We start from the raw sequence: 223,937 nt of genomic DNA, 5'->3' as shown, positions 1-223,937 counted from the left end.
CCACCGGACAGGTCCCCGACGCGGGCCGTCAGCTTGTCACCGGTGAACCCGAAGCGCTCCAGCATCGAGCTCGCCGTGATCTCGCCGCCGTCGGTGGTCCTGGTGACCTGCCGGTACGACTCGACCATCGGCAGCACCCGACCGTCGGGGTCGAGGTCGTCGAGCTGCTGGGTCAGGTGGCGCAGCGCGACCGTCCGTCCCAGCTTGACCCGACCCGCCTGCGGCGCGAGCTGACCCGAGACCAGGTTGAGCACCGAGCTCTTGCCGGCGCCGTTGACGCCCACGATGCCGACCCGGTCTCCCGGGCCGAGCCGCCAGGTGGCGTGCTCGAGCAGGGTGCGCTCGCCCCGGACCAGGTCGACGTCCTCGACGTCGACCACGTCCTTGCCGAGCCGCTGGGCAGCGAAGCGCTGCAGCTCCATGCGGTCCCGCGGCGGCGGCACGTCCTCGATCAGGGCGTTGGCGGCGTCGATGCGGAACTTCGGCTTCGAGGTACGCGCGGGCGGGCCCCGCCGCAGCCACGCGAGCTCCTTGCGGGCGAGGTTCTGCCGGCGCGTCTCGGAGGCCGAGGCCTGGCGCTGGCGCTCGGCCTTGGCGAGCACGAACGCGGCGTACCCGCCCTCGTAGGCGTCGACGACGCCGTCGTGCACCTCCCACGTCCACTGGCAGACCGCGTCGAGGAACCAGCGGTCGTGGGTGACGACCACGAGCGCCGACGAACGCTGGACCAGGTGCTGCGCGAGCCAGGCGACGGCCTCGACGTCGAGGTGGTTGGTGGGCTCGTCGAGCACGATCAGGTCGTGCTCGCCGAGCAGCAGGGCGGCCAGCGAGCAGCGGCGGCGCTCGCCGCCGGAGAGGCCGACGACCGCCCGGTCCAGCGAGACGCCGGCCAGCAGCTCCTCGACGACCTCCCGGCTGCGCGGGTCGGCGGCCCACTCGTGGTCGGAGCGGCCGCCGAGCACCGCCTCGCGGACGGTGTGGGTGTCGACGAGCTCGTCGCCCTGGTGGAGGTAGCCCACCAGGAGGCCCCGCGAGCGGGACACCCGGCCGGTGTCGGGCTCCTCGAGGCCGGTCATGACCTCCAGCAGCGTGGTCTTGCCGTCGCCGTTGCGTCCGACGATGCCGATCCGCTCGCCGGCACCGATGCCGAGCGAGACGTCGGTGAGCAGCGGCCGCACGCCGTAGGACTTCGAGACCCGCTCGAGGTTGAGGAGGTTAGCCATGGGTCACCACGTGGGCGCCGGCCACCGGTCCGTTGGCGACGAGCACGACGGGCGGCTCGCTGCCGGCGAGCAGGGCACCGGCCACCTCACGGGCGTGGTCGCCGGACTCGCAGAGGAAGACGCAGGTCGGCCCGGACCCGGAGACCAGCCCGCGCAGCGCGCCCTCGGCCTCGCCGGTCGCGATCCGTCGCGCCAGGTCGGGCCGCAGGTCGAGGGCCGGGGCCTGGAGGTCGTTGTGCAGGGTCGCGGCCAGCCGGTGGGGGTCACCGGAGTCCAGGGCCGCGAGCAGCTCGCCGGCGGCCGGCGGGGTCGCCGGTGCGTCAGGGAAGAGCCGGTCGAAGTGGCGGTAGACCTCAGGGGTCGACAGACCCTCCGGGGACAGCACGACCACCCACCACCAGGTGCCGTGGTCGGCCACCGGGGTGACGATCTCGCCGCGGCCGGTGCCCACCGCCGTACCGCCGACGAGCGCGAAGGGCACGTCGCTGCCCAGCCGCGCGGCCAGCGCGAGCAGGTCCTCGTCGGAGGTCTCCAGCCGCCAGAGCCGGTCCAGGGCCACCAGCGCGGCGGCCGCGTCGGCGGAGCCGCCGGCCATCCCCCCGGCGACCGGGATGGCCTTGGTGACCTGCAGGTCACCCGACCTGGCCACGCCGTGGTGGGCGGCCAGCAGCGTCGCAGCCCGGTCGACGATGTTGTCGCCGTCCAGCGGGACCGCGGCGGGGTCGATGTAGTCCTCGACGTCGACCCCGACCCGCCAGTCGGGTGCCGGGATCGCGCTGAGGTCGTCGTACAGGCCGACCGCGTGGTAGACGGTCAGCAGCGGGTGCATGCCGTCCTCGCGGACGGCGCCGACGCCGAGGTGCAGGTTGATCTTGGCGGGCGCGCGCACGGTGAGACCGGCGACGGAGTTCCTCACGCGCGTGCCTCCAGCGCCGGGCCCTGGGCGGCCAGGCCCTCGGCGATCCGGACGAAGTCGGTGATGGTCAGCGACTCGCCTCGGGCGAGCGGGTCCACCCCGGCGTGCGCCAGCGCGGCCGTCGCGGCCTCCGCGGAGCCGGCCAGCCCGCGCAGCGCGCCGCGGAGCACCTTGCGGCGGTGGGCGAAGGCGGCATCGACCACCGCGAAGACCTCCTGGCGGGTGGCGGTGGTGGCCGGCGGTTCGCGCCGGGTCCAGGCGACCAGCCCGGAGTCGACGTTGGGGGCCGGCCAGAAGACGTTGCGCCCGATCGAGCCGGCGCGGCGCACGTCGGCGAACCAGGCGGCCTTGACCGACGGCACGCCGTAGACCTTGGAGCCGGGTGCCGCGGCGAGCCGGTCGGCCACCTCGGCCTGCACCATCACCAACCCCCGCTCGAGCGAGGGCAGCAGGGTCAGCATGTGCAGCAGCACCGGCACGGAGACGTTGTAGGGCAGGTTGGCCACCAGTGCGGTCGGGGGCGGCCCGGGGACCGCGTCGATGCGCATCGCGTCGCCGAGCACCACCTCGAAGCGCTCCTGCTGCTCCGGCGCGTACGCCGCGATGGTCTGCGGAAGGCGCGCGGCGAGGACCTCGTCGACCTCGATCGCGACGACCCGCCGCGCGACCTCGAGGAGCGCCAGGGTCAACGACCCGAGGCCCGGACCCACCTCCACGACCACGTCGTCGGCGGTGACCGCGGACTCGCGGACGATCCGGCGCACGGTGTTGGCGTCGATGACGAAGTTCTGTCCCCGCTGCTTGGTGGGGCGCAGGTCGAGCTCGGCCGCCAGCGAACGCACCTCCGCCGGCCCGAGGAGCCTCGGACCGGCGGAGGGGGAAGAAGCGCTCGTCACGGGACGAGCCTAGGTGTCGACGGGCTGCCCCGACGAACCAGCAGGTCAGGCCTGCGCACCACAGACCGGCCAGGCACCGTAGCCACCGGAGGCGGCACGGACCTTCTCGGCGATGCTGATCTGGTACTCACGGCTGGTGAGGTCCGGACGGCTCACGCCGCCGTAGGACCGCCACGTGCTCAGGTTGAACTGGAGCCCGCCGTAGTAGCCGTTGCCGGTGTTGGCCGCCCAGTTACCACCGGACTCGCACTGCGCGATCCGGTCCCAGGCGGTGCCGCCCGAGGCGTAGTTGGTGCTCGGCGCGGTGGGGGCCGGCTGCTTGGTGCCGACGCGCACGATCTCGGCCTTGGGGGCACGGGTGACCTGCGAGTCGAGGACCTTGCGGACGGCCAGCTGACCGTTGCGGTAGACCAGCCGGTAGGTCACGTCGCGCAGGCCCTCGGTGCCCGAGCGTACGACCTTCGAGTGGCCCTCGAGCATCGAGGAGTCGTCCTTGTTGACCGTGTCGTAGCCGATGCTCTCGCCCTTGACGTGCTTGGTGACGACCCGCACGTCGGTGAAGACGATCTTGTCGCCGTCGGTGATCTCGTGCTTCGGGGCCGGCGTGGTCTGGTCGGTCTTGCCGACCTTGACGTGCAGGTCCTTGAGCGCGCCCTCGACGGTGAGGGCGGTGACCGTGCGCTTGACCGGCTTCTTCGCGCCGATCTTCACGGTCAGCGTCTTCGGCGTGACCACGTCGAGCTTGAGGCCCTCGCGGTCGATGCTGCCACCACGGCTGGTGGAGAGCTGGGCGCCGGTGAAGCGGCGACCGATCTCGCCGAGGGCGTCGGCGACCTTGGTGGAGGTGACCCAGTAGGTCTGCTTGTTGCCGTCGACGTCCAGCTTCAGCGGACGGCCGAAGCGGACGGTGATCCGGCTGCCGTCGCTGACCTTCTCGTCCACGCCGGGGGCGACGATGTCGTGCGGGCCGAGGTCGATGCCCTGGGAGTCCAGGACGTCCCCGACGGTGCCGCCCATGGCGGTCACCTGCTCGGACTTGCCGTCGAGGGACAGGGTGACCGACTTGCTCAGTGCTGCGTACCCGAAGGTGGTGCCCGCCACGGCCAGGACGGCCACGGTCGCTAGCGCGATCAGCGCGGCGCGGCTCTTGGCCCAAGCAGGCATGACCCGAGAGATCAGTGGGGTGTTGTGCTCATTGCTCTCATCATGAGTGGGCACGATTCTCCGAACGTCGTTCTCCCCGGTTCTCGGGTGCCAGCGCATCGCAGCACGCAGGACCACCTGTGGGTGGAGCGTGCGACAAGGGGGTTACGCGGGGCTACCGCTACGATGCGGCTGCCACCTGCACTGGTCAGATCGATCCCGATCCCGGCCATCAGTCACAAGACCATAACGAGGTCACACGCGCACGCAAAGTCCTCGTCCCCAGATTTTCCCCAACGTGACCAGTGTCATGGTGACCAAATACCCTGGTTCGCGGCTTCTGCGTGCTACTCGACCTGCTACCAGGAGCCGCCGAAAGCGGTCTCGGTGTTGCGGTCGACGGCGGCGCACAGCTCGCCCAGATCCGCGCCGCGGACCTCCGCCATCGCACGCATCGTGACCGGGACGAGGTACGACGCGTTCGGGCGCCCACGATACGGGGTCGGGGTCAGGTACGGCGCATCGGTCTCCACCAGCACCCGTCCTGGGGCGCGAGCGCGAGCGCGTCGCGCAGCGGCTGGGCGTTCTTGAACGTCACCGTGCCGGCGAAGGACAGCCACGCGCCGCGGTCCAGGCAGCGGCGGGCGACGTCGGCGTCGCCGGAGAAGCAGTGCATCACCCAGCGGTCGGGGCGCCCTCCTCGTCGATGACGGCGAGCACCTCCTCGTGGGCGTCGCGGTCGTGGATGACCAGCGTCTTGTCGAGGCGCTTGGCGAGGTCGATGTGGCGCCGGAACGACTCCACCTGCGCGGCCCGCCCCTCCTCACCGGTCCGGAAGTGGTCGAGCCCCGTCTCCCCCACCGCGCGCACCTTGTCGTGCGCCGAGGCGAGCCGCTCGATCTCGGCGAGGGCGTCCTCCAGCGTGCCGGCCGCGGCGTGCCGGGGCGCCTCGTTGGGGTGCAGCGCGACGCCGGCGACCAGCGCGTCGTAGGACGCCGCGGCCTCGACCGCCCATCGGGCGCCGGGGAGGTCGCAGCCGATCTGCACGATCCGGGTCACGCCGACCGCCGCCGCCGCGTCGATCGCCTCGCGGGTCGAGAACCAGTCGTCGGGCCGGTCGGCGTCGGCGATGTCGAGGTGGCAGTGGTTGTCGACCACCGGGTGCGGCAGCGGCTCGGGTGCCGGCGGACGCTCGCGGTCGCGGCGGCTGCCCGTCTTCTCCTCCGTCGCCGCTCGGGTTCGGGTGGGTCGGTCGGTCATGTGTGCTCCTCCACCGAGGCGATGCGGGCCGCGATGACGGCGGCCAGCCGGTCCGGCGCCTGGGTCGGGATCCAGTGGCTGACCCCCTCCAGCACCTCCAACGAGTAGTCGGCGTCGACGTAGGCCGCGGCGAGCCCGGCGGCCCGCGGGCCGATCGCGGTGTCCCCGTCGCTCCAGACGAGGGTGGTCGGCACGCGCACCCGGTTGCTCGGACGGCCCGGGCCGGGCAGGAACATCGCGCGGTACCACCCCAGGCCGCCCCGCAGCGCGCCGTACTCCACGATCTCGCGGTGGCAGCGGGCCACCTCGCCCTCGGTCATCCCGGCGGCCCGGAGGCCCTTGTCGAAGCGGCCTCCGCTGCGCGCCGCCAGCAGCTCGGGGACGCGGGGCAGCTGGAAGAGCAGCATGTACCAGGACCGGAGGAGCTGGTCGGACGTCACCAGCGACCGGACGAAGGCCATCGCGGGCGGCACGGACACGGCGGTCAGGCTGCGGACCTGCCCGGGGCTGCGCGCGGCGACCAGCCAGGCCACGCTCGCACCCCAGTCGTGGCCGACCAGGTGCACGGGCCGGCCGACCTCCGCGGCCAGCGCCTCGACGTCGCCGGCGAGGCAGGCGAGCCGGTAGTCGCGGCGCCGCCGCGGACGCGCCCCGGGCGAGTAGCCGCGCTGGTCCGGGACGATGGTGCGGATCCCGCGCTCGTGGAGCAGCGGCGCCACGGCGTCCCACGAGCTGCCGCGCTCGGGGAAGCCGTGCAGCAGCACCGCGGGCTCGCCGTCGAGCGGCCCGGTGTCGCGGACGTCGAGGACGAGGCCGTCATGGGTGTACGACGTGATCCGGGCGGCCATGCTCAGCCTCCGTGGACGAGGTTGTAGACGTCCCGCTTGGGCAGCCCGGCCCGCTTGGCCACCTCGACGATGGCCTCCTTGCGGCTGGTGCCGTCGGCCTCGAGCGCGGCCACCGCTGCCAGCAGGCTGGCGGGGTCGGTGTCGAGGTCGGGGCCGCCGGCTGCGCCCGCCACCACGATCGTCACCTCGCCGCGCACGCCCTCGGCCGCCCACTCGACGAGGTCGGCGAGCGGGCCGCGTCGTACCTCCTCATGGGTCTTGGTCAGCTCGCGGCACACCGCCGCGGCGCGTTCGCCGCCCAGTGCCCCGGCCATGGCGGCCAGCGCGGCGTGGGTGCGGTGCGGCGCCTCGAAGAAGACCATGGTCCGCTCCTCGGCGGCCAGGCCCGCGAGGCGCCGGGACCGCTCCCCTGCCTTGCGGGGCAGGAAGCCCTCGAAGCAGAAGCGGTCCACCGGCAGGCCGGAGACGGCCAGGGCGGTGAGCACCGCCGAGGGTCCGGGGACTGCGGTCACCGGGACGTCGGCCTCGACCGCGGCGGCGACGAGCCGGTAGCCGGGGTCGGAGACGCTCGGCATGCCCGCGTCGGTCACCAGCAGCACCCGCTCGCCGGCCAGCAGCGCGTCCAGCAGGGCGGGGGTCCGGGCGCTCTCGTTGCCCTCGAAGTAGGAGACGACCCGGCCGGTCACGACGACGCCGAGGTCGGGGTGAGCCGCTTGAGACGGCGGGTGTCCTCGGCCGCGACCACGTCGGCGTTCGCCAGCTCCTCGGCCAGCCGGGGCGGCGCGTCGGCCACCCGCCCGATGGGGGTGGCGGCGAGCACGAGGGTGCCGGGAGCGGGCGTCACGTCCCCGATCATCGCAGGGTCGCAACGGTCGGACGGCACGGGCCGCACGGGCCGGAGCGCACAGGTGTGGCACGTAGAGTCTGCGACCGTGACGAGCTCCGCGCCTCCCCACACCCCGGCCCCGCCCGCGGAGCCCCGGCGTCGGGTGGGCCTCTCGCGCACCGCCAGCGGCCGCCCGGTGCCGCTGGCGCGGGTGCGGGCACGCGGCCGGATCCGGCTCGAGGACCCGGTGGTCGGCTGGGCGGCGGGCATCGGGGTCACCCTGCTCGCGCTGTTCCTGCGGCTGTGGCACCTCGGCACGCCGCACGACTTCGAGTTCGACGAGACCTACTACGCCAAGGACGCCTGGTCGCTGCTCCACTTCGGCTACGCCAGGGACTACGTCACCAACGCGAACGACAAGATCCTGAACGGCACCACCACCGGAGTGTGGAAGAGCACCCCCGAGATGATCGTCCACCCCGAGGTCGGGAAGTGGCTGATCGCGCTCGGGGAGAAGACCTTCGGGATGGACCCGTTCGGCTGGCGCGTCGCCTCCGCGGTGGTCGGGTCCCTCATGGTGCTGGTGATGTGTCGCCTGGCTCGGCGGCTCACCGGCTCGACCGCGCTCGGGTGCGTGGCCGGGCTGCTGCTGACCTTCGACGGACTCCAGCTCGTGCTCTCCGGCTGGCCCTGCTCGACATCTTCGTAGCGTTCTTCATCCTCTGCGGCGTCGCCTGCGTCGTGAACGACCGCGACTGGTTCCGCGCCCGGATGGCCCGGCTGGCGCCCGTCCCGATCACCGACTCGGGCAGCTGGGGGCCGGTGCGCCGGATGCTGTTCCGGCCGTGGCTGCTGCTCGGCGGCGTGTGCTGGGGGCTCGCGGTCGGCAGCAAGTGGGAGGCGCTCTACCCGTTGGCAGCCTTCGGCGTCCTCGCCTGGGTGTGGAGCGCCGGAGCGCGGCGCTCCTTCGGGGTGCGGTGGGCGCTGCTGAGGTCGGTGGTGGTCGACGGCATCCCCGCGTTCGTGCACCTCGTGCTGGTCGCGCTGGTGGTGTACGTCGCGACGTGGACCGGCTGGCTGATGCACGCCGAGACCTACGAGAACCACCTCTCGGCGACGCAGTACACGCACTACGACGGAGGCAAGGACTGGCCGACGGCCAGCGAGCCCGACGCCAGCGGCCTCGGCGGGGTCACCCAGTCGCTGCGCTCGCTGTGGCACTACCAGCGCGACGTCTACGTCTTCCACACCCACTTCCTCAACGACGCCACCCACACCTACGCCTCCAAGCCCTCGGGGTGGCTGTTCCTGAACCGGCCGGTCGGCGTCGAGGCCGACGTCGACATCAAGCCGGGCACGCAGGGCTGCGAGGCGCCCGCCGGCAGCGACTGCCTGCGCCAGGTGCTGCTGCTCGGCACCCCGGTGCTGTGGTGGGGCGGGGTGCTGGCCCTGGTCTACGCGGCGGTGATGTGGATCGGCGCGCGGGACTGGCGGTTCGGGCTGACGGTCATCGGCACCGCGACGACGTGGCTGCCGTGGCTGATGTACGACAGCCGGCCGATCTTCTCGTTCTACGCCGTCACCACGCTGCCGTTCATCGTCCTCGCGATCACGATGACGATGGGCAGGCTGATCGGCTCCTCGCCCGCGCCGACGGCACGGCGTACCGCCGGGGTGATCGCGTCCGGCTCGTTCTTCGTGCTGGTGCTGGTGAACTTCGCGTGGTTCTGGCCGATCTGGACCGATGCCCTGCTGACCCACGCGGAGTGGCTGGACCGGATCTGGTTCCAGCGCTGGATCTGACCCCTACGGCCCCCGGGGCAGGTCGAGCTGCTCGCGCACCCAGGCCCACAGCCGTGCGCGCTCGCCCTCGTCGGTGCGCGTGCGGCGCAGCAGGTGGAACGGGCGCGGACGCCGGTCGTGCCACAGCCGGCCACCGGTGGGCGGGGGCTCGGTCGCGGCGAGCCACACCGTGGTGTCCGCGCCGCCCTCGGCGTCGCGGAGCAAGGGGCCGGTGAGTCGGTGGAAGGTCGGCAGCGAGTCGACCACGCCCGGGGTGTCGGCCCACCCGGGATGGGTGGCGTGCACCGAGATCCCGGACCCTCCCCAGCGCTGGTCGAGCACGGGCAGCAGCTCGACCTGGGCGCGCTTGCTGCGGGCGTAGGCGGTCGTCGGCGAGTAGTCGCCGTGGAGGTACTCCGGGTCGTCGGCGCGCAGGCGCTGGCCGTACATCCCGCCCGAGGTCACCAGCACGACCCTGGCCCCGTCGAGGCGGGGTCGCAGCAGCTCGGTCATCAGGACCGGGCCCAGGACGTGCAGGGCCATGGTGAGCTCGTGCCCCTGGGGCGACTCGGTGCGCCGGGCGGGCATGGCCCCGGCGTTGTGCACCAGCACGTCGAGCCGGGCCACGTCGAGCTCGTCGACGAAGCGGCGCACGTCGTCGAGGTCGCCGACGTCGCAGTGCGCGAGGCGGAACCGGGCGCGCGGCAGCCGCCCGTCGAGCTCGCGGAGCACGCGGGCGCCCTTGTCGGTGTCGCGGACGACCATCACGACCTCGGCACCCAGCCGGGCGAGCCCCTCGGCGGTCGCGAGGCCGAGGCCGGAGGTGGCGCCGGTGACGGCCACGACCCTGCCCTCGAGGGCATCCGGCTCCGGGTCGGCCGGCCAGGTCGGGAGGTGCCGCCGGATCGCCGGACCGATCCTCGTGTAGCCGGGGGCCACGGTCCGGTCCAGCACGGTGTCGATCCCGACGGAGAGGGCGCGCGGCAGGGGCAGCATGCTGGCGACCGTAGCCGCCGGCCGGTGCCCGCCCAAGGTGCCCGTCACCCGGCACCGGGCACGATGGTGCGGTGACCTCCTGGACGCCCGACTGGGCCGCGTGGCCCCCTGCCCTGCTCGACTTCTGGACACAGCGGCACCTGTGCACGCTCACCACGCTGCGCGCCGACGGGCGCCCGCACGTCGTGCCGGTCGGGGTGGCGCTGGACCTCGAGGAGCGCTGCGCCTGGGTGATCACCTCCGGGTCGTCCCGCAAGGCGCGCAACCTCGACCACTTCCCCCACCTGGCCGCCTGCCAGGTAGACGGCCGACGCTGGTCGACGATCGAGGGTCGGGGGTCGGCGCTGTCGGACCCGGCGTCGGTGCGCCGGGCCGAGGAGAGGTACGCCGCGCGCTACCGCACGCCGCGGGAGAACCCCGCCCGGGTGGCGATCCGGATCGAGGTGGACCGGATCCTGTCCTCGAGCGACTTCTGACCCGAGCCCCCACGTGGGGCGGCCCGGTCAGGCGGCCATCGACAGCAGGAAGGCGCAGGTGAACCCGATCGCGGTCACCAGCCCCACCAGGGCCCCCGCGTGCTCGACCGCCTCGGGCACCATCGTGTCGGCCAGCATCGTGAGGATCGCGCCGGCGGCGAAGGCCTGGGTGACCGCGATGACCAGGGCCGGGGCGGAGCCGAGCAGGCCGAAGCCGAGGCCCGCGGCGATCGTCGAGGCGACGAGCACCGCGACCCACAGCCCGAGGATGTAGGTCACCGTGCGGCCGTCCTTGCGCATCCCCGCGGATGCGGAGAGCGACTCGGGGATGTTGGAGAGGAAGACCGCGGCCACGACCGCCGTGCCGACCGTGCCGCCACCCACGAGGCTGACGCCGATCGCGGCCGACTCGGGGATGCCGTCGAGTAGGGCACCGAGCACGAGCGCCATCGGCCCGGCGTCGGCCGGTGAGCCGTTCTGGCTCTTGCGGCGGGTGCCGCCGTGCCGGTCGATGAGCCAGTCACCGGCGAAGAAGACCACGGAGCCCGCCAGCAGCCCGTACACCACCGCGTCGGCCCCGGACCGGTCGTAGGCCTCGCTGGTGAGCTCGAAGGCGACGGCGCTGAAGAGCACGCCCACGCCGAAGGCCATGATCAGGCCGACGAAGCGCCTGCTCGCCGGGAGCCAGATGCCGGCGACCGCGCCGATGAGGAGCGCGAAGCCGCCGACGAAGCCCCAGAACGCCGCTTCCCACATGGCGGTGATGGTGCCACAGCCGCCACTCCGGCCCCAGCGGGCGCGCTCGGGCCCCTCGCGCATACCGAATTGAGGAGAACTTGCAGGAAATTCGACCGCCCCTTGGGCACTCCCCGGCTAATTTTCTTCTCGAACCGCCGGTGACCCGAGACGCCGGCGGTTCGCCCATTTCCGGACCGTCTCCGGGAGCCGTTCACCCAGCCGTCGCTGCCAGGCCTCTGTCGCACGCGGCCCGCGAGCCCTAGATTTCCGGCATGTCTCGGGAATCCATGAAGATCGTCCTGCTCAGCGGCGCGCTCGTCGCCGCGATGAGCCCCGCCCTCCAGAGCCCGGCCACGGCGGCGACCCCGCCGTACAAGGTGCTCTTCGACAACACCTCGGCAGAGACCGCCGGCAACGCCGACTGGATCATCTCCACCAGCCAGCCCGACCCGCTCGGCCAGAACGCCAACCCCTCCGGCGAGACCAGCTGGACCGGCGCCGTCTCGGCGTGGGGTGTCGCGCTCCAGCGCACCGGCAGCTACTCACTGGCCACGCTGCCCTCGACCGGCCGGATCACCTACGGCGACTCGACCAACGCCCAGGACCTCAGCAACTACGACGAGTTCGTGCTGCCGGAGCCCAACATCCTGTTCACCGCCGCCGAGAAGACCGCGATCATGAAGTTCGTCCAGGCCGGCGGCGGGCTGTTCATGGTCAGCGACCACGACGTGTCCGACCGCAACAACGACGGCGCCGACTCCGTCGACGTCCTCAACGACCTGATGACCAACAACAGCGTCGACTCCACCGACCCGTTCGGCTTCTCAATCGACTACCTCAACATCGGCACCGAGAACCCGAACGTCATCGGCGCCCAGGCCGCGGGCGACCCCGTGATCGCCGGCCCCTTCGGCACCGTCACCGGTGCCATCATCCGCAACGGCACGACCGCCACGCTCCACCCGGCCGACAACGGCGCGGTCCGCGGCGAGCTCTACCGCACCGGCTACTCCGCGAGCGGCACGACGGGCGCCGCCTTCGTCACCAGCACCTTCGGCAGCGGCCACGTGGCCTACTGGGGCGACAGCTCGCCCATCGACGACGGCACCGGCCAGTCCGGCAACACGCTCTACAACGGCTGGAACGACCCCGCCGGCACCGACGCCGCGCTCGCGCTCAACGCGACCCAGTGGCTGGCGAGCGGCTCGACCAGCGGTGGCGGCGGTGGCGGCACCGGTACGCCCGCCGAGCGGGTCACCAACGGCGGCTTCGAGTCGGGCAACTCCTACTGGAGCCTGGGCTCCGGCGCCGCGGTCGTGACGACCCGCGCCTACGCGGGCACCCACTCGCTGCTCGCGGGCGGGACGGTCTCCTCGACGCAGTCGGCCACCCAGCAGGTGACGATCCCGACCGGCGCGAGCTCCCAGACGCTGACGTTCCGCACCTACGTGACGACGCAGGAGTCGGGCGCGACGGCGTACGACAAGCTCAACATCCAGGCCAACGGCACGACCCTGAAGACCTACAGCAACGCCTCGACCAACGGGTCGTGGTTCGTCACCACGCTCGACCTCTCGGCGTACGCCGGGCAGACGATCACGCTGAAGTTCCAGGCCGTCAACGACTCGACGCTGCCGACCAGCTTCTACGTCGACGCGGTCAGCGTCATGGCCTGAGGCGGTTCCCGCCGCTCGGGCGGACTTCACCCTTTCGGGCGTTTCTCCGGCGACCCGGTTAACAAGCCCTGGTCACCGGGTACCCATCTGTCACAACCGAATAGCCCACTACGGGGGCACAGACAGTTCCGAGGTTCCTCGCCGAGCTCACGCAGACCGGCGAGGGACCTCGTCTGCGTCCGGGGGTGGACGGCAGCACGCAAATGGGTCGCCGCGGCGGGAGCCGCGCCCGAGACTGTCCGCCATGCCCCTCTTCGTGCACCACGTCGCCGTCGACTGCCGCAACGCCTACGAGCTCTCCGAGTGGTGGAAGCCGGTGCTCGGCTACACCGACGTGCCCGACGACCCGAACGAGCCCGGCCACACCGAGTGCGTCATCGTCGACCCCGCGGACCGCCGGGTCGGCCTGATCTTCTGCGAGGTGCCGGAGACCAAGGCGGTGAAGAACCGGCTGCACCTCGACGTGCGCCCGTCCGGCGACGAGACACGCGACCACGAGGTCGACCGCCTCCTCGGGCTCGGCGCCTCCCAGGTCGACGACCGCCGCAAGCCCGACGGACCCGGCTGGGTCGTGATGGCCGACCCGGAAGGCAACGAGTTCTGCGTGCTGCGCAGCGAGGCCGAGGTCGCGGCCTGGCAGGCGGCGCGCGTCGAGTAGGGCCCGCGGCGAGGAGCGCTCGGCGCCGGCGAAATGAGAAGGACACCGTTCCCTGGTGGGAGACGGTGCCTGGTGGTGGAGCTGAGGGGATTCGAACCCCTGACCTTCTCATTGCGAATCCAGCAGAGTGCGCTACCAACCAACCGCCGCAAGAAACCAAGCGCGGTGCGCGGGGCGTGCGCGATCCGGAGCAAGAGCAGACCGGGAAGGACGAAACCCCACGTCTCCTGTCATGAACCTGCAGGTGAGGCGGGGTTTCGGTGGTGGTGGAGCTGAGGGGATTCGAACCCCTGACCTTCTCATTGCGAATCCAGCAGAGTGCGCTACCAACCAACCGCCGCAAGAAACCAAGCGCGGTGCGCGGGGGGTGCGCGATCCGGAGCAAGAGCAGACCGGGAAGGACGAAACCCCGCCTCTCCTGTCATGAACCTGCAGGTGAGGCCGGGTTTCGGTGGTGGTGGAGCTGAGGGGATTCGAACCCCTGACCTTCTCATTGCGAACGAGACGCGCTACCAACTGCGCCACAGCCCCAGTGCGTCCGAGGGACGCGGTGGGAAACGTTAGCACCCGCTGCGGGGCGGCTCCCAATCGGTTGGCGACACACTGATGGCGACGCTCAGGCGAGCAGGATCGACTCGATCTCGTCGAAGGCGCTGCGGGCGTAGCCGTGCCAGAAGAGCTGGAACAGCGGCATCGCCAGCAGCGCCCATCGAGAGGCGGGGTGCACGTTCCAGGCCAGGCTGATCTGCACGCCGGTCCCGACGGGCTCGAACAGCCAGTGGCCTTCGACGGACCCGACCACCGCCGCCATCCGCCCCTCCAGGTCCGCCAGCGTGAACTCGACGAAGTAGGGCCGCGCGACGTGGGTGAGGGTCTCCCGCATCGTGGCACCGCTCGAGAGGACGACCGTCCGGGTCAGGCCGGCCCGGTCCCACTCCCCGTCGTGGCCGCGGACCTCGGTGATGGCCGGGAACACGCCGTACCGATGCCTGAAGACCTCGGGCAGCGGGGTCTCCAGCACGGCGTCGCAGGCGCGCTCGACCGTGGCCGGGATCGTCCGCGCCTCGGAGAGCCGGACGACCGAGGGCATGGAGCAACGTTAGTGCCGCCGACGGCGCGGCGGAGCCCCCAAGCAGGGGAAGCCCCCAAGCAGGGGAGGCCGAGCGTCAGGAGCCGACGGCGCGGTGGTCGTCGTCCTGAGCGCGGGACTTGCGAGCCCGCTCGGCCTCCTCGGCCTCGCGGGCCAGCTGGGAGTCGGCCTGGGTGTTGCCCGAGGTCCACACGCCGGTGGAGTCGAGGTCGATGGTGCGCACGGTACGACGGGCCGCCGCCGGCTTGGTGACGTACGTCGGAAGGGTGACGGGCACCGGGTCCCACAGGGTCGGGTCGATGACCGCGGCCGGCATCGAGGACGTGTCGGCGGTCCAGTCGTCGCCATCGGCGACGGCCACCGTCTCGGCGGTCTCGTGCTCGGCGTACGCGGGGGCCACCGGTGCGGCCTGGCGGGCACCGGCACGGACCCGGGGGCGAATCCGGACGGCGCGCTCGTTCTTCACCATCAGGCGGCAGGCGACCAGCCACGCCACGAGCACACCCGCCGGGAAGGCGACCCATCCCCAGGCGATGACGGAGAACGCGGCGAGGGACAGCGCCACGACGTTGGCGACGGCGAGGACGCCCAGGACGCGACGGCGCCGGCGGGCGGCGCCGTGGGCGGCGGGGCGCACGCGCACCGGCTCCGCGACCGGCGCGTCGGCCGGCACGGCGACCTCGAGGCGGGGGGCGGACGGCTTGGTGGTCACCACGGCGGTGGACGCGGCACGGCCGGGCGTCACCACGAGGCGGGCGTTGCGGCGGTCGACGGGCTCGCGGCGCGCCAGCACCCGCATCGTGTGGGAGAAGCGTTCGACCGAGCGGCTGCGGACCACGTCATCGTGGTGCTTGAGCGCCTTCGGGACGAGGTAGACAGCCCACGCCACGGCGAGGGCGACGAAGATCAACGCGCTGAGGTCCACGCTCAGAGGTTAGGAGCGGTACCTCAGCGCCGCGGATGTCCACAGGTGTGTCGCAAAAAGACTCGTGTGACTGGTGAGAAAATTGCTGTTCACCGGGCAGTCCGCCCCTTCTCGACGCCGAAGGTCCTCTCCTCGGCCGGACTCGTGGACTTCGAGGTGCCCGCGGCGCACGCTCGAAGCAGGGCGTCCGTGCCAGGCCCGGAACTGCTCAGTGTCGGGGGACACGATGACCCGGAGACACCACGGCGCACTCGCAGCGTTGACGCTCTCGCTGATCCTGCTGGCAGTCACGATGCTGTCCTGCCTTCCTGCCGAACGCCGGGCGACACCCCCGCGGCCACCCGCCGAGGCCACGACGACGAAGGCGGTGCACCACCAGCGGCCGAACATCATCCTGATCACGACCGACGACCGAACCCCGACGAGCTGCGCTGGATGCCCAGGACCAGACGTGAGCTCGCCGGGCACGGGCTGGTGTTCACCCGCGCCCTGTCGCCCGATCCCCTGTGCTGCCCCGCACGGGCAGAGATCATCACCGGCCAGCTCGGCCAGAACAACGGCGTGAGCTCCAACCTCGGCCTGCACGGCGGGTTCGCCGCGCTCCGGCAGAAGCAGAACACCCTCGCCGTGTGGCTCCGCAGGGTCGGCTACCGCACGGCGCTGGTGGGCAAGTACCTCAACGGCTACCACGGGCAGGGCGGGCGCCAGCACGGCTGGACCCGCTGGAACCCCTCCGTGGGTGACATCTACAGCTACACGCACACCGAGTTCTACCGCGACGGCAGCCCGCGCACCGTCCACCGGAACGTGACCCCCGTCGTCGCACACTTCGCGCAGCAGTACGTCCGGGATCTCTCGGCCACCGGGAAGCCGTTCTTCATCTGGGCCTCGTTCCTCCCTCCGCACCAGAGGCGCACGCACCCCGGTGGTGCCGAGCTGCCACCACTGCCGACGAGACGACACCGACACGTCCTCGAGCACGTGCGGGCGCCCTTCCTCTCGAAGCCGACGTTCGGAACGACCCAGGGCCTGCAGCCAGAACCCTGGAGGACGCAGCCGAGCGTCTCCAGCACCGCCATGCAGGCGCTGTTCACGCGGCGCATCCAGTCGTTGCAGGACGTCGACGCCGCGGTCGCCCGGCTGATCGCCACCCTCCGCCACGTGCATCAGCTCAGGCACACCTACGTCTTCTTCGCCTCGGACAACGGCGTGCTCCTCGGAGAGCACCGCCTGCGGGGCAAGGACGTGCTCTTCCAGGAGGCCCTCAGGGTCCCCCTCGTCGTACGGGTCCCCGGCGCGCATCGGGGACGCTCGTCCCGCCTCCCGGTGACCTTGGCTGACCTGGCACCCACGATCTTGGCGCTCGCCGGCGCCACGCCCGGAAGGCGCCAGGACGGTCGCTCCTTCGCCGGAGTCCTGCACGGGCGCCGGGTGCCGTGGCGCGACACCCAGCTCATCCAGACCGGCCGGCACGCGAGCCCCGGCGATCGGGCAGCCTGGGCCCTTCGGGGCGTGTGGACCACCCGCTACACCTACTTCCGCCGGGTCGCCGACGGGACGTCCTTCCTGTACGACCGGCGGGTCGACCCGTTCGAGGCCACCGACGTCGCACTCGACCCGCGCTACCACCGCACCCTGGCCGCGTTGCGGCATCGCACCGACGTGCTCGTCCACTGCGCCGGGGCCTCGTGCAACCGGAGGTTCGGGCCGGTGCCTCCGCCTCGCCCTCGATGACGACCGGGCCGCTCAGGGCAGCCGGGCCTGCATCCCCTCGGGGCACTCCTCGACGGTGACCGCGTAGATCCGGTGGTCGCGCCAGCGCCGTCGATGTGCAGGAACCTCGGGGCGTAGCCGACCTCGCGGATCCCGAGCTTCTCCACGACGCGCAGCGAGTTGGAGTTCTCCGGGCGGATCGCGATCTCGATGCGGTGCAGCCCCGCGGTGAAGAAGCAGTGGTCGATGACCATCGCCACGGCGCGCGGCATGATCCCGCGGCCGGCGTACTCGCGGTCCAGCCAGTAGCCCACCGACGCGAACTGGGCCGAGCCGCGCACCACGTTGTTGACCGTCACCTGGCCGACGAACCGTCCGTCGACGTCGATCGCGAACGGGTACGTCAGGTCGCGGCGGGCCTGGCGGTTGAGCCGCCAGACCAGCGAGCGGAACGACGCGGGCCGCGCGTCTGTGCCGGGCGGAACGGTGGCGTCCCAGGGCTTGAGCCACACGGCGTTGCGCCTCCGCGCCGAGCGCCAGGCCCGGGCGTCACGGTAGGCAAGGGGTCGCAGCGTCAGGTCGCCGGCCGTGAGCCAGACGGGCCAGCTGCTCAATGGTCGCTCCCGACGACCTGCTCGGCGGCGTGCACCAGGATCGGTCGCAGCACGGCGAGCCCGTCCTTCACGCCCCGCGCGAGCCGGGCAGGTTGACCACCAGGCAGGAGCCGACGACCCCGGCCAGGCCGCGCGAGAGCACGGCGGTGGGGACGCCGTTGGCGACGCCGTGGGCGCGGATCGCCTCGGCGACCCCGGGCACCTCGTAGTCCAGCAGCGCGCGGGTGACCTCCGGGGTGCGGTCGGTCGGCGTGAGGCCCGTGCCGCCGGTGGTCAGCACGACCCGTGCGCCCCCGTCGGCAGCCGCCGCGATGGCTGCGCCGACCGGGTCGCCGTCGGGCACGACGACGGGCGCGTCCACGGTGAAGCCCAGCTCGCTGAGGAACTCGACGATCAACGGTCCGGTCTCGTCCGCGTAGACGCCGGCCGCGGCCCGGTTGGAGGCGACGACGACCTCCGCCCGCATGCTCACGAGGGGTTCCGCTGCGCGTCGCCCGTGGGCCGGACCCAGTTGCCGGACTTGCCGCCGGTCTTCGTCTCCACCCGGACGTCGGTGATGACCGCCGCCTTGTCGACGGCCTTGACCATGTCGATGACGGTGAGCGCGGCGACCGACACAGCCGTGAGCGCCTCCATCTCCACCCCGGTGCGGTCGGTGGTGCGCACGGTGGCGGCGATGTCGACCCCCTCGTCGGTCACCGTCAGGTCGACGGTCACCCCCGAGATCGCCAGCGGGTGGCACAGCGGGATCAGCGACGGGGTCTGCTTGGCGCCCATGATCCCGGCCAGCCGGGCCACGGCGAGGGTGTCCCCTTGGGGACGCCGGCGCCACGCAGCAGCGCGACCACCTCGGCGGACACCAGCACCCGCCCGGTGGCCGTCGCGGTCCGCGCGGTCACGTCCTTGCCGGACACGTCCACCATCCGCGCCGCGCCGGCCTCGTCCACGTGGGTCAACCGGTCCACAGATCCCCCTCTAGAAGTCTTCGTCGAGCGGGAGCACCTGCACCTGCTCGCCCGCGGCCATCGAGGTGACGTCCTCGGGCACCACGATCAGGGCGTTCGACGCCGCCAGGTCACCGATGAGGTGCGAGCCGTGGCCACCGACCGGCGCGACGCTCGGCCGCCGCGGTCCACGGCGTACTCGCCCCGGACGAACTGGCGCCGGCCCGCGGGCGAGGAGAGCCCGTGGGTGAGCCGCGCCGGGTGGTGGGGCGGGTGTACGGCGCCTTGCCCATCAGCTTGCGGATGGCCGGCAGCACGAACATCTCGAAGGAGATGTACGACGACACGGGGTTGCCCGGCAGCGTGAAGATCGGCGTCTCGTCCTCGCCGACCAGCCCGAAGCCCTGCGGCTTGCCCGGCTGCATCGCCACCCCGCCGAACCACACCGTGCCGGTGGGCCTCAGCGCCTCCTTCACGACGTCGTAGTCGCCTTGGGAGACCCCGCCACTGGTGACGACGACGTCGGCGCGCACGAGCTGGTCGTGCAGCGCGTCGAGGAAGGCACGCGGCTCGTCGGGCACGATCCCGACCCGGTAGGCGATCGCCCCGAGCCGCCGCGCGGCGGCCGCGAGCAGGAACGAGTTGCCGTCGTAGATGGAGTCGTGACCCAGGGGCTGGCCGGGCTCGCGGAGCTCGGAGCCGGTCGAGATGATCACGACCCGCGGCCGGGGACGGGACCGGACGGTCGCCCGGCCCACCGCGGCCAGCAGCCCGAGGTGCCGCGGGCCGAGCACCGTGCCGTGCTCGACGAGGGGTCGCCCTTCTCGACGTCCTCGCCGGCGCGCCGCACGTGCTGGCCGAGGTCGGGCGCCCGGTCGATGCGCACCTGCGCGACGCCGCGGTCGGTCCACTCGTAGGGGACGACGGTGTCGGCGCCGGCCGGGACCGGCGCGCCCGTCATGATCTTGACCGCCGTGCCCGGACATCGCGAGCAGTGGGCGGTGCCGGCGCCGATCTCGCCGACGACGGGAAGGTGCACCGGTGAGGCCTCGGACGCGGTGACCACGTCGCGGTGGCACACGGCGTACCCGTCCATACGGAGTTGTCGAAGGACGGCAGCTGGATCGGCGCGAAGACGTCCTCGGCCGCCGAGAGACCGAGGGTCTCCATCAGCGGCTGCGGGAAGTCGGGCAGCGGCTCGACGGCCGAGAGGATGCGCTCGAGGTGGGCCTCGACGGTGGTCAGGTCCTCAGGCATGCGCCGACCCGCCCGCCGGTGTCTCCGCTTGGTCGGAGAGCACCGCGCCGGGGCCGACGCGTTGCGCCGAGGACGCCTCGAGGGACACCTCGCCGATGACCTCGACCCCCTTGCCGAAGGTCCAGTCGCCCTCCACCCGCAACGCCGTTGCCTTCCGCATCGACGGGGCTCCCTCGGGGAAGCGCTTGTCGACTCACCGACCAGCTTGTAGTGGTGGTTCGTCGAGCTCGACGTAGGGCAGCTCGACCGAGACCTGGTCCAGCACGAAGTCCTTGCCGATGTCGTAGACGTCGGAGCGCAGCACCAGCAGGTCGTTGGTGGTCTTCACCGGGACGAACCGGTCCCGGCCCACCTCGATCAGCCGCGACCCCTCGAACACCTCGATCGCCGCACCCATCGCGGTCTCCACCTGGATCACCTCGGGGGGGACCCGTCGCCGGGGTCGACGTTCTTGACGTTTGCGGATCAGCGGCAGCCCGAGGATGCCCTGGCGGACGTCGAGCGCGTGCTTCATCGCCGCCAGGTCGAACCACAGGTTGTTGGTCGAGCAGAACTTGTGCCTGTCCAGGTCCGCCAGCGCCGCGGCGTCCTCGGGCAGCGTCTGCGCGGTCTCGCGCAGCACGATCCGGCCGTCGCTCTTGCGGCGCGCGAAGTGGCCGCCCTTGCGGTCCGAGGGAGTACGCCGCACCGCCTCGATCGCGAACGGCGCGCCCGAGGTCGCGAACCAGCCCGCCACCCGGCGCGTCCGGCACGCGCCGAGGTTGTCGAGTTGGAGACGAAGACCCGCTCGTAGCCGGCCTCGATCAGCCGTCCAGCAGCCCGGTCCCGCGCAGCGCGGTGTAGAGGTCGCCGTGGCCCGGCGGACACCATCGAGGTCCGGGTCCTTGGGCCCAGCTGACCGGGGAGAGGTCCTTGGCGAGCAGCTTGGGCTCCTTGTTCTGCAGGAACTCCAGCGGCAGCCCCTCGACCGGCAGGTCGGAGTAGCGGGCCAGGGCCTCCATCGTGTCCGCGGAGGTGCGGAAGGAGTCCATGAAGATCAGCGGCAGGGTGGCGTCGTACTCCTTGCGGAGGTGCAGCACCTGCCGGGCGATGATGTCGAGGAAGGACAGGCCGCGGCGCACGCAACAGCGACTTCGCACGGTCCATCCCCATGGAGGTGCCGAGACCGCCGTTGAGCTTGATCACGGCGGTCCGCTGGATGGCCGCGGCCGCATCCTCGCCGGAGACCTCGACGTCGGCGAGGCGCTCCATCTCCACCGGCTCGATCGTCGACTCGGGGATCATCCCGGTCTCGCCGTGCTCGAGGAGCCGGTAGTAGTGCGCGAACGTCTCGATGGCGACCTCGTCGACTCCCGCGGAGGCCATCTTCTCGCGTGCCCGGTTCAGCCCAGCGCTTCCCATGAACCGATCGTAGGCTTGTCGGGTGGCCCCGTCCCAAATGCCCTCCACTCCGTCACCGGGATCGGCAGCCCGACGGCCAAGCTCGCGCTCCGCGACCAGCTCCTCCCCGCCGCAACCGGCGCTCCCTCGCCGGGAGTCGGCGCGTGTGCGCGGGACCTCGCTGCGCACCTCTCCGCCGCCCGGAGGTGCGCCGGTCAGCCACCGTCGCGGCGTACGTCTCGATCGGCAACGAGCCCGGCACCGGTCTTCTCCTCGACGGCCTGGAGGAGGCCGGGAAGCGGGTGATCCTGCCGGTGCTGCTGCCCGGCGGCGACCTCGACTGGGCGCCCTACCACGGCGAGGGCACGCTCGTCCCGGCCCGGCGGGGCCTGCTCGAGCCCGTCAGCGAGCGGCTCGGCACGGATGCGGTCGCCACCGCCGACGTGGTGCTGGTGCCCGGGCTGGCGGTCGCCCTCGACGGCCTGCGACTGGGCCGCGGCGGCGGGTCCTACGACCGCGCCCTGGCCCGGGTTCCGGTCGGCACGTTCACCTGCGTGCTGCTCTATGACGACGAGGTCGGCCTCGACGTCCCCGTCCGAGCAGCACGACCGCCGGGTCCTCGCCGCCGCCTCCCCCGCGGGCATCCGCCTGCTCGGGTGACTCAGCCGCTCGGGTGCTCGGTTTCGAGGCTCGCTGACGCTCGCACCTCAACCACCGTTGCTGTCGTCTCAACCACCGTTGCTGTCGTCCGGGGCCGGCTTCAGCGTCAGCGTGTCGGCTGCAGCGTCGTCGACGGCCGACCGGCTGAACGCCCAGGGCAGGGTCTCGCCCTTGGCCCACAGGTCGGTCTGGTCGGTGTAGTGGGAGTCGAAGGGATGCCCGGAGACACCGGTCAGGTTGATCCAGCGGGAGTCGTCGAGGTTGCCGAGCGAGACCACCATCCGCATCGACGGGACGGAGGTGGCCGAGTAGCCCTCGGAGGCGTCCCACGAGGTCGCGTCGACCGCCGCACTGCCGCCGCCGAGGTCCCCAGTCGCCGCGGTTGACCAGCCACTCGACCGGCCCGATGCCGGACTTCCCGAGGGCCTGCTGCTCCAGCTCCAGCCGGTGCAGGTGGCCCCAGCTCCACTCGCTCGGGTCTACGTCCTCCCGCGTGGTCAGCTCGTCGCGGGCCGCGATCATCGCCTCGGCCAGGATGTCGTCGCGGGTCTCGACCGTCGACGTCCGGCTGTCGTCCCACCAGGAGTCGGCCGGGTTCTCGAGCAGGTGGCTCACCACGGCGAACCACCGGTCGCCGCCGTCGGGCCACAGCTCCTCGGGCAGGTCGTCGTGGAAGGTCAGCCGGAGCAGGTTGCTCCACACCACGTTGAAGTACGCCGCGGCCGCGCTGTCGGCGGGCTCGGAGAAGTCCCAGCCCCGCAGCAGCCGCTGCCCGTCGGAGTAGTAGCCCTTCGGCAGGTTGACGTCGAGCAGGTACGGCGTCAGCACCGGGCCCATCGGGTTGCGGTCGTCGAGCTGCAGGTCGGCCATCTGGTCGACGGAGAGCCTGCCCTCCCGGCCGATCCGGTCGCGGATCCGCTGCGAGCGGTAGCCCTGGTCCCAGTCCTCGGTGAGCCGGTAGGGGTAGTCCGGGCCGATGACCGCCTGGTTGGCGGTCACGATGAAGCCCTCTCGAGGGTCGAGCTCGTTGGGCAGCCCGGCGAACGGTACGTAGTCCCCGGTCCAGTCGTTCTCCGGTCGCCAGCCCGCCACGGGCAGGTAGCCGTCGTTGCCGGACTTGCGGATCGGGATCCGGCCGGGGGCCTGGTAGCCGATGTGCCCCTGCGTGTCGGCGTACACGAGGTTCTGGGCGGGGACCGCGAAGTCGGCCGCGGCGGCCCGGAAGGAGTCCCAGTCCGTGGCGGTGTCGAGCTCGAGGATCGCGTCGGCGGTGGGTGCCGGGTGCAGCGCGGTCCACTCCAGCGCGACGGCGTACCTCTCCCCGTCCGGACGGCCGGGCACCTTCGCCTGCTCGCCCACGTCGGCGACCTGGTCGGACACGTCGGAGAGCAGCGGGCCGTGCTTGGTCGACCGGATGGTCAGCTTCACGTCGTCGCCCCCGTCGACCTTGATCGTCTCGGTGCGGGTGCGCAGCGGGAGCAGCTTGCCGTCGTAGCGCCAGCGGTCGCCCACGATCCGCTCGAGGTAGAGGTCGCTGACGTCGGGCCCGAGGTTGGTGAACCCCCAGGCGATGTCGGCGTTGTGGCCGATGACCACACCGGGCACCCCCGAGAACGAGAACCCCGCGACGTCGAGCGGGCAGCTCGCGGTGATCGTGGTGCAGTGCAGCCCCATCTGCATCCACACGCCCGGCAGGCTGGCGTCGAGGTGGGGATCGTTGGCGAGCAGCGGGGCCCCGGTCGCGGAGTGCTGGCCGTCGACGACCCAGCTGTTGCTGCCGATGCCGTCGCCGCGTCCGATCAGGGTGGGCATCCGCGCGATGCCCGCGCGCAGCCGGCCGAGGGCCTGCCGCTCGCCGGCGGTGTACGCCGGCCGCTGCGGGTTGCGGGTCGCCCCGGGGGTCGCGGCCTGGTCGAAGACCCCGTCGACCACCGCACCCTGGCCGACGATCGGTGCGTGCTCGGCGTAGGGGTAGGGCGGGTAGAGCTCCTGCACCTGGGCGGCACTGTGGTGGGCCAGCGCGAGGACCCGGTCGATCTCGTCGGTCATGTTGCCGCGCAGGTCCCAGGCCATCGCCTTGAGCCACGACAGGGAGTCCACGGCCGTCCAGTGCTCGGGGTGGTAGTCGAGGCCGCCGGCGTTGAGCACGGAGTACTCGACGGCGATCTGGCTGGGCGAGTGCGTGTCGAGGTAGGCGTTGACCCCGTCGGCGTACGCCTCGAGCGCCGCCCGGGTCTCGGGCTTGATCAGCGCGAGCTCCTGCTCGGCGACCCGGCGCCAGCCCATCGTGCGCACCATCTCGTCGCTCTCCAGCGCGGGCTTGCCGAACATCTCGGCCAGCCGGCCGGCCGTCGCGTGGCGACGCACGTCCATCTCGAAGAAGCGCTCCTGGGCGTGCACGTAGCCCTGGGCACGCATCAGGTCGTCCAGCGAGCTGCCGTAGAGCTGCGGGATCCCGTGGTCGTCGCGGACGACCCTGACGTCACTCTTCAGCCCGGGGATCTCGAGGCTGCCGGAGGTCTGGGGGAACGGGCGACGGACGAGCACGACGCCGGTGATGGTGGCGGCCACCAGGACGAGCACGATCCCGACCGCGACGTACGACGCGATCCGGGCGGCGCGGGGCCAGCCGAGGAACGTCCGCCACCAGTCCACGGGACCGGGACGACGCCCAGCGGCGGGGGCGGACTCGGGAGCCGACGACGGGGGATCGGGCTGGTCGGTCATGGTGGTCGACATTCTGCCGTGCCGTATGATTGGCAGTCGCCGGGGCCGAGTGCCAGCCCGGGCCCGTCGGGAGGTGCCGAGCAGGATCCGGGAGGCCGAGCCCCAGGTCCCGGTGCTCATGACCGGGTCCACCACCGGCGGACGCCCATGCGAGGAGAATCGTGCCGACCTATCAGTACGCCTGCACCGAGTGCGGCCACGCCTTCGAGCAGTTCCAGAGCTTCTCCGACGACGCCCTGACCGTCTGCCCCGAGTGTGACGGTCGCCTGCGCAAGGTCTTCAACGCGGTCGGGGTCGTCTTCAAGGGCTCCGGCTTCTACCGCACCGACAGCCGCGCCTCGAGCTCGTCCACCGCGCCCGCCTCGGGCTCGTCGTCGGGTTCGGCCTCGGGCACCTCCTCGGGCGACTCCGGGTCGAAGTCGTCCGACTCGTCGAAGTCCGAGAGCAAGCCGGCCGCGGCCGCCAGCACCAAGAAGGACTGACCTTCCCGACTCGGGCTCGACCCGGCTCGTCGATGGGAGCAGGGCCGCCTGTGGAGAGGCGCCGCGGGACTCGCGGAGAACTCCTACCGTCGAGGCCATGCCCTCGCCCCGCGACCGCCTCGCCCCATCGTCCGACCGGTCCGCCGCGCCGTGCTGCGCCGCCGGCGGCTGCTCGCGGCGCTCCTGACCGCGGTCGCGGTGGCCAGCGGCATCCATGCCTCGGCCACTCCCCCGCCACGACGGGTCGCCGTCACGGTCGCGACCCACGACCTCGCCGCCGGCTCCGTGCTGGCAGCGGGAGACGTGGCCGAGACCGACTTCGCGCCGGGCTCCGTGCCGGCCGGCCTCGTGGCGTCGCCGCAGGGGCGGGTGCTCGCCGCGCCGCTGCGCGCCGGGGAGCCGGTGACCGACGTGCGCCTGGTCGGCCGCGCACTGGCCGCGAGCTACCCCGGGCTGACCGCCGTCCCGGTGCGGCTGCCGGACGCCGGCATGGCCGACCTCCTGCGCGTCGGCGACCGGATCGACCTGGTGGCGGCCGACCCGCAGGGCTCCGGCGCCTCGGTCGTGGCCGCCGCCGTGCCCGTCCTGGCGCTGCCGCCGGCGGATCCCGTAGGTGGCGCGGCCTCCGCGAGCGGCGCGCTGCCGGGACGGCTGGTCGTGGTCGGCGCCCAACCCGGGGAGGTCGCCCCGATCGCCGACGCCGCCGTGCGCTACTTCCTGACCTTCGCGTACGCCCGCTAGCGCTAGCGTGCTGTCACCCCGTCAGGCCACGGGGGTGGCGTCACCTCAGAGACAAAGGGAGCACAGCATGACCGGGTTCAAGAACTTCATCCTCCGCGGCAACCTCGTCGAGCTCGCGGTCGCCTTCATCATGGGCCTTGCCTTCGCCTCGGTGGTCACCGCGACCGTTTGCGCTCATCATGGACCTGATCGGCAAGGTGGGCGGGACGCCGGACTTCTCCACCTACAGCCCCGGTGGCGTCTCGGTCGGCGCGTGGCTGACCGCGCTGATCTCGTTCCTGATCCTGGCGGCAGTCGTCTACTTCCTCATCGTGGTGCCCTACACGAAGGCCAAGGACCGCTACTTCCCCGCCGAGGAGTCGGGCACCCCCGCGGACATCGCCATCCTCGAGGAGATCCGCGACCTGCTCGCCGCGCGCCAGGTCTGAACCGGCACCCCGTCGCCCCCGCCCCGAGCCTCGGGGTGGGGCGACGGCGTCTCAGCCGTGGTGCGGCGGGACCTGCGCCTTCAGCCACGCCTCGCCCGCGTCCTCCGACGCCTCACGCGGCCGCTCGTCGGGGTCCCGCTCGTCGCGCGTCGTCTCGGGCAGGACGTCCCCGAAGACCGCCGCCAGCCGGCGGCGGCGCTCCCAGTCGCTCTCGCTCCCGGTCACGCGCACAGTCCGGCGTCCGCCAGGGTCTGGGCGTCCGGCTGCGACGGCCCGCCGCCCTTGCCGCCCTTGCCGCCTCCGTTGCCACCGCCGGAGCCGGAGGAGGAGCCTCCGGACGGGGTGTTCGAACCGGGCACGTTCCCAGCGGTGATCACGTCGGTGGCGAGGCGCTTGGTGAGCGGCTCGTCGTTGATGATCTTCTGCCACACGAGCTTGGCCTGCGGCGTCCAGACCAGGTGGTTGGGGTCCGCCGGGTCGACCTCGTTCGGGATGGTGATGAACTGGATGTTGTCCAGGCCGATGTTGCGGAACTGGTAGCCGATCTGGCCGATCTTCACCAGGTTCGGGAGGTCGGTCGTCAGCGACTTGGTGGCTGCGTTGAGGAAGCTCACCAGGTGGTCCGGCCTGGCCAGGGTGCCCGCGGAGATGACCTGGTGGGCCATCGAGGCGATGAACGCCTGCTGCCGCTTCATCCGGCCGACGTCGGAGCCGTTGCCCACGACGTACCGCTCCCGCACGTAGTTGAGCGCCTGCATCCCCTCGAGCTTGCGCGTGCCGGCAGGCAGGTTGATGCCGTGCGAGGGGTCGACGATGGGCTGGGGAATGCAGACCTCGACGCCACCGATGGCGTCGACCATGTCCTTGAAGCCCTCGAAGTTGACCACGACGAAGTGGTCGAGGCGAATGCCGGTGAGCTGCTCGAACTGGCGCATCGTGCAGGCGGGGCCGCCGACCGAGAACGCCTCGTTCCACATGACGTGGGTGCCACCCGGGATCGGGTCACCGGAGGGGCTCTTGCAGGTGGGACGGTCGACCATCGAGTCCCGCGGGATGCTGATGCCGTAGGCACGGGTGCGGTCGGCCGAGAGGTGGAAGAGGATCGTGGTGTCGGAGCGCTGACCCATGCCGGTCAGGTTGTCGATGTTGCAGCCGTTGCAGTCGCGCGCGTCGGAGCCCATCACCAGGATGTTGAGCGGCTCCTGGGGCCCGCCGACGGCCTTCTTGTCGGGCCGGTCGGTGCCGAGCTGCGGGGTGAGGTCGACGACGTTGAGGTTGCCGTTCAGGTGGCGGTAGATGAAGACGACCGAGAGTCCGGTGACGAGCCCGAGGACCACCAGGGAGGCCACGAGGACCTTCGCGACCGTGTGTCTCTTGCGGACCTTGCCCTTGCGTTTGGGCGCGACGGGCCCCGGTTGGGCGCTGCTCGGCTCAGCGTCGGACATGCGTTCACCTCGGGGACTCAGGAAATGCTCGGCGCGGGTCGAACCTACGCGCAATCTCCAAAAGTGTGGCGCTGACCAGCCCATTCCGACAAACCCCGGGCGACGGTCAGGCTGCGGGGCGGTCCTAGCCTGTGCCTCATGACCGGCCCCGTCGACGTCCTGACCGACCGTCTCCGGCGCGCCCTCGGCGCCGCCTTCGGGCCGGAGCACGCCGCCACCGACCCGGTCCTGCGCCCCTCGCAGTTCGCGGACTTCCAGGCCAATGTCGCACTCGCGCTGGCCAAGCGGCTGGGCAGCAACCCGAGGGTCGTCGCCGAGGCCATCGTCGAGCACCTCGACGTCGCCGACGTGTGCCTCGCACCCGCGGTGAGCGGGCCCGGCTTCGTCAACCTGACGCTGCGCGGCGACTGGCTCGCCGAGCAGAGCACCGCCCTGGCCGGAGATCCGCGGCTCGGCGTACCGGTCGAGGAGCCGCAGGTGGTGCCCGTCGACTACTCGGCCCCCAACGTGGCCAAGGAGATGCACGTCGGGCACCTGCGCACCACTGTCGTGGGCGACGCCCTGGCCCGGACCCTGGAGCACCTCGGGCACCACGTCGTGCGCCAGAACCACATCGGCGACTGGGGCACGCCGTTCGGCATGCTCATCGAGCACCTCCTCGACGTGGGCGAGGACTCCGAGGACGCGAAGCTGCTCGCCTCCGATCCCAACGCGTTCTACCAGGCGGCACGCGCCGAGTTCGACGCCGACGCCCCGTCGGCCTCCGGTGAGGGCTTCGCCGACCGCGCGCGCCGGCGGGTGGTGGCCCTGCAGGCGGGCGACCCGGACACGCTGCGGCTCTGGCAGGAGCTCATCGACCTGTCCACGGCCTACTTCAACTCGATCTACACCGCCCTCGGCGTCACCCTCTCCGACGCCGACCTCGCCGGCGAGTCGACGTACAACCACGAGCTGCCGGGCATCTGCGAGGAGCTCGAGGCGGCCGGCATCGCGACCATGAGCGAGGGGGCGCTGTGCGTCTTCCTCGACGGCTACACCGGGCGCGAGGGCAAGCCGGTGCCGTTGATCATCCGCAAGAGCGACGGCGGGTACGGCTACGCGACGACCGACCTCGCCACGATCCGGCACCGGGTCCGCGACCTGCACGCCGACCGGATCCTGTACGTCATCGGCGCCCCGCAGCACCTCCACCTGCAGATGGTCTTCGAGACCGCGCGCAGGGCGGGCTGGCTGCCCGACCACGTCGAGGTCGTGCACGTCCAGATCGGCAACGTCCTCGGCTCCGACGGCAAGATCCTCAAGACCCGCAGCGGTGCGCCGGTCCGGCTCCGGTCGCTGCTCGAGGAGGCCGTGGAGCGGGCCGCCGCGATGCTCGCCGAGGCGCGGCCCGAGATCCCCGAGGCCGACCGCGCGCTGATCGCCCGCCAGGTCGGCATCGGGGCCGTGAAGTACGCCGACCTCTCGGTCGCCCACGACAGCGAGTACACCTTCGACCTCGAGCGGATGGTCTCGCAGACCGGCAACACCGCGCCGTACCTGCAGTACGCCGCCGCCCGGATCCGCTCGATCCTGCGCCGCGCCGGGTCGACACCCGACGCGGCGATCGTGCAGACCGAGGAGGCCGAGCGTGACCTGATGCTGGAGCTGCTCCGCTTCGGTGACGTGGTGGCCGGCGTGGGTTCCAGCCTGGAGCCGCACCGGCTGTGCACCTACCTCTTCGACCTGGCCCAGACCTTCACCGCGTTCTACGACCGCTGCCCGGTGCTCAAGGCACCGGAGCCGGCGGTGCGCGACTCCCGGCTGCGGCTGTGCGCGGTCACCCTGGCGGTGCTCGAGCAGGGCCTGGCCCTGCTCGGCATCTCCACGCCCGAGCGGATGTGACGAGCGGGGCCCCGGGGCCTCCGACCCCAGGGCCCCGCTCGGGCCCTGCGGAGGTCAGCGCAGGACGCTGATCCCCTCGTCCTCGCCCTGGTCGTCGTCGTCCTCGCCCTGGTCGGCCGAGCTGCAGTCGTCGTCGCCCTGGTCGTCCTCGTCCTCGTACTGCGTGCCGTCGGCGTCGACCTCGTTGCCGTCGTCGACCCCGTCGCCGTCGCTGTCGGCCTCGGTGGCCGAGTCGCCGTGGTCGTTCTCGTCCTCGTCGCTGACGTGGTCACCGTCGGTGTCGTCGTCGTCCGCGACGCAGGTCTCGGCCGCGTCGTCCTCGTCCTCGTTGTCGACGCCGTCGTGGTTCGCGTCCTCGTCCCCGTCGACGGTGCCGTCGTCGTCGGTGTCGGCGTCGGTCGGGTCGGTCGTGGACGAGCCGTCGTGCACCTCGTCGCCGTCGTCGTCACCGTCGCCGTCGGAGTCCTCCGCGGCGGGGTCGGTGTGGTGGCGGTACTCCGCGAGGTTGCGCAGCCCGTCGCGGTCCTTGTCGCCCGCGGCGTTGGCCCGGTGCGGGTCGAGGTGGTGGGCGACCTCCCAGCGGTTGGGCATGCCGTCGCCGTCGGAGTCGCGACCGGCCGCCGTGGCCGACGGCGCGGAGAGGGTCAGCAGGCCGGCGACGGCCATCGCCGACGTGGCGGAGAGGATGCGGAAGGCGGTGGTGCCGAGCGGTGTCATGAAGGCCTCACGTGGGGGTCGGGCCCGGGTTCCCGGGATGTCGCGAGACCCGGCCTTCCGGGCCTCGTCGAGAACATCGGCTCCGCGCCGGGCGGGGTTGAGGCCTCGCCGCAGATTCCCGTCCGGTGTCGCGGTGCCGTGCGTGGTCACCCGTGCGCCCGTGACAAACTGTGCGCCGACGATCCCGGTCGTCCCGCCCCAGTAGCTCAGCGGATAGAGCAGCCGCCTCCTAAGCGAAAGGTCGCAGGTTCGACTCCTGCCTGGGGCACCCGAAGGCTTGTGCACCCGAAAGATATTCGGGGGCACCGCGGAGGACGCAGGCAGCAGCGCCCCTGCCGCCGTGACCCCCGGTGGACGGCAGGGGCGCTGCCCTGACGCGGCACCCGGCGGCGGTGGGCAGCCCGCTGCCCGCCCCTGTCCGGCAGCGAGGACCCTCCTGCGGACGCATCGACGCAGCGTCGAAGCGACCAGGGTGCCGGCCGGCCCTGGTCGCTCAAGGCCAACGCCGAGGATCATGACCCATCACGCCGACGTGCGCCAGCGTTCGATCCCGGGCATCCCCCATACGGGGCAGGCAGGCGACGACTCGGGCGACGACTCGGCACAGCGGCCACACCCGACGCAGACGTTCGGCAGCCCGGTCCCCGGGTGCCCCGGCGTCGACGGGCATGGCAGGCTCGGCGCATGGCCGATCTCACCGACCTGACCGATCGTGACCGGGGGATCCTCGATTTCGAGCGCCAGTGGTGGAAGTACGCCGGCGCGAAGGACACCGCGATCCGCGAGCGCTTCGACCTGACCGTGGAGCGCTACTACCAGGTGCTCAACCACCTGATCGACCAGGCGGCCGCGATGGATCACGACCCGATGCTGGTCAAGCGTCTGCGGCGCCAGCGCGAGGTCCGGACCCGCCGGCGGTCGGCCCGTCGCGCGATCTGAGCCGACGCCGGGCAGATCAGGTCTGGTGGGCGAGCAGCTCCAGCTGCACGACCACCTCACGCAATCTGGACAGTGCCTGCTCCAACGTGTCGAGCGCATCGACGGCGTCGCCCCGCAGCGACGCCGGCGCCCACTCGATCATCCCGCTGAGGGCGAGGTGTGCACGCGAGACGTCCAAGGTGGCGCTGACGAGCTGCTCCGTCACGTCGTTCTTCCCGGAGCCCGAGCCTGAAGCCATGATCCCTCCCGTTGATCTGGGACTTCCCTCCACTGCCTTCATACCGGACAAAGCCCCGGTCGGCACCTGAATGGAGGACAGACCACCCCTTGTCGGGACGGGTCAGGCGACGACCTCGAAGCGGATCCCCCTCGCCCGCAGCCGGGCGAGCAGGTTGTCGCCCATCGCCTGGGCCGTCGTGACCTGCCCCGCGGTGACCGGGTTGTCGTCGAAGGCGAGGCACATGGCGGACTCGGCGAGCATCTTCGCGGTCTCGGTGTAGCCCGGGTCGCCGCCGGACACCCGGGTGTGGACGGTCCGGCCGTCGCCCTCGCCGATGAAGTCGACGGTGAACCACGACTTCTCGCGCTTGCGCTCGTCGGGTCCCTCCCCCTGCTTGATCCGACCGAGCAGCAGGTCGCGCAGCGGCTTGACCTGGGCCGCCACGGCCAGGGTCCCCACGCCGATCGCGCCGCCCGCGGCGTACCGCAGCGTCCTGGTCCCGGCGTAGTGCGAGTAGCGGAACTTCGGGCCGTACGACGCGAGCGCCGCGCCGCTGCGAGCCACCACGAACGGGTCGATCGTGGGCATCGGCAGCAGCCACAGGCCGAGCGTGCCGTCCCGGTGGGGCTTGCCGGCGACCGCCCTCGACGAGCGACCCGCAGGCCTCGGCTCGACCCGGCGGCGCGCCGAGGACGCTTCCTTCATCTGGCGGCCACGCGACATCGCCGTCATGGCCGAGTGGAAGGTGCCGCCCGAGAACATCCCGCTGGCCCGGACGATCCCGCGCACGGTCACCGGCCCGTCCGCGTCCAGCTCCTGCACGGTGAAGAAGGCACCCAGGTCGTGCGGGATCGAGTCGAAGCCGCAGGCGTGGACGATCCGCGCACCCGAGCGCTCGGCGGTCGCGTGGTGGGCGACGTACATCCGGTCGACGAACTCGGGCTCACCGGTCAGGTCGACGTAGTCGGTGCCCGCCTCGGCACAGGCGGCCACCAGCGGCTCGCCGTAGCTCAGGTAGGGCCCGACGGTGGTGATGACCACGCGGCCCCGGGCCGCAACGTCCGCCAGCGAGGCCGGGTCGCCGACGTCGGCGTGCAGGAGCTCGAGCTCCCCGAGGGCGGGGCTGATGGTGGCCAGGTGCGAGCGCACCTTCGCCAGCTTCTCCGGGCTGCGTCCCGCGAGCGCCCACCGCATCCCGTCCGGCGCGTGCCGGGCGAGGTACTCCGCCGTCAGCTGCCCGGTGAAGCCGGTGGCCCCGAAGAGCACCAGGTCGAAGTCACGGTCTGCGTTGCGCGCGTCAGCCATGTCCGGAGGCTAGCCAAGCCGCGGGATCGGCGGAGCGGTGGCTCAGCCACCGGTCCGCCGGCGGCGTCGCGACGTACCCTGAGACGCATGTGCCGCAACATCCGTCCGCTGAACAACTTCGAGCCGCCGGCCACCCGCGACGAGGTCACGGCGGCGGCGCTCCAGTACGTCCGCAAGGTCAGCGGGACGACCAAGCCGTCCCTGGCCAACCAGGCGGTCTTCGACCAGGCGGTCCGCGAGATCGCCCACCTCACCCAGCACCTCCTCGACGACCTGGTCACCACGGCCCCGCCGAAGAACCGCGAGGTCGAGGCCGAGAAGGCGCGGGCCCGGGCCGCCGTGCGCTACGCCCGATGAGCACACTCGCCGCGGGCAGGCCTGCCACCGGCGAGGTCGACCAGGCGCTCGCGCTGCTGCGGGACCGGCCGCTGGTCGTGCTGACCGGTGCCGGCCTCTCCACCGACTCCGGCATCCCCGACTACCGGGGGCCGGGTTCCCCGGCGCGGACGCCGATGACCTACCAGGAGTTCGTCTCCGGGCCCGACGCCCGGCAGCGCTACTGGGCGCGCAGCCACCTCGGCTGGGGCCGGATGAAGGGCGCCGACCCCAACGGGGGGCACCGTGCCCTGGCCCGGCTCGACCCCGACCTGCTGATCACCCAGAACGTCGACGGCCTCCACGAGCGGGCCGGGTCCCGCGCACTGGTCGCGCTGCACGGCCGCATCGCCGAGGTGGTCTGTCTCGGCTGCCGGGCCGTCTCCTCACGGGTCACGCTGCACGAGCGGCTCACCCGCCTCAACCCCGGCTTCGCCGATCGGCACCGGTCGGCCGAGTCCCGGCCCGACGGTGACGTCGAGCTGGAGGACACCGCCGACTTCGTGGTGCCCGGCTGCGAGACGTGCGACGGCATCCTCAAGCCGCACGTCGTCTTCTTCGGCGAGAACGTCCCCCCGCCGCGGGTCCAGCGTTGCTACGCCGCCGTGGACGCGCTGGCGGACGCCGACGGGGCACTGCTCGTCGCCGGCTCGTCGCTGACCGTGATGAGCGGGCTGCGCTTCGTGCGCCGGGCGGCCAGGAACGGCACTCCGGTGGTGATCGTCAACCGGGGGGCCACGCGCGGCGACGAGCTGGCGTCGTACAAGCTCGAGGTCGGCTGCAGCGCCTTCCTGGCCCAGCTGGCTCCTCCCGCCTGACGGGCCGGGTCCTCAGAGCCGGCGCACGAAGATGTGGTCGGCCGCCTCCGGCACGACCTCGGCGGTCTCGCCGCCGGAGCCGATCAGCACGCCCTCGTCGGTCGCCACGACGGTGATCGTCTTGCCCGGCAGGGCACCGGCCCGGCGCAGGGCGCTCATCAGCGTCTCGTCCTTCTGCATCTCCTCGGAGATGCGGCGCACGATCACGCGGCCCTCGTCGCCGGAGGCCACCTTCGACAGCGGCTCCACGCCGTCCATGAAGTCCTCGCCGGGCCCGGCCTCGCCCAGCTCGTCGAGACCCGGGATCGGGTTGCCGTACGGCGACTGCGTGGGGTGGTCGAGCAGCTCGACGAGGCGGCGCTCGACGGTCTCCGACATCACGTGCTCCCAGCGGCACGCCTCCTCGTGGACCAGCTCCCAGTCGAGGCCGATCACGTCGGTGAGCAGCCGCTCGGCCAGCCGGTGCTTGCGCATCACCCGCGTGGCCAGCCGCAGCCCCTCGTCGGTGAGCTCGAGGTGCCGGTCCCCCTGGACGATGAGCAGGCCGTCGCGCTCCATCCGGGCCACGGTCTGCGAGACCGTCGGGCCGCTCTGGTGCAGGCGCTCGGCGATCCGCGCCCGCAGCGGCACGATGCCCTCCTCGGACAGCTCGTAGACGGTCCGGAGGTACATCTCGGTGGTGTCGATCAGGTCGCTCACCGGTTCATTCTTGCGCATCCCGCACCGTCTCCCCGCACCGTCGTCGGGCCGTGGCATTGTGGGGCCCGATGGCCACCGCAACTCGCGCCGTGATGTGGTTCCGCCGCGACCTGCGCCTCGGGGACAACCCGGCGCTGCTCGAGGCCGCCGCCGACGGCGACGTCCTGCCCCTCTTCGTGCTCGACCCCGCCCTGTGGGAGCCGGCCGGCCCCAGCCGACGGGCCTACCTGGGCGCGTCGCTGCGCTCGCTCGACGCGTCCCTGCGGCAGCGCCGGGCCTCGCTGTCGGTGGTCCGCGGCGACCCGGTCCGGCGCGTGGTCCAGGCTGCGCGGGAGGTCGGGGCGAGCCGCGTGCACGTCGCCGCGGACTACGGCCCCTATGGTCACCGCCGCGACCGGGAGGTCGAGGAGGCCCTCGCTCAGCACGACATCGAGCTGGTCCGCACCGGCTCGCCGTACGCCGTCGCGCCGGGGCGGGTGACCAACGGCTCCGGCGACCCCTACAAGGTCTACACACCGTTCTCGAAGGCGTGGACCGAGCACGGCTGGCGTGGCCCCGTGGACCCCCCGACCGGGGCGACCTGGCTGGCCCTGGACGAGACCACCGACCTCCCCGACCCCGACCTGCCCAGCGGCCTGGAGCTGCCAGAGGCCGGCGAGCAGACGGCGGCGCGGCGCTGGCGCGACTTCCTCGACGAGCGGGTCGGCGACTACGACGGCGACCGGGACCTGCCCGGCATCGAGGGCACCTCGCGGATGTCGGTGCACCTGAAGTGGGGCGAGATCCACCCGCGCACGATGCTCGCCGACCTCGCCCGGCTCCGGTCGAAGGGCGCGGTGACCTACCGCAAGGAGCTCGCCTGGCGGGAGTTCTACGCCGACGTGCTCTTCCACCGCCCCGAGACCGCCCGCGAGTACCTCCGCCCCGAGTTCGCGCAGATGGCCTACGACGAGCCTGGCGACCTGCTCGAGGCGTGGCGGCACGGCCGCACCGGCTTCCCGATCGTCGACGCCGGCATGCGCCAGCTGCGGGCCACCGGCTGGATGCACAACCGGGTCCGGATGATCGTGGCCAGCTTCCTGGTCAAGGACCTGCACGTGGAGTGGCAGCACGGCGCGGCCCACTTCATGCACTGGCTCGTCGACGGCGACCTGGCCTCCAACCAGCACGGCTGGCAGTGGACGGCCGGCTGCGGCACCGACGCGGCGCCGTTCTTCCGGGTGTTCAACCCCACCAGCCAGGGTCGCAAGTTCGACCCGGAGGGCGCCTACGTCCGCCGCTGGGTCGCGGAGCTGGCCGAGGTCGACGACCCGCACGAGCCCCACGACGACGTCCGGCGACGGGTGGGCTACCCCGTTGCCGTCGTCGACCACAAGGAGGAGCGCCGCGAGGCGCTGGACCGCTGGGAGAAGATCCGCCGATGACACCCCTGTCCGCCACGGCCGGCGAGCTGCTGGTCCCCCGCCGCTTCTGCGGCCCGCCGTCGTCGGGCAACGGCGGTTGGACAGCCGGTGCGCTGGCCGCCTTGATCCCCCACGACTGCCCCGAGGACCGCTCGCGCTCGTGGCCCACGATCCGGGTCGCGCTGCGCCAGCCGCCTCCGCTGGACACGCCGATGACGGTCAGCGAGGACGACGGCTCGACCGTGGCCACCTTCGGCGGGGCCGTGGTCGCGCGCGCCACCGTCGTCGAGGACCCGCCGATGACGGTCGAGCCGGTGTCGCCGGCCGAGGCGCGTGCCGCCTCCGCGACGTACCCCGGCCACACGTTCCACCCCTTCCCGACCTGCTTCGCCTGCGGCACCGACCGTGGCGAGGGCGACGGCCTGCGGATCTTCCCGGGGCGGGTGGCCGACCAGGACGGCCCCGGCCAGCAGAGCAGGGTCCGGGTCGCGGCCACCTGGTCGCCGCACCCGAGCGTCGGCGAGGACTTCCACGCCTACGCCGACGAGCTCCCGCGAGCCTCGCTGGCCACGACCTGGGCCGCGCTCGACTGCATCGGCGGCTGGGCCGGCGACCTCACCGAGCGGCTCATGGTGCTCGCCGGGATGACCGCCCGCGTCGATGCGCTCCCGGTCATCGGCGAGCAGCACGTCGTCGTCGGCCTCACCCTCGGGCAGGAGGGCCGCAAGACCTTCACCGCCTCCACGCTGTACGACGCCGACGGCCGGGTCGTCGCGTGCGCCGAGCACGTGTGGGTGGCGGTCGACCCCGCGACGTTCGCCTGACCGTCCCGGCGCCCGCCCCACATCGACCCCGCCCCAAATTGACTAGTCCCCGGATCTCTCGGAACACTTGAGCGCATGGGTTGGAACGATCAAATCGAGTGGTGGCGCCACGCGGCCATCTACCAGGTCTACGTCCGCAGCTTCGCCGACGGCGACGGTGACGGCGTGGGCGACCTGCCGGGCATCACCGCCCGCCTGCCGTACCTGCGCGACCTCGGTGTCGACGCCCTGTGGATCACGCCGTTCTACACCTCGCCGCAGAACGACCACGGGTACGACGTCGCCGACTACTGCGACGTCGACCCGCTGTTCGGGCAGCTCTCGGACGCCGATGCGCTGCTCGACCGCGCCCACGAGCTGGGCCTGAAGGTGATCGTCGACCTCGTCCCCAACCACACCTCCGACGCCCACGACTGGTTCCAGGCGGCGCTGGCCGCCGGGCCGGGCAGCCCGGAGCGCGAGCGCTACCTCTTCCGCGAGGGCCGCGGCGCCGACGGCGCCGAGCCCCCGAACAACTGGGAGTCGGTCTTCGGCGGTCCGGCGTGGACCCGCGTCGAGGACGGTGAGTGGTACCTCCACCTCTTCGACAGCACCCAGCCGGACCTGAACTGGCGCCACCCCGAGGTGGGCGACATGTTCGAGGAGGTGCTGACCTTCTGGCTCGACCGCGGGGTCGACGGCTTCCGGGTCGACGTCGCCCACGGGCTGTTCAAGGAGGCGAACCTCCGCGACCAGGTCGTGCACAGCGGCGAGGAGCGGCCGACCAACCAGCTGCCCAGCTCCATGGTCGAGCGCCGCCTGAAGGACGAGCCGATGTGGGACCAGCCCGAGGTCCACGAGGTCTACCGCCGCTGGCGCCGGATCCTGGAGAAGTACGACGGCGAGCGGATGAACGTCGCCGAGGCCTGGACCCAGACCCCGGAGTCGATGGCCAACTTCGTGCGCCCCGACGAGATGAACCAGTCCTTCAACTTCTCCTGGCTGCTCGCCGACTGGTCGGCCACCGAGTTCGCCGACGTCATCACCGGGACCCTCGCGGCCCTCGAGCCCGTGGGCGCCACCCCGACCTGGGTGCTGAGCAACCATGACGTGACCCGCCACGTGACCCGTTACGGCGGCGGCGCGCAGGGGCTGGCCCGTGCCCGCGCGGCCACGCTCGCGATGCTGGCGCTGCCCGGCTCGTCGTACCTCTACCAGGGCGAGGAGCTCGGCCTCGAGCAGGTCGACGTGGAGCCGGAGTTCCGCCAGGACCCGTCGTGGTTCCGCACCGGCGAGCCCGGTCGTGACGGCTGCCGGGTGCCGATCCCGTGGGGCGGCCAGGAGGCGCCGTTCGAGTTCGGTCCGGGCGCCGGCCACCCGTGGATCCCGCAGCCTGCGGAGTGGGCTGCTCAGACGGTCGAGGCGCAGGCCGCCGACCCCGGTTCGACGCTGGCGTTCTACCGCGCCGCTCTCGCGGCCCGGCGCGGCTTCGCCACCACGGCGGGCGACGAGGTGGAGATGCTCGACCTCGGCGCGGACGTGCTCGCGTTCCGTCGCGGGCCGGTCACCGTGGTCCTCAACTGCGGTCAGAAGCCGGTCGTCCTGCCCGCCGGCGACGTGCTGATGGCCAGCGGCCCCGTCGACGGGGAGCTGCCGGCCGACACGGCCGTGTGGCTGGCCTGACGGGGACTCATTCGTGACGAGGCGGAGGCCCGCACCCTCGGGTGCGGGCCTCCGCCTCGTCGTGTCCGGGTCAGGCGCGCTCGTCCAGCGCGGCGTTGTAGCGCCCGAGGACCTGGGCGAAGTCGCTCAGCTCCTCGTCGGTCCAGTCGCCGAGCTGCTCGTCGAGCCAGCGACGGCGGTCCTCGACGACGGCGTTGATGCGGCTCACCGCGGCCTCGCTGGCGGAGAGCAGTGACGCGCGGCCGTCGGCGGGGTCCGGGGTCCGGTCGACCAGCCCGAGCTCGACGAGGTGGCCGAGCTGACGACTGACCGCCCCCTTGTCGATGACCAGCGCGTCGGCGAGCGTGGAGGCCCGCAGCTCGCCGTGCTCCGCGAGGTAGGCGAGCATCAGGTACGACGCCGGCTGGAGGTCGGGGTGGATCGCCCGGGCCCGCTCCCACAGCACGCGGCGGATCCGGCGGATCATCACGCCGACCTCCTGCTCGAGGTCGCGCAGGGACTCGGCGCGGCGCGACTTCGTGGTGGCGTTCATCGCGAGCTCAGCTCCACCTCGGGCTCGGGGGCGAGGGCGGGGGCGGTCTCCTCCGCCCGGTCGATGGTGGTGCGCAGCGGCACCTCCCGGATGAACAGCACGCACACGAGGGCGAGCGCCGCGAACGGCATGGCGATCATGAAGATGTGGCCGGTGGCCTCGCCGAACGCCGACTCGTACAGCGCCCGGACCGGGGCCGGCAGCTCGGCGAGCTTCGGGATCGACCCGTTGCTGTGGCCGCCCTGGATGCCCATCCTGGCGAGCCCATCGGTCACCGACTGGGTGACCTGGTGGCTCAGCACCGCACCGAGCGCCGAGACGCCGATCGAGCCGCCCATCGAGCGGAAGAACGCGACGACCGAGCTGGCGGCACCCATGTCGGCCTGCGCGGTGTTGTTCTGCACGGCGAGCACGAGGTTCTGCATCGTGGCGCCCAGGCCGAGCCCAAGGACCGCCATGAAGGCGCCGACGACGACCAGGGGCGTGGTCGCGTCGATCGTGCCGAGCAGGGCCAGGCCGACGACCACGAAGACCATGCCCCCGACCAGCCAGCGCTTCCACATCCCGGTGCGGGTGATGATGCGACCGGTCACGATGCTCGAGACGAGCAGCCCGCCGACCATGGCGATCGACATCAGGCCGGCCTCGGTCGGGCTCATGCCGCGGGCGTTCTGGAAGTACTCGCTGAGGTAGACGGTGGAGCCGAACATGGCCACGCCGACCAGCACAGAGGCGGTCGTCGCGAGGCTGGTCGTGCGGTCCTTGAACAGGCGCAGCGGGATGATCGGCTCGCTGGCGACGCGGGCCTCGACGTAGATCGCCGCGGCGATGACGAGCACGCCGCTGGTCACGAGGACGGCCGTGGTGGCGGACATCCAGTCGAACTGGTTGCCGGCCAGCGAGACCCAGACCAGCAGGATCGAGACGCCCGCGACGATGAGGCTCGCCCCGAGGTAGTCGATCTTGACGTCGCGGCGCACGACCGGCAGGTGCAGCGTCTTCTGCAGCACACCGAAGGCCAGCACGGCGACGGGGATGCCGACGAAGAAGCAGCCGCGCCAGCCGAGGGCGCTGTCCACGATGACGCCGCCGATCAGCGGGCCGCTGACCGTGGCGAGGGCGAAGACCGCGCCGATGTAGCCGGAGTAGCGGCCGCGCTCGCGCGGAGTCACCATCGAGGCGATGACGACCTGGACCAGGGCGGTCAGTCCGCCGACGCCGAGGCCCTGCACGACGCGGGCGCCGATCAGCACCTCCATGTTGGGGGCGAAGGCGGCGATCAGGGAGCCGATGGTGAAGATGACCAGCGCGCTCTGCACGAGGAGCTTCTTGCTGAACAGGTCGGCGAGCTTGCCCCACAGCGGGGTGGTCGCCGTCATCGCCAGCAGGGTGGAGACCACGACCCACGTGTAGCCGGTCTGGCTGCCGTGGAGGTCGGAGACGATGCGGGGCAGGGCGTTGGTCACGACGGTGCTGGAGAGCATCGCCACGAACATGGCCAGGAGGAGGCCGCTCAGGGCCTCGAGCACCTCGCGGTGTGACATCTGGCCGGACTGCTCGGCTGCGGGTGGGACTGCCTGGGTGGTCAAGGATGCTCGTTTCACAAGAGATAGAAGGTTGCTAACGGCAACTATATTCCCCTTTGGTTGACATCGTCAACCAACGTGGCGGCCGACACACCCGGCCCCCGGCCCACGAGTCCCATGGGGGCATCCTCGGACCACGGAAATGCAGCGACCCGCAGACGTGGACCTCGATCGAGGCCCGCTCCGGTGGACGTGATGACCGGATCGTCTGCGGGTCGGGTAGCTGCGGTGGATTCGCCAGCAGTACTTCGCTGACGGTTGCTGCTAGCGGGCAGCCACCTCACGCGTCCCATAAGAAGTCATTCTTCGGACCACCTCCTTTCCGTGTGCGACCACCGTAGGCCGGGCGCTCGGGCGCTTCAAGACATTTACGACTCGTTGAGTTGGGCCTGGATTCGATGCGAGTTGGGTCTCGTTCGGGCGAACAGACCGAACGAGGCCCGGTTCGACGCCGAACGCGGCCCAACTCAACGGGTCAGGCGACCGCCTGGGCGAACTGTGCGTTGTAGAGCCGGGCGTACGGGCCGTCGGCCCCGACCAGCTCGTCGTGCGTGCCCTGCTCCACAATGGCGCCGCCCTCCATCACCAGGATCAGGTCGGCGTCGCGGATCGTGCTGAGGCGGTGCGCGATGACGAAGCTGGTGCGGTCGGTGCGCAGCGCAGCCATGGCGTGCTGGAGCAGCAGCTCGGTGCGCGTGTCGACCGAGCTGGTGGCCTCGTCGAGGATCAGCAGCGCCGGGTCGGTGAGGAACGCCCGCGCGATCGTCACCAGCTGGCGCTCCCCCGCGCTCAGGTTGCTGCCCTCCTCGTCGATCACGGTGTCGTAGCCGTCGGGCAGGGAGTGCACGAAGCGGTCCACGAACGTCGCCCGGGCGGCCTCGACGATCTCCTCCTCGGTGGCGTCGGGGCGGCCGTAGGCGATGTTGTCGCGGATCGTGCCCTCGAAGAGCCAGGTGTCCTGGAGGACCATGCCGATCTGGCCGCGCAGGGCGGAGCGCGGCATCGCGGTGATGTCGACCCCGTCCAGGGTGATCCGGCCTGCATCGACGTCGTAGAAGCGCATCACGAGGTTGACCAACGTGGTCTTGCCGGCACCGGTGGGACCCACGATCGCCACGGTCTGGCCGGGGCTGGCCACCAGGGACAGGCCGTCGATGAGTGGCTGGTCGTCGTCGTACCGGAACGCCACGTCCTCGAAGGCGACCTCGCCGCGCCGCACGGCCGGGTTGGGCGTGGCGGGCGCGTCGGTCGGCTCCTCGTCGGCGTCGAGCAGCTCGAAGACGCGCTCGGCGGAGGCCACGCCGGACTGGAGGAGGTTCATCATCGACGCGACCGTGGTCAGCGGCTGGGTGAACTGTCGGGTGTACTGGATGAAGGCCTGCACGTCACCGAGCGACAGCGATCCGCTCGCCACGCGCAGCCCGCCGATCACGGCGATCACCACGTAGTTGAGGTTCCCGATGAACATCATCGACGGCATGATCAGCCCGGAGACGAACTGCGCCCCGAAGCTGACCCTGTAGAGCTCGTCGTTCTCCTCCGCGAAGGTCTCCTCGACCTCGTGCTGGCGGCCGAAGACCTTGACCAGGGCGTGGCCGGAGAAGGTCTCCTCGATGTGAGCGTTCAGGCGTCCGGTACGGCGCCACTGGGCGACGAACATGCCCTGCGAGCGCTTCATGATCGCCCGGGTCACCAGCAGCGAGACCGGGACGGAGACCAACGCGATCAGCGCCAGCAGCGGGGAGATCCACAGCATCATCGCCAGCACCGCGATCACGGTCATCAGCGAGGTCATCAGCTGGCTCATGGTCTGCTGCAGCGTCTGGCTGACGTTGTCGATGTCGTTGGTGACGCGGCTCAGCAGCTCGCCGCGCGGGGAGCGGTCGAAGTAGCCCAGCGGCAGCCGGTTGATCTTGGCCTCGACGTCCTCGCGCATCCGGTAGACGGTGTTCTGCACGACGGTGTTGAGCACGAAGCCCTGCAGCCAGCCGAGCAGGGCGGCCGCGGCGTAGACGGCGAGCACGAGGAGCAGCACGTTGCGCACGGCCGTGAAGTCGACGCCCTGGCCCGGGACGATGTGGTCCATCGACGCGAGCATGTCGGCGAGCTTGTCCTGACCTCGGTCGCGCAGGCCCTGCACGGCCTCGGCCTGCGTGGTGCCGGCAGGCAGCTTCGAGCTGAAGAGGCCGGAGAAGACCAGGTCCGTGGCCTTGCCGAGGATCCGGGGACCGATCGACATCAGGGTGACGCTCACGACGCCGAGCAGGACGACCGCGATCGCCTTGCCGCGGTCCGGCCGCATCTGCGAGACCAGCCGGCGCGCGGACGGCCCGAAGGTCATCGCCTTCTGGCCGACCATCCCGCCGCCCATCGGGCCGCGACCCGGGCCGGGCCCAGCCTGGATCCGCTCGGTCGCTTCCAGGGCACGACCCTTGGAGCCGCCCTTGCTCTCCGGTGCGGTGACCGGTGCCGTCTCGGTGCTCATGCGGCTTCCTCGCTGCTCAGCTGGGACGTGACGATCTCCCGGTAGGTCTCGCAGCTCTCCAGCAGCTCGTCGTGGGTGCCACGGCCCACGACCATCCCGTCCTCGAGCACGAGGATCACGTCGGCGTCGATGATCGTGGACACCCGCTGGGCGACGATCACGACGGTCGCGTCGGTCGTGACCGGCTTGAGCGCCGCTCGGAGCCGGGAGTCGGTGGCCAGGTCGAGGGCCGAGAAGGAGTCGTCGAAGAGGTAGATCCCCGGCTTGCGGACCAGGGCGCGGGCGATCGCCAGTCGCTGCCGCTGTCCGCCGGAGAAGTTGGTGCCGCCCTGGGCGACGGGCGCCTCGATGCCCTCCGGCAGGGCCGCCACGAAGTCGGCAGCCTGGGCGGTCCGCAGCGCCTCCCAGATCTCGTCGTCGGTCGCCTCCGCCTTCCCGTGGCGGAGGTTGCTCGCGATGGTCCCGCTGAAGAGGTAGGCCCGTTGGGGCACCAGTCCGATCTGCGCCCAGAGCGTGTCGGGGTCGAGACGGCGTACGTCGACCCCCGCGACCGAGACGCTGCCGGACGTGACGTCGAAGAGCCGCGGCACCAGGTTGACCAGGGTGGACTTGCCGGCCCCGGTGGAGCCGATGACGGCGATCGTCTGGCCGGGACGGGCCTCGAAGGAGACGTCGCAGAGCACCGGCGACTCGGCGCCGGGATAGGAGAAGACGACGCCGTCGAGGTCGAGCCAGCCGCGCTTGGTGGTGTCCGGTGTGACCGGCTCGGCGTGCGGGACGACCGAGGTGTCGGTGTCGAAGACCTCGATGATGCGGTCGCCGCACACCGAGGAGCGCGGCACCATCATCAGCATGAAGGTCGCCATCATCACCGACATCAGGATCTGCATCAGGTAGGACAGGAACGCGGTCAGCGCACCGACCTGCATCTGCCCGTTGTCGACGCGGTGGCCGCCGAACCAGATGACGGCGACGCTCGAGACGTTCACGACGAGCATCACGAGCGGGAACATCGTCGCCATCCAGCGACCGGCCCGCACCGCCACCGCGGTGAGGTCGCCGTTGGCGGTCGCGAAGCGCTCGGTCTCGTGGGGCTCGCGGACGAACGCGCGGACCACGCGGATGCCGGTGATCTGCTCGCGCAGCACCCGGTTGACCTCGTCGATGCGGGCCTGCATCAGGCGGAAGCTCGGCACCATCCGGCTGACCACCAGCCCGACGCTGAGGAACAGCGCCGGCACCACGACCGCCAGGATCCAGCCGAGGCCCATGTCCTCGCGCAGCGCCATGATCACGCCGCCGACCATCATGATCGGCGAGGAGATCGCGATCGTGCAGGCCATCAGGACCAGCATCTGCACCTGCTGGACGTCGTTGGTGCCGCGGGTGATGAGCGAGGGCGCACCGAAGTGCTGCATCTCCCGCTGGGAGAAGCTGCCGACGCGGTGGAAGAGCGCCGTACGGACGTCGCGGCCGAAGCCCATCGCCGTACGCGCGCCGAACCAGACCGCCGCGACCGAGCAGACGATCTGCACCAGCGACACGGCGAGCATCACCATGCCGGTGTGGACGATGTAGCCCGTGTCGCCGGTGGCGACGCCGTTGTCGATGATGTCGGCATTCAGGGTCGGCAGGTAGAGCATCGCGACCACGCCGACGAACTGGAGCACCACGACCGCGGCCAGCCAGGCGCGGTAGGGGCGGAGGTTGGTGCGAAGGAGTCGGAGCAGCATCAGGAGTCCCTCCTGCGAACGCCGTCGAGCAGCAGGTTCGCGATCTGGTCAGGTGTGAGAGCCGCGGCCATCCCGAGCTCCGGGCGGCTGGCCCCGAAGATCAGGGAGCGCAGCGCGATGGCGGCGACGGACGGCTCGACGGCGAGCTCGTCGCGGTGGGGCTCGAAGAGGCCGGTGAGCCGGCGGTGCAGGTCCTCCTGCGCCTTGATGACGAACGGCGGCGGGCCGAACGCCGGCTTGCCGCCGTGCCCGGGTCGCTCCCCCTCGCCGTGGGGACCCTGCCGTTCCTTCTCGTTCTCGTGCTCGTCGTGGTCGTGGTCGTCGTGGAGGCCCATCAGGTGCTGACGGACGGCCATCATCACCGACATCGTCATCCGCATCCGGTCCAGCACCCGCTCGGTGGCGACCACGACCTGCGCCCGCAGCCCGACGACCCCGGCCAGCGCCTCGTCGAAGGCGGCCTGGCCGTCCGCGGGGTTGATGGCCTCCTCGGCCGCCGCCAGCATCAGGCTCTTCTTGTCCGGGAAGACCCGGAAGATCGTGCCCTCGGCGATGCCGGCGGCGCGGGCGATCTCGCGGGTGCTGACGTCCCCGCCCTTCTCGACGATGAGGGGCACGAGCACGTCGAGGATCGCCTTGCGGCGGTCGTCGGGAGCCATGGCGGAGGCGCGAGGTGTCACCCGGCAAGCGTAAGTGAGTGAGCGCTCACTCACAAGCGGTTTTCGAGAAGTCGGTGGCCCTACGGCGCGAGACGTTCGGTCGACCAGCCGGCGCCGGTGCGCCTGTAGACCAGCCGGTCGTGCATCCGGCCCGGCCGGCCCTGCCAGAACTCGATCGCCTCGGCGTGGACCCGGTAGCCGCCCCACTCCTCGGGGACCGGGACCTCGTCGGTGAAGCGCGCCTCGACCTCGGCGTACGCCAGGCTCAGCTCGTCGCGACCACTCACGACGCGGGACTGGTGCGAGGCCCAGGCCCCGAGCCGGGAGGCGCGTGGGCGCCGGGCGAAGTAGTCGGCCACGGCGGCCTGGTCGAGGGGTGCGGCCACGCCGTCCACGCGCACCTGACGCTCCAACGGGTGCCAGGGGAAGAGCAGCGCACAGCGGGGGTTGCCTGCCAACTCCTGGCCCTTGCGGGAGCCGGTGTTGGTGAAGAAGACGAACCCCCGCTCGTCGACGCCCTTGAGCAGCACCATCCGCGAGGAGGGCTGGAAGTCGGGGCCGACGGTCGCCACCACCATCGCGTTGGGCTCGTAGAGCTCCGCGTCGACCGCCTCCTGCATCCACCGGTCGAACATCGCGAAGGGATCCGGGGCGAGGTCGTCCTCGGTGAGCCCCGCGCGGGTGTACTCCGCGCGCAGCGAGGTCAGGTCCATCCGTCCGGTTCCGTCCACAGTGGCCATGGCCCCGACCCTAGGCGCTGCTCCCCCGGGCCGCTTCCCCGCTGCTCCCCCGTGCTGCTCCCCCATTCGTGGGACCGCGCAGGTGCGCCGAGTCCGGCACGGGTGCACAATGCCTGCGGCACGCCCGGCAATTTGGGCGCACATCGAGCACCACACATCCAGGACAGGGAGTCGCGAGCGCATGACAGAGGTACACCACGGACTCGAAGGTGTCGTTGCGTTCGAGACCGAGATCGCCGAACCCGACAAGGAGGGGTCGGCCCTCCGCTACCGCGGCGTCGACATCGAGGAGATCGTCGGGCGGGTGCCCTTCGAGAACATCTGGGGCCTGCTCATCGACGGCAGCTACGACCCCGGGCTGGCGCCCGCCGAGCCGTACAACCTGCCCGTGCACACCGGCGACGTGCGCGTCGACGTGCAGGCGGCCGTCGCGATGCTCGCCCCGGCGTTCGGCTTCGGCCAGACCTACGACATCTCCGACGAGCAGGCCCGCACGGACCTGGGCCGGGTCGCCGTCATGGTGCTGTCCTACGCCGCCCAGTCCGCACGCGGGTTGAACATGCCCGTGGTCCCGCAGACCGAGGTCGACAAGGGCCGCACCCTGGCCGAGCGGTTCATGATCCGCTGGAAGGGCGAGGCCGACCCCAAGCACGTCAAGGCCATCGACGCCTACTGGTCCTCGGCCGCCGAGCACGGCATGAACGCCTCGACGTTCACCGCGCGCGTCATCACCAGCACCGGCGCCGACGTCGCCGCCGCCTTCTCCGGAGCGATCGGGGCGATGAGCGGCCCGCTGCACGGCGGGGCGCCCTCCCGCGTGCTCGGCATGATCGAGGAGGTCGAGAAGTCCGGCGACGCCGCCGGCTACGTCAAGGGCCTGCTCGACTCCGGCGAGCGGCTGATGGGCTTCGGCCACCGCGTCTACCGCGCCGAGGACCCGCGGGCGCGGGTGCTGCGGCGTACCGCCCGCGAGCTCGACGCACCGCGCTACGAGGTCGCCGAGGCGCTCGAGAAGGCCGCGCTCAAGGAGCTGCGCGAACGCCGGCCCGACCGCGTGCTCGAGACCAATGTGGAGTTCTGGGCCGCCATCGTGCTCGACTTCGCCGAGGTGCCGGCCAACATGTTCACGTCGATGTTCACCTGTGCGCGCACCGGTGGCTGGTCGGCGCACATCCTGGAGCAGAAGCGCACCGGGCGCCTGATCCGCCCGTCCGCCGTCTACACGGGACCGTCGTCCCGCAAGGCCGACGAGGTCGACGGCTGGAAGGCCGAGTGGGCCCAGGGCTGACCCTCCCCTCGCTGCACGGCGACCGGCTGAGGCTCGAGCCGGTCGCCGACGAGCACCTCGACCTGCTCGTCGAGCTCAACGCCGACCCCGAGGTGATGAGCTTCATCCTCGGCCGTGCCGCCACGCCCGACGAGACGCGCGAGGAGTGGGCGGAGCGGCGCGGGCTTCGCACCGACGTGGAGCGCGGGCTCGGCTTCTGGGTGGGCTTCGCCGACGGCGAGTTCGTCGGCTGGTGGTCGGCCAGTGCGTTCGCTCCCGACCCGGCCCGGTCGGGGATCGGCTACCGCTTGCGTCGCTCCGCGTGGGGTGCCGGCTACGCGACCGAGGGGGCGCGGGTGATGCTCGACCACGCGTTCGCGATGCCGGGGGTGGAGGGTGTCTTCGCCTCCACGATGGCCGTCAACGTGGGCTCGCGCACGGTGCTGACCAAGCTCGGCCTGCGACATACCGACACCTGGGTGCAGGACTGGACCCGGTCCGTCGGGGGGCCGATCGCCGGGTGGGAGCAGGGCGAGGTGCTCTACGAGATGACGCGCGAGGAGTGGGCCGCTCAGCCCTGAGGCATGCGGCCGTCGTACCAGCTGGTCCGACCCTTGCCCCCCGCGCGTGTCAGCGAGATGTGCAGGTGGTCGCGGTGCCGCAGCGTCGTGCTGCACTTCTTGCGGCTCTTGCAGCTCGAGCTGAGGTAGGGCTCGGGGTCGAACTGGTTCCACGCCGAGTACATGTGGTCGTTCCAGATCACGTACATGATCCCCATCCGGCGGGCCCGTGCGTCGGTGTTGCCCTGCTTGTCGGTGGCGAACACCCAGTCCATGAACGCGTGCGCCTTCTTGCGGTCCCGCTTCCTGGTGGCGTCGAGCATCCAGTCGAACGCGCGTCCCTCCTTGTGCTCCGACGTACCCCCGCTGCTGCACGGACGCGAGATCGGCCCGAACCCGCCACCGAAGCGCTTCACCACCGTCTCGCCGAGGTACGTCGTGCCGGGCTTGGCGCGCGGCGAGCACTTGCTCTGCGGCTGGTAGTCGGCGTAGTCCTCGATCGTCGACGCCGACGCCGGTGGGGCGCTCAGCGCGATGAGGACGAGCAGGGCAAGAGCAGGGGCGATCCGGATCCGAGACACCGAACGAGGGTAGGTCGGGGACTCGTGTGTGTCAGCGGTTCTGGTGTGACTCGTGGGATCTTCGAGACACGCCGGTGGTTGATGCGGTGCTCGCCGGTGGTTGAGGTGCGAGCGTCAGCGAGCCTCGAAACCCCCGCACCCGAGGCAGGGCGTTGCTCCCTCCGGCCTGCGGGTTGGTGGGTGGTTGCGGTGCTAGGCAGCTACGCCGGGGGACGCCCGCCGGGGTTGCGGTTCCTTCCCGGCTTGCCGGCCGCGACCCGGCTTTGGTCATGTCATGTCGCAGGACATCGGTGACGGTTCTGTGTCAGGACATCGGTGACACAACGGGTGTGCTTGGTGGTGACACTTCTGGCTGTGTTGGGCGGTGCCGACCGCTAATGAGCCCGTTGATCCTCGTGTCCGTCTCGCGATCGTCCAGTGGCCCGATGACGCGCCACGCGGCGCGGTGACCACCTTCTGTGCTGGGCACGAGATCTCCCGCAAGACCTTCTACGCGATCCGCGCCAGGACCCGCACCGACGGTGCTGCGGCGGCCCTTGAGCCCCGCAGCCGACGTCCGCGGAGCAGCCCGACCAAGATCACCGATGAGGTCAAGGAACAAGCCCTCACCGTTCGTGCCGCCCTGGAGTCCTCCGGGCTGGACCACGGGCCGATCAGCGTGCACGACAAGATGCGGGCGATGGGGCTGGACCCGGTGCCGTCGGTCGCGTCGTTGGCCCGGATCTTCCGGGAGGCAGGCGTCGCCCGGCTTGAGCCGAAGAAGAGGCCCCGCTCGGCATGGCGACGGTTCGTCTATCCGGCGCCGAACGCATGCTGGCAGCTGGACGCCACCGAGTACGTGCTGACCGGCGGACGTAAGTGCGTGATCCTCCAGCTCATCGACGACCACTCCCGCTACGCGGTCGCCTCTCACGTCGCGTGGGGCGAGACATCCGAAGCGGCGATCGCGGTCTTCGACAAGGCCGTGGCCGCCCATGGCGTACCGCAACGGCTGTTGTCCGACAACGGGATCGCGCTCAACCCCTCACGACGCGGGCTCCTGGGCCAGCTCGTCGTGCACGTGATGGGACTGGGCGTGGAACCGATCACCGGCAAGCCCTACAAGCCGACCACCCAGGGCAAGAACGAACGCTTCCACCAAACGCTCTTCCGCTACCTCGACAAGCAGCCACTCGCCGACAGCCTGGCCGAACTGCAGGCCCAGGTCGACGCGTTCGACCACATCTACAACACCGAACGCCCCCACCAGGGGCTGCCCGGCCGGATCACACCCCGCATGGCCTGGGAGGCCACCGCGGTGGCCGAGGCTCCTCGCCCCACCCGTGAGCTCTTCATCCGGCCCGCCGTCGTCCGACCGGCGCCCCCACCAGTGCCCACCGACCTGCCCGACGACACCATCGTGAAGAGACTGACCAGCGCCGGCATGTTCCTGCTGGACAAGGTCCAGTACAAGGTCGACGGCCACCGCGGCTTCGAGCAGGTCCTCATCATCACCGACGGCGAGAAGATCACCGTCGCCGACCTACACGGCGAGATCCTCATCGAGCACACCCGGCCCGCACCCGGAGTGACCTACGTCGGCAACAACAAACCCCGCGGCCGACGCCCCACCACCGCCGAAGCGTCACCGAAGTCCTGACACATCAACTGTCACCGATGTCCTGATGCAGAACTGTCACCGATGTCCTGAGACATCACAACCCGGCTTTGGTCACCAGGCCACGATGCTCGAACATGTGATCGATTCGTTATCTATCTCGGTGGATACCCGCAGGTCAGCGGCCCCTGACTGTCGGTGGCCTCTGGTTGAGTGGGTCATGGAGCAGCCCACCGGTACGCCGACCACCCCCGCCGGGTCGTGCCTGTGCGGACCGGGTCTGGCCGAGCTCGACGAGACGATGTGGGTCGGCCAAGTCCTCGGAGGAGCTGGTCGAGGCGGTGGTGGTCGCCGAGAAGCTCCGCGCCCACCTCGCCGCCCTGGAAGCCGCGGTGGTGGCCGAGGTGCACGCCCGCGGGGTCGCCAAGCAGGAGTTGGCGTGGGGGTCGACCGCGGAGTGGTTCACCCACCTGGCCGGCACCCACCGCGGCACCGGCCACCAGACCATCCGGCACGCCGAGGTGCTCGTGCACGAGCGTGCGCGACCCACGCCGCGATGGTCGCGGGCCGGGTCTCGCCCGAGCAGGCGGCGGTGATCGTGGACGCGGTCGACAGGCTCCCCACCGACCCCGGGGTGCGGGCGGATGGGGAGGAGTTCCTCCTCGATGCCGCGACCCGCCTGAACGCGACCGACCTGGCCAAGGCCGCGAGCACCTGGTCGAGGTCGCCGACCCCGACGCCGCCGAACGCAAGACCGAGAAGGAGCTGGACCGGCAGGACCGGGCCGCCCACCACCACCGGTTCCTGGCGATCGTCGAGGACGGCCGCCGGCGGCGGCATCCGGCTCCGCGGCCGCGGCACCGTCGAGGACGCGCCGCGATCAAGGCCGCCCTCCTCCCGCTCACCAAGCCGCAGCCCGCGTCGACCCGGACCCGGACGGCGACCAGCGACCGACCCCGGGACCACGGCGCCCGGCTGTGGGACGCGCTGGTCGAGACCTGCCGGCACGCCCTGACCACCGACCTGCCACCCGACTGCCACGGCGCCAGGCCCCGGATCGCGGTCACCACCAGCCTCGAGGCCCTCCAGCAGAAGATCGACTGGGCCACCCTCGGCACCACCGGGCAGCGGTCACCGACGACGGGTTGGAGCTGACCCCCGCCGTCGTCCGGCGGATGGCCTGCGACGCCGACCTCATCCCCGTCGCCTCGGCACCCAGGGCGAGGTTCGACGTCGGCCGCACCAGCCGACTGGTCACCGGCGATCTGGCGGGCCCTGGTCTGCCGCGACCGCACTGCGCCTTCCCCGGCTGCACCCGACCCCCGGTGATGGGCCACGCCCACCACATCGTCCACTGGGCCGACCACGGAGAAACCAGCCTGGACAACCTGGTGCTGCTCTGCGGCCACCACCACCGCACCATCCACCACACCCCCTGGCAGGTCCGGCTCAACCCGACCGACGGCAAACCCGAGTTCCTCCCACCCCAGCGGCCCGGAGCACCACCCCACCTGGATCCGCACCAGACTGCGCGAGTGACCCGGCAACAACCGGCACCAACCGGACGGACCTAACCTGACGCCATGCCTCACGACGACCTCCGGCACGTGCGCGACCTCTGGGACGCCGAGGCGGCGACCTTTGACGAGGCGGCCGACCACGGACTGCGCGACGCCACCGTGCGCGCCGCCTGGCGCGACCTCCTGCTCGACGCCCTCCCCGCCGCGCCGGCGCGCGTGGCCGACCTCGGCTCCGGCACCGGCACCCTGTCGCTGCTGCTTGCAGAGCACGACTACACCGTCGACGGCGTCGACGTCTCGCCCGAGATGGTCCGGCTGGCGCGGAAGAAGGCAGCGGACGTCGGGGGCGTGCGGTTCGTCGAGGCGGACGCGTCCGCGCCTCCCCTGGAGCCGGGCACCTACGACGCCGTCCTGTGCCGCCACGTGCTGTGGGCGATGCCCGACCCGGCCGCAGCCCTCGGGCTCTGGGTGGACCTGCTGGCACCGGGCGGGCGACTGCTGCTGGTCGAGGGCCGGTGGTTCAACGGGGCCGGACTCTCCGCGGACCAGACCGTCGCCCTCGTCGAGCAGTTGGGGCGCCACGCCGCGCTCACGCGCCTCACGGAGGCGGTGTACTGGGGGCGGGAGATCGAGGACGAGCGCTACCTCGTGGTGAGCTGAACGACACCCTCAGCCGCGGCCGCGACGGATCCGGCGGAGCAGCGTGGAAATAGTCATCGGATCCCCCAGATGGGTGATGCGTTCTGCGCGCCCAGGGGTCCGTTGACTAGACTCCCGGGGGTCCCGGGGGCCAGCGAGACGTGAGGAGATCCGTGCACCACGACGCACCCGAGACCCCTGCCGCACCTCTCACCGGGACCCAGCGTTTCGTCCGCGTCGTCGGTCACACGCTCGTTCCGCGTCTGGTCATGCTCGGCGCGCTGCTGTGCGTGACAGGAGGCTTCACGCCGGGACACCTGGCGCGCGCCCTGGGGATCAGCGACACCGCGGCGCCGGCCCGGTCGGGCTGTGCGGCCCGCTCCGACGCCAGGTCGCACTCCTCCGGGTGTGACCGGCCCGCCGTCGCCACGGGCGTGAGCACCGGCACCGGATGGTGCCACACGGGCGCCGTTGCGGCCGGGGCCGACGTGCTTCAGTCGATCACCCACATGCCCCTGCGGGTGTGCTGGAGGTGAGCCGCTTGCCGAAGCACCGGGACAGCGGCGAGTCCCGGTAGTAGCCGAAGCCGGGCACGGGCGTGTAGCCGGACGACTCGTAGAGATCGATCGCCTCGGGCTGTCGCAGCCCGGTCTCGAGGACGAGGGCCTCGGCACCGGCCTCGGCCGCGGTGGCCTCGAGGTGGGCCAGCACCTGGCGGGCGATCCCCCTCCCCCGCGCGCCCGGCACGACGTACATCCGCTTGATCTCGGCGGTCCGATCGGTGCCGAAGACCACCACGCTGCAGCGACGCCACGCACCGGTCGCAACGGCCGTGCCCTCGGCGTACGCGACGTAGAAGCTTCCCAGCGGAGGCTCGAACATCGCGTGGTCGAGCGGGGTGTCGTCGGGGCCGCCGTAGCGTTGGACGTACTCCGCCTGGACCTCGGCGATGAGGCGCATGGCGTCGGGCTGGCCGTAGGGCACGCGACGGATCTCCAGGCGAGCGGATGCCTCAGCCAAGTGCGGACCCGCAGGCGTCGCAGAACTTCGCGGAGTCGTCGTTGCGGACGCCGCACCTGCTGCAGAACGGGCCAGTGGCGGTCGAGGCCGCCGACCCTTCGTCGGCGGTGCGCCCGACGCCGAGGATGCCCCGCCCATCGCTGAGGTACGACGCGCTGTCCTTCACCACCGGCATGGTCTCGCCCGCGCCGTAGCGCGCCGCGGCGCCGATGAACCCGGCGTTGAGACAGCCGCCGCCCACGGCGAAGAACGGCAGGGCCACGAAGAAGTACCAGAACTTCGTCGGCTGGGTGTCGAAGTCGTCGGCGTTGAAGGCGTGCACGAAGTCGGCGATCGCGAGGCCCATGAGGAGCAGCGCGGTGCCCATGAAGACGACCCCGAGCACCCGGAAGAGGGTCCGCTTGCGGGCCTGGTCGGCGTAGCCGGGGGTGGTGCTCATCTGGACTCCTCGAGAACGTGGCGCGTGGCGGGTGACACAATAAACGCCTGACAGCGTCGTCAGGAGTCACTTCCTCACCACCCCGGAAGGTTGCACATGACCGACGCCCCCGTGCTCCAGATCCCCGCCGACCTCCTGCCTGCCGACGGCCGCTTCGGGGCGGGACCCTCGAAGATCCAGACGAGCCACCTCGACGCGCTCGCCGCGACCGGCGCGTCGCTGATGGGGACGTCGCACCGTCAGGCGCCGGTGCGCAACCTGGTGGGGCGGGTGCGCGAGGGCCTGGCCGAGCTCTTCGACCTGCCGCAGGGTCACGAGGTCGTGCTCGGCAACGGTGGCGCGACGGCGTTCTGGGACGTCGCGACCTTCGGCCTGATCCGGGAGAAGAGCCAGCACCTGACCTTCGGGGAGTTCTCCTCGAAGTTCGCCAAGGCGGCGAAGGACGCCCCCTGGCTGGCCGACCCGTCGGTGATCGCCTCGGACCCGGGCTCGCGCCCGGAGGCGGCCCTCGAGGAGGGCGTCGACGCCTACGCCTGGGCGCACAACGAGACCTCCACCGCCGTGATGGCGCCCGTCCAGCGACCGGCCGGCACCACCGCGGCGGAGTCGCTGGTCCTCATCGACGCCACGTCGGGCGCCGGCGGTCTGCCCGTGGACCTCACCCAGGTCGACACCTACTACTTCGCGCCCCAGAAGTGCTTCGCGTCCGACGGCGGCCTGTGGATCGCGATCATGTCGCCGGCCGCGCTGGACCGGGCCGCCGAGATCGCCGCGAGCGACCGGCACATCCCCGCCTTCTTCGACCTGCCCACCGCGATCGACAACTCCCGCAAGAACCAGACCTACAACACCCCCGCGGTGGCCACGCTCTTCCTGATGGCCGAGCAGCTGGACTGGATGAACGCCCAGGGCGGCCTGGCCGGCATGGTCGAGCGCACCACCGCCTCGTCGGACGCGCTCTACGGCTGGGCGGAGAAGACGGCCTACACCACGCCGTACGTCGCGAACCCCGACCACCGCTCGCTGGTGATCGGCACCATCGACTTCGACGACGCGATCGACGCCGCGCAGATCGCGGCGACGCTGCGCGCCAACGGGGTCGTCGACACCGAGCCCTACCGCAAGCTGGGCCGCAACCAGCTGCGCATCGCCATGTACCCCGCGATCGACCCCGCCGACGTGGAGGCGCTCACCGCCTGCATCGACCACGTGGTCGCCAACCTCTGACGCTCAGCGCGCGATCGTGGCCGCGATCGCGTCGTACGTCGTCTGGTCCAACGCCATCATCCGGGCCTCGACCACGCGCGTCTGCGCGGCCGCCAACGTCTCCACGGCGGCCGCGATGGCGTCGTCCTTCGGCCAGCCGTAGACCCCGGCACTGACCAGCGGGAACGCGATGGTCCGTGCACCGAGCTCGTCGGCCACCTCGAGCGCCCGGGCGTAGCACGAGGTGAGCAGCGCCCTGTCGGTCTCGCCGGCGCGGTGGTTGGGGCCGACGACGTGGATCACCCATCGCGCGGGCATCTCGCCTGCGGTGGTCCATCCCGCGTCACCCGTCGCGAGCCCGTGCGGGAACCGTGCGACGCAGTCCTCCAGGATCGCCGGGCCGCCGGCCCGGTGGATCGCGCCGTCGACGCCGCCTCCCCCGCGCATCGCCCGGTTGGCGGCGTTGACGACCGCGTCGACCTGCTGGCGGGTGATGTCCCCCTGGACCACGGTGATCTCCATGCCCCCGATTGTGCCCGGGGGTGCCGACAGCCGGATCCCACGGTCGGGGGCGGGTCCCACGCTGCGGCATGGCGCGGAGGCACCCGCGCGAGCATGCTTGGTCGCATGCCCACGACCTTCGACCCCGCGTGGGGGGTGCTCGCCGAGCAGGCGGAGGCGGAGTTCATGTACCGCTTCAACCACGACGCCTCCGCGGAGGCGAGGACCGCGCTCGGGATGGACGCCGTGCGGATCGGTGGCGGGATCCTGACGATGATGAGCCGGGACCCGACCGGCGGCTACTGGAACAAGGCCGTCGGCCTCGGCCTCGGCGAGACGCTGAGGGCCGCCACCGTGGACGAGATCCTGCGGCTCGCCACCGACCGCGGCGTCCCGTCGTTGACCTTCCAGGTCGCGCCCCACGCCCACCCGGAGGGCTGGGAACGGCTCCTCGACGAGCGGGGACTGACGCCGGGTGCACCCTTCGTGAAGTACTTCGGCGCGATCCCCGACCCGGGCCCCGACCGCACCGACCTGCGGATCGCCCGCCTGGGGCCCGACGACGCGACGGAGTACGCGCGGGTGATCCGCACCGGCTTCGGCATGCCCGCCGACCCGGCCATGGAGTCGTGGTTCGCCGAGGTCCCCACGTACGACGACGACTGGGTCACCTACGGCGCCTGGTCCGGCGACGACCTGGCCGGGGTCGCCAACCTGTTCGTGTACGGCGACGTCGCCACGCTGAGCGGCGCCGCCACGCTGCCGGAGTTCCGGCGTCGCGGCGCCCAGACCGCGCTCATGACCGCCCGGATCCGTGAGGGTGCCGCCCGCGGCTGCATCTGGGTCTCGACCGAGACCTGGCCGGAGTCCCCCGGCAACCCCAATCCGTCACAGCACAACATGCAGCAGCTCGGGCTCAGCGAGCTCTACGTCCGGCAGAGCTGGGTGTTCACCCCCACCGGCCGAGGGCCGGTCACGAGTTCTTGAGCAGACGCAGGGTCGCCCGCTCCAGCGCCGCCTGGCGAGCGTCGGGGGTGTCGTAGGAGCGCCGCGTCGTCCCGACGATGGTCCGCCCCTGCTCGTAGGCCTCGACCACGCGGGGGTCGACGTACGACGAGCGGGCCAGGGCCGGCGTGTTGCCGAGGAACGTGGAGACCTCCTTCATCGCCCCCGACACCGCACGCTTGCGCGAGGCCTTGGTCTCCCCGGGCTCGTCGGTCTCGGCCAGCGCGGCGGCCGCCAGCACCGTGGCGTGCCAGGTCCGGAAGTCCTTGGCCGTGGCCTCGAGGCCGGTGCTGTCGCGGACGTACTCGTTGACCAGGGCCGGGAGCATCGACCGCCAGGACCGACCCTCCTTGTAGGAGAGCAGCCGCAGGTCCTGGCCGCGACGGCGCCGCATGATGTCGATCGCCTCGATCACCACCGCGTCGTCGATCTCGATGCGGTGGTCGACGCCGGACTTCCCGGTGAACGTGAACACCAGCCGGTCCTGGCGCCGGCGCACGTGGCGCCGCTCGAGGGTGGTGAGGCCGAAGCTGCCGTTGCTGTCGGCGTAGACGTCGTTGCCGATGCGGAAGTAGCCCAGGTCGAGCAGGCGTACGGCGGCCGCGCAGGCCCGCTCCAGCGGCATCCCCTCACGCCCGAGGTCGGCCAGCACCAGCTCGCGGGCCCTCGTCAGCGCCCTGCCGAACTCGAGCATCCGGTCGAACTTCTCCGCGTCCCGCCGGGCCCGCCAGTCGGGGTGGTAGAGGTACTGCCGTCGGCCGGCGTCGTCGGTGCCGACCGCCTGCAGGTGGCCGTTCGGCCAGGGGCAGACCCAGACCTCGTCCCAGGCAGGCGGGATCACCAGGTCGCGGACCCGCTGCGCGGCGTCCTCCGGCAGCCGGTCGCCGTCCTCGTCGAGGTAGACGAAACCACACGCCCGGCCCGGCGTCGGGTCCAGCCCGGCTGGTCGGGCGAGGTGCGGCGCAGGCGTGGCATGGCGAGTAGGTAGCCCGCGCCGGGGTCGGGCAAACCTGGGCGGGCAGACCTCAGCGCCCGGGGCGTCGTCCGCCGATCAGCCTGGCGACCACGACCAGCCCGCCCAGCGCCAGCCAGGCGGTGAGGAACCAGGGCCAGACCGGGCGTCCGGCCGGCTCCGAGGTGGTCCGGGAGTCGGCGGGCGAGGGCTGGTCGGACGGTGAAGACGAGACGGACTGCGAGGGCCGGGAGGACGGCGAGTGACCCGCGGGCGCGACGGCCCGGCGTACCGACGAAGGCAGGGACACCCGCAGCACCGGCTCGTCCTGGCCCTCGGAGCTCACCAGCAGGTCGCCGTCGTCGGTGGTCGCGAGGCCCTCGCCCTGGTCCTGGTCGGGCAGCCGGAAGTCGCCGACCGGCTCGAGGGCGGGGAAGGTGTAGACGACCGCGCGGGAGTAGTCGCGCAGGACCACGTGCTTCCCGTCGGCGAGGAAGGCGCCGTCGGTCGCGATCGGCAGCACCGGTCCGAGCGGCCGCAGCCGGTTGGTCCCGTCGGGGTCGAGGTGGGCGGGGGCGGCGTAGAGGACCCCGCCGAAGACGTTCTTGCTCGCGACGTAGAGGCGGCCGGTCGTGGGGTCCGACAGGAGCGTCTCGGCGTTGACCGGCCCCGTCGGGTAGGTGAGGTCGTACGTCGCGGCGTCGACGGTCCGCTCGCCGCGACCCACGGGGACCCGGGTGACCTCGATGCTGTCGCGGGAGGCGGTGTTGTCCCCGATGTCGCCCACCCACACCGCGCCCGGCCCGGCGGGGGCGAGCGCCTCGACGTCGGTGGGGTCGTCGGACCAGTGGGTGACGCCGACGGTCTCGCCGCTCGCCGGGTCGACGGCGAACACCCGGCCGGTGTCACCGGAGTCGTTGGTGGTGACGACGAGGTCGCCCCCGCCGGCGTGCACGACGACGAGGCCGCTGGACTCGACGATCTCGGGGTCGCGGAAGGTGAGCTCGGTGTGGCCCGGGCGGGAGGGCGCTGCAACGGTGCCCAGCACGAACGGCACCACCAGGGCGCCGGCGAACACCCGGTCACGCACCGGTGCCGGCCTCCCGGGCGTCGAGCAGCTGGGCGAGCCGGGGCCGGATCGACCAGGCCGCGACCAGCTCGTCGTACTCCTTGCGCACCCCGCCGCCCTTGACCGGGCTGCCGGTGCGGACCGCGCGCAGCAGCGTGTTGCGCGGCGTGTGCTGGCTCTCGACGAACTGCACGACGTCGACCCGGTAGCCCGCGATCCGCATCAGCGAGGCGCGCAGCGCGTCGGTGAGGGTGTCGGCGAACCGCTCACGGAGGATGCCGTGCCGGGTGAGCATGGCGTACGGCGCCGGGGTGGGCGCCTTGCGCAGCTGGGCGGCGATGTCGTGGTGGCAGCAGGGCGCCGCCAGCACGAGCTGGGCCTCCCACTCGACGGCGCGGGCGAGCGCCTCGTCGGTCGCGGTGTCGCAGGCGTGCAGGGCCAGCACCACCTCGGGGGCGCGGTCGAGCCGGGCGCCGGAGATGGAGCCGACCACGAACTCCGCGTCGACGCCGAGGTCGGCCGCCACGGCGCTGTTGTGCTCGCGGGACTGCTCCTTGACGTCCACGCCGGTCACCACGACCGGCAGCTCGCGCACCGACGTCAGGAAGCGCTGCGCGGCGAAGGTCAGGTAGGCGTTGCCACAGCCGAGGTCCACGATCCGCAGCGGCTCCTGGGCGGTGGGCCGGCGCAGGTGGCCCTTGTCGAGCGCGTCGGTGATCGAGGCGTCCAGCAGGCGCAGGAACTCCTCGACCTGGCGGTACTTCGCCTGCCGGCTGGGCTTCATCCGGCCCTGGGCGTCAGTCAGCCCGAGCGCCCGGAAGACCGGGTCGTCCTCGGCGAGCAGCCGGACCTTGTCGCGGTCGTGGCCGCGGTCGACCTCGATCTCGGCCGCGCGGTCGGTGGTGTGCGCGACGGCCTCGAGCTTCTTGGTGACCCGCACCTGGTGGCTCTGGGTGGTGGTGTCGACGTGCCAGTTGCCGAAGGGCTGGTCGAGCAGGTCGTCGACGGCGTCCCGGGCCGGGCTCGGCTGGCCGGCGGGGGCAGTGGCGTAGTTGGACGTGTGCGCCTGGGTGTCGTCGTACGCCGTGACCTGGAGGTGGCGCCCGGCCTTGAGGTCGACGTACCGCAGCTCGACGCGCTTCCAGCGGGGCTGCTGGCCCTTCTGCCGCCCGGACGCCACGGCCTTCACGAGGACGTCGGGGTCGAGCAGGTGACCGCGCATCCGGGACAGCACCCGCAGCAACGGCTCGCTCATGCCGGGCCCCCGGACCTCACCGGTTGACCACCGAGGCGACCACGACGAGCAGGAGGAGAGCCACCAGGGCCACCGGGATGACGAGGCGGCGGTGGCGGGGATTCACCCCTCGAGTTTACGGGCCAGCAGCTCGGCCAGATGAATCGCGGGGACGTCCGCGAGGTCGTCGAGCTGGACGCGGCACGACATGCCGTCGGCGAGCACCACGGCGCCCTCGTGGGCGCGCACCGCGGGCAGCAGGTGGGTCTCGGCGATGGCCACCGACACGTCGTAGTGGCCCTGCTCCATGCCGAAGTTGCCGGCCAGCCCGCAGCAGCCGGCCACCTTGGTGACGGTGGCACCGGCGGACTCCAGCAGCCGCTGGTCGGCCTCCCAGCCGAGCACCGCGGAGTGGTGGCAGTGCGGCTGGGCGACGACCGTGACCCCACTGAGGTCCGGAGGGGTCCAGTCGACCCCCGCCAGCAGCTCGGCGAGGGTCAGCACGCCCGCGGCCACGTCGGCCGCCCGCGGGTCGTCGGTCAGCTCGACCGCGTCGCTGCGCAACGTGGCGAGGCACGAGGGCTCAAGGCCGAGCACCGGCACGCCGGAGAAGACGTACGGCGCGAGCGTGGCCACCGTCCTGGCCATGATCGAGCGGGCCTTGTCGAGCTGGCCGGTGGTGATCCAGGTGAGGCCGCAGCAGGCGTCGTCGCCGATCACCCGCACGGTCAGGCCCGCAGCCTCCAGCACCCGGATCGCCGCGTGCGCGGTCTGCGGCAGGAAGTGGTCGGTGAAGGAGTCGGCCCAGATCCACACGTCGGGCTGGACACCGTGCCGGTCCACCGTCGCCACCCTCCGGTCGGGACCCGCCTCGCTCCGGTCCTGCTTGCCCAGTCCCCGGCGGAGCGTGGTCGGCGCGAACGACGGGATCGAGCGGCGCTGGTCGATGCCGGCGGCGGCCTTGGCGAGTCGCGCCACCGGTCCGAGCCGGGTCATCCGGTTCGCGACGGGGGCCATCGGGGCAGCCAGCGCCGCCCACTTCGGCAGCCGTCCGAGCAGGTAGTGGCTGCGCGGGCGCCGTGCGGTCGCGCCCGGCCCGTCGTACTTCTGGTGGAGCGCCTCGGCCTTGTAGGTCGCCATGTCGACACCGGTCGGGCAGTCCGACGCACAGCCCTTGCAGGCCAGGCAGAGGTCGAGCGCCGCGTCGACGGCGGGATCGGCCAGGCCCTGCACGAGGGTGCCGTCGAGGGCCTCCTGGAGCACGCGGGAGCGGCCGCGCGTGGAGTCCTTCTCGTCGCGGGTCGCAAGGTAGGACGGGCACATCACGCCGTTGGTCCTCGGCGCGACGCACTTGCCCACGCCGGTGCACCGGTGCACCGCGTTGCCGAGCGAGCCCCGGTCGTGGGTGAGGCGCAGCGCCGGCGTGATCGGCAGCCGCGGCCGGAGCGGCCGCAGGTCGGCGTCGAGCGGGGCCGGGTCGACCAGGTTGCCGGGGTTGAGCAGGTTGTCGGGGTCGCAGATCGCCTTGACCGCGCCGAAGAGCCGCAGCGACTCCACGTCGTACATCAGCGGCAGCAGCTCCGAGCGGGCCCGGCCGTCGCCGTGCTCGCCGGACAGCGAGCCGCCGTGGTCGCGCAGCTTCAGGGCGCACGCTGTCAGGAAGCCCCGGAAGAGCTTGCGCCCGCGGTCGTCGCCGGGCTCGAAGGGGAAGTCGATGCGCACGTGCACGCAGCCGTCGCCGAAGTGGCCGTAGGGCACCCCGTCGAGGTCGTGCTCGCGCAGCAGCTCGTCGAAGTCGCGCAGCCAGGCGCCGAGGTGCTGCGGCGGCACCGCGGCGTCCTCCCAGCCGGAGTAGGCCGGGCGGCCCAGGCTGCGGGCCGCGAGGCCGGCGCCGTCCTCACGGATCCGCCAGAGTGCGGCCGACTCGGCCGGGTCGGAGACCAGCCGGCTGTCGAGGGCTGCCGACTCGGCAACCAGGCGGGTCGCCAGGACCGGGGCGTCGTCGCCGGCCACCTCGACGAAGAGCCAGCCCGCGCCGCGCGGGAGCTCGGGCACCCCGCCACCGCGGGCCCGGACCAGGTCCACGATGCGCGCGTCGAGGCCCTCGCAGGCGATCAGCCGGCCACCGCCGGCCGCCAGCAGCGCGGGTACGGCGTCGGCGGCCTCCACCATCGACGGGTAGCCGAGCAACACCAGGAGCCGGTCCGACTCCTCGGGCACCAGCCGGACCGTCGCCTCGGTCACCAGCCCGAGGGTGCCCTCGGAGCCCACCAGGAAGCGGTCGACGCGGCGGCCGTTCTCGGGCAGCAGGTGCTCCAGCGAGTAGCCGCTGACCTGCCGGGTGAACCGGCCGAACTCGGTGCGGACGTGGCCGAGGTGCTGGTCCACGAGCCCGGCGAGCCCCTGGGCCACGCCGTTCTCCCGGTCCGAGAACCATCCGGCGGACCCCTCGGCAGCTCCCCCGATCGACAGCTCCTCGCCGGTCCCGAAGAGGACCCGCATCCCGGTCACGTTGTCGGCCGTGCGGCCGTAGCCGAGGGCCCGGGAGCCGCAGGCGTTGTTGCCGATCATCCCGCCGATCGTGCAGCGGGTGTGGGTCGACGGGTCGGGGCCGAAGCGCAGGCCGTGCGGGGCCGCGGCCCGCTGCAGGTCGGCGTGCACGACGCCGGGCTGCACGACCGCGGTGCCGCGCTCGGGGTCGATGGAGAGCACCTGGTTCAGGTGCTTGAGGGTGTCGACGACGATGCCGGGTCCGACCGCGTTGCCGGCGATCGAGGTGCCGGCGCCGCGCATCGTCAGCGGCACCCCGAGCTCTCGGGACGCGGCGAGCAGCGCGTGGATCTCCTCGTCGTGGCGGGGACGCGCCACCGCCTGGGGCACGACGCGGTAGAGCGAGGCGTCGGAGGAGTAGAGGGCCCGGGTGAGGCCGGAGCCGTCGACGTCGGGGATCCCCCGGGAGCGAAGCTCGGCAACGAGGTCGGGCGCGTCCACCGCCCCACGATAACGGGGCACCACACCCGTGGCTGACCGGCCGCCGAGGGGTGGGCAGTCCCGTGCCTAGACCGCGTGGGTCCGCTCGCGGGCGGCCCGCGCCTCGAGGGCGTGCGTGACCACCTCGAGCACCGGCCGCCGCTCGTCGCCGACCTCGGCCAGCGGCACCCAGGCGACCGCGTCGGTGGTGCCGTCGACCTCCACCACCCGCGGCTCCGCTCCGGCGGGCACCTCAGCCTCGAAGACGAGGTGGACCGCGTGGAAGTCCTCGTGCCGGCCCGAAGGTGCTGTCCCGCTGAAGTGCAGGTCGTGGACGTCGAGCAGCGCCCCGACCGTGCAGGTGACCCCGCACTCCTCGACCATCTCCCGCTCCAGCGCCTGCCGCGGCGACTCGCCGTGGTCGACCCCGCCTCCGGGCAGCGTCCACGACCCGCTGTGGTGGCCGCGCTCCGAGATCCGGGTCAGCAGGACATGGTCGTCCCGCACGACCAGGGCGTACGCCGCGACCCGCTGCTTGCGGAACGGCCGGTGGTCGCGCAGGGCCTCGACCACCAGCGGCGCCACCGGGAGCGTGCCGTCGAGCACGTCGCGCACCGGGTGCCAGGCCGCCTCGGCGGTGGAGCCGTCCACCTCGACCACGTGCGGCTCGGGCGCGTCGACCGGCACCCACCCGTCGTACACGATCCGCAGCGCGTGGGCGTCGATGCGCCGGCCGTCGCGCCAGGCGCTCGGCAGGTGCGCGGAGTACACCCGCGCGGTCTCCCCCACCTCGGCGGTGAGGCCCGTCTCCTCGTGGATCTCGCGGATCACCGCGTCCCGGGGGTCCTCGCCGTGGTCGAGCCCGCCACCGGGCAGCGTCCACAGCTCCTCGCTGGTCACCACGGACGAGAGCCGGCTGAGGAGGATCCGGTCGTCGCGCAGGATCACGGCATAGGCCCCCACGCGCTGGCGCTTCGGAACGGTCCCCATGCCCTCACGGTAGTGGGTCGAACGACGTGCCTCAGGCGGGTGGGGCCGACCCGGTCGCGAGCCGTCGCCCGGCCTTCCTCACGCGAACGGCGGCCGGGCGTCGCGGGCGAGCGAACGCCGCCCCGCCCATCGCCACACGCGGGCGGACCGGTCCCGGTCCTCCTCGGTGACCAGGTTGCCCATCCACCGCAGCGCAAGCGTCATCATCCAGTCCGAGCGCATTCCGGCGGGGCCCAGCGTCGGCAGCAACCGCGGCAGGGTCACCAGCCCGGCCAGCCGCCGCGCGATCGAGAAGGACTCGCCGTAGTGGTCGCGCAGCAGTGCGGGCCACACCTGCGACAGGTCGTCGTGCTCCTCGAGGGTCTCGGCGACCAGGCGGCCGGTCTCGAGCCCGTAGTCGATGCCCTCGCCGTTGAGCGGGTTCACGCAGGCGGCGGCGTCGCCGATCAGCGCCCAGTTGGGGCCGGCGACGTTCGACACCGCCCCGCCCATCGGGAGCAGCGCCGAGGTGGGGGCGCGCAGGTCGCCGGAGAGCGCGAACTCCTCGCGCCGCTCCTCGGCGTAGAACCGCATCAGGGGCTTGATCGCCACGTTGGCCGGGCGCTTGGCGGTGGCGAGCGTGCCGACGCCGAGGTTCACCTCGCCGGTGCCGAGCGGGAAGATCCAGCCGTAGCCGGACAGGATCTCGCCCTGCTCACCCCGCAGCTCGAGGTGCGAGCTGATCCAGGGGTCGTCGGACATCTCGGAGGACACGTAGGAGCGGCCGGCCACGCCGTACACCGTCTCCCGGTGCCACTCGCGCCCGAGCAGCTTGCCCAGCGGCGAGCGCACCCCGTCGGCCACGACCAGGCGTCGGCAGCCGACCTCGAAGCGCGAGGTGCCCCCGGAGCCGGTGCGCTCGAAGGTCACGCTCGTGACCCGGCCGCCCTCGAGGTGCACGTCGATGGCCTTGACGCCGTCCACGGCAGTCGCACCGGCCTTGATGGCGGTGGTGCGCAGGTGGTCGTCGAGCTCGGTCCGCGCCACCGCCGATCCCCAGTCGGGCAACGTGCCACCGGGCCACGGGAGCAGCAGCGTCTGGCCGAACCCGTGGGCGCGCAGGCCCCGGTTGACGGTGTGGGCGCGCAGCCAGTCCTCGAGGCCGAGCCGCTGGAGCTCACCGATCGCCCGGGGCGTCAGCCCGTCACCACAGGTCTTGTCTCGCGGGAACACCGCCGCATCGGCGAGGACCACGTCGAGCCCCGCCCGGGCGGCCCACGCCGCTGCCGCCGATCCCGCGGGGCCGGCTCCGACGACCAGGACGTCGGTGGAGGCGGGCGGTACGGCGGTCACGGGCAGATTCTCGCAGGTGGCCGGCTCCGAGCGTGCACGGACTCCTCACGGGCGCGTGCCCGCGTGCGTCACGACCTCCCGAGGCAGCCGGAGGCACAGGCTGTTCGCGAACCCCTGGGCGATGCACTCGCCGTCGTACACCTTGCGCGACCCGACGGCGTCGGCCAGCTCGACCCGGCTGGCGGTGGGCACGGCGAGGTCGGTGCACCGCTCCCCGCTCTGGACGTGGAGAGTCACCTCGACGTGGGTGCTGGACTCCGCGACCTCGATGTCGCTGACGTTGTCGCACGGCCGGAGCAGCTTGAAGACCTCCAGCCCGTTCGAGGTGGTGCGGTAGGAGTCCCAGGGGGCTGCCGGCGGCGTCTCGTCGTTCGCGCGCAGGAGCCCCACACCCACGGCGGAGACACCGATGAGGACCACCGCGGCAACGAGCAGCGCGAGCCGGGGTCGCACCATTCCAGAGTGCGACTGGTCGGCTGGATCGGCAAGCAGTCCAGACCACCTCCCGCCCGCCACGGGCTGACGAAGGCTCCTCGATGTTCTGGGTCCCGAACTGGATCTCGACGCACCAACGCCCGCCCACGCAAGCGTGGGCGGGCGTTGGCTTGCTCGATCTGGCTCCCGGAATCAGAGCTGATCGCTGACGCGATCAGTTCTGATAAGAGCCGAAGTCGAAGTCGTCCAGGGCGACGGCCTGACCCGAGCCGGTGTTGCCGAACTCGTAGTCGTAGGAGTCGTAGCCGGTGACCGAGTACGCCGCGGCGCGGGCCTCCTCGGTCGGCTCCACCCGGATGTTGCGGTACCGCTCGAGGCCGGTACCAGCCGGGATCAGCTTTCCGATGATCACGTTCTCCTTCAGACCGCGCAGCGAGTCCGAGCGACCGTGGATCGCCGCGTCGGTCAGGACGCGGGTGGTCTCCTGGAAGGAGGCCGCCGAGAGCCACGACTCGGTCGCGAGCGACGCCTTGGTGATGCCCATGAGGACCGGGCGACCCGAGGCCGGCTTGCCGCCCTCGGAGACGACGCGACGGTTCTCCTCCTCGAACAGCACCCGGTCGACCAGGTCGGACGGCAGCAGGTTGGTGTCGCCGGACTCGATGACCGTGACCCGGCGCAGCATCTGCCGCACGATGATCTCGATGTGCTTGTCGTGGATCGACACGCCCTGGCTGCGGTACACGTGCTGGACCTCGTCCACCAGGTGCTCCTGCGCCTTGCGCACACCCAGGATCCGCAGGACGTCCTGCGGGTCCGGGGTGCCGGCGGTGAGGTGGTGACCCACCTCGATGTGCTCACCGTCGGCGACGTTGAGGCGCGAGCGCTTCGAGACCGGGTACTCCTGGACCTCGGAGCCGTCGTCGGGGGTGACGACGACCGTGCGGGCCTTGTCGGTCTCCTCGATGGCGACCCGACCGGCCGCCTCGGAGATCGGCGTACGACCCTTGGGCGAGCGGGCCTCGAAGAGCTCGACCACGCGGGGCAGACCCTGCGTGATGTCGTCCGCGGAGGCCACACCACCGGTGTGGAAGGTACGCATGGTCAGCTGCGTGCCGGGCTCACCGATCGACTGGGCGGCGATGATGCCGACCGCCTCGCCGATGTCGACGAGCTTGCCGGTCGCCAGCGAGCGGCCGTAGCACTTCGCGCAGGTACCGGTCTTGGCGTCGCAGGTCAGCACGGAGCGGACCTTGACCTCCTCGATGCCGGCCGCCACGAGCTCGCCGATCTTCACGTCGCCGAGGTCCTCGCCGGCACCGGCGAGCACCTCGCCGGTCTCCGGGTGGGTGACCTCGGTCGCCGCGGACCGGGCGTACGCCGCGGTCTCGGCGTTCTCGTGCTTGACGACCGAGCCGTCCTCGCGACGCTCACCGATCCGCTTCGGCAGACCGCGCTCGGTGCCGCAGTCGTCCTCACGGATGATGACGTCCTGCGAGACGTCCACCAGACGACGGGTCAGGTAGCCCGAGTCGGCGGTACGCAGCGCGGTGTCGGCGAGACCCTTGCGGGCACCGTGCGTGGAGATGAAGTACTCCAGGACGGTGAGGCCCTCACGGAAGTTCGCCTTGATCGGCCGCGGGATGATGTCGCCCTTCGGGTTGGCCACCAGACCACGCATGGCCGCCACCTGACGGATCTGCATCATGTTTCCGGAGGCACCGGAGTCGACCATCATGAAGATCGGGTTCGACCGGTCGAAGGTCGCCTCCATGGCCTTGGCCACGTCGTTGGAGGCCTGGGTCCAGATCTCGATGAGCTCCTGACGGCGCTCCTCGTCGGTGACCAGACCACGCTCGAACTGCTTCTGCACCTTGGCGGCCTGTGCCTCGTAGCCCTCGAGGATCGCGGCCTTCTCCGGCGGGGTGGTCACGTCGTCGATGGAGACGGTGACACCCGAACGGGTCGCCCAGTGGAAGCCGGCGTCCTTGAGGGCGTCCAGCGACGCGGCGACCTCGACCTTGGTGTAGCGCTCGGCCAGGTCGTTGACGATCGCGCCGAGTGCCTTCTTGCCCACCTCGTAGTTCACGAAGGGGTAGTTGGCGGGCAGGGTGTCGTTGAACAGCGAGCGGCCCAGGGTGGTGTCGAGGGTCAGCGACTGGCCCTCCTCCCAGTCCGCGCCCAGCTCGAGCTCCAGCGGCGGGACGATGTCGTCGAGGCGCAGCTTGATCTTGCTCTGCAGCGAGATCTCGCCACGGTCGAACGCCATGATCGCCTCGGCCGGCGAGGAGAACGCACGCCCCTCGCCCGGCTCGCCCTCACGGTCGGTGGTGAGGAAGAACAGGCCGATGATCATGTCCTGCGTCGGCATGGTCACGGGGCGACCGTCCGACGGCTTCAGGATGTTGTTCGTCGACAGCATCAGGATGCGGGCCTCGGCCTGCGCCTCCGCGGACAGCGGCAGGTGCACGGCCATCTGGTCACCGTCGAAGTCGGCGTTGAACGCCGAGCAGACGAGCGGGTGGATCTGGATGGCCTTGCCCTCGATCAGCTGCGGCTCGAAGGCCTGGATGCCGAGGCGGTGCAGGGTGGGCGCACGGTTCAGCAGCACCGGGTGCTCGGTGATGACCTCTTCGAGGACGTCCCACACCACGGCGTAGCGAGCACCCGAGGTGGCGCGCTCGACCATGCGCTTGGCCGACTTGATGTTCTGCGCGTGCGACAGGTCGACGAGGCGCTTCATCACGAAAGGCTTGAACAGCTCCAGCGCCATCTGCTTGGGCAGACCGCACTGGTGCAGCTTCAGCTGCGGACCCGACACGATGACCGAACGGCCCGAGTAGTCCACGCGCTTGCCCAGCAGGTTCTGACGGAAGCGACCCTGCTTGCCCTTGAGCATGTCGGACAGCGACTTCAGCGGCCGGTTGCCCGGGCCGGTGACGGGACGACCACGACGGCCGTTGTCGAACAGCGAGTCGACGGCCTCCTGGAGCATCCGCTTCTCGTTGTTGACGATGATCTCGGGCGCGCCGAGGTCGAGCAGCCGCTTGAGGCGGTTGTTCCGGTTGATCACGCGGCGGTACAGGTCGTTGAGGTCGGAGGTCGCGAAGCGGCCACCGTCGAGCTGCACCATCGGACGCAGGTCCGGCGGGATGACCGGGACGGCGTCGAGCACCATGCCCTGCGGCTTGTTGCCGGTCTTGCGGAAGGCGTCGACGACCTTGAGGCGCTTGAGGGCGCGGACCTTGCGCTGGCCCTTGCCGTTGGCGATCGTGTCGCGCAGCGACTCGACCTCGGCCTCGATGTCGAAGCTCTCGAGGCGCTTCTGGATCGCCGTGGCGCCCATGTGGCCCTCGAAGTACTTGCCGAACCAGTTCTTCATCTCGCGGTAGAGCATCTCGTCGCCCATCAGGTCCTGGACCTTGAGGGACTTGAAGGTGTTCCACACCTCGTCGAGGCGGTCGATCTCGCGCTGGGCGCGGTCACGCAGCTGCTTCATCTCGCGCTCGGCGCCGTCCTTGACCTTGCGGCGCGCGTCGGCCTTGGCACCCTCGGCCTCCAGGGCCGCGAGGTCCTCCTCGAGCTTGCGCGCACGGTCCTCGATGGAGCCGTCGCGACGCTTCTCGAGGCGCTCCCGCTCCAGGCCGACCTTGCCCTCGAGCGAGGACAGGTCGCGGTGGCGGGCGTCCTCGTCGACGGCGGTGATCATGTACGCCGCGAAGTAGATGACCTTCTCGAGGTCCTTCGGCGCCAGGTCGAGCAGGTAGCCCAGCCGGCTCGGCACACCCTTGAAGTACCAGATGTGCGTGACGGGGGCGGCCAGCTCGATGTGGCCCATGCGCTCACGGCGCACCTTGGAGCGGGTCACCTCGACGCCGCAGCGCTCGCAGATGATGCCCTTGAAGCGCACGCGCTTGTACTTGCCGCAGTAGCACTCCCAGTCCCGGGTGGGACCGAAGATCTTCTCGCAGAAGAGGCCGTCACGCTCCGGCTTGAGCGTGCGGTAGTTGATGGTCTCCGGCTTCTTGACCTCGCCGTGGCTCCACGTCCGGATGTCGTCCGCGGTGGCCAGGCCGATCTGAAGCTGGTCGAAGAAGTTCACATCGAGCACGGTGGCTGTTGTCCTTCGTTAGAACTGTTGAATCAAGACTGTGGACCGAGGGCCGGCAGTACGCCGCGGGGCGGCGTACTGCCGATCGCCTCAGACTTCTTCGACGCTGCTGGGCTCGCGACGGGACAGGTCGATGCCGAGCTCCTCGGCGGCGCGGAAGACGTCTTCCTCCGCGTCGCGCATCTCGATGGCCGTGCCGTCCTGCGACAGCACCTCCACGTTGAGGCAGAGCGACTGCATCTCCTTGATGAGCACCTTGAACGACTCCGGGATGCCGGAGTCGGGGATGTTCTCACCCTTGACGATGGCCTCGTAGACCTTGACGCGACCGGGCACGTCGTCGGACTTGATCGTGAGCAGCTCCTGCAGGGCGTAGGCGGCGCCGTACGCCTCCATCGCCCAGACCTCCATCTCGCCGAACCGCTGGCCGCCGAACTGGGCCTTACCGCCCAGGGGCTGCTGCGTGATCATCGAGTAGGGGCCGGTGCTGCGCGCGTGGATCTTGTCGTCCACGAGGTGGTGCAGCTTGAGGATGTACATGTAGCCGACCGAGACGGGCGCCGGGAACGGCTCGCCGGAGCGGCCGTCGAACAGGCTCGCCTTGCCGGTCTCGTCGATCATCCGGACACCGTCGCGGTTGGGGATGGTCGCACCGAGCAGGCCGGTGATCTCGTCCTCGCGCGCACCGTCGAACACCGGGGTCGCAACCTTGGTGTTGGGCTCGGCCTTGTCGGCGTGGATCTTGATCAGGCGCTGCTTCCAGTCGGTGTCGCTCTTGTCGTCCGACAGGTCGAGGTCCCAACCCTGCTTGGCCAGCCAGCCGAGGTGGAGCTCCAGGATCTGGCCGATGTTCATCCGTCGCGGCACACCCAGGGGGTTCAGCACCACGTCGACCGGGGTGCCGTCCTCCATGAACGGCATGTCCTCGATCGGCAGGATCTTCGCGATGACGCCCTTGTTGCCGTGACGGCCGGCGAGCTTGTCACCCACGGAGATCTTGCGCTTCTGCGCGACGTAGACGCGGACCAGCTGGTTGACGCCCGGAGGAAGCTCGTCGCCCTCCTCGCGGTCGAACACCCGCACGCCGATGACCGTGCCGGACTCACCGTGCGGCACCTTCATGGAGGTGTCGCGAACCTCGCGCGCCTTCTCACCGAAGATCGCGCGGAGCAGGCGCTCCTCGGGGGTCAGCTCGGTCTCACCCTTCGGGGTGACCTTGCCGACCAGGATGTCACCGGTGGTGACCTCGGCGCCGATGCGGATGATGCCGCGCTCGTCGAGGTCGGCCAGCATCTCCTCGGAGACGTTCGGGATGTCCCGGGTGATCTCCTCGGGGCCCAGCTTGGTGTCGCGGGCGTCGACCTCGTGCTCCTCGATGTGGATCGAGGTGAGGATGTCCTCCTGCACCAGGCGCTGGCTGAGGATGATCGCGTCCTCGTAGTTGTGGCCCTGCCACGGCATGAACGCCACGAGCAGGTTGGTGCCCAGCGCCATCTCCGCGTCGTCGGTGCACGGACCGTCGGCGATCGGCGAGCCGACCTCGAGGCGGTCGCCCTCGCTGACCAGCGGACGCTGGTTGATGCAGGTGCCCTGGTTGGAGCGGCGGAACTTCGCCAGCTTGTACGTCGAGTAGGTGCCGTCGTCGTTCATCGTCTCGATGACGTCGGCAGCCACCTCCTTGACCACACCGGCCTTCGTCGCGGTGACGACGTCACCGGCGTCGACCGCGGCGCGGTACTCCATGCCGGTGCCGACCAGCGGCGAGTCGCTCGTGATCAGCGGCACGGCCTGGCGCTGCATGTTGGCACCCATGAGCGCGCGGTTGGCGTCGTCGTGCTCGAGGAACGGGATCAGGGCGGTCGCGACCGACACCATCTGGCGCGGCGAGACGTCCATGTAGTCGACCTCGTCGGCCAGGATCTCGGAGACCTCGCCGTCGCGCTGGCGGACCAGCACCCGCTCCTCGGCGAAGCGGCCCTTGTCGTCGAGCACCGCGTTGGCCTGCGCGATGACGTGGCGGTCCTCGTCGTCGGCGGTCAGGTAGTCGATCTTGTCGGTGACGACACCCTTCTCGACCTTGCGGTAGGGGGTCTCCACGAAGCCGAACGGGTTGATCCGGCCGTAGGAGGCCAGCGAGCCGATCAGACCGATGTTCGGGCCTTCCGGCGTCTCGATCGGGCACATGCGGCCGTAGTGCGACGGGTGGACGTCGCGGACCTCCATGCCGGCGCGGTCACGGGACAGACCACCGGGGCCGAGCGCCGAGAGGCGACGCTTGTGCGTCAGTCCGGCGATCGGGTTGGTCTGGTCCATGAACTGCGAGAGCTGCGAGGTGCCGAAGAACTCCTTCAGCGCCGCGACCACGGGCCGGATGTTGATCAGGGACTGCGGCGTGATCGCCTCGACGTCCTGGGTCGTCATCCGCTCGCGGACCACGCGCTCCATGCGGGCCAGGCCGGTGCGGAGCTGGTTCTGGATCAGCTCACCGACGGTGCGCATGCGGCGGTTGCCGAAGTGGTCGATGTCGTCCGCAGCGATGTCGAGGGTGCCCTGCGGCATCTCGAGCTGCTCGCGACCGTCGTGCAGCGCGACGATGTACTTGATCGCGGCGACGACGTCGTCGATGGTCAGCGTCTGCTGGTCGAACGCCTCGGTCAGCCCCAGCTTCTTGTTGATCTTGTAGCGACCGACCTTGGCCAGGTCGTAGCGCTTGGGGTTGAAGTAGTAGTTGTTCAGCAGCGTCTGCGCGGCCTCGCGCGTCGGCGGCTCGCCCGGGCGGAGCTTGCGGTAGATGTCGAGCAGCGCGTCGTCCTGGCCCTGGGTGTGGTCCTTCTCCAGGGTCAGCATCATCGACTCGTACTCGCCGAACTCCTCGCGGATCTGCTCGTTGGTCCAGCCGAGGGCCTTGAGCAGCACCGTGACGTTCTGCTTGCGCTTGCGGTCGAGACGGACGCCGACCATGTCGCGCTTGTCGATCTCGAACTCGAGCCACGCGCCGCGCGAGGGGATGAGCTTCGCGGTGTAGATGTCCTTGTCGGAGGTCTTGTCCGCGGAGCGCTCGAAGTAGACACCGGGCGAGCGCACGAGCTGGGAGACCACGACACGCTCGGTGCCGTTGATGATGAAGGTGCCCTTGTCGGTCATGAGCGGGAAGTCGCCCATGAAGACCGTCTGGCCCTTGATCTCACCGGTGTCGTTGTTGGTGAACTCCGCCGACACGTAGAGCGGTGCGGAGTAGGTGAAGTCCTTCTCCTTGCACTCGTCCGTGGTGTACTTCGGGTCGTAGAAGACCGGGTTCTCGAACGAGAGGGACATGGTCTCGGAGAAGTCCTCGATCGGGGAGATCTCCTCGAAGATCTCCTGGAGACCGGACTTGCGGGAGACGTCCTCACCCTCGGCGATCCGACGCTCGACGGCGGCGTTCCACGCGTCGTTGCCGACGAGCCAGTCGAAGCTGTTGGTCTGCAGCGAGAGGAGCTGGGGAACCTCGAGGGGTTCAGTGATCTTTGCGAAAGAGATGCGGCGGTGGCCAAGAGAATTTGCAGGGGCTGGGGTCGTGCGCGCGGCCAAGAGGTGTCCTTCGACGAGTTCGCTCTCATGGATGGCGCCGGCCCACCACTAAATCAGCCACCGGGCAGGCGATTCGCATTTGAGGGCAGGCGCAAAGCGCAACGTTACCTCAACACAGGGCGCGACACAATACCGGCGGCACCTTCACGGGCGAGACGTTGCCGATGATGATGAACCGCGACGGCGCCCCGGTCAAGTGTCCGCGCCGACGGCGCCGTCCGGGGCGCCGAGGCGGCCCCCTAGTCGCAGGACCCGTTGGGGGTGGTGATCAGGCAGTCGACCAGCCAGTCGCCGCCGACCTTCTCCATCTGCGCGCGGACCTGGTTCTTGTAGACGACCGGGCCCTTGTTCTGCTTGTTGGTGGTCGACTGGTCGACGAAGAGCAGCACCTCGACCCGGTCGGTGCCCGACCTCACGATGCCCGAGCTGATCACCTTGCCGGTCACCACGGTCTTGGTCGAGGGGGCGTTCTGCTTCACGACCGCGAACAGCTTGTCGTAGTTCTGCCGGTAGCCCGACGTCATGTACGACTCCGCCGCCGCCTGGTCCTCGTCGAGGTGCCGGTAGTCGTAGGACAGGATCGGCCCCACGGCCCGCTCGGCCGCGCTCTGCGCGGCCCGCGTGGACTCCTCGACCGAGGCGTCGGAGGGCAGCGCGAAGTAGACCCACGCCGCGGCGCCCACCGCCACAGCGGTCAGGACGGCCACTCCGGCGAGCAGCCACGCCGGGACGACGCGGCGCGGGGCGCCGATCGCCGTCCCCGTCGCGGGGGCCCCGGGCTCCTCGTCCCGGTCCTCCCCCGTCTGCTCGGCCGTCTCCTGCTGCTCCGACTTCCGCTGCGCCGCCAGCTCGGCGTCGTACGCCGCGCGGCGCTTCTTGTCCAGGAGCACCTCCGCGGCCTGGTTGCGCACCCGGAACCTGCGGTCGGTCGGGTCGAGGTCGGCGATCGCGACCTTCCAGGCAGCCCGGATCTCGGCCTCAGAGGCGTCAGGGGCGACGTCGAGCAGGTCGTACCAGCTGGGGGTCGTCGGCTCGGTCACTGGGACCCTCCCGTCACGGGCGTGAAGTCGTCGATGAGCCACTTGCCGTCGGTCTTCACCAGCGACACCTCGATCCGGAACGGCACCGGTTGCTGCTGGCCGCCCTTCTTGTAGGTGTCGGTGAAGGTGCCCGCGACCAGGGCGGTGGCCGAGTCGCTGTCGATCGCCGAGACCCCGGTGGCGAAGATCTGCGCCTGGCGCGAGACCCCGGCCTGGGCCACCAGCTGCTCGGCGGTGCCGGCCTGCTGGTCGAACGACGTCGCGAACTTCGGGGTGATGACGGCCTTGACCCGGCTCCGGTACTCGGGCATCTGGCCCTTGTCGTCGAGCAGGTCGGGCCCGTAGGTGCCCATGCGCAGCATGAACTGGTCGGTCTGGGCCATCACGGCCTCACGCGAGCTCTGGAGGTCATCGGCCTCCCCACGACGGCCGGCGAGCAGCCAGATGAGGGTGCCGCAGGCAGCGAGCAGGACAACGACAAGCACGCCCAGCACGACGACCCGGAAGGTCGCGGAGCCGGAATGCTCCCCCGTGGACGACTCCACCGTTGCCGGCGAGTCGATGTCGCTGCTGCTCGTCACTCCTGCGTCTTGACCAGGGGCTGGAGGAACAGCCACTTCCACGACTCCTCTCCAAGGGTTGCGGGGGCCGGGGTGCCAGGTGAACCCAGGGCCGGGTCCACCTTGCCACCCCAGGACAGCTTGCCCGTCGCCGGGTCGTAGGAAGCCACGACCGGAGAGCGGTAGTGCGGCCCGGCCGGCGGGCGGTACGCCGCGCCGGCGCGGGGGGCGTTCTGCGCGCCGCGCGCGTTGCTGACCGAGGCCGGCTCGCCACAGTGCGCCTGGACGTTCATCGGCGCGTTGCTGCCGTCCTGCGGGGGCCGCGTGTTGGTGCTCTCGTAGCCCCTCTCGCAGACCTTCGGGTCCTGGGTGAGCACCATCCCGAAGTGCGCGTCGTAGAGCCCGGTGTCGGGGGACTTCGAGACGACCGTGAAGCCGCCCTCGACCACGTAGGGGTAGATCACCAGGATCTGCTCGATCCCGGGGATGTGCTTGACCACGACGTCACCCGTGGTCACGAGGTTGTTGATCAGCTCGGCCAGGTCGACGCGGTTGTCCTCGAGGAAGGTGCGCAGCTGGGTCGCGGTGGCCGACCCGTTGTCGATGACCGCCCGGAGCGACTGGTCGTTGCCGGCGAGGGTCCCGCTGAACAGCGAGAGGTCGCGGGCGAAGGTCCGGATCGCGCTGGCGGAGGCGACCTGGCCCTTCAGGACGGTGTTGCTGTCCTTGATCAGCGCCGTGGTCACGTCGAAGTTCTGGTTGGCCGACTGGATGAACGAGTTGCCGGTGTCGATGATCCGCTGGAGGTCCTTGCCGGTGCCCCCGAAGGCCTTGCCCAGCTCGAGGACGCTGGTGCGCAGCGCCTTCTTGTTCACCGACTCCACGGTCGTGGAGATGTCCCCCAGCAGCTTCTGGGTGGGGATGGGGGTCCGGGTGTCGGCGACCGCGATCTCGGAGTCGTTGTGGAGGTAGGGCCCGCTGTCGACCTGCGGCTGGATCTCGACGTACTGCTCACCGACCGCCGAACGGTTCCCGACCACCGCGAGGGCGTCGGCCGGGATCGTGTCGTAGGACTTGTCGATGTCCATGTAGACGTCCACGCCCTGGTCGGTCAGCTGCAGCTTCTGCACCTGACCGGCCCGCACCCCGCGGTAGGACACCTCGGCACCCGCGAAGATGCCACCGGAGTCCGCGAAGTGGGCGACGACCGTGTAGGAGTCGTCGAACACGAGCCGGTCCAGCCGGGCGTAGCGCGCGCCGACGTAGCTCACGCCGAGCAGGGTGATCAGGACGAACACCATCAGCTGGATCCGGGTGCGACGCGTGATCATCGGATCACCATCCCGGGGACGAGCAGGCTCACCAGGGCGGGGTCGTAGACGTCCATCAGCTGCCTCATCGTCGGCCCTCGGGGATCAGTCTGCGCAGCCGAGGTGGTCGGTCCGAAGCCGGCCCGGCCCACGCCGGGCAGCGACGGGAGCGACGTGGGCAGACCCCCACCCCCACCACCACCGGTCGGGAGCGCGTTGAGCTGCTTGCAGACGTCCTTCTTGCGGTTCTTCTTCTTCTTGCACTCCTTGACCAGGCTCGCGAGCTCCGACGGGGTCGCCAGCACCTTCTTGCAGGCCTTGCTCGTCGGGTCCCCGCTCTTGAGGCACTTGGTGACGTTGTCGAGGATCACCGTCGGGTCGATCTGGCTCGGCAGGTTCGTCGGCGGCGTCACCGTCGGGCCGTTGTTGTCCCCGGTCACCGACAGGTCGAGCTGGATCGAGAGGTTGGTGTAGTCGCCCATGTGGAGGTTGCGGGCGACCTGCGGGTCCCGGCCGACGACCTCGTCGACGAACGGGTAGGTGAGGAAGACGTTGAAGGACTTCACGAAGTCGTCGCCGGAGGCGGCGAGCTCGGTCAGCACCGGATCGAGCTGACGGACCGACTCGATGGTGGCGTCCTTGGACGCCTTGATCACGCGGACACCGACGTCGCCGAGCCGGTTGAGCGCCTGGAGCATCTTGACCAGGTCGCCGCGCTGCTTGTCCAGCGAGGTCAGGGCGCCCGGCAGCTCGCCGAGGGCCGCGTCGATGCTGCCCTCCTGCTTGTGCACCGAGACCGCCAGGGCGTTGAGGGAGTCGATCGCGTGGACGATCTCGGCCTTGTGGTCGTCGAGCTGCGTCATCAGCGTCTTGATCTGGGTCAGCACCGACCTCGCGGAGCCCTCACGCCCCTCGAGGGCCGTGTTGAGCTCGTGCGCGATCGTCTTCAGCTGCGCGACACCGCCGCCGTTCAGCAGCAGGCTCAGCGCACCGAGGACCTCCTCGACCTCCGGGTTGCGACCGGAGTGGTCGAGGTCGATGACGTCGCCGGTGCTCAGGGTGCCGGTGGCGCCCTGGGCCGGAGGCTCGAGGGAGACGAACTTCTCGCCGAGCAGGCTGGTCTGCCGGATCGTGGCGATGGTGTTGTCGGGGAGCTTGGTGTCGCCCCGCAGCTGCAGCGTCACGTCGGCGGTGTAGCCGTCGAGCGACACGTCGGTGACCTGGCCGACGCTGACGTCGTTCACCTTGACCGTCGACTTGGGCACCAGGTCCAGCACGTCGCGGAACATCACGTGCACGGTGATCGGGTTGTCGCCCACGTCGGTGCCGCCGGGCAGCGGCAGCTTGTAGACGTCGAAGCCGCAGCCGCTGAACGCCAGCGAGCCGGCGACCAGCAGGAGCAGCAGCTTGAGCCGCCTCATCGCTGTGCCTCCACGAGTCCACCCAGGGTCGGGTCGTAGACGTCTCCCCCGGTCGCGCCCGGCCCTTGGCCGAACGTGCCGGTCCGGGGCAGCGCCTGCTTGATCAGGTCGCACGACTTCCCGCTGGTGTCGGCCTGGTCCACGATCGAGCACAGGAACGCCGACGGGTCGGAGGCGATCTGGTTGCCCACCTCGCCCTGGTTCGCGCGGGTGTCGAGGGTGCCGGCCTGCGGGTTGTAGGTCAGCGCCAGGTTGTTCAGGGCCACCGGCGCGTCCTTGAGCACCTCGTCCAGCGCGGCGCGCTGGTGGACCAGGACCTTGGAGACCCGGTCGAGCCCGGAGATGTTGCGGCCGAGGATCTCGCGGTTGTCCCGCACGAAGCTCGACACCTGGCCCATCGCCTCGGCGAGGTTCTTCAGGGAGGCGGCCAGCTCCTGGCGCTCCCCGGAGAGCATCGAGGAGACGTTGGCCAGCGACTGGTTGAACTGGCGGACCGTCTTGTCGTTCTTGGCCAGGGTGCCGATGAAGCCCTCGAGCTTGGCGGCGGAGCCGAAGAGCTCGTCCTTGTTGTCGTCGAGGGTGGCGCTCAGCTTGCTGAAGTCCTGGATGGTCTGGTGGAACTGCGCACCCTCGCCGCCGAAGTTCTTCGCGGTCGACTCCAGCAGGTCCGACAACGCGCCGTCCTTGTTGGCACCGGTGGGGCCGAGGGCGACCGTCAGGTCGTCCATCGACGAGTAGATCTGGTCGAGCTCGAGAGGTACGGCGGTCCGGTCCTGGCCGATCGTGGTCCCGTCGGCCATCACCTGGTCGCCCTGCTCGTAGGTCGGGGTGAGCTGGATGTAGCGGTCCCCGACGATGGACGGCGCGATGATGACGGCCTTCGCGTCGGCCGGGATCTTCACCGACGGGTCGTAGGACATGGTCACCACGACGTCGGTGCCCGACGGGGTCACCGAGTCGACCTTGCCGATCGGGACACCGAGCACCCGCACGTCACTGCCCTCGTAGATCGAGATGGTGCGCGGGAACTTCGCGGTCAGCGTCTTCTGGTCGTCACCGTGGAACATCACCAGCGCGGCGGCGATGACGAGGGCCAGGATGACGGCGGGGGCGATGATCTTCCTCGTCATGTCAGCCACCCGCCTGCGGGACCGGGGGGAGGTTCTGGATGTAGGTGTCGAACCACGGACCGTTGCCGAGGGTGTTGGCGAACACCCGGTAGAACGGCGCCATCAGTCGCAGGCTGTTGTCGAGGTTGTCCTCGTTCTTGTTCAGCACTGCCACGACGGAGTCGAGGTGGGTCAGGGCGGGCTTGAGGTCAGCTCGGCTCTGCTTCACCAGCGCGGTCAGCTCCTTGGACAGGGTGGACGTCGAGACCAGCAGGTTGTGGACCGCCTCCCGCCGCTGCACCAGCGCCCGGAAGAGGACGTCGGAGTCCTTCATCAGCCCGACGATGTCCTGGTCGCGGGCATCGAGGACCGTGGAGACGCGGGAGAGGTTCTTCAGCAGGGTGTTGATCTGGTCGTCGCGGGACGCGATGTTGGACGAGAGCCTGGAGACCCCGTCGAGGGCGCTGCGGAACTCCTCGGGGGTGTTCCTGGTCAGGTCGGCCAGCGTGGTCAGCGACTTCGCGAGCTGGTCGGTGTTGATCTGCTCGGAGGTCTTGGCGAGGCCCGAGAAGGCGTCGACGACGTCGAACGGCGAGCTCGTGCGCTCCACCGGGATCTCGCTGCCCGCGCTCAGCTGACCCGAGCCGGCCGGCTCGAGGGAGAGGTACATCGCGCCGAGCAGGGTCTTGACCTTGATCGCGGCCTGGGTCTGGTCGCCGAACTGCGAGCTCGTGTCAACCCGGAAGGCGACCTTCACGTGGTCGCCGTCGAGCTCGACGCTCTCGACCTTGCCGACGCGGACGCCGGCGATGCGGACCTCGTCGTTGGCCTTCAGGCCACCGGCCTCGGAGAACGCGGCGTAGTAGGTGTCGCCGCCGCCGATCAGGGGCAGGTCCTGGGCCTTGAAGGCGGCCAGGATCATCATCGCGATGACGGCGAGGCTGACGGCCCCGACGATGACGGGGTTCCGCTCGCGGAACGGGACGCTCATTACTGGTTCCCTCCCAGGTCGCAGCGGTCGGATCCGGTGTTGTAGTCGACCGGGAGGGACTTCCCGCCCGGTAGCCGGACCCGGCCCTGGAAGTGGCAGAGGTAGAAGTTGAACCACGAGCCGTAGATCGCGGTGCGGCCCACCTTGTTCAGCTTGATCGGGAGGACCTGCAGCGCGCGGTCGAGCTCGCTCTTGTTGCGGTCGAGGGTGCCGGCCACGCTGCGCAGCTGCTTGATGTCGTCGACGAACGGCGTCCGGATCCCGGAGACCAGGCCGGCCGTCTGCACCGAGAGCTGCGAGATCTGGTCGAGCGAGCCCAGGATGGCCTGGCGGTCGTTCTTCAGGCCGCCGACGAAGGTGCGGAAGGTCTTGATCAGCGAGCTGAGCTGGTCGTCCCGGTCGCCGATGTGGTCGAGCACCTGGTTGAGGTTGTCGATCAGGCTGCCGATCACCTTGTCGCGGTCCGCCAGCGTCGACGTCACCGAGGCGGTGTGGGAGAGCAGCCCCTCGAGGGTGCCGCCCTCGCCCTGGAAGACCTGGATGATCTCGTAGGACAGCTTGTTGATGTCGGAGGGCGAGAGCGCCTGGAAGAGCGGCTTGAACCCGTTGAACAGCACGGTCAGGTCCAGCGCGGGCGAGGTCTGCGACACCGGGATGGTGGCTCCCTCGGCGAGCCGCGCCGAGTTGCCGATCTCCTGGCTCAGCGAGAGGTAGCGCTGGCCGACCAGGTTGCGGTAGCGGATCGCGACGTGCGTCGCCTTGCTCAGCGAGGTCTCGTCCTGCACCGAGAAGGTCACCATCGCGCGGTCGCGGTCGACGATCTGGATGTCCTTGACCGTGCCGACCTTCACGCCGGCGATCCGGACGTCGTCGCCCTTCACGACGCCGGTCGCGTCGACGAACTCGGCCTTGTACTCCTTGCTGCCGCCGAAGGTGATGTTGCCGATCGTGATCACCAGCACGCTCGTCGCCAGCGTGGTGACCACGATGAAGATGAGCAGCTTGGTGAGGTCGGAGGCAGTCCGCTTGTCGAGGATCTTCATCGCAGCGACACCTCCGCTCCGCGGGCCATGGGTCCCACGAGCAGGACCCCCAGGTCGGGTACGTCGGCCGCGCTCTCACCGAGCGCGGGACCGAGAAGGGACTTCAGCAAGGCCGACTCCTGGCGGCTGCCGGCGAGGTCGGCGCGGTAGTAGTTCGGGGCCACCCGGTCGGTGCCCTTGCCCGTGGGCTCGTCCACGCCGTCGTTGAAGTTGGGCTGGTGGCGCACGGGGTTGGACTGGGACCAGGGCGGGTTCGGGAGGTGCAGGCAGTTCGGCCCACGGTTGTCGGCCAGGCGGGGCACGTCCTGCGCGCCGTAGCCGCGCGGCTGGTTGGGCAGCGTCTCGAGCACGATGTGCAGGGTGAAGCCGCGGAACGCCTCGGCCTGCAGCTTGCCGGCGTTCACGATGCCCTTGGTCAGGCAGGGGAACTCCGGGGAGTACCTCGCGAACACCCGCAGCTGCTCGGCACCGACCTTGCTCAGCCGGATCAGGTTGTCGCCGTTCTGCTGGAGGAAGTCGTGGGCGGTGTTCGAGAACGCCGTGACGTTGGTGAACAGCGCGTTGAGCTTCGCCGACCGGTCCTTGAGCGTGCCCGCGGTCTTCACGGTGTTGCGCAGGATCTGCGCGATCTGCGGCATCACCTGGGAGTACGTGTCCGAGACGTTGGCCGTCAGCCGCAGGTCGTCGACGATCTGCGGGATCTGCGGGTTGATCCGCTTGAGGTAGCTGTCGACGGTCTCGAGGTTCTTGCCGAGCTCCTCACCGCGCCCCTCGAGGGCGGTGGAGAGCGCGTTGAGCGTCTGGTTGATCGCCGCCGGCTGCACCGTGCGCAGCAGCGGGTAGAGGTCGTTGAGGACCTTCTCGACCTCGATCGCGACCTGGGTCCGCTTGATCGTGGCGCCCGGCTCGATGTGCTGGGACGACGGGGAGTCGGGGACCACGAGGGAGACGTACTTCTCGCCGAACAGCGTCTTGGGCACGATCGAGCCGGTGACGTTCGCCGGGATCGTGTCGATCTGGTCGGGGTAGAGGCCCAGCTTCAGCTGGGCGCCGTCCGCCGTGGTGTCGAAGCCGAGCACCTCCCCGACGATGACGCCGCGGATCTTGACGTCGGCGCGGGAGGGCAGCTGGAGACCGATGGTCGAGGTGTCCAGCGTGACCGTGTCGTAGTCGACGAACTTCTTGCTGAAGATGCCGTAGGTCAGGTAGACGCCCGCCAGTAGGAGGCAGAGGAAGACCAGACCGAGGATCTTGAAGCTGTGCAGGATCTTCACGCCCACCTCACCCCGCCAGCCGCACGGTCGTGGTGGTGCCCCAGATGGCCATCGAGAGGAACAGGTCCATCACGTTGATGGCGACGATGCTCGTCCGCACGGCGCGGCCGACGGCCACGCCCACGCCCGCGGGACCGCCCGAGGCGGTGTAGCCGTGGTAGCAGTGGATGAGGATCACCGTCACCGCGAAGACCAGCACCTTGCCGAAGGACCACAGCACGTCACCCGGGGGCAGGAACTGGTTGAAGTAGTGGTCGTAGGTGCCGGTGCTCTGGCCGAAGAACTTGGTCACGGTCAGCCGGGTCGCGAAGTACGACGAGAGCAGTCCCACGACGTAGAGCGGGATGATCGCGATCAGCCCGCCGATGATCCGGGTCGTCACGAGGAAGGGCAGCGACGGGATCGCCATCACCTCGAGCGCGTCCACCTCCTCGGAGATCCGCATCGCGCCGAGCTGGGCGGTGAAGCCGCAGCCGACGGTGGCGGCCAGGGCGATCGCGGCGACCAGCGGAGCGATCTCGCGGGTGTTGAAGTAGGCGGAGACGAAGCCGGAGAAGGCCGCGGTGCCGATCTGGTTGAGCGCGGCGTACCCCTGCAGGCCGACCTCCGTGCCGGTGAAGAAGCACATGGCGGTGATGACGCCGACCGTGCCGCCGATGACCGCGAGCGCGCCCGAGCCGAGGGTGACCTCGGCCAGGATGCGCAGGATCTCCTTCTTGTAGCGGCGGATCGTGCGGGGGGTCCACAGGAGCGCCCGGATGTAGAACGCAAGTTCTTCACCGAGGCTGTCGAGGGTCCTGAGCGGCTTGGTGTAGACCGCCTTGATGCTGGCCATGCGACTAACCCGTCTTCGGGGGGACGAGCTGGAAGTAGATCGCGCTCATCACGAAGTTGACGACGAACAACAACATGAAGGTGATGACGACGGACTCGTTGACCGCGTCGCCCACACCCTTCGGTCCCCCGTTGGCGTTCATGCCCTTGTACGACGCCACGATCGCGGCGATCAGGCCGAACACCAGTGCCTTGGCCATGCCCTGCCAGAGGTCTGGGAGCTGGGCCAGGGCCGTGAAGCTGGCGAGGTAGGCACCTGGCGTGCCGTCCTGCAGCACCACGTTGAAGACGTAGCCGCCGGCCACGCCGACGACGCTCACCAGTCCGTTGAGGAAGACGGCGACGAGCATGCAGGCCAGCACCCGGGGCACCACGAGGCGCTGGATGGGGTCGATGCCCAGCACCATCATCGCGTCGAGCTCCTCGCGGATCTTGCGGGCGCCGAGGTCGGCGGCGATCGCGGAGCCGCCGGCGCCGGCGATCAGCAGCGAGGTCGCGATCGGCCCCGCCTCGCGGACCACGGCGAGCACGGCCGCGGATCCGGTGAAGGACTGGGCGCCGAACTGCTTGATCAGGCCGCCGACCTGCAGCGCGATCACCGCGCCGAACGGGATGGCGACCAGCGCGGTGGGGATGATCGTCACCGACGCGATGAACCAGGCCTGCTGGATGAACTCGCGCATCTGGAAGGGCCGGCGGAAGAGCCCGCGCCCGACGTCGAGACCGAAGGCGAACAGCTTGCCTGCGGTCCCGATCGGGGCGAGTGCCCGGCTGGAGGTCAGAGTGGCCACGGTTGTCCTAGGCCCCCGTCGTCATCGTCATGTTCTGGTCGAAAGATCCCGGCGGCGGCGTGATGCCGTTCTCGCGGCACCACTCCCCCGGCTCCCGCTGGCTGCGGCGGGGGATGCCGTTGGAGGGCTCGAGCTGCATCGGGATCGGCGGCAGCGGCGGCAGCTCCTGGTCCGCCTCGGCCGCGAGCTCGTCGGCGTCCTTCTCCTCGGACATCCCGATCGGGCCGACGCGCTGGGCGTTGAGGAACTGGCGCACGACCGGCTCCTCGGAGCTGAGCAGCATCTCGCGGGGGCCGAACATCGCGAGGTGCCGGTGGTAGAGCAGTCCGATGTTGTCCGGCACGGTGCGGGCGGTGTTGATGTCGTGGGTGACGATCAGGAACGTCGCGTCGATCTGCGCGTTCAGGTCGACGATGAGCTGGTTGAGGAACGACGTGCGCACCGGGTCGAGGCCGGAGTCGGGCTCGTCGAAGAGCACGATCTCGGGGTCGAGCACCAGGGCGCGCGCCAGGCCGGCGCGCTTGCGCATGCCGCCGGAGATCTCGCCCGGCAGCTTGTCCTCGGCGCCGATCAGGCCGACGAGGTCCATCTTCTCCATGACGATGTCGCGGACCTCGGACTCGGACTTCTTGGTGTGCTCCCGCAGCGGGAACGCGACGTTGTCGTAGAGGTTCATCGAGCCGAACATGGCGCCGTCCTGGAAGAGGACCCCGAACAGCTTGCGGATCTCGTAGAGATCCCGCTCGCTGCAGCTGGCGATGTCGGTGCCCTCGATGACGATGGAGCCCTTGTCGGGCTTGAGCAGGCCGATCAGCGTCTTGAGGAAGACCGACTTGCCGGTGCCGGAGGGACCGAGCATGACGCAGATCTCGCCCGCGGGGACGGTGAGGGTCACGTCACCCCAGATGAGCTGCTTGCCGAAGGACTTGCTCAGGTCCTCGACCTTGATCTCCACACCCATGGCCGCGCTCTCTCCCTCTCGTCAGCACCCTGTCGCCGGCCCCCCGGTGGGCACGCGGGAGGTCGCCCGCGTGGGCCCACTGGTCAGTAACAACGGCGATCAGGCGGGGAGGTTACGCAGTTCTTGCCGCTTCGTCTCCGCGTGACCACGCGCTGGAACCTCCCCGGCACCTAGTGCCCTGCGTCACTTCGGCGCAAACCCGAGGTCTAGGCCTTTTGCAGAAAATGCAGAGCGGAAAATGCAGAACAGGGGCGACCACCGTGCAGTGGTCGCCCCTGTCCGGGGATGCGTTACGCAGTCACTTGACGCTGACGGTGGCGCCGGCGCCCTCGAGCGCCTCCTTGGCCTTGTCGGCAGCAGCCTTGTCGACCTTCTCGAGGATCGCCTTGGGGGCGGACTCCACCAGGTCCTTGGCCTCCTTGAGACCGAGGGAGGTGAGAGCGCGCACCTCCTTGATGACGTTGATCTTCTTGTCGCCGGCCGACTCGAGGACGACGTCGAACTCGTCCTGCTCAGCGGCCTCCTCGGCGCCACCAGCGGCACCGCCGGCGGCGGGAGCAGCGGCAACGGCAACGGGGGCAGCAGCGGTGACGCCGAAGGTGTCCTCGAACTGCTTCACGAACTCGCTCAGCTCAATGAGGGTCATCTCCTTGAACGCGTCGAGCAGCTCGTCGGTGGTGAGCTTCGCCATGATGGCGTTTCCTTCCGTTCGGTGGCCGTGCTCCGCCTCAGCGGGCCCGGCCGGGTTTCAGGTGGTGGGTACGTCGGTCCGAGCGGGTGCTCAGGCCTCGGTTGCTTCGCCCTCGTCGGAGGCCGCCGTGGCGGTCTCGTCAGCGGGGACCTCGGCCTCAGCGTCAGCTGCGGCCGGAGCCTCCTCGGCGGCGGCCGGAGCACCGGCACCACCTGCGAGGATCGAGGGGTCCTGCTCGGCCTTCGCCTGCAGCGCGCCGGCGAGCCGGGCAGCCTGGGCGAGGGGGGCGTTGAGCAGGTAGACGGCCTGGCTGAGCGACGCGAGCATCGCGCCGGCCAGCTTGCCCATCAGCACCTCGCGCGACTCGAGGTCGGCCAGCTTGGCCACCTCGCTCGCGTCGAGGGGCTTGCCGTCCAGGACGCCGCCCTTGATGACAAGGGTGGGGTTGGCCTTGGCAAAGTCACGCAGACCCTTCGCCGCCTCGACGACGTCGCCCTGGATGAAGGCGATCGCGGTCGGGCCGGTGAGGAGGTCGTCGAAGCCTTCGATGCCCACCTCGGTGGCGGCGATCTTGGCCAGCGTGTTCTTGACCACGGCGTAGTTGGCGTTCGCACCGAGAGAGCGCCGCAAGTCCTGCAGCTGCTTCACGGTGAGACCGCGGTACTCGGTCAGCACAGCACCGGCGGCACCGTTGAACGAGTCAACGATCTCCGCAACGGCCGCTTGCCTATCTGCCCGCGCCATGGGTCTCCTTCCGGACTGGGAGACCACCGCGTCGAACACCCGGGAAACACGAACGCCCCGAGCGCGGGTGCTCAGGGCGTTGGTCGGACGGAAGTCCTTGCTCTGTCACCTGCGCGGGCCGTCCGCATCACGCGGAGCCTTCGGTCGCGCTGCTGATGCGGCACGACAACCGGCGGTCTCTGGTTTCGAGTAGGAAGACTACGGGTCAGGAGGCGGGGCACCAAATCGGAGCGGCCCTGGCCGGGCTCGTACCCAACTCTGGGGATGGGAGCCACCGCGTTGGGGACTTCCGGGAACGCCGTGGAGCCGCTGCTGCTCCACTGTGAGCATGGACGACAAGCTCAACACCGTCTCGACCGTGCTGGACCGGACCGCGGAACGGCTGCGGCACCGGCCGCCATGCCGCCGAGCGCGTGTGGCGCACCGGCTTCGGTGGTCTCGACCCCGTGATCGGCGGCGGCCTCCGCTCCGGCGGGCTGTGCCTGCTGGCCGGCCCGCAGGGCCTCGGCAAGACCACCTTCGCCCTCCAGCTGGCTCGCAACGTGGTCCGCGAGGGGCGACCCGTCATCTACTTCTCCTACGAGCACGAGCCCGAGGACCTCATCGAGAAGCTCGTCGCCCTCGAGGCCGGCGAGCTCGACGACACCGACCGGGCGCGGCTCACCACGATCCGCGAGTCCTTCGACGCCGCTGGGTCCGGAACCATCGAGGAACGGCTCGAGGCGGTGAGCGCCGGCAACGAGGCGCTCGCCCGGGTCCGCAAGTACGCCGACCTGCTCTACGTGCACCGCTCCACCGGCACCGCGACCGACCTCGCCGAGATCCGCAACGTCGTGGACACCACGCACCGCCTCACCGGCCTCTCCCCGATGGTGATCGTCGACTACCTGCAGAAGGTGCTCGTGCCCGGCGGCCCGGGCGAGGAGGCAGAACGCACCACGACCGTGGTCGAGGGGCTCAAGGACCTCGCCATCGACACCTCCGTCCCGGTGCTGGCGATCGTCGCCGCGGACAAGCTCGCCACCCGGGGCGGCACGCGCATGCGGATCAACCACCTGCGTGGCTCCTCCGCGCTCGCCTACGAGGCGGACCTGGTCCTGATCCTCAACGACAAGTACGACATCGTGGCCCGCCACCACCTGACCTACAACCTCGGCAACGCCGAGCGGTTCCGCAACTGGGTCGTGCTCTCGGTCGAGAAGAACCGCTTCGGTCGCGACGGGGTGGAGCTGGAGTTCCAGAAGCGCTTCGACCAGGGCCGGTTCGTGGCGGAGGGGCGCCGCGTCGACGAGCAGCTCGTCGACGAGCGGGTCTTCACCGAGTGACCGAATCCCCTCGCAAGCCGAAGGGCCGGCCACCCCTGTGGGGTGACCGGCCCTGCAGCAGCGGTCGCGAGTGCGACCGGAGCTTCGTCAGGCAGACGCCTCGTCCTCGGACGCGACGTTCTTGATGCGGTTGGGGTCGACCTGGACGCCGGGGCCCATGGTCGTGGAGACGGTGACCTTACGCAGGTAGCGGCCCTTGGAGCTGGCCGGCTTGAGCCGCAGCACCTCCTCGAGCGCCGCGGCGTAGTTCTCCGCGAGCTGGGCCTCGGAGAAGGAGGCCTTGCCGATGATGAAGTGCAGGTTGGCGTGGCGGTCGACGCGGAACTCGATCTTGCCGCCCTTGATGTCGGTCACGGCCTTGGCCACGTCCGGCGTCACGGTGCCGGTCTTCGGGTTCGGCATGAGGCCGCGGGGGCCGAGCACGCGGCCGAGGCGGCCGACCTTGCCCATCATGTCGGGGGTCGCCACGACGGCGTCGAAGTCCAGCCAGCCACCGCTGACCTTCTCGATGAGCTCGTCACCGCCGACGACGTCGGCGCCGGCCTCACGAGCGGCCTCGGCCTTCTCGGCGTTCGCGAAGACCAGGACGCGGGCGGTCTTGCCGGTGCCGTGCGGGAGGTTGACGGTGCCGCGCACCATCTGGTCGGCCTTGCGGGGGTCGACGCCGAGACGCATCACGACGTCCACGGTCTCGTCGAACTTCTTCTTGCTCGCGGTCTTCGCGATCTTGATCGCGGTCAGCGGGGTAGAGCTCGTCCTTGTCGAACTGCTCGGCCGCCGCGCGGTAGGTCTTGCTGCGCTGCATGGTGTTCTCGTTTCTACGAAGTGTGGTCTTCGGTGGGCCAGCGCGGCCCTGCCACGGGGTGTTGGCTAGGCGCCGGAGGTCAGTCGGTGGTGACGCCCATGGAGCGGGCGGTGCCCTCGACGATCTTCATCGCGGCGTCGATGTCGTTCGCGTTGAGGTCGGGGAGCTTCGTCGTGGCGATCTCGCGGATCTGGTCCTTGGTCAGCTTGCCGACCTTCTCCTTGTGCGGGACGCCCGAACCCTTCTTGAGGCCAGCAGCCTTCTTGATCAGCTCCGCGGCCGGCGGGGTCTTGGTGACGAACGTGAACGACCGGTCCTCGTAGATGGTGATCTCGACCGGGATCACGTTGCCGCGCATGGACTCCGTCTGGGCGTTGTACGCCTTGCAGAACTCCATGATGTTCACGCCGTGCGGACCGAGAGCGGTACCGACCGGCGGGGCCGGCGTCGCGGCACCGGCCTGGAGCTGCACCTTGACCAGCGCGGCGATCTTCTTCTTGGGAGGCATTGTTGTTCAGGATCCTTTGTGTTGTACGTCGTGGTCTTGTCGAGCTCGAGGCCGGTACTCCGACCCTCGCTCTGCCACCTGGGTGTTGCTTCGCTGAGCGGTCAGACCTTCTGGATCTGGCTGAAGCTCAGCTCGACCGGAGTCTCCCGGCCGAAGATCTCGACGAGGGCCTTGACCCTCTGGGACTCGGCGTTGATCTCGGTGATCGTCGCGTGGAGTGTGGCGAACGGACCGTCGACGACCATGACCGAGTCGGAGACGTCGAAGTCGGCGACCTCGATCGGCTTCTTGGCCTGGGTGCCGGACGCGGCGGCCGGGGTGCCGGCGGCGACCGCCTCGGCCTCGGCGCGGGCCACGACGGCGGGCGCCAGCATGTTCTCGACCTCGGTCATGCTCAGCGGCACCGGCTGGTGGCTGTGGCCGACGAAGCCGGTGACCGACGGGGTGTGCCGGACCGCGGCCCAGGACTCGTCGGTCAGGTCCATGCGGACCAGCACGTAACCGGGGAGAACGGTGCGCTTGACCATCTTGCGCTGGCCGTTCTTGATCTCCGCGACCTCCTCGGTGGGGACCACGATCTCGTGGATGTAGTCCTCCATGTTCAGGGAGATGATGCGGTTCTCCAGGTTCGACTTCACCCGGTTCTCCATGCCGGAGTAGGTGTGCACGACGAACCAGTCGCCGGGCTTGGCCCACAGCTCGCGGCGGAAGGCCTCGAGCGGGTCGTCATCCTGGGGGGTCTCGTCCGACGCGACGTCGACGTCCGACGACTCGCTGTCCTCGTCGGCGACGTCCTCGGTGTCAGCGGTGGCCTCGACCTCTGCGGCGGCGTCGAGGGTCTCCTCGGCCGACGCGTCGGCCTCGGGGGCGCCCGTGGCCTCGGTCTCCTCGGTCTCGACCGAGTCGTACTGCTCCGACACGTGATGCTCCGTCACTTCGATGTCTGTTTCGATCTACGTCATTGCGGCGCCCGGCCGGGGGCCGGACGTGGGCGGGCGGACGGGCCGCCCGCGTGGGTCACTGCTGGAGTTCCCGCCGAAGACCGTGAAGATGAGCTTGCCGAAGGCCAGGTCCTCGACCGCGACGAGCGCCATCATGAAGATGACGAACACCATGACCACCAGGAAGTAGGTGACCAGCTGCTCCTGGGTCGGGTAGACCACCTTGCGCAGCTCGGCGACGACCTGCCGGTAGAACGTGGGGATGCTCGTGCGCTGCTCGGACTTGCGCTCTCGAGAACCGCGGACGGCCTTGCTGTCCGACACGCGTGTCACCTCTCCTAGTTCGACCACCTGGTCATCGACCAGCTGTCCCAGCTGTTGCTCTGCATCTGTGTTGCTGTCCTGCTGATCAACGATCTGCAGGGCACGAGGGACTTGAACCCCCAACCTTCGGTTTTGGAGACCGATGCTCTGCCAGTTGAGCTAGTGCCCTCCGATGGCACCCTGTTCCGGGCAGGCCGGAGCATGTGGGAAACCACCAAACGGGGAGTCTACGGGCAACACCGAGGTCGAGTCCAAACCGACCCCCACCACGGTGCGTCGCCGCCGTCGTCGGGCCGTGAAACCCGCCCCGCCGTCGCGGAACCCCGCCTCTACGATGGTGCCATGACCGCCACCTCGCCTCCCCAGCCCGGTACTCCTCGCGACCGCCGCGTCTCGCAGCGGATCGGCTCCATCGCCGAGTCCGCGACGCTCAAGGTGGACGCCAAGGCCAAGGCGCTCAAGGCCGAGGGCCGCCCGGTCATCGGGTTCGGCGCCGGCGAACCGGACTTCCCGACCCCGTCGTACGTCGTCGAGGCCGCTGTCGAAGCGTGCCGCGACCCGAAGAACCACCGCTACACCCCCGCGGGCGGGCTGCCGGAGCTGAAGAAGGCGATCGCCGAGAAGACCCGGCGCGACAGCGGCCTCGAGATCGAGCCCGCCCAGGTCCTGGTCACCAACGGCGGCAAGCAGGCCATCTACTCGGCCTTCGCCGCGATGCTGGACCCGGGCGACGAGGTGATCGTGCCGGCGCCGTACTGGACGACCTACCCGGAGTCGATCCAGCTCGCCGGCGGCGTCGCGGTGGAGGTGCTCGCCGACGAGACCCAGGACTACAAGGTCACCGTCGAGCAGCTCGAGGCCGCCCGGACCGAGCGCACCAAGGTGCTGCTCTTCGTCTCGCCGTCCAACCCGACCGGCGCCGTCTACACCTCCCAGGAGATCCGGGCCATCGGCCAGTGGGTCGAGGACCACGACCTGTGGGTGCTGACCGACGAGATCTACGAGCACCTCGTCTACGACGGCGTCGACACCGGCTCGATGCCGGTCCTGTGCCCCTTCCTCGCCGACAACTGCGTCGTGGTCAACGGCGTCGCCAAGACCTACGCCATGACCGGGTGGCGGGTCGGCTGGATGATCGGGCCGGTGGACCTGGTCAAGGCCGCCACCAACCTGCAGTCGCACGCGACGTCCAACGTCTCCAACGTCGCCCAGCGCGCCGCGATCGCCGCCGTGAGCGGCGACCTGACCGCGGTGGAGGAGATGAAGGTGGCCTTCGACCGCCGCCGCAAGACCATCGTGCAGATGCTCAACGAGATCGACGGCGTCGTCTGCCCGACCCCGCACGGCGCGTTCTACGCCTACCCCTCCGTCAAGGGGCTGCTCGGCAAGGAGTACGACGGGAAGGTCATCGACACCTCGACCGCGCTCGCCGAGTACATCCTGGACCGGGCCGAGGTCGCGGTGGTGCCCGGCGAGGCCTTCGGGTCGCCCGGCTACCTGCGGCTCTCCTACGCGCTCGGGGACGACGACCTGGTCGAGGGAGTCACGCGGCTCCAGAAGCTCTTCGCCTGAGTGGCCGCGACCGGGGGGACCACCGAGCGAGGCGTGCGCCCGGCCGGCCGGAGCTCGACCACGGGGAGCTCGACCAGGGGGAGCTCGGCGGCAGGTGACGGGCGGCGTGACCTCCTGACGCTGCCCAAGGCGCACCTGCACCTGCACTTCACCGGCTCCATGCGGCACGAGACGCTGCTCGAGCTCGCCGAGCGGGACGGCATCGTGCTGCCCGACTCGCTGGTGTCCGAGTGGCCGCCCGAGCTGTCGGCGGCCGACGAGAAGGGCTGGTTCCGCTTCCAGCGGCTCTACGACGTCGCGCGCTCGGTGCTGCGCACCCCGGACGACGTGCGTCGCCTGGTCCGGGAGGCCGCCGAGGACGACGTGCGCGACGGGGGCCGGTGGCTGGAGATCCAGGTCGACCCGAGCGGCTACGGCGCCAGGTTCGGCGGGATCACGGCCTTCACCGACCTGGTCCTCGACGCGGTCCGTGAGGCCTCGCGCGACACCGGTCTCGGGATGGCCGTGGTGATCGCGGCCAACCGCACCCGGCACCCCCTGGACGCCCGGACCCTGGCCCGGCTCGCGGGGCAGTACGCCGGCCGGGGCGTGGTCGGGTTCGGCCTGTCCAACGACGAGCGGCGCGGCAGCACCGCCGACTTCGCCGCCGCCTTCGCGATCGCCGAGCGGGCCGGCCTGGCGCTGGTGCCGCACGGCGGCGAGCTGGTCGGGCCGCAGAACATCCGGCTGTGCCTGGACTCGCTGCACGCCGACCGCCTGGGACACGGGGTGCGCTCGGTGGAGGACCCGGCCCTGCTGGACCGGATCGTCGAGGCCGGGGTGGTGCTGGAGGTGTGCCCGGTGTCCAACGTGGCGCTGGGCGTCTACTCCGACCTCACCTCCGTGCCGCTGCCCTCGCTGATGGCCGCCGGGGCGACGGTCGCGCTGGGGGCCGACGACCCGCTGCTGTTCGGGTCGCGACTGGCCGGCCAGTACGCCACGATGCGTGCCGCCCACGGCCTCGACGACGCCGAGCTCGCCGAGCTCGGGCGGATGTCGGTCCGCGGCTCCCGCGCCCCCGACGACGTCAAGCGCGCACTGATCGCCGACATCGACCGGTGGCTGGCCGCCGAGCCTGACAGGATGGCCCCATGAGCAGCTCCGACGACTCCGGCCAGCAGCCCGCCCCCGGCGAGTACCCGGGCAACGAGCCCACCGGGCAGGGCGACTCCTCGCTCCCGCCGACCCACCAGCCCTACGGCCAGCAGCAGCAGAACCCGTACGGCGCTCCCGGGCAGCAGCCGCCGTCGTACGGCCAGAACCCCTACGGCCAGGAGCCGCCCTCCCAGGGTCAGCCGCCCTACGGCCAGCAGCCGCCCACCTACGGCCAGCAGCCCTACGGCCAGGCGCCGTACGGCCAACAGCCCTACGGCCAGGCGCCGTACGGGCAGCCGCCCTACGGCTACGGGGCGCCGGCCGCGGCCAACCACCCGTCGGCGACGACGTCGCTGGTGCTGAGCCTGATCGGCCTGGCCGGCATCATGTTCTGCGGCGGCATCACGCTGGTGCTCTCGCCGTTCGCCTGGCGGATCGGCGCCAAGGCGGTGCGCGAGATCGACGCCAACCCCGGCATGTACGGCGGTCGCGACCAGGCCAACGCCGGGCGGATCATGGGCATCATCGGCACCGTGCTGCTGGTGCTCGGCCTGCTCGGCCTGCTCGTGCTCATCCTGGGGCTCGCCGTCAGCTCCTCGAGCACGACCAGTGGCGTCAGCCCGGTCCGCTAGGGAGCGACGCCCTAGAGCTCGCAGCCGACCAGCACCGGCTCGTTGACGAGCCGGATGCCGAAGCGACCCTCCACGCCGTCGCGCACCTCGCGGGCCAGCGCCAGCAGGTCGCCGGCGCTCGCGTCGCCCCGGTTGGTCAGGGCGAGCGTGTGCTTGGTCGACAGGCTCGCCAGGGCGTTCCCGTGGCCCTTGCCGAAGCCGGCGTGCTCGATCAGCCAGGCGGCGCTGGTCTTGACGCGGCCGTCCGGTTGCGGCCACGCGGGGGCACCCTCCGGCACGGCTTCGGGCGCCACGACCGGGTTCGTGAAGAACGACCCGGCGCTCCAGGTGTCGTGGTCGGCGGCGTCGAGCACCATGCCCTTGCCCCGGCGCAGCCCCAGGACGGCCTCGCGGACCTCGCCCAGCGGGGCCCGTCCCCCGGGCTCGACCCCCAGCGTGCGGGCCAGCTCGGCGTAGGCGACCGGGGCGCCCAGGCTGCCCTGGCGGAACTGGAAGGTCACCTCGAGCACCACGTGCCGGCCTCCCCACGGATCCAGCCGGTCTGCCTTGAAGCGGCTGTGCCGGTAGCCGAAGCCGCAGTCGGCGTTGGCGAAGGTGCGCACGCCCTTGAGGACGCGGTCCCAGACGCGCACGGAGGCGATCGTCTGGGAGACCTCCTGGCCGTAGGCCCCCACGTTCTGGATGGGGGTGGCGCCGACGGAGCCCGGGATGCCGGAGAGCGCCTCGACCCCGACCCACTGGGAGGCGACGGCGCGCGCCACGAGGTCGTCCCACGTCTCGCCGGCCTCCACGGTGGCCAGGACCCCGCCGCAGGTGCCCTGCCCGTCGGCGTCCTCGACGTCGGGGCGGATGCCGCGGGTGGCCACCCTCACCACCGTGCCGTCGAAGCCCTCGTCGGAGACCACGAGGTTGCTCCCGCCGCCCAGGACCAGGACCGGGACGCCGGCCTCGTCGGCCCGGCGTACGGCGTCGACGAGCTGGTCGGTGGTCGTGGCGGTGACGAGCTCGCGCGCGGGACCGCCGAGGCGGAGGGTGGTGTGGTCGCGGAGCAGCTCAGGCACGCACGACTGCCTTGGGCATGCCGAGCACCTTCTGGCCGCCACAGGTGACGGTCAGCGCCACGGTGGTCAGCCCGTCGTCGCCGGGCTTGGCCTCGCCGGCCACCTCGATGTCGACGCCGCCCTCGGCGGGCACGACGACCGGGTTGGTGAACTTGCAGCCGAAGCTGACCACCTCGGCGCCGGGGAACCACGTCGAGACCGCGCGGGCGGCCAGCGCCATCGTGTACATGCCGTGGGCGATCACGCCCGGCAGGCCGACGCTGCGGGCGACCGTCTCGTCCTGGTGGATGGGGTTGTGGTCGCCGCTGGCCTCGGCATAGGCGACGAGGTCGGCCCGGGTGATGGTGAAGACCTGGGTGCCAAGACTCGTGGGTTCGGCGCTCATGCGCCCTCCTCCCCCGCGCGGTGGACCAGGGTCGCGGTGGTGGTGCACACCAGCGCGCCGCCGGCGTCGGTGATCTGGCTGGCGGTGCCGATGATGTCGTTGCCGCCGATCTGGCGCAGGCTCGCCACCGTCAGCGTCGCGGTGAGCTCGTCGCCGGGGACGACGGGGCGCTCGTAGTGGAACTTCTGCTCGCCGTGGACGATCCGGAAGAGGTCGATCGACTCGGCCTCGAGGAAGGCGTTCATCGCGTCGAAGGCCAGCACGATCGGGAACGTCGCGGGCACCGGGCCGCCGGCGTACTCACCGCCCGTGGCGGCGACGAAGGCGCGGACCTTGTCCTCGGAGACGGTGTACGGGCTGGTCGGCGGGAACTCCCGACCGACGAGCGACTGGTCGACTGGCATGGGCCCCAAAATAGACGTTGACCCGCCCGATGACTTCGGGCGGGTCGACGTGAGGACTGGTGCGTGCGCGCTCAGCGGGTCTCGCGGTGCGCGGTGTGCTTGCGGCAACGCGGGCAGAACTTGGCCAGCTCGAGCCGGTCGGGGTCGTTGCGGCGGTTCTTCTTGGTGATGTAGTTGCGCTCCTTGCAGTCCACGCACGCGAGCGTGATCTTGGGGCGAACATCGGAGCTCTTGCTGGCCACGGGAAGTCCTTTTGTTGCTGGTCTTTGGGTCGAACTGAGTAGCGGGGGCGGGACTCGAACCCGCGACACCACGATTATGAGCCGTGTGCTCTAACCACCTGAGCTACCCCGCCACCGGGACAGGGCACTCGGGCCAGAATACTGGCCCTCGCAACCCACACCCAGAGCCCCTTTACGGAATCGAACCGTAGACCTTCTCCTTACCATGGAGACGCTCTGCCGACTGAGCTAAAGGGGCAACGAGCGAGAACAATACACAGGGAGACACGTGATCGAAAAATCGGCTCAGCACCCCTGTTTCTACCGCCTGATCGACACCTCCCGGGACGGTCGGGAGACCTTCGAGTCGATGCCCTCGACGGCCGGTCCGTGGACCCCGGACGCCCAGCACGGCGGTCCCCCCGGCCCTGCTCGCCCGCGCGCTGGAGCGGCTCTCCGACGCCACGATCGCCCGGTTCACGATGGAGCTGCACGGCCCGGTGCCGGTCGGTCCACTGACGACCTCCGCCACCGTGCTGCGGCCCGGTCGCTCGGTGCAGCTGGTCGGGTCCGAGCTGTACGACGTCGCCCGGGGCAGGGTCGTCGCCACGGCGACCGCGTGGCTGTTCCCGGCGTCCGACGAGGGACCCGAGCAGCCCAAGCCGCCACAGCACGGGCCTGCCGACGGGGTGCCCCACGAGCGGCCCACCGCCTGGCACGGCGGCTACCTCGACGCGGTCGAGTGGCGCTGGATCTCCGGCTCGGTCGAGACGCCCGGTCCCGGCGTCGTGTGGATGCGTCCACCAGCGCTGGTCGAGGGCGAGGACGTCTCGCCGGTCCAGCGGCTGCTCGCCTGCGCGGACTCGGCCTCGGGTGTGAGCGCCGCGCTCGACGTGCGCCGGTGGGCGTTCCTCAACACCGAGCTCACCGTGCACGTGCTGAGGCCACCGGTCGGCGAGTGGGTCTGCCTCGACGCCGAGACGACCCTGGGCCCGGGAGCCGTCGGTCTCGCCACCTCCGCGGTGTCGGACCAGGCCGGGCTGGTGGCGCGCACCTCCCAGGCGCTGCTGGTGGCGCCTCGGTAGGTCGCCCACTCGGGCCCACCTGCGCCGACCCTAGTCCTGGATCCGCGCCCAGGGCCGGGCCTCCTCGAGCTCGTAGGCCAGCTCGAGCAGCGTGGCCTCCCGGCCCGCGGCGGCGCCGAACATCATGCCCTGGGGCAGTCCGGCCGCCGTGGTCGCCAGCGGCAGGGAGACGGCGGGCTCGCCGGTGGCGTTCTGCAGCGGCGTGAAGGCCACCCACTCGAGCATCCGCTCCATGATCGTGTCGTGGTCCTGGGTCGGGTCGAGGTGGCCCACCCGCGGGGTCTGGGTCGCCAGCGTGGGCGTGAGCACGACGTCGTAGGAGCCGTAGAACGCCCCGGTGAGGTGGCGCGAGCGCTTCAGCCGGGCGATGGCGAGCGGCATCCGGTGCAGGTGGCGCCGGGCGTGCCGGGCCAGGCCGAGGGTCAGGTTGTCCAGCTTGTCGGGGTCCCAGTCGCGGCCGTGGCGGCGCCGGCCGGTGCGCACGATCGCCCACGCGAGCAACGACCAGTAGAGGAGGAAGTCGTCGGGGAAGGACTCCGGGACCGGCGCGGTCGTCGGCGTGACGCGGTGGCCGAGCTCCTCGAGCAGCCGGGCCGTCTTCAGGGTGAGGTCCGCGACCTCCGGGGAGGCCTCGGCCCCCACCCCCTCGGTCACGACGGCGACCCGCAGCCGGGCCCGCCCCGGGCGGGTGATGTCGCCGACGGGCGGGAGGTGGAGTGCCCGGTAGACCTTCTCGGCCTCGCGGTAGAACGCCGCGGTGTCGCGCACCGACCGGGTGACGACCCCGTCGGAGACGATCCGGACCGGCATGTCGCGCAGCAGCTTGTCCTGCGCCAGCCGGTCCCGGGTCGGCTTGAGCCCGACCAGGCCGTTGACCGACGCGGGGATGCGGATCGAGCCGCCGCCGTCGTTCGCGTGTGCGAGGGGTACGGCGCCGGCCGCGACGAGGGCGGCCGACCCCGCGGACGAGGCGCCGGCGGAGTGGTCCGGGTCCCACGGGGAGCGCACCGGGCCGAGGCGGGGATGCTCCGCGGCCGGGCTGAAGCCGAACTCCGAGAGCTGGGTCTTGCCCAGCGGCACCAGGCCGGTGGCCAGGAACATCCGGGCGAAGTCGCCGTCGGGGCCGCGGGGCGGAGGTGTAGGCGTCGGTGCCCTGCTGGGTCGGCATGCCCGCGACGTCGACGTTGTCCTTGACGAAGGTCGGCACGCCCGCGAAGAAGCCACCGCGGGGGCTGCGGGCCTCCGCGCGGGCCCGGTCGAAGGCCGGGTAGGCGATCGCGTTGAGCACCGGGTCCACCCGCTCCGCGCGGGCGATCGCCGCCTCCACGACCTCGGGCACGGACACCGCACCCGACTGGATCCGGGCCACCAGCCCCACCGTGTCGAGGTCACCGAGGGCGTCGTCACCGAATGCATGCACGCGGGTCATGCGACTCAACCTATGACAGCGCGCGGCACCTCAGGGCAGCACCTCGACCGCGCAGCACCTCACCGCAGGGAGTCGGCGGGCACCGGAGGGGCGTGCGTCATCAGCCGGGCGTCGACGGCTGCGGGTGACAGGACGTGGTCGAGGGCCAGGGCCGCGCAGCCCACCAGCCCGGCCCGGTCGCCGTGGGTCGCGGGCACGATCTGCAGGTCACGAGTCGCGAGCGCCCCCGCCCGGGTGTAGACGCTCTCGCGGATCCCGCCGGCGTACACGTCGAACGCCGCGGCCATGTCGCCGCCGACCACGACCGTCGCCGGGTTGAGCAGGTTGATCGCCACCGCCAGCAGCTCACCGAGCCGGCGCCCGCTCTCGCGCAGCAGCCCTCGCGCCTCGGCGTCGCCGCGGAGGGCGAGCGCGACCAGGTCGCGCACGTGCCCGACCCGGTGCCCCCCGGACTCCTCGAGCCGGCCCACCAGGGCCCAGCCGCCGGCCACCGCCTCCAGGCAGCCGGTCCGGCCGCAACGGCAGGGGAGGCCGTCGGCCGCCTCGATCCAGGTGTGCCCGATCTCGCCGGCCGCGCCGCGGTGGCCGGAGAGCACCCGACCCTCGGCGACGATGCCCAGGCCCAGGCCGGTCGAGGCCTTCACCACCAGGGCGTCGCGGAGCGCGCCAGGTCGCCCGAGCAGCTCCGAGCGCGCCAGCACGTCGCAGTCGTTGCCCACGAACAGCGGGGCGTCGGCCAGCCCGGAGAGGTACGGCGCGAGCTCCACGCCGTTCCACCCCGCCATCACCGGGGAGTCGATGCTCAGCCCGCGCAGGGCGTCGACGGTGCCGGGCAGGCTCAGCCCGAACCCCGCCACCGGGGCCTCCACGTCCTCGAGCAGCCCGGCCAGCCGCTCGGCGACCCGCGGCATGAGCTCGTCGGGCCCGACGCCGACCCGGTGGTCGGCGGAGTCGGCCGCCAGCTCGGTGCCCTCGAGGTCGAAGACCCCCAGCTGGCTGCGGGAGCGTCCGATGGCGACGGCGGCCACGACCCCGGCGTCCTTGTTGAAGACCAGGGCACCGGGGGGCCGGCCCCCGGTGGAGGCGAGCTCCTCCCCCAGCAGCACCAGGCCGGCGGAGGTGAGGGTGGAGACCCGGCTGACGACCGCAGTCCGGGACAGGCCGGTGAGCCGCCGGAGGTCCGAGCGGGTGCTGGCCCGGCCGGTGCGGACCAGCTCCAGCAGCTGTCCGGCGGTGGCCGGAGCGGCCGACTCGCGCAGCGTCTCGTTCATGACCCTCCTCACCGACACCGTACGTTCATCACTTTGATCTCGAAAATACCTTAGTCATGCTTGTATCGATCCAAACTTCTCCCTACGGTTGTCCGCATGGACCAGAACGCCACCTCCCACACGGTCCCGGCCTCGTGTGACTTCACCGTCTTCGGCGGGACGGGAGACCTGGCGCTGCGCAAGCTCCTGCCGGCGCTCTACCACCGCGACCTCGAGGGCCAGCTGCCCGACGACACCCGGATCCTGGGCATCTCGCGCTCCGACCTCGACGACGACGGCTGGCGGGCCGAGGTCCGCAACGCCCTGACCGCGTTCGTCGCGGCCGACGACCTCGACGCCGTCACGGTGGACCGCTTCCTCGGCCGGCTGCGCCACCTCATGCTCGACGCCCAGCGGCCCGACGACTGGCACCGCTTCCACGCCCTCCTCAAGGAGCGGCCCCGCGCGGAGGAGACCGTGCGCGTCTTCTACCTCGCCGTCGCGCCGTCGCTCTTCGGCGACATCAGCCGACGCCTCGACGAGATCGGCGTCGTCGACGAGCGCGCCCGGGTCGTGCTGGAGAAGCCGATCGGGCACGACCTCGCCTCCGCCCAGGCGGTCAACGACGCGGTCGGCCGCGTCTTCGCGGAGTCGCAGATCTTCCGCATCGACCACTACCTCGGCAAGGAGAGCGTGCAGAACCTGCTGGTCACGCGCTTCGCCAACGCCTTCCTCGAGCCGCTGTGGAACTCCCGGTGGGTCGACCACGTGCAGATCACCGTCGCCGAGTCCCTCGGCGTCGGCGAGCGCGGCGGCTACTACGACCAGGCCGGCGCGATGCGCGACATGGTCCAGAACCACCTGCTCCAGCTGCTGTGCCTGGTGGCCATGGAGCCGCCCTCGCACGTGGGACGCGAGACCGTCCGCGACGAGAAGCTCAAGGTGCTGCAGGCCCTCAAGCCGATGACACCCGTCGACGTCGACCGCGACACCGTCCGGGGCCGCTACACGGCCGGACTGGTCGACGGCGAGGCCGTGTCGTCGTACGTCGACGACCTGGCCGCGACCGACCTCCAGGGCTCGGGCAGCCGGACCGAGACGTTCGTCGCGATGCGCACCGAGGTGCAGAACTGGCGCTGGGCGGGCGTGCCGTTCTACCTGCGCACCGGCAAGCGGATGGACCGCCGGGCCTCCGAGATCGTCGTGGTCTTCAAGGCACCGCCCCACCACATGTTCCCCCACAGCGAGGGCACCACCGAGCCCAACCGGCTGCACATCCAGGTGCAGCCCGACGAGGGGATGCGCCTGCACCTGACCGCCAAGGAGCCGGGCCCCGGCGGGATCCGGCTGCGGCCGGTGTCGCTGGACCTCAGCTACGCCACGGCGTTCGAGCAGCGCCTCCCCGATGCCTACGAGCGTCTGCTGATGGACGTCATCAAGGGCAACCCCACCCTGTTCATGCGCCGCGACGAGGTCGAGGCGGCATGGACGTGGGTGGAGCCGATCCTCACCCGCTGGGCAACGTCGCCCGACCACCGCTGCGCTACCCGGCCGGCACGAGCGGGCCCATCGCCGCCACCACGCTCCTCGAGCGTGAGGGCCGTTCCTGGCAGGAGTCCGACCAGTGACCACCTCGTCCCACAGTCCCCTCCACCCCGTCGTCGTCGACGTGACCGCGCGCATCGTCGAGCGCAGCGCGGCCGGTCGTTCGGCGTACCTCGAGCGCATCCGGGCCGTCGGCGACCGCGGTCCCGCCCGGGGCCGGCTCGCCTGCGCCAACCTCGCCCACGGCTTCGCGGCCGCGGACGAGCTGGGCAAGCAGGCGCTGCGCGGCCGCACCAAGCCGAACGTCGCGATCGTCTCGGCCTACAACGACATGCTGTCGGCACACCAGCCGTTCGAGACCTACCCGGCCGCGCTGAAGAAGGCCGTGATCCGGGCCGGCGGCATCGCCCAGTTCGCCGGCGGCGTCCCCGCGATGTGCGACGGCATCACCCAGGGCCGCGACGGCATGCAGCTCTCGCTCTACAGCCGCGACGTGATCGCGATGTCGACCGCGATCGCCCTCTCCCACGACATGTTCGACGGCGCGCTGATGCTGGGCGTCTGCGACAAGATCGTGCCCGGCCTGCTGATCGGGGCGCTGTCCTTCGGCCACCTGCCGACCGTCTTCGTGCCCGCGGGGCCGATGGAGTCGGGGCTGCCGAACGGCGAGAAGGCGAAGGTCCGCCAGCTGTACGCCGAGGGCAAGGTCGGCCGCGAGGAGCTGCTCGAGGCCGAGGCCGCGTCGTACCACTCGGCGGGCACGTGCACGTTCTACGGCACCGCCAACTCCAACCAGCTGATCATGGAGGTGCTCGGGCTGCACCTGCCCGGGTCGTCCTTCGTGAACCCGGGGACGCCGCTGCGCGAGGCGCTGACCCGCGCCGCCGGCACCCGGGTCACCGAGCTGACCCGCCAGGGCGGCGAGAACACCCCGATCGGGGAGATCGTCGACGAGAAGGCCATCGTCAACGCGTGCGTCGCGCTGCTGGCCAGCGGCGGGTCGACCAACCACACGCTGCACCTGGTCGCGATCGCCCGCGCGGCCGGCATCACCCTCACCTGGGACGACCTCTCCGACCTCTCGGCCGTGGTGCCGAGCCTGGCGAAGATCTACCCCAACGGCGAGGCGGACGTGAACCACTTCCAGGCCGCCGGCGGGATCGGCTTCCTGGTGCACACGCTGCTGCGCGCCGGGCTGCTGCACGACGACGTCCGCACCGTCGCCGGGCACGGCCTGTGGCGCTACACCACCGAGCCGCGCCTGCGCGGGGACGAGATCAGCTGGGAGGAGGGGCCCAAGGCCTCCCTCGACCTCGACGTCCTGCGTCCGGCCGAGGACCCGTTCGCCCCCGACGGGGGTCTCAAGCTGCTGACCGGCCCGCTGGGCCGTGCCGTCATCAAGACCTCGGCGGTCAAGGCCGAGCACCGGGTCGTCAGCGCGCCGGCCATCGTCTTCGACGACCAGCACGACTTCCTCGCCGCCTTCGGCGAGGGTGCGCTCGACGGCCGCGACTTCGTCGCGGTGATCCGCTACCAGGGCCCGGCCGCCAACGGGATGCCCGAGCTGCACAAGCTCACCCCCGCGCTGGGCGTGCTGCAGGACCGGGGCCAGAAGGTCGCGATCGTCACCGACGGCCGGATGTCCGGGGCGTCGGGCAAGGTCCCGGCCGCCATCCACGTCACCCCCGAGGCCGCCCTGGGTGGCCCGCTCTCGCGGGTGCAGGACGGCGACGGGATCACCGTCGACGCCGTCGGCGGCACCCTCGACCTGCACGTCGACCGGGCCGAGCTGGCCGCCCGCCCCGACACCGGACGCGCCCCGCAGGGGCCGGAGTGGACCGGCACCGGCCGCGAGCTGTTCGCCGCCTTCCGGGCCACCGTGGGCTCCGCCGACACCGGCGCCAGCGTCTTCCCGGGCGTCCCCGTCCCGCCGCAGGAGGTCTCCGTTGTCACCGTCTGACGCCACCCCCGGTCTCCTCGACCGGGTCCCGGTCGTGCCCGTCGTCGTCGTCGACGACCTGGCCCAGGCCGTCCCGGTCGCCCGCGCGCTGGTCGCCGGCGGCCTGCCGGTCATCGAGCTGACGCTGCGCACGCCGGTCGCGCTCGACGCGATCCGGGCGATCGCCGACGAGGTGCCCGAGATCCTGGTGGGCGCCGGCACCGTGCTCACCCCGGGCCAGGCCAAGGAGGCCCGCGACGCGGGGGCACAGTTCCTGGTCTCCCCCGGCGCCACCCCCGCGCTGCTCGCCGGGATGGCCGAGACCGGGCTGCCCTTCCTGCCCGGCACGGCCACCGTGTCGGAGGTGCTGGCCGTCCTCGAGGCCGGCTGGACCGAGATGAAGTTCTTCCCGGCCGAGGCCTCCGGCGGGGCGGCGTTCCTCGCCTCGGTGGCCTCGCCGGTCCCGGCCGCTCGGTTCTGCCCGACCGGCGGGATCACCGCGACCAGCGCCGCGGCGTACCTCGCCCTGCCGAACGTCGGCTGCGTGGGCGGCTCGTGGCTCACCCCCAAGGACGCCCTCGTCGCCGGCGACTGGGCCCGGGTCGAGCAGCTCGCAGCGGCAGCCGCCGCACTCGGCTGAGCCCGGCGCGATCGACCCCCGGGGCGTCGAACGTCCCGGGGGTCTCGCGTCAGAGGATGAAGTAGAGCCCGACCGCGGCGGGGAGCAGGCCCAGCACCAGCCAGGGCGTGAGCGGGCTCTTCTGGTGGATGAGGAAGCCCGCGGCCACGCCGAGCACGCCCACCACCCCGGCGATCACGACCAGCCCGATCTGTGCGCCGGGCTGGGCGTTGTCACCCAGGAAGAGCGCGGCGAGCACCAGGCCCGCGGAGAAGTGCCCGATCGTGGTGACCGCCAGCACCGACATCACCCAGCGCTGCACCGAGCTCATGCTCATCGACTGCCGCGACGCCTGCGGCCGCGGGTTGGCCGGGTCCATCAGGTGCTTGCGCCGCTTGGCGGGCGGGGAGTCGGGCTGCGTCACGTCCCGATTGTCCCCGACCCGCGACGGTGGCACCCCAGCAGGTGCGGGTCGAACACGCCGATCGCCTCCATCAGGGCGAACATCGTGGTCGGGCCGACGAAGGCGAACCCGCGCTTCTTGAGCTCCTTCGACAGCGCCTTCGACTCCGGCGACGTCGTCGCCATCTCCTCCGTGGTGGCCGGCGCCGGCGGCGGGTCGGGGCGGAACGACAGCACCAGCGCCTCGAGGCCCTCACGCTCGCGCAGCGCCACCGTGGCCCGCGCGTTGGTGATCGCGGCGGCGATCTTGAGCCGGTTGCGCACGATCCGGGCGTCCGCCATCAGCCGCGCCGCGTCGGTGTCGTCGTACGCCGCGACAGTGTCGGCGTCGAAGCCGGCGAAGACCTCGCGGAACGCGTCGCGCTTGTTGAGGATCGTGGACCACGACAGCCCCGACTGGAAAGCCTCGAGGGTGAGCCGCTCGAGGTAGGCCGCCTCGCCGCGGACGCGGTTGCCCCACTCGCGGTCGTGGTAGTCGCGCATCACTCCGGGGCCACCCGCCCACGGGCAGCGGTCGATGCCGTCCTCACCGGTCACGGGTCCCATGCGCCGCATCCTGTCACCCGGCGCCGACGGCCCGCGGACCCGCGGGACGCGGTCAGCTCCGGTACTCCGGGTTCTCCCAGTCGAAGCGGGTGCCGGCGTTCCACTCCGAGCGCTGGTTGCCGTAGCCGGGGACCCCGCCGGCGTCGTGCAGCATCCGGGCGAGGTGCATCAGGTTCCAGGTCATGAAGGTGGTGTTGCGGTTGGTGAAGTCGTTCTCCGGACCGCCGCTGCCCGGGTCGAGGTACGACGGCCCGGGGCCGGCCTCGCCGATCCAGCCGGCGTCGGCGTTGGGTGGGATCGTGTACCCGACGTGCTGCAGCGAGTAGAGGACGTTCTGGGCGCAGTGCTTGATCCCGTCCTCGTTGCCGGTGATCAGGCAACCGGCCACCCGGCCGTAGAAGAGGTACTGCCCCTTGTCGTTCAGCATGCTGCTGAGCGAGTAGATCCGCTCGATGAGCTTCTTGGTGATGCTGGAGTTGTCGCCCAGCCAGATCGGGCCTGCCACGACGAGGATCTGGCTCTCCAGGATCCCCGGGTAGATCTCGGGCCAGGCGTCGGTCTCCCAGCCGTGCTCGCGCATGTCGGGGTAGACCCCGGTCGCCACGTCGTGGTCGACGAAGCGCAGCTCGTCGACCTCCACGCCGTGCTTGCGCATGATCGCGGCGCTGGCGTCGACGAGCCCCTGGGTGTGGCTGGGCTCCGGGCTGCGCTTGAGGGTGCAGTTGACGAAGGTGGCCTTCAGGCCGGTGAAGTCGAGGGACAGCTCTGGGGGCTGGGTCATGGAGACACTGTGGCCTCCCGCGCACCACCCGCACATCCCCGAAACATGGTCATCCGCAGCGACCCAAGGGGGTGGTTGGATCGACGCATGCAGATGCCGAAGCACAGCGACGAGGACAAGGCCAGGTTCCGCTCCCTGGTGCCCGAGGGCCCCGGCGTCGAGGTGAAGCCGATGTTCGGCAGCGTCGGTGCGTTCGTGAACGGCAACATGTTCGCGGGCCTCTTCGGCACGGACATCGGCGTCAAGCTCGACCCGGCCGGGCTCGAGGAGCTGGCGGCCCTCGAGGGCTCGGGACCGTTCGGCCCCGAGGAGCGTCCGATGAACGGCTGGCTCTCGGTCCCGTCGTCGCTGACCGGCGAGCAGGTCACCTCCTGGATGGAGCGGGCCCGCGAGCACATCGCCACGCTGCCACCGAAGGCCAGGAAGCAGAAGTCGTAGGCCCCGGGGCGTCGCCCCTGACCCTCAGCGCCGCTCCTTGAGCCTCGCATTCGGAAGTGCGGGCGCAGGGATCGGCGGCAGGTGGTCGCCGACGACCACGCCGAAGCGGCCGGCCCCCACGTCCTGGGAGTCGGCCAGGACGGCACCGTCACGGGTGATCTGGGCCTGCCACTCCTCGCGGAAGGCGACGATCTCCTCGTGGCCCCGGCCCACGAAGTTCCACCACATCACGATGGACTCACCGAACGGCGGACCGCCGAGGAGCAGCAGGCGCACGGGCGCGTCGTACGCCGTGAGCGTGAGGCGGGCGGAGCCGGGCGGGACATAGGCGAGCTCGTGCTGCTTGTCTCCTGACCCGCGACGCCGAGCACGCCGGTGTCGACGAGGACGCCGTGCTCGAAGGTCTCGTCCACGTCCAGCTCGAGCGACGTGCCCGGCTCGAGCAGGAGCTCGGCGCCGAGGAGCGGCGTGAAGGTGGGGACCGGCGACCTGTCACCGAGGAGCGAGCCCAGGAACACCCGCGCCGCCCAGCCGGCACCGGTCACCGCCTCCGGGGCGTGGTGGGCGAAACCCGGCTCGACGTCCCGGTCGGCGTCGGGCAGGGCGACCCACAGCTGGGCGCCGTGCAGCGACCTCGTGTCCGGCGTCGACACCTCCGAGTGGCTGATCCCGCGACCGGCGGTCATCAGGTTGACCTCCCCGGGTCGCACCATCGCGTGGTTGCCGGCGCTGTCGCGGTGCTCGACCTCGCCGGTGAAGAGCCAGCTCACCGTCTGCAGTCCGGTGTGCGGGTGCGGCGCGACGCTCATCCCGCCGGTGTCGAGGACGTCGTCGGGCCCGTAGTGGTCGACGAAGCACCACGCCCCGATCAGGGAGCGGTGCCGCTGCGGAGGGTGCGCCGCACCTGCATCGCCCGCGGGCCGCCGAGCGGCACGTCGCGCGGTGACAACACCTCGACACTCGCCGCCGTCGCCGGCGTGCAGGTCATCTCGTCCGGGTGCCGCTCGGGATTGCTCACGCCCCCAGTGTGGCGCGGACGGCCGCGCGGCACATCCCCGTGCGCGATCCTGCGGAGGCCGTCACCGACGGCTGACTCATCCCTCGACGACGCGCAGGGACACCTCCACGTCGTCGCCGACGTCGAGCCCCTCGGCCCGGCGTACGGCGGTCTTCACGGGCAGCACGTAGCCGCGCGCCTTGTCAGGGAACACCGACGTCCGCCAGGTCGTGCCCCCCACGGTCGCCTCGACCCGCACCGACCCGAACGCCGTGGGCGGCCCCGCCGCGAGGCGCACCTCCTCGTCGGCCTCGGACGACAGCATCACGAACGCCCACGAGCCGACCGACTCGGACGCCCAGATCTCGGCGGTGAAGGTGTGCCGCTCCATGCGCCGATCCTGCCCCGGACGACCGACAGCCGTCGCCTCAGGAGTTGGAGAACACCGCCGGTTGTCGCCGCCCTCTGCGGGTCCCTGGGGCCCGCGGCCCGCCCACGTCCAGGCGTACGCCGGGTCCTCGGCCGCCAGCCCGGCCTCGCCGAGGTCGAGGGGCGCGAAGGTGTCGACCATGACCGCGGACTCGTCGAAGTACTCCGCACCCAGGGAAGCCTCGATCGCGGCGGGCTGCGGCCCGTGCGCGTGGCCGCCCGGGTGCAGCGAGATCGAGCCGATGTTGATGCCCGAGCCCTTGCGCGCCTCGTAGTCGCCGCCGACGTAGAACATGACCTCGTCGCTGTCGACGTTGGAGTGGTAGTAGGGCACCGGCACGGCCAGCGGGTGGTAGTCCACCTTGCGCGGCAGGAAGTTGCAGATCACGAAGTTCCAGCCGTCGAAGACCTGGTGCACCGGCGGCGGCTGGTGGATCTTGCCGGTGATCGGCATGTAGTCGTCGATGTTGAACGTGTAGGGGTAGAGACACCCGTCCCAGCCGACCACGTCGAAGGGGTGGGTCGCGTAGGTCATCCGGGTGCCGACGATGCCGGCGCTGGTGCGGTGCTTGACCAGCACCTCGACGTCCTCGCCCTCGACGAGGAGCGTCTCGGTCGGGCCGTGCAGGTCGCGCTCGCAGTACGGCGCGTGCTCGAGCAGCTGGCCGTAGCGGGAGAGGTAGCGCTTCGGCGGGGCGATGTGGCTGTTGGCCTCGATCGGGTAGAGCCGCGACGGCTCCCCGGGGACCCACCGGTGCGTCGTCGAGCGAGGGATCACCACGTAGTCGCCCTGCCGGTAGGACAGCACCCCGAAGACCGTCTCGACGCGGCCGCTGCCGGCCTCGACGTACACGCACTCGTCGCCGATCGCGTTGCGGTAGTACGGCGAGGGCTCGGTGCCGGTGACGACGTAGCCGATCCGGACGTCGTTGTTGCCGAGCACGAGGCGGCGCTCGGTGACCGCGTCGGCGCCCGCGTGCGGGAACAGCGTGTGCAGCTTGAGGTGCCGTGGCTTGAGCGGGTGGTTGGGGGTGCGCGTCTGGTCGGGAAGGTCCCACACCTCCGAGCCGACGATCGCCGACGGCACGCCCCGGTGATAGAGCAGCGAGGAGTCGGAGGAGAAGCCCTCCTCGCCCATCAGCTCTTCGTAGTAGAGCTGCCCCTCGGCGTTGCGGAACTGCGTGTGCCGCTTCGGGGGGACCTCGCCGACCTGCCGGTAGTGCGCCATGGGTGAACCTCCGCTGACTCCGTTTATCGGACACCTATCTCCGATATTCGCGCACAGCCTACGCCTCGTCGCCAGCAACCGGATAGTCCCCGCCGTCTGGCACGCCTGTCCAGGCTCAGGGCTGTGCCGATCGGCGGGGACTGTCCGTGGCGGTGGCTGTCAGACGGCCCGCTCCCCCTCGCGCCCCAGGTAGGCCTCGGCGACGAACCGGACGAAGTGGTGCACGCCGTCCTCGCTCGGCGCCATCGGCCCGGGCCGGTAGCCGGGGGCGCGCATGCCGCGCTGCACCGACTCGCAGGCCGCCCAGTCCTGGCGGTTGGTGAGGTCCCAGAAGTCGACGGCGTACGCCGGGTCGAAGCCGGCCCCCTCCGCGACCTCCCGCGGGAAGGCCCAGGAGCAGCGCACCCGGGTCCGGTCCGGGGCCAGCGGGTCAGCACGTGGGTCATCACGTAGTCGGGGTGCAGGCTGAGCAGCAGGTTGGGCAGCACCGCGACGTACATGACAGTCCGCCGCTCGTGGTCGTCGAGGCGCGCGATGGCCGTGCCGCCGCTGCGCCCGTCCAGCGACATCGTCTCCGCGCCCGCCCGCAGGTCCATCCAGCCGCCGACCCAGTCGCCGTCCTGCTCGAGGTTCTCACCGCTCTCCGGCGGGCTCACCCGACACAGCTCGGGGTGGATCATCGGGCAGTGGTAGCACTCCTGGAAGTTCTCGATCAGCACCTTCCAGTTGGCCGCGACGTCGTACTCGTGCACGGCCGGCGTCACCAGCGCCTCGCCGTCGTACGGCGCCACGATCGTCTCGAGGGCCCCGATGTGCTCCTCGAACGACCCGCCACCGCCGGCGCGGTCGACGAAGACCCAGCCGTGCCACTCGCGCACGTCCAGCGACCGCAGGCTGAAGTCGGCCGGGTCGAAGCCGGGAACCCTCCTGAAGCCGGGGGCGCCCCGCAGCGTCCCGTCGAACCGGTAGCTCCACGCGTGGTAGGGGCAGACGATCGCCTTCGCCGTCGCCGAGCCGCCGCACGGCAGCAGCTCGTGGCCGCGGTGCCGGCACGCGTTCTCGAAGGCGCGCAGCTCGCCGTCACGGTCCCGCGTCAGCAGGACGCCGTAGCCGCCCAGCGACTCCGCCGCCAAACCGCCGACCGGGACGTCCTCGGCACGCCCGACGCACAACCAGCCGTCGAACAGGTGGTCCCGCTCCCATGCGAGCACCACGTCCTCCAGGTAGGCGGCCCGGGGCAGCATCCGCGCCTCCCCGAACGGCCGCAGCGCCAGGGCGACCTCGGTCGGATCGAGCGGCGCGGGCGGGACCTTCGCAGCGGTGACCGTCACGGCGACCACCCCTTCCTTGAACGACCGTTCAATGCTAGGCCTCACCCGTGAACACGTCGAGGCCACCGGCGGACTTCTCCCCCGCGTGAACCGCCGGTGCGCGAGGTAGCCGAGGACGACAACGAGCAGTGACGTGACCAGGAGCAGCGTCGTCAGCGCGTTGAGCGCCGGGGTCGGCGCGGCCCGGGCGGTGTTGTAGACCTTGACCGACACCGGCTCGGTCGAGGAGTCGCCCGAGAGGTAGCGCACGATCACGAAGCGTCGATGACGTCGGCGAACACCAGGACCGCGCTCGCAAAGATCGCCGGGACCAGCATCCGCAGGAGCACCCGCCCCACGGCCCTCGACGGCGAGGCACCCAGGTCGACGGCGGCCTCCTCGTAGTCGCGTCCGATGGTCAGCAGCCGGGCCCGGACGATGACCACGGGATAGGACAGCTGGTAGGTCACCAGCCCGATCACCTGGCCGCTGGTCCCCAGCCGCAGCGGGGTGGTCAGCACCGTCGCCACGAACAGCAGCGACACCGCGATCAGGATCTCGGGCAGCACGAAGGAGACCAGCACCGCCAGGTTGGCCCCGGCCGGCAGCGGGCCCCGCCAGCGGTCCAGGCCGAGCGCCATCGCCACGCCGAGCGGGATCGTCAAGGCCGTCACCAGGACGCCGAGCCACAGCGTGTGCGTCAGGGCGGTGTGGAGGCTCGCGTCGTGCCAGACCGAGCGCAGCGGGTCCCCGTAGTACCAGCGCATCGAGAAGCCCTGCCAGGTGGTGCGCGAGCGACCCGCGTTGAAGGAGAACAGCGCCGCCACGAGCACGGGCAGCAGCGACCACACCAGGTAGAGCACGGTCACGACGAGCAGCCCCCACGGTCGGCGCCACGGGTCGCGCCACCACCCGGCCACGCCCCTCACGACTGCACGTCCGTCCCGGTCCGGGTCGACCTGACGTAGACCAGCATCGGCACGATCGACACCAGCAGGATCAGCAGCACGAAGGCCCCGGCCTGGCCGGTCTGGCCCGGGGTGAGGACCGAGTTGTTGATCAGGTTCCCGATCATCGAGGTGTCCGGGGACCCGGACAGCAGGTCGTTGGTGAAGTAGTCGCCCAGCATCGGCAGCGACGTCACCAGCAGGCTGACCACGACGGCCGGCCGACTGAGCCGCCAGGTGATGCGGCGGAAGGTCTCCCACCGGCTGGCGCCGAGGTCGCGTGCGGCCTCGAGCGTGGCCACGGGGATCCGGTCCAGGCCCGCGAACAGCGGCAGGATCATGTAGGGCACGTAGCCGTAGACCAGGCCGAGCACCACGGTGGACGGGCGACCGCCCAGCCAGTTCTCGTGCACGTCGAAGACCCGCCGGCGCTCAGCGTCCGGTTCACCAGTCCGTCGGTCTGCAGCAGGTTGACCCAGGCCAGCATCCGCATCATGTAGCTGATCCAGAACGGCGCGATCAGTGCGAACAGCAACGGTCCCTTCCACCGACCGGCGAACCGGGCGGTGAAGTAGGCCACCGGGTAGGCGATCAGCAGGCACATCGCGCTCGCCAGGCCGACGTACACGACCGTGCGCACCAGCGCCGGCCGGAAGAACGGCTGCGCCCCGACGACGTGGTCCCACACGTAGCGGAACTGGGCGACGTCCCAGTCCACCGGGTTCCAGACCGGGACCGGCTGTCGCAGGATGGGGTCGACCCCGCCGAACAGGATCGCCAGCACGACGTACATCGGCGCGATGAAGAGCAGCCCGAGCCAGACCATCCCCGGGACCGCCAGCAGCGGCCAGAGCCACCGGGCGCCTCGGGGACCGGCAGCCTCAGCCACCGGCCTTGAACTCCTGCCAGACCTGGTGGTACGCCGCGTCGGCCGCCGCGGGCAGCTGCAGCAGGGGGATCCCGGTGTCGAAGTCCTTCTCCCGCACCACCGCGGTGGCGAGGTTCTGCGGCACCAGCCCGTCGGCCACCAGCGAGTCCGGCGTGAACTTGAGCAGGGGCGGCTGGTAGCCGGTGAAGGCGAAGTTGGTCCCGGCCACCTTGTCGTCGAGCAGCTCGTTGAGGAACACGTGCGCGGCCACGGGGTTCTTCCCCTGGGCGAGGACCACGGCCAGGTCGTTGTCGACCTCGCCCCTGCCGTCCTCGGGGAACCAGAAGCGCAGCACGTCGGCGGAGACCTTGTTCGGCAGGTAGTAGGGCAGGTTGATCGCGTCGCCCGACCACATCTGGCACAGGCCGTACTGACCGGCAGGCATCTCGGTGTACATCGAGATCGTGACCCGCGGCTTCATGGTGCGCCGCATCTGGAGCAGCTGGTCGCGGACCAGGGCGATGTCCTTCGGGTCCGTGGTGTTGATGTCGAGGATGCCGTTGCGCAGCAGGACCATCGCCATCGCGGTGTGCCAGTCGTCGAGGATCGCCATGTTGCCGGCGTAGTGGGTGTCCCACAGCACGTCGTACGGGTTGGACATCGCCGCCACGTCGGTCGGCACCATGTCCGTGCGCCAGCCGATGCCGGTGCTGTAGATCGTGTACGGGATCGTGTAGCGCGAGCCGCGGTCGTACCACGGGTCGCGCAACCGGGGCCACAGGTTGCCGGAGTTGGTGAGGTAGTCGTGGTTGAGCGGCCGGAGCAGGTCGGCCGCGACCAGCCGCCCCAGGGAGTCGTAGCTCGGGAAGTAGACGTCGAAGGCGAGGTCCTTCGAGGCGATCTTGGTCAGCGCCTCGTCCGCGTCGTTGAACGTGGAGAGCCGGATGTCGAGGCCGTACTTGTCCTCGAAGTCCCTCAGGAAGCGCGGCGAGAGGTAGTCGGCGTAGTTGTAGACCCGCAGCGTGCTGCCCCGCTCGGGGGTGAGCCCGGACTTGATCATCGGGTTGGCCTGGCTCGTCGGCCAGCGCACGGGGTTGTCGGGGGCCGGGATCGTCTCGCGGGCGCTCGGGCTGCCCGTGCTGCCGCCGCCGCACGACTCGAGCAGCGTGGCGAGTCCGGGTGCCGCGAGCCCGGCCACAGCGGCACGCAACAGCGACCGGCGGGCGACCGCGCTGCGGCCGGTGAACGGCGCACGACGCGCCGGCTCTCCTGACATGCATCGCCTCCCGTCGGAGCCGATCGTTGTTCCTCGCCGCCACCGTCGCATAGACTGAACCGTCAGTCAATGACGCCCGAAGCCGCGGTGAACGCCGCGCGAGGAGCTCCCATGACCGCGACGAGCGTGCTGTCGGACCGGCTCGACAGCGTCATCGAGCAGGAGACCGAGGCCTTCGTGGCCCGCCAGCCGCAGAGCCGGGCGCACGCGTCGCGGGCCCAGCACCTGGCCGGCCGCGTCACCTCCAGCTGGCAGATCACCGAGCCGCAGGCGGTCTGGATCGACCACGGCGCCGGTTCGAAGATCTACGACGTCGACGGCTTCGAGTACTCCGACTTCCACGGCGGCTACGGCGTGGCGCTGGCCGGGCACGCCCACCCGGCCGTCGTCGCCGCGGTGCGGGACCGGGTCGGGCGCGGCACCCACTTCGCCCAGCCGACCGAGGACGCCATCGTGGTGGCCGACGACCTCGCCGACCGCTTCGACCAGCCGCTGTGGCGGTTCGCGAACTCGGGGACCGAGGCCACCATGGACGCGGTCCACCTCATCCGCGCGGCGACCGGGCGCGACCGGATCCTCAAGGTCGAGGGCTGCTACCACGGCCACCACGACTCGGTGGAGGTCTCGGTCCTGCCCGAGGCCGACGACCCCATCGGCCCACCCGACCGACCCCGGGGCGTGCCGGACAACACCGGGATCCCGGCCGCGATCATGGACCTGGTGACCGTGGTGCCGTTCAACGACCTCGAGGCGGTCGAGCGGGCGCTGCTGCGACACCGGGACGAGGTCGCCGGGATGATCCTCGAGCCGATCATGATGAACGCCGGGATCATCCACCCCGTCGACGGCTACCTCGCGGGCCTGCGGGACCTGTTGCACCGTCACGGCGCCCTCCTGGTCTTCGACGAGGTGAAGACCGGGCTGACCGTCGGGCCCGGCGGCGTGAGCAGGCTGCACGGCGTCAACCCGGACGTCATCTGCCTGGCCAAGGCCATGGGCGGCGGGATCTCCACCGCAGCCGTCGGGGGCAGCGAGGCGGTCATGTCGCTCATCGCCGACGGCCGCTACGAGCAGGTCGGCACCTTCAACGGCAACCCGCTCGCGATGGCCGCGGCACGGGCGATGCTGACCGAGGTCCTCACCCCCGAGGCGTACCAGCGGCTGGACCGGTTGACGGCTCGCATGAGCGACGGCCTGCAGGACGTCTTCGACCGGTACGCCGTGGGGTGGCGGGTGGTCACTGCCGGCGCCAAGGGCTGCGTGTCGTTCCTGCCCGACCCGATCCGCGACTTCCGCGACTTCCTGACGCTCGACGGCCGCTACGGCCACGCGCACTGGCTGGTCCAGCACAACCGCAGCGCCTTCCTGCCCCCGTGGGGCAAGGTGGAGCAGTGGCTGCTGTCCGTGCAGCACACCGACGAGGACATCGACCGGTTCGTCGACAACTGCGAGCACCTGGCCTCGCAGCTCACCGCCGGGGAGGCGTGAATGGCGGGTGCCCTCTCCCTCTCGGGTCTGGTCAAGCACTTCGGCGACGAGGTCGCCGTCGACGGGATCGACCTCGACGTGCGGGAGGGCGAGTTCTTCTCCCTGCTCGGCGCCTCGGGCTGCGGAAAGACCACGACCCTGCGGATGATCGCCGGCTTCGAGCGTCCCGATGCGGGGACCATCCACCTCGACGGTCGCTCGCTGGTGGAGGTGCCGCCCCACCGGCGGCCCGTCAACACGGTCTTCCAGTCCTACGCGCTCTTCCCCTTCCTCGACGTCTTCGAGAACGTCGCCTTCGGGCTGCGCTACCAGAAGGCCGGCCGTGACGAGGTACGTCGTCGCGTAGGGCAGGCGCTCGAGCTCGTGCAGCTGGGGTCGATGACCAAGCGCAAGCCGCACCAGCTGTCGGGCGGACAGCAGCAGCGGGTGGCGCTGGCCCGGGCCCTCGTCCTCGAGCCGACCGTGCTGCTCCTCGACGAGCCGATGGGCGCCCTCGACGCCAAGCTCCGCAAGCAGCTGCAGGTGGAGCTGAGGTCCCTGCAGCGCCTGGTCGGCACCACGTTCGTCTACGTCACGCACGACCAGGAGGAGGCCCTGACCATGTCGGACCGGGTCGCGGTGCTCCGCGACGGCAAGGTCCTCCAGGTGGGCACCCCCGGCGAGGTCTACTCCCAGCCGTCCGGCGTGCACGTGGCGACGTTCCTGGGCACCGCGAACCTCTGGGAGGCCACGGTGCGGGCGATCGGGCCGGAGGGCCTTACCTGCACGATCGGCGAGCACCGGCTCACCGTCGCCAAGACCGAGTGGGACCCTGCCGTCGGCGAGGTCGTGCAGGTGATGGCGCGGCCCGAGCGGGTCGAGGTGAGCCCGCTGGCTCCGGGGGAGGATGTCGGGCCGGCACCCCGGACGGGTCCAACCGGCTGCGGGCGCGGGTGAGGGCCGTGACGTTCCGGGGCGCGCACACGACGGTGACGCTCGACTGTGCGGGCCTGTCCCTCCAGGCCGACGTGCCGAACGTCCTCGGCGAGCCTCCGCTCTGGTTGACCACCGGGTCGGAGCTGGTCGCGACCCTCGCACCGTCGGCGTTGCGACTGCTCCCCGGGTGACGTCGGCCTGCCTCAGCCCAGACCCAGCTCGCGGCGCGCCACCTCGTGCGCCACGCGACGGGCCAGGGCCCGGTCGACCCGCGGGTCCTCCAGCGCGATCTGGACGACCAGCCCGTCGAGCAGCGCGGCCCACGTGATCGTGAAGAGGTCGACGTCCACGGCCTCGATCTCGCCCGCCTCGATGCCCTCGCGCACGACCCGGCCGATGAGGTCGCGCCACTGCTGGTCCAGCGCGGCCCGGTCCTTCTTCACCTCGGGGTGCCGGAACGCCTGCGCCCACAGGTCGAACCACAGGCCCCAGTCCGCGGGCAGCTCGTCGCTGTCGGGCAGGCACCACGCCACCAGCGTGTCGAGGCGCTCCTCCAGGGCCGCGGTCTGCCCGAGCATCTCCTCGACGGCCGCGTAGAAGGACCGCTCCGACCAGCGCAGCGCCTCGGTGAGGAGACTGTCCTTGGTGCCGAAGTAGTAGATGACCAGCGCCGGACTGGACCCGATCCGCTCGGCGACGTCGGCGATCCGGGTGTCGGAGAACCCTCGCTCGGCGATCAGCCGCGCCGCGGCGGCGAGCATCTGGTCACGGCGGGCGTCCGCCACGCCGGGGCCCTGTCCTTCGCCCGGCGCCTCGGCCCGGTCCCCGGCCTGCCTCCCGGCGGCCTGGGTACTGGCGGCCTGGGCGCTGGCGGGCTGCTTGTCTGCCACGGAGCTCCTGGAGGTCAACCAACTGCTTGCCGCGGCACCGTACCACCTCATAGACTGAACAGTCAGTCAACGTCCATGGGCCAACGCCACGACAGGCGATGAGCGGGGTGATCAGCATGGCCGACGAGCACGACGCCGTCATCGTGGGAGGCGGGCGCCATCGACTGTCGGCGTACCTCGCCCCGGCACTGAAGGACGCGCGGGCAGCCAGGCGCGCGCCCCGGCGGCTGCTGACCACGCTGGGTCGCTGAGGCCCGATGGTGCTGCCGCCGGTCCGTCCACGACTGGCCCGGATGCTCGAGGGCCGCACCGTCGCGGCCGTCGGCGCCAGCGACCGCCCGGACTCACTGGGCTGGCGGATGGCCACCGAGGTGCTCCGCAGCCCCGGCATCGCCCGCTCCTGGTTCGTCAACCCGCGACACCGGACGGTCCTGGGCCGCCCGTGCCTGCCCTCCCTCACGGACGTGCCGGACCCGGTCGACCTGGTGCTGCTGGGCGCCCCCGACCGGGCCCTGGTCGAACAGGTGCGGCTGGCGTCGGCCCGGGGCGACGCGGGCGCGGTGGTGTTCGGCAGCGCACACGGGCTCCGCGACGAGCTGGTCGCTGCCGCGGACGGGCTGGAGCTGTGCGGCCCCAGCTGCATGGGGTTCGTCAACGTCACGCGCGGCGTGCGCGCGCTCGGCTACCTCGAGCCCGAGCACCTGCCCCCCGGGCCGATCGCCCTGGTCACGCACTCGGGGTCGGTCTTCTCCGCCCTGCTGCGCAGCCACCGCCGACTGGAGTACTCCCTCGTCGTGTCGTCGGGACAGGAGCTCGTCACCACCACCGCGGACTACCTCACGCACGCGCTGGAGCAGGAGGAGACCCGCGTCGTCGCACTGGTGCAGGAGACCCTGCGGGACGTGCCGCGCCTGCGTGCTGCGCTCGCCGAGGCAGCCGACCGCGACATCCCCGTCGTGGCGCTCACGGTGGGCAGCTCGCGTCGCGGACAGGCACTGGTCGGCGCCCACTCCGGCGCGCTCGCCGGGTCGGACGCCGCGTGGGAGGCGCTGGCCGCGGCGTACGACGTCCACCGCTGTGACGACCTCGGTGAGCTCGCTGACAGCCTCGAGACCTTCGCGATCGGACGACGGGTGCGGCCTCGCGCCCGCCCGCACGGGATCGCCACGGTTCACGACTCCGGCGCCGAGCGGGTGCTGGTGGCAGACGTGGCCGAGCGGCTCGGTGTTCCGTTCGCAGACCTGTCGGAAGCCACGACCGCCAAGCTCGCGACCGTGCTCGACCCCGGGCTCGAACCGGACAACCCACTCGACGTCTGGGGCGGCGGGTCCCGCACGGAGGACCTGTTCACCGACTGCCTGACCACGCTCGCCGACGACGACGCCGTCGACGTGGTCGCCCTGGCTGTCGACCTGGTGCCCGAGTACGACGGCGACTTCGCGTTCCCCCGGGCGCTGGCGCGACTCTCGGCGCACACCGACAAGCCAGTGGTGGTGCTGTCGAACCTGTCCTCCGCGATCGACCGGCCGGTCGCCGCCGACCTGCGCCAGCAGGGCATCCCCGTCCTCGAGGGCACCCGGTCGGGGCTGCGCGCGCTGGGCCACCTGCTGGCCGATGCCGAGCCGGCACGACGGCCGGTGGCCGCACCGGTCCAGCACGATCGCCGGGACCGCTGGCGCGCGCGTTTGATGGCCGGCGACGCGGACCCGTTGACCCTCGTCGCCGACTACGGAATCCCGGTGGCGCCGTGGGTCACCGTCCGCGACGCCGCCGCGGCGGTGCGGGCGGCCGCCGAGCTGGGCCACCCGGTGGTGCTCAAGACCGCCGATCCGTCCGTCACGCACAAGGTCGACGTCGACGGCGTCCGCCTGGCCCTGGCCGACGCGTCGGCGGTCGCGGAGGCGTACGCCGACCTGGCCGCCCACCTGGGTCCCTGCGTGACCGTCCAGCGCCAGCTGCCGCCGGGCGTCGAGATCGCCCTCGGCGTGCACCGGGACCCGTTGGTCGGCCCGCTGGTCGTCGTCGGCGCCGGGGGCACGCTGGTGGAGCTGCTCGCCCAGCGGGCCGTGGCCCTGCCGCCGGTCGACGAGGCGGTGGCCCGACGGCTCCTCGACTCGCTGAAGGTGACCCGGCTGCTCACGGGGCACCGAGGTCGGCCGCCGGTCGGGGTACAGGGCGTCGTCGACGCGGTGGTGGCGATGTCCCGGCTCGCCGAGGAGCTCGGCGACGTGCTCGAGGCCGTCGACGTCAACCCCCTCGTCGTACACCCGGGCGGGGCGGTGGCGGTCGACGCGCTGGTGCTGACCCGGACGGCGGCTCGCGGCTAGCCGGCCGTCTCGGGGCTGGCGGTCTGGGCGGTGGCCGTCCCGGGGCCGGCCGGCTCGAGGCCGGCTGTCTCGGGGCCGACTGTCTCGGGGAAGGGCAGCGCGATGGGATCGGGCGCCAGCCGGCTGCGGCCGTGCTCGTCGAAGCGGTCCAGCCCCAGGTCGCTGACGTCGACGACGTCGGTGGCGTCAGCCACGGCCAGGTCCGCGGCGACACGGGCGACGCCGGGCCCCCACATCATCCCGTGGCCTCCCGCGGCCGCCACGGTGACGCCCGTGACCGGGCCGTCCGCGGTGATGAGCGGCCCCAGGATCGGCAGGTGGTCGGGAGTGAAGTCGATGGTCGCAGCCCAGGCCTTGCGCAGCCCCAGCCCCGCGGTCGAGGGCACGAGCATCGCCATCCGCCGGCGCATGCTGGCGTAGTACGCCCAGTCGAACTCGGTCGCCTCGCCCGGACGCTCGTCGGGGTTGCTCATGCCCCAGAGGACCCCGCCCTCCTCGGGTCGCCAGTAGATCCCGGAGGCCACGTCGAAGACCATCGGCAGCCGGTCGGGCGCGAGGTCGGGATGCGGACCGGTGACCACCACCTGGTGCCGGGCGCCGCCGGCCGGGATCCGTGCTCCCGCAGCCCGACCCACCGCGGCGAGCGTCGGACCACCGGTCAGCACCACCCGGTCCGTGGCGATCTCGCCCGCCGAGGTGAGCACGCCGGTCACCCGGTCACCCGAGCGCAGCAACCCCTCGAACGACGTCCGTTCCCGCAGCCGGACGCCGGACGTCACCAGGGCCGCGGTGTAGGCGAGGACGTTGCGCGGCGGGTCGACGTACCCGTCGCCCGGCGCGTAGGAGCCACCCAGCGTCAGGCCGCGGCCCATCGCCGGGTTTAGGTCGTCGAGCTCGTCGGAGCCGACCCACCGCACATCGAGGCCGAGTGCCTGCTGCATGGCGATCCGGTCCCGGGCCTCGGTGACCTCGCGCTCGGAGAAGCAAGGCATGAAGTAGCCCTGCGCCACGAACCCCGAGTCGAGGCCGAGGCGCTCCGGCTGCGAGGCGTAGAAGTCCCGGCTGAACAGGCCGAGCCGGACGGCCACCTCGGTGCCCCCCTGGGCGCGGACCATGCCGGCGGCCCGGGAGCTGGCGCCGCTGCCGAGGGTGCCGCGCTCCAGCAGCACGACATCGGCGAGACCCGCCTCGCGCAGGAACCAGGCACACCACGCACCCACGGTGCCGCCGCCCACGACGACGGCGTCGGCGGTGCGCGGGAGGGCGCTGGTCACCCTCTCGAGGCTGGCATAGACTGAACAGTCAGTCAATGCCGTCACCCGGACGCGGGAGCCGCCATGTACGGACTCAGCCCCGAGGACCTCGAGCTGCAGCGCCGCGCCCGCGGCTTCACCGACGAGCTGATGGCCTGGGAGCTCACCGCGGAGGAGCACGACGGCCGGATCCCGGAGGACGTCGAGGCCAAGCACCACCGCCGGGCACGCGAGCTCGGCCTGTACGCCACGAACATGCCGGCCTCGGTCGGCGGGCCGGGCTGCTCGACCCTCCAGCAGGTCCTGGTCCAGGAACAGGGCGGCCGGGTGACCAACGGCCTCGCCTGGTGCCTGCACACGCCCCCGTCCTGGTGGCCCGAGGTCGCCAACGACCACCAGCGGGAGCGCTGGCTGCTGCCGACGGTGCGCGGCGAGCTGCAGGAGTGCTACGCCATCACCGAGGAGGACGCCGGCTCCGACCTCACCGACCTGTCGGCGACCGCCCGCCGGGACGGCGACGGCTACGTGCTCGACGGCGTGAAGTGGCACGTGACGTCCTTCCACGAGGCCGACTACGCCTTCTTCCAGGCCGTGCTCACGACCGGACCGCACGCCGGGGACCAGGCCCTGTTCGTGGTCGACGTGGACGCGCCCGGGGTGCGGGTGGTCCGCACACCGGCGTACACGCACACTCTCGGGCACCGGCACCCGGTCGTCGCGTTCGAGCAGGTGCGGGTGCCGGCGAGCCACCTCGTGGGGACCGAGGAGGACGGCATGTCCTTCGTCTTCGAGTGGTTCCGCTTCGAGCGGCTGATGGTGGCCGCGCGCTGCCTGGGAGCCGCCGAGCGCCTGGTCGACGAGGCCACGGCGTTCGCGCAGCAGCGTCGCGTCGGCGGTGAGCCGCTGGCGCGCAAGCAGCTGGTGCAGGCGATGCTCGCCGACAGCCTCACCGAGCTCTTCGCAGCGCGGGCGATGACCTACGAGACGGCCAGGTCAGTCGACGAGGGACTCGACCGCAAGGTCCTGCACGCGCGGTGCTCGATGGCCAAGCTCTACGCCTCCGAGATGGCCGGCCGGGTGGCGGACCGGGCGGTCCAGGTGTTCGGCGGTCGCGGCTATCTGCGGGAGAACGTGGCCGAGCGCTTCTTCCGCGAGCTGCGGGTCGAGCGGATCTGGGAGGGCGCCAGCGAGGTGCAGCGGCTCATCATCGCCGACCAGCTGGCGAAACGGGGCCGCCCCACCTTGGTCTGAGGAGTCCCGATATCCGGACGGTCTCGTCCGTTATGTGCGGCCCCGTTACAGTGGCGGCGTGAAGTCTCCACTGGGACCGGCCTGGGTCGGGCTGGTCGACGACGCGGCCATCTTCCCGCCCGGCAACGCCGACCTCGTCGACGCGGCGACGGCCTACGTCGATCGTGCGGGGACGCCGCACGCCGACCTCGTCGGCACGTTCGTGCTGCGTGACACCGACGTGCCCAAGGTGGCCGTGCCGCCCGGCGTCGAGCTCCCGGTCTCGGTCGTCATCACGGGCGGCGCCGGCCAGGTCGCCGGTCCGGCGAAGGCCTGTGCCCGGTCCAGCCTGACCCTCGCAGGACTCGAGATCGCGCTGCGCGACCTCGACGACCTGGCCGGCAACGCCCGGCGGGTCGTCACGGCGGTCGACGCCGCGCGCGCCGAGGGCCACCTCGCCGACGAGGTCCCGGTCTTCGTGGAGCTCCCGGCCGGGGACCCGACGTACCAGTGGCTGGCGGCGGCCGACGAGGTGGCGGCGGCCGAGCTGCGCCTGAAGTTCCGCACCGGCGGCCTGGAGGCGCATCTCTTCCCCTCGGCGACCCAGCTGGCCGCCTGGGTCGACGCCGCGCTGGACCGGGAGACGCCGTTCAAGTGCACCGCCGGCCTCCACAACGCCGTGCGGCATCTCGACCGGGACGGCTTCGAGCACCACGGCTTCGTCAACGTCCTGCTCGCCACCCGTCGCGCCTTCGACGGGGCCTCGCCCGCCGAGCTGGTCGAGACGCTCGAGCAGCGCGACGGCGCAACCCTGGCCGCCGAGGCCGCTGAGGCCGACCTCGCCGGGGCCAGGCGCTGGTTCACCTCCTTCGGCTCCTGCTCGATCAGCGAACCGCTCGACGACCTGACCGCCCTCGGACTGCTGGAGAAGCCGTGACCACCACCTGGGTCGAGGGAGCCGCCGGCTCCCTCTTCGACATCGACAACCTGCCGTACGGCGTCTTCTCGAGCTCCGGCGAGCAGCCGCGCGTGGGTGTGCGCATCGGCGACCACGTGCTCGACCTCGCGCCGGTCGCGGAGATCGGCGACCCCGCGTCCGAGCTGGCCGCCGCGTGGCGGACGCCCAGCCTGAATGCGTTCATGGCGATGGGAGCCGAGTCGTGGCGGATCGCCCGCCGGTGGATCATCGAGGTGCTCGGCGACGAGGTCCACCGCGAGCGCACGCAGCCCCACCTGCTGCCGCTCGCGGACCTGACGCTGCACCTGCCGGTCGAGGTCGCCGACTACGTCGACTTCTACGCGTCCGAGCACCACGCCTCCAACGTGGGACGCATCTTCCGGCCCGACCAGGAGCCGCTGCTGCCGAACTGGCGGCACCTCCCGGTCGGCTACCACGGTCGCGCCGGCACGGTGGTCGCATCGACCACGCCCGTGGTCCGGCCGCAGGGGCAGCGGAAGGCGCCGACCGAGGACTCCCCCACCTTCGGGCCCAGCCGCCGACTCGACATCGAGGCCGAGCTCGGCTTCGTCGTCGGCACCGGCTCCGCGCTGGGCCAGCCGGTCCCCCACGACGCGTTCGCAGACCACGTCTTCGGCGTCGTCGGTGTCAACGACTGGTCGGCGCGCGACATCCAGGCCTGGGAGTACGTCCCCCTCGGCCCGTTCCTCGGCAAGTCCTTCGCCACCTCTGTCTCCCACTGGGTGACCCCGCTCGAGGCGTTCGACGCCGCGTGGACGGACCTGCCCGGCCAGGACCCGACGCCGCTGCCCTACCTCGGGCCGGACCGGGCCCGGGGGCTGGACGTGGACGTCGAGGTGGTGCTCAACGGCGAGGTCGTCAGCCGGCCGCCGTACCGCACGATGTACTGGTCCCCCGCCCAGATGCTCGCCCACACGACGGTCAACGGGGCCTCGCTGCGCACCGGCGACCTCTACGCCTCCGGCACCATCAGCGGCCCGGAGCCCGGCCAGCGCGGCTCCTTCCTCGAGCTCAGCTGGGGTGGCAAGGAACCCTTCGGCACCGAGGTCTGGGAGGGCGGCCGCACGTTCCTGGAGGACGGGGACGAGGTGAGGCTCCGCTACACCGCGCCCGGCACCGGCGGCGGTCGGATCGCGCTCGGCGAGGTCGTCGGCCGGGTCGAGCCCGCCCGCGGCTGACCGCGGGCCGGAGTGCGTCCTTCCGGGTAGTCCGTGACGTTTCTGTTGTGGAAACGGCGTTCTCCACAGCAGAAACGTCACGGACTACCCACCGTAGGCCTCAGTCAGCCGTCGGCGAAGGCCCGCGCGACCCGCTGCATCTCCTCGACCAGCCCCGCGGTGCGCCCACCGGCGAACCGGTCGGCGGGACCGGACAGGGAGAGGGCCGCGAGGGCGGCGCCGGGCTCGCCCACGGGGACCGCCACGCAGCGCACCCCCGTCTCCTGCTCCTCCTCGTCGGCCGCCCACCCCTGGAAGGCCACGAGGTCGAGCTCGATGGCGAAGGCGTCGAGGTCGGTGATCGTGGCCGGGGTCCGCGCTGTCAGGCCGGTACGACGCACCACGCCGAGCGCTCGCTCCCGCGGCATCGACGCCAGCAGCACCTTGCCGACCGCCGTGGAGTGCGGCGGCACGTGGCGACCGACCTCGGCGAACATCCGCAGCGTGTGGGGCGAGGGGACCTGGGCGACGTAGACCACGTCGTCGCCCTCGAGGACAGCGAGGTTGGCGGTCTCCCCCGACAGGGCGACCAGCTCGGCGAGGTGCGGCCGGGCGCTGCGGACCATCGCCCGCTGGGCCGCGTCGGCGAGCCGCACGGCGGAGGTGCCGAGGGAGTACTTCCGGGAGGGGTCGCGGCGCACGTAGCCGCGCAGCTGGAGGCTCTGCAGCAACCGGTGCACGGTCCCCTGGGGCAGCCCGGTGAGGTCGACGAGCTCGGCGACCCCGACGGGCTTGCCCTCCCGGGCGAGCGCCTCGAGCAGGTCGAGGGAGCGGTCGACCGACTGCACCGACGCGGTGCGAGCCTCCTCCACCATGACTCCCTCTCCCGGCTGTCGGCCCCCCCAGATGTCGGATGCCGAGCCTAGGGCACCATCCAGTCCAGCACCGGCGTCGCCTGCAGGGCGACGATCACGCACATCAGCGCCAGCATGAGCAGGCTCCAGCCGATCACCTTGCGGAAGATCTCCCCCTCCCGGCCCGACATGCCCACGGCGGCCGCGGCGATGGCGAGGTTCTGCGGGCTCACCATCTTGCCGAGCACGCCGCCCGACGAGTTCGCGGCCGCCATCAGCACCGGGTCGAGGCCCGCCTTCGTCGCCGCCTGCACCTGGAGGGCGCCGAAGAGCGAGTTCGAGGAGGTGTCGGAGCCCGTGACGGCGACGCCGATCCACCCGAGGATCGGCGAGAGGATCGTGAAGAGACCGCCCGCGCCGGCGAGCCAGAGGCCCAGGGCAGCGGTCTGGCCGGACAGGTTCATGACGTAGGCCAGCGCGAGCACGGCCATCACCGTGATGATCGCCGACCGCAGCTCGACGTAGGTCGCGAGGTAGATCTTGAACGCCCGCCCCGGCTTGATCCGCAGGATCGCCATGCTGATCAGGCCGGCGATCACCAGCAGGGTGCCGGCCGCGGGCAGCCAGTTGAGCTTGAACTGCGTCAGCACCGGGTCGCCGGCACTGTTGACGATGTCGAGCCCGGGCCAGTCGACGAGGTAGGTGAAGGGTTCCTTGGCCAGGAAGTCGACCACCGCCGGGATGTTGGTGACCGAGAAGATCGCGATGATCACGAGGTACGGCGCGTACGCACGCAGCACCTCGCCCCGGTCGTCGGGCGAGGGGCGGGACTCCGCTGCGGCGTGCCCACCGGTCATCGTGGCCGCGCCGCCACCCGCGGAGCCGGACCCGACCGCGGAGCCGGACCTGCCCGCGGCCGCGCTGGTGCGCGCTCCCACCTCGTCGTCCGCGCGGTCGGCGGTCAGCACCTCGGCCGGCTGCCAGACCCGGACCAGCAGCACCAGGGAGCCCGCGGCCAGTAGCGAGGCGACGATGTCGGTGAGCTGCACGGAGACGTAGTTGGACGTCACGAACTGGGCGACCGCGAAGACGCCACCGGCGAGCAGGGCCGGCAGCCAGGTCTGGCGTACGCCGCGCCGGCCGTCGACGATCATCACCAGGATGAGCGGCACCACCAGGGCCAGGATCGGCGTCTGGCGGCCGACCATCGACCCGAGCGTGCCCAGCGCGTTGGCGTCCGAGAGCCGCGGGTCGGTGCTGACACCGGCCGCGATCGGGGCCAGCGTGACGATCGGGATCGCCAGCGCGCCGAAGGCCACGGGCGCGGTGTTGGCCACCAGCGCGACGGTGGCGGCCTTGACTGGCTTGAAGCCCAGCGACATCAGCATCACGACCGAGATGGCCACGGGGGTGCCGAAGCCGGCGAGGGCCTCGAGCAGGGCGCCGAAGCAGAAGGCGATGATGATCGCCTGGATCCGCTGGTCCGGACTCACCTTCTCGAAGGACTGCCGCAGCACGTCGAAGTGCCCCGACGCCACCGTCAGGTTGTAGATCCAGACCGCATTGATGACGATCCACAGGATCGGGAAGAAGCCGAACAGGCCGCCGTTCACCGCGGCACTGACCGCCTGGCCGACCGGCATGCCGAACAACACGACGGCGACCACCAGCGCCACCAGCAACGACACCAGGCCCGAGACCCAGGCCCGCACCTTGAGCCCCCCGAGCAGCAGGAAGAGCACGGCGAGCGGGATCAGGGCGCACAGGGCGCTCAGCGCGAGCGAGTCGGCGACGGCTCGCGGATCTTGTTGGAACATGACGGGACTCCCGAGGGTGTGGTGGGCGGATCAGGCGGAGGGGCGGGTCCCCTCACGGAGGCTGTCGGCGGGTACGCCGCGGATGGAGGCGTCGAGCACCTCGACGGTGTGCGCCATCCCCATGGGGCGCCCCGACCTTGCGATCGCGCTGGCGACCTGCATCAGGCAGCCGGGGTTGGCGGTGACCAGCAGCTCGGCGCCGGTGGCGACGATGTTGGCGGCCTTGCGGTCGCCGAGCTCGCGGGCCGGCTCGGGGTTGAGGATGTTGTAGATGCCGGCAGAGCCGCAGCACAGCTCCGGCTCGGCGATCTCGCGGAGCTCGAGACCCGGGATGCCGGCGAGCAGTCGCCGGGGCTGGGCGCGCACTCCCTGGGCATGGGCGAGGTGGCAGGCGTCGTGGTAGGCCACCGACACCTCGAGCGGGTGCCGCACGGCGACCGGCCCGAGCTCGTCGAGCACCTCGGCGACGTCGCGCACCTTCTCGGCCAGCGTCCGCGCACGGTCGGCGTACGCCGGGTCGTCGGCGAGGAGCCGGGCGTAGTCCTTCATCGTCGAGCCGCACCCGGCGGCGTTCACGACCAGCCGCTCCACGCCGGCTGCTTCGAAGGTGTCGACGATCCGGCGGGCGTAGCGCTGCGCCTCGGCCTCGCGGCCGTTGTGGACCGAGAGCGCGCCGCAGCAGCCCTGTCCCGGCGGGACGAAGACGTCGCAGCCCTCCGCCTGCAGCACGCGGGCGGTGGCTGCGTTCACCCCGGGGAAGAACGCCCCCTGCACGCAGCCGGTGAGCATCCCGACGACGGCCCGCCGCTCCCCCGAGGCCCGGATGTGCTCCGGCAGCGGCATCGGCCGGCCGAGCCTCGGTGCGAGGCTCTCCATCGCCGCGAGCTGGGGCGAGAGGCGCTCCAGCAGGCCGGTCCGGCGCAGGGCCCGGTCCAGGCCGGTGCGCTGGAGCCCGCGCAGCGGGCCACGGAGCAGCCGCAGCCGCCGCGGGTGCGGGAAGATCGAGAAGATCAGGCCCCGCAGCGCCCGGTCGGCGGCCGACCGGTGGTGGCGCCGCTCGACCTGCGCCCGGGTCTGCTCGATGAGGGTGTCGTACTGCACCCCCGAAGGGCAGGCGGTCACGCACGACATGCAGCCCAGGCAGGCGTCCCAGTGCGACACCATCGCGTCGCTCAGGGGCTCGCCCTCCAGGCCCTCCTTCATCAGGTAGATCCGGCCCCGCGGGGAGTCCATCTCCTCGCCCCAGAGCACGTACGTCGGGCAGGTCGGCAGGCAGAAGCCGCAGTGCACGCAGTCGCCGATCAGCGCGGCGTCCGGGGGGTGGTGCTCGTCGAAGGCCCCGCCGGGGGCCGGCAGGCCGAGGTCGACGATGCTCCCGGTCTCGCCCAGGTGCCCGTCGTACGCCGGGGTGTCGGTGTGCCCGTCCATCTCAGATGCCTCCCACGAATCGGCCCGGCGAGAGCCGGTGGTCGGGGTCGAACTGGTCCTTCACCCGGCGCATCAGGTCCAGCGCCGGCAGCGGACCCCAAAGGTCGACGGCCTGCTTCACCGCCGCCGAGCCGTCGAGGACCACGGCGCTGCCCCCGTGCCGGGAGCACGTCTCGCGCAGCCGGGCGACCGCCGAGGCCACGGCCTCGACCGGGGTCCCGGCCGGGATCGCCGCCTGCACGACCCCGGCTCCCACGGAGCCGCTCAGCGTGATCGGCACGTCCCCGACGAGCTCACGCGCGGCGGTCAGCACGGCTGCGAGGCCGGACAGCACGAAGGTGAGCTTCAGCGCGGTGGGCCGCTCGGCCGGGTCGCCCGAGCTCCCCCACGGGTAGCCGGACCAGCCGGCCGGCGGCTCGTCGCTCTCGGTCGCGAAGTCACCCAGCAGGCCACGGACGGTCGCGGCACGCGCCTCCACGCCGGCGGCCCTGCCCTCGAGCAGCACCGTCAGCACGCCGCCGGCCGCGGGGGGCCAGTCGATCTCGACCGCCGCCGGGACGGACTGCGAGTGGATGACCTCCTGGGCGAGCCGCTGCGCGTGCCGGGCGTCTTCCACCGGAGCCGTCACCCAGCGGCGCGCGGCAGGCACCGGGTGCAGGCGGAACGTCGCCTCGGTGACCACGGCGAGGGTGCCGAACGAGCCGACCATGAGCTTGCCGAGGTCGTAGCCGGCGACGTTCTTCACGACCCTGCCGCCCGCCTTGGCGACCACGCCGTCGGCGCGCACCACGGTGATCCCGATGAGCAGGTCGCGCACCGTGCCGGCCACGAGGCGCCGGGGACCGCTGGTGTTGGCGGCGAGCGTGCCGCCGACACTGGCGCCGGGCACGGTCTCGTCGACGCACAGGCGCTGGCCCGCGTCGGCGACCTGCTGCTGCAGGTCGGCCAGCGACATCCCGGCCTCGACGGCGACGATGAGGTCGCCCGCGGCGTGGTCGAGGAGCCGGTCGAGCCCGCCCAGGTCGAGGAGCACGTCGGCCGAGGTCGGCGGTCGTCCCCACGAGAGCTTGGTTCCCCGTCCGCGCGGCACCACCGTGAGCCGGTGGGCCGCCGCCGCGCGCAGCACCGCGGCCACGCCCTGGGTCGAGGTGGGCCGCGCGACGAGGCCGGGGACGACCCCGTCGACACCGTCGAGGGGCTCCGGGTCGCGGACCTCGCAGGTCTCGGCCACCGCGCGGCGGGCGGCGTCGGCGACGTCGGTCGACGTCATCAGAACACCTCCGCCAGCCCGGCCTCCTGCAGCGGGTGCGGGCCCTTGTGCCGCCCGGGCACCTCGCCGCACAGGCGAGGCGTCGGGAAGACCTTGCCGGGGTTGGAGATGCCGTGCGGGTCGAACGCGCACCGGACCAGCTGCATGGTGTCGAGGTCCTCCTCGGAGTACATCCGCGGCATGTACGCCGACTTGTCGACGCCCACGCCGTGCTCGCCGGTGATCGAGCCGCCGTGCTGGATGCACAGGTCGAGGATCGCGCCGCTGACCTCCTCGGCCGCCGCGCCGGCGCCCTCGACCGCGTCGTCGAAGAGCACCAGCGGGTGCAGGTTGCCGTCGCCGGCGTGGAAGACGTTGGCGACCCGGACGCCGGACGACGAGGACAGCTCGGCGATCGCGTGGAGCACCTCGGGGAGCGCGGTGCGCGGGATGACGCCGTCCTGGACGATGTAGTCGGGACTGATCCGACCCACGGCGGCGAAGGCAGACTTGCGGCCCTTCCAGATCAGGGCCCGGTCAGCGGGGTCGGTGGCGAGCCGCTGCTCGAAGGCACCGTGGTCGCGGCACAGCCGCTCGACCTCGTCGTACTCCTGAGCGACCTCGTCGGCCGCACCGTCGAGCTCGATGACCAGGACCGCACCGGCACCCGCCGGGTAGTTGCACTGCACGGCCGCCTCGGCCGCCTCGATCGCCAGCGCGTCCATCATCTCGATCGCGGCGGGCAGGACCCCGGCGGCGATGATGGCCGAGGTCGCGGCGCCGGCCTGGTCGGTCGACTCGAAGCCGACCAGCACGGTGCGCACCTCCTCCGGCAGCCGGGTCAGCCGCAGCGTCACGGAGGTGGCGATGCCCAGGGTGCCCTCGGAGCCGATCACCGCGCCGAGCAGGTCGTAGCCGGGGCTGTCCGGGGCGGCGCCACCCAGGGTCACCAGGTCGCCGTCCGGCGTCACGAGGTCGGCCGCGAGCACGTGGTTGGCGGTGAAGCCGTACTTCAGGCAGTGCGCGCCGCCGGAGTTCTCCGCGAGGTTGCCGCCGATCGAGCAGACCTGCTGGCTCGACGGGTCGGGGGCGTAGTAGTAGCCGAGCGGGGTCGCGGCGCGGGTGACGTCGAGGTTGATGACACCGGGCTCGACGACCGCGCGCTGGTCCTCGCGGCGCACCTCCCGGATGGCCCGCATCCGCGAGGTCACCACCAGCACTCCGTCGGCGTGCGGCAGGGCACCCCCGGACAGGCCGGTCCCGGAGCCACGGGCCACGAAGGGCACGCCGTGCTCGGCGCAGGCCGCCACGATGGCGGCGAGCTGGGTCGCGGTCTCCGGGACGACGACCAGCGCCGGGGTGACCCGGTAGTGGGTCAGCCCGTCGCACTCGTAGGTCCGCAGCCGGGCGCGGTCGGTGATGACGTCGGCGTCCGGGAGCAGCTCCGCGGCCCGGCGGGCGACCGCGGCGATGCCTGCCCTGTCCGTGCTGGTCATCCCCCGGCTCCCCTCAGTCGACCTGCGCGGTCAACCCGGCGCCCTCGATGCCGGCGACCGCTGCGGCCTCGTCGTTGTCGGAGGTGTCACCGGTGACGCCGACCGCCCCCAGCAGGGCCCCGTCGGCGTCGCGGACCAGCACCCCGCCCGGCACCGGCACCAGCGCACCGCCGACGGCCGAGGTGACGGCCGCGATGAAGTAGGGCTGCTGCTCGGCCCGGCCCATGATCGAGCGGGAGCCCATGCCAAGCGAGAGGGCGCCGTGGGCCTTGCCGAAGCCGATCTCGAAGCGCTTCATCGACGAGCCGTCCTCGCGCTCGACGACCACCACGTGGCCGCCGTCGTCGAGGACGACCACGGTCAGCGGCTTGAACCCCGCCTGGGCGGCGTGGGCGCGGGCTCCGGCGACGATCCGGCGGGCGGTCTCCAGGTCCAGGCTGCTCACGAGGCGCTCCCCTCCTGCTTCTTCAGGGCTCGGTGGCGGTGCAGGATCGGTTCGGTGTAGCCGCTCGGCTGGGTGAGCCCCTCCAGGACGAGCTCGCGGGCGGCGGCGAACGCCTGGCCGTCGAAGCTTGGCGCCATCGGGGCGTAGGAGGAGTCGCCGGCGTTCTGCTCGTCGACGACCGCGGCCATCCGGCGCAGCGTCTCCTCGACCTGCTCGATGCTGACCACGCCGTGATGGAGCCAGTTGGTGACGTGCTGCGCGGAGATCCGGCAGGTCGCCCGGTCCTCCATCAGCGGCTCGCCGGTGATGTCGGGGACCTTGGAGCAGCCCACCCCGGCGTCGACCCAGCGGACGACGTACCCGAGCAGGCTCTGGAGGTTGTTGTCGATCTCGGCCTGGCGGTCCTCCTCCGACCACGACGCCGGGTCGCCCAGGGGCACCTCGAGCAGCTGCTCGCGGTCGCGGCGGCGGCCGCCCCGCCGGAGCTCCTCCTGGCGGGCCCGCACGTCGACCCGGTGGTAGTGCAGCGCGTGCACGGTGGCCGCGGTCGGCGAGGGCACCCAGGCACACGAGGCGCCCGCCTGCGGGTGGCCGACCTTGGCGTCGTACATCGCGGCCAGGCTGTCGGGCGCGGCCCACATCCCCTTGCCTATCTGGGCGTGGTCGAGGAGGCCGCACTCGAGGCCGATGTCGACGTTGAGGTCCTCGTAGGCCTGGATCCAGGTCTCGCCCTTCATGTCGTTCTTGCGGACCATCGGGCCCGCCTGCATGGAGGTGTGGATCTCGTCGCCGGTGCGGTCGAGGAAGCCGGTGTTGATGAAGGCCAGCCGCTCCCGGGCCTCGTTGATGCAGGCCTTGAGGTTGAGCGACGTACGCCGCTCCTCGTCCATGATGCCGACCTTGATCGTCAGCCGCGGCAGGCCGAGGAGCTCCTCGACCCGGCCGAAGAGCTCGACGGCGAGGGCGACCTCGTCCGGGCCGTGCATCTTCGGCTTCACGACGTACATCGAGCCGGTCCGTGAGTTGGCGAGCTCCGACTCGCCGCGCAGGTCCTTCAAGCTGCCGAGCGCGGTCATGATCGCGTCGAGGATGCCCTCGGGGACCTCGTTGCCGTCCCGGTCGAGGACCGCGTCGGTGGTCATCAGGTGGCCGACCTGGCGGATGAACAGCAGCGAGCGGCCACGCAGGGTGACGTCCTCACCGGAGGCGGTGGCGTAGGTGCGGTCGGGGTTCATCGACCGGGTGAACGTCTTGCCGCCCTTGGTGACCTCCTCGGCGAGGGTGCCCTCCATGAGGCGCTTCCAGTTGCGGTAGCCGAGCACCTTGTCGTCGGCGTCCACGGCCGCCACCGAGTCCTCGAGGTCCATGATCGTGGAGACGGCGGACTCGAGGAGCAGGTCCTTCACGCCGGCGGCGTCGGTGGCACCGATCGGGTCGTCGGGGTCGACCTGGAGCTCCACGTGCAGGCCGTGGTGGACGAGCAGCACCGCCTCCGGCGCCGCGGGGTCTCCACGGTGGCCGACCAGCTGTGCCGGGTCGGCGAGCCGGACGACGTCGTCCTTGACCGTCACGGCCAGACCGTCGCCGTCCACGGCGTACGACGTGGCGTCGGCGTGCGAGCCGGAGGCCAGCGGGAAGTGCTCGTCGAGGAAGGCCCGGCCGCGGGCGATGACCTCGTCGCCGCGGACCTTGTTGTAGTCGTCACCGGGGGCGAGGTCGCCCTCCCGGGGGACGACGTCGGTGCCGTAGAGCGCGTCGTACAGCGAGCCCCACCGGGCGTTGACGGCGTTCGTCGCGAACCGCGCGTTGAGTAGCGGCACCACGAGCTGGGGGCCGGCGATGCGCGCCACCTCGTCGTCGACGTCGGCGGTGGTCACGGTGACCTCCCCGGGCTCGTCGAGCAGGTAGCCGATCTCCCGCAGGAACGCCGTGTAGGCCTGCGGGTCGGGGGTGCCCGGGTGCTGGCGGTGCCACTCGTCGAGCCGCGCCTGCAGCTCCTCGCGGCGAGCGAGCAGCTCGCGGTTGCGCGGCGCCAGGTCGTGGATGATCGAGGCCGCCCCCGCCCAGAACGCCTCGGGCTCCACGCCGGAGCCCGGCAGCGCCTCCTCGGTGACGAAGCGGTGCAGCACCTCCGCCACGTCGAGCCCAGCGACCTGCACTCGTCCTGCCATCTCCGAGCCTCCCGGCAGTAATTCCACATCGTGGAATGAACGTTCTGTCTCTTGGAACCCTAGGACGGACCCGACGCCCCTGACAACGGGTGGAGGTGATCGGGGTCACGGCCTCCAGAGTCCGTCAGTCGCGATCGCGGAGGGCACACCCGCACGGGTGAGCACCCCCGAGTCGGCGCTGGTTGACCCGACATCCACCCCGAGTCGGCGCTGGTTGACAGCCCGACCGGTACACCAGCGCCGACTCGGCGAGGTGCGTGCGTCGAGCAACGCCGACTCGGCGGTTCAGCCGACGTACGGGCGCTCGCGGCCCAGCTCCTCGCGGGCGATCGAGCGGCGGTGGACGGCGTCGGGGCCGTCGACGATGCGCAGCACCCGCGCCCAGGCGTAGAAGTAGGCCAGCGGGGTGTCGTCGCTGACGCCGGCGGCACCGAAGACCTCGATCGCCCGGTCGATCACGGCGGTGGCCATCGCCGGGGCGGCCACCTTGATCGCCGCGATCTCGGTCCGCGCTCCCCGGGCGCCGACGGTGTCGATCAGCCACGCGGTCTTGTAGACGAGCAGCCGGGCCTGGTCGATCTCGATGCGGGACCGGGCGATGAGCTCCTGCACGACGCCCTGCTCCGAGAGGTGGCGCCCGAAGGCCACGCGGGACTTCGCACGGTCCACCATCAGCCCCAGTGCCCGCTCGGCCATCCCGATCGCCCGCATCGCGTGATGGATGCGGCCGGGACCCAGCCGCGCCTGGGCGATCATGAAGCCGTCACCCTCGCCGGCGAGCAGGTTCTCGGCCGGCACCCGCACGTCGCGGAACACCAGCTCGGAGTGCCCGTGCTGGTCCTGGTAGCCGAAGATCGGCAGGTGCCGCTCGATCGAGAGGCCGGGGGTGTCGCGCGGGACCAGGATCATCGACTGCTGCCGGTGGGTGGCCGCGTCGGGTTCGGTCTTGCCCATCACGATGAAGATCTCGCAGCGCTCGTCGGCCACGCCGCTGATCCACCACTTGCGGCCGTTGATCACGTAGTCGTCGCCGTCGCGGGTGATCAGGGTGGTGATGTTGGTGGCGTCCGAGGACGCGACGTCCGGCTCGGTCATCGCGAACGCCGACCGGATCTCCCCGGCCAGCAGGGGCTCGAGCCACCGCTTCTTCTGCTCGTCGGTGCCGAAGAGGTCCAGCGTCTCCATGTTCCCGCTGTCGGGGGCCTGGCAGTTGATCACCTCGGGCGCGATCACCGGCGACCAGCCGGAGACCTCGGCCACGGAGGCGTACTCCAGGTTGCTCAGGCCGGAGACGTGCGGCAGGAAGAGGTTCCACAGTCCGCGCTCGCGGGCCGACTCCTTGAGCCGCTCCATCACCGGCGGGTAGGCGTGGTCGCCGTGCTCGCGCAGGTACGCCGCGTAGTCGGCCTCGGCCGGGAAGACCTCCTGACGCATGAAGTCCCACATCCGGGCACACGTCTCCTCGGCGCGGGGCGAGAGTGCGAAGTCCATCGGTCAGCCTTCCTGTGCGAGGCGGGCCAGGCCGTCCTCGGCAATCCGGGCGACCTCGCTGTCGAGGTCACCGAAGTCCTGGCCGGCCATCACGCCGGCCGCCACCCGGGCGGCGATGCCCTGGGCGATGACCGCGAACTTGAAGTGGGCGAACGCCTCGTAGAACGCGAGGTCCTCGAGGTGGGCGCCGGTCGCGGCGACGTAGCGCTCCGCGAGGTGAGCGCGCCCCGGGAAGCCCGGGGTCGCGGTCACGGCCGGGGTGAGCGAGGGCTCGGACTCCCCCGGCTCGCGCCAGTAGAAGAGCAGCAGTCCCAGGTCGGTCATCGGGTCGCCCAGCGTGGACAGCTCCCAGTCCAGGACCGCGGCCACACGACCGGGGTCGGCCAGGTCCATCAGGCAGTTGTCCAGCCGATAGTCGCCGTGCACGATCGCGGAGCGCTGGGTGGGCGGCAGGGCCGCCGCCAGCCGGCGCCCGAGCTCGTCGACCGCGGGCACCTCGTGGGTCCGGGACTTCTCCCACTGCCCACTCCAGCGCCTGATCTGTCGCTCGAGGAAGCCGTCCGGGCGGCCGTAGTCCGCCAGCCCGATCGCGACCGGGTCGACAGCGTGCAGCGTGACGAGGACGTCGACCAGGGCGTCGGCCATGGCCACCTTCTCGGCGTCCGACTCGGCGTACCCCGTGGGCAAGGTCGAGCGGATCACGTGCCCGTCCACCTTCTCCATCACGTAGAACGGCGCACCGACCAGGGCGTCCGTCCGGTCCTCGAGCAGCACCCTTGCCACCGGCACGTCCGTCCCGCGCAGCGCCCGCTGCACCCGCGCCTCGCGGCCCATGTCGTGGGCGCTGGGCAGCAGGGATCCCGACGGCGGCCTGCGCAGGATCACCACGCCGGCCCGGCTGGCCACCTCGAAGGTCAGGTTGGACTTGCCGCCACTGACCAGCTCGGCGGTGCACTCACGCCAGGCGTCATCGCCCAGCTCGACGGCGAGGGCCGGCCCGAGCCGGTCCAGCCGGACCAGGTGCGCCCACTCACCAGGCCCGGCGTCGTCCGCGCTCACGCAGTCGGCGCGCGCAGCTCGCGCCGGAGGATCTTGCCGGTCGTGGTCTTGGGCAGCTCGTCGAGGAACTCGATGGAACGGGGGTACTTGTACGCCGCCATCTGGTCGCGGGCGTAGTCGATCAGCTCCTGCTCGGTCGCGCTCACCCCGGGCTTGAGCGAGACGTAGGCCTTGACGCTCTCGCCGCGGTACTCGTCGGGCACCCCGACCACCGCCACTTCACGCACGGCCGGGTGCCCGTAGAGGACGTCCTCGACCTCGCGCGGCCACACCTTGTAGCCGGCGGCGTTGATCATGTCCTTCTTGCGGTCGACGAGGAAGAACCAGCCCCGCTCGTCCATGAAGCCGACGTCGCCGGTCCGCAGCTCGCCGCCCGGTAGCGACTGCTCGGTGGCCTCGGGCTTCTGCCAGTAGCCGGGCACCACTTGGGGGCCGGCCGTGACGATCTCGCCGATCTCGCCGACCGGCGCCTCCTTGCCGTCCTCGTCGAGGATCCGCACCACCGTGTCGAAGACCGGGACGCCCACCGACAGCGCGCCCGACGTCGGGTCGACGGGCGCCTTCACCCCGAGAGGTACGGCGTGGGAGGGACTGTTGGTCTCCGTCAGCCCGTAGATGTTGTGGATGTAGAGACCGGTCTTCTCCTGGAACTGGTCGGTGACCGCGGGGGCGATCGGCGCCCCGCCGGAGTAGAGCATCCGGAAGGACGACCAGTCCTCCCGCGTCGATCCCTCGAGGCCGGACAGGCTGATGAAGACCGTGATCGACCCGACGGTGAACGTCGGACGGTGCTCGCGGATCGCGTCCATCACCACGTGGGGCTCGAAGCGATGGGCCAGCACCAGCGGGCATCCGGCCAGCAGGGCGATGCCGACGTGCCCGATCAGCCCGGTGATGTGGAAGAGCGGCGCCACGCCCAGAACGGCGTCGTCCGGCCCCAGGCCCATCCAGTCCCGGTAGGTCTGGGAGTTGAACGCCATGTTGGCGTGGGTGTTCATCGCACCCTTGGGCACGCCGGTGGTCCCGGAGGTGTAGGTGAGCACGGCGACGTCCTCGCCCCGCGGGGAGACCGGCTCGGGCGAGCGGCCGGCGTACTCGGTGAACACCCGCGCGAGGTCGAGCGTCCCCTCGACGGCGCCGGTGCGGGCGGCGCCCGCGAAGAGGCGCTGGTCGTCGCGGTCCTGCTCGTCGAGCGGGGAGCAGGTGAACACGGTCTGCACTCGCACCTCTCCGCCGGCGATCACGTCCCTGGCCACCGCGGCGTACAGCTCCTTGAGGCACAGCAGCGCCGTCGCCCCCGAGTCGGCGAGCAGGTAGGTCAGCTCGCGTGCCTTGTTCATCGGGTTGATGGCGACCGCCGCGCCGCCGGCCTTCCACGCCGCGAGCAGCCCGACCACGAACGCCGGGTTGTTCTGGGTGTAGATCGCGAGCCGGTCGCCGGCAGCGAAGCCGTGCTCGGCGAGCGCGACCGCGAGCGCGTCGGACCTCGCGTCGAGGTCGGCGAACGTCAGCGTGCCGTCGAAGTAGCGGAGGGCGACCGCGTCGGGAGACCGCGAGACGGTGGCGCGGAAGAGGTCCAGCATCGTCTCGTGCTCGGGCGTGATGTGCGCGGTCGTCCCGTCCCGGTAGAGCGCCAGCCAGGGCCGTTCGGTGTACGTCGTCACGGGGCGCGCCGTCACTTGATCGCGAGCGGGTTGACCGGCGAGCCGCTGGCCAGGTTCACCTTCAGCGGCGCGGCGGCGTAGAGGAAGGTGTACTGGCCGTCCTCGGCGCACGACGCCGCCAGCTTCTCCAGGTCGCAGATCTCGGTCAGGGTGACTCCCAAGTTGCGCATCAGCGCGCAGTGCAGCGGGAGCGCGGTGCCGTTCTCGGGGTCCGTGGTGACCTCGTTGGCGATGGTGTCGGTGACGAGGTTGGGGATCTCCATGTCCTGGAACCACGACACCAGCTCGGGGCTGTAGGTCAGGCCCGGCTCGCAGAAGCCCTCGTAGAACGCCTCGCCCTGCTCGAAGAACAGCTTGAGGAAGTTCGTCCGGATGATCAGGATGTCGTGCTTCTCGATCTCCGTGCCCTGGGCCTTGGCGCAGGCCATCAGGTCCTCATGGGTGAAGGTCTCGGCCTTGTCGAGGTTGTCCTTGCCCCGGTAGCGGGCCATGTCGAGCAGGATCCCCCGGCCCGCGACACCGCGCTCGGCGATCGGGGCCACGCTGGCCTTGTCGAGGCCGCCGACGGTGGTGCGGGCGTCGTACCCGTTCCAGATCTGGCCGCCGTACCAGACGTGGCCGAGCGCGTCGTACTGCGTGGAGCCCTGGAGGAAGGCGTCGATCTTGTCGTCGGCGTAGTGCAGGCCACCCGGGAATTGCGGAGCGTCCGCGCCGTCCCAGGAGGACTCGTCGAGGATCTGGGTGCGCTCGGCGGGTGCCCGGCCGGGCCACACGGGGTCACCCAACGGGTCGCCGATCAGGCGCTGGAGGGTGAAGACCTGGCCCGACTTGATGTGCTGCACCCCGCGCAGGACCTCCCCGGCCGTGAGGTAGTTCAGCGCACCGACCTCGTCGTCGGGGCCCCACTTCCCCCAGTTGGTCGGGGCGTCCTTGAGGAGCTCATCCATGGTGGGCACTTCGGTCATCTGAACCTCCGGCAGACAGAGCGATCGCTCGGCGAACTGAACAGGATGAGAGCAGCGTCACACGGCCTTCGCGCGGAAGTCAACGGAAAGGAGCCTGAGAATTGCCGGCAGCGACACGGCGGGCCGCACGACCGCGATAGATCCTTGTTCAGGTAATCTGAACTCGTGACCGACACCGAGGCTCCCACCGCGGGCGCCGCCGTACGCCGCCAGCGCCTCCTGCACGGCATGACCCTGCGCGAGCTGGCCTCGAGGCTCGACGTCAGCCCGGCGACCGTGAGCGCGATCGAGAACGACCGCACCGGCATCTCGGTCGACCGCCTGCGCCGCGTCGCCGCGGTCCTCGACGTCCCGGTCTCGGCGCTGGTCGCCGGGGCCGCACCGCAGGCCGCGCACCCCGCCCCCGCGATCCCGGCCGAGCCGACCGTCACCGAGCCGACCGGGCACTGGCGCGACTTCGCCCCGCTGCCGATCGACGGGGTGCTGGCCGGGGCGATCCGCGCCTTCGTGGCGATCGGCTACCACGGCGCCAGCATGCGCTCGATCGCGGAGCTGGCGAACATGAGCGTGCCCGGCGTCTACCACCACTACGCCAGCAAGCAGGACCTGCTGGTCCGGGTCTTCGACCTCACCATGACCGACCTGATCTGGCGGGTGGAGCAGGCCCGGGACGAGGGCACCGAGCCGGTGGCCCGGGTGGCGCTCTTCGTCGAGGCCCTCGCGCTCTACCACGCCCGGCGCAACGACCTGGCCTTCATCGGGGCCAGCGAGATGCGCAGCCTGGAGCCGGAGAGCTACCGGCGCATCGCCCGGCTGCGCACCCACGTGCAGGAGCTGCTCGACCACCTCATCGCCGACGCGATCGCGCAGCAGCGCCTCGGCGTCAGCCACCCCGCCGACGCCGGCAAGGCGATCGCCACGATGTGCACCTCGCTCGCCCAGTGGTTCCACCCCGACGGCCCGACCACCCCGGAGCAGATCGCGAAGGAGTACTCACGCTTCGCGCTCGGCCTGCTGGGCCACCACCCCGCCTGAGCACGCCGAGTCGGCGCAGGTGTACGACGTTCGGCGGACAACAGCGCCGACTCGGCGCTCTCTGGGCGTCAAGCAACGCCGACTCGACGCTCTCTGGGCGTCAAGCAACGCCGACTCGGCGGTTACCAGAGCTCGAGCGAGGCCCGGAAGATCCCGGCGAGGTCCTCGGCGGTCACGTCCTTGGGGCAGGTCGTCAGCAGGCGCTGCTGCTTGAGGGTGCCCTCGACGAGGTCGTCGACGTCGTCCTCGCCGTAGCCGACCGCCCCGATGCCGTTGGGGATGTCGATGTCGCGCATCAGGTCGATGATCACGCCCGGCAGCGTGTCGGCGGAGCCGCCGTCGACCGACACGCTCGGGTCGAGCAGGGCGGCCGCCCGCAGGTGCCGCTCGGGAGCCGCGTCGAAGGTGAACCGGAACGCCTCCGGCGCCGTCAGCGAGACCGACATCCCGTGCGGGACCATCGCGTGCTCGGCCGGGTAGTCCTTGGGGTGGAAGTCGCGCACCCGACCGGCGATCGGGTAGCCGTTGGCGTGCGGGATGTGCACACCCGCGTTGCCGAAGCCCATCCCCGCGAACGTCGCCGCGAGGGCCATGTCGTGGCGGGCGTCGTGGTCGTCGCCGTGGTGGACGGCGCGACGGAACGACGCTCCCAGGAGCGACATCGCCTTCTCCGACCACATGTCGGCGATCGGGTTGGAGCCGCAGTAGGGCACCCGCTGCTCCGGCTGCTTGCGGTCGTACGTCGTGTACCACCGCGCCGTGTAGCTCTCGAGCGCGTGGCACAGGATGTCCATGCCGGAGGACGCGGTCACCCCGGGCGGCTGGGTGACGGTGAGGTCGGGGTCGATCACGGCCAGCGTCGGCCGCAGCCGCGGGTGGCTGATGCCCGTCTTCACCTTGAGGCTCAGCACGTCGAGCACGCAGACGGTCGTGCTCTCGCTGCCGGTGCCGGCGGTGGTCGGCACCGCGACCAGCGGCTTGAGCGGCCGCTCGGGGTTCGCGCCCTTGCCGACCGGCACGTTGATGTAGTCCATCAGCTCGCCGTCGTTGGTCATCAGCAGGTTGATGGCCTTGGCGGTGTCGATGCTCGACCCGCCGCCGACCGCGACGTAGGCGTCGAAGGGCCCGGCGTCGCGGGCGAAGTCGATGGCCTGCTGCATGCTCTCGTCGGTCGGCTCGACGTGGGAACCGTCGAAGACGAGCGCCTCGATCCCGAACCGGCCCATCTGGTCGGCCACCCGCTGCGGCAGCCCGGTCGCGGCGACACCCGGGTCGGTCACCACCAGCGCCCGCGAGACGCCGTACTGGGAGAGGTCGTAGCCGACCTCGTTGGACGCACCGGACCCGAACTTCAGCTGCGGGGCGCCATAGGTGAAGACCGTCTCGGACTGCTGCGACATCGTGTCCTCCTCGAGAGCGTGACCGTCCGGCCACCCTAGGCCGGGGTGACTAACCTGACGAGGTGCAGTTCGGCCAGTACCCCGCCCCGCGCCACGTCATCGCCCACGTCAGCGACCCGCACCTGCTCGCCGACCGCCTGCAGTACGGCGTCGTCGACACCGAGGCCGGGCTCGCCCGGTCCCTCGAGCGGCTGGCACGGCTCGACCCGCGACCCGACGCCCTCGTCTTCACCGGCGACCTCGCGGACCGCGCCGAGCCCGCGGCGTACGCGCGGCTCCGCGCGATCGTCGAGCCGGCCGCGGCACGGATGGGCGCGGAGGTCGTGTGGGTGATGGGCAACCACGACGAGCGGGCGCCGTACGCCGCCGCGCTGTTCGGGGCGGAGGCCGACGACGACACCCCGCAGGACCGGGTCCACGAGGTCGACGGCCTGCGGATCGTCGCCCTGGACACCAGCGTGCCCGGCTACCACCACGGCGACCTGACCGACGACCAGCTGGCGTGGCTGCGCGACGTGCTGGCCACCCCCGCGCCGCACGGCACGCTGCTCGCCCTGCACCATCCGCCGATCCCGGTGCCGACGGTGCCCGCGGCGCAGATCATCGAGCTGCTCGACCAGCCCCGGCTCGCCGACGTGCTGGCCGGCACCGACGTGCGCGGCATCCTCGGCGGGCACTTCCACTTCACGTCCTGGTCGACCTTCGCGGGCATCCCGGTATCGGTGGCGGCCGCGACCTGCTACACGATGGACCCGGCGCCGCTGGCGCGGTTCGTGTCCGGCGTCGACGGCCACCAGGCGGTCACGCTGATGCACCTGTACGACGACCGCGTGGTGCACACCGTCGTGCCGCTGGCCGAGGCGCCCGAGGTGACGGGGTTCCCCGCCGACGTGGCCGCTGCGGTGGAGGCGATGAGCCCCGAGGAGCGGCGCGAGCTGGTCTCCCGCAAGGACTCCCCGCTCAACACCGGCGAGCTCCGGATCGACACCACCCCGTAGGCGTCGCTCAGCCTCCGGCCTCGATCAGCCCGTAGTGCCCGTCGTACCTCCGGTAGAGCACGCGGCCGCCACCGCCGGCGGCGTCGACGTAGAAGACGAACGGCTCCCCGTCGGCGTCCATCCGGGTCCGTGCCTCCCCGTCGGTGAGGGTGGGCGGGGCCGGCTCGCGGGTCACCTCGGCGACGGCGTCCTGTTCGGCGCCGCCGCGGACGGCGTACCCACCCTCCGGCAGCCGACGGACCAGCGCGGGCTCTCCGGACGCCAGGTCGGTGTAGAGGTAGAAGTCGTGGTCCAGGAGGTCCATCTCCCAGGCCGCCTCGTCCACCGTCATCGGCTCCGCGGCGAAGGTCTTGCGCCGGAGCACCTCCCGGGACTCCGCGGGGCGGGGGAACCAGGGCTCCGCCTCGCGGGGCAGGTCCCCGTGCCGCCACTCGTGCTCACCGGCGATCCCGGTCCAGCGGTGGCGGGTCCGGGTGCGGTCACGCAGCTGCACCAGCTGACGTCGCAGCCGGGACTCCATCTCGTCGACCGCCTCGCCCATCGAGGCCGCGACCGCGTGGGCACGCAGCACGGCGCCCCCGACGTCGGCCGTCACCTCCGCGCGGTTCGACCGCGTCACGGCCGGGTCGGCCCGGCGCTCCAGGACGACGTGGGCGTGCAGGCGGCTGGGCCGCTCGCCGACCAGTGCCGCGGCCACCTTGTCCCGGGCGTAGTCCCGGGCGTGGCTCCCCACGTGGCCACGCAACGTCACCTCGACCGGCACCGACTCTGCCGAGACGGACATCGTCACCCTCCTCACGACCGGACCAGCCGGACCGGAGGTCCTGCGGAGCTGCCCTGCATCGATGCAAACCCGACGGGTCGGGCCACGGCGAGTGGCCAAGGTCCCGGCCTGGCGCGTCGGTCGACCCGCCACGCCGGTCGCCGGCCCGGCGGATGCTGGGCAGATGACCCCGGGCGACGGGACCCTCACGCTCCTGCTCTGCGGCGACGTGATGCTGGGCCGCGGCATCGACCAGGTCCTCGCCCACCCCGGCGACCCGACGCTGAGGGAGGCGTACGTGCGCGACGCGCGCGACTACGTCGACCTCGCCGAGGCCGCCAGCGGCCCGGTCCCGTGGCCGGTGGACGACGACTGGCCCTGGGGCGACGCCCTGGCCGAGCTCGGGTCGTCGGAGGCCGTGCGGATCCTCAACCTCGAGACCAGCATCACCCGGTGCGGCGACTTCGCCTCCGGCAAGGCCGTGAACTATCGGATGAACCCGGACAACCTCGGCTGCCTCGTCACCGCTCGGCCCGACGTGTGCGTCCTCGCGAACAACCACGTCCTCGACTTCGGCCGCCGGGGCCTGGCGGAGACGCTCGACGTGCTGGCCTCGGCCGGGCTCGCGTCCGCTGGTGCGGGCCGCGACCTCCTGCAGGCGCAGGCGCCGGCGGTGGTGGAGCGCGACGGCACCCGGGTGGCCGTGATCGCGCTTGCACACGCCAGCAGCGGGGTCCCGCGCTCGTGGGCGGCGGGAACCGACCGGTCCGGCGTGGACCTGCTCCCGGACCTGACCGACGCGACGGCCGCGAGGGTCGGCAGACGCGTCGAGGCGCAGAAGCGGCTGGGGTCGGTCGTGGTCGTCTCGGTGCACTGGGGCCCGAACTGGGGGTACGACGTCCCTCGCGACCAGGTCTCCTTCGCCCACCGGCTCGTCGACGCGGGTGCCGACGTCGTGCACGGCCACTCCTCGCACCACCCGCGCCCGCTCGAGGTGCACGACGGCCGCCTGGTGATCCACGGCTGCGGCGACTTCGTCAACGACTACGAGGGCATCGCGGGCCACGAGGAGTTCCACGGCGACCTGCACCTGCTCCACCGGGTCTCGCTCGCCCCCGACGGGGCCCTGCGCTCCGCCGAGCTGCTGCCGTACCGGTCGCGCCGGCTCCGGCTCGAGCGCGCCGGCCCCGACGACGTGAGGTGGCTGGAGGGCGTGCTGGACCGGACGAGCCGGGCGTACGGCGTCCGCGTGCGTCGTACTCCCGAGGGCCGGCTGGCGCTGGCCTGGGACGCCGAACCTCGGAAATGACCAACGCCCCGGTCCGGGGACCAGGGCGTCAGTGGCAGGTGAAGGATTCGAACCTTCGAAGGCAAAGCCGACGGATTTACAGTCCGCTCCCATTGGCCGCTCGGGCAACCTGCCTTGGGTGTCGACGGGACCGGCGTTTGGCCGTCCGACGACGAAGCGAAAGAATAGCGCAGCCCCGATCTCGGGAGAAAACCACGGGGCCCGTTGACCCCAGCAAGTGGAGGAGCACCATGGCCGACTCGTCGTTCGACATCGTGAGCAAGATCGATCGCCAGGAGGTCGACAACGCCCTCGGGCAGACCGCCCGGGAGATCTCCACCCGGTTCGACTTCAAGGGCACCGGGGCCACCATCGAGTGGCAGGGAGAGCAGGCCATCGAGATCTCGGCGTCCGCCGACGACCGCGCGACCGCCGTGCTCGACGTCTTCAAGGGCAAGCTGGTCAAGCGCGACGTGAGCCTGAAGGTCCTCGACGCCTCCGAGCCCCGGCAGTCCGGGCAGCAGAGCAAGATCTCGATCACGCTCAAGGAGGGCATCACCTCCGAGGACGCCAAGAAGATCTCCAAGCTGATCCGCGACGAGGGCCCCAAGGGCGTCAAGGCGCAGATCCAGGGTGACGAGCTGCGCGTCTCGTCCAAGAAGCGCGACGACCTCCAGGCCGTCCAGGCCCTCGTCCGCGGCCAGGACTACGACTTCGCGGTGCAGTTCACCAACTACCGGTGAGGCAGCGCGCAGCGCTGACGAACCGGTAGTCGGTGAACTGCCCAAGGAAGCCGAACCGAGCCGAGTCGGCGCTGTTTGACCGAGGAGCCCCAGGGCGACGAGGTCAAGCAGCGCCGACTCGGCGATCGGACGCCGACCCGTGCGTACGACGGGGTCAGCCGACCGAGGCGACGGACCGCATCGCGGGCACCGTGGTGGCGCCACTGGCCGGCGTCAGCCAGACCTTCGCGCCCTGGTCGAGCCCGAGCGAGCGCGAGCTGGTGCGGGTCATCACGACCGTGACCTCCTCGCCGGCGTCGGTGGTGACCGTGGCCCGGACCTCGAAGCCGACCCGCAGCAGCCGGGTGATGGTGCCGGGCGTGGCCCCCGCGAGCAGCGGAGTGGTCGACACGTCGATGTCGTGCGGGCGCAGGGTGAGACCGCCGAGCTGGGTGACCTCGCCGAGGAAGCCCATGACGAAGTCGTTGGCCGGCTCGTCGTAGAGCGTGTCGGGGGTGCCGACCTGCTCGACGCGGCCCTCGTTGATCACCACGATCTCGTCGGCGACCTCGAGGGCCTCCTCCTGGTCGTGGGTCACGAAGACCGTGGTCACGTGGACCTCGTCGTGCAGCCGGCGCAGCCAGTCACGCAGCTCCTTGCGGACCTTGGCGTCGAGCGCGCCGAACGGCTCGTCGAGGAGCAGCACCTTGGGCTCGACCGCCAGGGCCCGCGCCAGCGCCATCCGCTGCCGCTGTCCACCCGAGAGCTGGGAGGGCAGCCGGTGCGCGAACTGCTGCAGGTGCACCAGCCGGAGCAGCTCGTCGACCCGGTGGGCGATCTCGTCCTTCGGCCGCTTGCGGATCTCCAGGCCGAACGCGACGTTCTTGGCCACGGTCATGTGCTTGAAGACGGCGTAGTGCTGGAACACGAAGCCCACGTTGCGCTTGCGCGCCGGCAGCTTCGTGGCCTCCACGCCCTCGATGCTGATGGACCCCTCGTCGGCCGAGTCGAGGCCGGCGATGATCCGCAGCAGCGTGGACTTGCCACCACCCGACGGGCCGAGGAGGGCCGTCAGCTGGCCGGTGGGCAGGGACACCGAGACGTCGTCCAGCGCGACGAAGTCACCGAAGCGCTTGGAGACCTGGGAGACGTCGATACTCATTTCTTGCCTTCCTTCGGGCGGAGCAGGGCGACGACCACGAGGCACAGCACGGCCGCGAGGACGAGCATGAACGACACGGAGTACGCCGTGTCCTGCTCGAAGCCCTGGTACTTCTGCTGGACGAGGACGGTGGCGACCTGGGTCTCCCCGCCGACATTGCCGGCGACGACCTTGACCGCGCCGAACTCGCCGAGGGCTCGCGCGAGGCTGAGCACGACTCCGTAGACCACCGCCCAGCGGATGCCGGGCAGGGTGATTCGCCAGAACGTCTGCCAGGCGTTGGCCCCCAGGCTGCGGGCCGCCTGCTCCTGGTCCTCGCCGAGCTCCTCGAGCACCGGCACGACCTCGCGGACGACGAGCGGCAGGATCACGAAGCAGGTCGCCAGGATCATGCCGGGCATGGCGAAGACGACCTGCAGGCCGTGCGCCTCCAGCCACGGGCCGAACCACCCGAACTGACCGTTGTAGACCAGTACGAGCGCGAGGCCGACCACGACCGGGGAGACCGACAGGGGCAGGTCGATGAGGACCGAGAGCACCCGCCGGCCGATGAAGCGCTGGCGGACCAGCAGCAGGGAGATGCCGACGCCGAAGACGGTGTTGATGGCCACCGAGGCCACCGCGATCTGCGCGGTGAGCTGGAGGGCGTGCACGACGTCGGGGTCGGCGAGCGCCTCCTGGATGCCGGTCATCCCGTTGGCGAAGGTGTTCTTCACGAGGAACCAGGTCGGCCAGACCAGCAGCAGGAAGAGGTAGGCCACGACGACCAGCCGCAGGACCCACTTCACGACCGGCGAGCTGGTGGAGACGGTGGTGCTGGGGCTAGACACGACGCGCCACCCGCCTCTGCACGATGTCGAGCGTGACGATGGCCAGCAGCGCCACGACCAGCATCACGGTGGCCACGGCCGCGGCTGCCGCCAGGTTCCCGCCCTCGAGGAACGAGAACAGCCGCACCGAGACGACCTCGGTGCGCCCCGGCAGGTTGCCGGAGATCAGCAGCAGTGAGCCGTACTCGCTGATGCCACGCGCGAACGACAGCGCCGCGCCCGCGAAGATCGCCGGCACCAGCGCGGGCAGGATCACGCGCCGGAACGTCGTGAACCGGCCAGCCCCCAGGGAGGCCGCCGCGTCCTCGGCATCGGTGTCGAGCTCCTCGAGCACCGGCTGCACCGTGCGCACGATGAACGGCAGCGTCACGAAGGCCATGGCGAGCAGGACCGCCCACCGGGTGTTCTGGATCTCGACCCCGATCGGGCTGTCCGGGCCGTAGAGCGAGAGCAGCACCAGCCCGACGACGATCGTCGGCATGGCGAACGGGATGTCGATCAGGAGGTCGAGCAGGCCCATGCCCCGGAACCGGTCGCGGACCAGCATCCAGGCGATCATCGTGCCCATCACCATGTTGACCGCGGTGACGGCCAGCGAGGAGAGCACGGTCAGCTGCAGGGCGGACCGGGTCTGCTCGCTGGCGAGGACGTGCTCGAACGTCGACCAGCCGCCCCCGGCGGCCTTGACGACGATCGCGGAGAGCGGGATCAGGACCAGCAGGCTGAACCAGATCATGGCCACGCCGAGCCCGAGGCTCGACCCGGCAGTCAGGGAACCGGACGAAGCCGACCGGCGCCAGCGCGCCGGTCGGCCGTCCGCCACAGCGGAAGCGGTGGCCATGACTACTGGCCCGCCTCCGACTGGATCTTGGTCAGGATCCCGGTCGGGGCTCCGTCGGTGCCGTCGCCGAAGAACTTGTCGTTCGCGACGCCCCAGCCACCGAAGTCCTTGTCGATGGTGAGCAGCTTCTTCGGCTCGGGGAAGGGGTTGCTCGGGTCGTTGGCGCCCTCGACGGTGACGTCGCCGACGTCCTCGAGCGGGCGGTAGCCGGTCTCGGCGTAGAGCTTCTGCCCCTCCTTGCTCTTCTGGAAGTCCATCCACGACTGGGCGGACTTCGAGGCGTCCGTGGTGAGCGCGCAGGGGTTCTGGATCAGGATCGAGGAGTCGGGAACGACGTAGTCGAAGTCGGTGCCGTTCTGGCGGGCCAGGATGGCCTCGTTCTCGTAGGACAGCAGCACGTCACCGGTGCCACCGGTGAACGCCGTGGTGGCGTCACGCCCGCTGTCGGGCAGGGCGGCCACGTTGTGGAAGAACGCCTTCATGTACTTGTCGGCGTCGGCCGCGCTGCCGCCGTCGGCGAGGACGGAGCCGTACGCCGCGAGCAGGTTCCACTTCGCCGAGCCGGACGAGGCCGGGTTCGGCGTCACGATGCCGACACCGGGCTTGGTCAGGTCCGACCAGCTGGTGATGTGCTTCGGGTTGCCCGACTTCACCACCATGACGACGATCGACTGCGAGCACATGCCGTCGGTCGCGTTGTCCTTCCAGTTCTTGTCCACCATCCCGGCGTCGACGAGCCGGGTGACGTCGGGCTCGAGGGACAGGTGCACCTCGTCGGCGTCCTGCCCGGCCGCGACGGCACGGCTCTGGTCGCCGGACGCGCCGTACGACTCCTTGAAGTCGACACCCTTGCCGGCGTCGGTCTGCTGGAAGGCCTTGATCAGCTCGGCATTGGCCTGCTCGAGCACGGAGTACCCCACCAGGTTGACCGTGTGGGCGGTGTCCGCGCTCGAGGAGCCCGAGCAGCCGGTCAAGGCCAGCACCCCGGCGGCCGCAACCGCCGCAACCTTGATCGTTGTCTTCATCGCATCTCTTTCCCGCCCCGTGGAACCGGGGCCTTTCTCGGCAATGTCGGCAAGACTACTCGACTTACCTTTTTCAATGCGAATTGATGCGGCGTGTCGCGCATCACGGGTCCAGACAGGGAGACGGGTTCGGCTCGCTCGGGGGCGCGACTATCGTGGTAAGTCGTGTCGCCGAACGCTCGTGGTGACAGTCCGGAACAGCAAGGGAAGTGGCGCGTGGTGTCCAAGCAGGTCAAGCAGCTGGATCGGGTGATCATCCGGTTCGCCGGTGACTCCGGTGACGGCATGCAGCTCACGGGCGACCGGTTCACCCAGGAGTCGGCCGCGTTCGGCAACGACCTCTCGACGCTGCCCAACTTCCCGGCCGAGATCCGCGCCCCTCAGGGCACGCTGCCGGGCGTCTCGTCGTTCCAGGTCCACTTCGCCGACCACGACATCCTCACGCCCGGCGACGCGCCCGACGTGCTCGTCGCGATGAACCCTGCGGCGTTGCGGGCGAACCTGGCCGACCTGCCCAAGGGCGCCACGATCATCGTCGACACCCACGACTTCACCACGCGCAACCTGACCAAGGCCGGCTACACCGCCAACCCGCTCGAGGACGACTCCCTCGCGGAGTTCGCCCTGCACCCGGTGGACCTGACCGGGCTCACGGTCGCCGCGGTGAAGGAGTTCGGGCTGTCCCGCAAGGACGCCGCCCGGGCGAAGAACATGTTCGCCCTCGGCCTGCTGTCGTGGATGTACGGCCGCCCGGTCGACTCGACGATCACGTTCCTCGAGCGCCGCTTCGCCAAGGTCGCCGACATCCGCGACGCCAACATCACGGCGTTCAAGTCGGGCTGGAACTTCGGCGAGACCACCGAGGCCTTCGCGGTCTCCTACGAGATCAAGCCCGCTCCGATGCCGGCGGGCACCTACCGCAACATCACGGGCAACCTGGCGCTCGCCTACGGCCTGGTGGCCAGCGGGGTCCGCTCCGGGCTGCCGGTCTTCCTCGGCTCCTACCCGATCACCCCGGCCTCCGACATCCTCCACGAGCTGTCGAAGCACAAGGCGTTCGGCGTCACCACGTTCCAGGCCGAGGACGAGATCGCCGGCATCGGTGCCGCGATCGGCGCCGCCTTCGCCGGCAGCCTCGGCGTCACCACCACCTCCGGGCCGGGCATCGCCCTGAAGTCGGAGTCCATCGGACTCGCGGTGATGACCGAGCTCCCGCTGCTCGTCATCGACGTCCAGCGGGGTGGCCCCTCGACCGGCCTGCCGACCAAGACCGAGCAGGCCGACCTGCTGCAGGCGATGTTCGGCCGCAACGGCGAGGCCCCGGTGCCGATCGTCGCGCCCCAGTCGCCGGGCGACTGCTTCGACGCGGCGCTCGAGGCGGCTCGGATCGCGGTCACCTACCGCACCCCGGTGATGCTGCTCTCCGACGGCTACCTCGCCAACGGCTCCGAGCCGTGGCGGATCCCCGAGATCGACGACCTGCCCACGATCGACCCCGACTTCGCCACCGCGGCCAACCACCCGCTCGAGGACGGCGAGTCCGACTTCTGGCCCTACCTGCGCGACGAGGAGACGCTGGCCCGGCCGTGGGCCATCCCCGGCACCCCCGGGCTCGAGCACCGGATCGGCGGCCTGGAGAAGGGCGACGGGCACGGCAACATCTCCTACGACCCGGCCAACCACGACTTCATGGTCCGCACCCGCCAGGCCAAGGTGGACCGGATCGCCGACTCGCTGCCGCCGCTCGAGGTCGACGACCCGAGCGGCGAGGCGCGGGTGCTCGTGCTCGGCTGGGGCTCGACGTACGGCCCGATCGGCGCGGGCGTGCGCCGCGTGCGCAAGGCCGGCTACCACGTGGCGCAGGCGCACCTGCGCCACCTCAACCCGTTCCCGAAGGACCTCGGCGAGATCCTGGAGCGCTACGACAAGGTGCTGGTCCCCGAGATGAACCTCGGTCAGCTCTCGATGCTGCTGCGCGCGAAGTACCTCGTCGACGCCGTCGGCTACAACCACGTCCGGGGGCTGCCCCTGAAGGCTGCCGAGCTCGCCGAGGCGATCGGCGAGCTGGTCGCCCAGGCCGAGGGCGTCGACGTGGACCTGACCGCACCCGCCGAGGAGGCGATCTCATGAGCACGACCGAGCTGCCCTTCCCCGGCCTGCGCTCGGGCGTCGAGCTGGTCCCGACCACCGACACCCCGCAGACCGGCAAGGACTTCACCAGCGACCAGGAGGTCCGCTGGTGCCCCGGGTGTGGCGACTACGCCGTGCTCAAGGCCGTCCAGGGCTTCCTGCCGGACCTCGGGCTGCGCCGGGAGAACATCGTGTTCGTCTCCGGCATCGGCTGCTCCAGCCGGTTCCCCTACTACCTCGACACCTACGGCATGCACTCGATCCACGGCCGCGCGCCGTCGATCGCGACCGGCATCGCCACCGCCCGTGAGGACCTGTCGGTCTGGGTGGTCACCGGGGACGGCGACGCGCTGTCCATCGGCGGCAACCACCTGATCCACGCGCTGCGCCGCAACGTCAACATGACGATCCTGCTGTTCAACAACCGGATCTACGGCCTGACCAAGGGTCAATACTCCCCCACCTCCGAGGCCGGCAAGATCACCAAGTCGACCCCGATGGGCTCGCTGGACCACCGTTCAACCCGGTCTCGCTGGCGCTCGGGGCCGAGGGCTCGTTCGTGGCGCGCACCATCGACTCCGACCGCAAGCACCTCACCTCGGTGCTCTCGGCGGCCGCGGCACACCGGGGCACGTCATTCGTGGAGATCTACCAGAACTGCCCGATCTTCAACGACGGCGCCTTCGACGCGATCAAGTCGCCCGACACCAAGGCCGACGCCATCATCCCGCTGGTCCACGGCGAGCCGATCCGGTTCGGCACCCCGGACGGCTCGGGCCAGGCCGGCAAGGGCCTGATCCGCGACTCCCGCACCGGCGGCGTGAAGATCGTCGAGGTGGCCGACGTCGGCGAGCAGGCGCTGCTGGTCCACGACGCACACAACCCGGACCCGTCCACGGCGTTCGCGATCTCGCGGCTGACCGACTCCGGCTACCTCAACCAGTCGCCCATCGGCATCTTCCGCCAGGTCGAGCGCCCGGCGTACGACGACCAGGCGCGGGCGCAGGTCGACAGCGCGCGCAAGGCGGCCCCCGGTGGGGCCGAGGAGCGGCTGGCCGGGCTGATCGGCGGCGGCGACACCTGGACCGTCGTCTGAGCCTCGCTTCATGCGACAGGCCCCCACGGTCCGGTCGGACCGTGGGGGCCTGTGCTGCGAGGCGCGAGGCGCCCGGGCGTCAGATGCTGTAGGTGTACCAGACGCTGCTGTAGGACTTGCGGTAGTTGTTGGTCTGCGGCGTCACCGCGCGGAAGTACCACTTGCCCTGCCGCGGGGCGCCCACCTGGCTCTTCCAGTTGCCGAGGTCGGTCGTGCGGACCTGGTTGTAGACCTTCCAGGCGCCCTTCTTGCCGATCCGGCGCTCGATCTTCACCTTCTTGTTCGCGTACCGCGGCGAGCCCTTGACCTTGCCCTTGAAGACGATCTTGTGGGCGCCCACCTTGACCATCTTCGAGGTGATCTCGCGGGCGGGCAGTGTCTCACGGGCGGCCGACGCGGGCGTCGCGCTCGCGTGGGCTGCTGCGACGCCGTGATCGGCGGCGGTCGCGGACGAGGTGATGGCGAGCGGCGTGACGCCGCCGAGTGCGAGGCCGATGAGGCCGGTCAGAATGCGGTTCATCCGCATGGTTCCCCCTTGTGCTTCATGACGTGCTGATGAGTGGTGCACCCGTACCTTCCCACACGCGTCACACCCGGAACGCGAGTTGCGCGGGGTCCCGCCGGCGGGCACCGGGGGGCTGCCTATGCTGAGCCGGTGCCGGACTCCCGACGTGGCCTGCTGCTCGGGATCGCGGCGTACTCGCTGTGGGGCGCGTTCCCGCTCTACTGGCCGCTGCTGGAGCCGGCAGGGGCCGTCGAGATCCTGGCCCACCGGATCCTGTGGTCCCTCGTCACGATGACCGTGCTGGCGATCGTGCTGCGTCGCACCGGCCAGATCCGGGCCCTGCTGGCGGACCGGCGGCGCCGGCTGCTGCTGACGGTGGCCGCCGTGGTGGTCACGGTGAACTGGGCGACCTACATCTGGGGGGTCAACAACGGACGCGTGGTGGAGACGTCCCTCGGCTACTTCATCAACCCGCTGGTCACGGTGCTGATGGGGGTCTTCATCCTGCGTGAGCGGCTGCGCCCGCTCCAGTGGGTGGCGATGGCCGTCGCCGCCGGTGCCGTCGGGGTGCTGACGCTGGACTACGGGCGCCTGCCCTGGGTCGCGCTGATCCTCGCCTTCTCCTTCGGCAGCTACGGCCTGGCCAAGAAGACCGCCAACGTCGAGGCAGTCGAGTCGCTCACCTTCGAGACCAGCGTCATCGCTCCGGTGGCGGCCGTCTACATCGTCTGGCTGATGGCCACCGGCCACTCCGACTTCGGCACGCACGGCACGGGTCACGCGCTCCTCTTCGCGACCACGGGCATCGTCACTGCCGTCCCGCTGCTCTGCTTCGGCGCCGCCGCGATCCGGGTCCCGATGGTGACCCTGGGGCTGCTCCAGTACCTTGCGCCGATCTTCCAGTTCGCCCTCGGCGTGCTGTGGTTCCACGAGGCGATGCCGCCGGGCCGTTGGGTCGGCTTCGGCCTGGTCTGGGTGGCCCTGGTGATGTTCACCGTCGAGGCCGTGAACCACCGGCGCCGCCAGCTCCGCCTCACGGTCGAGGCCAGCGCGGTCTGAGGACGCCGAGTCGGCGCAGATGTACCCTTCCAGCCCCCCGAGTCGGCGCAGATTGACGCTCGCGGTGTCAAGGAGCGCCGACTCGGCGTGTTCAGGGGTGTCAAGGAACGCCGACTCGGCGGGCCACGCGGGTCAGGTGGAGCGGATCGCCACGATGTCGGCGAAGGCCTCGAGGGCATCGCGGACCGGACCCCGCGGCAGCACGCCGAGCAGTGCCTTGGCCTCCTGCGCGCGGGCCACGACGTAGGCGCGGGCCTCGTCCATGGCGGGGTGCTTGCGCAGCAGGTCCAGGGTCTCGGCGTGCAGGTCGTCGTCGGTGAGGTCGGCGTCGAGCAGCTGCAGGAGGCGGCCGTCGGCGGGGTCCTGCGACGCGCGCGCCATCAGGACGGGCAGCGTCGGCACGCCCTCGCGCAGGTCGGTGCCCGGCGTCTTGCCGGACTCCCCCGACTCCGAGGCGATGTCGAGGATGTCGTCGGACAGCTGGAACGCGCAGCCCACGATCTCGCCGTACGACGTGAGCGCCTCCTCGACGGCGCGGCTCGCGCCACCGAACCGGGCGCCGTAGCGGGCAGAGGTCGCGATCAGCGAGCCCGTCTTCCCGGCCACGACCTCGAGGTAGTGCGCGAGCGGGTCCTCGTCCGGACCAGGCTTCACGGTCTCGAGGATCTGGCCCTCGACGAGCTTGGTGAAGGTCTCGGCCTGGATCCGCACGGCGTCGGCACCCAGCTGCGCGGTCAGCTCCGAGGACTTGGAGAAGAGGAAGTCGCCGGTGAGGATCGCGACGTGGTTGCCCCACCGCGAGTGGGCGGTGACCGCACCGCGGCGCAGGTCGGCCTCGTCCATGACGTCGTCGTGGTAGAGCGAGGCGAGGTGGGTCAGCTCGACCACGCACGCCGCCGTCACGACCTCGTCGGCGTCGGCGCGGTCACCCGCCTCCGCGGCGAGCAGCACCAGCAGGGGGCGGAAGCGCTTGCCGCCCGCCTCCATCAGGTGGCTCGCGGCCTCGGTCACGAAGCCCGCACGGCTGCGTACGTGCGCCTGGAGGGCGCTCTCGACCACCGTCATGCGGTCGCGCAGCCGCGCCGCGAGCGTCTCGTCCGTCACCGGCAGTGCCAGTCCGCCCGAGGCAGATCCTGTCGTCACCTGACGAATTGTCCCGCATGCGCGGCCAAGGTGAGAACCGGGCCGGGCACGACACCGAGAACGAGGGTCGCCAGGACCCCCACGCCGATGGTCCCCGCGGTCAGCAGCGACGGCTTCGTCACCGAGGCCAGCTCGCCGGCTGCCCCTGCCGTCGCGGAGCTCTCACCGTCCACGAAGAACATCAGCACGATGACGCGGACGTAGAAGAACACGGCCACGATGCTGCACAGGATGGCCGCGATCACGACCGGCCAGGCACCGGCTGCGAGCGCGACGGTGAACACCGCCCACTTGCCGACGAAGCCGGCCGTCAGCGGGATCCCGGCCATCGAGAGGAGGAAGAAGGCGAAGAGCCCGCCCAGCAGCGGCGCCCGACGACCGAGGCCGGCCCAACGGGAGAACTGGGTGGCCTCTCCCCGGAGTCGCGCACCAGCGTCACGACGGCGAAGGCGCCGATCATCGCGAAGCCGTACGTCGTCAGGTAGAAGAGCACCGCCTGCAGCGAGGTCACCTGCCCGGAGGTCATGTCCGAGGCGCTCTGCACGCCGAGGACACCCACGAGCAGGAAGCCGGTGTGGGCCACCGAGGAGTAGGCCAGCATCCGCTTCACGTCGGTCTGCACCACGGCGAGCACGGCACCGACGACCATCGTCAGCACGGCGACCACCCACAGCATCGGCTGCCAGGTCCAGCGGTCGGAGCCGAAGGCGACGTACAGCAGGCGCAGCATCGCGCCGAAGGCCGCGACCTTGGTGCACGCCGCCATGAACGCCGTGACCGCGGTCGGGGCGCCCTGGTAGACGTCGGGGGTCCAGGCCTGGAACGGCGCCGCACCGACCTTGAAGAGCAGGCCGACGGAGAGCATGCCCAGCCCGATGAGCAGCAGGGTCTGGTTCTGGGTGTCGTTGCGCACGGCCTCGTTGATGGCGGAGAGCTGCATCGAGCCCGCGAAGCCGTAGACGAGGGCGACCCCGTACAGGAAGAAGCCCGAGGAGAAGGCGCCGAGCAGGAAGTACTTCATCGCGGCTTCCTGGCTGAGCAGGCGACGGCGACGCGCCAGGCCGCACAGCAGGTAGAGCGGGAGCGAGAGCACCTCGAGTGCCACGAACATCGTGAGCAGGTCGTTGGCGGCCGGGAAGAGCATCATCCCGCCCACGGCGAAGAGCAGCAGCGGGTAGACCTCGGTGTGGTCCAGGCCCTGCGAGGACGCCTGCCGCTCGGCCTCGGAGCCCGGCAGCGCGGCCGCCTGGCCGGCGAAGGCGGACAGGCCGCCCTCGAGCCGGCGCTCGGCGAAGAGCAGCACCCCGCCGATCGCGAAGACCAGGATCAGGCCCCAGAAGAACACCGTGGGTCCGTCGACCACGATCGTGCCCTCGGCCGCGATGAGCCCGCGGGCCACGCCGCCCAGGGAGGTCAGGTCGCGGGCGATCAGGCAGGTCCCGACCAGGGCCGCCACCAGGCCGACGAGGGTCAGCACGGTCTGGGCCAGGTAGCGCCGCTCGCGGGGCAGGAAGGCCTCCACGAGCACGCCGAGGCACGCAACGCCGAAGACGACGAGCATCGGCCACAGCTGGGCGTACTCGATGTGCGGCTTCTGGAAGGTCGGAGGGGTGCTCGCGGCCTGGACGAGCACGCCCGTCAGGGAGAGGTTCACTGCTGGCCTTCCTGTGCCGAGTCGCCACCCGCGGCGGGTACGACGGGGGCCTGGTCACTGACCCCGACGTGCTGCAGCAGGGCGTCGACGGTGGGGTTGCTTACGTCGAGCAGCGGCATCGGGTAGAAGCCGAAGAGCACGAGCGCGAGCACGAGCGGGGCGACCGAGCCGATCTCCCGACGGTTGAGGTCGGGGGTGTCCTCGATCCCGGGGACACCGGGCCCGGTCATGGTCCGCTGGTACATCCACAGGACGTAGATAGCCGCCAGCACGATCCCGGTGACCGCGACGGCGCCCGCCCACCAGTGGTAGTCGAAGGCGGAGATCAGCACCAGGATCTCGGAGACGAACTGGCTCAGGCCGGGCAGCCCGAGGGTCGCCAGGCCCGCGATGAGGAACAGACCGGCGAGCACGGGCGCGGACTTCTCCACGCCCGTCATCTGGCTGATGAGGCTGGTGCCGCGGCGGCGGATCAGGTATCCGGCGAGCAGGAACAAGGCCGCGGTGGCGACGCCGTGGTTGACCATGTAGAGGATCGAGCCGGAAGCGCCCTGCGAGCTGAAGGCGAAGATGCCGAGCGTGATGAACCCGAAGTGGCTCAGCGACGTGAGACCGATCAGCCGCAGGATGTCGTCCTGGCCGATGGCGATCAGCGCGCCGTAGACGATCGAGATCAGCGCCAGCGCCACCACGACCGGCGTCGCCCACTGCGAGGCGTCCGGGAAGAGCCCGAGGCAGAACCTCAGCATCCCGAAGGTGCCGATCTTGTCGAGCACGCAGACCAGCAGCACGCTGGTGCCGGGCGTGGCCCGCTCGGTGGTGTCGGCGAGCCACGTGTGCAGCGGGAAGAGCGGTGCCTTCACCGCGAACGCGATGAAGAAGCCGACGAAGAGCCAGCGCTCGGCGGTGGTGCTCATGTCGACCTGCGAGAGGTCGGACAGCAGGTACGACGGGTGGCCGGCGTCGGCGGACACGACGTACAGCCCGATCACGGAGGCGAGCAGGATCAGCCCGCCACCGAGCTGGTACATCAGGAACTTCAGCGCCGCGACCGCACGCCCCGCCCGACCGAAGCCGCCGATCAGGAAGTACGCCGGGATCAGCGTGGCCTCGAAGACCACGTAGAAGAGGAAGACGTCGGTGGCGGAGAACACCGCCAGCGAGAACGACTCCAGCGCGAGCGCCCAGCCGAAGAACGCCGCGGGGTTGCGGTCGTCGGCCTCGTGCCACGCGCCGACGACGACCACTGGGACGAGTGCGACGGTGAGCAGGATCAGCAGCAGCCCGAGCCCGTCGACCCCGAGGGCGTAGTGGACGCCGAAGGCGCTGATCCAGTTGTGCGTCTCGGTCAGCTGCATGCCGCCGCCGGTGTCGTACTGCGCGGCGATCGCCACGCCCACGGCCAGGGTGAGCAGCGAGACGGCCAGGGCCAGCTGCTTGGGCAGCGCCGCCCCTCGCGTCTTCGGCACGAAGGCCACGGCCACCGCGCCGACGAGCGGCACCGCCCACAGGACGGTCAACCAGGGAAAGGAGCTCATGCGAGGTTCACCGCCAGGAGGGCCAGGACGACGAGCAGGACGCCGCCGAGCAGGGAGAGGGCGTAGGAGCGGACGAAGCCGTTCTGCACCCGCCGGAGCTGGCCGGCGACCGCTCCGATCGCGACCGGGCCACCGGTCAGGGTGCCGTCGACGCCGTACCGGTCGAAGGTGAGGAGGCCGCCGACCACCCTCCGGCCCGGGTTGACCACGAGGGTGTCGTTGATGGCGTCGCCGTAGAGGTCGTTGCGCGCGGCCAGGACCACCGGGGACACCTGCTGCGGCGCGGTGCGCGGCACGTCCCGCTTGCCGACGAGGAACCACGCCAGGGTCACTCCGGCCGCCACCACGAGCACCGCGATGAGGGTGACGACGATGGCCGGCAGCGGCGCGTTCTCGTGCGGCGGGGTGCCGACGACCGGGGCGAGGTAGTCCACGATCCAGTTGCCGATCAGCATCACGCCGCCGAGGGCGGACAGCGCCGCCAGCACGATCAGGGGGATCGTCATGATCTTGGGCGACTCGTGCGGGTGCACGCCCTTCTCCCAGCGCTTGTCGGTGAAGAAGGTGAGCAGCATCAGCCGGGTCATGTAGAAGCCGGTGACCCCGGCGCCGACGATCGCGCACAGGCCGACCAGCCAGTTGTCGGCCAGCGCGGTCTCGATGATCTTGTCCTTGGACCAGAAGCCCGAGAAGCCGGGGAAGCCGATGATGGCGAGGTAGCCCATCGAGAAGGTCAGGAAGGTGACCGGCATGGCCTTGCGCAGCGCCCCGTAGTGGCGCATGTCGACGTCGTCGTCCATGCCGTGCATCACCGAGCCGGCCCCGAGGAACATGTTGGCCTTGAAGAAGCCGTGCACCAGCAGGTGGAAGATCGCGAAGGCATAGCCGGCGGGGCCGAGGCCGGCGCCGAGCATCATGTAGCCGATCTGGCTCATGGTGGAGCCGGCCAGCACCTTCTTGATGTCGTCCTTCGCGCAACCGATGATCGCGCCCCACAGGAGCGTGACCACGGCGACGACCACAACCGCGGTCTGGGCGTTCGGCGCGAGGTCGAAGACGAAGCTGGAGCGCACGACGAGGTAGACGCCCGCGGTCACCATGGTCGCGGCGTGGATCAGGGCCGAGACCGGGGTCGGGCCCTCCATCGCGTCGAGCAGCCAGGCCTGCAGCGGCACCTGGGCCGACTTGCCGCAGGCGCCGAGGAGGAGCAGCAGGCCCAGCGCGGTCAGCGTGCCCGTCGAGGCCCGGTCGGCCGAGGCGCTGATCACCGTGAAGCTGGTCGAGCCGAAGGTGACGAAGAACAGCATGATCGCCAGCGACATGCCGATGTCACCGACGCGGTTGATGACGAAGGCCTTCTTCGCGGCGGCGGCGGCCGACGGCTTGTACTGCCAGAAGCCGATGAGCAGGTACGACGCCAGACCGACGCCCTCCCAGCCGAGGAAGAGACCGAGGTAGTTCTCCGACAGAACCAGCAGCAGCATCGCGGCGACGAAGAGGTTGAGGTAGCCGAAGAAGCGGCGCCGGCGCGGGTCGTGCTCCATGTAGCCGATCGAGTAGACGTGGATCAGGGACCCGACGCCCGTGATCAGCAGCAGGAACAGCGACGACAGCGGGTCGTAGAGCAGGTCCATGCCCACGTCGAGGTGGCCGACCTGGATCCAGGTGTAGAGGTGCTGGGAGACCTGGCGGTCGGCGGAGTCGCGTCCGAGGACGTCGATGAACATCCACAGGCTCAGGACGAACGACCCGATCGGCAGGGCCGTGCCGAGCAGGTGTCCCCAGCGGTCGGTGAATCGCCCGCCGAGCAGGAGCACCGCGGCGCCGGCGAGCGGCAGCGCGATCACCAGCCACAGCAGGGTGAAGACCCCGCTCGCGGACGAGGGGTCGACCACGGGTGCGTGGACGACCTCGTGGAGGGCATGCATCAGCCGTCGCTCCTCAGTACTTCAGCAGGCTGGCGTCGTCGACCGAGGCCGAGCGACGGGTCCGGAAGATGGTCATGATGATGGCGAGCCCGACCACGACCTCGGCGGCCGCGACGACCATCACGAAGAAGGCCGCGATCTGCCCGTCGAGGTTTCCGTGCTGGCGGGCGAAGGCGACCAGCGCGAGGTTGGACGCGTTCAGCATCAGCTCGACGCACATGAACACCACGATGGCGTTGCGACGGGTCAGGACCCCGACGCAGCCGATGGTGAACAGGATCGACGAGAGCACGATGTAGGGCGTGACACTCACAGGTTCTCCTCCTCGGCCGAGGCGGAACCGGTGCGGCCCGCGTGCGGCGCGTCGCCGATCTGGCGCTGCAGCTCCTCGATGTCGTCGGCCAAGGCCGGCGCCGAACGGACCGTGCCGCGCGCGGCGAGGACCCGGGAGACCGAGGCCTCCGACGCCGTGCCGTCGGGCAGCAGGGCCGGGGTGTCCACCGCGTTGTGGCGGGCGAAGACGCCCGGAGGCGGCAGCGGGCCCGGGTGGGTGCCCTTGTCCTGGTAGTCCCGCAGGCGCTGGGCGGCCAGGGAGGCCTGGGTCGGCTTCGGCACCAGGCGCTCGCGGTGCGCGAGCACCATGGCGCCCACCGCGGCGGTGATCAGCAGGGCGCTGGTGGTCTCGAACGCGAAGACGTAGCGGGAGAACAGGATGGTGGCGAGGGCCTGGATGTTGCCCCCGGAGTTGGCGTCGGCGAGCCCGACGCCCGCGCCCAGCGAGATCTGGCCGACCCCGGTGACGAGGACCAGGCCGAGCAGCAGGCCGGCCACGACGGCCATGACCCGCTGGCCCCGGATGGTCTCCACCACCGAGTCCGACGCGTCCACGCCGACGAGCATCAGCACGAAGAGGAAGAGCATCAGGATCGCGCCGGTGTAGACGATGATCTGCACCGCGAAGAGGAACGGCGCGTCGAGCGCGGCGTACAGCACCGCCAGGCTGATCATCACGACCGCCAGCAGCAGCGCCGCGTGCACGGCCTTGCGGACGAACAGGATGCCCAGCGCGGCGATCACCATGATCGGCGCGAGGACCCAGAAGGCAGTCACTGCGAGGCCGTCCTCTCCGTCGGCGCGGGCGCCGACCAGGTGCCCCGGTAGTAGTCGCCCTCGTCGTCGCCGAGGCGCATCGGGTGCGGCGGCTGCTCCATGCCGGGCAGCAGCGGCGCCAGCAGGTCGGACTTCTCGTAGATCAGGTCGGCACGGTTGTCGTCGGCCAGCTCGTACTCGTTGGTCATCGTGAGCGCCCGCGTCGGGCAGGCCTCGATGCACAGGCCGCACAGGATGCAGCGCAGGTAGTTGATCTGGTAGACGCGGCCGTACCGCTCGCCGGGGCTGAAGCGCTCGTCCTCGGTGTTGGACGCACCCTCGACGTAGATCGCGTCGGCCGGGCAGGCCCAGGCGCACAGCTCGCAGCCGATGCACTTCTCCAGGCCGTCCGGCCAGCGGTTGAGCTGGTGCCGGCCGTGGAACCTCGGCGCCGTGGGCAGCTTCTCGAAGGGGTACTGCTCGGTGACGACCTTCTTGAACATCGTCCGGAAGGTCACCCCGAACCCGGCGATCGGGTCCCAGAGCTGCTCCCTCATGCCACGTGGCTCCTGCTGGGCCATCAGATCTCCTCACCGGATACGCCGACGGTGGAGGTCGTCGGAAGGACAACGATCGGGCGGCTCCGCGCACCGGTCCGCCGGCCGGCATCGGCGGCACGGGGAACCCGCCCGCGTGGGCGTCGACAGCCTCGGGCTGGGCCTGCTCCTCCTCCTGCTCCTCGCCGCCGATGAAGAACAGCGCGAGGAACAGCACCGCGAGGACGCCGATCCCGATCAGGAGGTAGTTCCGGTCGATGCCGCCGTCGAGGGAGATCGACCGGATCGTCGCGACGGCGACGATCCAGACCAGCGAGATCGGGATCAGCCGCTTCCAGCCGAACGCCATGAACTGGTCGTAGCGCAGCCGCGGCAGCGAGCCGCGCAGCCAGATGAAGATGAAGATGAAGAACAGGACCTTGCCGAAGAACCACAGCAGCGGCCAGTAGCCCTCGTTGAACATCCCGTCGTTGATAGCCGCGATGCCCCACGGCGCGTGCCAGCCGCCGAGGAACAGCGTCGTCGCCAGCGCGGAGACGGTCGCCATGTTGATGTACTCGGCGAGGAAGAACAGCGCGAACTTCAGCGAGGAGTACTCGGTGTGGAAACCACCGACCAGCTCGCCCTCGGCCTCGGGGAGGTCGAACGGCGCGCGGTTCGTCTCGCCCACCATCGAGATCGTGTAGATCACGAAGGACGGCACCAGGATCAGGCCGTACCAGAACTTGTCCTGCGCGGCGACGATCTCCGAGGTCGACATCGAGCCGGCGTAGAGGAACACCGCGACCAGCGCCGGCCCATCGCGACCTCGTAGGGGAGATCATCTGCGCGCTCGAAGCGCAGGCCGCCGAGCAGGGAGTACGTCGAGCCGCTGGACCAGCCGCCGAGCACGATGCGTAGATCCCGATCGAGGCGATCGCCATCACGAACAGCACCGCGACGGCATGTCGGTGAGCTGCAGCGGGGTCGTGACACCGAACATGTCCACTTGCGGGCCGAACGGGATGACGCTGAACGTCACGAACGCCGGATCACGGCCAGGACGGGGGCGAGCAGGAAGACCACCTTGTCGGCCGCCTTCGGATGATGTCCTCCTTCAGCGCCAGCTTCACGCCGTCGGCGAGCGACTGGAGGAGTCCGAAGGGTCCGTTCACGTTGGGACCGATCCGGTGCTGCATGCGGGCCACGACCCGGCGCTCCCACCAGATGTTGAACAGGGTCAGCAGGACGAGGACCAGGAAGATCGCCACGACCTTGATCCCGGTGATCCACCACGGTCGTCACCGAAGTCGCCGACGGAGACATTGGGAATGTCGCTCGTCGACATCACCGTGCCGCTCCCCGCGATCGAGGCCAGTGCATCACTGCGCCGCTCCCTTCAACGTGACCGTGCTCCCGGGCGAGGCCAGGTCGGCCAGGACTCCCGCGCCCACGGAGTTGGCAGGCACCCACACGACCCCGTCGACCATGCCTTCGGTGGCGACGACCGGCACGGACATCTCGCCGCGGTCACCGACCAGGACGCCGCCGTCCGCGGACCGACTCGTGCAGGGTGGCGTACGTGCGGGGGCTGACGCGGGCGACCGGCCGACGGGCGGTGGCCCGCATCGCCGGGTCGCCGTCCTGCATCGAGCCGTGGTCGATCATCTGCTTCCACGTCGCGAGGCGCAGGCCGCCGTCGGAGTCGGCGTGGGTGGTGGCGGACGCCTCGACCGTCGGGGCACGCTCACCGTCCCAGGGACCGAGGTCCTCCATCTCCGCCCGTGCCTGGGCGACGGTGCGGAACCCGAGCGGGCTCCCCTGGCCCAGCAGCGCCAGCTCCTCGGCGATGCCGGAGAGGACGCGCAGGTCGGGCAGCGAGCGCGGGTCGTCGAAGACCGCGGGGAACGGGCGGGGCCGCCCCTCCCAGGTCACGAACATCCCGGACTTGTCGGTCACCGGTGCCACCGGGAAGACGACATCCGCGGCTCGGGTCACGTCGGTCTCGCGCAGCTCGAGCGCCACCACGAACGAGGCAGCCGCGATCGCGGCGCGGGTGGCGGCCGGGTCGGCGGTGTCATCGGGGTCGACGCCCCGATGACCAGGCCACCGAGCTCGCCGGCGAGCAGCGCCGCGACGATCCCGTCGGCGTCACGCCCGGCGGTCTCGGGAAGTCCCGCCACGCCCCAGTCGGTCGCGACGTCCACGCGGGCGGCCGCGTCTGCGACGGGGCGGCCACCGGGCAGCAGGTTGGGCAGGCAGCCGACCTCGACCGCGCCGCGGTCGCCGGCGCGACGCGGGACCCAGGCGAGCCGGGCACCGGTGGTGCGGGCCAGCCGCGCCGCCGCCGTGAGGGCTCCAGGTGAGGTGGCCAGGCGCTCGCCCACCAGGATCACCCCGGTCGCGTCGAGGCCGAAGTCGGCGTGCGAGACGAGCTGCTCGAGCGCCGCCGCCTCGTCGCCGGGGGCGGTGGCCACGAGCTGGCCGTTCATCTTGCGCAGGCCGCGCGAGGCGTACGGCGCGATCGAGACGACCCTGGTCCGGTGGTGCTGGGCCGCCTTGCGCAGCCGCAGGAAGATCGCGCCGGCCTCGTCCTCGGGGTCGAGCCCGGCCAGCACGACGGTCGTCGCGGACTCGAGGTCGGCGTAGGTCACCGTGGCGTCGAGGACGACCTCTGAGGCGAGGAAGTCCGCCTCCTCCGCCGACAGCGGCCGGGCACGGAAGTCGATGTCGTTGGTGCCGAGCGCCACCCGGGCGAACTTGCTGTAGGCGTAGGCGTCCTCCGCCGTGACGCGGCCACCCGTCAGCACGGCGGAGGCACCTGCGGCGTGCAGGCCACGGGCGGCGACGGCGAAGGCCTCCGGCCACGACGCTGGGCGCAGCGAGCCGTCCTCGTCACGGACCTGGGGGTAGGTCAACCGGTCGGGCATGGTCGCGTAGGTGAACGCGAACCGGTCCTTGTCGGTGATCCACTCCTCGTTGACCTCGGGGTCGTTGCCGGAGAGGCGGCGCATCACCTTGCCGCGCCGGTGGTCGACCCGGATCGCCGAGCCGCAGGAGTCGTGCTCGGCCACCGAGGGCGTGGAGACGAGGTCGAAGGGGCGCGACCGGAAGCGGTACTCGGCGCTGGTGAGCGCGCCGACCGGGCAGATCTGGATGGTGTTGCCCGAGAAGTAGGACTCGAAGGGCTCCTTCTCGTAGATGCCCACCTGCTGCAGGGCACCGCGCTCGATCAGGGCGATGAAGGGGTCGCCGGCGATCTGCTCGGAGAAGCGGGTGCATCGGGCGCACAGCACGCAGCGCTCCCGGTCGAGCAGCACCTGGGCGGAGATGTTGATCGGCTTGGGGTAGGTCCGCTTGACGCCGCCCCCGGCGGGGAGAAGCGCGACTCGGCGCGGCCGTTGGACATGGCCTGGTTCTGCAGGGGGCACTCGCCGCCCTTGTCGCAGACGGGGCAGTCGAGCGGGTGGTTGATCAGCAGGAACTCCATGATCCCCTGCTGCGCCTTGTCGGCGACCGGGCTGGTGGCCTGCGTGTTGACGACCATGCCCTCGGCGACCGTGATCGTGCACGAGGCCTGCGGCTTGGGGAAGCCGCGGCCGTTGCCGGCGTCGGGCACGTCGACCAGGCACTGCCGGCAGGCCCCCACCGGGGCGAGCAGCGGGTGGTCGCAGAACCGCGGGATCTGGACGCCGACCTGCTCGGCGGCACGGATCACCAGAGTGTCCTTGGGGACGCTGACCTGGACCCCGTCGATGGTGAGGGTGACGAGGTCCTCGGCGACCGGGGTGCTCGCCCCGGTCTTCTCCGGCGTGGTCGTCATGCAGTCGCTCCCGCGGTCGCGAAGACGGTCGAGGCGGCGGGGTCGAAGGGGCACCCGCCGTGGGTGAGGTGGGCGATGTACTCGTCCCGGAAGAACTTGATCGAGCTGGTGATCGGGCTGACCGCACCGTCGGCGAGCGCGCAGAACGAGCGGCCGAGGATGTTGTCGCACTGGTCGAGCAGGAGCTCGAGGTCGGACTCGGAGCCCTGCCCCTTCTCCAGCGCCGCCAGCGTCTGCACCAGCCACCAGGTGCCCTCGCGGCAGGGCGTGCACTTGCCGCAGGACTCGTGCTTGTAGAACTCCGTCCAGCGCAGCACCGCCCGCACCACGCAGGTGGTGTCGTCGAAGAGCTGCAGGGCACGTGTGCCGAGCATCGACCCGGCCGCGCCGACACCCTCGAAGTCGAGCGGCACGTCGAGGTGCTCGGCGGTCAGCATCGGCGTGCTGGAGCCGCCGGGCGTCCAGAACTTCAGCTCGTGGCCCTCGCGCATGCCGCCGGCGAGGTCGATGAGCTGACGCAGGGTGATGCCGAGCGGGGCTTCGTACTGGCCGGGCCGGGTGACGTGGCCGGACAGCGAGAAGATGCCGAACCCCTTGGACTTCTCCGTGCCCATCGAGGCGAACCAGCCGTGCCCGTTGGCGATGATGCTGGGCACCGACGCGATGGACTCGACGTTGTTGATGACCGTCGGGCTGGCGTAGAGCCCCGCGACGGCCGGGAACGGCGGACGCAGGCGTGGTTGGCCGCGGCGGCCCTCGAGCGAGTCGAGGAGCGCGGTCTCCTCGCCGCAGATGTAGGCGCCGGCTCCGGCGTGGACGACCACCTCGAGGTCGAAGCCCGAGCCGTGGATGTCCTTGCCGAGGTGTCCGGCGAGGTAGGCCTCCTGCACGGCGCGCTGAAGGCGGCGTACGACGTGGAGCACCTCGCCGCGGACGTAGATGAACGCCCGGTTGGCGCGGATCGCGTAGGAGCTGATGATGACGCCCTCGAGCAGCGTGTGGGGACTGGCCATCATGAGCGGGACGTCCTTGCAGGTGCCCGGCTCGGACTCGTCGGCGTTGACCACGAGGTACTTCGGGCGGGGGTTGTCCTGCGGGATGAAGCCCCACTTCATGCCGGTGGGGAAGCCGGCGCCGCCGCGACCGCGCAGGCCCGACTCCTTGACCTCCTCGATCACGGCTGCGGGGTCCATGCCCAGCGCCTTGTCGAGGGCCCGGTAGCCGCCGCGCGCCTCGTAGGCCTCCAGCGTCCAGCTGCGGTCCTCGCCCCAGTTGTCGGTGAGGACCGGGGTCAGTGTGTCGGTCACTGGGCGTCTCCCTTGGCACCGCGTTGTTCGGAAGGAGCGTCGACGTGCTTGGTGCCGGCGGGCGACTCGTCGACCTTCGTCTCGGTCTCGGCGCGCGCGGTGTCGGCCGACTCCGCGGCTCCGGTCCGCGAGCCGCCGTGCCCGGCCGTGACGGCGGGCCGACCCTCGACCTCGGGGGCGGTCCAGCCCCGCTCCCGGGCGATGCCGAGCCCGACCAGCGAGGCGGCACCGGCCGACGGGCCCTCGTCCGCGCGGTCGTCGGGGAAGCCGGCGAGCACGCGCTCGGCCTCGCGCCAGGTGCACAGGCGTGCGCCGCGGGTCGAGGTGACCTCGGCGCCCGATCGCAGGTCGTCCACCAGGTCCGTGGCCGACTGGGGCGTCATGTTGTCCATGAACTCCCAGTTGACGGTCATCACGGGCGCGTAGTCGCAGGCGGCGTTGCACTCGATGTGCTCGAGGGTGACCTTGCCGTCGGGCGTGGTCTCGTCGTTGCCGACCTCGAGGTGGTCCTTGAGCCGCTCGAAGATCGCGTCGCCGCCCATCACCGCGCACAGCGTGTTGGTGCAGACCCCGACGTGGTAGTCGCCGACCGGCTTGCGCTTGTACATCGTGTAGAACGTCGCCACGCCGCTGACCTCGGCCGCGGAGATCTGCAGGATCTCGGCGCAGGCCTCGATGCCCTCGGGCGTGATCCGGCCCTCGGCGGACTGCACCAGGTGCAGCATCGGCAGCAGGCCGGAGCGGGCCTCGGGGTAGCGCGCCGCGATCTGCCGCAGCTCGTCGTACGTCGTCTCGGTGAGCCCCTGGGTCTGGGTCATCGGTCGACTCCTCCCATCACGGGGTCGATGGAGGCGATCGCGACGATGACGTCGGCGACCATGCCGCCCTCGCTCATCACGCTCGTGGCCTGCAGGTTGGTGAACGACGGGTCGCGGAAGTGCGCCCGGAAGGGTCGGGTGCCGCCGTCGGAGACCACGTGCGCGCCCAGCTCGCCACGCGGCGACTCGATCGGCACGTAGGCCTGGCCGGGCGGGACGCGGAAGCCCTCGGTGACCAGCTTGAAGTGGTGGATCAGCCCCTCCATCGACTCGCCCATGATGTGGCGGATGTGGTCGAGGCTGTTGCCCATGCCGTCGCTGCCGATCGCGAGCTGGCTGGGCCAGGCGATCTTCTTGTCGGCGACCATGACCGGCGCGCCCTCGAGCTTGGCGAGCCGGTCCGCGGCCTGCTCCACGATCTTCAGCGACTCCCACATCTCGCCGAGCCGGATCCGGAAGCGGCCGTAGGAGTCGCAGGTGTCCCAGGTCTGGACCTCGAAGTCGTAGTCCTCGTAGCCCGAGTAGGGCTGCGTCTTGCGCAGGTCCCACGGGTAGCCGGTGCTGCGCAGGACCGGACCGGTCATGCCGAGGGCCAGGCAGCCCGAGAGGTCGAGGTGGCCGACGTTCTCGAGACGTGCCTTGAAGATGGGGTTGGCGTTGCAGAGCGCGGCGTACTCGGGGAGGCGCTTCTTCATCAGGGCGATGAAGTCGCGGATCTCGTCGAGGGCGCCCGGGGGCAGGTCCTGGGCGACGCCGCCGGGGCGGATGAACGCGTGGTTCATGCGCAGACCGGTGATCAGCTCGAAGAGGTCGAGCACCAGCTCGCGCTCGCGGAAGCCGATCGTCATCACGGTCAGGGCGCCGATCTCCATGCCGCCGGTGGCGATGCAGACCAGGTGGGAGGAGATGCGGTTGAGCTCCATCAGGAGCACCCGCATGACCTCGGCCTTCTCCGGGATCTGGTCCTCGATGTCGAGCAGCCGCTCGACCCCGAGCACGTAGGTCATCTCGTTGTAGAAGGGGCTGAGGTAGTCCATCCGGGTGCAGAACGTGACGCCCTGCGTCCAGGAGCGGAACTCCATGTTCTTCTCGATGCCGGTGTGGAGGTAGCCGATGCCGCAGCGGGCCTCGGTCACCGTCTCGCCCTCGAGCTCGAGGATCAGGCGGAGCACGCCGTGGGTCGACGGGTGCTGCGGACCCATGTTGACGACGACGCGCTCGTCGGCGTCACCGGCGTCGGCCAGGCCCTCGGTGATCGAGCTCCAGTCCTGGCCGGTGACCGTGAAGACCCGGCCCTCGGTGGTCTCGCTGCTGCCTGCGTAGAGATCTTCGGTGGTGCTCATCAGTTGTACGACCTCCGCTGGTCGGGCGGCGGGATCGTGCCGCCCTTGTACTCGACGGGGATGCCCCCGAGCGGGTAGTCCTTGCGCTGTGGGTGGCCCGGCCAGTCGTCGGGCATCAGGATCCGGGTCAGGGCCGGGTGGCCGTCGAAGACGATCCCGAACATGTCGAACGTCTCGCGCTCGTGCCAGTCGTTGGTGGGGTAGACGCCCACGATCGAGGGGATGTGCGGGTCGGCGTCGGGCGCGGAGACCTCGAGCCGGATCCGGCGGTTGTGGGTCATCGAGAGCAGGTGGTAGACCGCGTGCAGCTCGCGCCCGGTGTCGTCGGGGTAGTTCACCCCGCTCACACCCGAGCAGAGCTCGAAGCGCAGGCGCGGGTCGTCCCGCAGCATCTGCGCGACCACGACCAGGTCCTCGCGGCGGACGTGGAAGGTGATCTCGCCGCGGTGGATCACGACCGTCTCGACGGCGTGGTCGAGCCCGTCGGTGCGCAGCCGGTCCTCGAGGGCGTCGGCCACCTCGTCGTACCACCCGCCGAAGGGCCGCTGCGCGGCCGCGGGGTAGACGATCGGGCTGACCAGGCCGCCGTAGCCGCTGGTGTCGCCACTCCCCCGCACCCCGAACATGCCCTGGCGGCTGCCGACGGGGTGGACCTCGCCCGCAGGTGCCGGGACGTTGTCCGGCGACTGCTCGGGCGCGGGCTGCTCGACCTTCTTCTCGTCGCTCACCTCAGCAGGCCCTTCATGTCGGAGGTCGGGAGCGCCTGGAGCGCGGCGGTCTCCTGCTGCTCGATCTCGGCCCTGCGGTTGCTGCCGAGCTTGGCGTGCTGGACCTGGTCGTGGAGCTTGAGGATCGCGTCGATCAGCATCTCCGGCCGCGGCGGGCAGCCGGGGAGGTACATGTCGACGGGTACGACGTGGTCGACGCCCTGGACGATCGCGTAGTTGTTGAACATGCCGCCGCTGCTGGCACACACACCCATCGCGAGCACCCACTTGGGGTCGGGCATCTGGTCGTAGATCTGGCGCAGCACCGGCGCCATCTTCTGGCTGACCCGGCCGGCGACGATCATCAGGTCGGCCTGGCGCGGGCTGGCGCGGAAGACCTCCATCCCGAAGCGAGCGAGGTCGTACTTCGGGCCGCCGCTGGTCATCATCTCGATGGCGCAGCAGGCCAGGCCGAACGTCGCCGGCCAGAACGACGCCTTGCGCATGTAGCCGGCGACGCCCTCGACGGTCGTCAGCAGGACGCCGGAGGGAAGCTTCTCTTCAAGACCCATGTCTCAGTTACCTCTCTGAGGGTCGCGAGGCGCGTGCGATGCCAAGGCGGAGGAGGGAAGGCGACCTTCAGCGGAGCGCAGCGGAGCGGTCGTCGACCGACGAAAACGCAGGCAGCGTGCGTGCATCGCGAGCCTCAGTCCCATTCCAGGCCGCCGCGTCGCCAGACGTAGGCGTAGGCGACGAAGACGGTGGCGATGAAGAGGACCATCTCGACGAGGCCGAAGAACTTCATGGAGTCGAAGTAGACGGCCCAGGGGTAGAGAAAGATGATCTCGATGTCGAAGACGATGAAGAGCATCGCGGTGATGTAGTACTTCACCGGGAAGCGCCCGCCGCCCACGGGCTGCGGGGTGGGCTCGATGCCGCACTCGTACGAGTCGAGCTTGGCCCGGTTGTAGCGCTTGGGTCCCACGACGGCGCTCATGATCACGGAACCGACCGCGAACAACGCCGCGAGGAGAGCCAGCGCCAGCACCGGCGTGTACAGCTCCATGCCTCGCGTTCCTTCCTGTCCCGCGCCCGACCGGCCGGCCCGCGCCGCCGGTTTGTGACTTTGTGAACTGAATCACTAAGTGGCGCGGGACACAGTCTGCCACTAGGGCAACACGGCTGCACCCCGGGGTGGGGTCGTGTCGGAACCCTGCCCCGCGTGGGGATTTAGTGCACGGAGGCCTTACCTAATTGGCGGGTCCGAGGACCGCGCCGAGTCGGCGCTCGTTGACCTTCAAGCAGCGCCGAGTCGGCGTTCGTTGACCGTCAAGCAGCGCCGAGTCGGCGCTCGTTGACCGTCAAGCAGCGCCGACTCGGCGGAAGGGGTTGGCGGGTCAGCGGGTGGCGCGGTGCAGGGCGACGATGCCGCCGGAGAGGTTGCGCCAGGCGGGCGCCTGCCACCCGGCGCGGCCGATCAGGTCGGCCAGGCCTCGCTGGTCCGGCCAGGCGCGGATCGACTCGGCGAGGTAGACGTAGGCGTCCGGGGCGGAGGAGACCGCGCGGGCGATGGGCGGCAGCGCCTTCATGAGGTACTCGATGTAGACGGTCCGGAGCGGCGCCCAGGTCGGGTGGCTGAACTCGCAGACGACCAGACGGCCGCCCGGCTTCGTCACGCGCCGGAGCTCCTCGAGACCCGCCAGCGGGTCCACGATGTTGCGCAGCCCGAAGGAGATCGTCACCGCGTCGAAGGTCGCGTCCGCGAACGGCAGCCGGGTCCCGTCCCCGGCGGTGAAGGGCAGGTGGGGCTTGGCCTGCTTGCCCACCTGGAGCATCCCGAGCGAGAAGTCGCACGGCACGACGGTGGCGCCGCGGTCGGCGAACGGCTGGCTCGACGTACCGGTGCCGGCGGCGAGGTCGAGGACCAGCTCGCCGGGTCGCGGGTCGACCGCCTCGATGACGTCGTGCCGCCAGCGTCGGTCCTGGCCCAGGGAGAGCACGTCGTTGGTGACGTCGTAGCGCCGGGCGACCGCGTCGAACATGCGACGGACGTCGGAGGGCTGCTTGTCGAGTTCTGCACGGGCCACGCGCAGAGACTACGGCCCGGCCCCCGACCACCACGCAGCACCCGAACTACAACGAACTGGTCACGACGACGCTCCCACGCAACCAAATCCCCGGATCGGGCGTCCCTTTGTCGACACTGGAACTTCATCATTCGGCCGAGGGGCCCGGAGGAACCGATGAGAGCACTGCGCGTACTCACCACGACCGTGGCCACGATCGGCCTGCTCGCGGCGGCGTCGTACGGCGTGGGGTACGCCGTACGGCACGGCGACGGACCGGGGACGGGACGGACCGAGGCGGCCGCGAGCTCCCCGCAGCCGACAGGTGCGCCCGGCACCACGGCCCCGGCGACGCCGGCACCCACGAGCACGGCACCCACGAGCCCGGCCACGACGCCGACCGAGCCGCCCACCCCGGCGAACGTGCTCGAGCCCGGCGCCACCGGGGTCAAGGTGCGCGAGCTCCAGGCGCGGCTGTTCCAGCTGGCCTGGCTCCCGGAGACCACGACCGGTCGCTACGACCCCGCGACCCGGGCGGCCGTGAGCGGCTTCCAGGCCAAGCGCGGGATCAAGGCCACGGGCGTGGTCGACCAGCGCACCTGGAAGCGGCTGCTCGCGATGACGAAGCAGCCGACCCACGACCAGCTCTTCAACGTGCTCCACCCGGGGCCGGCGATCCTGGCGGCGGGCGACGACGGGGTCGCGGTCCGCGACCTGCAGGCGCGCCTGGTGTCGATCCAGTGGCTGTTCGGCAACGTGTCAGGCAGCTACGACGACACGACCACCGAGGCGGTCCGCGGCTTCCAGGCCAAGCGCGGCATCCCGGTCACCGGCGAGGTCGACCAGCGCACGCTCGACCGGCTGCAGGCGATGACCACGGCCCCGACTCACGCCGCCATGTACAACGAGAGCCCCTCGACCGGCAGCAACGTGCCGGGCGCGCTCGACGCCCGGTGCAAGGTCGGCCGGGTGCTGTGCATCGACAAGACCAGCCAGACCCTGCGCTGGGTCGTGGACGGCAAGGTCCTCAAGACCATGGACGTGCGGTTCGGAGCGTCGTACAGCCCGACCCGCGAGGGCCTCTTCCACGTCTACACGATGGACGCCGACCACGTGTCGCACCTCTACGGCTCGGAGATGCCCTTCTCGATGTTCTTCTCCGGCGGCCAGGCGGTGCACTACTCCTCGGACTTCGCCGCCCGCGGGTACGCCGGCGCGTCGCACGGCTGCGTGAACGTCCGCGACTACTCCGGGCTCCAGTGGCTGTTCGGCCAGGTACGGGTGGGCGACGCGGTGGTCGTGTACTGGTCCTGACCCGCGCGGGGGCAGGCTCCGGAGTGACGTGGGTCTCGGGCGTAGGCTGCCCCCCGTGACGAGCAGCGCGACCCCCGACGAGCAGTCGGCGACCGCCGGCACCCTCGTCGCCCGCACCGTCCGCCTCGACCTCGACGAGGTCTCCGCGCTGGTCGAGCTGCTGCCCGGCGACCGGCCCGTCACCTGGCTGCGCCGGGGTGAGGGGCTGATCGGCTGGGGCGTCGCGGCGGAGCTGCGCACCCGCGGCGCGACCCGCTTCTCCGACGCGGTGAAGTGGTGGGCCGAGACCACCGAGCGGACCGTCGTGCGCGACGAGGTCAACGAGCCCGGCACCGGCCTGGTCAGCTTCGGCTCCTTCGCGTTCGCCGACGAGCCCGGCGACTCCGTTCTGGTCGTGCCCGAGGTCGTCATCGGCCGTCGCGGCGACACGACCTGGCTCACCACCATCGGGCGCGACAGCATCGCGGCGCCCGTGCTCTCGGTCGCCGACGCGCCCCCCGCCCGGTCGAGGTGAGCTTCACCGACGGCTCGCTCGACGGGGAGCGCTGGATGACGGTCGTCGCCGACGCGGTCGCCCGCATCAATGCCGGGGACCTCGAGAAGGTCGTCCTCGCGCGCGACCTGATCGCGACCGCCACCGCCCCGGTGGACGTGCGCTGGCCACTGCGCCGGCTCGCCGAGTCCTACCCGATGTGCTGGACCTTCCACGTCGACGGCATGTTCGGCGCCACCCCCGAGATGCTCGTGCGTCGCGAGCGCGGCCTGGTCACCTCGCGCGTGCTCGCCGGCACGATCCGGCGCACCGGCGACGACGAGCGCGACCTGGCCCTGGCCGCGACGCTGGCCCGCTCGTCGAAGGACCTCGAGGAGCACGAGTACGCCGTCCGCTCGGTCGCCGACGCCCTCGACCCGCACTGCAGCTCGATGAACGTGCCCGAGGCGCCGTTCGTCCTGCACCTGCCCAACGTCATGCACCTGGCCACCGACGTGGCCGGCGTGGTGCACGACGCCGCCACGGTCTCCTCCCTCCAGCTGGCCGAGGCGCTGCACCCCTCGGCGGCGGTGGGCGGCACTCCGACCCCCGTCGCCACCGCCCTGATCTCCGAGATCGAGGGCATGGACCGGGGCCGCTACGCCGGTCCCGTCGGCTGGATGGACGCCAGGGGCGACGGCGAGTGGGGCATCGCGCTGCGCTCCGCCTCGATCGAGGGCCCGACCGTCCGGCTGTTCGCCGGGTGCGGCATCGTCGCCGACTCCGACCCCGAGGCCGAGCTCGCCGAGTCGCAGGCCAAGTTCGTCCCGGTCCGCGACTCCCTGGCGCCGTAGTGGCCGCAGGTTTCCCCGGCTGACCGGGGAAACCCTTGCCTGTCGGTCAGTGCAACGGCTGACAAGCAACAGACCCGGCCGACAACCCCCGCGCCGTACGGCGCTACGTCAGAGGTCCTGGCCGTCGGCGAGCCGCACGTACTCCTGCCCGGCCTTGGGCAGGAAGGCATTCATGTGGCCGTCCACGATCTTCAGTCCGGCCTCGGAGTAGACCCGGTCGTGGATCGCGACGTTGCGCGGCGCCCCCACCGCGCGGGCGAACTCGATCGCCTCGGAGGCCCGCATCCACGGAGCGGAGACGGGGACGAGCAGGACGTCGACCTGCTCACCGGGCGCGGTCAGCGCGTCCCCGGGGTGGAACACCTTCGCGCTCGACCCGTCGGGACCGGCCGCGGTCAGCACGTAGCCGCTGTTGTGGACCCGCGGCATCTCCGGGTGGATGACTGCGTGCAGCTCACCCACGGCGCGGGCGGGGATGCCCGGGTCGAAGGACTCCCCCGGCGCCACGACTGTCACCCGCTCGGCCACGTCGGGCGCGTCCTCGCGGATCCGGGCGGCGACCGCCTCGATCGTGAAGATCCTCGCGTCGGTGGCGCGGAGGTGGTCCGGCAGGTAGTGGTCGGGGTGCTCGTGGGTGATCAGCACCGCGTCGGCCCCGTCGAGGGCGTCGACGTCGGTGAACATCCCGGGGTCCAGAACGACGGTCCTGCCGTCGTGCTCGACCCGGACGCAGGCGTGGCCGAACTTCGTGATCTGCATGCCCCCACCGTAATCACGTGGCGGGTGGCGCCGGGGCTCGCGAGAATCGGGCCCGTGCTCGAGGTGGTCGTCTCCGGTCTCGTCACCGGCTGGGCGATCGCGATCCCGATCGGCGCGGTCGGGGCATTCCTGGTCACGCTCGCCGCGCGTACGTCGTTCCGCGTCGGCGCAGCGGGCGCACTGGGCATCGCCACCGTGGACGGTGCCTACGCGGCCCTTGCCGTCGTGGCCGGCGCGGCACTGTCGGCGCTGCTCGCTCCCGTCGCCACCCCGCTGCGCCTCGCCTCGGGGCTCGTCCTGCTCGTGATCGCGGCCCTGACCGCCGCGCACGCGCTGGCGACCAGCGGCCGGGTCCGCTCGACCCCGCCGCTGCGCCCGGCCCGGGCGTACGCCGTCTTCGTCGGCATCACCGCGGTCAACCCGACGACCGTGGTCTACTTCGCCGCGGTCGTCCTCGGCAACCGCCACCTCGTCGCGTCACCGGCGCAGGGGGCGGTCTTCGTGGCCGCCGCCTTCCTGGCCTCCGCGTCGTGGCAGCTGGTCCTCGCAGGTGGGGGCGCGGCGCTCGGGAGGGTGGCGACCGGACGGCGCAGCCACCTGGTCACCGGGCTGGTCTCGGCGGTCGTCATCGCGGCCCTGGCGGTTCGTACGATGCTGCCATGAGCGCCCCGGCCCAGATCCGCATCCGTCGCCCCGTGCCCGAGGACGCCGAGCGCCTGACGCACCTGCACCTCGACTGCTGGGACGACGCCTACACGGGACTGATGCCGCAGCACTTCCTCGACGAACGTCGCGCGGACATCCCGTCCCGGGTCGAGAAGTGGCGGCTGATCCTCGAGCAGAACCACAACACGCTGGTCGCAGAGGGACCGGAAGGGCTGGTCGGCTTCGTGAGCTCCGGACCGGGCCGTGACAACGACGTGGACATCGAGACCGAGCTGTGGGCGCTCTACGTGCGGGCCGACCGCTGGGGCGCCGGGGTCGGCTACGCCCTGCTCGAGGCGGCCATCGACGACCGCGCGGCGTACCTGTGGGTGCTGCACGGCAACGACCGGGCGATCCGCTTCTACGAGCGCCAGGGCTTCCGGCTCGACGGCACCCGCGACGAGCACGACGAGGGCCTGCACGTGCGGATGGTGCGCGCCGGGGCCTGACCGGGGGCGCCAGCCCTAGGGTCGGAGCGTGCTGCACCTCCTCGTCGTGCTGGTGCCGCTGGGCCTGGCCGCGGCGGTGAGTCCGGTCATGCTCACCGAGCAGACCGTCCTGATGGCCGGGCCACGCGGTGCCCGCGCCGGGCTCGCCTACGCGGCCGGCACCGCGGCGGTCCTCGTGGTGGTGATCGGTGCCGTCCTGCTGGTGGGGCGCTCGGTCGCGCTGCCGCAGGCCCCACGCCTGGACGCGACCATCGACCTGGTCATCGGTGGTCTGCTCATCGCACTGGCCGTCGTGGTGGCCCGGTGGCCCCGGTGGCACCCGGCCCGCCAGCAGGAGCACCGGCGCTCGCCGGCGCACCTGACACCGCCGGCCGCGTTCGCGTTCGGCCTGTTCTCCATGGCCACCAACGTCACCACGCTCGCGCTGGTCGTCCCTGCTGCCAAGGAGATCGCCGCCGAGAGCGTGCCGCCGTGGGGCACCGTGGTCGCAGCCGGCATCCTCGTGGCGCTGGCCACCCTGCCCGCCTGGGCTCCGGTGGCGCTGGCGGCAACGGCGCCGGGGACGGCCCACCGGCTGCTCGATGCCCTGCAACAGGCGATCCACCACGACGGCCGGCTGATCGTCGCCGGCGTGATCACCGCGGCCGGACTGTTCCTGGTGGTCCGCGGGATCGTCCGGCTGGTCGAGGCCCAGATGGGCTGACGGGACTTCCGTCAGGCGGTGAGGTGGTGGACGTAGCACCAGCGCCAGTCCTCGCCGGGCTCGGCGGACTGCATGACGGGGTGCTGGGTCTCCCGGAAATGTGCGGTGGCGTGCTGCCGCGGCGAGGAGTCGCAGCACGCGAGGTGCCCGCAGTCGAGGCACTCGCGCAGGGCCACCCAGCGGGTGCCCTCCTCGAGGCACTCCCGGCAGACGCCGGCGTCGGACGTCTCTGCCACGGAGTACTTCTCCAGGTCGTCGCAGACCTCTCCCGCAGGACGCCGTCTCGCGGTGACCGCCCGCAGCTCCTCATGGTTCTGGTGCGCGATCTCGAGCATCGACTCCTCGACGTCGAGCATCGAGAGCACCTCGCTGATCACCTCCGAGGCGACGGTCCCGGAGAGCCGGATCTCCAGCACCCGGCGGCGCTCGGCGTCGATCATCGCCCGCCGCATCCGCGAGTAGAGCTCGCTGGGGGACTCCTCGTCCGCCGTGGTGGCCAGCCGCTCCCAGGCCGCGAAGTTGCGCTGGTCGATGCGCTGGTCGAGCAGCTCCCGCACGCCGTGCGGGTCCTCGAACTCCAGCTTCTCCAGCTCGGCGAACCCGGCGTTGGACGCCTGCTGCAGGATCGTGGCCCGCGCGAGAGCGTCGTCCATCGGGTCCGGGGACGGTACGCCGAGCCGCCGGGCGACCCAGCCGAGGGAGAGACCCTGGATGAAGAGCGTGCCCGCCACGACCGTGAACGCGATGAGGAGCAGGACCTCGCGGTGCTCCGCCTCCTCCGGGATCACGAACGCCGCGGCCAGGGTGACCACTCCCCGCATCCCGGCCCAGCCCAGCACGAACGTGAACGTCCACGGCGGCTTGTAGCCGACGTGGGGGTCCGGCCCGGGGCGTACGAGCGCATAGCGGGCGACGAACACCCACACCATGCGCAGCACCACGACACCGACCAGGGTCGCGGCGCAGACCGCGACGATCCGGGCCGCGGAGAGGGTGCTGTCGCCCACGTCCTGGAACAGCCACTGCGCCTGGAGGCCGATGAGCAGGAAGACGGTGTTCTCGAGGACGAAGGCGATGGTGCGCCAGTTGATCCGCTCCGCGATGCGGGACTGCGCCGTCTGCAGGATCGGCGCCTTGTGGCCGAGCAGCAGGCCCGCGATGACGACGGCGAGCACGCCGGAGGCGCGGATCTCCTCGGCCAGGAGGTAGGCGAAGAACGGGATCACGTAGGAGATGCCCGTGTCGAGCACCGGCTCGGTGATCCGCTTGCGCATCCACGCGACCACGACGAAGACCACCACGCCGACCAGCACGCCGCCGGCGGCCGCCCACACGAAGTCGGCGCCCACCCGCCAGGCCACGACGTTCTGCGAGCCCACGGCGATCAGGGCGATCGCGGTCCGCAGCGCGACCAGTGCGGTCGCGTCGTTGAGCAGCGACTCGCCCTCGAGGATCGTCACGACCCGACGCGGCAGCCCGATCCGGCGGCCGATCGCGGTCGCGGCGACCGCGTCCGGCGGCGCGACCACGGCGCCGATCGCCAGCGACGAGCCCCAGGAGATCCCCGGCAGCATCGCGTGCACCAGCACCCCGATGCCGACGGTGGTGAACACGACGAGCCCGACCGAGAGCAGCAGGATGGCCCGCCGGTTGGCGTTGAAGTCGACCAGCGAGCTCTGGATCGCGGTCGCGTAGAGCAGCGGCGGGAGCAGCCCGAGCAGCACCACCTCGGGCCGCAGGTGCACCTCCGGCATGCCGGGGAGGTACGACGCGCCGATCCCGACCGCGATCAGCAGCAGCGGCGCGGGGACGCCGACCCGGTCGGCCAGCGCCGTGAACGCGAGGACGGCGACCGCGAGTCCGACGAGGAACAGGGCGATCTCCACCGGCCCATTGTGTCGGAGTGGCCCCAAACCGTCCCCGCGTCTCGCCTCGGGCTGGGGCTCAGGCGGGCTGCGCCACCCACGTCATCGGGTCGCCCCAGCCGAGCTCCTCGATCCCGTGCCGGCCGAGGGCCAGCACCACGAGCGTCCGCCGGTGCGCCGCGAACGTGAGGACGTGGGCGATCATCCCGCCGTAGGTGAACACCTCGGCGGGCTCGCACAGCGCGTCGACGAAGGTGTCGTCGAGACGGTCCCCGGCGACCACCTCACGCACGTGGGAGAGGTACGTCGGGCCCTCGGTCGCGAGCCGCCGGCGCATGGAGGCCAGCGACTCGTGCTCCTCGACCGACCAGTCGTAGTCGCGGGTCGCGACCGCGGCGTTCCACATCCCCATCTGGCCGATGAGCCGCGAGAGCAGCGACCGGATGGTCTGGGTGTCGTCGTCGACGTCGAGCTCGATCCGCTGGTCGAGCTGCTCGTCGGTGAGGCGTTCGGCCAGGCGCACCATCTCGCCGGTCAGCCAGATGTGGTGCTCGACCATCTTGGTCAGGAGGTCCATGGAGCTCACCTTGTCTCGTGCGGGCAGCCGGAGGCTGCCGGGTGGATGGAAGTGCACGTCGCTGGGCGCCTCGATCTGGATGTGCCCGGGCTTGCGGCGCCAGGCCGCCGGCGGTGCGCCGTACGCCCGGGTGAAGGCCCGCGTGAACGCCTCGTGCGAGCCGTAGCCCGCCTCCACGGCGATGTCGATCAACGGCGCCGTGGTGGTGATCATGCGGTACGCCGCCCGCTCCAGCAGGATGCGGCGGCGAAGCGCGCTGGGCGGCTCGCCGGCGACGGACTTGATCATCCGGTCGAAGTGGTAGCGCGAGAAGTGCAGCCGGGCGGCCCACTCCTCGCCCGACGCCTCGGTGATGCGGGGGTCGTCGAGCGCCTCGGTGAGGTGGTCGACGAAGCTCGCGAAGGTGTCGGTTGACGTGGTCACGAGACGATCCTCAACGCTGCCACGCCTCCCCGTCTTGATCAGGCTTGCTCGGTCAGGGCCGCAGCCCGCGGATGCGCACGTCGAGGTCGCGCCGGTTGTCGCGGCGCACGACCGCCTCGACGACCTCGATGCCGCCGTTGGGGCTGGCCAGCGCGTGCTCGAGCTCCGCGAGCGAGTCGACCTTCCAGTGCGGGGTCCTGGTGGCGGCGCAGAGGCTGCCGATGTCGACCCCGTGCGGCGTGCCGAAGAGCGTGTCGAACCGCTCGGCGTACTCCTCCGCGCCCTGCTCGAGCATGGTGAAGATCGAGCCGCCGTCGTCGTTGACGACCACGATCGTCAGGTCCGGGCGGGCCTCGCGCGGGCCGAGGACGAGCCCGTTCGCGTCGTGCAGGAAGGTCACGTCGCCCATCAGCGCGAGGCTGCGGGTGCTCCGGCGGGCGAGGGACGCACCGACGGCCGTCGAGACGACCCCGTCGATGCCGGACAGGCCACGGTTGGCGACCGTCTTGCGCCGGGCCCCCACCTCGTAGCGGGGCACCATCAGGTCGAGGTCGCGGATCGGACTGGACGCGCCCACCACCAGCAGGCCCCCGGCCGGCAGCGCCCGGGCGACGGCGCCCGCCACCTCGTGCGGGGTGAGCTCGGGCTCGGCGGCGAGCAGGGCGTCCAGCTGACGGGCCACCGACGCGTCCGCCGCCTTCCAGGCCGCGAGCCAGGCCGGGTCGGCCGGCGCCTCGACCTCGGTGGAGGCGAGCTCCGCGTCGACCCGGAACGGCCGCTGCGACCAGGCGCCGTTGGCCGGAGCCGCGACCACCTCGACGTCGTCGCGACCCAGCAGCCGGGTCACCGGCCGTGAGAGCGTCGGGTGGCCGAGCACCACCACCCGCTCGATCGAGCGGCCGAGGTCGGTGTCGAGCAGCAGCCGGTAGCACCGGATGGCGTGGTCGCCCGTGCGCGAGCCGCTGGTCGGCTCGGCCAGCAGCGGCCAGCCCGCCTGCTCGGCCAGGACCCGCGCGGGCGGACCGGCGTCGTCACCGGCCACCACGACCGTCCGCCGGCCCGCGTCCCAACGGATCGCCGGCACCGCCGCCGTGGAACCGCGCGAACGGCGGACGCTCCTGCCTGGCGGCGGGGGCCGGCGGGACCCAGCGGTCACCGGGCACCAGCGGCTCCTCCAGCTGGACGTTCACGTGGACCGGGCCGTCACCGACGCCCACCACCAGCCCGTCGGCTTCGGCGAGGTCGATCGTCTGCACGAGCGGCCCGAAGATGCCGACCTGGTCGGTCGTCTGGTTGGCGCTGGTCCCCCGCAGCCGGGCCGGCCGGTCGGCGGTGACCGCGACCAGCGGCAGGCCGGCGTGGGCCGCCTCGGCCATCGCGGGATGCAGGTTGGCCACCGCCGTGCCGGAGGTGCACATGACGGCGGGCACGGCCCCACCACGAGCCAGGCCCACCGCCAGGAACCCGGCCGAGCGCTCGTCGATGCGGGTGTGCAGCCGGAGCAGCCCGGTCGCCGCGGCGTCGTACACAGCGAAGGACAGCGGCGCGTGCGGGACCCCGGCGCGATCACGACCTCGGTCACGCGCCGGCGTCGAGGAGCGTCGAGACGACCGAGCGGGCGAGCTCGGTGGAGCTCCCGGGCGAAGGTGGGTGGTCACGAGGCGCCATCCTCCGCACGGCCCGCCGCAGCGCCCGCACCTCGGCCAGCCGGGCCTCCCAGTGGGCGACCCGCTCGGTGCGGCCACGAGCTCGGCCAGCGCGGCCTCGTCCACGACAGGGGTGCCGACCGGCAGGGCGCCCCCGACCGGCAGCAGCGGCTGGGTGACGACGTCGGCGGTGAGCAGCTGCACGGTGGCCAGGCCGCAGGCGTAGGGCAACTCGGGCAGCGCCGCGGCCAGTGCCACGCCCGCCGCGATCCCGACCGAGCTCTCCAGCGCCGACGACACCACGACCGGCAGCCCGATGTCCTCGGCGATCCGCAGGCAGGCACGCACCCCGCCGAGCGGCTGCACCTTGAGCACGGCCACGTCGGCAGCCTCGAGGTCGCGCACCGGTAGGGGTCGGCCGCCCGGCGGATCGACTCATCGGCGGCGATCGGTACGTCGACGGCTCGGCGGACCGCGGCCAGCTCCTCGACGCTCGCGCAGGGCTGCTCGACGTACTCCAGGCCGGCCGCGGCACGGTCGAGCAGCCGGATCGCGCGACCGCCTCGTCGACCTCCCAGCCGCCGTTGGCGTCGACCCGGACCCGGCCCGCCGGGCCGAGTGCGTCGCGCACGGCCTCCTCCTCGCCTCGTCGTCGCCAGAGTCTGGCCCGGCTCGGCGACCTTGACCTTGGCGGTCGTGCACCCGCCGGCGAGCACGATCTCGCGCGCCCGCTCGGGGCCGACCGCGGGAACGGTGACGTTGACGGGCACCCGTCCCGCAGCGGCGCGGGCCAGTCACCCGCTGCCGCCTCCTCCGCGCAGCGCAGCCACGGCTCCGCGACCGCGGCGTCGTACTCCAGGAACGGGCTCCACTCGCCCCAGCCCACCTCACCCGACGGCAGGGTGCCGCGCAGCAGCACGCCCTCGCGGACGGTGATGCCGCGGAAGCGGGTCCGCATCGGGATCGACCAGACCGCGGTCATGCACCTCGCCCGCAGCCGCATCCGGTCCGGCTTGCCGTTCTCGAGCAGGGGAATCGCGGTCAGCTCCACCAGCTGCCGCGGCGCCCACGACCGCGGGTGCGCCTCGCCCACCCAGGCGCGGAGCTCCGACAGCGAGGGACCCGGACCGGCCGCCACCACGAAGGCGACCACCCGGTTGCCCACTCCGCGTCGGGGACGCCGAGCACCTCGGCCGCGGCCACGCCCGGGTGCTCGCGCAGCCGTGCCGCCACCGCGGGCGTCGGCACGTTGACCCCGCCGCTCACCACCACGTCGTCGATCCGGCCGAGCACGTGCAGCCGGCCGTCCTCGTCGAGCCGTCCCGCGTCGGAGGTCAGGAACCAGCCGTCTGCAGGACCGACGCGGTCAGCTCCGGGCATCCTCGTAGCCGTCGAAGAGCGTCGGACCACCGATCCGGATCCGGCCGCCGCGGCCGATCGCCAGCGCGACCCCGTCGAGGGCGTAGCCGTCGTAGACACAGCCGCCCGCGGTCTCCGAGGAGCCGTACGTCGCCACCACGCTGACCCCGGCCTCGGCGGCGCGCGCCCGCAACGCGGCGTCCCACCGGTCCCCCGCCGAGCAGGACGGTGTGGAAGGTCCGCAGCGCGGCGACGTCGTCGGGCAGGTCGAGCATCCGGTGCAGCTGGGTCGGCACCAGCGAGACGAAGCGGTCCCCGTCGCCCATCGCCGACGTCGCCGCCACGAAGGACGTGTGGTCCTCGAACAGCACCGGCGAGTGCCCGGCCACCAGCGATCGGCAGGCCACCTGCAGCCCTGCGACGTACGACGCCGGCAGCGTCAGCAGCCAGCAACCGGAGCCGCCCAGCCGCCTTTGCGTCGCCGTGACCGAGGCCAGCACCGCCCGGCGCGAGAGCAGCACCCGCTTGGGCCGACCGGTGGAGCCGGACGTCTCGACCACGACCGGAGGCGGCTCGTCGGGAGCGCTCAGCCACGCCTCGAGCGCGGCCACGACGTCGGGCGTCGGGCCGCCCACCGGCCGCAGGAAATCCATGCGACGCATCCTCGCACCGGCTGGTTGAATGCCGTCCCGTGCCCACCCTCTCGGCGACCCGGCTCCAGCGCATGCTTCCCCCGACTCCACTCGCGCGGCGGCTGTCCTCGCAGTCGGTGCTCTTCGCGGTGGGCGAGGGCTTCTTCCTCACCGGCAGCGCGGTGTTCTTCACCCGGATCGTCGGCCTCTCCGCCGCGCAGGTCGGCCTCGGCCTGACCATCGCGGGGGTGGTGTCCTTCTTCTTCGCGGTGCCGCTCGGCAGGTCGCGGACCGGGTCGGCCCCAAGCGGATGTGGGCCCTGGGTGCGCTCGCGCAGGCGCTGCTCTACCTGGCCTGGCCGTGGATCTCGGGCTTCGTGGCCTTCGCCGCGATGATGGTCGTGCTCCAGCTGGTCGACACCGCGGGCAGCGCGGGTCGCGGCGCCTACACCCTCGACGCCTTCACCGGTGAGGAGCGGATCCGGTCGCTGGCCTTCAATGCGCTCGCGCGCTCAACATCGGGTTCAGCCTGGGCGCGCTGCTCGGCGGCCTGGCCCTCGCGACCGACAGCGACACGGTGATCCGGCTCGTCCCCTTGGCGGCGGCCGGGATCCTGCTGCTCAACACCCTGCTGATCAGCCGGCTGCCCTCAGCCACGCGCGGCGACGTGACGGCGGCCCCGCGCAGCTGTTCACGCCGGGCGCGCTGCGCAACCGTGGCTTCCTGGCGCTCTTCTTCTGCGACGGCGTGCTGGCCACCAACCAGGTCCTGCTCAACGTCGTCATCCCGCTGTGGCTGGTCCAGGAGACCGACGCCCCGCAGGTCCTGCTCGCCTGGCTCTTCGGCACCAACACGGTGCTGGCGGTGCTGCTCCAGGTATCGGCCTCCCGCGGCGCGGGGACGGTGCCGGGCGCGCTGCGGGCGGCCGCGGATCAGCGCTGCCTTCTTCGTGCTGTCCTGCCTGATCGTGCTCGTCACCCACGACACGATCGGCTGGGTGACGATCGCCCTGGTCTGGCTGGGCCACGTCACGGTGACCGGGGCCGAGCTCTTCCAGTCCGCGGGCCACTGGGGCCTGATCTCCGAGCTCTCCGACCCCGAACGGCGTGGGGAGTACCAGGGCGCGGCGCGGCTCGGCGGCACGGCCGGCCAGGTGTGGGCGCCGGCGGCCTTCACGTTCCTCGCGATCAGCTGGGACACCCCGGGCTGGCTGCTCATCGGGGCCGTCGTCGTGGTGGCCGCGATCGGCATGCATCCGGCGGCCCGGGCGGCCGAGCGCTTCCTGCAGGCCGACCACTCGCGCGGCACCGCGGACCTGCCTGCTTGAATCCTCGGGTGGCCACCCCCGCCGAATGGCTCGCCGGCGCGCGTCCGCGCACCCTCCCGGCCGCCGTCTCTCCTGTCCTCGCCGGCACCGGCGTCGCCGCCTTCGCGAACGGCTTCGTGTGGTGGAAGGCGCTGCTCGCCCTCGTCGTGAGCCTGGCGCTCCAGGTGGCGGTGAACTACGCCAACGACTACTCCGACGGCATCCGCGGCACCGACGACGACCGGGTCGGCCCGATGCGCCTGGTCGGCAGCGGCGCAGCGACGCCCGGCGCGGTCAAGCGGGCGGCGTTCCTGGCGTTCGGCGTCGCGGCCGTCGCCGGGCTGGTGCTGGCGGCCACCACGGCCTGGTGGCTGGTCGCGGTCGGCCTGCTGTGCGGGGTGGCGGCCTGGTACTACACCGGGGGCTCGAAGCCCTACGGCTACCTCGGTCTGGGCGAGGTCATGGTGTTCGTGTTCTTCGGGCTGGTCGCGGTGATCGGCACGACCTACGTCCAGACCCAGACGTGGGAGTGGGCCGCCCTGTACGCCGCGGTCGGCGTCGGCGCCCTGGCGTGCGCCATCCTCGTGGCCAACAACCTGCGGGACATCCCGACCGACGTCGGGGCCGGCAAGCGCACGCTCGCCGTCCGGCTCGGTGACCGTCGGACCCGGGCGCTCTACCTGCTGCTCGTGCTGGCCGCCGCGGCCGCAGTCGTGGCGGTCGCGGTCGCCGTCCACGACGTGGTGGGCCCTGATCGGCCTGGGCTTCCTCGCCGTGGCGGGTCGCGCGGTGCGGACCGTGCAGGGCGGGGCGACCGGGCCGGGGCTGATCCCGGTGCTGCAGCAGACCGGTGTCGCCGAGCTGCTCTGGGCGGCCCTGGTGGCCGCTCCCCTCGTCGTCGCCGGCTGAGCGCGGGCCGCGCAGGGGGTCCCGACGTACGCTCGAGACATGTTCCTGTGGATCCTGCTGATCGTCGTGGTGGCCGTGGTGCTCTACAAGTTCCGGGTGCCCATCCTGGCCAAGGTGCTGGGCCAGGACCGCGGGCGGGTCGAGCGCCAGCTCAACCGCCGCAAGCACTGACACCTGCCCGGCCGGAACCCTCCTGGGAGCGTGCCCCACGACCGGCCGGTCGCCGGTGGCGTGCACCAGCCTCAGGGCGGGGCGCAGGGTCGCCAGGAGGTCGTCGGTTGCAGGCGCCGGGAGATGCTGTCGGGCCAGCGCGCTGACCACGTCGAAGCGCTGCGCGGTCTCGTCGTGACTCACCCGACGGAGTATGGACCCATCCCGACGGGCAGGTCAGGAGTCGTCGGCGTCCTCGCGGGCCTTCATCTCCTCGAAGCGCGCCTGCGCCCGGTCGGCGCGCACCTGGACCCGCTGCGCGAAGGCTGCTCGCTGCCGGTTGAGGAGGAAGTACGACGCCAGGCCGCTGATCACGAAGGCGATCACCACAGCCCAGGTGATGGGCACCGAGTTGGCGATCAGCATCCACACCCCGATCACGATCGCCAGCGAGGCGAAGAACAGCAAGATCCGCAAGGCGGTGTAGACCACGAACTCCTTCACCCCCTCAGGGTAGGCAATGACCAGATGCCTTCTACATTGGAGGGGTGCTGAAGTTCCTGCTCCTCGTGATCCTCATCGCGATCGCGGTCTACATGACCCTGCGGGTGATCCAGCGCCGCGGTGTCATGCCCAGGCACGACGAGCCGCCGCGCCCCTTCGGGCCGGACGACGACCCCGACTTCCTGCGTGACCTCGACCGCAAGAGAAGGCACCCCAAGGACCCCGAGGCCTGACGGGCGCCTCGCCGTCGGCAGCGCCCTCGAGGGGCGACCTGCTCAGTGGATCCGCGGAGCGGTGCCCCCGGCCTCGACTGGGCCACCGATTTGGTGCGCGCCGCCGGCGTACGAGTGCTGGCTGGTCGAGGAGAAGTAGTTGATCCCGATGAAGTTGAACCACAGCGTCGCCATGCCCACCAGGGCCAGGATGGCGGCGTTGCGCCCCTTCCAGCCGGCGGTCGACCGGGCGTGCAGGTAGGCGGCGTAGACCACCCACGTGATGAAGGCCCAGACCTCCTTGGGGTCCCAGTTCCAGTAGCTGCTCCAGGCCTGGTGCGCCCAGATCGGTCCGGTGATCAGGACCGCGAAGGTCCACACCGGGAAGCCGAAGGAGTGGATCCGGTAGGAGATCCGGTCCAGCGCCGCGGGCTCGGGGATCCGGGCCAGCGGACCCGTCGTGGGGCCGGGGTGGCGCTCCTTGACCAGGTAGACCACCGAGCAGATGCCACCGAGGGTGAAGGCGCCGGTCGCGATGGCGGCCGAGATCACGTGGATGACCAGCCAGTAGGAGTCGAGCGCCTCGGTGAGCGGGGCGACCGGGTCGTAGAGCCACAGCACGGCCACCATCAGCAGCGCCAGCACGAAGCCCACGACGATCGGGGCCATCCAGGCCAGGCCGAGGCGGCGGTGCAGGAGCAGGTAGAGCAGGGCCACGATGAAGGTGCCGCTCAGCGTGAACTCGTACATGTTGCCCCAGGGCACCCGGTTGGGGTCCGCGGCCATCCCCCGGCCCAGCAGCCCCACGAAGTGCAGGCCGACCGCGATCACGGTGAGCATCAGGCCGAGCCGGCCGAAGAGCTCGACCCGGCGGGTCCGGTCGGGGTCGACCCCGGTCGCGGTGTCGTCGGTGCCGCCGGTGGCGACGGCCACCGCGCCCCCATCGGCCCCGGTCGTGGCCCCGGTCGTGGTCGCGGTCGTGGTCGCGGTCGACGCCGAGGTCGCGCGGGCCGGCGCCTTCGCCGGGGCGTTGTCCGCGGGCACGTTGCGCAGCGAGCTCCACTCGACCAGGTGCGCCAGCAGTGCCAGGAAGTAGACGATCCCGCAGGCGGCCACGGCCTGGTTGCTGAGGGTCTCCCACGTGGCGTCGGTCACGACTGTTCCTCTCCTGCGTCCTTGGTCGGCGCGCCCGGCAGGGCTGCCGCGATCTCCGCGAGCACGGTGGCGACGTCCCCACCGCCAGAGCGATCCAGGGCCGCCACCTCGACCAGTGTGACCCCACCCTCCCGACGAGCACGAACCCACACCCGCCGCGGCCGGATGAACAGCGACCCCAGCAGCCCGATCAGGGCGAGCACCACGCCAGCGAGGGCGATCCGCTTGCCCGGGGTCTGGCTGATCTGGATCTTGGTCCAGCGCTTGATCCCGTCGAAGCTGACCGTGCCCAGGCCGTTGGGGAGCTTGGTCGTCTGCCCCGGCCGCAGGTCGATGCGGTACGGCGCGCCGTTCTTCTTGGTCAGCATCGTGGTCTTCGCCTTGTCGAGGGCGTAGACCGACTGCGAGGTCCCGGTGTCCATGCCGAGGTCCCCGGTGTAGACGAGCATCGAGACCAGCGGGTCCAGGGTGTTGCCGAAGGCGGAGTAGTAGCTGCCCGTCTGCTTCGAGAACGCCACGGTCGGGTAGAACTCGCCCTCGAGCCCGATCTGGGTCGGCTGGGCGTCGGGGGCCTTCACCACGCCGAAGGACGCGAAGCTCTGGTCGGTCGGCAGGAAGATCGTCGGCCCGCTGTAGACCACGTTCCCCTTGCCGTCGCGCACGGTGATGACCGGGGCGTAGCCGTGGCCGATCAGGAACACCTCGGTGTTGCCGACCGTGAGCGGGTGGTTGACCTTGAGGTCGTACTGCTGCTCGGGCGCCCCCGGCGAGGTGCGGTAGGCGAGCCTGGCGTCGAAGGCGCGCGCCATGCCGGCGCGGGGGCCGGAGGTCAGCCAGTCGACCGAGAAGTCCTTGATGTCGAACGAGAACGGCTCCATGCTCGAGGCCTTGAAGAGGCTGCCGGGCACGAAGTCGTCGTACTGCGTCAGGTTGTTGGAGAAACCGTTGCCGACCACGAGGATGACGCCACCCTTGTAGCCGAACATGCCGCCGATGGCGAAGCCCACCAGCACGACCAGCACCGAGAGGTGGAAGAGCAGGTTGCCGGCCTCGCGCAGGTAGCCGCGCTCGGCGGAGACGGCATCCTCGGCGGTCTCCACGCGGTAGCGCCGCTTGCGCAACAGCGCCCGGGCACCGGCCAGGACGTCGTCGACCGGGACGTCGGTGCGGTACGACGAGTGGTCGGGCATGCGGGTCAGGTTGCGGGGGGCGGCGGGCGGCGGCGGGCCCGCAGCCCGCGCCAGTAGACGAACGTGCGGGGCACGATGCAGCCGACCAGCGAGACCATGAGCAGGATGTAGATGGCCGAGAACCACGGCGAGCTGTAGACCGCGAAGAGACCGAGCTTCTCGTAGACCGGCGTCAGCTGCGGGTGGGCGTCCTGCCAGCGCGAGGTCTTGAGCGAGTCGACGCCCTGCTGCGGGATCAGGGAGCCCGGGATGGCCGCGAGCGCCAGCAGGAGCAGCAGCACCAGGGCGGTGCGCATGGAGGTCAGCTGGCGCCAGGCCCAGCGCAGCATCTCCCGCAGGGTGAGCTCGCCCGGGTGACGGCCGTCGCGGCGGGCCGCGTCGCGGTCCTGGGTGTCGACGTGCCCCTCGGGGCGCTGGTCGTTCAGCACGGGTCCGGTCATGGGGTCCTCACACCGTCACCTCCGAGGACTGGACCAGGTGGACCTGCAGCCAGCTGACGGCCTGGTCCCACACGCCGGTCACGAGAAGCAGGCCGACCACGACGAGCATCAGCCCGCCGATGCGCGTCACCCAGGCCTGGTGCCGGCGCACGACGCCGAAGGCGCCCAGGGCCCGGCGGTAGGCGAGCCCGGCGAGGATGAACGGCACGCCGAGCCCCACGGCGTACACCGCCGAGAGCAGCGCGCCCCGGCCGGCGGTGGCCTCGTTCAGCGACAGCGTGGTGATCGCGGCGAGGGTGGGCCCGAGGCAGGGCGTCCAGCCGAGGCCGAAGAGGAAGCCGAGCACGGGCGCGGCCGCCAGGCCGACGGCCGGGACCCGGTGCACCCGCCAGTCGCGCTGGAGCAGCGGCACCAGGCCGGCGAAGGCGAGGCCCAGCACGATGGTGAGGACCCCCAGGACGATCGTGAGGGTGTGCCGCCAGGTGACCAGCCACGACCCGACGGCGCCCGAGAGCGCGCCGAGGGCGACGAAGACGACGCTGAAGCCGACCACGAACAGCAGCGAGCCGAGCAGCATCCGGCCGCGCCGGGCCTCGGCCTCGCCGCTGGCGAGGTCGGCACCGGACAGGCCGGTGGCGTAGGACAGGTAGCCCGGCAGCAGCGGGATCACGCACGGGGAGAAGAACGACACCAGGCCGGCCACGAGCGCGACCGGCAGGGCGAGCACCAGGGACCCCGACAGGGCGGTCTGGTGGAACCACTCACCCATGGGCGGACCCCCGTGACACGTCCTTGACGACGTCGACCAGCGTCGTCGTCGAGGGCAGCTGGCCGATGATGCTGGCCGCGACGCGCCCCTGGTCGTCGAGCACCACGAAGCTGGGGATCGAGTTGGGGCTGAGGGTGCCCTGGAACGGCAGCAGCGCCTGCCCGTCGGGTGAGTAGAACGACGGGTAGCGCACCCCGAAGCGGCGTACGAAGCTGCGGGCCTGGTCGGTGGACCCGTCCCGGATGTTGATGCCGACGAACTGCGCGCTGTCGCCGAGCTGCTTGGCCGCCGCAACGACGTCGGGCGCCTCGGCCCGGCAGGGCGTGCACCAGGACCCCCACACCACGACCACCACGGGCTTGCCGCGGAAGGACGAGAGGTCGAGGTCGTGGCCGTCGAGGTCGAGCCCGGTCAGGGTGACCGCGTCACCCCGGTGTGCGGTGGAGACCTCCTTGACCGAGCCGTCGCTGGTGACGAAGCCCTGGTCCCCGGTGCCGGACAGGGAGTTGCAGCCCGTCAGCAGCAGCAGGCAGGCAAGGCCGGCCGCCAGGACAGGGGCGAGGCGACGACGGGAGGGGGTACGGCGGGGGCCGGGGGTGGGCATGCTCAGGGCCTGTGTTCCTCCGGTGCCCCTCCGGCCGAGAAGGGGGCGCCCTTGTCACGGGTCGGGATCAGGTCGCCGGCGGGCTCGGAGTAGGACACCTGCGTGAGCCGGTCGCCGACGTAGTGCAGCGAGGTGAGCGAGCACAGCGTGCACTGGCGCTTGCGGGGGTCGTGGAGGAAGGAGCGCTTCTCCACGTGCAGCCGGGTGATCCAGATCGGCAGCTGGTGGGAGACGATCACGGCCTCGTGGCCGCGGGCCTCGTCCCGGGCGTCCTCGACCGCCGCCATCATCCGGGCGGCGACCTCCTTGTAGGGCTCGCCCCACGAGGGCTTGAACGGGTTCCACAGGTGCCGCCAGGCGCTGGGGCTGCGCAGCGCGCCGTCGCCCTGGCCGAAGCGCTTGCCCTCGAAGACGTTGGTCGACTCGATGACGCGGACGTCCGTGACGATGTCGACGCCGCGCGCGGCCGCGAGCGGCTGCGCGGTCTCCTGGGCCCGCTCCAGCGGCGAGACGCGCACGTGGGTGATGTCCCGGTCGCCGATCGCCCCCGCGACCTTCTCGGCCATCGCGCGGCCGAGGTCGGAGAGGTGGTAGCCGTCCATCCGGCCGTAGAGCACGCCGTCCGGGTTGTGCACCTCCCCGTGGCGCAGCAGGTGGACGATCGTGTCGGGAGTCTGGCTCATCGGGCTTCCTCGTGGGCACGGGCAGCCGCCGCGGCGGCCTCGGGCAGGGCATCGAGCACGGTCTGGACGGCGCGGTCGTCGTGGGCTGCGGAGAGGAACCACGCTTCGTACGCCGAGGGCGGCAGGTAGACGCCCCGGTCCAGCATGGCGTGGAAGAAGGCTCCGAACGCAATCGTGTCGGTGCGGGAGGCGTCGGCGAAGTCGCGGACCGGCCCGTCGGCGGGGTCGGTGAAGAAGATCGAGAACATCGTGCCGGTCGCCTGCACGACGTGCGGCACCCCGGCCGCGGCGAGAGCGGCAGCCGTCGCGGACTTGAGGGTCTCCCCCGCGGCGCCGATGTGGGCGTAGACCTCGTCGGTCGCCAGCCGCAGCGTCGTGAGGCCGGCCGTGGTCGCGACGGGGTTCCCGGAGAGGGTGCCGGCCTGGTAGACGGGCCCCTCCGGCGCGAGGCGCGACATCACGTCGGCACGGCCACCGAAGGCAGCGGCCGGGAAGCCGCCGCCCATCACCTTGCCGAAGGTCATCAGGTCGGGGCGCCAGCCCTCCCGCGCCCCGTCGAGGCCCCACTGGCCCTCCCGGCTGGCCCGGAAGCCGGTCATCACCTCGTCGCTGATGAACAGCGCGCCGTGGCGGGTGCAGGTCTCGGCCAGGAAGGCGTTGAACCCCGGCTCCGGCGGGACCACGCCCATGTTGCCGGGGGCGGCCTCGGTGATCACGCAGGCGATCTCGTGGCCGTGGTCGGCGAACGCCTTGTCCACCGCGGCGCGGTCGTTGTAGGGCAGCACCAGCGTCAGCGCCGTGGACGACTCCGGCACGCCCGGGGTGCCGGGCACCGCGAAGGTCGCGAGGCCGGAGCCCGCGGAGGCCAGCAGCGAGTCGACGTGGCCGTGGTAGCAGCCCGCGAACTTCACCACCACGTCGCGGCCGGTGAAGCCGCGCGCGAGCCGGATCGCCGACATCGTGGCCTCGGTGCCGGAGGAGACGAACCGGACCCGCTCCACGGGGGTGCGGGCCACGATCTCCTCGGCCAGCTCCACCTCGGGCTCGGTGGGGGTGCCGTACGACGTGCCCCGCGAGACCGCGTCGGCGACGGCGGCCTGCACCTCTGGGTGCGCGTGCCCGAGCAGCATCGGCCCCCACGAGCAGATGAGGTCGACGTACTCGTTGCCGTCGACGTCGGTGAGCCAGGCCCCGCGGGCCGAGCGGATGAAGCGCGGGGTCCCGCCCACGGCGTTGAAGGCGCGGACCGGCGAGTTCACGCCGCCGGGGGTGACGGCGCGGGCCCGGTCGAAGAGAGAGGCCGACCGAGCCGCTCCGGTGGTCGGTCCGGACGGGCTGCTGGAGGGTCGGGCTGGCGTCACAACGCCGATTGTCCCCGAGGCGGACAACCCGCGTGCGGGCAGGCTCGGCCCACGCCGTCCGGGGGTGCTCCAGACCACTTTGTCGGCGGCACCGGGTTTACCGTCATGACCTGCGGGAACGATCGTCTACACCATGCCGGATGAGTGCGTGGGAGACGTCGCAACGGGGGCTGCGCACCGTAACTCCGTGTGACACAGATCGTTGAGTGTTCACCTGTGCTTGAGGGAGCACGTGGCTAGGTTGACCACAGGGAGTGAGCAGATGACCACATCGCGTTTCGGCCGGATCCAGAGAGCGACGGCGCTCGTGCCGTTGGCGATGCTGTCAGCAGCCTGGACCGCAAGCGTCGCCGGTGTGGGCGTCACCACCGCGTCCGCCGAGCAGAAGCTCCCCACCACGCTCCCCGACGGCACCACCGTCCCCAACGAGGCCATCAAGGCCCCGGCGAGCGTCTCCGTCCCGGGTGTGGTCGCCCCCGGCATCAGCGGCAACAGCCACCGGGCGGTGTCCACGGCGTCCACCTCCGGCATCCCGTCGGCCGCCCTGGCGGCCTACCAGCGCGCCGAGACGGTGATCAACGCCGCCGACAAGACCTGCAGCCTGCCGTGGCAGCTGGTCGCCGCCATCGGGCGCGTGGAGTCCGACCACGGCCGCACCAACGGCAACCACCTCGACGCCAAGGGCATCGCGCGCCCCGGCATCTTCGGCATCCCGCTGGACGGCACGCACAACACCCGGCTGGTCAGGGACACCGACGCGGGCCAGTACGACGCCGACGCGAAGTACGACCGCGCCGTCGGCCCGATGCAGTTCATCCCTCGACCTGGTCGGTCGTGGGCGTGGACGCCGACGGCGACGCCCAGCGCAACCCGCAGGACATCAACGACGCGGCCCTGGCCACGGCGGTCTACCTCTGCGCCGGCAACGACGACCTCTCGACGTCCCAGGGACAGCGCAACGCGGTCTACCGCTACAACCACAGCCAGTCCTACGTCGACCTGGTGCTCTCGATCATGAAGGCCTACACCGACGGCGACTTCACCTCGGTCCCCAACGGCACCACGTCGGCCGGCTACTTCGTGCCCGACACGAGCTCCCCGGCCGGCCCCGGGCGGCACCACCAGCCGCCCTCGGCGCCCCAGGGCACCAACCCGGGCGGCACCAACACCGGCACCGGCACCTCCGGCAACACGACGACCAGCAACCCGCCCGCACCCACGCCGACGCCCACCACCCCGTCCTCCCCGGGTGGCGGCGGCAACAACCCGGTGCCGACCACGCTTCCCCCGCTGCCGACCCCGTCGGTGCCCCCGGTCGACGACGGCCTGACCAAGGCCGAGGCCACCGCCAAGTGCATCGCGCAGGGCGTGGTCGACGACCCGCTGACGTCGGTCAACGAGCTGACCCAGTGCATCGACAAGCTGATGGGCTGATCGCGGACACGTCAGCGGACGCGATCGACGGTGGTCGAGCAGCGACCGTGGCTGAGCTTGCGAAGCCGCGACGGAGCGTGCCGAGACCCGGTGAGACGAAAGACCGCCTGAACCCGTCGCGTGTCCAGGTGACGGGTCGACGTCAGCCGAGGAGGCGGGCGACCTCGCTGGCCCAGTAGGTCAGCACGATGTCGGCGCCGGCCCGTCGGATGGACGTGAGCGTCTCCAGGATCGCGACCTCCCGGTCGATCCAGCCCTGCGCGGCCGCGGCCTCGAGCATGGAGTACTCGCCCGAGATGTTGTACGCCGCCACCGGCACGTCCACGGCGTCACGCACGCGGCGTACGACGTCGAGGTAGGCCAGCGCCGGCTTCACCATGACGATGTCGGCCCCTTCCTCGATGTCGAGGAGGGCCTCCCGGACACTCTCGCGGGCGTTCGGGGAGTCCTGCTGGTAGGTGCGTCGGTCGCCCTGCAGCGAGGAGTCCACCGCCTCGCGGAACGGGCCGTAGAAGGCCGAGGCGTACTTCGCGGAGTAGGCGAGGATGGACACGTCGGTGTGCTCGGCGACGTCGAGCGCCGCCCGGATCACCGCGACCTGGCCGTCCATCATGCCGCTGGGGCCGACCATGTCGACGCCGGCGGCGGCCTGGGCCAGCGCCATCTCGGCGTACACCGCGAGCGTCCGGTCGTTGTCGACCCGCCCGTCCGGCGTGAGGACCCCGCAGTGCCCGTGGTCGGTGAACTCGTCGATGCACAGGTCGCTCATCACCGTCAGGGCGTCGCCCACCTCGGCCACCACGTCGGTGATGGCGAGGTTGAGGATCCCGGCGGGGTCGATCGCGCCGGAGCCCGTGGCGTCCTTGTGCTCGGGGATGCCGAAGAGCATCACGCCCCCGAGGCCGAGCTCGGCCGCCTCCGAGACCGCGCCGAGCAGCGAGGAGCGGGTGTGCTGGACGACGCCCGGCATCGAGGAGATGGGCTGCGGCTCGGAGAGGCCTTCGCGGACGAAGACCGGCAGCACCAGCTGACGGGGCTCCAGCGAGGTCTCCGCGACCATCCGCCGCAGGGCGGGCGTGGTGCGCAGGCGGCGGGGCCGGACGGTCGGTCCGCCGAGCGGCACAGCGACGGTCTCTTCACTCATGCTCTGCTCCTCGGTCGCTGGTTGCGGCTGCTCGTCGGCTCACCGAGGTTTCGAGGCTCGGGCCCTCAGCGGGCCTTCGCACCTCAACCTCCTCGCCGTCGCTCAGCCGTTGCTCGCTTCGCTCGCCGGCTTCACTCGGCTCGGACCTTCCGGCGGGCGGAGGGCTTGCGCTCGGACGGCTTGGTGACCGGCTGGCCGGCCTCCAGCATCGAGAGGCGGCGCGCGGCACCGAAGTCGGCGAGAGCGTCGACGAGCTCCTCGACGTCCGGCTTGGGCGACAGGACGTCCACGCGGAGGCCGTGCTCCTCGGCGGTCTTGGCCGTGGCGGGGCCGATGACCGCGATGATCGTCGAGGGGTGCGGCTTGCCGGCGATGCCGACCAGGTTGCGCACCGTCGAGGACGAGGTGAAGACGACCGCGTCGAACTTGCCGGTCTTGATCGCGTCCCGGGTCGGGGCCGGCGGCGGGGTGGCCCGCACGGTGCGGTACGCCGTGACGTCGTCGCACTCCCAGCCGAGGTCGATCAGGCCCGCCACGAGGTTCTCGGTGGCGATGTCCGCGCGCGGCAGGAAGACCCGGTTGATCGGGTCGAGCACCTCGTCGTACTCCGGCCAGTCCTCGAGCAGCCCGGCGGCGGACTGCTCACCGGACGGCACCAGGTCGGCGCGCAGGCCCCAGGCGGCGATGGCCTGGGCGGTCTTGTCGCCGACGGCGGCGATCTTGAGGCCCGAGAAGGCACGGGCGTCGAGGCCGTACTCCTCGAACTTCTCGCGCACCGCCTTGACCGCGTTGACCGAGGTGAACGCGATCCACTCGTAGCGTCCCTCGACCAGGCCGCGGATCGCCTTGTCCATCTGCAACGGGTTGCGCGGCGGCTCGACCGAGATGGTCGGCACCTCCTCCGGCACCGCGCCGTAGCCGCGCAGGCGCTGCGAGAGGGTGCCGGCCTGCTCCTTGGTGCGGGGCACCAGGACCCGCCAGCCGAAGAGCGGCTTGGTCTCGAACCACGACAGCGTCTCGCGCAGGTCGACCACGTCACCGATGACGGTGACCGCCGGCGGGGCCATCCGCGCGGTGCGGGCGTCCGCGGCGATGTGCTCGAGGGTCGAGGTCACCGTGGCCTGCTCGGTGGTGGTGCCGACGCGCGTCATCGCGACAGGGGTCTGCGGGGACCGGCCGGCCTCCACGAGCGCCTTGCTGATGTCACCGATCATGCCGACGGCCGAGAGCAGCACCAGGGTGCGGCGGTCGGCGTACTGCGACCAGTCGACCTTCTCGCCACACGTCACGACCGCGACCTCGCGGTTGTCCTTGGTGGTCAGCGGGATGCCGGCGTACGCGGGGACCGCGCTGACCGAGGAGACCCCGGGCACGATCTCGAAGGCGATCCCGGCCTTGACGCAGGCCTGCGCCTCCTCGGGGCCCGAGGCGTAGAGGAACGGGTCACCGGTCATCAGGCGCACGACCCGCGCGCCCTTCTTGGCGTGCTTGACGACGACCTTGGCCCGGGCGGCGTGGGTCAGCGGCTGGCCGTCCTCGCCGAAGCCGCCGTCGACGATCTCGGGACCGGCCGTCTCGGCGGGCTCGGTGTCGTCGGTGGCGACCGGCTCCGGCAGGCCGAGAAGGCTCCGCACCAGGGACTCGTGCTCGGGCACCTCGGTCACCACGACGTCGGCCTGCTCCAGCAGGTCGACGGCACGGACCGTGAGCAGCCCGGGGTCACCGGGACCGCTGCCGACGAACGACACCCAGCCCCGGCTCGGAGACTGCGTCGTGGCGGTGGTGGACTTGCCTCGCGTCATGCGTTCTGCCTCTTGTCTGGTGGTTCTGCCAACCGTGCTGCACCGTCAGCGAGCATCTCGCTCGCCAGCCGGCGGCCCACGCCTGCGGCGTCGGCCGGGGCCCCCGTTGCGGACATCCGCACCGAGAGCGCCCCATCCGGGGACAGGGCGACGGCCCTGATCCAGATCTCGTTCCCGTCCTCACCCTCGACGACCTCGGCCAGCGCTCCGATGGGGGCCGCGCAGCCCCCCTCGAGAGTGGCGAGCACGGACCTCTCGGCCGTGACCGCCGCCCGGGCGTGGTCGTCGTCGAGCTCCGCCAGCTCGGCCACGAGCTGCGCGTCGCTCGACCGGCACTCCACCGCCAGCGCACCCTGCCCGGGGGCGGGGAGCACCTGCAGCGGATCGAGCACCTCGGTCGCCTCGTCGAGCCTCCCGAGCCGGGCCAGTCCCGCCCGGGCGAGCACGACGGCGTCGTACTCTCCCGCGCGGACCTTCCCGATCCGGGTGTCCACGTTCCCGCGGATCCCCGAGATCTCCAAACCGAGACCGAGTGCGTGCAGCTGAGCCGCCCGGCGCGGGGACCCCGTGCCGACGCGGCTGCCGACGGGCAGCTCGCCCAGGGTGAGGCCGTCGCGCGCGACGACGGCGTCACGGGGGTCCTCACGGCCGGGTACGGCGGCCAGGGCGATGCCCTCGTGCGGGTACGTCGGAAGGTCCTTGAGCGAGTGCACGGCGACGTCCACGTCCCCGCGGAGCAGCGCCTCGCGCAGGGCTCCGACGAAGACACCGGTCCCCCCGGCGCTGGTCAGCGGGGTGCCGTCGGCCTGGGAGCGGTCGCCCTCGGTGGTGACCTCGACGAGCTCGACCTCGCGGCCCAGGCGGGTGCGGATCAGCTCCGCGACGGTGCCGGACTGGGTGGTCGCGAGCACGGACCTCCGGGTGCCCACGCGGATCGGGTTGGTCATCCCAGCCCCTCCGGTCGGGTGACGGCGTCGACCGCGTCGGGGTCGAGCGCGAACAGCTCGGCCAGGGCCGCGGCATAGGACACCGCACCCGTCTCGTTGGCGAGCTCCTTGACCCGGACGGTCGGCTGGTGGAGCAGCTTGTCGGCGACCCGGCGCACCGTCTGCAGCACCTCGGCGCGCGCGGCGTCGTCGAGGTCGGGCAGGCGGCCGACGAGGCGCTCCATCTCGGACTCCACCACCGAGGTCGCCATCGAGCGGAGCGCGACGACGGTGGGGGTCACGCTGGCCTGGCGGCGGGCGGAGAGGAACGCCGCGACCTCCTGGGTCACGATCCGGCGGACCTCGAGCACCTCGCGTCCGGCCTCGGACTCGTGCAGCTCGGCAGCGAGCTCGGCGAGGTTGATCAGGGTGATGCCCGGGAGTCGTCCGACGGCCGGGTCGACGTCGTGCGGGAGCGCCAGGTCGATGATCGACATGGGTCGCTGGTCCGGTCGCGCCGCCTCGACCATCTCCACGGTGACCAGCAGGCCGGTCGCCCCGGCGCAGGCGATGACGACGTCGGCCCGCTCCAGCTCGACGGCGAGCGCGGACAGCGGCGTCGGACGGCCGCCGTACTCACCGGCCAGGCGGGCGGCCCGCTCGGCGCTCCGGTTCGCGACGGTGATCTCGCCCGCGCCCAGGCGGGCGACGGTCGCCGTCGCGAGGCCGGCCATGGCGCCGGCGCCGACCACCAGGACCCTCTTGCCGGCCAGGTCGCCGACCGCGGCGCTGGACCGGTCGAGGGCGGCGGTGACCAGCGAGGGGGCCGCGAGGTCGATGTCGGTCTCGGCGCGGGAGCGCTTGCCGACCCGCAGGGCCTGCTGGAAGAGCACGTTCAGCGCGGGGCCGACGGTGCCCAGCTCCTGGCCGAGCCGCAGCGCCTCCCGGGTCTGGCCGAGGATCTGGCCCTCGCCGACGGCCATCGAGTCCAGGCCGGCCGCGACCTGGAAGAGGTGGGAGACGGCGCCGTCGTCGTAGTGCACGTACAGGTGCGGCAGCATCGCCTCGGTGGACTGGTCGGCCCGCTCGACCAGCAGGCGGGAGACGTCCTCGACGCTGCCGTGGAAGCGGTCGACGTCGGCGTAGATCTCGAGGCGGTTGCAGGTCGCGATGACCGTCGCCTCGCTGACGTGCTCGCAGGCGGCGGCGTCGTGGACGAGCTTGTGCACGCCGTCGCGGTCGAGGGCCACCCGCTCGAGCAGGTGGACGGGGGCGGAGTTGTGGGAGATCCCCACGACCAGGACGCTCATGTGGTCGCTCCGTGGGTCTTGCGCTGCTCGTGGTAGGCGAGGATCTGCAGCTCGATGGACAGGTCGACCTTGCGGACGTCCACTCCCTCGGGCACCGAGAGCACCGTGGGCGCGAAGTTCAGGATGGAGGTGATCCCGCAGCCGACCATCCGGTCGGCCACGTCCTGCGCGGCGAGGGCCGGGGTCGCGATCACGCCGATGGCCACGCTGTGGTCCCGGACGATCTGCTCGAGGTCGTCGAAGGGGCGCACGTCGACGCCGGCGACCACCTCCTCGTGGCGGCGGGGGTCGGCGTCGAGCAGCGCGACCACGCGGAATCCCCGGCTGCGGAAGCCGGAGTAGTTGGCCAGGGCGTGGCCGAGGTTTCCGATCCCGACGATGACCACGGGCCAGTCCTGGGTCACGCCGATCTCACGGGCGATCTGGTAGCGCAGGTAGTCGACGTCGTACCCGACGCCGCGGGTGCCGTAGCTGCCGAGGTAGGAGAGGTCCTTGCGGAGCTTGGCGCTGTTGACGCCGGCGGCCGCGGCGAGGTGCTCGCTGGAGCAGGTGGCGGTGCCCTGCTCGGACAGTGTGGTCAGGGCTCGCAGGTACACGGGGAGTCGCGCCACGGTGGCCTCGGGAATGTCCCGGGCACTCTCGGGGGAAGTCCGTGCAGTCACAGCTCTCGTCTCCATGCCATGGATGGGGCCGGACGGGTCGGCCACCCCTGACAGGGCTGCCTGACAGGGCGCTCAACCGTGCGGCTCGTTCACTGTAGGAGTTTGTGAACGCGAGAACAAACCGAGACGACCCGCCGTCCGGGGCCACCCGGCACGCGGACTAGCACATGTGAGAAGGCCCACGCCCGCCGGGGTCGCTCAGGGGTGCCGCGGAGCGGTGAGCGCGATGCGCAGCCGGGTCTCGTCGACCCGCCAGAAGTCGTGCTGGCGGCCGTCGACGAACGTCACGGGGATCTCCTCGCCGAAGCGGTCGACCAGGCCCGGGTCGTCGTCGATCGAGATCTCGGCGTACTCCTCGCCGAGGTCGGCGCAGACCCTCGCCACCACCTCGCGGGCGGCGTCGCACAGGTGGCACCCGGGTCGGGAGTAGAGCGTCACCCGGGGAGCGGCCCCGCTCACTCGAGCAGCCTCGGCGTCCGGCGGCGCTCGATGTTCCGCAGCCGCCCCTTCTGCACCTTGCCGGTGGCCGTGATCGGGAGCTCGTCGACGACCTCGACCCGGCCCGGTCGCTTGAACCGGGCCAGCCGCTCCTCGCAGTGGGCGAGGACGGCGGCCCGCACCGCCTCCGCGTCGGCTCCCGGCGCCCGCACCCAGGCGACCACTGCCTCCCCGGTGGTGGCGTCCTCGACCCCGATCACCGCGGCCTCCGTGACGCCCTCCACCTCGCGGATGACCTCCTCGACCTCCACCGGGTAGACGTTGAAGCCCGACACGATGATGAGGTCCTTGAGCCGGTCCACGAGGAAGAGATCGCCGGAGCCGTCGATGAACCCGACGTCGCCGGTCGCCCACCACCCGTCCGGGCCCGGCCCTCCGGAGCCGTCGGGCCAGTAGCCGCTGAAGAGGTTCGCGCCGGAGATCTCGATCTCGCCGGGGTCCTCCCCGGCCGGGGTGCGGCCCGACTCGTCGACCAGGCGGATCCCGATCCCCGGGAGCGCGGCGCCCACCGAGCCCGGTTGGACCTGCTCGCTGCACAGGGTGCTGGTCACGACCGGCGCGGCCTCGGTGAGGCCGTACCCCTGGTGGATCGGGATGCCGGTGCGCTCGACGAACGCCGCGAGGAGCTCGGGCGAGAGCGGCGCGGAGCCGGAGAGCATCAGCCGCACCGGCCCGAGTCGCTCGGTGAGCTGGTCGATGGAGCGCCAGTGCGCGAAGACCGTCGGGGCGACCGGTACGACGCTGCAGGCCTGGTCCTCGATCAGGTCGAGGGTGCCCTGGGGGTCGAACCGGTCCACCAGCACCAGCTTGGCCCGGTGCCTCAGCACGCCGCCGAGGACCGCGTTGAGTCCGTAGACGTGGAAGAGGGGGAGGACGCCGAGGACCACGTCGTCGCCGTGCATCATCGGCGGCTCGACGCGGGCGACCTGGTCGATGTTGGCGAGCAGCGCCCGGTGGCTGAGCATCGCCGCCCGGGGACGGCCGGAGGTGCCGCTGGTGTAGAGCAGCGCGGCGAGCCGCTCGGGGTCCCGCAGCGGCAGCGAGGTGCGCAGCGGGGCGGACCGCAGCTCCTCGAAGGAGCGCTCCCCCTCGGCCGGGTCCTCGTCGATGACGACCACGCGAGGCACGACGGCCCGGGAGAGCAGGTCGGGGTCGAGGCGGTACTCCCCCGCGATCGCGTGCGCGACCAGGGCGACGGCGTCGCGGACCGGACCGACGGTGTCGGGGTCGACCACGACCATCCGGGCCCCCGAGTCGGCGATCATCCTCGCCAGCTCCCCCGGGGTGGCGCGTGGGTTGACCGGCACGGCCACGGCCTGGGCCCGCAGGACGCCGAGGTACGTCGTCACGAACTCGAGCCGGTTGCCCACCGCGATCAGCACCCGGTAGCCGGCCACGATGCCCGCGGCCCGAGGCCGCCGGCGACCCGGTTCACCTCGTCGTCGAGGCCGGCCCAGGTCAGGCTCCGCCCACCCGCCTCGACGATCGCGAGCTTGTCGGGGCTCTCCGCTGCCGCGTCGGCGACGAGGTCGGCCACGTCGTGCAGCGCCGTGGAGTCTGCAGGCATGTGGGGATACTTCCACACGCTGTGTGCGTGCTGGGGCCGCTCTGCGGGGTCTACGCTGCCGGTGTGAACCCGCATCCCGACAAGAGTCGTCGGCCGCTGAACCTGCAGCTGCGCTCGACCCTCGCGGGTGAGGCCGCGGCGGCTGCCGCCGAGGTGGAGTCCGCGCTGCTGATGCCCGCCGACCCGACGTCGGCGGCGTTCTTCGACGTGGACAACACGGTCATGCAGGGCGCGAGCATCTTCCACCTCGCCCGGGGGCTGCACCGGCGGCACTTCTTCACCACCCGCGAGATCCTGGGCGCCGCGTGGAAGCAGGCCTACTTCCGGATGGTCGGGGTCGAGGACCCCGACCACGTGGCCGACGCGCGCAGCTCCGCCCTGGCGTTCATCGCCGGCCACACGGTCGCCGAGCTCGAGGAGCTCGGGGAGGAGATCTTCGACGAGGCGATGGCGCACCGGATCTGGCCCGGCACCCGGGCCCTGGCCCAGATGCACCTCGACCAGGGGCAACGGGTCTGGCTGGTCACGGCCGCACCCATCGAGATCGCCCAGATCATCGCTCGCCGGCTCGGCCTGACCGGCGCCCTGGGCACGGTCGCCGAGCACGTCGACGGCGTCTACACCGGGCACCTGGTGGGCGACCTGCTCCACGGCCCGGCCAAGGGCGAGGCGGTCAAGGCGCTCGCAGCCCGGGAGAACCTCGACCTGGCCGCCTGCTCGGCGTACTCCGACTCCTGGAACGACCTGCCGATGCTCAGCCTCGTCGGGGACCCGTGCGCCATCAACCCCGATGCCCGCCTGCGCGCCCACGCGCGTCACATGGGGTGGCGCGTGCACGACTACCGCACCGGCCGCAAGGCGGCCCGGGCCGGCCTGCTGTTCGGAGCGGTGGCAGGGGCCGCCACCGGCGCCGTCGCCGCCGGCGTGTCCCTCCGAGGCCGCCGGCACTGAGCCCCCGGCCGGCATTCCGCCACCGACGTGGCGTGGGCCACTCTTTGCCTGTCAACCCTTCCTAGCACGGGTGCGACCGCCGTAGCATGACCGAGGCTTCGGGGGAAGCTGACCGGGAGGGTCTCATCACGATGTCTTGGGACGCCATGGACGTGGCGCGTGGGCTCGACGCCCTGCGCGCAGCCGTCGCCCGGCTCCTGGTGGTCGACCAGGTCGCGGTCGCCGGCGGCCCCCGGCTGCTGATGTCCGAGGCCACCACGGACGGCGGGATCACCTCCGCCACCGGCGGGCCCGACGGGTTCGGGGACGGCGACCTCGCGGCCTCCTCCGAGGAGTCCGAGGCCGACCGCTCCCGCCTGATCGCCCTCGTCGAGCTGGCCCGCGGCGGCGACACCGAGGCGTTCGGCATGCTCTACGACCACTACCAGCCCTCGGTGCACCGGTTCCTCTACTACCGGACCCGGTCGACCACGCTCGCCGAGGACCTCACCTCCGAGACGTTCTTCCGCGCGCTGCGGAGCATGACCGGCTTCCGGTGGCAGGGCAAGGACTTCGGCGCCTGGTTGATGACCATCGCTCGCAACCTCGCGACCGACCACTTCAAGGCCGGGCGCACCCGGCTGGAGCACTCCACCGAGGACATGGGGCTCCACGACGACGCCACCGAGGGTCCCGAGGAGACGGTGCTCGCCGGGCTGACCAACGAGATCCTGCTGGGGGCGCTCCAGCAGCTGCCCGTCGAGCAGCGCGACTGCCTGATCATGCGGTTCCTCCAGGGCATGAGCATCGCCGAGACGGCTGCCGTCCTGGACCGCAGCGACGGTGCGGTCAAGCAGCTCCAGCTGCGCGGGGTGCGCAACCTCGCCAAGCTGATGCCCGAGGGGATCCGCGAGTGATGCGCACCCTCCAGGCCCCGTCGTCGGCCCCGTCGTCGCCCCCGCCCCCGCCGCCTTCAGAGGCGCCGTAACCTCGCCCGCCACCCCGTCGTTGGAGTGCGTGTCGAGGCACACCCGGGGGAGCGACACGCACGACATGACGACAGGACAGATCCGATGAAGCCCGTGTTCGCGGCGCAACGACGCGCCGAGGAGTTCGCAGCCCTGGTCGAGGACCCCTCGGCCGCGGGGCCGCACGACGCACGGTACTCCCAGCTGCTCGAGCTGGTCGCCGCCATGAGCGAGGCCCCCGCCCCGCAGGCCCGGCCCGAGTTCGTCGCCGACCTCCGCGCCCGCCTGCTGGCCGAGGCCGAGACCGCCCTGGTCCCGCCGACACCAGCCGCCTGACCCTCCCGCCCCGACGTCCGGCCCGCGAGCGCCGGCTCGCCGTGGCTGTCGGCGGGCTCGCACTCGTCGGGGCGACCACGTCCATGGCCATGGCCGCCCAGAGCTCCCTGCCCGGGGACGCGTTGTACCCGGTCAAGCGGGCGATCGAGGACGTGCGGACCGGCATCAGCGTCGGCGAGGGCCAGAAGGGCGCCATCGTGCTCGCCCACGCCAACGACCGTCTCGACGAGGTCACCCGACTTACCAACGGCGACCACCCCGAGGACGACCTGGCTGTCGCCGACACCCTCAACGACTTCACGGACCAGGCCGCGCAGGCCTCCGACCTGTTGCTCGGCGACTACGACCAGACCGGCAACCAGGCCTCGATCGACGAGCTGCGCGCCTTCACCAAGAACAGCCTCGACGAGCTCACCGCGCTGGAGTCGGTGGTGCCCGCCGACGCGCGCGACGAGCTGATGCACGCCGCGCAGGTGCTGATCTCGATCGACGACGCGACGCACCAGGCCTGCCCGTCCTGCGGGGGCGGCGGCATCACGCAGATCCCGCCGATCTTCACGCCGACCTCCGCCTCCACCGAGAACCCCTTCTCCACGCAGCAGGCGCTCGGCGGCCACGGCCGGCACCGGCACGACGGGTCGAAGGGCAAGGGGGGCCAGGGCGGCAACCCGAGCCTGCCGATCCTCGGACAGGGTGCGCTCCCGCCCGGCAGCGTCACCGACCCGATCACGGGCGGCAGTGGCGGTCCGACCGGCGGCACCACCTCCGGCTCGCCGACCGACCCGATCACCTCGCTCACCGACGGGCTCACCGGTGGCGGCTCCCAGCCGACGTCCAGCCCGGACGTGCCCGGCGTGAAGGACACCGTCAAGGACGTCAAGAACGACGTCGGCCAGATCCTCGACGGGACCACGGACACGGTCGACGGCGCCCTGCCCTGAGCCGACCTGCCCCGGAGCCGACCTGCCCTGAACCGTGCTCAGCGGAAGACGGACTGGCGCTTCATCAGCAGCGAGTAGAGCGTCTGCTGGATGGTCTCGCGCACCTGGTCGGTCACGTTGAAGACCAGCATCGGGTCGTCAGCGGCGCCCGCGTCGAAGTCGTCGGTGCGGATCGGCTCGCCGAACTCCAGCAGCCACTTGGACGGCAGCGGGACCAGCCCCAGCGGCCCGAGCAGCGGGAAGAGCGGCGTGATCGGGATGTAGGGAACCCCAGCAGCCGCGCCAGGGACGGGATGTTGCCGACCAGCGGGTAGATCTCCTCGGCGCCGACGACTGCCAGCGGCACGATCGGCACCCCGGTGCGCAGCGCCGCCGACACGAACCCACCGCGGCCGAAGCGCTGGAGCTTGTAGCGCTCGGAGTAGGGCTTGCCGATGCCCTTGAACCCCTCGGGCCAGACACCGACCAGCTCGCCGCCGCGCAGCATCCGCTCGGCGTCCTCGTTGCAGGCCAGGGTGGCGCCACCCTTGCGCGCCATGGTGCTGACGACCGGCAGCTTGAAGACGAGGTCCGCGCCGAGCGGCCGCAGGAACCGGCCGGTGTGGTCGTGGATCGACACCATCGTCATCAGCCCGTCGACCGGGACGGTGCCGGAGTGGTTGGAGACGACCAGGGCGCCCCCGTCGGTGGGGATGTTCTCGGCCCCGCGCACCTCGATGCGGAACCACTTCTCCGCGATCGGGCGCAGCGCCGCCATGAAGAACTGCTGGGCGATCTCCTGGTCGAAGCCGTACTCGTCGACCTGGTAGTCGCCGGTCACGCGGCGGCGCAGGAAGGCCAGGAAGCGGGCCAGCTGCGGCTCCCACTGCTCACCGAACACCTCGCGGGCGGCGTGCTGGAACGCCGAGAGCCAGTCGGAGGTCGGGATACCGCTCAGCGGACCGCGGTCGCGCGTGGTGACCGGGGCCCGGCCGGGCTCGACGTCGACGGGCGCGGTCTCGGTGGGCTCCTCGGTCACAGGCTCCTGCGGCGCCGTGTCGGATGTGGGCTTGCGGGCCGTGAGCGGCGCCGGCTTGCCGCCGGTGGCGAGGCTGCGCGCCGCGGACGAGGGCTGCTTGCCGGTCCCGCGGCCGGGACGGCCGCGGGTGCCGATCGGGATGATCTCGGCGTCACCCATGTCGCGCTCCGATCGAGGTCTGGACTTCCGGCAGGGCACGGGCGACCCGCTCGAGCGCCTTGTCGGACAGGCCCCCAGTGGGCGGCAGCACCGACCCGAAGTCGGCGAACGCCTCGGAGCTGGTGAAGGTCGGCTCGAACCCGAGCACCTGGCGCATGGCCCGGGTGTCGACGCCGCGGCCGTAGGTGAGGAACGCGAGCTGCTCGGGCGAGAAGTCGGCGACGCGGGCCGAGCGGAGGGCGGAGCCGAGCGAGCCGACGGCGAAGGCCGGCATCGGCACCGAGGGACGCTGCAGCCGGCGGATGGCCTGGGAGAGCATCAGGATGCCGTCACCCGCGACGTTGAACGTGCCGGGGATCTCGTGGGCGACCGCGTGCCGTAGCGCAGCGAGGAGGTCCTTCTCGTGCAGGAACTGCAGCCGGGGATCGTGCCCGAGGACGGTCGGGATCACCGGCAGCCGGAAGTACGACGTGATCGGGCTGTTCACGTCGGGCCCCACCACGTTGGCGGCACGCAGCATCGTCACGCACACGTCGGGGCGACGCCGGCCGAAGCCACGGACGTAGCCCTCGATCTCGGCGACGTCCTTGGCGTATCCCGCCCGCGGCGCCCGCCGCGGCTCCATGTCCTCGGTGAACATGGCGGGGTCGCGGCTGCTCGCGCCGTACACCGTCGTCGTCGACTTCACCACGAGCTGCTGCAGGCTCGGCGCCTTCTGGCACGCCGCCAGGAGCTGCATCGTCCCGATGACGTTGAGCTCCTTCATCGTGTTGCGGCCGCCGGCGCTGCCGGGCGTCGCGATCACGCTCATGTGGACGACGGTGTCGACGTCCTCCTTCGCGATGATCTTCGCGATGACGGGGTTGCGGATGTCGGCGCGGACGAAGGAGACGTCGCCGAGGTCACCGCGCGGCGGGACCACGTCCACGCCGATCACACGCTCGACGGCAGGGTCGGTGGCGACGGCTCGTGCGAACCGCCGACCGAGGTCGCGGGAGACCCCCGTGACGAGGACTGCTCTGCCGACCCTGCCCATCGCGCGAAGGGCCTACTTGCCGAGCTTGCGGCGCTGCACGCGCGTCTTCTTCAGCAGCTTGCGGTGCTTCTTCTTGGCCATGCGCTTGCGCCGCTTCTTGATGACAGAACCCACGGGATACCTTTCACAATGCTGTGTCGTCGCACCGGGAGAACACCGGAGGACCCGGACAGCCTATAGGCCCGCGCGAGACGGGCGGAATCGAGTGGACCGAAGTCCACCATGTGGGTGTTGTATGCGCAGCGAGGCTGCCCGATCAGCCGGCGTTGAAGAAGCTCTTGCGGAGGTACTCGTTCGCGTCCTCCTCGCGGACGCGGAACGAGCGGCCCACGCGGACGGCGGGTAGCTCGCCGTTGTGGACCAGGCGGTAGACGGTCATCTTGGAGACGCGCATCATCGCGGCAACCTCGGCAACGGTCAGGAACTTCGCTTCGGAGATGTCCCCGGACGAGTTGGTAGCCATCGTGCACCGACTTTCTTTGCGACGCGCCACAGGCTTCCCCACCAGTGATTGCACGCGTCGCGCACGGTGAGAATAGAGCCTGATGTGACTCGTGGGGAAGAGGTTAACCAAAGCAACTTGCGTGACTTCGGCGTGTCCCCTTGCACTCCCCCACAATTGTTTACTTGAGTCCCACTGTTGCACGTTCAGGGGAGCGGATCGAGCCCATGCCAGGGGAAGATCTCCATCCGCGTCGCATGAATGGCCCGGTCTAGCCAGGTCTCGGGGTCGTAACCCTCCGACCAGTCGCGCCAGGCGATGGTCCGTCCGTCGGTCAGGCGGTACGGCGGCGTCCGGCCCAACGACTCCCGCACGTAGGCCCGCCAGCCCTCCGGGGTGTCGGTCTCGGGGTCGAGCGGATGCCCGGCGACAACCGCGAGCAGGTGGGTCCATGCCCGGGGGACGACCTCGACCAGGGCGTAGCCACCGCCGCCGGTCACCACCCACCGGCCACCGGCCACCTCGTGGGCCAGGTCGTGCAGGGCGAGGTACGCCGCCCGCTGGCCGTCCACGGTCAGCATCAGGTGGGCCAGGGGGTCCTCGATGTGGGAGTCACAGCCGTGCTGGGTCACCAGCACCTCGGGATCGAACTCCCGCAGCAGCGGCGGCACGACCGCGTGGAAGGCGCGCAGCCAGCCCGCGTCGCCGGTGCCCGGCGGGAGTGCGACGTTGACCGCGCTCCCCCGAGCCTCGGGGCCTCCGACGTCGTTGGGGAAGCCGGTGCCGGGGAAGAGCATCTGCCCGGTCTCGTGCAGGCTGATGGTGAGCACCCGCGGGTCGTCCCAGAAGATCCGCTCGACCCCGTCGCCGTGGTGCACGTCGATGTCGACGTACGCGACCCGCTCGGCCCCCTGGTCGAGGAGGTACTGGATGCCGACCGCCACGTCGTTGTAGATGCAGAACCCGCTGGCCCGGTCGCGCATGGCGTGGTGCAGACCACCGGCGATGCTGACCGAGTGCAGGCTCTCACCGGTCCAGACCTGTCGGAACGCCTCGACGGTCGCGCCGACCACGTGGGCGGCCGCGTGGTGCATGTCGCGGAAGGTCGGGTTGTCGTCGGTGCCGAGCCCGAACTCCTCGTCCAGGACCCCCGGCGTCGTGCCGGCCCGGACCACCGCCTCGATCAGGCGAGGGTCGTGCACGGTCGCGATCCGGGCCTCGTCCGCGATCGGGGCGGGCACCATCCGCAGCCCGTGGTCCAGCACGCCGAGCTCGTCGGCCAGGCGCATCGTGAGGTCCACCCGGATCGGTGACATCGGGTGCGCGGGCCCGAAGTCGTACTCCGTGAGCGACTTGTCGAAGACGACCGTCGCCGGTCCGGGGCACGCGGGCATGGGGGCACCGTACCCGGGAGGGAGGGCGCACGAACCGTCGCGCCACCCCGTGGCGCCGTGCCACACTGGAGTCGTGCTGACGAACCTCCCGGCCCTGCGCGCCGGTCAGTGGTGGCCCGCCTGACGGCGGACCACGTTCGAAGCACGCACCTTCACCGGCCGCCCCACGAGGCGGCCGTCTGCGTCTGTCGATCCCGACACCCCACGGTCGTCCCGGGGCCTCACCCCAGGAGAACGACCATGACCACCACCCTCTCGCTGCTCACTCCCTCGGGACGGCTGACCCTCGGCAACCTGCTCGGCGCGCTGCGGCCGATGTCCCGACGCCAGGAGGACGCCTACTACGGGCTCTCGGACCTGCACGCGATGACCACCACCCACGACCCGGACCTGTTGCGGTCGCGGACCTTCGAGATGGCCACGTTGCTGCTGGCCGTGGGGCTGGACCGGGCGACGCTCTTCCGGCAGAGCCGGGTGCCGGCCCACGCCGAGCTGGCCTACCTGCTGGAGTGCACGGCGTACACCGGTGAGCTGAACCGGATGGTGCAGTTCAAGGAGAAGGGCCGCGGCGTCGCGGCCACCCGGGTGTCGCTCTACACCTATCCAGTGCTGATGGCGGCCGACATCCTGCTCTACCGGCCTGCCGTGGTCCCGGTGGGCGACGACCAGCGTCAGCACGTCGAGCTGACCCGCGACCTCGCGGTCCGCTTCAACCGGGCCTACGGGGAGGTGTTCACGGTCCCGGAGATCACCACGCCGTCGGCAGGCGCCCGGGTCATGGACCTGGCCGACCCCACCCGGAAGATGAGCAAGTCGGCCGACGCCGCCGGGTCGATCTTCCTGCTCGACCCGCCCGACGTGGTCCGCCGCAAGGTGTCGCGCGCGGTCACCGACTCCGAGACCGGACCGTCCGCGGTGCGGCCGGACCGGGAGTCCAAGCCCGGCGTGACCAACCTGCTCGAGATCCTGGCCGCCTGCGGCGGTTCGGCAACGGGGATCACGACGTACGGCGCCCTGAAGAAGGCGGTGACCGAGGCGGTCGTGGCCGAGCTCGAGCCCGTCCAGAAGAGGTACGGCGACCTGGCGGCGGACCCGGCGTACGTGACCGAGGTGTACGCCGCCGGGGCGGCCCGCTGCCGCGAGGTCACCGCCCCGGTGCTGGCGGCCGCCCAGTCGGCGATCGGGCTGGGGTGAGGCGCGTCAGTCCAGGAGCGCGGCCCGGACGACGTGGGCGGTCTCGAGCGGCCGCTCCAGGGAGGGCAGGTGCCCCGCCCAGGGCAGCTCGACCAGCTCGGCGTCCGGGAGCACCCGCGCCAGCTCGCGCGCGGTCTCGACGAAGAACGGCAGGTCGTGGGCGCCGGCGACCACGGTGACCGGCATGGTCAGCCGGTCCAGGTCGACGGGGAGCTCGGCGTTGGCCACGTCGCCGGCGGCGATCTGGCTCTCGAGGATCCCGCGCTGCATCTTCCACAGCAGCTCGCGGGCGTCCTCGGTGGCGTCGGGCCCCAGGAACGTGGCGACGATCAGGTCGGTGGCGGCCTCGAGGTCACCGGCTTCCACGAGCGCGCCCTCCTCCCGCCAGACCGCACGCAGCCGGTCGTCCGGTTCGGCGACCTCCGCGAGCGGGTCGATGAGGACGAGCCGCTCCACCCGGTCCGGGGCGGCGGTGGCGACCTGCAGCGCCACCCAGCCGCCGTAGGACGCGCCGACGAGGGCATACCGCTCGAGGCCCAGCTCGTCGAGGAGCGCGAGGACGTCCCCGGCGTCGGAGTAGGACGCGCCGGGCTCGAGCGGGGTGGGGCCGTAGCCGCGCAGGTCGCACCGCACGACCGAGTGGCCCGGGACCAGCTCGGAGACCTGGACGTCCCACATCCGCAGGTCTGCCACGCCGGCGTGGAGGAGGACGACGGCGGGGCCGGAGCCCTCGGAGCGGTGGTGAAGGGTGGTCATGGGGCGATCGTTCCAGCCCGGCGGCGTCGGGTGCACCCCGGTTTCGGCTCAGTCGACGGATCCCCGGCCGATGAAGGCGGCGATCACCCGCCCGAGCTCGGCCCCCGCGTCCTCCTGGAGGAAGTGGCCCGCGTCCTCGATCACGGGGTGGTCGAGCCCGCGGGTCCCGGGGACGAGCTTGCGCAGCACCGGGGCCATCGCGCCGGTGATCGGGTCGCCGTCGCTGAACGCCGTCAGGAACGGCTTGTCCCAGCGCGTCAGCACCTCCCAGGCCGCGCGGTTGGCCTCGGTGGCGGGGTCGTCGGGTCGCGTCGGGACGAGCGTGGGCATCACTCGGGGCCCGGCCTTCGAGGCCTCGTCGGGGAAGGGGGCGTCGTAGGCCGCGCGGGTGGCGTCGTCGAGCCCGCGCCCGCAGCCGGCCGCCACGAGGCGACCGATGTCGAGCACTTCGGCCTTCTCGACCGCGTTGCGGAACATCCACCAGACCTCGGGCATGTCGAAGTCGCCGGTGGGCAGGCCGGTGTTGGCGGCGACGACCCGAGCGAACCGGTCGGGGTGCTCGGCCACCAGGCGCAGCCCGATCAGGCCTCCCCAGTCCTGGCCGACCAGGGTCACCTCACGCAGGTCGAGGTGGTCGTGGACCAGGGCGCGCACCCACTCCACGTGGCGGGCGAACGAGTGGTCGGCCTGGCTCAGCGGCTTGTCGGAGCGGCCGAAGCCGACCAGGTCGACGGCGACCGCCCGGACGCCGGCCTCGGCGAGGACCGCCATGACGTGGCGGTAGAGGTAGGACCAGGTGGGTTCGCCGTGGAGCAGCAGCGCCGCCGGCCCGTCGGCCGGCCCCGCCTCGACGTACGCCATCCGCAGGGTGCCGCCGTCGCCGTCGGGCACCTCGGCGTACCGCGGCTCCCACGGGAAGTCGGACAGGTCGGCGAAGCGTTCGTCGGGGGTGCGGTAGGTCTGCATGCCGGCCAGTCTGGCAGTGGGTTCAGCTGCCCTCGGCGAGCGCCCGGGACCGGTCGCGGGCGGCCTCCATGGCGGCGAGGAACGCCGCGCGGACCTTGTGGATCTCGAGCTCGCGCAGCGCGGCCGCGGTGGTGCCGGCCGGGGAGGTGACCTGCTCGCGCAGCACCACCGGATGGGTGCCGGTCTCGCGGAGCATCTTGGCCGAGCCCACGACGGTCTGGACGACCAGGTCGGTCGCGGTCGCGCGCGGCAGGCCGAGGTGGACGCCCGCCTCGATCATCGACTCGACGACGAAGAAGATGTAGGCCGGGCCGGAGCCGGAGATGGCGGTGACGGCGTCCTGCTGGCGCTCGGGGATGCGCAGCACGCGGCCGACCGACGCCATCAGTGCCTCGGCCTCGGCGAGGTGGTGCTCGTCGCAGTGCGACCCCGGCGAGATCGCGGCCATGCCCTCGTCGACCAGGGCGGGGGTGTTCGGCATGACCCGGACCACCGCCACTCCCTCGGGGACGTGGGACTCGATGAAGCCGGTGGTGATGCCGGCGGCCAGCGAGACGACCAGCTGGCCGGGGCGCAGCTCAGCGGCGATCTCGCTGAGGAGGTCGCCCATGTCCTGGGGCTTGACGACCAGGGCGAGGGTCTCGGCCTTGCGGGCCGCCTCGACGTTGGAGACGACGGCGACGCCGTACCTGTCCTCGAGCTCCTTGGCGCGCTCGGGTCGCTTCTCCCCGACGAGCAGGTTGTCGACGCGGCGGCCGGCGCGGACCAGCCCCGAGAGCAGCGTCTCCCCCATCACGCCGGCTCCGAGGATGGCGGTCTGGGGCTGCTGCGTCATGGGGCTGCTCCTGGGTCTACTTCTTCGAGATCAGGGACTTCACGAAGAATGACAGGTTCTGCGGACGCTCGGCGAGCCTTCTCATCAGGTAGCCGTACCACTCGAGGCCGTAGGGGATGTAGACCCGCATCGACTCGCCCGACTCCGCCAGGCGGCGCTGCTCCTCGGGGCGGATGCCGTAGAGCATCTGGAACTCGTACGACCCCTGCGCCCGCCCGTAGCGGCTCGCGAGCGAGGAGGCGATCTCCACCATGCGGGGGTCGTGCGTGGCGATCATCGGGTAGCCCTGACCGGCCAGCAGCACCTTGAGGCAGCGCACGTAGGACTTGTCGACGTCGAGGCGGTCCTGGAACGCGACCGACTCGGGCTCCTTGTAGGCGCCCTTGCACAGCCGGACCCGCGAGCCCTCGTAGGCCAGCGCCCGGCAGTCGGCCTCGGTGCGGTGGAGGTAGGCCTGGAGCACCGCGCCGGTCTCGGGGAAGTCCTTGCGCAGCTCGCGCAGGATCGCCAGCGTCGAGTCGGTGGTGGTGTGGTCCTCCATGTCGAGGGTCACCGTGGTGCCGGCGTTGCGGGCGGCGCGGCAGATGGTGCGGGCGTTCTCGAGCGCGACCTTGTTGCCGTTCTCGGGCAGCGCCTGGCCGATCGCCGAGAGCTTGACCGAGACCTCCGCGTTGCGCGTCAGCCCGCGGGCGGCCAGCTGCTGCAGGACGTCGAGGTAGGCCGCGACCGTCGCCTCGGCCTGCTCCACGTCGAGCGTGTCCTCGCCGAGGAAGTCCAGGGTCGCGCGCAACCCGTGGTCGACCAGCCCGGCGGTCGCGTCGACGGCCGACTCGGTCGTCTCACCGGGGACGTAGCTGGTCACGATCCCCGAGGAGACGGGCATCGTGCTGACGAGCTTCTTGACCTTTTCGCTGCGGGCGAGCAGCAGGATCGGCTGGCGGAGCAAGGACATGCGGCACAGGTTACGCCGTGCCTCCGGAAAGCCACGAAGTGGCGAGGACCCCCGGGAGCCCGTCGCCGGGTGCCCCGACGGGCCTCCCGTCAGGGGGTACGCCGGCGCAGGGTCGCCGCGCCGAGGGCCAGCCCCGCGACCGCGAACCCGGCCACCACGGCGACGTCCTTCCAGACCTCGGCGGTGGTGGCGCTGGTCGTGAGGTGCTGCATCGCGTCCACGGCGTACGACAGCGGCAGGACGTCGCTGACCGCGTGCAGGAAGTCGGGCAGCAGCTCGCGCGGGACCAGCAGCCCGCACAGCAACAGCTGCGGGATGACGATCGCCGGCATGAACTGCACCGCCTGGAACTCGGTCCGGGCGAACGCGGAGACGAACAGGCCCAGCGCGCTGCCCAGGACCGCGTCGACGACCGCGACCACGGTCAGGAGCCAGAGCGGGCCGGCGACGTCGAGGCCGAGCAGGCCGACGCTGACGGCGACCGCCAGCACCGACTGGACGGCGGCGACCAGACCGAACGCCAGGGCGTAGCCGACGAGGAAGTCCAGCTTGCCCATCGGCATCGCGAGCAGCCGCTCCAGGGTGCCGGTGGACCGCTCCCGCAGCGTCGTCACGGAGGTCACCAGGAACATCACGATCACCGGGAAGATCGCCAGCAGGGCGGGGCCGATGCGGTCGAAGAGCTGGGGGTCGGCGTCGTTGTAGATCCACCACAGCAGCGAGATCAGCAGGCAGGGCAGGGCCAGCAGCATGGCCACCGTTCGGGGGTCCCGGCGCAGCTGGGTCAGCACCCGGTGGGCGACGGCGAGGGTGATCCGGAGCTTCATGCCGCGTCCTCCCTCACGATCGCGAGGAACGCCGACTCGACGTCGTCGACACCGACCCGGGCCTTGATCTCCGCCGGGGTGCCGTCGGCGATGATCCGGCCCTCCCGCATCAGCAGGAGGCGGTCGCAGCGCTCGGCCTCGTCCATCACGTGGCTGGAGACGAACACCGCGACGCCGTCCGCGGCCAACCGGTGGAACAGCGACCAGAGGTCCTCGCGGAGCACCGGGTCCAGGCCGACCGTCGGCTCGTCGAGCACCAGCAGGTCGGGCTTGTCGAGCAGCGCGACCGCGAGGCTCGCCCGGGACTGCTGCCCGCCGCTGAGCCGTCCGACGACGTCGTTCCGGTAGTCCTGGAGGTCGACGGCCTCGATGGCGCGGCCCACCTCCTCGCGGTCCGTGCCGAGCACCCGGGCGAAGAAGCGGAGGTTCTCCGCGACCGTGAGGTCGTGGTAGACGCTCACCGCCTGGGTGACGTAGCCGACCCGGTCGCGCAGGGGTCGGCTGCCCGCGGGGCGGCCGAAGATCTCGACGGTGCCGCCCCGGACCTGCTGGACGCCGACCAGGCAGCGCATCAGCGTCGACTTGCCGCACCCCGACGGACCGAGCAGCCCGGTCACGCCACCACCGATGGTCAGGTCGAGGCGCTCGAGGACCGTGTGCACCCCCCGGACGACGTGGAGGTCCCTGATCTCCACCGCGTTTTTCATCATGTGTTGAATTATGCGCACAGACCCGCGCCCGGGCAAGGGGTTGTCAGGCATTCCCCTCGCCTGTCGGGCGGTGCACAGGCCGACAACCATCGGAGTACCCGGCCAGCCGGGGACTCCTGCCGGACAGCGACGTCCTACGCCAGGGGCTCGCTGAGGTAGCGCTGCAGCGTCGGCGCGTACGCCGCCACCAGCTCGTCGGGGGCCATCGAGGCGAGCGGCTCGGCACGCAGGAGGTAGCGCAGGATGACGACGCCCACCATCTGCGAGGCGACCAGCGCCATCCGCCGCTCCGGGTCGTCGATGCCGAGCCCGCGACCCACCGGGCCGAGCACCATCTGCAGCACCCCGTCGCGGACGAGCCGCTGCCCGCTCGGCTCGGCGAGCCCGCGCACCAGGGCCAGCAGCGGCTGCTGGTTCTGCTCGTCGTCCCAGACGCCGAGGAACACCCGCAGCAGCCGCTCACCGGCGCGGGCAGGCCGCCCTCGAGCACCGGCAGCATGGCCGAGCGCGGGTCGATCGGCAGCTGCAGCGCGGCCAGGAAGAGGTCGTCCTTGGTGCCGAAGTAGTGGTGGACCAGGGCCGCGTCGACGCCGGCGGCTGCGGCGACCGCGCGGATCGACGTACCTCCGTAGCCGCTCGAGGCGAAGAGCTCCCGGGCGGCGCCGAGGATCGCGGCCCTGGTGTCGGGCGCGCCGGGCCGGCGACCGCGACGGGCACGGGCCGGCCCTGTCGTGGAGCCGGTCGTGGAGCTTGTCGTGGAGCCGGTCACGGCGTCGTCACCGCGGAGTGCTCGCGGGCGAACTGCAGCGACTCCAGCAGGTCGCGCTCGCGCTCCTCGCGGCTGCTGCACTTGCGGGTGTTGATCTCCAGCACGATCTCGCCGGCGAACCCGGTGCCGGCCAGGTGTCGCAGGAACTCCGCCGCACCCATCGCGCCACGCCCCGGGACGAGGTGCTCGTCCTTCGCCGAGCCGGTGCCGTCGGTCAGGTGGATGTGGCGCAACCGCTCGCCGAGCCGCACGGCCATGTCGATCGGGTCGGAGCGCGCGATGGCCGCGTGCGACAGGTCGATCGTGGCGTTGGCGTAGGTCTCCCCCGACGGGTCCCAGCCCGGGAGGTACATCTCCATCCCGCGCCGCGAGGACGCCCGCCACGGGTACATGTTCTCCACCGCGAACGCGATGCCGGTGGACTCCTCCAGGGCCGCGATCCCGTTGACGAAGTCGCGGGCGTACTCCTTCTGCCACCGGAACGGCGGGTGCACGACGACCACCGCGGCGCCGACCGCGGCGGCCATCTCGGCCGAGCGCTCGAGCTTGCCCCACGGCTCGGTGCCCCAGACCCGTTGGGTGAAGAGCAGGCACGGCGCGTGGACGGCGCACACGGGCATGTCGTGGTGCTCGGAGAGCTGCTTGACCGCCGACGTCTGCTGGCTCAGCGCGTCGATGCCGACCATGACCTCGACGGCGTCGTAGCCGAGCTGGGCGGCGTAGCCGAAGGCGTGCGCCGTGGACTCCGGGTAGACCGACGCGGTCGACATTCCGATGCGGGGCGCCATGGCTAGCCGAGCACGCTGATCTGGTCGAGGCGCTCCAGGATGACGCCTTCACGCAGCGCCCACGGACAGATCTCGAGCTCGTCGAGGTCGAAGATGTCCATCGCCCCCTCGGCGACCAGGGCGCCCGGCACGATCTGGTGGGTGCGGCTCGCCGAGACCCCGGGCAGGTCGGCCAGCTCCTCCGGCGTCATGTCGACGAGCTTGGGGATCCACTCGCTCAGCTCCTTGCGCGGCAGGCTCCGCGGCACCAGCGGGCCGTCCCCCGACGGGGCCGCCCCGCAGATCCGTGCCAGGGAGCGGAACGTCTTCGAGGTGGCGGCGGCGTGGTCGGGCTTCCCCGCGCGCAGCAGGTGGCCCGCGTCGCGGGCGATGTCGGCGCGGATCTGCTTGCGCAGCTCCCGGATCGCCTCGTCGTCGGGCGGGCCGCCGCCGAAGAAGTCCCGGGCCAGCCGGGCGGCGCCGAGCGGCAGCGACCACGCGACGTCCGGGGACTCGTCGGCGCCGCCGGCGATCTCGAGGGATCCACCGCCGATGTCGAAGACCGCGAGACGGCCGGCCGACCAGCCGAACCAGCGGCGTACGGCGAGGAACGTCAGCCGGGCCTCGTCCTCGCCGGAGAGCACCTCGATGCGCACCCCGGTGGAGTCGTGCACGTGGTCGAGCACGTCGTCACAGTTCCCCGCGTCGCGCACCGCGGAGGTCGCGAAGGCCAGGATGTCCTCGCAGCCCTTGTCCTCGGCCACGACCAGGGCCTGGGCGGTGAAGGCGGTGAGGGCCTTGACGCCCGTCTCGGAGACCGCGCCCTCGTCGTCCAGGTGCTCTGCCAGCCGCAGCGGCTCCTTGTAGGAGTACGCCGGCAGCGGCGCCGCGCCGCCGTGGGCGTCCACCACCAGGAGGTGCCCGGTGTTGGAGCCGATGTCGAGGACGCCCAGCCGCATGGGGCCACGCTACCCGCCGGGTAGGTTGGTGGAGTGCCCGAAGTCGACCTCGTCTTCCCCCGTGCCTTCGTCGAGTTCGCAGACCCGGGCGACGACACCCAGGTGATGCGCTGCGACCTGACCTGGCTCACGTCGAGCTACATGTGCATCTTCGGCCAGGGCTGCCAGGGCATCTACGACTCCTCCCCCGACACCGGCTGCTGCACGTTGGGCGCCCACTTCGCCGACAAGGACGACGAGAAGCGGGTGGCGAGGTTCGTCGACCAGCTCGACGAGACCCAGTGGCAGTTCAAGCCGCGCGGCCGTGCCGTGCGGAAGAAGGACTGGATCGAGACCGACGAGGACGGCGATCGCAAGACGCTCACCGTCGAGGTCGACGGCCAGCAGGCGTGCGTCTTCCACAACCGCGCGGACTTCCACACGGGTGCCGGCTGCGCGTTGCACGGGCTGGCGCTCGAGCAGGGACGCAACCCCCTGGAGACCAAGCCGGACGTGTGCTGGCAGCTGCCGATCCGCCGGACCTTCCGCGAGGTCGAGCGCCAGGACGGCACGACGTACACCGAGGTCTCGATCGGCGAGTACGACCGGCGCGGCTGGGGACCGGGCGGCCACGACCTCGACTGGTACTGCTCGGGCAACACCGAGGCCCACGTCGCCGTCGAGCCCGTCTACATCACCCACGAGCCCGAGCTGACCGAGCTGATGGGCCCCGCGGCGTACGCCGAGCTGGTGCGGCACTGCGAGGCGCACGTGCGGTCGCGGTCGGCGCTGGCGCTGCATCCCGCGGATCCCCGCTGACGGGTCGACCACCTCGCCCACCACCTCGCCCACTACCTCGGCCTGAACTCTTCGGGAACCTATGCGGAACGTCTCGACGTCAAGAGACCCCGACCCCGCTGCGCGAGAGGCCGAACGCGTTGTCGAGAATGCTTGACATGCGCCTGGACCATCTTTCTTACGCCGCAGGACCGGATGGCCTCGCCAGCACTGCCCAGCGCATCGGGGGACTGCTCGGCCGGGACTTCATCGACGGAGGCGTGCACCCACGCTTCGGGACCCGCAACATGATCATGCCGCTCGCTGACGGCACCTACATCGAGATCGTCGAGGTGCTCGACCACCCGGCATCCGACAAGGCCCCCTTCGGCCAGGCCGTGCGGCGCGCTCCGCTCCGCGCTCGGCGGGGGCTGGCTCGGCTGGGTGGTTGCGGTCGACGACATCAGCACGGTCGAGACCCGGCTCGGCCGCGAGGCGGCGGTCGGCAGCCGGCACCGCCCCGACGGCACCGAGCTGCGCTGGCAGCAGATCGGCATCAACGGACTGATCGCCGACCCGCAGCTGCCCTTCTTCATCGAGTGGGACAGCCCCGAGGAGCTCCACCCCAGCAACGGCGCCGACCCGGCGTACTCGCTGGCGTGCCTGGAGATCGCGGGCGACCCGCAGCGGGTCAGCGAGTGGCTCGGCGAGACGGTCGAGGCGCCGCTGGAGGACGTCAAGGTCGAGTGGGTCGCGCCGCACGGCACGCCCGGCATCATCGCCGCGCAGGTCCAGACGCCCCACGGCCTGGTCCGTCTCTGAGCCGTCCGGTCCCCGTGGGGGCGGTGCCGAGCCCCAACATCTGGCACCACACCGCGACCTACGAGCTCGAGAACCGTGCCGTCGACCCCGACGGCCGGCTCGAGGCCTCGATGGAGTCCGTGCTGGACGGACCCGGCTGGGCCGGGCGTGCGGTCCTCGACCTGGGCTGCGGCACCGGCTTCCACCTGCCCCGGTTCGCCACCACTGCCGCGTCGGTGACCGGGGTCGAGCCGCATCCCGACCTCGTGGCCCTGGCCCGTCGGCGCTGCCGCGCGCTCGCGAACGTGTCCGTGCTCCAGGGCACCGCGCAGGCGATCCCGCTGCCCGACGCGTCGGTGGACGTGGCGCACGCCCGGTGGGCCTACTTCTTCGGTCCGGGCTGCGAGCCCGGGCTGGCCGAGCTGGAGCGCGTCGTACGCCGCGGTGGCACGGCGTTCGTCATCGACAACGACGCGACCCGCTCGACGTTCGGGGGGTGGTTCCGGCGCGGCTACCCGCACCTGCCCGCGCCCGAGGTCGTGGAGCGGTTCTGGTCCACCCGGGGCTGGACGCGGGTCCCCGTCGACATCCGCTGGTCCTTCTCCACGCGCGCCGACCTGGAGAGCGTCGTACGCATCGAGCTCACCCGCGAGGTCGCCGACGCGGTCCTCGCGGAGCACGAGGGCACCGAGGTCGACTACGCGGTCAACCTCTGGTGGAAGGGGTTCTGAACTGTCGCAGCCACCGCTAGCTGGACCCACGCACCGCCAGGGTGGGGGTCAGCAGGACGCCCTCGGAGGTCCGATGGGGGTGGCCGAGCAGCCCCTCGAGGGCCTTGACGATCTCGACGGCGACGTCCTCCAGCGGCTGGCGGACCGAGGTCAGCCCCGGGGGCACCACCTGCGCGACCTGGGAGTCGTCGAAGCCGACCACCGCGATGTCGCGCCCGGGGGCCAGGCCACGCTCGGCGAGGGTGTGCAGGACGCCCATGGCCAGCGTGTCCGAGGCGCAGACGAACGCGCTCGGGCGGGCCTCGTCGAGGAGCACTGCGCTCGCCTCTCGGCCGCTGGCCACCGTGTCCTCCACCCGCGAGGCCAGCCCCGTGGTCGGGAGGTCGCGCGAGCGCAGGGCCCGGCTCCAACCCGAACGACGGTCCTCGCCGATCCGTGAGTCCTTGCGCCAGCCGATCCAGGCGATCCGCTGGTGGCCGCGGTCGAGCAGGTGCGTGGTGGCCAGGTCGGCGCCGGCGGCCCCGTCCACGTCGACCCAGGGGTGGGTGGCGTCCGGGTTGTCCCACGGGCGCCCGAAGGCCACGAACGGCGCGCGGCGCAGCTCCAGCCAGGCGGCCTGAGGGTTGCCCAGGTAGGTGTCGGTGACCACGAAGGCGTCCACGGCCGTCGAGCGCAGCAGGTCGTCGTACCCGTCGAGCGGGTCGAGGTGGCTGCCCGCGAAGAGCAGCACGTGGTAGCCCGCCTCGCCCGACGTCTCCACCAGCGAGTGCACGAAGCGGTCCATCGTCGCGTTGGCGGTGCCCTCCTGCGCCGGGTTGATGCGCATCCCGATCAGGTGCGAGGCCCGGGTGCGCAGGTTGCGGGCGGCCCGGTTGGGTGAGTAGCCGAGCTCCTCGATCGCCTCCTGGACGCGGGCCAGGGTGTCGGTGCGCAGCAGGTCGGGGTTGTTGACGGCGTTCGACACCGTCTGGCGCGAGACACCGGCGCGCTCGGCCACGTCGGCGAGCGTCGGCGGGGGCGCAGGGATCCGCCCCAGGCTCCTCGTCATCCGATCGTCCTCCCGCACGTGTCACCCCCCGTCCCGCAGGACTGGAACGTTCCAAAGGGATCATAACCAGACGCACGCCCGCTTCACCCGCACGTGTGGGACTCGTTGTCGGCGCGGTGCCCTAGCGTTCCCGCCATGCCGAAGCCCTCTCGCCCCGCCTTCCGTTGCACCGAGTGCGGTTGGGAGACCGCCAAGTGGGTCGGCCGGTGCGGCGAGTGCCAGGCCTGGGGCTCGGTCGCCGAGGCCGCGGCACCCACGACCCGGGCCGCCGCCGGACCGGTGACCCGTCCGGCGGTGCCGATCGGGCACGTGTCGGCGGAGGACTCGACGTTCCGCACCAGCGGGGTCCCCGAGCTCGACCGGGTGCTCGGCGGCGGCCTGGTCCCGGGTGCCGCGATCCTGCTGGCCGGCGAGCCCGGAGTCGGCAAGAGCACCCTGCTGCTGGAGGTCGCCGCCCAGACGGCGCGCTACCAGCGCCGCACCCTCTACGTCACCGGCGAGGAGTCCGCCTCGCAGGTGCGGCTCCGCGCCGACCGGACCGGCGGTGTCCACGACGAGCTGTTCCTCGCCGCCGAGACCGACCTCGGGGCCGTGCTCACCCACATCGAGGAGGTGCGCCCGACCCTGCTGGTCGTCGACTCCGTCCAGACGATCGGCGCCTCCGGCACCGAGGGCGTGCCGGGCGGGGTCACCCAGGTGAAGGAGGTCGCGGCCGCGCTGATCCGGGTCGCCAAGACCCGCAACATCACCACGGTCATCGTGGGCCACGTGACCAAGGACGGGTCGATCGCCGGCCCCCGCGTCCTGGAGCACCTCGTCGACGTGGTGCTGCACTTCGAGGGCGACCGCAACTCCCGCTTCCGGATGGTGCGGGCGATGAAGAACCGCTTCGGGCCCATCGACGAGGTCGGCTGCTTCGACCTCTCCTCCGAGGGCATCGTGGCGGTCACCGACCCGACCGGCCTGTTCGTGGAGAACCACCACGCCCAGGTCGCCGGCACCTGCGTCGCGGTGACCATGGAGGGTCGGCGCCCGATGCTCGCCGAGGTGCAGGCGCTGGTCACCCCGACCGCCAGCGAGCGGCCCCGGCGCACGACCTCGGGGCTGGACGGCTCCCGGGTCGCGATGGTGCTGGCCGTGCTCCAGCAGCACTGCGGCATCCGGCTGCACTCCCACGACGTCTTCGCCTCCACCGTCGGCGGCGCCCGGATCTCGGAGCCGGCCAGCGACCTGGCGGTGGCGGTGGCGCTGGCCTCGGCCACCACCGGGCACCCGCCGCCGTCCGGCGTGGTGGCCATGGGCGAGATCGGCCTGGCCGGCGAGCTGCGTCGGGTGCGCGACCTGCCCCAGCGGATCGCCGAGGCGGCCCGGCTCGGCTTCCGGGTCGCGGTGGTGCCCATGGAGCCGACCGAACGGCTCACCGGCACGCTGCGCCCGATCGAGGCGGCGGACGCCGCGCCGGTGGTCGACGGCATGCGTGTGGTCTGCGTGCCCGACGTCCACGCGGCCCTGCAGACCCTCAGGCTGTCGCGGGCGGAGCAGGGCCCGCCGCGGCCGTTCTGAGGCGTCTCGTCGAGAGCCCGGGAAGGCAACCCGGCAGACCGGGTCCGGCGACACGCTGCACTCCCCTAGACTGGACACGCGGCCGACCCAATGCCGCAGCCGGAACGGAGGGAACGGCGTGGTGGCCACGGACCGCTCGGACGAGACGTTGCGCCTACGCGCCGCGCTCGCATCCATCGCCCCCGGGACCGCGCTGCGCGACGGGCTGGAGCGCATCCTGCGTGGGCGCACCGGCGCACTGATCGTCCTGGGCTACGACAAGACCGTGGAGTCCATCTCCACCGGCGGCTTCACCCTCGATGTCCCGTTCACCGCCACCGGCCTGCGTGAGCTGGCCAAGATGGACGGCGCGATCATCGTCGACCGCGAGGTCACCCGGATCTATCGGGCCGCCGTGCACCTGATGCCCGACCACACGATCCCGTCGGAGGAGACCGGCACCCGCCACCGCACCGCGGACCGGGTCGCCAAGCAGACCGGCCACCCCGTGATCTCGGTGTCCCAGTCGATGCAGATCATCGCGGCGTACGTCGGCGAGACGCGCCACGTGCTCGAGGACTCCGGCCAGATCCTCTCCCGGGCCAACCAGGCGCTCGCCACCCTGGAGCGCTACAAGCTCCGCCTCGACGAGGTCGCCAGCACCCTCTCCGCGCTGGAGATCGAGGACCTCGTGACCGTGCGCGACGTCGCCGTGGTCGCCCAGCGCCTCGAGATGGTCACCCGAATCGCCCGCGAGATCGAGGACTACGTGCTCGAGCTCGGCACCGACGGCCGCCTGCTGTCGCTGCAGCTGGAGGAGCTCATCACCGGGGTAGACGCCGAGCGCGAGCTGGTGATCCGCGACTACCTGCCCGCCGGTCGGCGCACCCGCACCCCGGAGGCCCTGCTGCAGCGGCTCGAGTCACTCTCCCCCACCGAGCTGGTGGACCCGGCCGCGGCTGCGAAGGCGCTCGGCCTGGGCACCGGCGAGCACCTCGACGGGGCCGTGGCTCCGAGGGGCTACCGCCTGCTCGCGAAGGTGCCCCGGCTCCCCACCTCGGTCGTCGACCGCCTCGTCGACCACTTCGGCACCCTCCAGAAGCTGCTGTCGGCCGGGATCGACGACCTCCAGGCCGTCGAGGGGGTCGGTGAGCTCCGCGCCCGCAGTGTGCGCGAGGGACTCTCCCGGCTGGCCGAGTCGACGATCCTCGAGCGTTACGTCTGATCCGTCGCCGCGGCGCTTGCCCGACCGGGGTCAGCGCCGCGCGCTCAGTCGACCGTGGACGACGGGGAGGACGAGGGCGACGACGACGGTGACACCACCGGGCGCCCGGACGGCGTCTGGTGGGGCGACTGGTGCGGCGAGGGCGACCGCGTGATCACCTGGCCGGTCGGCGCCTCCAGCTTGAACTGCTCCTCGGCGGGCTCGCCGGCCAGGGCCGCGACCTCGACGTGGTAGTAGCCCGGCATCGCCCACCCCGCCTGCCGCGAGCACTGGTCGTCGGAGCGCTTCGCGTCCGGCCAGGTCATCTTCAGCGACGTCGAGGTGTCGCGCCGGACGACGACCTCCTGGTCCGGGACCGCCCGCGGGCACTGCCGTGTGGACCAGATGTCGTCGGCGCCCGAGGTGATCTTCATCGTGAGCGTCTTGGGCGAGACCTCCCAGGTGCAGGCCTCGGCCTCGATGGTGCGCAGGTGCAGCACGATCTCGACGTCGCGACCGGCGACGGGGTCCTTGGCCTCCGGGCTCACGGAGATGTCCTGGTCCGCGCACGGCCCCGTGGGCTCGGCGAGCACGGGGGCCTGGGCCGAGCCGTGCTTGCCGGGGTGCAGGGTCACGCTGTCGCTCGGCACCCCGAGGGCAGGGGTGGTGGCGGTGGCCGAGGGGCTCTGGTCGGCGGCCACCTGCTGGGCCTCGGGATCCGACGACGCGTCGCTGCCCGCGCCGAGCAGGCGGGCGATGGCGAAGACGAGCAGCAGCGCGGAGCCGAGGACCAGGACGCGACGCCGCCAGTACACGCGGGCCGGCAGCGGACCACGGGTGAGGCGCGACATGGCGCAACGCTAACCAGCGATCCGTCGCGCTTCGCGGAGCCACACCGGGGATCTCGCACGTGGCGTGTCGAGTTCTGCCACCCGACCACGCAGCAGCCGCGCCGACGCCGGAGAATGGCCCCGATGAGCGATCTCCACGAGCCGATCCTGGCGTGGTACGACGAGCACGCGCGCGACCTGCCGTGGCGCTCGACCTCGGCGAGCCCCTGGTCGGTGATGGTCTCGGAGTTCATGCTCCAGCAGACACCGGTGGCACGCGTGCTCCCGGTCCACGAGGCCTGGCTGCAACGCTGGCCGACCCCGGCGGCGATGGCGGCCGAGACGTCCG

The 223,937-nt window shown here is 71.6% G+C and carries 218 protein-coding genes, 6 tRNA genes and 22 pseudogenes (2 of these 246 only partly in view); 78 read left to right on the top strand and 168 right to left on the bottom strand.

Annotation, left to right across the window (positions count from 1 at the left end; genetic code table 11):
- The 7 genes and pseudogenes from H0S67_RS03915 to rsmI form a co-directional block, all read right to left on the bottom strand.
- Positions 1–1,223 carry the 5' portion of an ABC-F family ATP-binding cassette domain-containing protein gene (locus H0S67_RS03915; RefSeq protein WP_180935515.1) on the bottom strand. 589 nt of this gene lie to the left of the window's left edge, so 1,223 of the gene's 1,812 nt are visible here — the first part of the coding sequence; it begins with the start codon at positions 1,221–1,223; its stop codon lies off the left edge, out of view.
- Positions 1,216–2,139 (bottom strand): 4-(cytidine 5'-diphospho)-2-C-methyl-D-erythritol kinase, encoded by a 924-nt coding sequence (locus tag H0S67_RS03910; RefSeq protein WP_246355105.1) that lies wholly within the window; start codon positions 2,137–2,139, stop codon positions 1,216–1,218. The genes H0S67_RS03915 and H0S67_RS03910 overlap by 8 nt, the downstream gene beginning before the upstream one ends.
- A complete protein-coding gene (gene rsmA, locus H0S67_RS03905) occupies positions 2,136–3,035 on the bottom strand; it encodes a 16S rRNA (adenine(1518)-N(6)/adenine(1519)-N(6))-dimethyltransferase RsmA (protein ID WP_180935514.1) in 900 nt (299 codons plus the stop codon). Before rsmA ends, H0S67_RS03910 begins: the two co-directional genes overlap by 4 nt.
- 45 nt (positions 3,036–3,080) lie before the next feature.
- Complete coding sequence (locus H0S67_RS26405) at positions 3,081–4,199, bottom strand: resuscitation-promoting factor (RefSeq protein ID WP_180935513.1); 1,119 nt, start codon at positions 4,197–4,199, stop codon at positions 3,081–3,083.
- A 338-nt stretch (positions 4,200–4,537) separates the two neighbouring features.
- Positions 4,538–5,438: pseudogene (locus tag H0S67_RS03895) on the bottom strand (TatD family hydrolase).
- Positions 5,435–6,286, bottom strand: coding sequence for an alpha/beta fold hydrolase (locus tag H0S67_RS03890; protein ID WP_219635461.1), 852 nt, complete (start codon positions 6,284–6,286; stop codon positions 5,435–5,437). The pseudogene H0S67_RS03895 and the gene H0S67_RS03890 overlap by 4 nt, the downstream one beginning before the upstream one ends.
- Before the next feature lie 2 nt (positions 6,287–6,288).
- A pseudogene (gene rsmI, locus H0S67_RS03885) lies at positions 6,289–7,142 on the bottom strand (16S rRNA (cytidine(1402)-2'-O)-methyltransferase).
- 76 nt (positions 7,143–7,218) lie between these two features.
- Between rsmI and H0S67_RS24380 the strand changes: the two are divergent.
- A complete protein-coding gene (locus H0S67_RS24380; protein WP_246355104.1) occupies positions 7,219–7,821 on the top strand; it encodes a phospholipid carrier-dependent glycosyltransferase in 603 nt (200 codons plus the stop codon).
- 32 nt (positions 7,822–7,853) lie between these two features.
- The gene (locus H0S67_RS24375) at positions 7,854–8,915 is read left to right on the top strand and encodes a dolichyl-phosphate-mannose--protein mannosyltransferase (protein ID WP_246355103.1); all 1,062 of its coding nucleotides are present in this window, start codon (positions 7,854–7,856) and stop codon (positions 8,913–8,915) included.
- A gap of 3 nt (positions 8,916–8,918) precedes the next feature.
- Here the strand turns inward: H0S67_RS24375 and H0S67_RS03875 are convergent, their stop codons facing one another.
- Positions 8,919–9,890: an SDR family NAD(P)-dependent oxidoreductase gene (locus H0S67_RS03875; protein WP_180935512.1), complete on the bottom strand. Its 972-nt coding sequence runs from the start codon at positions 9,888–9,890 to the stop codon at positions 8,919–8,921.
- A gap of 71 nt (positions 9,891–9,961) precedes the next feature.
- Between H0S67_RS03875 and H0S67_RS03870 the strand changes: the two genes are divergently transcribed.
- On the top strand, positions 9,962–10,366 hold the full coding sequence (locus tag H0S67_RS03870) for a pyridoxamine 5'-phosphate oxidase family protein (RefSeq protein WP_180935511.1): 405 nt from the start codon (positions 9,962–9,964) through the stop codon (positions 10,364–10,366).
- Between the two features lie 27 nt (positions 10,367–10,393).
- Here the strand turns inward: H0S67_RS03870 and H0S67_RS03865 are convergent, their stop codons facing one another.
- Complete coding sequence (locus H0S67_RS03865) at positions 10,394–11,122, bottom strand: ZIP family metal transporter (RefSeq protein ID WP_180935510.1); 729 nt, start codon at positions 11,120–11,122, stop codon at positions 10,394–10,396.
- A 254-nt stretch (positions 11,123–11,376) separates the two neighbouring features.
- On the opposite strand from H0S67_RS03865, the gene H0S67_RS03860 reads away from it, so the two are divergent.
- Together H0S67_RS03860 and H0S67_RS03855 are read left to right on the top strand one after the other, a co-directional pair.
- Positions 11,377–12,780, top strand: coding sequence for a hydrolase (locus tag H0S67_RS03860; RefSeq protein WP_180935509.1), 1,404 nt, complete (start codon positions 11,377–11,379; stop codon positions 12,778–12,780).
- Between the two features lie 244 nt (positions 12,781–13,024).
- Positions 13,025–13,438, top strand: a complete 414-nt coding sequence (locus H0S67_RS03855) for a VOC family protein (RefSeq protein ID WP_180935508.1) — start codon at positions 13,025–13,027, stop codon at positions 13,436–13,438.
- Positions 13,439–13,893: 455 nt separating this feature from the next.
- Here H0S67_RS03855 and H0S67_RS03850 read toward each other — a convergent pair.
- From H0S67_RS03850 to sepX, 3 genes are all read right to left on the bottom strand, one after another.
- Positions 13,894–13,969: transfer RNA gene (locus H0S67_RS03850), tRNA-Ala, on the bottom strand.
- An 85-nt stretch (positions 13,970–14,054) separates the two neighbouring features.
- Entirely contained in the window at positions 14,055–14,528 is a 474-nt protein-coding gene (locus H0S67_RS03845; protein ID WP_180935507.1) for an SRPBCC family protein, read from the bottom strand.
- 76 nt (positions 14,529–14,604) lie between these two features.
- On the bottom strand, positions 14,605–15,453 hold the full coding sequence (gene sepX / locus H0S67_RS03840) for a divisome protein SepX/GlpR (protein WP_180935506.1): 849 nt from the start codon (positions 15,451–15,453) through the stop codon (positions 14,605–14,607).
- Here sepX and H0S67_RS03835 point away from each other — a divergent pair.
- The gene (locus tag H0S67_RS03835) at positions 15,373–17,187 is read left to right on the top strand and encodes a sulfatase-like hydrolase/transferase (RefSeq protein WP_343050324.1); all 1,815 of its coding nucleotides are present in this window, start codon (positions 15,373–15,375) and stop codon (positions 17,185–17,187) included. The genes sepX and H0S67_RS03835 overlap by 81 nt on opposite strands.
- Here the strand turns inward: H0S67_RS03835 and H0S67_RS03830 are convergent.
- The 8 genes and pseudogenes from H0S67_RS03830 to H0S67_RS27785 all read right to left on the bottom strand — a co-directional run bounded on the left by H0S67_RS03830 (position 17,076) and on the right by H0S67_RS27785 (position 21,382).
- Positions 17,076–17,780 (bottom strand): GNAT family N-acetyltransferase, encoded by a 705-nt coding sequence (locus H0S67_RS03830; protein ID WP_246355102.1) that lies wholly within the window; start codon positions 17,778–17,780, stop codon positions 17,076–17,078. The genes H0S67_RS03835 and H0S67_RS03830 overlap by 112 nt on opposite strands.
- Positions 17,777–18,246 (bottom strand): annotated as a pseudogene (locus tag H0S67_RS03825) (MogA/MoaB family molybdenum cofactor biosynthesis protein). The gene H0S67_RS03830 and the pseudogene H0S67_RS03825 overlap by 4 nt, the downstream one beginning before the upstream one ends.
- A gap of 2 nt (positions 18,247–18,248) precedes the next feature.
- A pseudogene (gene moaC / locus H0S67_RS03820) lies at positions 18,249–18,703 on the bottom strand (cyclic pyranopterin monophosphate synthase MoaC).
- A gap of 52 nt (positions 18,704–18,755) precedes the next feature.
- A pseudogene (locus tag H0S67_RS24370) lies at positions 18,756–18,875 on the bottom strand (hypothetical protein); the annotation flags it as partial.
- Positions 18,856–19,440: a molybdopterin-binding protein gene (locus tag H0S67_RS24365; RefSeq protein WP_246355323.1), complete on the bottom strand. Its 585-nt coding sequence runs from the start codon at positions 19,438–19,440 to the stop codon at positions 18,856–18,858. The pseudogene H0S67_RS24370 and the gene H0S67_RS24365, both read right to left, overlap by 20 nt.
- Positions 19,437–19,763, bottom strand: coding sequence for a hypothetical protein (locus H0S67_RS24360; RefSeq protein ID WP_246355101.1), 327 nt, complete (start codon positions 19,761–19,763; stop codon positions 19,437–19,439). Before H0S67_RS24360 ends, H0S67_RS24365 begins: the two co-directional genes overlap by 4 nt.
- Positions 19,682–19,981, bottom strand: a complete 300-nt coding sequence (locus H0S67_RS24355; RefSeq protein ID WP_246355100.1) for a hypothetical protein — start codon at positions 19,979–19,981, stop codon at positions 19,682–19,684. Before H0S67_RS24355 ends, H0S67_RS24360 begins: the two co-directional genes overlap by 82 nt.
- Positions 19,974–21,382: pseudogene (locus tag H0S67_RS27785) on the bottom strand (UTP--glucose-1-phosphate uridylyltransferase). The gene H0S67_RS24355 and the pseudogene H0S67_RS27785 overlap by 8 nt, the downstream one beginning before the upstream one ends.
- A gap of 143 nt (positions 21,383–21,525) precedes the next feature.
- Between H0S67_RS27785 and H0S67_RS24345 the strand changes: the two are divergent.
- Positions 21,526–21,897 (top strand): annotated as a pseudogene (locus tag H0S67_RS24345) (5-formyltetrahydrofolate cyclo-ligase); the annotation flags it as partial.
- A 10-nt stretch (positions 21,898–21,907) separates the two neighbouring features.
- Here the strand turns inward: H0S67_RS24345 and H0S67_RS03800 are convergent.
- Positions 21,908–24,748, bottom strand: coding sequence for a penicillin acylase family protein (locus tag H0S67_RS03800; protein WP_246355098.1), 2,841 nt, complete (start codon positions 24,746–24,748; stop codon positions 21,908–21,910).
- A gap of 161 nt (positions 24,749–24,909) precedes the next feature.
- Between H0S67_RS03800 and H0S67_RS03795 the strand changes: the two genes are divergently transcribed.
- From H0S67_RS03795 to H0S67_RS03785, 4 genes and pseudogenes are all read left to right on the top strand, one after another.
- On the top strand, positions 24,910–25,230 hold the full coding sequence (locus tag H0S67_RS03795; RefSeq protein ID WP_180935504.1) for an FmdB family zinc ribbon protein: 321 nt from the start codon (positions 24,910–24,912) through the stop codon (positions 25,228–25,230).
- 150 nt (positions 25,231–25,380) lie between these two features.
- A complete protein-coding gene (locus tag H0S67_RS03790; protein WP_246355097.1) occupies positions 25,381–25,971 on the top strand; it encodes an SAF domain-containing protein in 591 nt (196 codons plus the stop codon).
- A gap of 67 nt (positions 25,972–26,038) precedes the next feature.
- Positions 26,039–26,092, top strand: a pseudogene (locus H0S67_RS27195) (large conductance mechanosensitive channel protein MscL); the annotation flags it as partial.
- 58 nt (positions 26,093–26,150) lie between these two features.
- Positions 26,151–26,399, top strand: coding sequence for an MscL family protein (locus tag H0S67_RS03785; RefSeq protein WP_343050322.1), 249 nt, complete (start codon positions 26,151–26,153; stop codon positions 26,397–26,399).
- Between the two features lie 51 nt (positions 26,400–26,450).
- Here H0S67_RS03785 and H0S67_RS03780 read toward each other — a convergent pair whose 3' ends face one another.
- Complete coding sequence (locus H0S67_RS03780) at positions 26,451–26,624, bottom strand: hypothetical protein (RefSeq protein ID WP_246355096.1); 174 nt, start codon at positions 26,622–26,624, stop codon at positions 26,451–26,453.
- On the bottom strand, positions 26,621–27,844 hold the full coding sequence (locus H0S67_RS03775) for an LCP family protein (RefSeq protein ID WP_180935502.1): 1,224 nt from the start codon (positions 27,842–27,844) through the stop codon (positions 26,621–26,623). Before H0S67_RS03775 ends, H0S67_RS03780 begins: the two co-directional genes overlap by 4 nt.
- A 138-nt stretch (positions 27,845–27,982) precedes the next feature.
- Between H0S67_RS03775 and argS the strand changes: the two genes are divergently transcribed.
- Positions 27,983–29,725, top strand: coding sequence for an arginine--tRNA ligase (gene argS / locus H0S67_RS03770; protein ID WP_180935501.1), 1,743 nt, complete (start codon positions 27,983–27,985; stop codon positions 29,723–29,725).
- 54 nt (positions 29,726–29,779) lie between these two features.
- On the opposite strand, the gene H0S67_RS03765 is transcribed toward argS, so the two are convergent.
- Positions 29,780–30,442, bottom strand: coding sequence for a hypothetical protein (locus tag H0S67_RS03765; protein ID WP_180935500.1), 663 nt, complete (start codon positions 30,440–30,442; stop codon positions 29,780–29,782).
- A 195-nt stretch (positions 30,443–30,637) separates the two neighbouring features.
- Here H0S67_RS03765 and H0S67_RS03760 point away from each other — a divergent pair.
- Positions 30,638–30,710, top strand: a tRNA-Arg gene (locus H0S67_RS03760).
- 416 nt (positions 30,711–31,126) lie between these two features.
- On the top strand, positions 31,127–31,381 hold the full coding sequence (locus H0S67_RS03755; protein WP_180935499.1) for a DUF3263 domain-containing protein: 255 nt from the start codon (positions 31,127–31,129) through the stop codon (positions 31,379–31,381).
- Positions 31,382–31,397: 16 nt separating this feature from the next.
- Here the strand turns inward: H0S67_RS03755 and H0S67_RS03750 are convergent, their stop codons facing one another.
- Positions 31,398–31,619: a hypothetical protein gene (locus H0S67_RS03750; protein ID WP_180935498.1), complete on the bottom strand. Its 222-nt coding sequence runs from the start codon at positions 31,617–31,619 to the stop codon at positions 31,398–31,400.
- Between the two features lie 102 nt (positions 31,620–31,721).
- On the bottom strand, positions 31,722–32,906 hold the full coding sequence (locus H0S67_RS03745) for a saccharopine dehydrogenase family protein (protein ID WP_180935497.1): 1,185 nt from the start codon (positions 32,904–32,906) through the stop codon (positions 31,722–31,724).
- A gap of 87 nt (positions 32,907–32,993) precedes the next feature.
- Between H0S67_RS03745 and H0S67_RS03740 the strand changes: the two genes are divergently transcribed.
- Together H0S67_RS03740 and H0S67_RS03735 are read left to right on the top strand one after the other, a co-directional pair.
- A complete protein-coding gene (locus H0S67_RS03740; protein WP_180935496.1) occupies positions 32,994–33,263 on the top strand; it encodes a DUF2277 domain-containing protein in 270 nt (89 codons plus the stop codon).
- Positions 33,260–34,099 carry a Sir2 family NAD-dependent protein deacetylase gene (locus H0S67_RS03735; RefSeq protein WP_180935495.1) on the top strand — a complete coding sequence of 280 codons (840 nt, stop codon included), beginning with the start codon at positions 33,260–33,262 and terminating at the stop codon, positions 34,097–34,099. The genes H0S67_RS03740 and H0S67_RS03735 overlap by 4 nt, the downstream gene beginning before the upstream one ends.
- 12 nt (positions 34,100–34,111) lie before the next feature.
- Here H0S67_RS03735 and H0S67_RS03730 read toward each other — a convergent pair whose 3' ends face one another.
- The gene (locus tag H0S67_RS03730) at positions 34,112–34,798 is read right to left on the bottom strand and encodes an iron-dependent transcriptional repressor DtxR (RefSeq protein ID WP_180935494.1); all 687 of its coding nucleotides are present in this window, start codon (positions 34,796–34,798) and stop codon (positions 34,112–34,114) included.
- A 68-nt stretch (positions 34,799–34,866) separates the two neighbouring features.
- Between H0S67_RS03730 and H0S67_RS03725 the strand changes: the two genes are divergently transcribed.
- From H0S67_RS03725 to H0S67_RS03715, 3 genes are all read left to right on the top strand, one after another.
- Positions 34,867–36,222: a cryptochrome/photolyase family protein gene (locus H0S67_RS03725; protein WP_180935493.1), complete on the top strand. Its 1,356-nt coding sequence runs from the start codon at positions 34,867–34,869 to the stop codon at positions 36,220–36,222.
- Positions 36,219–37,025, top strand: coding sequence for a hotdog family protein (locus tag H0S67_RS03720; RefSeq protein WP_180935492.1), 807 nt, complete (start codon positions 36,219–36,221; stop codon positions 37,023–37,025). Before H0S67_RS03725 ends, H0S67_RS03720 begins: the two co-directional genes overlap by 4 nt.
- A gap of 75 nt (positions 37,026–37,100) precedes the next feature.
- Positions 37,101–38,687 carry a glycoside hydrolase family 13 protein gene (locus H0S67_RS03715; protein ID WP_180935491.1) on the top strand — a complete coding sequence of 529 codons (1,587 nt, stop codon included), beginning with the start codon at positions 37,101–37,103 and terminating at the stop codon, positions 38,685–38,687.
- A 70-nt stretch (positions 38,688–38,757) separates the two neighbouring features.
- On the opposite strand, the gene H0S67_RS03710 is transcribed toward H0S67_RS03715, so the two are convergent.
- The 6 genes from H0S67_RS03710 to pdxH form a co-directional block, all read right to left on the bottom strand.
- Positions 38,758–39,219 carry a MarR family winged helix-turn-helix transcriptional regulator gene (locus H0S67_RS03710; RefSeq protein WP_180935490.1) on the bottom strand — a complete coding sequence of 154 codons (462 nt, stop codon included), beginning with the start codon at positions 39,217–39,219 and terminating at the stop codon, positions 38,758–38,760.
- Complete coding sequence (locus H0S67_RS03705) at positions 39,216–40,808, bottom strand: MDR family MFS transporter (RefSeq protein ID WP_343050320.1); 1,593 nt, start codon at positions 40,806–40,808, stop codon at positions 39,216–39,218. Before H0S67_RS03705 ends, H0S67_RS03710 begins: the two co-directional genes overlap by 4 nt.
- A gap of 472 nt (positions 40,809–41,280) precedes the next feature.
- Positions 41,281–43,290: an ABC transporter ATP-binding protein gene (locus H0S67_RS03700; RefSeq protein WP_281368952.1), complete on the bottom strand. Its 2,010-nt coding sequence runs from the start codon at positions 43,288–43,290 to the stop codon at positions 41,281–41,283.
- Positions 43,287–45,023, bottom strand: coding sequence for an ABC transporter ATP-binding protein (locus H0S67_RS03695; protein ID WP_180935489.1), 1,737 nt, complete (start codon positions 45,021–45,023; stop codon positions 43,287–43,289). The genes H0S67_RS03700 and H0S67_RS03695 overlap by 4 nt, the downstream gene beginning before the upstream one ends.
- Positions 45,023–45,703, bottom strand: a complete 681-nt coding sequence (locus tag H0S67_RS23090; RefSeq protein ID WP_219635460.1) for a TetR/AcrR family transcriptional regulator — start codon at positions 45,701–45,703, stop codon at positions 45,023–45,025. Before H0S67_RS23090 ends, H0S67_RS03695 begins: the two co-directional genes overlap by 1 nt.
- 59 nt (positions 45,704–45,762) lie before the next feature.
- Positions 45,763–46,422 carry a pyridoxamine 5'-phosphate oxidase gene (gene pdxH, locus H0S67_RS03685; protein WP_246355095.1) on the bottom strand — a complete coding sequence of 220 codons (660 nt, stop codon included), beginning with the start codon at positions 46,420–46,422 and terminating at the stop codon, positions 45,763–45,765.
- Between the two features lie 181 nt (positions 46,423–46,603).
- Between pdxH and H0S67_RS03680 the strand changes: the two genes are divergently transcribed.
- Together H0S67_RS03680 and H0S67_RS03675 are read left to right on the top strand one after the other, a co-directional pair.
- Positions 46,604–47,710, top strand: coding sequence for a citrate synthase 2 (locus tag H0S67_RS03680; RefSeq protein ID WP_180935488.1), 1,107 nt, complete (start codon positions 46,604–46,606; stop codon positions 47,708–47,710).
- Positions 47,695–48,270, top strand: coding sequence for a GNAT family N-acetyltransferase (locus H0S67_RS03675; protein ID WP_219635459.1), 576 nt, complete (start codon positions 47,695–47,697; stop codon positions 48,268–48,270). The genes H0S67_RS03680 and H0S67_RS03675 overlap by 16 nt, the downstream gene beginning before the upstream one ends.
- Here H0S67_RS03675 and H0S67_RS03670 read toward each other — a convergent pair.
- A complete protein-coding gene (locus tag H0S67_RS03670) occupies positions 48,261–48,830 on the bottom strand; it encodes a VldE C-terminal domain-containing protein (protein WP_180935487.1) in 570 nt (189 codons plus the stop codon). The genes H0S67_RS03675 and H0S67_RS03670 overlap by 10 nt on opposite strands.
- A gap of 364 nt (positions 48,831–49,194) precedes the next feature.
- Here H0S67_RS03670 and H0S67_RS03665 point away from each other — a divergent pair.
- The 5 genes and pseudogenes from H0S67_RS03665 to H0S67_RS03645 form a co-directional block, all read left to right on the top strand.
- Positions 49,195–50,136: pseudogene (locus tag H0S67_RS03665) on the top strand (integrase core domain-containing protein); the annotation flags it as partial.
- Positions 50,137–50,768: 632 nt separating this feature from the next.
- Complete coding sequence (locus tag H0S67_RS03660; RefSeq protein WP_180935486.1) at positions 50,769–51,023, top strand: hypothetical protein; 255 nt, start codon at positions 50,769–50,771, stop codon at positions 51,021–51,023.
- Positions 50,965–51,582, top strand: a complete 618-nt coding sequence (locus H0S67_RS03655; RefSeq protein WP_180935485.1) for a hypothetical protein — start codon at positions 50,965–50,967, stop codon at positions 51,580–51,582. The genes H0S67_RS03660 and H0S67_RS03655 overlap by 59 nt, the downstream gene beginning before the upstream one ends.
- Positions 51,573–52,001, top strand: a complete 429-nt coding sequence (locus H0S67_RS03650; protein ID WP_180935484.1) for an HNH endonuclease signature motif containing protein — start codon at positions 51,573–51,575, stop codon at positions 51,999–52,001. Before H0S67_RS03655 ends, H0S67_RS03650 begins: the two co-directional genes overlap by 10 nt.
- A 9-nt stretch (positions 52,002–52,010) precedes the next feature.
- The gene (locus H0S67_RS03645; RefSeq protein WP_180935483.1) at positions 52,011–52,607 is read left to right on the top strand and encodes a class I SAM-dependent methyltransferase; all 597 of its coding nucleotides are present in this window, start codon (positions 52,011–52,013) and stop codon (positions 52,605–52,607) included.
- Positions 52,608–53,087: 480 nt separating this feature from the next.
- Here H0S67_RS03645 and H0S67_RS03640 read toward each other — a convergent pair whose 3' ends face one another.
- Complete coding sequence (locus H0S67_RS03640) at positions 53,088–53,606, bottom strand: GNAT family N-acetyltransferase (protein ID WP_246355094.1); 519 nt, start codon at positions 53,604–53,606, stop codon at positions 53,088–53,090.
- Positions 53,599–54,045, bottom strand: a complete 447-nt coding sequence (locus tag H0S67_RS03635; protein ID WP_180935482.1) for a zinc ribbon domain-containing protein — start codon at positions 54,043–54,045, stop codon at positions 53,599–53,601. The genes H0S67_RS03640 and H0S67_RS03635 overlap by 8 nt, the downstream gene beginning before the upstream one ends.
- A 96-nt stretch (positions 54,046–54,141) precedes the next feature.
- On the opposite strand from H0S67_RS03635, the gene serC reads away from it, so the two are divergent.
- Positions 54,142–55,272: a phosphoserine transaminase gene (gene serC / locus H0S67_RS03630; protein WP_180935481.1), complete on the top strand. Its 1,131-nt coding sequence runs from the start codon at positions 54,142–54,144 to the stop codon at positions 55,270–55,272.
- Between the two features lie 3 nt (positions 55,273–55,275).
- On the opposite strand, the gene H0S67_RS03625 is transcribed toward serC, so the two are convergent.
- Positions 55,276–55,773 carry an O-acetyl-ADP-ribose deacetylase gene (locus tag H0S67_RS03625; RefSeq protein ID WP_180935480.1) on the bottom strand — a complete coding sequence of 166 codons (498 nt, stop codon included), beginning with the start codon at positions 55,771–55,773 and terminating at the stop codon, positions 55,276–55,278.
- 105 nt (positions 55,774–55,878) lie between these two features.
- On the opposite strand from H0S67_RS03625, the gene H0S67_RS03620 reads away from it, so the two are divergent.
- On the top strand, positions 55,879–56,739 hold the full coding sequence (locus H0S67_RS03620; RefSeq protein ID WP_180935479.1) for a GNAT family N-acetyltransferase: 861 nt from the start codon (positions 55,879–55,881) through the stop codon (positions 56,737–56,739).
- On the opposite strand, the gene H0S67_RS03615 is transcribed toward H0S67_RS03620, so the two are convergent.
- The 22 genes from H0S67_RS03615 to rplJ all read right to left on the bottom strand — a co-directional run bounded on the left by H0S67_RS03615 (position 56,726) and on the right by rplJ (position 86,189).
- Positions 56,726–57,634 carry a DNA topoisomerase IB gene (locus H0S67_RS03615; RefSeq protein ID WP_343050489.1) on the bottom strand — a complete coding sequence of 303 codons (909 nt, stop codon included), beginning with the start codon at positions 57,632–57,634 and terminating at the stop codon, positions 56,726–56,728. The two genes, H0S67_RS03620 and H0S67_RS03615, sit on opposite strands and share 14 nt — an antisense overlap.
- Before the next feature lie 148 nt (positions 57,635–57,782).
- A complete protein-coding gene (locus H0S67_RS03610) occupies positions 57,783–58,799 on the bottom strand; it encodes a WD40 repeat domain-containing protein (protein ID WP_180935478.1) in 1,017 nt (338 codons plus the stop codon).
- On the bottom strand, positions 58,792–60,033 hold the full coding sequence (locus H0S67_RS03605; RefSeq protein WP_180935477.1) for a class I SAM-dependent methyltransferase: 1,242 nt from the start codon (positions 60,031–60,033) through the stop codon (positions 58,792–58,794). The genes H0S67_RS03610 and H0S67_RS03605 overlap by 8 nt, the downstream gene beginning before the upstream one ends.
- A 102-nt stretch (positions 60,034–60,135) precedes the next feature.
- A complete protein-coding gene (locus H0S67_RS03600; RefSeq protein WP_180935476.1) occupies positions 60,136–63,003 on the bottom strand; it encodes an FAD-binding and (Fe-S)-binding domain-containing protein in 2,868 nt (955 codons plus the stop codon).
- Positions 63,004–63,069: 66 nt separating this feature from the next.
- On the bottom strand, positions 63,070–63,972 hold the full coding sequence (locus H0S67_RS03595) for an NUDIX hydrolase (protein ID WP_180935475.1): 903 nt from the start codon (positions 63,970–63,972) through the stop codon (positions 63,070–63,072).
- A gap of 78 nt (positions 63,973–64,050) precedes the next feature.
- Entirely contained in the window at positions 64,051–65,304 is a 1,254-nt protein-coding gene (locus tag H0S67_RS03590) for a geranylgeranyl reductase family protein (protein ID WP_180935474.1), read from the bottom strand.
- Between the two features lie 45 nt (positions 65,305–65,349).
- The gene (locus tag H0S67_RS03585; protein ID WP_180935473.1) at positions 65,350–65,757 is read right to left on the bottom strand and encodes a hypothetical protein; all 408 of its coding nucleotides are present in this window, start codon (positions 65,755–65,757) and stop codon (positions 65,350–65,352) included.
- Positions 65,758–65,953: 196 nt separating this feature from the next.
- Positions 65,954–69,850 (bottom strand): DNA-directed RNA polymerase subunit beta', encoded by a 3,897-nt coding sequence (locus H0S67_RS03580; protein ID WP_180935472.1) that lies wholly within the window; start codon positions 69,848–69,850, stop codon positions 65,954–65,956.
- Between the two features lie 90 nt (positions 69,851–69,940).
- On the bottom strand, positions 69,941–73,420 hold the full coding sequence (rpoB, locus tag H0S67_RS03575) for a DNA-directed RNA polymerase subunit beta (protein ID WP_180935471.1): 3,480 nt from the start codon (positions 73,418–73,420) through the stop codon (positions 69,941–69,943).
- A 239-nt stretch (positions 73,421–73,659) separates the two neighbouring features.
- The gene (locus tag H0S67_RS03570; RefSeq protein ID WP_180935470.1) at positions 73,660–74,460 is read right to left on the bottom strand and encodes a J domain-containing protein; all 801 of its coding nucleotides are present in this window, start codon (positions 74,458–74,460) and stop codon (positions 73,660–73,662) included.
- On the bottom strand, positions 74,457–75,041 hold the full coding sequence (locus tag H0S67_RS03565; protein WP_180935469.1) for a hypothetical protein: 585 nt from the start codon (positions 75,039–75,041) through the stop codon (positions 74,457–74,459). Before H0S67_RS03565 ends, H0S67_RS03570 begins: the two co-directional genes overlap by 4 nt.
- Positions 75,038–76,351: an MCE family protein gene (locus H0S67_RS03560; protein ID WP_180935468.1), complete on the bottom strand. Its 1,314-nt coding sequence runs from the start codon at positions 76,349–76,351 to the stop codon at positions 75,038–75,040. Before H0S67_RS03560 ends, H0S67_RS03565 begins: the two co-directional genes overlap by 4 nt.
- Complete coding sequence (locus tag H0S67_RS03555) at positions 76,348–77,751, bottom strand: MCE family protein (protein ID WP_180935467.1); 1,404 nt, start codon at positions 77,749–77,751, stop codon at positions 76,348–76,350. Before H0S67_RS03555 ends, H0S67_RS03560 begins: the two co-directional genes overlap by 4 nt.
- A complete protein-coding gene (locus H0S67_RS03550; protein WP_246355092.1) occupies positions 77,748–78,881 on the bottom strand; it encodes an MCE family protein in 1,134 nt (377 codons plus the stop codon). The genes H0S67_RS03555 and H0S67_RS03550 overlap by 4 nt, the downstream gene beginning before the upstream one ends.
- A 1-nt stretch (position 78,882) precedes the next feature.
- A complete protein-coding gene (locus H0S67_RS03545; protein WP_180935465.1) occupies positions 78,883–79,851 on the bottom strand; it encodes an MCE family protein in 969 nt (322 codons plus the stop codon).
- Positions 79,851–80,894, bottom strand: a complete 1,044-nt coding sequence (locus H0S67_RS03540) for an MCE family protein (RefSeq protein WP_180935464.1) — start codon at positions 80,892–80,894, stop codon at positions 79,851–79,853. Before H0S67_RS03540 ends, H0S67_RS03545 begins: the two co-directional genes overlap by 1 nt.
- Positions 80,891–82,168, bottom strand: coding sequence for an MCE family protein (locus H0S67_RS03535; RefSeq protein WP_180935463.1), 1,278 nt, complete (start codon positions 82,166–82,168; stop codon positions 80,891–80,893). The genes H0S67_RS03540 and H0S67_RS03535 overlap by 4 nt, the downstream gene beginning before the upstream one ends.
- Positions 82,169–82,175: 7 nt before the next feature.
- Positions 82,176–83,003 carry an MlaE family ABC transporter permease gene (locus H0S67_RS03530; RefSeq protein ID WP_180935462.1) on the bottom strand — a complete coding sequence of 276 codons (828 nt, stop codon included), beginning with the start codon at positions 83,001–83,003 and terminating at the stop codon, positions 82,176–82,178.
- Positions 83,004–83,007: 4 nt separating this feature from the next.
- Positions 83,008–83,793: an MlaE family ABC transporter permease gene (locus H0S67_RS03525; RefSeq protein WP_180935461.1), complete on the bottom strand. Its 786-nt coding sequence runs from the start codon at positions 83,791–83,793 to the stop codon at positions 83,008–83,010.
- 7 nt (positions 83,794–83,800) lie between these two features.
- Positions 83,801–84,754 carry an ABC transporter ATP-binding protein gene (locus tag H0S67_RS03520; RefSeq protein ID WP_180935460.1) on the bottom strand — a complete coding sequence of 318 codons (954 nt, stop codon included), beginning with the start codon at positions 84,752–84,754 and terminating at the stop codon, positions 83,801–83,803.
- A 298-nt stretch (positions 84,755–85,052) separates the two neighbouring features.
- Positions 85,053–85,445 carry a 50S ribosomal protein L7/L12 gene (gene rplL, locus H0S67_RS03515; RefSeq protein WP_180935459.1) on the bottom strand — a complete coding sequence of 131 codons (393 nt, stop codon included), beginning with the start codon at positions 85,443–85,445 and terminating at the stop codon, positions 85,053–85,055.
- A 90-nt stretch (positions 85,446–85,535) separates the two neighbouring features.
- A complete protein-coding gene (gene rplJ, locus H0S67_RS03510) occupies positions 85,536–86,189 on the bottom strand; it encodes a 50S ribosomal protein L10 (RefSeq protein WP_180935458.1) in 654 nt (217 codons plus the stop codon).
- 413 nt (positions 86,190–86,602) lie between these two features.
- Here rplJ and H0S67_RS03505 point away from each other — a divergent pair, with 413 nt between their 5' ends.
- The gene (locus tag H0S67_RS03505) at positions 86,603–87,514 is read left to right on the top strand and encodes a DnaB-like helicase C-terminal domain-containing protein (RefSeq protein WP_180935457.1); all 912 of its coding nucleotides are present in this window, start codon (positions 86,603–86,605) and stop codon (positions 87,512–87,514) included.
- Between the two features lie 87 nt (positions 87,515–87,601).
- Here H0S67_RS03505 and rplA read toward each other — a convergent pair.
- The 5 genes and pseudogenes from rplA to H0S67_RS03480 all read right to left on the bottom strand — a co-directional run bounded on the left by rplA (position 87,602) and on the right by H0S67_RS03480 (position 90,261).
- A pseudogene (gene rplA, locus H0S67_RS03500) lies at positions 87,602–88,319 on the bottom strand (50S ribosomal protein L1).
- A 79-nt stretch (positions 88,320–88,398) separates the two neighbouring features.
- Positions 88,399–88,827, bottom strand: a complete 429-nt coding sequence (rplK, locus tag H0S67_RS03495; protein WP_125036546.1) for a 50S ribosomal protein L11 — start codon at positions 88,825–88,827, stop codon at positions 88,399–88,401.
- 101 nt (positions 88,828–88,928) lie between these two features.
- Positions 88,929–89,747, bottom strand: a complete 819-nt coding sequence (gene nusG / locus H0S67_RS03490) for a transcription termination/antitermination protein NusG (RefSeq protein WP_246355091.1) — start codon at positions 89,745–89,747, stop codon at positions 88,929–88,931.
- A gap of 33 nt (positions 89,748–89,780) precedes the next feature.
- Complete coding sequence (gene secE / locus H0S67_RS03485) at positions 89,781–90,092, bottom strand: preprotein translocase subunit SecE (RefSeq protein ID WP_180935455.1); 312 nt, start codon at positions 90,090–90,092, stop codon at positions 89,781–89,783.
- 96 nt (positions 90,093–90,188) lie between these two features.
- Positions 90,189–90,261 (bottom strand) — tRNA-Trp (locus H0S67_RS03480).
- A gap of 173 nt (positions 90,262–90,434) precedes the next feature.
- Here H0S67_RS03480 and H0S67_RS03475 point away from each other — a divergent pair.
- The 3 genes from H0S67_RS03475 to H0S67_RS03465 all read left to right on the top strand — a co-directional run bounded on the left by H0S67_RS03475 (position 90,435) and on the right by H0S67_RS03465 (position 93,430).
- Complete coding sequence (locus H0S67_RS03475) at positions 90,435–91,664, top strand: pyridoxal phosphate-dependent aminotransferase (RefSeq protein WP_180935454.1); 1,230 nt, start codon at positions 90,435–90,437, stop codon at positions 91,662–91,664.
- 114 nt (positions 91,665–91,778) lie between these two features.
- Positions 91,779–92,798, top strand: coding sequence for an adenosine deaminase (locus tag H0S67_RS03470; protein ID WP_219635668.1), 1,020 nt, complete (start codon positions 91,779–91,781; stop codon positions 92,796–92,798).
- Positions 92,795–93,430 carry a DUF4190 domain-containing protein gene (locus H0S67_RS03465; protein WP_180935452.1) on the top strand — a complete coding sequence of 212 codons (636 nt, stop codon included), beginning with the start codon at positions 92,795–92,797 and terminating at the stop codon, positions 93,428–93,430. Before H0S67_RS03470 ends, H0S67_RS03465 begins: the two co-directional genes overlap by 4 nt.
- Positions 93,431–93,441: 11 nt before the next feature.
- Here H0S67_RS03465 and H0S67_RS03460 read toward each other — a convergent pair whose 3' ends face one another.
- The 6 genes from H0S67_RS03460 to H0S67_RS03435 form a co-directional block, all read right to left on the bottom strand.
- Positions 93,442–94,491: a UDP-N-acetylmuramate dehydrogenase gene (locus H0S67_RS03460; protein WP_180935451.1), complete on the bottom strand. Its 1,050-nt coding sequence runs from the start codon at positions 94,489–94,491 to the stop codon at positions 93,442–93,444.
- Positions 94,484–94,876 (bottom strand): MaoC/PaaZ C-terminal domain-containing protein, encoded by a 393-nt coding sequence (locus tag H0S67_RS03455; protein WP_180935450.1) that lies wholly within the window; start codon positions 94,874–94,876, stop codon positions 94,484–94,486. The genes H0S67_RS03460 and H0S67_RS03455 overlap by 8 nt, the downstream gene beginning before the upstream one ends.
- The gene (locus tag H0S67_RS03450) at positions 94,873–95,280 is read right to left on the bottom strand and encodes an FAS1-like dehydratase domain-containing protein (RefSeq protein WP_180935449.1); all 408 of its coding nucleotides are present in this window, start codon (positions 95,278–95,280) and stop codon (positions 94,873–94,875) included. The genes H0S67_RS03455 and H0S67_RS03450 overlap by 4 nt, the downstream gene beginning before the upstream one ends.
- Positions 95,281–95,351: 71 nt before the next feature.
- Positions 95,352–95,522: a 50S ribosomal protein L33 gene (gene rpmG, locus H0S67_RS03445; protein WP_121804265.1), complete on the bottom strand. Its 171-nt coding sequence runs from the start codon at positions 95,520–95,522 to the stop codon at positions 95,352–95,354.
- Positions 95,523–95,561: 39 nt separating this feature from the next.
- A tRNA-Met gene (locus H0S67_RS03440) sits at positions 95,562–95,635 on the bottom strand.
- 52 nt (positions 95,636–95,687) lie between these two features.
- Positions 95,688–95,760: transfer RNA gene (locus H0S67_RS03435), tRNA-Thr, on the bottom strand.
- A gap of 169 nt (positions 95,761–95,929) precedes the next feature.
- Between H0S67_RS03435 and H0S67_RS03430 the strand changes: the two genes are divergently transcribed.
- Complete coding sequence (locus tag H0S67_RS03430; RefSeq protein WP_219635667.1) at positions 95,930–96,586, top strand: thioesterase family protein; 657 nt, start codon at positions 95,930–95,932, stop codon at positions 96,584–96,586.
- A 30-nt stretch (positions 96,587–96,616) separates the two neighbouring features.
- Here the strand turns inward: H0S67_RS03430 and H0S67_RS03425 are convergent, their stop codons facing one another.
- The 3 genes and pseudogenes from H0S67_RS03425 to H0S67_RS03420 all read right to left on the bottom strand — a co-directional run bounded on the left by H0S67_RS03425 (position 96,617) and on the right by H0S67_RS03420 (position 99,286).
- Positions 96,617–97,687 (bottom strand): amidase, encoded by a 1,071-nt coding sequence (locus H0S67_RS03425; protein WP_281368949.1) that lies wholly within the window; start codon positions 97,685–97,687, stop codon positions 96,617–96,619.
- A gap of 85 nt (positions 97,688–97,772) precedes the next feature.
- Positions 97,773–98,015, bottom strand: a pseudogene (locus tag H0S67_RS26400) (amidase); the annotation flags it as partial.
- Between the two features lie 59 nt (positions 98,016–98,074).
- Positions 98,075–99,286 carry an ROK family protein gene (locus H0S67_RS03420; protein WP_180935448.1) on the bottom strand — a complete coding sequence of 404 codons (1,212 nt, stop codon included), beginning with the start codon at positions 99,284–99,286 and terminating at the stop codon, positions 98,075–98,077.
- A 96-nt stretch (positions 99,287–99,382) separates the two neighbouring features.
- On the opposite strand from H0S67_RS03420, the pseudogene zwf reads away from it, so the two are divergent.
- The 4 genes and pseudogenes from zwf to eda all read left to right on the top strand — a co-directional run.
- A pseudogene (zwf, locus tag H0S67_RS27780) lies at positions 99,383–100,741 on the top strand (glucose-6-phosphate dehydrogenase); the annotation flags it as partial.
- 8 nt (positions 100,742–100,749) lie between these two features.
- Entirely contained in the window at positions 100,750–100,893 is a 144-nt protein-coding gene (locus H0S67_RS23085; protein WP_219635457.1) for a hypothetical protein, read from the top strand.
- A complete protein-coding gene (gene edd, locus H0S67_RS03410) occupies positions 100,890–102,770 on the top strand; it encodes a phosphogluconate dehydratase (protein ID WP_180935447.1) in 1,881 nt (626 codons plus the stop codon). The genes H0S67_RS23085 and edd overlap by 4 nt, the downstream gene beginning before the upstream one ends.
- Entirely contained in the window at positions 102,757–103,389 is a 633-nt protein-coding gene (eda, locus tag H0S67_RS03405; protein WP_180935446.1) for a bifunctional 4-hydroxy-2-oxoglutarate aldolase/2-dehydro-3-deoxy-phosphogluconate aldolase, read from the top strand. The genes edd and eda overlap by 14 nt, the downstream gene beginning before the upstream one ends.
- Before the next feature lie 49 nt (positions 103,390–103,438).
- On the opposite strand, the gene H0S67_RS03400 is transcribed toward eda, so the two are convergent.
- Genes H0S67_RS03400 through H0S67_RS03390 form a run of 3 tightly spaced genes read right to left on the bottom strand, consistent with a single transcriptional unit; the run spans position 103,439 to position 105,157 of the window.
- Positions 103,439–103,792 carry a hypothetical protein gene (locus tag H0S67_RS03400; RefSeq protein ID WP_246355088.1) on the bottom strand — a complete coding sequence of 118 codons (354 nt, stop codon included), beginning with the start codon at positions 103,790–103,792 and terminating at the stop codon, positions 103,439–103,441.
- Positions 103,789–104,376 (bottom strand): DNA-3-methyladenine glycosylase I, encoded by a 588-nt coding sequence (locus H0S67_RS03395; RefSeq protein ID WP_180935445.1) that lies wholly within the window; start codon positions 104,374–104,376, stop codon positions 103,789–103,791. Before H0S67_RS03395 ends, H0S67_RS03400 begins: the two co-directional genes overlap by 4 nt.
- 52 nt (positions 104,377–104,428) lie before the next feature.
- Positions 104,429–105,157 (bottom strand): flavodoxin family protein, encoded by a 729-nt coding sequence (locus tag H0S67_RS03390; RefSeq protein WP_180935444.1) that lies wholly within the window; start codon positions 105,155–105,157, stop codon positions 104,429–104,431.
- Positions 105,158–105,244: 87 nt separating this feature from the next.
- Between H0S67_RS03390 and H0S67_RS03385 the strand changes: the two genes are divergently transcribed.
- A complete protein-coding gene (locus tag H0S67_RS03385; RefSeq protein ID WP_180935443.1) occupies positions 105,245–105,595 on the top strand; it encodes a TfoX/Sxy family protein in 351 nt (116 codons plus the stop codon).
- A gap of 24 nt (positions 105,596–105,619) precedes the next feature.
- On the opposite strand, the pseudogene H0S67_RS24335 reads toward H0S67_RS03385, so the two are convergent.
- The 9 genes and pseudogenes from H0S67_RS24335 to H0S67_RS03355 all read right to left on the bottom strand — a co-directional run.
- Positions 105,620–105,877: pseudogene (locus tag H0S67_RS24335) on the bottom strand (pirin-like C-terminal cupin domain-containing protein); the annotation flags it as partial.
- A complete protein-coding gene (locus H0S67_RS03380) occupies positions 105,823–106,464 on the bottom strand; it encodes a pirin family protein (RefSeq protein WP_246355321.1) in 642 nt (213 codons plus the stop codon). The gene H0S67_RS03380 and the pseudogene H0S67_RS24335, both read right to left, overlap by 55 nt.
- A complete protein-coding gene (locus tag H0S67_RS24330) occupies positions 106,464–106,613 on the bottom strand; it encodes a hypothetical protein (RefSeq protein ID WP_246355087.1) in 150 nt (49 codons plus the stop codon). The genes H0S67_RS03380 and H0S67_RS24330 overlap by 1 nt, the downstream gene beginning before the upstream one ends.
- Positions 106,614–106,689: 76 nt before the next feature.
- Positions 106,690–108,249 carry a DUF1905 domain-containing protein gene (locus tag H0S67_RS03375; protein WP_180935442.1) on the bottom strand — a complete coding sequence of 520 codons (1,560 nt, stop codon included), beginning with the start codon at positions 108,247–108,249 and terminating at the stop codon, positions 106,690–106,692.
- Positions 108,250–108,408: 159 nt separating this feature from the next.
- Positions 108,409–109,493: pseudogene (locus H0S67_RS03370) on the bottom strand (aromatic ring-hydroxylating oxygenase subunit alpha).
- Between the two features lie 338 nt (positions 109,494–109,831).
- Positions 109,832–110,488, bottom strand: a complete 657-nt coding sequence (locus H0S67_RS03365) for an ABC transporter permease (RefSeq protein ID WP_219635455.1) — start codon at positions 110,486–110,488, stop codon at positions 109,832–109,834.
- The gene (locus tag H0S67_RS23075; protein WP_219635454.1) at positions 110,485–110,883 is read right to left on the bottom strand and encodes an ABC transporter permease; all 399 of its coding nucleotides are present in this window, start codon (positions 110,881–110,883) and stop codon (positions 110,485–110,487) included. The genes H0S67_RS03365 and H0S67_RS23075 overlap by 4 nt, the downstream gene beginning before the upstream one ends.
- The gene (locus tag H0S67_RS23070; protein WP_219635453.1) at positions 110,844–111,395 is read right to left on the bottom strand and encodes an ABC transporter permease; all 552 of its coding nucleotides are present in this window, start codon (positions 111,393–111,395) and stop codon (positions 110,844–110,846) included. Before H0S67_RS23070 ends, H0S67_RS23075 begins: the two co-directional genes overlap by 40 nt.
- Positions 111,388–112,650 carry a polyamine ABC transporter substrate-binding protein gene (locus tag H0S67_RS03355; RefSeq protein ID WP_180935441.1) on the bottom strand — a complete coding sequence of 421 codons (1,263 nt, stop codon included), beginning with the start codon at positions 112,648–112,650 and terminating at the stop codon, positions 111,388–111,390. The genes H0S67_RS23070 and H0S67_RS03355 overlap by 8 nt, the downstream gene beginning before the upstream one ends.
- A 111-nt stretch (positions 112,651–112,761) precedes the next feature.
- Here H0S67_RS03355 and H0S67_RS03350 point away from each other — a divergent pair, with 111 nt between their 5' ends.
- Genes H0S67_RS03350 through H0S67_RS03340 form a run of 3 tightly spaced genes read left to right on the top strand, consistent with a single transcriptional unit; the run spans position 112,762 to position 115,244 of the window.
- Positions 112,762–114,138, top strand: coding sequence for an aspartate aminotransferase family protein (locus tag H0S67_RS03350; RefSeq protein ID WP_180935440.1), 1,377 nt, complete (start codon positions 112,762–112,764; stop codon positions 114,136–114,138).
- Positions 114,139–115,074, top strand: coding sequence for an ABC transporter ATP-binding protein (locus H0S67_RS03345; protein ID WP_180935439.1), 936 nt, complete (start codon positions 114,139–114,141; stop codon positions 115,072–115,074).
- Between the two features lie 5 nt (positions 115,075–115,079).
- Positions 115,080–115,244 carry a hypothetical protein gene (locus H0S67_RS03340; protein ID WP_180935438.1) on the top strand — a complete coding sequence of 55 codons (165 nt, stop codon included), beginning with the start codon at positions 115,080–115,082 and terminating at the stop codon, positions 115,242–115,244.
- A 12-nt stretch (positions 115,245–115,256) separates the two neighbouring features.
- Here the strand turns inward: H0S67_RS03340 and H0S67_RS03335 are convergent, their stop codons facing one another.
- Positions 115,257–115,943 (bottom strand): TetR/AcrR family transcriptional regulator, encoded by a 687-nt coding sequence (locus H0S67_RS03335; protein WP_219635452.1) that lies wholly within the window; start codon positions 115,941–115,943, stop codon positions 115,257–115,259.
- A gap of 98 nt (positions 115,944–116,041) precedes the next feature.
- Here H0S67_RS03335 and H0S67_RS03330 point away from each other — a divergent pair, with 98 nt between their 5' ends.
- Entirely contained in the window at positions 116,042–116,194 is a 153-nt protein-coding gene (locus H0S67_RS03330; RefSeq protein WP_180935437.1) for a hypothetical protein, read from the top strand.
- Positions 116,195–116,200: 6 nt separating this feature from the next.
- Positions 116,201–118,270 (top strand): acetate--CoA ligase family protein, encoded by a 2,070-nt coding sequence (locus tag H0S67_RS03325; RefSeq protein ID WP_219635451.1) that lies wholly within the window; start codon positions 116,201–116,203, stop codon positions 118,268–118,270.
- Here H0S67_RS03325 and H0S67_RS03320 read toward each other — a convergent pair.
- Positions 118,267–119,544, bottom strand: a complete 1,278-nt coding sequence (locus H0S67_RS03320; protein WP_180935436.1) for an NAD(P)/FAD-dependent oxidoreductase — start codon at positions 119,542–119,544, stop codon at positions 118,267–118,269. The genes H0S67_RS03325 and H0S67_RS03320 overlap by 4 nt on opposite strands.
- A gap of 63 nt (positions 119,545–119,607) precedes the next feature.
- On the opposite strand from H0S67_RS03320, the gene H0S67_RS03315 reads away from it, so the two are divergent.
- The 3 genes from H0S67_RS03315 to fahA are packed head-to-tail and all read left to right on the top strand — an operon-like array spanning position 119,608 to position 122,910.
- Positions 119,608–120,774, top strand: coding sequence for an acyl-CoA dehydrogenase family protein (locus tag H0S67_RS03315; RefSeq protein ID WP_180935435.1), 1,167 nt, complete (start codon positions 119,608–119,610; stop codon positions 120,772–120,774).
- A gap of 58 nt (positions 120,775–120,832) precedes the next feature.
- On the top strand, positions 120,833–121,690 hold the full coding sequence (locus H0S67_RS03310; RefSeq protein WP_246355086.1) for a hypothetical protein: 858 nt from the start codon (positions 120,833–120,835) through the stop codon (positions 121,688–121,690).
- Positions 121,687–122,910, top strand: a complete 1,224-nt coding sequence (gene fahA / locus H0S67_RS03305) for a fumarylacetoacetase (protein ID WP_180935434.1) — start codon at positions 121,687–121,689, stop codon at positions 122,908–122,910. The genes H0S67_RS03310 and fahA overlap by 4 nt, the downstream gene beginning before the upstream one ends.
- A gap of 104 nt (positions 122,911–123,014) precedes the next feature.
- On the opposite strand, the gene H0S67_RS03300 is transcribed toward fahA, so the two are convergent.
- The 11 genes from H0S67_RS03300 to H0S67_RS03250 all read right to left on the bottom strand — a co-directional run bounded on the left by H0S67_RS03300 (position 123,015) and on the right by H0S67_RS03250 (position 137,528).
- Positions 123,015–123,764: an IclR family transcriptional regulator gene (locus H0S67_RS03300; protein ID WP_180935433.1), complete on the bottom strand. Its 750-nt coding sequence runs from the start codon at positions 123,762–123,764 to the stop codon at positions 123,015–123,017.
- Between the two features lie 47 nt (positions 123,765–123,811).
- A complete protein-coding gene (locus tag H0S67_RS03295) occupies positions 123,812–125,560 on the bottom strand; it encodes an L-lactate permease (RefSeq protein ID WP_180935432.1) in 1,749 nt (582 codons plus the stop codon).
- A gap of 30 nt (positions 125,561–125,590) precedes the next feature.
- On the bottom strand, positions 125,591–126,988 hold the full coding sequence (glcF, locus tag H0S67_RS03290) for a glycolate oxidase subunit GlcF (RefSeq protein WP_180935431.1): 1,398 nt from the start codon (positions 126,986–126,988) through the stop codon (positions 125,591–125,593).
- 1 nt (position 126,989) lies between these two features.
- A complete protein-coding gene (locus H0S67_RS03285; RefSeq protein ID WP_180935430.1) occupies positions 126,990–128,258 on the bottom strand; it encodes an FAD-binding oxidoreductase in 1,269 nt (422 codons plus the stop codon).
- A complete protein-coding gene (locus tag H0S67_RS03280) occupies positions 128,258–129,733 on the bottom strand; it encodes an FAD-linked oxidase C-terminal domain-containing protein (RefSeq protein ID WP_180935429.1) in 1,476 nt (491 codons plus the stop codon). Before H0S67_RS03280 ends, H0S67_RS03285 begins: the two co-directional genes overlap by 1 nt.
- 13 nt (positions 129,734–129,746) lie before the next feature.
- A complete protein-coding gene (locus tag H0S67_RS03275) occupies positions 129,747–130,178 on the bottom strand; it encodes a GlcG/HbpS family heme-binding protein (RefSeq protein ID WP_180935428.1) in 432 nt (143 codons plus the stop codon).
- On the bottom strand, positions 130,175–132,349 hold the full coding sequence (locus H0S67_RS03270; protein WP_180935427.1) for a malate synthase G: 2,175 nt from the start codon (positions 132,347–132,349) through the stop codon (positions 130,175–130,177). Before H0S67_RS03270 ends, H0S67_RS03275 begins: the two co-directional genes overlap by 4 nt.
- 285 nt (positions 132,350–132,634) lie before the next feature.
- Positions 132,635–133,840: an acyl-CoA dehydrogenase family protein gene (locus H0S67_RS03265; protein ID WP_180935426.1), complete on the bottom strand. Its 1,206-nt coding sequence runs from the start codon at positions 133,838–133,840 to the stop codon at positions 132,635–132,637.
- Between the two features lie 3 nt (positions 133,841–133,843).
- Entirely contained in the window at positions 133,844–134,899 is a 1,056-nt protein-coding gene (locus H0S67_RS03260; RefSeq protein ID WP_180935425.1) for a phosphotransferase family protein, read from the bottom strand.
- Entirely contained in the window at positions 134,896–136,563 is a 1,668-nt protein-coding gene (locus H0S67_RS03255; RefSeq protein ID WP_219635450.1) for a class I adenylate-forming enzyme family protein, read from the bottom strand. The genes H0S67_RS03260 and H0S67_RS03255 overlap by 4 nt, the downstream gene beginning before the upstream one ends.
- An 11-nt stretch (positions 136,564–136,574) precedes the next feature.
- Positions 136,575–137,528 (bottom strand): cyclase family protein, encoded by a 954-nt coding sequence (locus H0S67_RS03250; RefSeq protein WP_180935424.1) that lies wholly within the window; start codon positions 137,526–137,528, stop codon positions 136,575–136,577.
- Between the two features lie 165 nt (positions 137,529–137,693).
- On the opposite strand from H0S67_RS03250, the gene H0S67_RS03245 reads away from it, so the two are divergent.
- The gene (locus tag H0S67_RS03245; protein WP_246355085.1) at positions 137,694–138,563 is read left to right on the top strand and encodes a TetR-type transcription factor C-terminal domain-containing protein; all 870 of its coding nucleotides are present in this window, start codon (positions 137,694–137,696) and stop codon (positions 138,561–138,563) included.
- 122 nt (positions 138,564–138,685) lie between these two features.
- Here the strand turns inward: H0S67_RS03245 and H0S67_RS03240 are convergent, their stop codons facing one another.
- Entirely contained in the window at positions 138,686–139,963 is a 1,278-nt protein-coding gene (locus H0S67_RS03240; RefSeq protein WP_180935423.1) for a hydroxyacid-oxoacid transhydrogenase, read from the bottom strand.
- A 62-nt stretch (positions 139,964–140,025) separates the two neighbouring features.
- Here H0S67_RS03240 and H0S67_RS03235 point away from each other — a divergent pair, with 62 nt between their 5' ends.
- Positions 140,026–140,961, top strand: a complete 936-nt coding sequence (locus tag H0S67_RS03235; protein ID WP_180935422.1) for a phosphodiesterase — start codon at positions 140,026–140,028, stop codon at positions 140,959–140,961.
- Positions 140,962–140,968: 7 nt separating this feature from the next.
- On the opposite strand, the gene H0S67_RS03230 is transcribed toward H0S67_RS03235, so the two are convergent.
- Complete coding sequence (locus tag H0S67_RS03230; protein ID WP_180935421.1) at positions 140,969–141,745, bottom strand: ribosome hibernation promotion factor; 777 nt, start codon at positions 141,743–141,745, stop codon at positions 140,969–140,971.
- Positions 141,746–141,908: 163 nt separating this feature from the next.
- Between H0S67_RS03230 and H0S67_RS03225 the strand changes: the two genes are divergently transcribed.
- On the top strand, positions 141,909–143,033 hold the full coding sequence (locus H0S67_RS03225; RefSeq protein WP_180935420.1) for a CapA family protein: 1,125 nt from the start codon (positions 141,909–141,911) through the stop codon (positions 143,031–143,033).
- Between the two features lie 32 nt (positions 143,034–143,065).
- Here H0S67_RS03225 and H0S67_RS03220 read toward each other — a convergent pair.
- Positions 143,066–143,147, bottom strand: a tRNA-Tyr gene (locus tag H0S67_RS03220).
- A 116-nt stretch (positions 143,148–143,263) separates the two neighbouring features.
- Here H0S67_RS03220 and H0S67_RS03215 point away from each other — a divergent pair.
- A complete protein-coding gene (locus tag H0S67_RS03215) occupies positions 143,264–143,755 on the top strand; it encodes a YajQ family cyclic di-GMP-binding protein (RefSeq protein WP_180935419.1) in 492 nt (163 codons plus the stop codon).
- Positions 143,756–143,909: 154 nt separating this feature from the next.
- Here the strand turns inward: H0S67_RS03215 and H0S67_RS03210 are convergent, their stop codons facing one another.
- The 4 genes from H0S67_RS03210 to H0S67_RS03195 are packed head-to-tail and all read right to left on the bottom strand — an operon-like array spanning position 143,910 to position 147,592.
- Positions 143,910–144,896, bottom strand: coding sequence for a sulfate/molybdate ABC transporter ATP-binding protein (locus tag H0S67_RS03210; protein ID WP_180935418.1), 987 nt, complete (start codon positions 144,894–144,896; stop codon positions 143,910–143,912).
- Positions 144,893–145,726: a sulfate ABC transporter permease gene (locus H0S67_RS03205; protein WP_246355084.1), complete on the bottom strand. Its 834-nt coding sequence runs from the start codon at positions 145,724–145,726 to the stop codon at positions 144,893–144,895. Before H0S67_RS03205 ends, H0S67_RS03210 begins: the two co-directional genes overlap by 4 nt.
- Positions 145,719–146,567, bottom strand: a complete 849-nt coding sequence (gene cysT / locus H0S67_RS03200) for a sulfate ABC transporter permease subunit CysT (RefSeq protein ID WP_180935417.1) — start codon at positions 146,565–146,567, stop codon at positions 145,719–145,721. The genes H0S67_RS03205 and cysT overlap by 8 nt, the downstream gene beginning before the upstream one ends.
- A gap of 2 nt (positions 146,568–146,569) precedes the next feature.
- Positions 146,570–147,592, bottom strand: coding sequence for a sulfate ABC transporter substrate-binding protein (locus H0S67_RS03195; RefSeq protein ID WP_180935416.1), 1,023 nt, complete (start codon positions 147,590–147,592; stop codon positions 146,570–146,572).
- A 219-nt stretch (positions 147,593–147,811) separates the two neighbouring features.
- Here H0S67_RS03195 and H0S67_RS03190 point away from each other — a divergent pair, with 219 nt between their 5' ends.
- Both H0S67_RS03190 and H0S67_RS03185 read left to right on the top strand, forming a co-directional pair.
- Positions 147,812–149,722, top strand: coding sequence for a 2-oxoacid:acceptor oxidoreductase subunit alpha (locus tag H0S67_RS03190; RefSeq protein WP_180935415.1), 1,911 nt, complete (start codon positions 147,812–147,814; stop codon positions 149,720–149,722).
- Positions 149,719–150,818: pseudogene (locus H0S67_RS03185) on the top strand (2-oxoacid:ferredoxin oxidoreductase subunit beta). The gene H0S67_RS03190 and the pseudogene H0S67_RS03185 overlap by 4 nt, the downstream one beginning before the upstream one ends.
- Before the next feature lie 79 nt (positions 150,819–150,897).
- On the opposite strand, the gene H0S67_RS03180 reads toward H0S67_RS03185, so the two are convergent.
- Positions 150,898–151,338, bottom strand: a complete 441-nt coding sequence (locus H0S67_RS03180) for a hypothetical protein (RefSeq protein WP_180935414.1) — start codon at positions 151,336–151,338, stop codon at positions 150,898–150,900.
- 135 nt (positions 151,339–151,473) lie between these two features.
- On the opposite strand from H0S67_RS03180, the gene rarD reads away from it, so the two are divergent.
- Positions 151,474–152,382: an EamA family transporter RarD gene (gene rarD / locus H0S67_RS03175; protein WP_219635449.1), complete on the top strand. Its 909-nt coding sequence runs from the start codon at positions 151,474–151,476 to the stop codon at positions 152,380–152,382.
- 132 nt (positions 152,383–152,514) lie between these two features.
- On the opposite strand, the gene H0S67_RS03170 is transcribed toward rarD, so the two are convergent.
- The 19 genes and pseudogenes from H0S67_RS03170 to H0S67_RS03095 form a co-directional block, all read right to left on the bottom strand.
- Complete coding sequence (locus H0S67_RS03170) at positions 152,515–153,447, bottom strand: polyprenyl synthetase family protein (RefSeq protein ID WP_180936713.1); 933 nt, start codon at positions 153,445–153,447, stop codon at positions 152,515–152,517.
- A 74-nt stretch (positions 153,448–153,521) separates the two neighbouring features.
- Positions 153,522–155,086 (bottom strand): annotated as a pseudogene (gene nuoN / locus H0S67_RS03165) (NADH-quinone oxidoreductase subunit NuoN).
- 89 nt (positions 155,087–155,175) lie between these two features.
- Positions 155,176–156,717 (bottom strand): NADH-quinone oxidoreductase subunit M, encoded by a 1,542-nt coding sequence (locus tag H0S67_RS03160; RefSeq protein WP_180935413.1) that lies wholly within the window; start codon positions 156,715–156,717, stop codon positions 155,176–155,178.
- Positions 156,714–158,645 carry an NADH-quinone oxidoreductase subunit L gene (gene nuoL / locus H0S67_RS03155; protein WP_180935412.1) on the bottom strand — a complete coding sequence of 644 codons (1,932 nt, stop codon included), beginning with the start codon at positions 158,643–158,645 and terminating at the stop codon, positions 156,714–156,716. Before nuoL ends, H0S67_RS03160 begins: the two co-directional genes overlap by 4 nt.
- 13 nt (positions 158,646–158,658) lie before the next feature.
- On the bottom strand, positions 158,659–158,958 hold the full coding sequence (nuoK, locus tag H0S67_RS03150) for an NADH-quinone oxidoreductase subunit NuoK (RefSeq protein ID WP_180935411.1): 300 nt from the start codon (positions 158,956–158,958) through the stop codon (positions 158,659–158,661).
- Complete coding sequence (locus H0S67_RS03145) at positions 158,955–159,725, bottom strand: NADH-quinone oxidoreductase subunit J (protein WP_425489917.1); 771 nt, start codon at positions 159,723–159,725, stop codon at positions 158,955–158,957. The genes nuoK and H0S67_RS03145 overlap by 4 nt, the downstream gene beginning before the upstream one ends.
- A 26-nt stretch (positions 159,726–159,751) precedes the next feature.
- On the bottom strand, positions 159,752–160,291 hold the full coding sequence (gene nuoI, locus H0S67_RS03140) for an NADH-quinone oxidoreductase subunit NuoI (protein ID WP_246355319.1): 540 nt from the start codon (positions 160,289–160,291) through the stop codon (positions 159,752–159,754).
- A gap of 58 nt (positions 160,292–160,349) precedes the next feature.
- Positions 160,350–161,559, bottom strand: a pseudogene (gene nuoH / locus H0S67_RS03135) (NADH-quinone oxidoreductase subunit NuoH); the annotation flags it as partial.
- Positions 161,560–161,652: 93 nt separating this feature from the next.
- Positions 161,653–161,790, bottom strand: a complete 138-nt coding sequence (locus tag H0S67_RS24325) for a hypothetical protein (RefSeq protein ID WP_246355083.1) — start codon at positions 161,788–161,790, stop codon at positions 161,653–161,655.
- Positions 161,791–161,800: 10 nt separating this feature from the next.
- The gene (locus tag H0S67_RS24320) at positions 161,801–162,295 is read right to left on the bottom strand and encodes a hypothetical protein (protein WP_246355082.1); all 495 of its coding nucleotides are present in this window, start codon (positions 162,293–162,295) and stop codon (positions 161,801–161,803) included.
- Positions 162,265–163,590 carry a molybdopterin-dependent oxidoreductase gene (locus H0S67_RS24315; protein WP_246355081.1) on the bottom strand — a complete coding sequence of 442 codons (1,326 nt, stop codon included), beginning with the start codon at positions 163,588–163,590 and terminating at the stop codon, positions 162,265–162,267. Before H0S67_RS24315 ends, H0S67_RS24320 begins: the two co-directional genes overlap by 31 nt.
- Complete coding sequence (locus H0S67_RS24310) at positions 163,503–164,093, bottom strand: 2Fe-2S iron-sulfur cluster-binding protein (protein ID WP_246355080.1); 591 nt, start codon at positions 164,091–164,093, stop codon at positions 163,503–163,505. Before H0S67_RS24310 ends, H0S67_RS24315 begins: the two co-directional genes overlap by 88 nt.
- Positions 164,090–165,400, bottom strand: coding sequence for an NADH-quinone oxidoreductase subunit NuoF (gene nuoF, locus H0S67_RS03125; RefSeq protein ID WP_180935408.1), 1,311 nt, complete (start codon positions 165,398–165,400; stop codon positions 164,090–164,092). The genes H0S67_RS24310 and nuoF overlap by 4 nt, the downstream gene beginning before the upstream one ends.
- Positions 165,397–166,218, bottom strand: coding sequence for an NADH-quinone oxidoreductase subunit NuoE (gene nuoE / locus H0S67_RS03120; RefSeq protein WP_180935407.1), 822 nt, complete (start codon positions 166,216–166,218; stop codon positions 165,397–165,399). The genes nuoF and nuoE overlap by 4 nt, the downstream gene beginning before the upstream one ends.
- Positions 166,215–167,561: an NADH-quinone oxidoreductase subunit D gene (locus H0S67_RS03115; RefSeq protein ID WP_180935406.1), complete on the bottom strand. Its 1,347-nt coding sequence runs from the start codon at positions 167,559–167,561 to the stop codon at positions 166,215–166,217. The genes nuoE and H0S67_RS03115 overlap by 4 nt, the downstream gene beginning before the upstream one ends.
- On the bottom strand, positions 167,561–168,289 hold the full coding sequence (locus tag H0S67_RS03110) for an NADH-quinone oxidoreductase subunit C (protein WP_180935405.1): 729 nt from the start codon (positions 168,287–168,289) through the stop codon (positions 167,561–167,563). Before H0S67_RS03110 ends, H0S67_RS03115 begins: the two co-directional genes overlap by 1 nt.
- Positions 168,286–168,840, bottom strand: coding sequence for a NuoB/complex I 20 kDa subunit family protein (locus H0S67_RS03105; protein WP_180935404.1), 555 nt, complete (start codon positions 168,838–168,840; stop codon positions 168,286–168,288). The genes H0S67_RS03110 and H0S67_RS03105 overlap by 4 nt, the downstream gene beginning before the upstream one ends.
- A 134-nt stretch (positions 168,841–168,974) precedes the next feature.
- Positions 168,975–169,334 carry an NADH-quinone oxidoreductase subunit A gene (locus H0S67_RS03100; RefSeq protein ID WP_180935403.1) on the bottom strand — a complete coding sequence of 120 codons (360 nt, stop codon included), beginning with the start codon at positions 169,332–169,334 and terminating at the stop codon, positions 168,975–168,977.
- 331 nt (positions 169,335–169,665) lie between these two features.
- Positions 169,666–170,355, bottom strand: coding sequence for a demethylmenaquinone methyltransferase (locus tag H0S67_RS03095; protein ID WP_180935402.1), 690 nt, complete (start codon positions 170,353–170,355; stop codon positions 169,666–169,668).
- Between the two features lie 156 nt (positions 170,356–170,511).
- Between H0S67_RS03095 and H0S67_RS23065 the strand changes: the two genes are divergently transcribed.
- Genes H0S67_RS23065 through H0S67_RS27185 form a run of 3 tightly spaced genes read left to right on the top strand, consistent with a single transcriptional unit; the run spans position 170,512 to position 172,974 of the window.
- On the top strand, positions 170,512–171,648 hold the full coding sequence (locus H0S67_RS23065; RefSeq protein ID WP_219635448.1) for a L,D-transpeptidase family protein: 1,137 nt from the start codon (positions 170,512–170,514) through the stop codon (positions 171,646–171,648).
- Positions 171,649–171,703: 55 nt separating this feature from the next.
- A complete protein-coding gene (locus tag H0S67_RS27190; protein WP_343050311.1) occupies positions 171,704–172,162 on the top strand; it encodes a hypothetical protein in 459 nt (152 codons plus the stop codon).
- A complete protein-coding gene (locus H0S67_RS27185; protein ID WP_343050310.1) occupies positions 172,159–172,974 on the top strand; it encodes an isochorismate synthase in 816 nt (271 codons plus the stop codon). The genes H0S67_RS27190 and H0S67_RS27185 overlap by 4 nt, the downstream gene beginning before the upstream one ends.
- A 108-nt stretch (positions 172,975–173,082) precedes the next feature.
- On the opposite strand, the gene H0S67_RS03075 is transcribed toward H0S67_RS27185, so the two are convergent.
- Complete coding sequence (locus H0S67_RS03075) at positions 173,083–173,733, bottom strand: MBL fold metallo-hydrolase (protein WP_180935401.1); 651 nt, start codon at positions 173,731–173,733, stop codon at positions 173,083–173,085.
- Between the two features lie 54 nt (positions 173,734–173,787).
- On the opposite strand from H0S67_RS03075, the gene H0S67_RS03070 reads away from it, so the two are divergent.
- Genes H0S67_RS03070 through H0S67_RS03060 form a run of 3 tightly spaced genes read left to right on the top strand, consistent with a single transcriptional unit; the run spans position 173,788 to position 175,590 of the window.
- Positions 173,788–174,396: a LysE family transporter gene (locus H0S67_RS03070; protein ID WP_180935400.1), complete on the top strand. Its 609-nt coding sequence runs from the start codon at positions 173,788–173,790 to the stop codon at positions 174,394–174,396.
- Positions 174,393–174,887: a GNAT family N-acetyltransferase gene (locus tag H0S67_RS03065; RefSeq protein ID WP_180935399.1), complete on the top strand. Its 495-nt coding sequence runs from the start codon at positions 174,393–174,395 to the stop codon at positions 174,885–174,887. Before H0S67_RS03070 ends, H0S67_RS03065 begins: the two co-directional genes overlap by 4 nt.
- Positions 174,888–174,915: 28 nt before the next feature.
- Positions 174,916–175,590: a GAP family protein gene (locus H0S67_RS03060; protein WP_180935398.1), complete on the top strand. Its 675-nt coding sequence runs from the start codon at positions 174,916–174,918 to the stop codon at positions 175,588–175,590.
- Between the two features lie 11 nt (positions 175,591–175,601).
- Here H0S67_RS03060 and H0S67_RS03055 read toward each other — a convergent pair whose 3' ends face one another.
- From H0S67_RS03055 to H0S67_RS03035, 8 genes and pseudogenes are all read right to left on the bottom strand, one after another.
- Entirely contained in the window at positions 175,602–177,476 is a 1,875-nt protein-coding gene (locus tag H0S67_RS03055) for a cation:proton antiporter domain-containing protein (RefSeq protein WP_180935397.1), read from the bottom strand.
- A 58-nt stretch (positions 177,477–177,534) separates the two neighbouring features.
- The gene (locus tag H0S67_RS03050; RefSeq protein WP_180935396.1) at positions 177,535–178,455 is read right to left on the bottom strand and encodes a helix-turn-helix domain-containing protein; all 921 of its coding nucleotides are present in this window, start codon (positions 178,453–178,455) and stop codon (positions 177,535–177,537) included.
- Positions 178,456–178,507: 52 nt separating this feature from the next.
- Positions 178,508–179,539, bottom strand: coding sequence for a thiamine pyrophosphate-dependent enzyme (locus tag H0S67_RS24305; RefSeq protein ID WP_246355079.1), 1,032 nt, complete (start codon positions 179,537–179,539; stop codon positions 178,508–178,510).
- A complete protein-coding gene (locus tag H0S67_RS27180; protein WP_343050309.1) occupies positions 179,487–180,506 on the bottom strand; it encodes a thiamine pyrophosphate-binding protein in 1,020 nt (339 codons plus the stop codon). The genes H0S67_RS24305 and H0S67_RS27180 overlap by 53 nt, the downstream gene beginning before the upstream one ends.
- Before the next feature lie 68 nt (positions 180,507–180,574).
- Positions 180,575–180,817 (bottom strand): annotated as a pseudogene (locus tag H0S67_RS27175) (o-succinylbenzoate synthase); the annotation flags it as partial.
- Positions 180,818–180,963: 146 nt separating this feature from the next.
- Positions 180,964–181,059, bottom strand: a pseudogene (locus tag H0S67_RS27170) (o-succinylbenzoate synthase); the annotation flags it as partial.
- 83 nt (positions 181,060–181,142) lie between these two features.
- Positions 181,143–181,481 (bottom strand): hypothetical protein, encoded by a 339-nt coding sequence (locus H0S67_RS24295; protein ID WP_246355077.1) that lies wholly within the window; start codon positions 181,479–181,481, stop codon positions 181,143–181,145.
- Positions 181,436–182,113, bottom strand: a complete 678-nt coding sequence (locus H0S67_RS03035) for an AMP-binding protein (protein WP_246355076.1) — start codon at positions 182,111–182,113, stop codon at positions 181,436–181,438. Before H0S67_RS03035 ends, H0S67_RS24295 begins: the two co-directional genes overlap by 46 nt.
- Before the next feature lie 38 nt (positions 182,114–182,151).
- Between H0S67_RS03035 and H0S67_RS24290 the strand changes: the two genes are divergently transcribed.
- Positions 182,152–182,487 (top strand): hypothetical protein, encoded by a 336-nt coding sequence (locus H0S67_RS24290; protein ID WP_246355075.1) that lies wholly within the window; start codon positions 182,152–182,154, stop codon positions 182,485–182,487.
- A gap of 99 nt (positions 182,488–182,586) precedes the next feature.
- Here H0S67_RS24290 and H0S67_RS24285 read toward each other — a convergent pair whose 3' ends face one another.
- The gene (locus tag H0S67_RS24285) at positions 182,587–183,069 is read right to left on the bottom strand and encodes a hypothetical protein (RefSeq protein ID WP_246355074.1); all 483 of its coding nucleotides are present in this window, start codon (positions 183,067–183,069) and stop codon (positions 182,587–182,589) included.
- Between H0S67_RS24285 and H0S67_RS24280 the strand changes: the two genes are divergently transcribed.
- The 3 genes and pseudogenes from H0S67_RS24280 to H0S67_RS26395 all read left to right on the top strand — a co-directional run bounded on the left by H0S67_RS24280 (position 183,059) and on the right by H0S67_RS26395 (position 184,477).
- Positions 183,059–183,418, top strand: a complete 360-nt coding sequence (locus H0S67_RS24280; RefSeq protein WP_246355073.1) for a hypothetical protein — start codon at positions 183,059–183,061, stop codon at positions 183,416–183,418. The two genes, H0S67_RS24285 and H0S67_RS24280, sit on opposite strands and share 11 nt — an antisense overlap.
- 8 nt (positions 183,419–183,426) lie before the next feature.
- Positions 183,427–184,306: pseudogene (locus H0S67_RS03025) on the top strand (1,4-dihydroxy-2-naphthoate polyprenyltransferase).
- A gap of 39 nt (positions 184,307–184,345) precedes the next feature.
- Positions 184,346–184,477 carry a hypothetical protein gene (locus tag H0S67_RS26395; RefSeq protein WP_281368947.1) on the top strand — a complete coding sequence of 44 codons (132 nt, stop codon included), beginning with the start codon at positions 184,346–184,348 and terminating at the stop codon, positions 184,475–184,477.
- Between the two features lie 216 nt (positions 184,478–184,693).
- Here H0S67_RS26395 and H0S67_RS03020 read toward each other — a convergent pair whose 3' ends face one another.
- Entirely contained in the window at positions 184,694–184,960 is a 267-nt protein-coding gene (locus tag H0S67_RS03020; protein WP_180935395.1) for a DUF4229 domain-containing protein, read from the bottom strand.
- Positions 184,961–185,004: 44 nt separating this feature from the next.
- On the opposite strand from H0S67_RS03020, the gene H0S67_RS03015 reads away from it, so the two are divergent.
- Positions 185,005–185,193, top strand: a complete 189-nt coding sequence (locus tag H0S67_RS03015) for a hypothetical protein (protein WP_180937068.1) — start codon at positions 185,005–185,007, stop codon at positions 185,191–185,193.
- Between the two features lie 42 nt (positions 185,194–185,235).
- Here H0S67_RS03015 and ccsB read toward each other — a convergent pair whose 3' ends face one another.
- From ccsB to hemL, 7 genes are read right to left on the bottom strand one after another with little or no spacing between them, the layout of a single operon-like run.
- Positions 185,236–186,327: a c-type cytochrome biogenesis protein CcsB gene (gene ccsB, locus H0S67_RS03010; protein WP_180935394.1), complete on the bottom strand. Its 1,092-nt coding sequence runs from the start codon at positions 186,325–186,327 to the stop codon at positions 185,236–185,238.
- Positions 186,324–187,526, bottom strand: coding sequence for a cytochrome c biogenesis protein ResB (gene resB / locus H0S67_RS03005; protein ID WP_281369021.1), 1,203 nt, complete (start codon positions 187,524–187,526; stop codon positions 186,324–186,326). Before resB ends, ccsB begins: the two co-directional genes overlap by 4 nt.
- On the bottom strand, positions 187,523–187,957 hold the full coding sequence (locus H0S67_RS26390) for a cytochrome c biogenesis ResB family protein (protein ID WP_281368946.1): 435 nt from the start codon (positions 187,955–187,957) through the stop codon (positions 187,523–187,525). The genes resB and H0S67_RS26390 overlap by 4 nt, the downstream gene beginning before the upstream one ends.
- A 7-nt stretch (positions 187,958–187,964) precedes the next feature.
- Complete coding sequence (locus H0S67_RS03000) at positions 187,965–188,726, bottom strand: cytochrome c biogenesis CcdA family protein (protein ID WP_180935393.1); 762 nt, start codon at positions 188,724–188,726, stop codon at positions 187,965–187,967.
- Complete coding sequence (locus H0S67_RS02995) at positions 188,719–189,330, bottom strand: TlpA disulfide reductase family protein (RefSeq protein ID WP_180935392.1); 612 nt, start codon at positions 189,328–189,330, stop codon at positions 188,719–188,721. Before H0S67_RS02995 ends, H0S67_RS03000 begins: the two co-directional genes overlap by 8 nt.
- A 2-nt stretch (positions 189,331–189,332) precedes the next feature.
- Positions 189,333–190,013, bottom strand: coding sequence for a histidine phosphatase family protein (locus H0S67_RS02990; RefSeq protein ID WP_180935391.1), 681 nt, complete (start codon positions 190,011–190,013; stop codon positions 189,333–189,335).
- Positions 190,010–191,374, bottom strand: a complete 1,365-nt coding sequence (hemL, locus tag H0S67_RS02985) for a glutamate-1-semialdehyde 2,1-aminomutase (protein ID WP_180935390.1) — start codon at positions 191,372–191,374, stop codon at positions 190,010–190,012. The genes H0S67_RS02990 and hemL overlap by 4 nt, the downstream gene beginning before the upstream one ends.
- A 262-nt stretch (positions 191,375–191,636) precedes the next feature.
- Between hemL and H0S67_RS02980 the strand changes: the two genes are divergently transcribed.
- Together H0S67_RS02980 and H0S67_RS02975 are read left to right on the top strand one after the other, a co-directional pair.
- Positions 191,637–192,392, top strand: coding sequence for a hypothetical protein (locus tag H0S67_RS02980; protein ID WP_180935389.1), 756 nt, complete (start codon positions 191,637–191,639; stop codon positions 192,390–192,392).
- Entirely contained in the window at positions 192,377–192,808 is a 432-nt protein-coding gene (locus tag H0S67_RS02975; protein WP_180935388.1) for a hypothetical protein, read from the top strand. Before H0S67_RS02980 ends, H0S67_RS02975 begins: the two co-directional genes overlap by 16 nt.
- A gap of 142 nt (positions 192,809–192,950) precedes the next feature.
- Here the strand turns inward: H0S67_RS02975 and hemB are convergent, their stop codons facing one another.
- From hemB to H0S67_RS24275, 8 genes are all read right to left on the bottom strand, one after another.
- The gene (hemB, locus tag H0S67_RS02970; RefSeq protein ID WP_180935387.1) at positions 192,951–193,952 is read right to left on the bottom strand and encodes a porphobilinogen synthase; all 1,002 of its coding nucleotides are present in this window, start codon (positions 193,950–193,952) and stop codon (positions 192,951–192,953) included.
- Between the two features lie 131 nt (positions 193,953–194,083).
- A complete protein-coding gene (locus H0S67_RS02965) occupies positions 194,084–195,754 on the bottom strand; it encodes a bifunctional uroporphyrinogen-III C-methyltransferase/uroporphyrinogen-III synthase (RefSeq protein WP_180935386.1) in 1,671 nt (556 codons plus the stop codon).
- Complete coding sequence (gene hemC, locus H0S67_RS02960) at positions 195,751–196,701, bottom strand: hydroxymethylbilane synthase (protein ID WP_180935385.1); 951 nt, start codon at positions 196,699–196,701, stop codon at positions 195,751–195,753. The genes H0S67_RS02965 and hemC overlap by 4 nt, the downstream gene beginning before the upstream one ends.
- On the bottom strand, positions 196,698–197,990 hold the full coding sequence (locus H0S67_RS02955; protein WP_180935384.1) for a glutamyl-tRNA reductase: 1,293 nt from the start codon (positions 197,988–197,990) through the stop codon (positions 196,698–196,700). Before H0S67_RS02955 ends, hemC begins: the two co-directional genes overlap by 4 nt.
- Entirely contained in the window at positions 197,987–198,667 is a 681-nt protein-coding gene (locus H0S67_RS02950) for a redox-sensing transcriptional repressor Rex (protein ID WP_180935383.1), read from the bottom strand. Before H0S67_RS02950 ends, H0S67_RS02955 begins: the two co-directional genes overlap by 4 nt.
- A gap of 183 nt (positions 198,668–198,850) precedes the next feature.
- Positions 198,851–199,111 (bottom strand): glutaredoxin family protein, encoded by a 261-nt coding sequence (locus H0S67_RS02945; protein WP_180935382.1) that lies wholly within the window; start codon positions 199,109–199,111, stop codon positions 198,851–198,853.
- Positions 199,108–200,547, bottom strand: a complete 1,440-nt coding sequence (locus H0S67_RS02940) for an AMP-binding protein (protein ID WP_246355071.1) — start codon at positions 200,545–200,547, stop codon at positions 199,108–199,110. The genes H0S67_RS02945 and H0S67_RS02940 overlap by 4 nt, the downstream gene beginning before the upstream one ends.
- Positions 200,526–200,717: a hypothetical protein gene (locus H0S67_RS24275; RefSeq protein WP_246355070.1), complete on the bottom strand. Its 192-nt coding sequence runs from the start codon at positions 200,715–200,717 to the stop codon at positions 200,526–200,528. The genes H0S67_RS02940 and H0S67_RS24275 overlap by 22 nt, the downstream gene beginning before the upstream one ends.
- 63 nt (positions 200,718–200,780) lie before the next feature.
- Between H0S67_RS24275 and H0S67_RS02935 the strand changes: the two genes are divergently transcribed.
- The 4 genes from H0S67_RS02935 to H0S67_RS02920 all read left to right on the top strand — a co-directional run bounded on the left by H0S67_RS02935 (position 200,781) and on the right by H0S67_RS02920 (position 203,892).
- Positions 200,781–201,668, top strand: coding sequence for an HAD family hydrolase (locus tag H0S67_RS02935; RefSeq protein WP_180935381.1), 888 nt, complete (start codon positions 200,781–200,783; stop codon positions 201,666–201,668).
- A 131-nt stretch (positions 201,669–201,799) separates the two neighbouring features.
- Positions 201,800–202,564: a sigma-70 family RNA polymerase sigma factor gene (locus tag H0S67_RS02930; protein WP_180935380.1), complete on the top strand. Its 765-nt coding sequence runs from the start codon at positions 201,800–201,802 to the stop codon at positions 202,562–202,564.
- Positions 202,565–202,720: 156 nt separating this feature from the next.
- Positions 202,721–202,951: a hypothetical protein gene (locus tag H0S67_RS02925; protein ID WP_180935379.1), complete on the top strand. Its 231-nt coding sequence runs from the start codon at positions 202,721–202,723 to the stop codon at positions 202,949–202,951.
- 89 nt (positions 202,952–203,040) lie between these two features.
- Positions 203,041–203,892 carry a DUF5667 domain-containing protein gene (locus H0S67_RS02920; protein ID WP_180935378.1) on the top strand — a complete coding sequence of 284 codons (852 nt, stop codon included), beginning with the start codon at positions 203,041–203,043 and terminating at the stop codon, positions 203,890–203,892.
- 112 nt (positions 203,893–204,004) lie between these two features.
- On the opposite strand, the gene H0S67_RS02915 is transcribed toward H0S67_RS02920, so the two are convergent.
- The 5 genes from H0S67_RS02915 to H0S67_RS02895 form a co-directional block, all read right to left on the bottom strand.
- Positions 204,005–205,069 carry a lysophospholipid acyltransferase family protein gene (locus tag H0S67_RS02915; protein ID WP_343050306.1) on the bottom strand — a complete coding sequence of 355 codons (1,065 nt, stop codon included), beginning with the start codon at positions 205,067–205,069 and terminating at the stop codon, positions 204,005–204,007.
- Entirely contained in the window at positions 205,062–206,105 is a 1,044-nt protein-coding gene (locus H0S67_RS02910; protein ID WP_180935377.1) for an NAD-dependent epimerase/dehydratase family protein, read from the bottom strand. The genes H0S67_RS02915 and H0S67_RS02910 overlap by 8 nt, the downstream gene beginning before the upstream one ends.
- A 12-nt stretch (positions 206,106–206,117) precedes the next feature.
- The gene (locus H0S67_RS02905) at positions 206,118–206,219 is read right to left on the bottom strand and encodes a 30S ribosomal protein bS22 (RefSeq protein ID WP_008356322.1); all 102 of its coding nucleotides are present in this window, start codon (positions 206,217–206,219) and stop codon (positions 206,118–206,120) included.
- Between the two features lie 142 nt (positions 206,220–206,361).
- Complete coding sequence (locus H0S67_RS02900; RefSeq protein WP_180935376.1) at positions 206,362–206,568, bottom strand: helix-turn-helix domain-containing protein; 207 nt, start codon at positions 206,566–206,568, stop codon at positions 206,362–206,364.
- Between the two features lie 185 nt (positions 206,569–206,753).
- A complete protein-coding gene (locus H0S67_RS02895; RefSeq protein ID WP_180935375.1) occupies positions 206,754–207,941 on the bottom strand; it encodes an acetoin utilization protein AcuC in 1,188 nt (395 codons plus the stop codon).
- A 240-nt stretch (positions 207,942–208,181) separates the two neighbouring features.
- Between H0S67_RS02895 and trpS the strand changes: the two genes are divergently transcribed.
- A complete protein-coding gene (gene trpS, locus H0S67_RS02890) occupies positions 208,182–209,135 on the top strand; it encodes a tryptophan--tRNA ligase (protein ID WP_180935374.1) in 954 nt (317 codons plus the stop codon).
- 6 nt (positions 209,136–209,141) lie between these two features.
- Here trpS and H0S67_RS02885 read toward each other — a convergent pair whose 3' ends face one another.
- The 10 genes and pseudogenes from H0S67_RS02885 to H0S67_RS02845 all read right to left on the bottom strand — a co-directional run bounded on the left by H0S67_RS02885 (position 209,142) and on the right by H0S67_RS02845 (position 216,676).
- On the bottom strand, positions 209,142–209,891 hold the full coding sequence (locus H0S67_RS02885) for an alpha/beta fold hydrolase (RefSeq protein WP_180935373.1): 750 nt from the start codon (positions 209,889–209,891) through the stop codon (positions 209,142–209,144).
- Positions 209,892–209,939: 48 nt separating this feature from the next.
- Entirely contained in the window at positions 209,940–210,857 is a 918-nt protein-coding gene (locus tag H0S67_RS02880) for a haloalkane dehalogenase (protein WP_180935372.1), read from the bottom strand.
- A 22-nt stretch (positions 210,858–210,879) separates the two neighbouring features.
- Positions 210,880–211,692, bottom strand: coding sequence for a pyrroline-5-carboxylate reductase (gene proC, locus H0S67_RS02875; RefSeq protein WP_180935371.1), 813 nt, complete (start codon positions 211,690–211,692; stop codon positions 210,880–210,882).
- A 16-nt stretch (positions 211,693–211,708) separates the two neighbouring features.
- Complete coding sequence (locus H0S67_RS02870) at positions 211,709–212,644, bottom strand: proline dehydrogenase family protein (RefSeq protein ID WP_219635447.1); 936 nt, start codon at positions 212,642–212,644, stop codon at positions 211,709–211,711.
- An 89-nt stretch (positions 212,645–212,733) separates the two neighbouring features.
- Entirely contained in the window at positions 212,734–213,471 is a 738-nt protein-coding gene (locus tag H0S67_RS02865; RefSeq protein WP_180935370.1) for an ABC transporter permease, read from the bottom strand.
- Positions 213,468–214,181 carry an ABC transporter ATP-binding protein gene (locus H0S67_RS02860; protein ID WP_180935369.1) on the bottom strand — a complete coding sequence of 238 codons (714 nt, stop codon included), beginning with the start codon at positions 214,179–214,181 and terminating at the stop codon, positions 213,468–213,470. Before H0S67_RS02860 ends, H0S67_RS02865 begins: the two co-directional genes overlap by 4 nt.
- Positions 214,182–214,315: 134 nt before the next feature.
- Entirely contained in the window at positions 214,316–214,627 is a 312-nt protein-coding gene (locus tag H0S67_RS24270) for a TetR/AcrR family transcriptional regulator (RefSeq protein ID WP_246355069.1), read from the bottom strand.
- A 143-nt stretch (positions 214,628–214,770) separates the two neighbouring features.
- Positions 214,771–214,950 (bottom strand): annotated as a pseudogene (locus tag H0S67_RS24265) (TetR family transcriptional regulator); the annotation flags it as partial.
- Positions 214,947–215,738 carry a sugar phosphate isomerase/epimerase family protein gene (locus H0S67_RS02850; protein WP_180935368.1) on the bottom strand — a complete coding sequence of 264 codons (792 nt, stop codon included), beginning with the start codon at positions 215,736–215,738 and terminating at the stop codon, positions 214,947–214,949. The pseudogene H0S67_RS24265 and the gene H0S67_RS02850, both read right to left, overlap by 4 nt.
- Before the next feature lie 2 nt (positions 215,739–215,740).
- Positions 215,741–216,676 (bottom strand): Ppx/GppA family phosphatase, encoded by a 936-nt coding sequence (locus H0S67_RS02845; RefSeq protein WP_180935367.1) that lies wholly within the window; start codon positions 216,674–216,676, stop codon positions 215,741–215,743.
- Positions 216,677–216,709: 33 nt separating this feature from the next.
- Between H0S67_RS02845 and H0S67_RS02840 the strand changes: the two genes are divergently transcribed.
- From H0S67_RS02840 to H0S67_RS02830, 4 genes and pseudogenes are all read left to right on the top strand, one after another.
- Positions 216,710–217,474 (top strand): DUF3109 family protein, encoded by a 765-nt coding sequence (locus tag H0S67_RS02840; protein ID WP_180935366.1) that lies wholly within the window; start codon positions 216,710–216,712, stop codon positions 217,472–217,474.
- Positions 217,475–217,602: 128 nt separating this feature from the next.
- Positions 217,603–217,806, top strand: a pseudogene (locus H0S67_RS27165) (VOC family protein); the annotation flags it as partial.
- 70 nt (positions 217,807–217,876) lie between these two features.
- A complete protein-coding gene (locus H0S67_RS02835; protein WP_425489872.1) occupies positions 217,877–218,254 on the top strand; it encodes a VOC family protein in 378 nt (125 codons plus the stop codon).
- A 23-nt stretch (positions 218,255–218,277) separates the two neighbouring features.
- The gene (locus H0S67_RS02830) at positions 218,278–218,964 is read left to right on the top strand and encodes a class I SAM-dependent methyltransferase (RefSeq protein ID WP_246355068.1); all 687 of its coding nucleotides are present in this window, start codon (positions 218,278–218,280) and stop codon (positions 218,962–218,964) included.
- Positions 218,965–218,980: 16 nt separating this feature from the next.
- Here H0S67_RS02830 and H0S67_RS02825 read toward each other — a convergent pair whose 3' ends face one another.
- Entirely contained in the window at positions 218,981–220,012 is a 1,032-nt protein-coding gene (locus tag H0S67_RS02825) for a LacI family DNA-binding transcriptional regulator (RefSeq protein WP_180935365.1), read from the bottom strand.
- A 135-nt stretch (positions 220,013–220,147) separates the two neighbouring features.
- Here H0S67_RS02825 and radA point away from each other — a divergent pair, with 135 nt between their 5' ends.
- Together radA and disA are read left to right on the top strand one after the other, a co-directional pair.
- Positions 220,148–221,575 carry a DNA repair protein RadA gene (gene radA / locus H0S67_RS02820; protein WP_180935364.1) on the top strand — a complete coding sequence of 476 codons (1,428 nt, stop codon included), beginning with the start codon at positions 220,148–220,150 and terminating at the stop codon, positions 221,573–221,575.
- Between the two features lie 121 nt (positions 221,576–221,696).
- Positions 221,697–222,779 carry a DNA integrity scanning diadenylate cyclase DisA gene (gene disA / locus H0S67_RS02815; RefSeq protein ID WP_180936705.1) on the top strand — a complete coding sequence of 361 codons (1,083 nt, stop codon included), beginning with the start codon at positions 221,697–221,699 and terminating at the stop codon, positions 222,777–222,779.
- A 44-nt stretch (positions 222,780–222,823) separates the two neighbouring features.
- Here disA and H0S67_RS02810 read toward each other — a convergent pair whose 3' ends face one another.
- Positions 222,824–223,609 (bottom strand): hypothetical protein, encoded by a 786-nt coding sequence (locus H0S67_RS02810; protein WP_180935363.1) that lies wholly within the window; start codon positions 223,607–223,609, stop codon positions 222,824–222,826.
- A 123-nt stretch (positions 223,610–223,732) separates the two neighbouring features.
- Between H0S67_RS02810 and H0S67_RS02805 the strand changes: the two genes are divergently transcribed.
- On the top strand, positions 223,733–223,937 hold the start of the coding sequence (locus H0S67_RS02805) for an HhH-GPD family protein (RefSeq protein ID WP_180935362.1). Its footprint extends 662 nt past the window's final position; 205 of the gene's 867 nt are visible here — the first part of the coding sequence; the start codon lies at positions 223,733–223,735; its stop codon lies off the right edge, out of view.

Origin of the sequence: Nocardioides ungokensis, from assembly GCF_013466985.1 — a bacterium.
GTDB lineage: Bacteria > Actinomycetota > Actinomycetes > Propionibacteriales > Nocardioidaceae > Nocardioides > Nocardioides ungokensis.
The sequence above is the reverse complement of the archived record's forward strand: the minus strand, read 5'-3'. Positions and strand labels throughout refer to the sequence as shown.

Excerpts from the sequence above, each read along its gene's own strand:
- H0S67_RS26405 (WP_180935513.1), bottom strand. The coding sequence starts at position 4,199 with ATGCCTGCTTGGGCCAAGAGCCGCGCCGCGCTGATCGCGCTAGCGACC.
- H0S67_RS03890 (WP_219635461.1), bottom strand. The coding sequence starts at position 6,286 with ATGGCCGCCCGGATCACGTCGTACACCCATGACGGCCTCGTCCTCGAC.
- H0S67_RS03875 (WP_180935512.1), bottom strand. The coding sequence starts at position 9,890 with ATGCTGCCCCTGCCGCGCGCCCTCTCCGTCGGGATCGACACCGTGCTG.
- H0S67_RS03865 (WP_180935510.1), bottom strand. The coding sequence starts at position 11,122 with ATGTGGGAAGCGGCGTTCTGGGGCTTCGTCGGCGGCTTCGCGCTCCTC.
- H0S67_RS03860 (WP_180935509.1), top strand. The coding sequence starts at position 11,377 with ATGTCTCGGGAATCCATGAAGATCGTCCTGCTCAGCGGCGCGCTCGTC.
- H0S67_RS03855 (WP_180935508.1), top strand. The coding sequence starts at position 13,025 with ATGCCCCTCTTCGTGCACCACGTCGCCGTCGACTGCCGCAACGCCTAC.
- H0S67_RS03845 (WP_180935507.1), bottom strand. The coding sequence starts at position 14,528 with ATGCCCTCGGTCGTCCGGCTCTCCGAGGCGCGGACGATCCCGGCCACG.
- H0S67_RS24355 (WP_246355100.1), bottom strand. The coding sequence starts at position 19,981 with ATGCCTGAGGACCTGACCACCGTCGAGGCCCACCTCGAGCGCATCCTC.
- H0S67_RS03800 (WP_246355098.1), bottom strand. The coding sequence starts at position 24,748 with ATGACCGACCAGCCCGATCCCCCGTCGTCGGCTCCCGAGTCCGCCCCC.
- H0S67_RS03785 (WP_343050322.1), top strand. The coding sequence starts at position 26,151 with ATGGACCTGATCGGCAAGGTGGGCGGGACGCCGGACTTCTCCACCTAC.
- H0S67_RS03775 (WP_180935502.1), bottom strand. The coding sequence starts at position 27,844 with ATGTCCGACGCTGAGCCGAGCAGCGCCCAACCGGGGCCCGTCGCGCCC.
- argS (WP_180935501.1), top strand. The coding sequence starts at position 27,983 with ATGACCGGCCCCGTCGACGTCCTGACCGACCGTCTCCGGCGCGCCCTC.
- H0S67_RS03765 (WP_180935500.1), bottom strand. The coding sequence starts at position 30,442 with ATGACACCGCTCGGCACCACCGCCTTCCGCATCCTCTCCGCCACGTCG.
- H0S67_RS03755 (WP_180935499.1), top strand. The coding sequence starts at position 31,127 with ATGGCCGATCTCACCGACCTGACCGATCGTGACCGGGGGATCCTCGAT.
- H0S67_RS03750 (WP_180935498.1), bottom strand. The coding sequence starts at position 31,619 with ATGGCTTCAGGCTCGGGCTCCGGGAAGAACGACGTGACGGAGCAGCTC.
- H0S67_RS03745 (WP_180935497.1), bottom strand. The coding sequence starts at position 32,906 with ATGGCTGACGCGCGCAACGCAGACCGTGACTTCGACCTGGTGCTCTTC.
- H0S67_RS03740 (WP_180935496.1), top strand. The coding sequence starts at position 32,994 with ATGTGCCGCAACATCCGTCCGCTGAACAACTTCGAGCCGCCGGCCACC.
- H0S67_RS03735 (WP_180935495.1), top strand. The coding sequence starts at position 33,260 with ATGAGCACACTCGCCGCGGGCAGGCCTGCCACCGGCGAGGTCGACCAG.
- H0S67_RS03725 (WP_180935493.1), top strand. The coding sequence starts at position 34,867 with ATGGCCACCGCAACTCGCGCCGTGATGTGGTTCCGCCGCGACCTGCGC.
- H0S67_RS03720 (WP_180935492.1), top strand. The coding sequence starts at position 36,219 with ATGACACCCCTGTCCGCCACGGCCGGCGAGCTGCTGGTCCCCCGCCGC.
- H0S67_RS03715 (WP_180935491.1), top strand. The coding sequence starts at position 37,101 with ATGGGTTGGAACGATCAAATCGAGTGGTGGCGCCACGCGGCCATCTAC.
- H0S67_RS03710 (WP_180935490.1), bottom strand. The coding sequence starts at position 39,219 with ATGAACGCCACCACGAAGTCGCGCCGCGCCGAGTCCCTGCGCGACCTC.
- H0S67_RS03700 (WP_281368952.1), bottom strand. The coding sequence starts at position 43,290 with ATGAGCACCGAGACGGCACCGGTCACCGCACCGGAGAGCAAGGGCGGC.
- H0S67_RS03695 (WP_180935489.1), bottom strand. The coding sequence starts at position 45,023 with ATGCTGCTCCGACTCCTTCGCACCAACCTCCGCCCCTACCGCGCCTGG.
- pdxH (WP_246355095.1), bottom strand. The coding sequence starts at position 46,422 with ATGGCCACTGTGGACGGAACCGGACGGATGGACCTGACCTCGCTGCGC.
- H0S67_RS03680 (WP_180935488.1), top strand. The coding sequence starts at position 46,604 with ATGACAGAGGTACACCACGGACTCGAAGGTGTCGTTGCGTTCGAGACC.
- H0S67_RS03645 (WP_180935483.1), top strand. The coding sequence starts at position 52,011 with ATGCCTCACGACGACCTCCGGCACGTGCGCGACCTCTGGGACGCCGAG.
- H0S67_RS03635 (WP_180935482.1), bottom strand. The coding sequence starts at position 54,045 with ATGAGCACCACCCCCGGCTACGCCGACCAGGCCCGCAAGCGGACCCTC.
- serC (WP_180935481.1), top strand. The coding sequence starts at position 54,142 with ATGACCGACGCCCCCGTGCTCCAGATCCCCGCCGACCTCCTGCCTGCC.
- H0S67_RS03625 (WP_180935480.1), bottom strand. The coding sequence starts at position 55,773 with ATGGAGATCACCGTGGTCCAGGGGGACATCACCCGCCAGCAGGTCGAC.
- H0S67_RS03620 (WP_180935479.1), top strand. The coding sequence starts at position 55,879 with ATGCCCACGACCTTCGACCCCGCGTGGGGGGTGCTCGCCGAGCAGGCG.
- H0S67_RS03605 (WP_180935477.1), bottom strand. The coding sequence starts at position 60,033 with ATGAGCGAGCCGTTGCTGCGGGTGCTGTCCCGGATGCGCGGTCACCTG.
- H0S67_RS03595 (WP_180935475.1), bottom strand. The coding sequence starts at position 63,972 with ATGGGGACCGTTCCGAAGCGCCAGCGCGTGGGGGCCTATGCCGTGATC.
- H0S67_RS03560 (WP_180935468.1), bottom strand. The coding sequence starts at position 76,351 with ATGATCACGCGTCGCACCCGGATCCAGCTGATGGTGTTCGTCCTGATC.
- H0S67_RS03555 (WP_180935467.1), bottom strand. The coding sequence starts at position 77,751 with ATGAGGCGGCTCAAGCTGCTGCTCCTGCTGGTCGCCGGCTCGCTGGCG.
- H0S67_RS03550 (WP_246355092.1), bottom strand. The coding sequence starts at position 78,881 with ATGACGAGGAAGATCATCGCCCCCGCCGTCATCCTGGCCCTCGTCATC.
- H0S67_RS03545 (WP_180935465.1), bottom strand. The coding sequence starts at position 79,851 with ATGAGCGTCCCGTTCCGCGAGCGGAACCCCGTCATCGTCGGGGCCGTC.
- H0S67_RS03540 (WP_180935464.1), bottom strand. The coding sequence starts at position 80,894 with ATGAAGATCCTCGACAAGCGGACTGCCTCCGACCTCACCAAGCTGCTC.
- H0S67_RS03530 (WP_180935462.1), bottom strand. The coding sequence starts at position 83,003 with ATGGCCAGCATCAAGGCGGTCTACACCAAGCCGCTCAGGACCCTCGAC.
- H0S67_RS03520 (WP_180935460.1), bottom strand. The coding sequence starts at position 84,754 with ATGGGTGTGGAGATCAAGGTCGAGGACCTGAGCAAGTCCTTCGGCAAG.
- rplL (WP_180935459.1), bottom strand. The coding sequence starts at position 85,445 with ATGGCGAAGCTCACCACCGACGAGCTGCTCGACGCGTTCAAGGAGATG.
- rplJ (WP_180935458.1), bottom strand. The coding sequence starts at position 86,189 with ATGGCGCGGGCAGATAGGCAAGCGGCCGTTGCGGAGATCGTTGACTCG.
- rplK (WP_125036546.1), bottom strand. The coding sequence starts at position 88,827 with ATGCCTCCCAAGAAGAAGATCGCCGCGCTGGTCAAGGTGCAGCTCCAG.
- H0S67_RS03475 (WP_180935454.1), top strand. The coding sequence starts at position 90,435 with ATGACCGCCACCTCGCCTCCCCAGCCCGGTACTCCTCGCGACCGCCGC.
- H0S67_RS03465 (WP_180935452.1), top strand. The coding sequence starts at position 92,795 with ATGAGCAGCTCCGACGACTCCGGCCAGCAGCCCGCCCCCGGCGAGTAC.
- H0S67_RS03455 (WP_180935450.1), bottom strand. The coding sequence starts at position 94,876 with ATGAGCGCCGAACCCACGAGTCTTGGCACCCAGGTCTTCACCATCACC.
- H0S67_RS03450 (WP_180935449.1), bottom strand. The coding sequence starts at position 95,280 with ATGCCAGTCGACCAGTCGCTCGTCGGTCGGGAGTTCCCGCCGACCAGC.
- H0S67_RS03425 (WP_281368949.1), bottom strand. The coding sequence starts at position 97,687 with ATGTTCCTGGCCACCGGCCTGGTGCCGCTGGGCAAGACCCAGCTCTCG.
- H0S67_RS03420 (WP_180935448.1), bottom strand. The coding sequence starts at position 99,286 with ATGAACGAGACGCTGCGCGAGTCGGCCGCTCCGGCCACCGCCGGACAG.
- H0S67_RS23085 (WP_219635457.1), top strand. The coding sequence starts at position 100,750 with ATGGACGTGGGTGGAGCCGATCCTCACCCGCTGGGCAACGTCGCCCGA.
- H0S67_RS03395 (WP_180935445.1), bottom strand. The coding sequence starts at position 104,376 with ATGGGACCCGTGACCGGTGAGGACGGCATCGACCGCTGCCCGTGGGCG.
- H0S67_RS03390 (WP_180935444.1), bottom strand. The coding sequence starts at position 105,157 with ATGACCCAGCCCCCAGAGCTGTCCCTCGACTTCACCGGCCTGAAGGCC.
- H0S67_RS03385 (WP_180935443.1), top strand. The coding sequence starts at position 105,245 with ATGCAGATGCCGAAGCACAGCGACGAGGACAAGGCCAGGTTCCGCTCC.
- H0S67_RS03375 (WP_180935442.1), bottom strand. The coding sequence starts at position 108,249 with ATGGCGCACTACCGGCAGGTCGGCGAGGTCCCCCCGAAGCGGCACACG.
- H0S67_RS03355 (WP_180935441.1), bottom strand. The coding sequence starts at position 112,650 with ATGTCAGGAGAGCCGGCGCGTCGTGCGCCGTTCACCGGCCGCAGCGCG.
- H0S67_RS03350 (WP_180935440.1), top strand. The coding sequence starts at position 112,762 with ATGACCGCGACGAGCGTGCTGTCGGACCGGCTCGACAGCGTCATCGAG.
- H0S67_RS03345 (WP_180935439.1), top strand. The coding sequence starts at position 114,139 with ATGGCGGGTGCCCTCTCCCTCTCGGGTCTGGTCAAGCACTTCGGCGAC.
- H0S67_RS03330 (WP_180935437.1), top strand. The coding sequence starts at position 116,042 with ATGAGCGGGGTGATCAGCATGGCCGACGAGCACGACGCCGTCATCGTG.
- H0S67_RS03325 (WP_219635451.1), top strand. The coding sequence starts at position 116,201 with ATGGTGCTGCCGCCGGTCCGTCCACGACTGGCCCGGATGCTCGAGGGC.
- H0S67_RS03315 (WP_180935435.1), top strand. The coding sequence starts at position 119,608 with ATGTACGGACTCAGCCCCGAGGACCTCGAGCTGCAGCGCCGCGCCCGC.
- H0S67_RS03300 (WP_180935433.1), bottom strand. The coding sequence starts at position 123,764 with ATGGTGGAGGAGGCTCGCACCGCGTCGGTGCAGTCGGTCGACCGCTCC.
- H0S67_RS03295 (WP_180935432.1), bottom strand. The coding sequence starts at position 125,560 with ATGTTCCAACAAGATCCGCGAGCCGTCGCCGACTCGCTCGCGCTGAGC.
- glcF (WP_180935431.1), bottom strand. The coding sequence starts at position 126,988 with ATGGACGGGCACACCGACACCCCGGCGTACGACGGGCACCTGGGCGAG.
- H0S67_RS03285 (WP_180935430.1), bottom strand. The coding sequence starts at position 128,258 with ATGACGTCGACCGACGTCGCCGACGCCGCCCGCCGCGCGGTGGCCGAG.
- H0S67_RS03280 (WP_180935429.1), bottom strand. The coding sequence starts at position 129,733 with ATGACCAGCACGGACAGGGCAGGCATCGCCGCGGTCGCCCGCCGGGCC.
- H0S67_RS03270 (WP_180935427.1), bottom strand. The coding sequence starts at position 132,349 with ATGGCAGGACGAGTGCAGGTCGCTGGGCTCGACGTGGCGGAGGTGCTG.
- H0S67_RS03265 (WP_180935426.1), bottom strand. The coding sequence starts at position 133,840 with ATGGACTTCGCACTCTCGCCCCGCGCCGAGGAGACGTGTGCCCGGATG.
- H0S67_RS03250 (WP_180935424.1), bottom strand. The coding sequence starts at position 137,528 with ATGACCGAAGTGCCCACCATGGATGAGCTCCTCAAGGACGCCCCGACC.
- H0S67_RS03240 (WP_180935423.1), bottom strand. The coding sequence starts at position 139,963 with ATGTCGCAGCAGTCCGAGACGGTCTTCACCTATGGCGCCCCGCAGCTG.
- H0S67_RS03230 (WP_180935421.1), bottom strand. The coding sequence starts at position 141,745 with ATGTCCGTCTCGGCAGAGTCGGTGCCGGTCGAGGTGACGTTGCGTGGC.
- H0S67_RS03225 (WP_180935420.1), top strand. The coding sequence starts at position 141,909 with ATGACCCCGGGCGACGGGACCCTCACGCTCCTGCTCTGCGGCGACGTG.
- H0S67_RS03215 (WP_180935419.1), top strand. The coding sequence starts at position 143,264 with ATGGCCGACTCGTCGTTCGACATCGTGAGCAAGATCGATCGCCAGGAG.
- H0S67_RS03210 (WP_180935418.1), bottom strand. The coding sequence starts at position 144,896 with ATGAGTATCGACGTCTCCCAGGTCTCCAAGCGCTTCGGTGACTTCGTC.
- cysT (WP_180935417.1), bottom strand. The coding sequence starts at position 146,567 with ATGGCCACCGCTTCCGCTGTGGCGGACGGCCGACCGGCGCGCTGGCGC.
- H0S67_RS03195 (WP_180935416.1), bottom strand. The coding sequence starts at position 147,592 with ATGAAGACAACGATCAAGGTTGCGGCGGTTGCGGCCGCCGGGGTGCTG.
- H0S67_RS03180 (WP_180935414.1), bottom strand. The coding sequence starts at position 151,338 with ATGAACCGCATTCTGACCGGCCTCATCGGCCTCGCACTCGGCGGCGTC.
- H0S67_RS03170 (WP_180936713.1), bottom strand. The coding sequence starts at position 153,447 with ATGACGGTGGTCGAGAGCGCCCTCCAGGCGCACGTACGCAGCCGTGCG.
- H0S67_RS03160 (WP_180935413.1), bottom strand. The coding sequence starts at position 156,717 with ATGAGCTCCTTTCCCTGGTTGACCGTCCTGTGGGCGGTGCCGCTCGTC.
- nuoL (WP_180935412.1), bottom strand. The coding sequence starts at position 158,645 with ATGCATGCCCTCCACGAGGTCGTCCACGCACCCGTGGTCGACCCCTCG.
- H0S67_RS03145 (WP_425489917.1), bottom strand. The coding sequence starts at position 159,725 with ATGGTGATCGCCGCGCTGGGCATCCTGTTCGTCCGCAAGGCCGTGCAC.
- nuoI (WP_246355319.1), bottom strand. The coding sequence starts at position 160,291 with ATGAGGGAGCAGCTCTGGGACCCGATCGCCGGGTTCGGGGTGACCTTC.
- H0S67_RS24325 (WP_246355083.1), bottom strand. The coding sequence starts at position 161,790 with ATGTCCGTGCCGGTCGTCGCCACCGAAGGCATGGTCGACGGGGTCGTG.
- H0S67_RS24310 (WP_246355080.1), bottom strand. The coding sequence starts at position 164,093 with ATGACGACCACGCCGGAGAAGACCGGGGCGAGCACCCCGGTCGCCGAG.
- nuoE (WP_180935407.1), bottom strand. The coding sequence starts at position 166,218 with ATGACCCAGACCCAGGGGCTCACCGAGACGACGTACGACGAGCTGCGG.
- H0S67_RS03115 (WP_180935406.1), bottom strand. The coding sequence starts at position 167,561 with ATGAGCACCACCGAAGATCTCTACGCAGGCAGCAGCGAGACCACCGAG.
- H0S67_RS03105 (WP_180935404.1), bottom strand. The coding sequence starts at position 168,840 with ATGGGTCTTGAAGAGAAGCTTCCCTCCGGCGTCCTGCTGACGACCGTC.
- H0S67_RS03100 (WP_180935403.1), bottom strand. The coding sequence starts at position 169,334 with ATGGAGCTGTACACGCCGGTGCTGGCGCTGGCTCTCCTCGCGGCGTTG.
- H0S67_RS23065 (WP_219635448.1), top strand. The coding sequence starts at position 170,512 with ATGAGAGCACTGCGCGTACTCACCACGACCGTGGCCACGATCGGCCTG.
- H0S67_RS03075 (WP_180935401.1), bottom strand. The coding sequence starts at position 173,733 with ATGCAGATCACGAAGTTCGGCCACGCCTGCGTCCGGGTCGAGCACGAC.
- H0S67_RS03065 (WP_180935399.1), top strand. The coding sequence starts at position 174,393 with ATGAGCGCCCCGGCCCAGATCCGCATCCGTCGCCCCGTGCCCGAGGAC.
- H0S67_RS24295 (WP_246355077.1), bottom strand. The coding sequence starts at position 181,481 with ATGCCCGGAGCTGACCGCGTCGGTCCTGCAGACGGCTGGTTCCTGACC.
- H0S67_RS03035 (WP_246355076.1), bottom strand. The coding sequence starts at position 182,113 with ATGGATTTCCTGCGGCCGGTGGGCGGCCCGACGCCCGACGTCGTGGCC.
- H0S67_RS26395 (WP_281368947.1), top strand. The coding sequence starts at position 184,346 with ATGTTCCTGTGGATCCTGCTGATCGTCGTGGTGGCCGTGGTGCTCTAC.
- H0S67_RS26390 (WP_281368946.1), bottom strand. The coding sequence starts at position 187,957 with ATGACCGGACCCGTGCTGAACGACCAGCGCCCCGAGGGGCACGTCGAC.
- H0S67_RS03000 (WP_180935393.1), bottom strand. The coding sequence starts at position 188,726 with ATGGGTGAGTGGTTCCACCAGACCGCCCTGTCGGGGTCCCTGGTGCTC.
- H0S67_RS02995 (WP_180935392.1), bottom strand. The coding sequence starts at position 189,330 with ATGCCCACCCCCGGCCCCCGCCGTACCCCCTCCCGTCGTCGCCTCGCC.
- H0S67_RS02990 (WP_180935391.1), bottom strand. The coding sequence starts at position 190,013 with ATGAGCCAGACTCCCGACACGATCGTCCACCTGCTGCGCCACGGGGAG.
- H0S67_RS02980 (WP_180935389.1), top strand. The coding sequence starts at position 191,637 with ATGACCACATCGCGTTTCGGCCGGATCCAGAGAGCGACGGCGCTCGTG.
- hemB (WP_180935387.1), bottom strand. The coding sequence starts at position 193,952 with ATGAGTGAAGAGACCGTCGCTGTGCCGCTCGGCGGACCGACCGTCCGG.
- H0S67_RS02965 (WP_180935386.1), bottom strand. The coding sequence starts at position 195,754 with ATGACGCGAGGCAAGTCCACCACCGCCACGACGCAGTCTCCGAGCCGG.
- hemC (WP_180935385.1), bottom strand. The coding sequence starts at position 196,701 with ATGACCAACCCGATCCGCGTGGGCACCCGGAGGTCCGTGCTCGCGACC.
- H0S67_RS02955 (WP_180935384.1), bottom strand. The coding sequence starts at position 197,990 with ATGAGCGTCCTGGTCGTGGGGATCTCCCACAACTCCGCCCCCGTCCAC.
- H0S67_RS02950 (WP_180935383.1), bottom strand. The coding sequence starts at position 198,667 with ATGGAGACGAGAGCTGTGACTGCACGGACTTCCCCCGAGAGTGCCCGG.
- H0S67_RS24275 (WP_246355070.1), bottom strand. The coding sequence starts at position 200,717 with ATGCCTGCAGACTCCACGGCGCTGCACGACGTGGCCGACCTCGTCGCC.
- H0S67_RS02930 (WP_180935380.1), top strand. The coding sequence starts at position 201,800 with ATGTCTTGGGACGCCATGGACGTGGCGCGTGGGCTCGACGCCCTGCGC.
- H0S67_RS02925 (WP_180935379.1), top strand. The coding sequence starts at position 202,721 with ATGAAGCCCGTGTTCGCGGCGCAACGACGCGCCGAGGAGTTCGCAGCC.
- H0S67_RS02920 (WP_180935378.1), top strand. The coding sequence starts at position 203,041 with ATGGCCGCCCAGAGCTCCCTGCCCGGGGACGCGTTGTACCCGGTCAAG.
- H0S67_RS02915 (WP_343050306.1), bottom strand. The coding sequence starts at position 205,069 with ATGGGTGACGCCGAGATCATCCCGATCGGCACCCGCGGCCGTCCCGGC.
- H0S67_RS02910 (WP_180935377.1), bottom strand. The coding sequence starts at position 206,105 with ATGGGCAGGGTCGGCAGAGCAGTCCTCGTCACGGGGGTCTCCCGCGAC.
- H0S67_RS02900 (WP_180935376.1), bottom strand. The coding sequence starts at position 206,568 with ATGGCTACCAACTCGTCCGGGGACATCTCCGAAGCGAAGTTCCTGACC.
- H0S67_RS02895 (WP_180935375.1), bottom strand. The coding sequence starts at position 207,941 with ATGCCCGCGTGCCCCGGACCGGCGACGGTCGTCTTCGACAAGTCGCTC.
- trpS (WP_180935374.1), top strand. The coding sequence starts at position 208,182 with ATGACCACCACCCTCTCGCTGCTCACTCCCTCGGGACGGCTGACCCTC.
- H0S67_RS02885 (WP_180935373.1), bottom strand. The coding sequence starts at position 209,891 with ATGACCACCCTTCACCACCGCTCCGAGGGCTCCGGCCCCGCCGTCGTC.
- H0S67_RS02880 (WP_180935372.1), bottom strand. The coding sequence starts at position 210,857 with ATGCAGACCTACCGCACCCCCGACGAACGCTTCGCCGACCTGTCCGAC.
- proC (WP_180935371.1), bottom strand. The coding sequence starts at position 211,692 with ATGACGCAGCAGCCCCAGACCGCCATCCTCGGAGCCGGCGTGATGGGG.
- H0S67_RS02870 (WP_219635447.1), bottom strand. The coding sequence starts at position 212,644 with ATGTCCTTGCTCCGCCAGCCGATCCTGCTGCTCGCCCGCAGCGAAAAG.
- H0S67_RS02865 (WP_180935370.1), bottom strand. The coding sequence starts at position 213,471 with ATGAAGCTCCGGATCACCCTCGCCGTCGCCCACCGGGTGCTGACCCAG.
- H0S67_RS02860 (WP_180935369.1), bottom strand. The coding sequence starts at position 214,181 with ATGATGAAAAACGCGGTGGAGATCAGGGACCTCCACGTCGTCCGGGGG.
- H0S67_RS02850 (WP_180935368.1), bottom strand. The coding sequence starts at position 215,738 with ATGGCGCCCCGCATCGGAATGTCGACCGCGTCGGTCTACCCGGAGTCC.
- H0S67_RS02845 (WP_180935367.1), bottom strand. The coding sequence starts at position 216,676 with ATGCGGCTGGGCGTCCTCGACATCGGCTCCAACACCGGGCACCTCCTG.
- H0S67_RS02825 (WP_180935365.1), bottom strand. The coding sequence starts at position 220,012 with ATGACGAGGAGCCTGGGGCGGATCCCTGCGCCCCCGCCGACGCTCGCC.
- radA (WP_180935364.1), top strand. The coding sequence starts at position 220,148 with ATGCCGAAGCCCTCTCGCCCCGCCTTCCGTTGCACCGAGTGCGGTTGG.
- H0S67_RS02810 (WP_180935363.1), bottom strand. The coding sequence starts at position 223,609 with ATGTCGCGCCTCACCCGTGGTCCGCTGCCGGCCCGCGTGTACTGGCGG.